This is a genomic window from Kitasatospora acidiphila, from assembly GCF_006636205.1.
Lineage (GTDB): Bacteria > Actinomycetota > Actinomycetes > Streptomycetales > Streptomycetaceae > Kitasatospora > Kitasatospora acidiphila.
Window position 1 is genome coordinate 3,952,097 of sequence record NZ_VIGB01000003.1, and the last position, 220,518, is coordinate 4,172,614.

Genomic DNA, 220,518 nt, shown 5'->3' on the forward strand with positions numbered 1-220,518 from the left:
TTCGAGGTGCCCGAGCGGGCCGACCCGCACGACTCGTACCGGCAGGTGGAGCTGCGCGACGGGCTTGTCCGGGCACTGCACGCGCTGCCGATCGGCATGCGCACCGTGGTGGTGCTGCACTACCTGCACGACCAGGGACCGGATGAGATCGCCGAGACGCTGGGCATCACGGCGAGCTCGGTGCGCTCCCAACTCTCCCGGGGCGTGGCCAAGCTCCGTATGTCCGAGATCAACTTCCCGCAGTTCGAAGGTGCTTGATGACGATCCCGCAGCACGGTTCCGACACCCCTGATCCCGAGTTCGGAAAGGCGCTGACCCACGCTATGGAGAACTTCGCGAACGACCCGCAGCCTCCGGTCTTCAACGCGCCCGCGATGGTCGGCCGGGCCAGGCGGCGCCGACGCCTGATGGTGGGCGGTGCGGCGGCCGCAGTGGTGGTGCTGGGGGCGGGGGTGGCCTTCGGGGCTCAGGCCGCGCGACCGGGGACGGGGCAGGTGAACGCGGCGGTCGGCGCGGTCGCCACGAACACCGCACCCGCCACACCCGCCTCCTCCGGCACCCCTTCCGCCGGGCCGACCTCGACCCCCGCCTCCTCCGGCACCCCCTCCCCCGGGCCGACCACCGCCTCACCCGCGATCGCAGGGTCGGTCGTGGTGCCGGCCGTCATCGGTCAGTCCGAGGCCACGGCTCGGCAGGTGCTGGCCGCCGCCGGGCTGCAGGTGGGCACGGTGCACGACTTCACGGACTGGCACACGGCGGCGGGGCTGGTGATCTCCACGCAGCCCGCGGCCGGTGCGAGCGTCCCGGGGGGCACGGTGGTCAATCTGTTCGTGTCCAAGGGAAAGCCGTAGCCGGAGCCCTGACACGCCGCCACCACCCGGTGTAAACAAGATCGTATGAAGATTCGACCCGGTGGCCCCGACGACGTCCCAGCCATTCTCGCCATGCTCGACACCACCATGGAATGGCTGGTCGCCCAGGGGCGCACCGGTCAGTGGGGCGACCAGCCGTGGTCCACCAATGAGGCCCGGGTGGCTCAGCTGACCAAGTACGCCACCGACTACCTGATGCGCATCGCGGAGGACGACGACGGCCGGCTGATCGGCGTCTGCGTGCTCGCCCAGGAGCTCTCGGAGTACATCCCGCCCGCCGACCTGCCCGAGCTCTACCTGCGCTTCCTCGCCACCGACCGGACCCGCAAGAACACCGGTGTCGGCGCCGCCCTGATCGCCGACGCCCGCGCCGAAACCGCCCGCCGCGGCCTGCCCCTGCTGCGCGTCGACTGCTACGGCGGCGACGACCGCCGACTGGTCGCCGCCTACCGCGCCCTCGGCTTCACCGAGACCGAGCCCTTCGAGGTGCCGCGCCCGGACGGCACCCCGTGGCCGGGCCAGCTCCTGGAGATCCGGCTCGGCTCGCCGCAGGCCGGTGGTGCGTCGTGACCGCGCCCGAGCCGACCATCCTCGCCACCTCCGGCGGCCACCGTCCCGGCGGGCGCACCATGGTGGCGTTCAACTCCCTGGTGCACCACGCGGTCGAGCTGTCGGGTGCGCACGGCCGCCGGCCCCGGGTGATGTACATCGGGACGGCGATCGGCGACGCCGAGCACTTCACGGCGCGGATGCTGGAGGCCGGCCGGGCCGCCGGGTTCGACCTGACGCCGCTGACCCTGTTCCCGATGCCCAACCTCGAGGACATCGAGAGCGCCGTTCTCGAGCAGGACGTCGTCTGGGTCATGGGCGGTTCGGTGGCCAACCTGCTGGCCGTGTGGCGGGTCCACGGGCTCGACGCGATCCTGCGGCGCGCCTGGGAGGCCGGCGTGGTGCTCAGCGGCGTCAGCGCCGGATCGATCTGCTGGTTCCAGGGCGGCGCCACCGACTCCTTCGGCCCTCAACTGCGCCCGATCACCAACGCACTCGGCTTCCTGCCCTACGGTAATGGCGTCCATTACGACGTCGACGCGGGACGCCGCCCACTGATCCACCAGCTCGTCGCGGACGGCACCCTGCCGGAAGCGCACTGCACCGACGACGGCGTGGGCCTGGTCTACCGCGGCACCAAGCTGGTCGAGACCGTGACCGAAACCCCGGGCAAGGGCGCCTACCTGGTCACCCGTGACGGCACCTCAGCCGTCGAGGAGCGCCTGGAACCCCGTCTGCTCCCCGCCCCGCCGCGCTGAATCCGCGCGCCGCCGAGGCTCCCCGGCACTGAGGCACCCCGGCCCCGGGCGGGCGCTCCAGGCCGGGTGCTCCGGGGCGGGCGGCACCGCCCGCCCCGGCCAGGCGTCAGCAGGCCGCCGCCAACTCCCGCTTGCGCTCCACCAGATGCGCCTCCCCCTGGCGCGGGACGAAGGCCACCACGCGGCCGCCGTTGCCGCGGTGGAGGTCGACTTGCAGGCGCAGGTCGGCGCAGCGGGCCAGGACCAGGCCGACGGCCACGGCGGCGAGCAGCGAGACCGCGCCGCAGGCGAGCAGGCCGAGGCGCGGGCCGTAGCTCGCGGTGACCCAGCCGACCAGCGGGGCGCCGACGGGCGTGCCACCGGTGAAGACCAGCACCAGCAGGCCCATCACCCGGCCGCGCATCTCCGGGTCGGTGGCCAGCTGGACGTAGGAGTTGACCGTGGTGTTGAAGGTCAGCCCGAAGACGCCGATCAGGGTGAGCAGCAGCGCGAAGCTCCAGTAGCCGGGCGCCACCGCCGCGACCGTCTCCAGCAGGCCGAAGGCCACGGCCGCACCGGTCAGCAGGCGCAGCCGGGGGTTGCCTCGGCGGGCGGCGATCAGGGCGCCGGTGAGCGAGCCGAGCGCCATCGCGGTGTTCAGCAGGCCGTAGAGGCCGGGGCCGACGTGGAAGGTGCGGTAGGCGAAACCGGAGAGCAGCGTCGGGAAGTTGAAGCCGAAGGTGCCGATGAAGCCGGCCAGCACCAGCGGCCACATCAGGTCCGGACGCTCCTTCACATACCGCAGGCCCTCGCGCAGTTGGCCCTTCTCGCGCGGGATCCGCTCGACCGGGCGCAGCTCGCTGACGCGCATCGCCAGCAGGCCGGCGATCACCGCGGCGAACGAGAGCGCGTTGAGCGCGAACGCCCAGCCGCTGCCGACCGCGGCGATCAGCAGGCCGGCCACCGCCGGGCCGACCAGGCGCGCGGTCTGGAAGTTCGCGGCGTTCAGGCTGACCGCGTTGGCCAGGTCCTTCGGACCGACCATCTCGGAGACGAAGGCCTGCCGGGTCGGGGTGTCGAACACGGTGACCAGGCCGAGCAGCAGCGCGAAGGCGTAGACGTGGTACTCGGTCACTGCGCCGGAGATGGTCAGCGCGGCGAGTCCCGCCGCCAGCGCGCCCATCGCGCCCTGGGTGACGATCAGCAGTCGCCGCTTGGGCATCCGGTCGGCCAGCACCCCGCCGAAGAGGCCGAGCAGCAGGGTGGGCAGGAACTGCATGGCGGTGGTGACGCCCACCGCGAGCGGGCTGCCGGTCAGGCTCAGCACCAGCCAGTCCTGGGCGATCCGCTGCATCCAGCTGCCGGTGTTGCTGACGATCTGACCGGCGAAGAAGTACCGGTAGTTGCGCACCCGCAGCGAGGAGAACATCCCCCGGGTCGGGTGAAGCGGGCCCCGGTGGGGCCTGCCGTGGCCGTTGGGCCTGGTGCGGCGGGGTCAGCCGCCGCGGTGCGTTCCTCGGGGTCGTTGGTATGGCTTCCCTTGCTCATATGGTCGGTTCCTCTCGTTCGCGGTTCGCCGGGCTACCGCCACCCGGCCGTGCCAACCATGTCCGAGAGCTACAGATGCGCCAGCCGGTACAGCGCGGGAGCCGCCTCCCGCACCGCCGCCCACTCCTCGTCGGTCAGCTGGGAGGCGAGTTCGGCCAGCCAGGCATTGCGCCGCCGCCGGGACTCGTCGAGGATCTCGGCCGCCTGCTCGGTCATGCTGACCACCACCTGGCGCCGGTCCTGCGGGTGCGACTCGCGCCGCACCAGACCCTTCTCCTCCAGCATCGCGATGATGCGCGTCATGGACGGCGGCTGCACGTGCTCGCGCCGCGCCAACTCCCCAGGCGTGGCACTGCCGCACCGCGCCAACGTGCCCAGCACGCTCATCTCGGTCGGGCTGAGCGACTGCTCGACGTGCTGGTGCTTCAGACGACGGGACAGACGCATCACAGAGGACCTCAGCTGATTGACAGCGACGAGGTCCTCCTCGGACATCTCGGACATGATACTTAGCTTACGTCATTACTCTAGCTAAATAAAAATCGGCATGCGCGAGCCGACCGCCCGAGCCACCCGGAAGAGGGAAAGGAGAAGAGAAGAGGGGAAGAGACAGGTCAGTGCGGGAAGGCCCGGTGGCTGCGCCAGCTGGTGTGCTCGCGGGACACCGCGTCCTCCACGTCGCCCGCAAGGCTGGCCCACTGGGCCTCGGCCGCCGGGTCGTTGAGGTCGAGCACGGTCAGCTTGCCCCAGACCACGTCGAGCTCCTTGGCCGCCAGCCGGTAGGTGGAGACCAGCGGGCGCAGCTGCTTCAGCTGGTTCCAGGCGATGATCGCGGCGGCCGCCGCCGCGCAGACGCCGAACAGACTGACCGAGAGCACCCCGGCCGCCTGGGCCACCGCCGCCGCGCCACCCAGGATCATCAGCGTCACCGTGCCGAGCCCCCAGGAGACCGCCTGCGACTCATAGGCGCTCGCCTTCGCCAGGTACCAGGTGCGCTGGCCCTCCACCCGGACCCGCAGGTACCCGGTCCGCCGGTCGACCAGCCCCGCGGCCCGCAACTCCCGCATGCCGTCGGTGATCTCCGGTGCCGCGCCGGCCGGAAGTGCCCCGGAGTCCTCGAAGGTCCGCAGCACCTCGGCGACCTGCGCGCGGTACTCCTCGTCCGCCTCGGGGGAATCGGCCGGGCCGCCGAACGGCCGGGCCCGCACCGTGTACTTCCAGGCCAGCGTCTTGACCGATTCGGCCGCTGCGCGGGCCTCGAACCACCGGGCCTGGGGATTGACCGCCCGCAGGCGGGACCAGAACCAGCCGGCCACCACGAAGGCGGCCACGGATATCAGCGGCGCGACCCCGGAGTCACCGCCCGTCGCCGCGCCGACCGCCGCCGCGACCACCAGCATCACGATCATCCCGCGGTTCCAGCGCAGGGTCTGGCGCTGTGCGGCGATCGAGGCCTGGTCGGCCGTCTGGAACGGCTCCGGCAGGAAGTCGGCCTCGTCGATCCCGGACGGGTCCCATCGCACCATCAGAGAGTGCCCCCTCACGACTCAGGAGGCAGTATGCCCACCGTCAACACGGCTACACAGAGCGCTTTCCGGCCACCTGGCGCCAACTGGCCGCCCGGCGCGCAGCGGCTGCCGCGTCGTTGACGGCCCGTCAGCGGCGCCGGGCCGGCACCACCGCGGCCACCAGCGCCATCACCGCGCCCAGCACCCCCAACTCGCCCAGCAGCAGCCAGCGCACCGGCACTGCCGCCGCCGGCCCCACCGGAGCCGCCGCGAGCCCCAGCAGAACGCCGAGGACGGCCAGCACCACCAGGACCGCCAGCACGGCGGCCCCGCGCCCGGACTCCCGGACCATCGGTCGAGCTTGCTGTCTCACCATCGCCATGAGTCCAGCGTCCCGGACAGGACCGCCGCGCGGTACCCGGGAGCGACCCCGAAATGCCCCTGAGTCCGCCTCCCCCCGGGGGACGAGCAGAGGATGCGGAAGGAGGAGCACGGGTGGACCGGAGGATGAGCCGGGCGGACGATCTGGCCCATCGTCACCATGCCGTGGACGGACGGGTGGAACCCCATTGAGACCGGTCGCCGACGACCGATACCCTGCGCTCGGCCCATACGTTGTTCACACCGTATTACAGACCCCTCACACTTCCACCGGTCCCGCCGGCACCCACCGGGGAGGAACCCTGATGAGGGAGCGCAGCCGCGCCCCGCACCGCCCTGGCAGCCGGTTTCGCCAGTAGGGCCCAACTCGCACGTCCGACACGTCTCTTGGGGGAAACAGCATGAGACTCGGCCGCCTGGCCGCCACATCCCTGCTCGCCACCGCACTTGCGGCGAGCGCCGCGAGCCCCGCACTCGCGGCCGGCTCGCCCTCGGCACGCGCGGCGAGCGCCGGCACCGGAGTCCCGGGCGACATCGACGGGGACGGCACTCCGGACGTCGTGCAGGGCGTCGGCAACTCCCTCGGCGCGTTCCCCGCCGGCGCGTCCGCGTTCACCGCCTCGACCCAGGCGGCCGCTCCGGAGTCAGGGACGACCTGGGGCCAGTACGTGATCACCCACCGGGGCAGCCTGAACGGCGGCAAGACCGATGACCTGGTGCTCCTCAGCCCCGGCTCGCACCATGTCTACGTCTATCCCAACGACGCCGAATCCGGCGGTGTGCCAGGGCACTTCACCCACAAGGACAAGGTCCTGACCGTCGCCAAGCCGGCCACCTGCGCCGCGGGCGACTGCACCGGCTACGACCCGACCTGGAACTCCACCACCCAGATCCTGGCCACCGACGGCGGCAGCGGGGCCAACACCCAGCCGGCGCTGATCACGGTGGAGAACGGCAGGCTCTGGTACTACCCGGCGGCCGGGAGCGGCCCGTCCTTCGGCAATCCGGTGCTGCTCGGCACCGGCGACTGGAGCGGCACCTCCCTGATCGCCCCCGGCAAGGTCGGCGGCGTGCCGACCCTGTGGGTGCGCGGCTCGGGCGAGGTCGGCGCGATCGACAGCTTCCCGCTCACCTTCAAGGCCGACGGCACCCCCACCACCGTCCTCGCCGCCCCCGTGCCGCAGCCGCTGCAGAACGGGCTGGTGCAGACCGACGGCACCCACCTGTGCCTGTCGGTCTTCCCCGCAGGGGCCACCACCGGGCACCTCCCGCTGACCCTCGCGGCCTGCTCCGCCCCGATGACGGCGCACTTCCAGTTCGGCAACGACGGCACGGTCCATGCCTGGGGCGACTGCCTCGACGCCGCCACGGCCGGCCTGTCGACCTGCGACGGCCGTGACTCGGAGCAGCACTGGCAACCGGGCGACTACGACTCGCTGGTCGACTCGGCCTCCGGAAAGTGCTTCGGTTTCCCGCCCGTCATCTTCACCGACTCAATGCCCTCGATGGCCTCCTGCGACGTCTCACCAGGCCAGCGCTTCGGCGCCGCCGGCGGCAGCACCCCGGGCCCGCTGCCCGGCCGACTGGACCTGCTGCCGGGCTCCTACTACCAGACCGGCACCTCGGGTGGCCCGGTCAGCTCCGCCGGCGATGCCGACGGCACCGGCAGCCCGGCCCTGCTCTGGGACTTCAGCGGCCGCGTCTACAGCTACCCGGGCCTGCCGCCGGTCAACGGAGTCGCCCAGCTCAGCCCCGCGCGCATCCCGCTCGGGTCCGACACTCCGTACGCCATGACGGCGCCCGGCGACCTCCTGACCCTCCAGGGCATCCCCGGCGACGTCAGCTACGGTCCCTGCGCCAAGCTGACCATGCAGGAGGACGGCAACCTGGTCTACAGCGACTACCAGGGCAAGGTCCTCTGGTCGGCCGGCACCGCCGGCCACCCGGGCGCCGCAGCGGCCTGGGACCCCACCAAGGGACTCGTCGTCCAGGAGGCCCGCCAGACGCTGTGGAGCGCCGGACCGGCCACCCTGAACGGCCGCTACCTGGCCCTCACGTCCGACTGCGACCTGGTGGTCACGGACCTGAACGGCAAGGCGCTCTGGGGCACCGGCAGCTACGAGCCCGCCCACGACCCGAACGGTTACGGCATCGCGCCCGGCACCACCCTGCACGCGGGCAGCTCCCTGCCCGGCACCACCGGTGTCCACCTCCAGGTGACCGCCACCGGCGACCTGGAGCTGGTCGGCACCGACGGCAAGCTGCTCTGGACCGCCGGCACCTACGGCCACCCGGGCGCCTACGCCACCTTGCAGCCCGACGGCGATCTGGTGGTCCAGGACGCCGCCGGCAACCCGCTCTGGTCCAGCCACACCGGCGGCCACCCGGGTGACCACCTCACCGTGCAGAACGACACCAACCTCGTCATCTACGACGCCGCCGACACGCCGATCTGGAGCAGGGGCACGTCCGGTGCCGCGTTCGCCGCCGGGACCAGCCTGGCGAGCGGTCAGTCGCTGCAGGGGCAGCGCGCCCGGCTGAGCATGCAGGCCGACGGCAACCTGGTGCTCTACTCGCAGGCAACCGGCCGCTCCCTCTGGTCCACCAGCACCTGGGGCCACCCCGGCGCCACCGCCACCCTTCAGCCCGACGGCAACCTGGTCGTCTACGGCGCCGACCACAACTCCCTCTGGTCCACCGGCACCTGGGGCCACCCCGGCGGCCGCGCCATCCTGCTGGACACCGCCGACCTCGCCGTCTTCGACAGCCTGGGCAACCAGCTCTGGCACAGCGGCACCGACGTCACCGGCCCGCTCTACCGCGGCGCGGTGGTCAACCCGGGCGACCGGCTGCCCTCGGGCTACGTGATCGACAACTCCCGCTACCAGGGCACCAAGCTGAGCATGCAGGCCGACGGCAACCTGGTGCTCTACGGATCCAGCGGCCGGGCCCTGTGGTCGACCGGCACCTGGGGCCACCCCGGCGCCTACGCCGTCGTGCAGCCCGACGGCAACTTCGTGCTCTCCGGCGCCGACCACAACGCCCTCTGGTCCACCGGCACCTGGGGCCACCCCGGCGCCTACGCCGTCGTGCAGTACGACTCGAACGTCGTGCTCTACGACGCCGACGGCCGCTCCCTCTGGTCCACCGGCACCTGGATGCAGCACTGACCCGATCCCGGTAACCAGTCGAGCCCGGCCCCGCACCAGCGGGACCGGGCTCGACTGCCTTGCAGAAGCCGCTACTTGGACCCCAGGAGGGCGGACGACGGGCGGCACCCGCTCGGCTACCTCAGTCAGCCGTCCCCGCCGGCACGACCCAGCGCACGGGCTGGCCGGTGATCGCCGCGATCATGTCGTAGTCGCCGTCGTAGTGCAGCACGGTGACCGCATGCCGCTCTGCCGTGGCCGCGATGAGCATGTCGGCCATCGACAGCGCACGGTGGCTGCCCCGGAACAGGGCCTGACGCTGGATGAACTTGGCACGGTCCCATACCTCGTCAGTGCACGGCAGATAGTCGAAACCCCGCAGTAGGTGCTGAAGGCGTTCCGCTTCGGCTGCCGTCCGGGCGCTGTGCAGGACCTCCATCTCGACAACCGCACTGACCGCAAGCAGGGCCCGCTGTGAAAGATCGTCAAGGACCGGCCGCACCGAGGGCTTACCCCACCGCGCGAGAGCCGACTTGTCGATCAGGAAGCGCTCACGGCTCACGCAGCAGCCTCGCTGCCGGATTCACCGAGCAGGTCGAACTCACCGCTGGCAATGGCGTCCGCCAGCTCTATCCGGCGGGCCAGCTTGACGGCCTCCAGCAGGGCGGCGTTGACCGTCGCGACCTTGGTGGTCGTGCCGAAGAGGCGCTGCGCCTCTTCGAGGAGGTCGTCGTCGAGGTCGATAACGGTGCGCGTCATGATCGCTCCCCACGGATTGACTCAGGCTTCATGATATCGCCGAGGCCCTGGAAGAGATATCGAACAACCTGCACCCGGTCATCCGAAAGGGCCGCAAACGCGAAGCGCCGCCCCGGAGGCAGTCTCCGGGGCGGCGCTCAGCCGGGCGGCGGGGGCGGTCTACTTGGCCAGCCCCAGCGCCGGCATCATGTAGTAGAAGGCGAAGACCGCCGCCACCGCGTACATCGCGACCGGCACCTCACGCCACCGACCGGTGGCGATGCGCAGCACGCAGAAGACGATGAAGCCCATGCCGATGCCGTTGGTGATGCTGTAGGTGAACGGCATCAGCACCATGGTCAGGAACGCCGGGATGGCGATCGTGTAATCGGACCAGTCGATGTCGCGGATCGAGTTGGCCAGGATCAGGAAGCCGACGGTGACCAGGGCCGGGGTAGCGGCCTGGGCCGGGACCATGGTGGCCAGCGGGGTGAGGAAGAGCGCGAGCATGAAGAGCGCGCCGGTCACCAGGCTGGCGAAGCCGGTGCGCGCCCCCTCGCCGACGCCCGCGGTGGACTCCACGAAGCAGGTGTTGGCGGAGGAGGAGGTGGCGCCGCCGGCGGCGGTGGCGATGCCGTCCACCATCAGGACCCGGTTGATGCCGGGCAGGTCGCCGTTCTTGTCCAGCAGGTGCGCCTCGTCGGCGACGCCCAGGATGGTGCCCATCGCGTCGAAGAAGGCACTCATCAGCACGGTGAAGACGAACAGGATGCCGGTGAGCGCGCCGACGTGCTGGAAGCCGCCGAACAGGCTGACCTTGCCGACCAGGCCGAAGTCGGGGGTGGCGACCGGATTGCCGGGCCACTTGGGCACCGTCAGGCCCCAGGAGTCGGCGGGCAGGTTGGCCGCCTTCTGGATCACCACGGCGACCACGGTCATCGTCGCGATGGAGATCAGGATCGCCCCGGGCACCTTGCGGACCACCAGCACCAGGGTGAGCAGCAGGCCGAGCACGAAGACCAGCACCGGCCAGCCGTGCAGGTGGCCGCCGATGCCCAGCTCCAGCGGGACGGTGGTGTGGGCCGCGTCCGGGATCCGGCTGACGAAGCCGGAGTCGACGCAGCCGACCAGCGCGATGAACAGGCCGATGCCGATCGCGATGGCCTTGCGCAGGCCGAGCGGCACGGCGTTCATCACGCGTTCCCGCAGGCCGGTGGCGACCAGCAGCATGATGCAGAAGCCGGCCAGCATCACCATGCCCATGGCGTCGGGCCAGGTCATCTTGGGCGCCAGCTGGAGCGCCACGATGGTGTTGACGCCCAGACCGGCGGCCAGTCCGATCGGCACGTTGCCGATCACGCCCATCAGCAGCGTGGTCAGCCCGGCGGTCAGCGCGGTCGCGGTGACCAGCTGCGGGAAGCTCAGCGTGTGCTTGTTGATGTCCACGGCGTTGGACAGGATGATCGGGTTCAGCACCAGGATGTAGGCCATGGTGAAGAAGGTCGCGACGCCACCGCGGATCTCCCGGGCAGGCTGGAGCCGCGCGCGGAGATCTTGAAGTAGCGGTCGATGGCGCCGGTGGGGGAAGCGGGCGCCGGGGGCTCGGGCGACTCCACGGTCGGCTGGGCCACGGAAGGCATGCGTCGTCCTCAGATGGGGGTGGAGGAAGTCTTCAGTATGGGTCGGCCGGTCGTGCACGCGCCATCTTCGCGCGTAGATGCGCGTGCCAGCATGGCGGCGCGCGCGGACACGTACGCTACGTCCCATGCCGAAGAGCCCGATCCATCCCGCACCGCCGCCCCTGGAAGCCAATGACGTCGCGATCGTCGGCGGCGGCACGGTGCTCTGGTTCCTGGGCTTCCTGGTGCTGCTGCCGTTCCAGGACACGCTGAGCCGGCAGGGGCACGGCAACTGGCCGTGGATCTGCCTGTCCGGCGGGCTGCTCGGCCTGATCGGGCTCTGGTACTGCCGGGCCCGGCGGGACGCGATCCGGCGCGCCCGGGCGGCCGGCTCCGAGTAGCGGCACCCCACCCCCTTCCGGCTCGACCGGCTCATCCACCCGACTGACCCGCCCCCTCCTTTCGGCCGCTCGACACCGGCCCATAGGAGGACGCACCGGACATTTGCCGCACGTAGAGTCGGTGCCATGACGCACCCCTCGGAGCAGCGCGACCCCGGCGCCCACGCCGGCGGCCCGGCCGCCACCCGCCAGCGCGGGCTGAGCACTGCCGAGGTCGCCGAGCGGGTGGGCCGCGGCCAGGTCAACGATGTGCCGGCGCGGTCCAGCCGGTCCGTGCGGGAGATCGTCCAGGCCAATGTCTTCACCCGGTTCAACGCGATCATCGGGGTGCTGTTCGCCATCATCCTGGTGGTCGGGCCGATCCAGGACGGGCTGTTCGGCCTGGTGATCGTGGCCAACACGGCGATCGGGATCATCCAGGAGATCCGCGCCAAGCGCACCCTGGACAGCCTGGCGCTGATCGGCGAGGCCCGCCCGGCGGTGCGCCGGGACGGGCAGGCGATACAGATCCCGGTCTCCCAGATCGTGCTGGACGAGACCGTGCTGCTCGCCATCGGCGACAAGGTGGTGGTCGACGGCGAGGTCATCGAGGAGGACGGCCTGGAGGTCGACGAGTCGCTGCTCACCGGCGAGCCCGATCCGGTGCTCAAGCAGCCGGGCGACCAGGTGATGTCCGGCAGTTTCGTGGTGGCCGGCGCCGGCGCCTTCACCGCCACCAAGGTCGGCCGCGAGGCCTACGCCGCCCAACTGGCCGAGCAGGCCAGCCGGTTCACCCTGGTCAAGTCAGAGCTGCGCAGCGGCATCGACACCATCCTGCGGTACGTCACCTATCTGCTGATCCCCACCGCGATCGGCCTGGTGATCAGCCAGTGGGCGGTGCGGGGCAACGACTGGCGGGAGGCGGTCCGGCGGACCGTGGCCGGCATCGTGCCGATGGTGCCGGAGGGGCTGGTGCTGCTCACCTCGGTGGCCTTCGCGATCGGCGTGATCCGGCTCGGCCGCAAGCAGTGCCTGGTGCAGGAGCTGCCGGCGATCGAGGGCCTGGCCCGGGTGGACACGGTCTGCCTGGACAAGACCGGCACCCTCACCGAGGGCGGCATGGACGTGCGGGAGCTGCGGCCGCTGGCGCCCGAGCCGGCCGACGAGGCGACGCTGCGTCAGGCGCTGGGCGTGCTGGCGAGCGCGGACGCCCGGCCCAACGCCAGCATGCAGGCGGTGATCGACGCCTTCGGCGAGGGCGGTCCGGAGCGGGAGCGCTGGCTGCTGCTGGAGGCGATGCCGTTCTCCTCGGCCCGCAAGTGGAGCGGGGCGCAGCTGCTGGAGCCGGGCGGCGGCGAGGGCAGCTGGCTGCTCGGCGCGCCGGACGTGCTGCTGCCCGAGGGCCATCCGGCGCTGGAGCAGGTGGACGAGCTGGGTGCGCAGGGCCTGCGGGTGCTGCTGCTGGGCCGCTCCCCCGTGCCACTGGACGCCCCCGACCCGGCCAAGGACCTGCAGCCGCTGGCCCTGGTGGTGCTGGAGCAGCGGGTGCGGGCGGATGCGGCCGACACCCTGCGGTACTTCGAGCAGCAGCGGGTCGAGGCCAAGGTGATCTCCGGGGACAGCGCCGTCTCGGTCGGCGCGGTGGCGGCGAGCCTGGCGCTGCCGGGGGCCGAGCACCCGGTGGACGCCCGCACCCTGCCCGCCGACCCGCCGGCGCTGGCCGACACCGCCGAGCGGACCACCGTCTTCGGCCGGGTGACTCCGCAGCAGAAGCGCCTGCTGGTCGGCGCCCTGCAGTCGCGCGGCCACACCGTGGCGATGACCGGTGACGGCGTCAACGACGTGCTGGCCCTCAAGGACGCGGACATCGGCGTGGCGATGGGCTCGGGCAGCGACGCCACCCGGGCGGTGGCGCAGATCGTGCTGCTCGACGACCGGTTCGCCACGCTGCCGATGGTGGTGGCGGAGGGGCGCCGGGTGATCGGCAACATCGAGCGGGTGGCCGGGCTCTTCCTGGTGAAGACGGTCTATGCGGTGCTGCTGGCACTGCTGGTGGTCTTCACCCAGCTGCCGTATCCGTTCCTGCCCCGGCACTCCACCCTGCTCAGCAGCCTGACCATCGGCATCCCGGCGTTCTTCCTGGCGCTGGCGCCCAACCAGGAGCGGGCCCAGCCGGGGTTCGTCCGCCGGGTGCTGCGGCTGGCGGTGCCCTGCGGGCTGATCGCCGGGACGGCCACCTTCACCTCCTACGCCCTGGCCCGCGCCAACCACGCCACCGACCTCAAGGCCGACACGAGTGTGGCCACCCTGACGCTCTTCCTGGTCGCCCTCTGGGTGCTGGCGATCGTGGCCCGGCCGTACACCTGGTGGCGGTTGCTGCTGATCGCGGCCATGGCCGGAGCCTTCGCCCTGGTGCTGCTGATCCCCTGGCTGTCGGACTTCTTCCAGCTGAACCTGGCCGGCTACCGCGACCCCTGGACGGGGGTGGCGATCGCGCTGGTCGCCGGCCTGCTGCTGGAGGTGTCCTGGCGGTTCGTGCGGCGCGGGTTCCCCGCGACGGCGGAGCAGCCGGCCGAGCCCCGGCCTATGCCGCGCTGAAGAAGCTCTTCGCCCGCGCCATCGCGCCCTCGTCCTCGACGACTCGGCCCGGCTGGTTGGCGTAGCCGAGCAGCGCGCCGCCCCAGTGCATCTTCAGGTACTCGCCGCTCATGCGCAGGGTGGTCACCAGCGCGTCCGAGGCCGCCGGGTCCTCGGTGGAGCTGGCGCTGACCGCCCAGAGCGTCTTGCCGGCCATCCGGGCCCGGAAGTCGTAGCCCGGCACCCGCATCCAGCCCGCCCAGTGGTCCAGGTAGAGCTTGGCGTCGGCGGAGACGCTGTACCAGTACAGCGGGGAGGCGATCACCAGGTCGGTGGCGGCGAGGGTGGCCTCCAGCAGGGTCCGCTCATGGCCCTCGGGCTGCGGGTAGACCCCCTCGCCGTCGTGCCGCCGGTCGGCGAACGGCGCCAGCGGCAGTTCACCGAGGCGCAGCCAGCGCTGCTCGGTGCCGGCGGGCAGCTGTTCGGCCGCCCGCCGGGCAAGGAGTTCGGTGTTGCCGTCGTGCCGGCTGCTCGCCAGCAGGAAGAGGAAGCTGCGCCCGGGGTTGTCGATCATGACCGACACCCTAGGCAAGCCCCCGAAACGCTGTCACTCCCGTTCGGGTCAACCTCCGACACGTTGGTTCACCCCTCGGGGAGCTGCGTCAGCCCTCGAAGTCGCGGGCCGCCGAGAGCTCATAGGCGCGGTCCGGCTCGGTGAGCGCGGCCAGCACCTCGAAGCGGCGGTGCCACTGCCCACCGACCAGGCCAGACCGGCGGCCAGGCCCTCGGGCGTGGCGGCGTGCAGCAGACCCGGCACCGGCGGCACCTCGAACTCAGGATCTTCGACATCCCCCTCGCTTTGCGGGTCCTCCGGGTCGTACGGCAGCTCCGGGCTGGGCGCCGCCGCGTCCCAGCGCCAGTCGACGGCCGCCTCCGAGCCGTCAGGGCCGACCACCAGCAGCTCCTCGTGCTCCTCGTAGGCCGCCGGGCAGCCGGGCAGCAGCTCCCGGACGAACGGCGACACCCGGTGCAGGGTGCCCTCCGAGAGCACCCGGCCGCCGGCGATCTCGCTGGCCAGCGAGACGTGCAGCCGCTCGGCCAGCACCGGCGCCAGCGCGGGCGCCACCGGCACCAGCGGGTACGGGTGGAGCAGCGCCACCAGGTCGGGGGCGTCGGCCACCACCGCCTCGGTGGCGTCCACCACCACGGTGTGCGCCGGGCGGCGCCCGGTCTCCGGATCCAGCGGCGGCAGCGCCCGCACCACCTCCAACGGCTCCGCGTCAAAGGCCTCGACGCGGCCCAACGACGAGTAGATGCCGTGCAGTTGGCGATGCGTCACCTCACTGTCCGGGTCGGTGAGCCGGTCGAGCAGCTCCTCCGCTCCGTGCGGCTCGGCGAGCAGCGCCGCCAGCGTGGTGCGCACCCCGAGGGCGTGCAGGAACTCCGGGTCCAGCGTGGTGCGGGCCTCGTCGTAGAGGCCGCGGAGCAGCCAGTCGGCTCCGGCCGCGCGCAGCCCGGCCGGCTCCCGCCCGTCCAGCACCGGGTGGTCGCGCAGCCACCAGGCGGTGTACGGCGGCAGGTCGGCGTACCGCCCGTCCGGCAGCAGCGCCCGCACCGGCGCCACCACCGCGTCCCGGTAGGGCGGCCGGGCCAGCAGGGCCAGCGCCTCGGGCCAGGCCTGATCGTCCACCAGGTCCAGGTCCCGCACCACCAGCAGCTCCCCGGCCACCGGCGGCACCCCCAGCTCGGCCTGGTCCTCGTGCAGCGCCTCGACCACCTCCTCGCACCAGTCGGCGAGCCCGTCCGGCGCCTCGTCCAGCAGCCCGGTCGGCCGGCCGCCCACGGCGCGGTCGGCGGGCGCGGTCGGGTCGAGCCGCTCCAGGTCGTCGGGGTCGAGCACCGCGTCCTCGGCGCGGACCAGCACGAAGTCGGCGAGCACCCCGACCGCTGCCAGCACCTCGGAGCCCCAGCGGTCCAGCAGGTCCTCGTCCACGAACGGCGCGTCGTCGGGCCGGGCCAGCTGGGCGAACGGGCTGTCCGGCAGCAGGAGTTCACCGGCCCGGGCGAGCTCGCCCTCGTCGTCCGGCAGCGCCAGCCGGGCCAGCCAGGGGTGCTCGCCGGGCTGGGTGCCGGCCGCCTTGACCAGGCCGAGCACCGCGTCCGCCAGGTCCACGGCGCCGTCGAAGTCCTCCTCGCCGACGTCCAGCGAACGGACCACGGCGGCCCGCAGCTCGGGGGTGGCCAGGATCCCGGCGGGGGTGGCGGTGGTGGCGCCCAGCTTGGCCAGCAGCGGGTGCGCCGCCTCCGGGTGGGCCAGCCGCAGGTCGAACAGCTCCAGCGCCTCGGCCAGCGACTGCGGATAGTCGGGGAAGCCGGCCCAGTCGGCGTCGTCCGAGGGCAGCAGCACCCGGCGCGGCCCGGTCAGCATCCGCCCGGTGGCCAGCGGCACCGGCAGCGCGCCCAGCGCCTCCGGGTCTGCGCCGGCCAGCGCCCCGTACAGGCTGCGCCACCAGGCCGGTTCCCGCTCCAGGCCGCCGAGTTGGTCGACGACCTCGGCCAGCGGCACCCGGCGCACCTGGAGCGCGCGCAGCTCCGGGCGGCGCTCCAGGCCGGCCGGCAGCAGGCCGGGGAAGATCGGCGCCAGCGCCTCGACCACCGAGCGGTCGGCGCCCTCCAGCAGGGTGGCGTCAACGGGGCGCAACGCCGGGGCGCCCTCGTCATCGGCGTCCGGGTCGACGGCGGTCGGGTGCGGCAGGAACGGGGTCCGCGGCAGCCGGGCCAGCACGCCGGTGCGCAGCGCGTTGTCCAGCGCGCCCTGGCCGAGCGGGCCCGGCACCAGGGAGAGCGAGCCGAGGTCGGCGCCGCGGGCCCGGAGCAGCTCGGCGTAGGCGTCGGCGGCCCGCTCGGTGAGGAAGTCGGTCAGCGGGCCGGGGGCGACGTGCCGGCGGGTGGAGTCCAGCGGGTAGGAGGCGATCAGCAGCGCGGGGATGCCCAGCGGCTCCTCGCTCGGGGTGGGCGCGTGCAGCACCGGCGTGACCGGGACCGACTCGGGGGCGCCGTCGGCGGCGACCGGGACGGCCCAGGTGACCGTCCAGTACGGCCGGGACCGCTCCTCCACCGGACGGTCCGCCAGCAGCTCCGGGTCGAGGGCGCCGGTGGCGGTGACGGTCTGCCAGCGGGACTCCTCGCCCCCTCCCCGATCCCGCCGGCCTCGCCGGTCCGGTCGGTGATGACGACCTCGGCCAGCCCGCTCTCGGAGCGCTCGACGGCGGCCCGGGTGAGGGTGCGCACGGTGCCGTCCGGGGTCTCCACCACCACCTCGCCGAGGCCCGGCAGGGTGAGCAGCAGCGCGTCGTCGATGCCGTCCAGCAGGGTGCGGGCGAGATCCTCGGCCGCGCCGTCGCGCAGCGGCAGCAGCACCACCGTGTCATAGCCGACCGGCGGCTCACCGGAGGCCGCGAACGGCAGCCGCAGCAACGGGAGATGGCCGTCGCGGCGGCGCAACTCCTCGGCCAGCTCGGACTGTTGGACGGCCTGACCGGCAATCAGCTCGCGGGCCTCGGCGAGCGACCAGCGCACGCCGCCGGCCTGGCCGACGATGGCCGGTTCGTCGCTGACGGCGACCACGGCGGCGAAGCCGACACCGAACCGACCCACCGTCATGGTGGCGTCGGAGCGCTTGGAGGAGGCCCGCAGGGTGGCCAGCGACTCGACGGCGGCGGCGTCCAGCGGGGCACCGGTGTTGGCGGCGGCCAGCACCCCGTCGCGCAGCGCCAGCCGCAACCGGCCGGGGCCGCGGCCGGCCCGGGCGGCGGCGTCGGCGGCGTTCTGCGCCAACTCGATGATCAGGCGGTCCCGGTAGCCGCCGAGGGCCAGCTCCTCCTCGGCGTTGGCGTCCTCCCGGAACCGGGCCGGGGAGGCCGTCCAGGCGTCCAGCACCCGACGCCGCAACTCGGCCGTACCGAACGGGTCGCCGATCTGCTCGTCACTGCCGCCACCGATGATGCGAGGCTCCACTGGACCCGCCGCCTTCCCCGTCTGTCACACCGGACACTGCTACGGGGGGCATTGTCTCGCGTTTCACCGACAGACTGCGCCCGGGCCCATCGGCGTGGACCCGGGCGGATCGGACGCCGATCAGGAGTGGCCGAGCTCCTCGGCCGGAGCGTCGGGCTCGACCGAGCCGCCGGCCCGGTCGGGGTGCAGGTGCAGCGGCTCGACGACGGTCTCGTCCAGGATCAGCTCGGCCGGCACCGGCGGGGCCGGCAGCACCGCTGCCTCGGAGTGGCCGCCGCAGCCGTAGGCGAGCGAGACGATCTGGCCGTCGGCCGGGCCGAACTCGTTGCCGCAGACGCCGAACGCCTGGCCCAGCGAGCCGCCGATCGGGATCAGGAAGCCGCAGCTGGTGCAGGTGGCGGGGGCCGACTGGGCCATCGGGGTCTGCGGGCCGTGGGTCTTCTCCCAGCGGTCCGCGGCCAGGTGCAGGCCGAGCCGGGAGAGCACCCGGGGGCGGCTCATGCCGAGCTCGTCGGCGACCGCGCCGATCTGGGCGCGGGCCGGGGCCGGCTGCACGTGCGGATCGCTCACCACGAGGTCGTCCTCGCGGTCGAAGAGCTCGGCGCCGGCGGCGCCCGGCTCGTCATCGCCGGTCCAGCCGGGCTCCAGGCGCAGGTCGTCGGCGTCGGTCGGCAGCAGGTCGCCGGGGCCCATGTCGCCCGGCCGCAGCCGCTCGCTCCACGGCACCCACTCGGGCGCCAGCACCGCGTCCGGGCCGGGCAGCAGCACGACCTCGTCGAGGGTGACCACCTTGGCGCGCGGCGCGCGGGCCACGGTCACCGCCCAGCGCCAGCCGCGGTAGGCCGGGTCCAGGCATTCGAACGTGTGGGTGACCACCCGCTCGGCCTCGGCGCGCGCCACCAGGTGCTCGCCGACGACCTCGGCGCCGACCGACTCGACCGCTGCCTGCCTGGCGAGCTCGACGGCCTCGGCACAGAGCCGGTCTGGGGTACGGCTTCGCATCGCAGCACTCACGGCGTCGGTTCTCTCCAGTCTTCTTACCTGCAGCCTAGTCGCCCGGTCACTCGCCCGGGCCGTTCCGAACCGTCCGGGGCCACCGGGTCGGGCACGGTCACCGGCCGGTCAGAACCAGCTCACCGCCCTATTCTGCGTGACCCGGAGCCCTGCGGGGACCGGCCGCGCCGCCGTCGGCTCCGGCCGAGGCGGACGCGCGCGCTCCGGCGCAGCGGCACGCGGACAGCAGGCTACCCGTCAAGAAGGTCTCGGCGACAGCCCGGCGAGCCGGGACCGGCGAGCGCCGCGCCGACCGGGCCGCGCCGCGCGGGGCCAATGCCCCGCACCTGTCCGGTTTGTCAGGCAGGATGGCGGTGTGACGGACGAGAACCCGTCGCAGCGCGCCCGGTCCGCGGCCGGGTCGAGCGGTGCGGACCCTGAGGATCCGCGGCCGGCCGGCCGGACGGCGGCTCAGGCGGGCGGTGTGCCGGGGCGGCAGTCGGCGGTCCCCGCCGCGGAGGACGGTCCGCGGTCGGCGGCCGATGCGGGGCTGCGCGAAGCAGCCGCAGGGCCTTCCGAGGAGCCGTCAGGGCCGTCGGACCCGTCAGAGCCTTTCGGGTCGTCGGAGCCCGAAGAACCCGAGGGGCCCGAGGGGCCCGAGGGGCCCGAGACGGCTCCCGTGGACACCACGCCGCGGCGCAACCTGCTGCTCCGCGGCGCAACCGCGGCCGGGATCGGCACCCGCAGGGCGGTGCAGGGCACCGGGCGCCGGATCCGCAAGGCCACCTCGGCCCAGGGCGCCGGGGAGTCCGGCCTGTCGAGCCTGATCGAGCTGCACGCGCTGAACTCCTTCGGCGACATGCTGATCACCATCGCGCTGGCCTCCACCATCTTCTTCTCGGTGCCCACCGACCAGGCCCGCGGCCGGGTGGCGCTCTACCTGCTGGTCACCATGGCGCCGTTCGCGGTGCTGGCCCCCGTGATCGGCCCGCTGCTCGACCGGGTGCCGCACGGCCGGCGGGCCGCGATGGCGACGTCGATGCTGGTCCGGGCGATCCTGGCGTGGTCCATGGCCGGCGCGGTGGTGAGCGGCAGCCTGGCGCTCTATCCGGCGGCGCTGGGCTGCCTGGTCGCGTCCAAGGCCTACGGCGTGGTGCGCAGCGTGGTGGTGCCGCGGCTGAAGCCGGCCGGAATCACGCTGGTCAAGGCCAACTCCCGGGTGACCCTGGCCGGGCTGCTGGCCACCGGGCTGGCCGCCGGGGTGGGCGGGCTGCTGCATCTGATCGGCCCCGGCTGGCCGCTGCGCGGCGCCTTCGTGGTCTTCCTGATCGGCGTCCTGATGGCCTTCCACCTGCCGCACCAGGTGGACTCGGCCAAGGGCGAGCAGCGCGCGGTGCTGCACGCCGAGCCCGACCCGGCGGCCCCCGAGGAGCAGCCGCAGCCGGCGGCCGACCGGCCCACGGGCCGCCTGCGCACGGTCGGCCCCGCGGTGATCCTCGGGCTGCGCGCAGTGGCCGCGCTCCGCTGGCTGACCGGCTTCCTCACCCTCTTCCTGGCGTTCCTGCTGCGGGTCGCCCCCGTCGGCGGGCTGACGCCGACGCAGTCGCTGGGCCTGCTGGCGGTGGCGGCCGGCGGCGGCAACGCGCTCGGCTCGGTGTTCGGCTCCTGGCTGCGCACCCGCGGCTCGGAGGCGATCATCACCACGATGCTGGCGCTGGCCACCGCCGCCGCGGTGGCCAGCACGCTCTGGTACGGCCTGGGGACGGTGATGCTGGTGGCCGCGGTGGCGGGCATCGCGGCCTCGCTGGCCAAGCTGGCGCTGGACGCGCTGATCCAGCGGGACGTGCCGGAGGCGGTCCGCACCTCGACCTTCGCCCGTTCGGAGACCCTGATGCAGCTGTGCTGGGTGGTCGGCGGCACGGTCGGGATCCTGCTGCCGCTGCACGGCACGCTGGGGCTTGCGGTGGCCACCGGGGTGCTCGCGGTGGCACTGGTGTGGACGGTGGTGAGCCTGATCCGGCTGGGGGCACGCCGCGGCGCACCGCACCCCCGCGTCGCGTGAGCGGCGGAGTTGGATAGCCTTCGTCCATGAGCCTCGACACCCGTGTCATCGCCGCCCTCGGCGCCGTGGTCGTGATCGGCGCCGGCACGCTCGGCGGGTCCATCGCGTACGCCTCCGGCCAGACCGAGCCGCTGTCCACCCAGGCGACCGTCACCATCGGCCGCGACTCCACCCGCTTCGAGCCGTCCTGCTACAACGGTGGCAAGCCGTTCGACGACGCCACCAACACGGCCTGCGCGGCGCTCTCCAACGACCCGACCAAGTTCAAGTCGCTGAGCATCACGAGCGTCGACCGGATCGGCGTCGGCATCGACGTGGACAGCGCCAAGAACGGCTGGAGCGCCTACACCAACGGTGGCGGCCAGGGCAACGTCGCGCTCGCGCGCTACCAGAAGGACAACACCTTCTCGGGGCTGGTCCCGGCGACCAACGTGCTGACCCAGGTGCGGGACACCACCCTGACCGTCGTCGAGTACGACCCCAAGACCGCGAGCTCGGGCAAGCCGAACTACATCGCCGTCTGGTTCGTCAACCTGAAGAACAACGCGGCCCCGGTCGGCTCCGCGCAGCCGCAGGACGCCCCGCAGGGCCAGTGACCCTGCCGCACCACGCTGACGAGCAGCCGACCCCGGGCCTTCGAGCCGGGGTCGGCTGCTCGTCGTCGTCGCGGTGGACGCCGAGGCCGAGGCGGTGCTGCGCGGCGCGCCCGCCGGCCGGGTGACGGTGGTGACCGCCGGGGTCGGCCCGGCCGCCGCCGCCGCGACCACCGCCTTCGCGCTGGCCGCCGGGCCGCACCCGCTGGTGGTGTCCGCCGGTATCGCGGGCGGTTTCGCGCCCGCCGCGCCGATCGGCGCCACCGTGGTCGCGGACCGGATCGTCGCGGCCGACCTGGGCGCGCAGACCCCGGACGGCTTCCAGGACGTGGCCGCCCTCGGTTTCGGCACCGTCGCGCACACCCCGCCGCCGACCGCCGTCGCGCGGGTCGCGCAAGCGCTCGGCGCCACCGCCGGGCCGGTGCTCACCGTGTCGACCGTCACCGGCAGCGCCGAGCGGGCCGCCGAGCTGACCCGCCGCCACCCGGGCGCGGTGGCCGAGGCGATGGAGGGCTTCGGGGTGGCCGAGGCCGCCGCCCGGCACGGCGTGCCGGCCCTGGAACTGCGCACCGTCTCCAACGCCGTCGGCCCCCGGGACCGGGCCGCCTGGCGGATCGGCGAGGCGCTGGGCGCCCTGGAACGGGCCTTCGCGCGCCTGCCCTACGACTCCCTGCTCACCTGACGTTCGAGGAGGCCCGACATGGCTGAGCCGCTGCGGATCGCGTACTCGCCCTGCCCCAACGACACCTTCGTGTTCCACGCCTGGACGCACGGCCTGCTGCCCGGCGCCGAGGCACCCGAGGTGCTGTTCGCCGACATCGACGTGACCAACGGCCTGGCCGAACGCGGCGAGCTGGATCTGCTCAAGGTCAGCTACGCGGCGCTGCCCTGGCTGCTCGACGAGTACGCGCTGCTGCCCTGCGGCGGCGCGCTGGGGCGCGGCTGCGGGCCGCTGGTGCTGACCAGGCCGGAGACTGCGGGCGACCTGACCGGCAAGACGGTGGCGGTGCCCAGCGAGCGGTCCACCGCCTACCTGCTGTTCCGGCTGTGGGCCGCCGAGGCGGTGCCGGGCGGGCTGGGCGAGATCGTGGTGCTGCCGTTCCACGAGATCATGCCGGCGGTGCGGGACGGCCGGGTGGACGCCGGGCTGGTGATCCACGAGGCGCGGTTCACCTACCAGAACTACGGGCTGGTCAAGCTGGCCGACATGGGCGAGGCCTGGGAGGCGGCGACGGGGCTGCCGATCCCGCTGGGCGCGATCATCGCCAAGCGCTCGCTGGGCGCGGCCCGGCTGCGCGAGCTGGCCGCCGCGATCTCCGCCTCGGTGCGGGCCGCCTGGGACGATCCGGCGGCCTCCCGGGAGTACGTCATGGCGCACGCCCAGGAGATGGACCCCGAGGTGGCGGACCAGCACATCGGGCTCTATGTGAACGAGTTCACCGCCGAGCTGGGCGAGGACGGCTACGCGGCGGTGCGCGGACTGCTCGACCGGGCGGCGGCGCAGGGCCTGGTGCCGGCGGTGGCGCCGGACGCGCTGGCCTTCCCGTAGGAGGCGGGCGCGCCCGGCGCGGCGCTGCCGGCCGTCAGATGTCGAACTGGTCGGCGACCGCGCGCAGCGCCTGGGCCAGCTTCTGGCCGGTCGCCTTGGCCGGGTAGCGGCCGTGCTGCAGGCCCGGCAGGACGGCGTCCAGCATGGTGATCAGGTCCTGCACGATCGGTGCCATGTCGTCGGCGCTGCGGCGCTGGGCCGCGGCCACCGAAGGCAGTGCGTCGAGCAAGGTGACCCCCATCGCCTGCTCGCCACGGTGCCCCGCGACCACGCCGAACTCCACCCGCTGCCCCGGCTTGAGGCTGCTCACTCCGGCGGGCAGCGCCTTGCTGTGGACGAAGACGTCCTCACCGTCGTCCCGCGACAGGAAGCCGAAACCCTTCGTCTCGTTGAACCATTTGACCTGGCCGGTGGGCATCTCGAATGTCCTCGTGTGTGTGAAGGCGCCTAGGCGTCGTCGTCAGGGGCCTTGGGGGAAAGTGGGGGCGGACCGGGTCGGCCGCGTGGGCGGCGGGGCCGGTGCGCGGCAGGCCGTCAGCGCTTGGGCGGACGGGCAGTCAGGGGTTTCACTCGCACACGACCCAGGGTTTCCGCTGGAGTCTGCCGTGGCGGGCCGGCCAGGGCACGGCACGGCCGGGCGACGGCCGTTCGGCGGTCGTCATGGCACACCCCCTGACTGGAATGCGGGATCGGGTTGACCCCGTGCGACACCTGCATACCCCCGCCACAGGGAGTTCGAAACTCCCTGTCCCCGGCGAACCGCAGCCAGTGACGGCGTGAGCATCCGCGCAGGTGACGGGCGGTCAGTTTAGTCGTTCGTAAACCCGACGGCAGGGAGATTTCCGCAGCGCGCATGGGAGACTGGGGGCGTCGCGCACATCGGCGGAGGTGGTGCGCGCATCGGCCGAGAAGGAGTCAGCGGTGCGGGAGTCCGGCGAGCGCCTGGTCAAGGTCGGAGCGGTGGTCTTCATCGTGGGGGCACTGGCCACGGTGGTGACCTTCATTCCGCTGTTCTTCCACCTCACCCCACTGCCCACCCCCGCCTACTTCGCCAGCATGCTGATGCCGCTGGGCTTCCTGCTGGCACTGGTCGGCCTGTTCGGCTCGGCCCGGGCTCAGCGGCGCCGGGCCGACGCCGCCGAGCAGGCCGCCGCTCAGTCCACCGGCGCGGGCGCGGCCGCGCGGTAGCCGGCCAGCCAGGCGGGGAACTCGGTCAGGTCGGCCAGCACCACGTCGGCGCCGGCCTCGGCCAGCTGCTCGACGCCGTACGGGCCGGTGGCCACCCCGACCGCCAGCGCGCCGCCGGAGCGGGCGCCGACGATGTCGCCCAGGTGATCACCGACATAGACCTGGGCGCCCAGCTCGCGCAGCGCCACGCCCTTGGTCTCCGCCCACAGGTCGCCGACCAGCGCGTCGTGTTCGATGCCGGCGTGCTCCAGGTGCAGCTTGGCGTTCGGCTCGTACTTGCCGGTGATGACCGCGACCCGGCCGCCCGCCCCGCGCACCGCCTCGACCGCCGCCAGCGCGCCGGGCAGCGGCACGGTGGACGCGAAGGCGTGCTCCCGGTAGAGCTCCCGGTAGCGGTCGACCGCCGCCTCGACCTGCTCGGCCGGGAACCAGTGGGCCAGCTCCACGGCGAGCGGCGGGCCGAGCCGGGTGACCACCAGATCGGCGTCGATGAAGACGCCGGTCTCGGCCGAGAGCACCCGGTGGGTGGCGGCGATCCCCGGCCGGGTGTCCAGCAGGGTCATGTCGAGGTCGAAACCGACGGTGAACGCAGACATGCCCCAACCCTAAGCGGGCGTGCCACCGGATTTCGGTGGACGAACCGGACATACTGCCGTGGTGCACCGTCACCTCTCCCGCCGCGGCCTGCTCGGGGCGGCCCTGGCGCCGCTGCTCGGCGGCTGCGACCGGTCGCCCGGCGGCCGGGCCCCGCTACCGGAGATCCCGGCGCCGCAGCCCAGCACCACGGTGACCGCCGCCACCGGCCCGGTCGCGGTTCCCGGCGAGCCGCTGCGGGTGGTGGTGCTGGACACCGCCGAGCTGGACTCCGCGATGACCCTGGGGATCACGCCGACGGGCGCCTGCCGGGTCGCGGCCGACCCCGACCCGGGCGGCTACTGGGACGCGGGCCGGCTGGCGAGGACGGCCGCCGTCGGCGTCGTGGGCGACCCGGACCTGGACCGGATCCGCGAGCTGCGCCCGCAGCTGATCCTGGGCAACCAGACCCGGGACGGCGCCCGCTACGACGCGCTGCGCGCCATCGCCCCCACCGTGCTCAGCGCCACCACCGGCTACCCGTGGCGGGAGAACTTCCTGCTGCACGCCCGGGCGCTGGGCCGCCAGAGCGCGGCGGACGCGGTGGTCGCCGCGAACCGCACCCAGCTCGCCCAGACCGGGCGGGCGATCGGCACCGCCGGCGCGGGCGGGCGGCGGATCAGCGTGGTCCGGTTCGTCGAGGACGGCCGGATCCGGCTCTACGGCCGGCAGAACTTCCTCGGCACCCTGCTCGCCGACCTGCCGCTCGGCCGGCCGGACGCGCAGAACGTCGACCGGTTCGACGTCGAGGTCGCCCCGGACCAGCTCGCCGGGGCCGACGGCGACCTCCTGATCTACGCGACGCACGGCGCCCGCGGTGCCGCCCAGGCCGCCGCGGTGCTCGGCTCCCACGCCTGGCAGGCGCTCGGCGCGGTCAAGGCGCACCGGGTGTTCCGGGTCGACGACCGGCTCTGGTTCGAGGGGATCGGCTACACCGGCGCGAACCTGGTGCTCGGTCAGCTGCAGACGATGCTGGGCGCCTGACGCCCGACCCTTGTGACGAACACCACAGCGGGACCACCATTGGCCATATGACGGACACTCAGTTCCGAGGCGAGTCACCCGCCGATCCGGCAGTCGCGGCGCACCGCCGCAAGCAGGCCCTGGCCCACGGCTTCTCGCTCGCCGCCGAGGAGTACGACGCGGCCAACGGCGGCTTCTTCAACCCGATCGGCGCCCGGCTGGCGCGGCTGGCCGGGCTGCGCACCGGCGACCGGGTGCTGGACGTGGGCTGCGGGCGGGGCGCGGTGCTGTTCGCCGCGCTCGGCGAGGTCGGGCCGGACGGCTACGTGGTCGGCGTCGACCTGGCCGACGGCATGGTGCGGGCGACCGCCGCGCAGGCCGCCGGGCGGGGGCTGCGCAACGTCCGGGTCCGGGTGGACGACGCGGAGGCGCTGGGCTTCCCGGACCGCTCCTTCGAGGCGGCGCTCTCCTCGTTCGCGGTGATCTTCACGCCGGACCCGGTGGCGGCGCTGAGCTCGCTGCGCCGGGTGCTGGTGCCGGGCGGGCGGTTCGGCTTCACCGCGTTCGGCGCGGACGAACCGGGGTGGGAGCGGCCCGGCGCGGCGCTCAACGCGTTCCTGCCGCCGCGCATGGCCCGGCTGCGGCAGAGCAGGGCGTCCCGCTACAACGCGCTGGGCCGCAGCCCCGAGGAGGCCGCCGACCTGCTGCACCGGGCCGGCTTCACGGACGTCCGCAGCCATGAGCACCAGGCGGTGACCCACTACCCGAGCGCCGACGCCTGGTGGCAGGCCCAGCGGGCCGGCGGCTGGCGGGCGGCCCTGGAGGCGATCCCGGCCGCACGCCTGGACGAGGCCCGCCAGGCCGTACTGGCCGAGCTGTCCCGCCTGGCCGCCCCCGACGGCGGCCTACGACGGCGGACGGCGGTGCGCTACACGACGGTGCTGCGCGAATAGGCGCCGCCGCGCGGACGGGCGCCACGGCGGGGCGGGCGCCCGGGGCGTCATGCCTTGCGCCGCCGCATGGTGATCGCCGTGACGAACAGGGCGGTGCCCACAGCCGCGATCCGCAGTACGGCGGGGCCGCCAGCATGGCCGCGTGCGTCATCGGCGAGCCCGAGGCCAGCGGTGTGCCCCAGCTCCCCTGGGTGCGGCCCCAGTACCAGAGCGTCGAGGTGCTCATGGTGATCAGCGGGATGCCGAAGACGGCGAACTTCTTGGTGAAGTCCCGCAGCGCCTTGGACAGGTAGACCAGACCCCAGCCGATCAGCAGCACCAGGAACAGCCCGGTCACCGCCCCGCCGACCAGCACCGCGGCGGCCAGCAGCAGCAACGGCGACGGGCGGCGGCCGGCCAGGAGGGAGCGCTCCGGGGGACGGCGGCCCCGGGTCCTGGTCGGCACCGTCCTCGGCCTCGGCCTGCTCGGCGGCCGCGCCGGTCCGCTGACCCGGGATCAGCTGCTTCGCGCCCTCGGCGGTCCCGTCGGCGTCCTCGGGCTCGTCCTCCAAGGGGAAGTCGATGGTGACGGCGTCCCACCCCGGAAAGTCCGCCGCCGTGAACGCCCGGCCCGCACCGGACGGCGGCGGGGCGCTCGGCCGCGCCGGCGCCTCGGGCCGGGCGACGTAGACGCCGTCGTCGGCCGGCTCCTCCGCCGTGCCGCCGAGCGGCTGCCCCGGGGCGTCCGGCTGCCACCACTCGCCGCCGGAGAGCCCCCCGGTCAACCCCGACGACCCCGCACCCGAGGCCTCGCCAACGGGCCCGCCGCCCGACTGCTCACCCGCCATCGCCCGCCACCCTGTTCCACGCTCCAGGCCCCGCCGTCCGCTGACGCTACCGACTGACCGCCGACCATGCGAGGCCTACCCGCCGTTTCGCCGCCCCTCCTGTCACCCGCTCCTGCCGCCCGCTCACCCCGACCGTCGGATCCGGCCCTGCTTCGTGCTCCCGCCCCGCCACCCCGCACCGGCGACTACTCTGGATCGGATGACCACCGAGCCGAACGGACGACCGGGCCGGTCCCGCGCCCGCACCCTCGCCGACGAGCTGCGCGCCGGCACCGACCAGGAGCTCGCCACCCTGCTGCGGCTGCGCCCCGATCTGCTCAACCCGGTGCCCACCGACCTGACCCAGCTGGTCGCCCGGCTCTCCAGCCGGGCCTCCGCGTTGCGCGCGCTGGAGCGCCTGGACGCCTTCACCCTGCAGGTCGCCGAGGCCCTGGCCGCCGCCCCGGACGGCACCCCCGGCACCGTGCTGCGCGATCTGGTGGCCGGCCCGGCCCGCGGCGTCAAGCCGCACCCGGGCGCCGAGCCGGTGGACCGCTCGGCGGTGCTCGCCGCGCTGCCCGGCGCGCTGGCCGCCCTGCGCGAGCGGGCTCTGGTCTGGGGCCCGGACAACGCCCTGCGCCTGGTGATCGCGGTGCGCGAGGCGCTCGCGCCGACCGCCACCGCGCCCGGCGGCACCGGGCTCGGCCCGACCCTGTCCGAGGCCACCCTGGGGATGTCGCCGGCCCGCCTGCAGGAGTTGCTGCAGGGCGCCGGGCTGCCGGGCACCCCCGACCCGGTGACCGCCGTCGCCGCGCTCACCGAGCTGCTCACCGACCGCAAGCGGTGCGCCGCGCTGCTCGCCGAGGCGCCGCCGGCCGCCCTCGGGGTGCTGGAGAAGCTGGTCTGGGGCCCGCCCACCGGCACGGTGCCGGACGCGGCCCGGCCGGTCACCGCCGAGCAGGCCCGCAGTCCGATCGAATGGCTGCTGGCCCGCGGCCTGCTGCTGCCCTCCGGCCCCGGCACCGTGGTGCTCCCCCGCGAGCTGGCGCTGCACCTGCGCGGCGGGCGCAGCCACCGGCTGGTCGAGCCCGGGCCGCCGCCGCTGCTGTCGGCCGCCGAGCGGGATCCACAGGCTGTGGACAACGCGGCGGCCGGGCAGGCCCACACCGCCGTGCAGACCGTCGAGGAGCTGCTGGAGCTGTGGGGCCTGCAGCCGCCGCCGGTGCTGCGGGCCGGCGGCCTGGGCGTGCGCGACCTCAAGCGCACCGCCACCACCCTGGACCGGACCGAGCCGGAGACCGCCTTCTGGCTGGAACTCGCCTACGGCGCCGGGCTGTTGGCCCCCGACGGCGAGGCCGGCGAGGTGTGGGCCCCCACCCCGGCCTACGACCAGTGGCTGCAGCAGTCGACCGCCGAGCGCTGGGCCGCGCTGGTCGGCGGCTGGCTGGCCGCCACCCGGGTGGCCGGGCTGGTCGGCAGCGTCGACGGCAAGGGCAAGGCCCGCCCGCCGCTCGGCCCCGAGCTGGACCGGGTGCTCGCCCCCACCACCCGCCGCGCCGTGCTCAGCCTGCTCGCCACCCTGCCGCCGGGCGGCACGGCGGGCGCCGAGGCGCTGCTCCCCGTCCAGCGCTGGCACCGCCCGCTGCGCGGCGGCGCCACCGGCCCGGACGGGCGCGATCTGCGCACCCGGCTCACCGAGTTCACGCTGGCCGAGGCCGAACTGCTCGGCGTCACCGGCCGTGGTGCGCTCAGCTCCGCCGGGCGCGCCCTGCTGGCGGGCGACGACCCGGTGCCGGTGCTGACTCCGCTGCTGCCCGAGCCGCTGGACCAGGTGATCCTGCAGCCCGACCTGACCGCGATCGCCCCCGGGCCGCTGCTCACCCCGCTGGCCCAGGCGCTGGCGCTGTGCGCCGACATCGAGTCCAAGGGCGGCGCCACCGTCTACCGGTTCACCCCCGGCTCGGTGCGCCGGGCGCTGGACGCCGGCCGCACCGCCGCCGAACTGCACGGCTTCCTGGAGCGGCACTCCCGCACCGCCGTCCCGCAGCCGCTCGCCTATCTGATCGACGACGTGGCCCGCCGGCACGGCGTGCTCCGGGTCGGCGCCGCCTCGGCCTACCTGCGCTGCGACGATCCGGCGCTGCTGGGCGAGGTGCTGGTCGACCGCCGGGCCGCCGAGCTGCGGCTGCGGCTGCTCGCCCCGACCGTGCTGGCCGCCCAGGCGCCGCCCGACACCGTGCTCTCGGTGCTGCGCGCGATGGGCTACGCACCGGCCGCCGAGTCCGCCGAGGGCGACCTGGTGATCACCCGCCCGGACGCCCACCGCACCCCGCCGCGCACCCCGCCGGTGCCGGTCGCCGACGGCCCCACCGCCCCGGACGAGGTGCTGCTCGGCGCCGCCGTCAAGGCGATCCGGGCCGGCGACCACGCGGCCACCGCCCAGCGCCGGGAGACCGTGCCAGGCCCCGCCGCCCGCCAACTCCCGCGCACCGCGGCCGCCGACACCCTGGCCGCGCTGCAGACCGCGGTGCTGCTCGGCGAGCGGATGTGGATCGGCTACGTCAACGCCGAGGGCCTGGCCACCCAGCGGGTGATCGACCCGGTCAAGGTGGAGGGCGGCTTCGTCACGGCCTTCGACCACCACGCCGAGAAGATCCAGACGTTCGCGCTGCACCGGATCACCGGCGTCGCCGAACTGGCCGACGGCTAGGGTGCTTCGCATGATCGTCCAGGAGCTCGCCCCCGGAATCCGCTACGCCGTCACCGACCGCCACGGCGGGGTCAGCCCGCAGCCGTTCGGCAGCCGCAACCTCGGCGGCGCCACCGCCGACGACTACCAGAATGTCCTGAAGAACCGTCAACTGACCGCTGATCAGCTGGACTTGGCCACCGACCGGGTGGTCTGGATGCGCCAGGTGCACAGCCCCGACGTGCAGCGGGTGGACCGCCCGTGGGGCACCGACGCGCCGCCCGTCGACGGCATCTGGACCACCGAGGCGGGCCTGGCGCTGGCCTCGCTCGGCGCCGACTGCGCCGCCGTGCTGCTCGCCGACCCGGTCGCCCGGGTGGTCGGCGCCGCCCACTCCGGCCGGGCCGGCACCCTGGCCGGTGTCGCCGTCAACCTGCTCACCGCGATGGCCGAGGCCGGCGCCGACCCGGCCCGGATGACCGCCCTGATCGGCCCCGCCGCCTGCGGCCACTGCTACGAGGTCCCGGCCGCGATGCGCGACGAGGCCGCCGCCGCCGTCCCCGAGACCTTCGCCACCACCCGCCAGGGCACCCCCGCCCTGGACCTCCCCGCCGGCATCGCCGCCCAGCTCACCCGCGCCGGCCTCACCGACATCCGCCGCGACCCCCGCTGCACCATCGAGGACCCCGACCTCTTCTCCCACCGCCGCGCCAACCCCACCGGCCGCTTCGCCGCGTACGTCTGGCTGGAATTCTGAGCCGCACCGGCCCCTACGTTCCGGTAGTCCTCGTACCGCCGCTCGCCCCCGGAGGAGTGTCGTAGGTGGAACATCCGCAACCGACGACAGGGAAGTGCCATGTACGTACGCACGACCTATGCCCACCGGTGGGAGAACGACCCCGGCACGATCCTGGGATACGGCACCCAGGTCGCCCAGTCCTGGGAAGTGCGGGCCGGCGGCTGGGAGAGCCAGGGCCGCAACCGCGACTACCCCCAGTTCGAGGTGGTGACCAATGACGATCACGTCCCGGTCGGCCTCACCACCTTGCAGATCGACTCAGCCGTGCGGACCGCCGAGTTCGTGATCCTCATCGCCCCGAGCATCGGGGCAAGGGCCTGGCCACCGAGGCCACCTCCCTCACCCTGCGCTGGGCATTCGAATACGCGGCCCTGCGCATGGTCTGGCTCAAGGCACTGGAACCGAACGCCGCAGGCCTCACCGCCTACCGCAAGGCCGGCTTCGAACCCGCCGGCCGCCTGCGCCAGTCCGGCTACTGGCGCGGCCGCCCCTGCGACGAACTGCTCATGGATGCCACCGCCGACGACTTCCTGGCCGCGATCGACCCCGCCTGAACCCAACCACTGCGGGTCTTCCCCACGTGATCGTCGGACCGCCGCCCCAAGCGTGATGCGCATCGTAGGAATGATCCGAACCCCTACGCCCCGGTAGCCCTTGTGTCCCGCTCGGCCCCGGAGGAGCGTCGTACTCAGGAACACCCGCAAGCGACGACGGGAAGTGCCATGTACGTACGCACGACCTATGCCACCGGTGATCCCGCGAAGATGGAGCAGGCCCTCCAGAGGATCACCACCGAGAGCCCGAAGCTGCTGGCCGACCAGCCGGGCTACCGGGGATTCCGGCTGTCTGCCGACCGGGAGCTCGGGAAGCTCACCATGGGCAGCTGGTGGGAGACCGAGGAGGCCGAGCGGAGCAGCAACGAGCAACTCGGGGAGCGCCGCAGGGAGTTGCTGGAGGGGCTCGCAGCCACCGTCACCACCGACGTGTGGGAGGTGGTGGCGGTCGCGCGGGCCCATGTGCCGGCCGGCAGCGGACTCCGGATCGGCCGGCTGGAGTTCGACCCGGCCAAGGTCGACCACGCGATCCGGACGTTCAACCAGACGCTGCCGAAGTTCCAGGAGATCCCCGGGAACATCGGGTCGGCGGTGTTCGTCGACCGTGCCCGCGGCCGGGCCATGGTGGGCACCCTCTGGGCGGACCGGGTGGCGCTGGTGGGCTCGCGCGGGCCGCAGGCGGCCATCCGCGGCGAGGGCGTCCGGGCCGGCGGGTTCCGCCTGGTGAGCCTGGAGGAGTTCGAGGTGGTCTTCGCCGACAACCGGTAGCCGGGCTCTCCGTTCGACCGAGCACTCCGGGTTTGCGCCGCGATGCGCCACACTGGAGGGTCTGCGCCTGACCGTATGGAGGACTGCTCAACGTGAACGACGGGCCACTGATCGTCCAGAGCGACAAGACCCTGCTCCTTGAAATCGACCACCCCAAGGCCGCCGACTGCCGGCGGGCGATCGCGCCGTTCGCGGAGCTGGAGCGGGCGCCCGAGCACGTGCACACGTACCGGGTGACGCCGCTGGGGCTGTGGAACGCGCGGGCTGCGGGGCATGACGCGGAGCAGGTGGTGGACGCGCTGGTGACGTACTCGCGGTACCCGGTGCCGCATGCGCTGCTGGTGGACGTGGCCGACACCATGGCGCGGTACGGGCGGCTGCAGCTGCTCAAGCACCCCACCCACGGGCTGGTGCTGACCACCACCGACCGGCCGGTCCTCGAAGAGGTGCTCAAGTCCAGGAAGATCGCGCCGCTGGTCGGGGCCCGGGTGGAGCCGGACACCGTGGTGGTGCATCCCTCGGAGCGCGGGCAGATCAAGCAGGTGCTGCTCAAGCTGGGCTGGCCGGCCGAGGACCACGCGGGCTACGTGGACGGCGAAGCGCACCCGATCGAGTTGGAGGAGGACGGCTGGCAGCTGCGGCCGTACCAGAAGCATGCCGTGGAGGGCTTCTGGCACGGCGGCAGCGGTGTGGTGGTGCTGCCCTGCGGCGCCGGCAAGACGCTGGTCGGCGCCGCCGCGATGGCCGAGGCCAAGTCGACCACGCTGATCCTGGTGACCAACACGGTGTCGGCCCGCCAGTGGAAGCACGAGCTGGTGAAGCGCACCTCGCTGACCGAGGAGGAGATCGGCGAGTACAGCGGCACCCGCAAGGAGATCCGCCCGGTCACCATCGCCACCTACCAGGTGATGACGACCAAGCGGAAGGGCGTCTACTCGCACCTGGAGCTGTTCGACGCCCGCAACTGGGGCCTGGTGGTCTACGACGAGGTGCACCTGCTGCCCGCGCCGGTCTTCAAGTTCACCGCCGACCTGCAGGCCCGCCGCCGGCTCGGCCTGACCGCGACGCTGGTCCGCGAGGACGGCCGGGAGGGCGACGTGTTCAGCCTGATCGGTCCCAAGCGGTTCGACGCGCCGTGGAAGGAGATCGAGGCGCAGGGCTACATCGCGCCGGCCGACTGCTGCGAGGTCCGGGTCACCCTGAGCGACTCCGAGCGGCTGGCCTACGCCACCGCCGAGCCGGAGGAGCGCTACCGGTTCTGCTCGACCACCGCGACCAAGCGCCGGGTGGTGGAGGCGCTGGTCAAGAAGCACCAGGGCGACCAGACGCTGATCATCGGCCAGTACATCGACCAGCTGGACGAGCTGGGCGAGGTGCTGGGGGCGCCGGTGATCAAGGGCGAGACCAGCAACGCCCAGCGGGAGAAGCTGTTCGAGGCGTTCCGCAGCAAGGAGATCAGCGTGCTGGTGGTCTCCAAGGTGGCGAACTTCTCGATCGACCTGCCGGAGGCGACGGTGGCGATCCAGGTCTCCGGCACCTTCGGTTCCCGCCAGGAGGAGGCGCAGCGGCTCGGCCGGGTGCTGCGTCCCAAGGCGGACGGCCATGCCGCGCACTTCTACTCGGTGGTGGCCCGGGACACCGTGGACCAGGACTTCGCCGCGCACCGGCAGCGGTTCCTGGCCGAGCAGGGCTACGCGTACCGCATCGTCGACGCCGACGACATCTAGCGCGGAACAGGGAACGGCTAGAGGTTGACGCCGTCGCGCCCGAGGAAGACCACGCGCGCGGCGGTGTCCAGCACGATGCCGACGACGCGCACGGCGCTGTGCAGAGGTCGGCGGCGGTGCGGCCGGTCCAGCTGGGTGGCGCCGGGGGGCCGGTCGGTGGTGGGCAGGGACTCGGTACTGGTGCGCGCCCGGGGGGTGCTGGCCGCTGCCGGGTGCGCCGTCAAGTGAACGGTGCTCATGTCTTCCACGGTAGTTTTCCGACACCGTCGGCACATCAGCCGAAAGGCCGCAACCGATGGGGCCGAAGTCGTCCGCCGGGCGTACAAGGCCCCTACGGCGGGCGTACGGCGACCCTGACGTCCGCCGACGAATCGGCTGGCCCGCGGTGCCGCCACGGGTCTAAGCTGTCCGGTCTGCCCCCTCCCGATCAGCGGCGCCGTGCCCGGCTGCCCTGGGGAGGCCCTGGCCGCTCGGCAACCGGCCAGGCTCACCGTGAGCTACGACGAGACCGCCGTGCCCGATCGGCACGGCTGGGAAGGTTCGCTGTGCATTCCGCCGCCCCCACCACCACCGACCCCGCCGACCCGCTGCAGCGGGAGCGGAACCACCTGGCGTCCTCCAGGGCCGCCCTGCGCGCGATGCGCGAGGACGCCGAGCAGCTGGACATCTCGGACGTGGCCGGCACCTGGGTCACCCAGCAGGTGCTGCACGACCAGATCCAGCGCCGGATCGCCGCCCTGGCCGACCTGGCGGACACCCCGCTGTTCTTCGGCCGCCTGGACTTCCTGCGCGCGATCGGCGAGGACGCGAGCGAGGGCGCCGGAGGGTCCCGGTTCTACATCGGCCGCCGCCACGTGCACGACGCCGAGGGCGATCCGATGGTGATCGACTGGCGGGCCCCGGTCTCCCAGACCTTCTACCAGGCCAGCCGCAAGGACCCGATGGACATCGCCAAGCGGCGCCGATTCGGCTACACCGGCGGTGAACTGACGGCCTATGAGGACGAGAACCTGAGCGACCCGGCCGAGATCGAGCAGGCCTCGGCCCTGCTCGCGGCCGAGATCGAGAAGCCCCGCGTCGGCCCGATGCGCGACATCGTGGCCACCATCCAGCCCGAGCAGGACGAGATCGTCCGCGCCGACGTGAGCGGCACGGTCTGCGTGCAGGGCGCCCCGGGCACCGGGAAGACCGCCGTCGGCCTGCACCGCGTGGCGTACCTGCTCTACGCGCACCGGGAGCGGCTGGCCAAGGCCGGCACCCTGGTGATCGGGCCGAACAGCTCGTTCCTCTCCTACATCGAGCAGGTGCTGCCCGCGCTCGGCGAGTTGGACGTGGCGCAGGCCACCGTGCAGCAGCTGGTGGCGCACGTCGAGGTGCGGGCCCAGGACGCCCCCGAGGCCGCCGTGATCAAGGGCGACGCGCGGTTGGCCGAGGTGCTGCGCCGCGCCGTGCGGGACGGCATCACGATGCCCACCGAGCCCTGCATGGTGGTCCGCGGCTCCCGGCGCTGGCGGGTTCCGGTCTATGAACTGATCGAGATCATCGAGGAGTTGGCCGGCCGGGAGATCCGCTACGGCGCGGCGATGGCGGCGCTGCCGCAGCGGATCGCGCACGCCGTGCTGCTCAAGATGGAGCAGGGCGGCGAGGCCCCCGACGACCGGGTGCAGGACGCGGTGGCCCGCTCCCGCGAGGTCAAGGCGGTGGTGAAGGCCTGCTGGCCGGCGGTGGACCCGGCCAAGCTGGTGCTGCGGCTGCTGGGTGACGCGGAGTTCCTGGCGCGCTGCGCCGAGGGGATCCTCACCCCCGAGGAGCAGGCGGCGATCCTGTGGCCCAAGCCGGGCCGGTCGGTGAAGACCGCGCCCTGGACGGCGGCTGACGCGGTGCTGGTGGACGAGGCCACCGACCTGGTGCAGCGCACCCCCTCGCTCGGCCATGTGGTGCTGGACGAGGCGCAGGACCTCTCCCCGATGCAGTACCGCGCGGTCGGCCGCCGCTGCACCACCGGCTCCGCCACCGTGCTCGGCGACCTGGCGCAGGGCACCACCCCGTGGGCGACCGCGAGTTGGCCGGAGGCGCTGCGGCACCTGGGCAAGGACGGCGCCCATGTCGAGGAGCTGACCACCGGCTTCCGGGTGCCCGAGCAGGTGATCTCCTACGCGTCCCGGCTGCTGCCGTCGATCGCGCCGGGCCTGGCCCCGGCCACCTCGATCCGCACCGGCCAGGACACCCTGGCGATCCGCCGGGTGGCGGAGGACCTGACCGGCGCGGTGCTGGCGGCCTGCCGGGAGGCGCTGGGCCGGGAGGGCTCCACCGGCCTGATCGCGGCGGACGACCGGCTGCAGGCCCTGGAGGCGGCGCTGCACGCGGCCGGGATGCCGTTCCTCACCCCGGGCACCGAGACCACCGCCGAGGCCCGGCTCACCCTGGTGCCGGCCTCGCTGGCGAAGGGTCTGGAGTACGACTACGTGGTGCTGGACGAGCCGGCCGCGGTGGTGGCCGGCGAGCCGGACCGGCGCACCGGGCTGCGCCGGCTCTATGTGGCGCTGACCCGTGCGGTGTCGGGGCTGACCGTGCTGCACGCCGAGCCGCTGCCGGCCGAGCTGGGCTGAGACGGCGGCAGGTCCTGACGGCGGGTCGGTCGACTCGCCGTCAGGACTGCGTTCGGTCGACCAGCCGGCACCGCCGGGAGTGCGTTCAGTCGAGCCGCGCGGAGTGCGTTCAGTCGATCAGCTCGCGCCAGCGCGCGACCTTGGCCGGGTCGACGCCGCCGGCCCAGCCGTCGGTGCGCACCGCCCCGCCGACGTGGAAGGCGTCGAAGCCCTCGGCGAGCAGCCCGGGCAGGTGCTCCTCGCGCAGGCCGCCGCCGATCAGGATCCGCTGGCGGTAACCGGGCTCGCCCGCCTTGGCCAGCTCGCCGGAGAGCACCTGGCGCCCGGCATCCACCCCGGCGGCGGCGCCCGAGGTGAGGAAGGTGTCCAGGCCGGGCAGTTCGGCGACCGCGGCCCGCACGGCGGCCCGGTCGGCGCTGTGGTCGATGGCCCGGTGGAAGGTCCAGCGGCAGCCGGCCACGGCCGCGGCGACGGCCCGGACGGCGGGCAGGTCCACCGCGCCGTCGGGGGTCAGGAAGCCGAGCACGAACTCCTCGGCGCCCTCGGCGCGCAGCGCGGCGGCCCGCTCGCCGAGCTGGTCCAGGTCGCCGGGGCCGAAGCCGTCGCGGATCCGCAGCATCACCCGCAGCGGGAGGTCCACCGCCGCCCGGATCGCGGCGAAGTCGGCCACCGCCGGGCTGAGTCCGTCGGCGGCCATGTCGGTGACCAGTTCGAGGCGGTCGGCGCCACCGGACTGGGCGGCCTGGGCGTCTGACGCGGTCAGCGCGATGACTTCAAGAATTGGTCTAGACATATCGGTAGCCTGCCACACCGGCGGCTCACCCCGCGAGCCCCCTGCAGCAGCCGGGCGACACCGGCCGCCGGCCGGGCCGCTACGCCGCCAGCGATCCGACCGGGGCCACCACCACGCCCCGCTTGCCGCACACCCAGTGCGGATCGGGGCCCAACTCCGGCTCCACGCTCAGCGCGTGCAGATCGCCGTCGGCCGCCTGGCAGTCCAGGCAGATCGGCCACCGCCCGTACTGCTCCAGCAGCGCGTCCTGCACGTCCTGCGCCACCAGCCCGAGCACGTACTCGGTCCCCTGCGGCCACTGCTCCAGCCACCAGCGCCGGTGCGTCACGGCGTCCTCCACCAGCGACACCACGGCGGCGTCCGCCGCATCACGCGCCGACAGGTCGGCCAGGATCGCGGCCCGGGCGGTGTGCAGGGCGGCTTCGAGATCACTCATACCGGCGATTCTTTCAAGTTCGGAGCTGCTCCGGGAAACGCCGCGAGGGCGGCCTCCCGATGGGGAGACCGCCCTCGCGAAGCGATCAGAACGACCGATCCTCGATGGAGGATCAGAAGTCCATGTCACCGCCCGGCATGCCGCCGCCGGCCGGGGCAGCGGCCTTCTCCGGCTTGTCGGCGATGACGGCCTCGGTGGTGAGGAAGAGCGCCGCGATGGAGGCGGCGTTCTGCAGCGCCGAGCGGGTGACCTTGGCCGGGTCGATGATGCCCTCGGCGACCAGGTCGACGTACTCGTTGGTGGCGGCGTTCAGGCCGTGGCCCGCGGGGAGGTTGCGGACCTTCTCCACCACGACACCGCCCTCGAGGCCGGCGTTGGTGGCGATCTGCTTGATCGGGGCCTCCAGCGCGACCTTCACGATGTTGGCACCGGTGGCCTCGTCGCCGTCCAGCTCCAGCTTGTCGAACGCGACACCGGCCTGCAGCAGGGCCACGCCACCGCCGGCGACGATGCCCTCCTCGACGGCCGCCTTGGCGTTGCGCACGGCGTCCTCGATGCGGTGCTTGCGCTCCTTGAGCTCGACCTCGGTGGCCGCGCCGGCCTTGATGACGGCCACGCCGCCGGCCAGCTTGGCGAGGCGCTCCTGGAGCTTCTCGCGGTCGTAGTCCGAGTCGCTGTTCTCGATCTCGGCGCGGATCTGGTTGACCCGGCCGGCGACCTGGTCGCTGTCGCCGCCACCGTCGACGATGGTGGTCTCGTCCTTGGTGATGACCACCTTGCGGGCGGTGCCCAGCAGGTCGAGACCGGCGTTCTCCAGCTTGAGGCCGACCTCCTCGGAGATCACGGTGCCGCCGGTGAGGATGGCGATGTCGCCCAGCATGGCCTTGCGGCGGTCGCCGAAGCCCGGGGCCTTGACGGCGACGGACTTGAAGGTGCCGCGGATCTTGTTGACCACCAGGGTCGACAGGGCCTCGCCCTCGACGTCCTCGGCGATGATCAGCAGCGGCTTGCCGGACTGCATGACCTTCTCCAGCAGCGGGAGCAGGTCCTTGACCGAGCCGATCTTGGAGTTGGCGATCAGGATGTACGGGTCGTCGAACGACGCCTCCATCCGCTCCAGGTCGGTGGCGAAGTAGGCCGAGATGTAGCCCTTGTCGAAGCGCATGCCCTCGGTGAGCTCCAGCTCCAGACCGAAGGTGTTGCTCTCCTCGACGGTGATGACGCCTTCCTTGCCGACCTTGTCCATGGCCTCGGCGATCAGCTCGCCGATCTGGGTGTCGGCGGCGGAGATCGAGGCGGTCGCGGCGATCTGCTCCTTGGTCTCCACGTTGCGGGCCTGGGCCAGCAGCTGGTCGGAGACGGCGGCGACGGCCTTCTCGATGCCGCGCTTCAGGGCCATCGGGTTGGCGCCGGCGGCGACGTTGCGCAGACCCTCGCGCACCAGGGCCTGGGCCAGCACGGTGGCGGTGGTGGTGCCGTCACCCGCGACGTCGTCGGTCTTCTTGGCGACCTCCTTGACGAGCTCCGCGCCGATCTTCTCGTAGGGGTCCTCGAGCTCGATCTCCTTGGCGATGGAGACACCGTCGTTGGTGATCGTGGGGGCGCCCCACTTCTTCTCAAGGACGACGTTGCGGCCCTTGGGGCCCAGCGTCACCTTGACGGCGTCGGCAAGCTGGTTCATGCCGCGCTCAAGGCCGCGGCGAGCTTCCTCGTCAAACGCGATGATCTTGGCCATTGGAAGTGGTCCTCCAGGACACGGTCGACTGCTCGGACCAGAGGTGCCCGCGACGGACGGCCTGGAGCGCGGGGGTCCTGTCCCCTGCCGCACTCCGAGCCTCACCGACCCGGTCCGTTTGTCACTCTCAAGCTGTGAGTGCTAACGCCAATGATTAGCACTCCGGTGTGGCGAGTGCAAGCTCCTTCAAGGTGAACGACGCGCCGGGATGAACCGCGCGGCGACGACAAGCGGCCGAGCCCGCGCCCGACTCCCGGATGGGAAGTCGGGCGCGGGCTCGGCCGCTTTGGTCCACCAGCTCGGTCGGAGCCGAGGCCCCCGAGGATCGGAAAGGTCAGACCGCGGCGCGGACCATGTCCGCCTGCGGGCCCTTCTGCCCCTGGGAGATCTCGAACTCGACCCGCTGGCCCTCCTCGAGGGTGCGGTAGCCGTCCATCTGGATCGCGCTGTAGTGGACGAACACGTCCGCACCACCGTCGACCGCGATGAAGCCGTAGCCCTTCTCCGCGTTGAACCACTTGACGGTGCCCTGAGCCATTCCGAACTCCCCTAGTGCTGTGCTGGCCCTTCACGGGTCCGCCGGTCGCGGACCCGGGTCTGGCGGACCATGCCGAAGGTGTCCCCCGGGGCGTGGCCCTGCATGCCGCAGCAACCCACGCCAGGGCGCCAGTTGGCGCCCCGAGGCAGGCAAATGCGTCGACCGCGGCTGAATGTATCCGGAGCAGCGCCCTGAGCAACAGGGTCACTGGACGCCAATTCGACGGCCCCGCCGGGGGACAGCTGGGGAGGAATGCGACAGAGTCGGCAATTCGCCTGGGACATAGCGGACTTAAACCACGAATTGCCCGAGAATTTCTGACGCGTCCCGAGCACGATTCCAGTGGTACCTCGGCAGTTGCGTCTCGGCGACCAAGACGTCCGAACCGCTGCCGGCACCGACAGCCTATGCCCTGCCGAGGAGCGCCGCGGACCACCCCCGGACACGGCACGGGGCGCCGCGCGGCCCGCCATGACCGCACGACGCCCCACGGGGCCCTGATGGGCCGTCAGCAGCCGCCCGCCACAGCCGGGATGATCGAGATGCCGGCGCCGCCGGGGATCTCGGTCGCCAGGCCCTCGGCGAACCGCACGTCGTCGTCGTTCACGTACACGTTGACGAACCGGCGCAACTTGCCGGTGTCGTCCAGGAGTCGGGCACCGATGCCGGTGTGGTTGCGGTCCAGGTCGGCGATCACCTCGGCCAGGGTGGCGCCCTCGGCGGGCACTTCGGACCGGCCGTCGGTGTAGGTGCGCAGGATGGTGGGAATGCGGACGGTGGCGCTCATCGGAGGTACTCCTTGCTCAAGGCGCTCATGGCGTTCGGGCGGTTCCGGGTGGGGGATGCGGGCGGACTCAGACCAGGCCGGCGGCCCGGAACGACTCCAGGCTCGGCCGGATCACCGCGGTCAGGCCGGCCCCTGCCGCCGCGTCCAGCGTCTTGAGGCCGTCGCCGGTGTTGATCGCCACGGTCTCCTTGTCCGGGTCCAGCTGTCCGCTCTCGACCAACTTCTTGAGCACGCCGATGGTCACGCCGCCGGCGGTCTCGGCGAAGATGCCCTCGGTGCGGGCCAGCAGCCGGATCGCCTCGACCACCTCGGCGTCGGTGACGTCCTCCACCGCGCCGCCGGTGCGCCGGGCGATGTCCAGCACGTACGGGCCGTCCGCCGGGTTGCCGATCGCCAGCGACTTGGCGATGGTGTCCGGCTTGACCGGGCGGATCACGTCGCGCCCCGCCTTGAACGCCTCGGCCACCGGGGAGCAGCCGGTCGCCTGGGCACCGAAGATCCGGTACGGCCGGTCCTCGACCAGTCCGAGCTCGATCAGCTCCCGCAACCCCTTGTCGATCTTGGTGAGTTGGGAGCCGGAGGCGATCGGGATCACGATCTGCTCCGGCAGCCGCCAGCCGAGCTGCTCGCAGATCTCGAAGGCCAGCGTCTTGGAGCCCTCGCCGTAGTACGGCCGCAGGTTGACGTTGACGAAGCCCCAGCCCTCACCGGCCGGATCGCCGATCAGCTCGGAGCAGAACCGGTTCACGTCGTCGTAGTTGCCCTCGATGCCGACCAGGTCGCCGCCGTAGACCGCGGCCATGACGATCTTGGCGTGCTCCAGGTCGTGCGGGATGAAGACGCAGGAGCGCAGGCCGGCCCGGGCCGCCGCGGCGCCCACCGCGCCGGCCAGGTTGCCGGTGGAGGAGCAGGAAAGGGTGGTGAAGTCGAAGGCCCGGGCCGCCTCGATGGCGCAGGCCACCACCCGGTCCTTGAACGAGTGGGTGGGGTTGCCGGAGTCGTCCTTGACGTGCAGCCGGGCGGTGAAGCCGAGCTCCTTGCCGAGCCGGTCGGCCTCGACCAGCGGGGTCCAGCCGGGGTTCAGGTTGGGCTTGGTCGCCACGTCGGCCGGGACCGGCAGCAGCGGGGCGTAGCGCCAGATGGAGGCCGGGCCGGCCTCGATCCGGGCCCGCAACTCGGCGGCGCCGTGGTCGCTGTAGTCGTAGGCGATCTCCAGCGGGCCGAAACACTCCAGGCAGGCGAAGCTGGGACCGAGCGGGAACCGGGTGCCGCACTCCCGACAGGACAGGGCGGCGGCGGGGCCGAGATCAACGGTGGACGTTGCGGCAGGGGTAGCGGTAGCCATGGGCGGCGAGGCCTCTCTCCTCATCTTCCCCGGGACGCGGTCGCGCCCGGGCCGGAATTGGCACCTGTCTCGCCGGGGCCTGCTAAAGGCCGGTCGAGAAGGTTGCCGGGACGTCAACGGGCCGTTCCCTCAGTCCCTCTGGATGAGCTCTGTGAAGTTGTCATCGGCGCAGCGCACGGATGCGAGAGCCGACGTTTTCCCGGCGGTCCACCCCGGTGTGCGAAGGTCTGACCGCAGTACGAAGACTGTATCCGAAGGCACCACAGCGGAAAGGGGCCGTCCGCCACGCGAGACGCCCCGGACCATTCCCACGCGTACAAGGAGCGAGATTTGCCAGCCGAGCAGAGCCCCGCGCTACTCCCGGAGGCGGCCCGCTGGTTGCGCCGCAGGTCCTGGACCGCGGCCGACCGGCCGGTGCCGCGGTTACTGGCCGCGAAGGAGGCGGCCGGGGCGGCCGGCACGGTCAGCGTGGTGCTGCCGGCGCTCGACGAGGAGTCCACGGTCGGCGAGATCGTCGAGGTGATCCGCCGTGAGCTGATGGAGCGGATCCCGCTGGTGGACGAGCTGGTGGTGGTGGACTCCGGCTCGGTGGACCGGACCGCCGAGGTGGCCGCGGCCGCCGGTGCCCGGGTGGTGCGCCGGGACGCGATCCTGCCCCGGCTGCCGGCCGTGCCCGGCAAGGGCGAGGTGCTGTGGCGCTCGCTGCTGGTGACCAGCGGGGCGATCGTCTGCTTCATCGATGCCGACCTGCGCGAGTTCGACCCGGCGTTCGTCTCCGGGATCGTCGGCCCGCTGCTCACCGACCCGGACATCCAGCTGGTCAAGGCGATGTACGACCGCCCGCTGGAGGCCGAGGGCGCGGTGGTGCCGGCCGGCGGCGGCCGGGTGACCGAGCTGGTCGCCAGACCCCTGCTCAACCTGCACTGGCCGCAGCTGGCCGGCTTCGTGCAGCCGCTCGGCGGCGAGTACGCGGCCCGCCGCTCGCTGCTGGACCGGCTGCACTTCCCGACCGGCTACGGGGTGGAGCTGGGCCTGCTGGTCGACGCCCTGGAGCTGGTCGGGCTGGACGCGCTGGCCCAGGTGGACGTCGGAGTGCGCCACCACCGCCACCAGGACAGCCAGGCACTGGGCCGGATGGCCGCCACCATCTACCGCACCGCGCTGGAGCGGCTGGACCGCACCAACCGGCTCAAGGCCGCCGACGACCTGGCCCGCCCGGTGCTCACCCAGTTCTCCCGGGACCCGCTGACCCGGGACTTCACGGCGCACGACCACCCGGTGACGGCCCTGGAGCGGCCGCCGATGATCGAGCTGCCGGAGTACCGGAACCAGCGGATGTGACCAAGGCCCTGGTTTGCCACCCGGCGCCCCCGGCAAGGTTGCCGGTATGGCCGAGCAAACGACCGCACGCGTCCTGGTCGCTTCCAACCGCGGCCCGGTCGCCTTCCGCCACGCCCCGGACGGCAGCCTGACACCGCGCCGCGGTGGCGGCGGCCTGGTGTCCGGGCTGTCCGCGATCGACGACCCGCACGCGGTCTGGGTCTGCGCGGCGCTCGGCGAGGCTGACCGGGCCGCCGCCCGGCAGTCCCCGCAGGGCCGCCTGGACCTGGCCGGGTTCGACGTCGGCGGACAGGCCGTCCGGATGCTGGACATCGATCCGGTGGTCTTCGACCAGGCGTACAACGGGGTGGCCAACTCCACCCTGTGGTTCCTGCACCACCAGCTCTACAACACCCCCACCGCGCCGGCCTTCGACCAGGCCGCGGCCGAGCGCTGGGCCGGGTTCCGGGAGTACAACGAGGCCTTCGCCGCGGCGCTGGCCGCCGAGGCCGCGCCGGGCGCGGCGGTGCTGGTCCAGGACTACCACCTGACCCTGGTGCCGGCCCTGCTCCGGGAGCGCCGCCCCGACCTGCGGATCGGCTACTTCCTGCACACCCCCTGGGCGCCGGTCGACTACTTCCGGCTGCTGCCCGACGAGCCGGCCGCCGCCGTGCTGACCGGGGTGCTGGGCGCGGACCGGGCCGGCTTCCACACCCGGCGCTGGGCCGAGGCGTTCGCCGACTGCTGCGAGCGGGTGCTGGGCGCCACCGTGGACCGGGCGGCGCTGACCGTGACCTTCCAGGGCCGCACCACGGCGCTGGGCGTGCACCCGCTGGGCGCCGACGCGGAGTTCCTGCGCGAGCGGGCGCACCGGGCCGACGTCGACGAGCGGCTGGCCGCGCTGAAGGCCGCGGTGGGCGAGCGGCGAACCATCGTCCGGGTGGACCGCACCGAGCTGAGCAAGAACATCGTGCGCGGCCTGCAGGCCTACCTGCACCTGCTGCGCACCCGCCCCGAGTGGCACGACCGGCTGGTGCACATCGCCTTCGCCTACCCGTCCCGGCAGGACCTGGCCGAGTACCGCGACTACACGGCAGCGGTGCGGCGGATCAGCGAGGAGATCAACGCCGAGTTCGGCACCGCCACCTGGCAGCCGCTGATACTCCAGGTCGAGGACGACTTCGCCCGCTCGCTGGCCGCCTACAGGCTGGCCGACGTGGCGCTGGTCAACCCGATCCGGGACGGCATGAACCTGGTCGCCAAGGAGGTGCCGGTGGTCTCCGAGGCGGGCTGCGCGCTGGTGCTCTCCCGGGAGGCGGGCGCCTGGGCGGAGCTGGCCGAGGACGCGATCGGGATCAACCCCTACGACGTGGTCGGGACCGCCGAGGCGCTGCACCGGGGCCTGACCATGCCCGCCGCCGAGCGCACCGAGCGCACCAAGCGGCTGGCGGCGGCGGCCACCGCGCTCTCGCCGCAGCAGTGGTTCCTCGACCAGCTGGCCGCGCTGACCGCCTCCTGAGCGGCTCGGCGGCGGCTCAGCGCGCCGTCGCGAGCTCCTCGCCCAACTGCTCCAGCAGCTCCACCACCCCGCCGGGCCCCGGCACCACCAGGTCGGCCCGCTCGGCCACCTCGCGCACCGGCGGCTCGCCGGTCACCGGGCCGCTGGCCACCAGCAGCCCGGGCAGTCCGTCGGCCCGCAGCCGGTCGACCGCGTCGAAGGCGGCCAGGTCGCCCAAGTCGTCACCGGCGTAGAGGACGGCGCCGGCCGCGCGTTCGCGCACCAGGCTGGTGAGCGCGGCGCCCTTGTCCACGCCGGGCGGGCGCAGCTCGATCACCATCCGCCCCGGCTCCACCGCCAGGCCGTGCGCGGCGGCCAGGTCGGCGAGCGGCGTGCGCAGCCGGGCCAGCACGCCGTCCGGGTCGGCGGTGCGCCGGGTGTGCACGGCCAGCGAGAGCTCCTTGTCCTCCACCACAGTGCCCTCGGGGACGCCCAACGAGGCCAGCAGTGCGGGCAGTTCGGCCCGGACCGCGGCCACGCCGGGGTGGATCCCGGGCGCGATCGGCTGCCCGGTCGCGGAGTCCCAGCGCTCGGCGCCGTAGTGGCCGAGCACCACCAGGTGGTCCAGGCCCGGGGCATCGGCGAAGCCGCCGAGCCGCACCGCGGCCAGTGCCGGACGGCCGGTGACCACCGCCACGGTGCCGACCAGGCCGGACAGCCGGGCCAGGGCGGCGGCCGCGCCCGGGTGCGCGACGGCCTGCTCGGGGTCGGCGACGATCGGCGCCAGGGTGCCGTCGAAGTCGACGGCGAGCAGGGCGCGGCGGGGCTCGGCCAGCAGCGCGGCCAGGCCCGCACGGCCGGCGGGGGTGGTCGGTTCCAGCAGGGTGCCCATGGCGGCCAACCTACCCGCAAGGCCGCTCACTTAACGCTCCGCACGCCGGGCTTCCCGGATCCGCCGCAGCCGGTTGACCAGCACCGGGGCGTGGGCGAGCGCCTCCGGCCGGTCCAGCAGGCCGTTGAGCAGCTGGTAGTAGCGGGTGGCCGAGATGCCCAGCTCCTCGCGGACGGCCTGCTCCTTGGCGCCCTGGGTGCGCCAGGGGCGGGCCTCCAGGGCCAGCACGGCGCGGTCGCGGTCGGTGAGCTCGGTCATGCGGCCATTATCCCGGGGCACGCGGCCACCGCCCCGGGAACACAGGCCACCATCCCGGGGCCGGCCGGGTCAGACGGTGAGCACCCGGATCCCGGCCTCGGCGAAGCCCGCCACCGTCTCCTCGGGTGCCGCCGAATCGGTGACCAGGGTGTCGATCGCCTCCAGCCCGCAGATCCGGGCGAAGGCGCGCCGGCCCAGCTTGGAGGAGTCGGCGGCCACCACCACCCGGCGGGCCCGCTCGGCGAGCAGCCGGTTGACGCTGGCCTCGCCCTCGTGGTGCGCGGTCGCGCCGGCCCGGACGTCAAGCGCGTCCACGCCCAACACCGTGACGTCCATGGTGAGTTCACCGAGCACGCTGGCGGCCAGCGGGCCGATCAGCTCATAGGACTGCGGGCGGGCGACACCGCCGGTGACCACGATCTTCACGGCCGGCCGGACCGTCAACTCATTGGCGATGTTGAGCGCGTTGGTCACCACGGTGAGCGACTGGCCACCGGCTTCCGGCCGTTCGGCCAGCTCCGGGCGGACCGCGAGGGCCCGGGCCACCTCGGTGGTGGTGGTGCCGCCGTTCAGGCCGACCACCTCGCCCGGGTCGATCAGTGCCGCCACCGCCTGGCCGATCCGCTGCTTGGCACCCGCGTGCCGGGCGGTCTTGTAGCGCAGCGGCAGGTCGTAGGAGACGTTGTGGGCCACCGCGCCGCCGCGGGTGCGGGTGACCATCTGCTGGCGGGCCAGCTGGTCCAGGTCGCGGCGGATGGTGGCGGCCGAGACGCCGAGTGCCGTGGCCGCCTCCTCGACCTCCAACCTGCCGTGCTCGGCGAGGAGTTCGAGGAGACCGTTCCATCGCTCGTATCGGGACACGCCGCGCCTTCCAAAGCTGATCGACCACCGCTGCCCGGACAGCGTCGCACAGTGCCGTCCGCCGCCGTAGTGCCGTTACGCACTTGCCGACCCTATTGCGCACTCCTGATCGAAACAGCTATAAAACAAGCACATTCACGCAGACGGAAGGAACGCCATGAGCTCACTGACCGCCCAGGAGCTGGCCACCCAGCCGGCCACCTGGCGCCGGGCCGCCGCGCTCGCCGAGCCCTCGGACACCGCGCTGCCGCAGCCCGGCGAGCGGGTCGCCGTGGTCGGCTGCGGCACCTCCTGGTTCATGGCGCAGGCCTATGCCGCGCTGCGCGAGGCCGCCGGCCAGGGCGAGACCGACGCCTTCGCGGCCTCCGAGTTCCGTTATGCCCGGCAGTACGACCGGGTTCTCGTGATCTGCCGCTCCGGCACCACCACCGAGGTGCTGGCCCTGCTGGACCGGTTGTCCGGCCGGACCCCGACCGTCGCACTGACCGCCGACCCGACCACCCCGATCAAGCAGGCCGCCGACCGGCTGGTGGTGCTGGACTTCGCCGACGAGCGGTCGGTGGTGCAGACCCGGTTCGCCACCAGCGCACTGGCCCTGCTGCGGGCCCACCTGGAGCTGCACGGCGCACTCCCGGCCGGCGTGCACCCGGTGGCCCGAGCCGCCGACGACGCCGAGCAGGCGCTTGCCCAGCCGCTGCCCGACGGCCTGCTGACGATTGATCAGATCAGTTTCCTGGGCGCCGACTGGACCAACGGGCTGGCCCTGGAGGCCGGCCTGAAGATGCGCGAGGCGGCCCGCTTCTGGACCGAGACCTACCCGGCCATGGAGTACCGGCACGGCCCGATCGCCATCACCGGGCCCGGTCGCGCGGTCTGGATGTTCGGCGAGCTGCCGGCCGGCCTGGACGCCCAGATCGCGGAAACCGGCGGCCTGCTGGTGGCCGACTCGGCACCGGCGGGTATGGATCCGATGGCCGACCTGGTCCGGGTGCACCGCCTGGCGGTGGCGCTGGCCGAGGCCCGCGGGCTGGATCCGGACCGCCCGCAGGCCCTCACCCGGTCGGTGCTGCTCTGACCGGCGGCAGTCACCTCGACCGGGCCGGACCAATCCGACCACTGGACTAGACCTCTTCTCCTTGGACAAGGGAAACTGTCCCCCGTGAAGCACGTCATCGCACTCGATGTAGGCGGCACCGGCATGAAGGCCGCGCTGCTCGCCCAGGACGGCTCCGTGCTGTTCGAAGCACGCCGACCGACCGGGCGGGAGCACGGCACCGACGCCGTGGTCGCCGCCATCCTCGACTTCGCCGCCGACCTCGCCGAGGAGGGCCGCAGCCGATTCGGCCAGGGTCCGCTCGCGGCCGGCGTCGCGGTGCCGGGGACGATCGACGAGAAGAACGGGATCGCGGTCTTCTCCGCCAACCTCGGCTGGCGGGAGCTGCCGATGCGCGAACTGCTCCGCGAGCGGCTCGGCGGCCTGCCGGTCGCCCTCGGCCACGACGTCCGCTCCGGCGGGCTGGCCGAGGGCGGATCGGTGCCGGCCGCGGGGTCGGGCGGTTCCTCTTCATCGCGCTGGGCACCGGCATCGCCGGAGCCATCGGCATCGACGGCCGGATCGAGTCGGGGGCGCACGGCTACGGCGGCGAGATCGGCCACGTGGTGGTCCGTCCCGGCGGTCCGGCCTGCGGCTGCGGCGCCCGCGGCTGCCTGGAGACGCTGGCCTCGGCCGGCGCGGTCTCCCGGGCCTGGGCCGAGGCGTCGGGCGACCCGGGCGCCGACGCCGCCGACTGCGCGCTGGCGGTGGCCGCCGGCGACCCGGCCGCGACGGCCCTGTGGCAGCGCGCGGTGGACGCCCTCGCCGACGGCATCGTGCTGGCGCAGAGCCTGCTCGACCCGTCGACGGTGATCGTCGGCGGCGGGCTGGCCGAGGCCGGTGACACGCTCTTCACACCCCTGCGCGCGGCGGTCGCCGAGCGGCTGACCTTCCAGGTGCCCCGAAGGTGGTCCCGGCCATGCTCAAAGACACCGCCGCTTCCCTGGGCGCCGGCCTGCTCGCCTGGGATCTGCTCTCAACGGAGGTGACCGCGTGACCGCGGAGGAAACAATCCTGGCCGGTGCCCGGCTGGTGCTGCCCAGCGGCGTCGTCGAGGACGGCCGGCTGGCCTTCTCGGGTGGCACCATCACCGGGATCGGCGGCCCCAGGGCAGCCGGCGACCTGGACCTGACCGCCCTGGACCTGACAGGCTTCACCGTGGTCCCGGGGTTCGTCGACCTGCACGTGCACGGCGGCGGCGGTGCCTCCTACGCCTCCGGGAGCGCCGAGGAGGCGCTGGTCGCCGCCCGCACCCACCTGGAGCACGGCACCACCACCACGGTCGCCTCCACCGTCACCGGCGAGATCGACGAGGTCTGCCGGCAGGCGGCGGTGCTGTCCGAGCTGGTCGAGGACGGGGTGCTGGCCGGGGTGCACTTCGAGGGCCCGTTCATCTCCCCCGGGCGCTGCGGTGCGCACCGCCCGGACCTGCTGCGCGAGCCGGACCCGGCGCTGGTCCGCAAGCTGGTGGACGCCGCCCGCGGCACCGCCAGGATGGTCACGCTGGCCCCGGAGCTGCCCGGCGGTCTGGAGTCGGTCCGGATGCTGGCCGACCTCGGGGTGATCGCGGCGGTCGGCCACACCGACTGCGACTACACCAAGACCCTGGAGGCGGTGGACGCCGGCGCCACCGTCGCCACCCACCTGTTCAACGCGATGCCGAGCATCAACCACCGGGCGCCCGGCCCGATCGTCGCCCTGCTGGAGGACGAGCGGGTCACCGTCGAGCTGATCAACGACGGCGTCCACCTGCACCCGTCGGTGCTGGACCTGGCCTACGGCGCAGCCGGTGCCGAGCGGGTCGCGCTGATCACGGACGCGATGGGCGCGGCCGGGATGGGCGACGGCCTCTACCCGCTGGGCCCGCTCCAGGTCCGGGTCGAGGACGGCGTCGCCCGGCTGGTGGAGGGCGGCTCGATCGCCGGCTCCACGCTCACCCTGGACGTCGCCTTCAAGCGCTCCGTCCTCGTCAACAAGCTGAGCCTCACCCAGACCGTGCGGTCCATCTCGACCAACCCGGCCGCCCTGCTCGGCCTGTCCGACTCGATCGGCTCGCTGGCCGTCGGGAAGAACGCCGACCTGGCGGTGTTCGACTCCGAGACCTACGACCTGGTCGCCGTGGTCCGCCGCGGCGAGTGGATCACCGGCGCCGAGCGCTTCTCCAGCGGAAGCTGAGCACCACTCAGCTATCCCTCGGGAGGAGCCCGGTGACCGGCACCTCCCGAGGGGAAGCCCCGGCCCGACGGACCGACCGGCTGTCAGCCGGTCGGTGAAGCCGCGCCCTGGGACGGGTAGTTGCCGTCCACGTTCATCCCGGTCAGCGCCATCTGGTCCAGCATCACCGGACCGCCGCTGGTGGTCACCACGATGGTGTTGGTCCCGGCCTGCAGCTGCGGGCTCACCCAGGTGAACGACCACGCCTTCGTGGGGTCGCCGCCGGTGTCCCAGCTCTTGAAGGTGGTGCCGCCCGGGTGGTCCTGGCCGTTCACGGTGACCGCGACCTTCACCGGGCCGCCGCTGGTGTTGCCGTAGTGGAACCAGATCTTCCCGAGGCCGGCGGTCGGCACGTTCACCGTGAACGTCGCCGTGGAGCCCGCCTGCATCTGCAGGTAGCTGCCGTCGGCGGAGACCGCGCCCTTTATCGAGTTGGTCAGCGTCGCGCCGCCGCCCGGCTGCGCCTTTGAGGCGTCCACGAAGCCGCCCGAGGCAGCGCTCGGCGAGGGCGGCGGGGACGACGCGGCGGTCGAGGCCGACGGTGCCGGGCTGCCGGCGCTGGAGTGGCCGGCGCTGCCGGTCGGCCCGGGGGCGGCGTTGTCCTTCTTGGTGCCGTCGTTGCCGGAGAGCGCGATGCCGGCGCCGATCGCGATCGCCGCGATCACCGCCACCACGCCGATCACCGCGCCCTTGCCGCGCCCGCGCGGCGCGTCCTCGCCGGGCCGCGGCCGGGACCGCTCGGCGTACCGGGGCTGCTGGTGCGGCAACTGGGCGGCGGGGTCGCCGTAGCCGGGCTGCTGCTGTTGCTGCTGAAGGTAGGGCGGCGGCGGGCCCTGCGGCGGACGGGGGGCCTGCTGGCCGTACTGCGCCTGCTGGCCGTACTGGGCCCGGCCGACCTCCATCGGACGGTACGCGGTGCGCGGGGCAGCAGGCGGCTGCTCGACGCCCGGCGCGCCCTCGGCGGGCCGGTACAGGTACCCGAACGGGTCGTCTTCCTGCGGGGCGCCGCCCGCGCCGTCCTCGGGCCCCTGGCCGCCGGCCGTCATCGCGCTGATCAACTCCCCGTCGCTGTGCTGGTGCACCTGTACCCAGGGCACCCTACAGGGGCTACACGGCGCGCCGGTGCGAGCGTTCCCCCCGGGAGCCGCGCAGCGTGCCGCCCCGGGCCCGCTTCTCGTCGTACATCCGCTTGTCCGCTTGGTGCAGCACCTCCTCGATGCTCATGCCGCAGCCGGCCCAGCCGATCCCCAGGCTGACCCCGACCCGCATCACCCGCCCGGCTATCCGCATCGGCGGCTGCACCGCGCCGCGCAGCCGCACCGCCAGGTCGGTGGCCTCCGAACTGCCTATCGAGTCGGCCAGCACCACGAACTCGTCGCCGCCCAGCCGGGCCACCGTGTCACCCTCGCGGACCGCCTGCTGGAGCCGCCGGGCCACCTCCACCAGCACCGCGTCGCCCGCGTTGTGGCCGAACCGGTCGTTCACCGACTTGAAGCCGTCCAGATCGCAGAAGAGCACCGCCAGCCCCTTCTGCGGGGCCGGACCGGCGGCCTGCGGGCCGTGCCAGGGCTCCGGGGCGGCGTCCGGGTCGCCCGGCACCACGGCGTGCACGTGGTCCGGCGGCGGGGCGCCGTACCCCTCGTGCGCGGCCAGGCCCGGCATGCCGCGCTCGGCGTACCCGTGGGTCAGGGTGCCGCAGCCCCCGGCGCCCTGCTCCGCGAGGTCGCCGTGGGCCCCGTGGCCGGGCGCCGACGGGCCGCCGACCCCGGCCGGCACCGGGGATGCCGAACGCGGCCCGTGCGGCCCGTGGAAGCCCGTACTGCCGGGTGCGGCGGGCACCGTCTCCAGGGCGCAGGGACCGCCGACGGGCTCCCCCCGCCCCCGCCCCGGCGGAGCCCCGTCGTGCGCCGCCGCGCTGCCCGGGCCCTGCGGCAGCGCGCAGAGCCGGCGGGCCAGCCGGGCCCGCAGCTCGGCGCCGTTGGGCAGGCCGGTCAACGCGTCATGGCTGGCCCGGTGGGCCAGCTGGAGTTCGTGCCGCTTGCGCTCCTCGATGTCCTCGACGTGGGTGAGCAGGAAGGTCGGGCCCTCGGCGGCGTCCGCGACGATCGAGTTGCGCAGGCAGACCCACTGGTAGCTGCCGTCCCGCCGCAGCAGCCGCAACTCGGCCCGGCCGCTCTCGGTGCTGGTGCGCTCCAGCAGGCCCCGGTCGTCGGGGTGCACCAGGTCGAGGAAGCTGTGCTGGCGCAGGCTCGCCCGGGAGCGGCCGAGCAGCCGGCAGAGCGCGTCGTTGACCCGGGTCAGCTGGCCGCGGGCGGGGCCGTGCAGCTCCGTGATGGCCATCCCGCTGGGGGCGTACTCGAAGGCCTGGCGGAAGCTCTCCTCGCTGGCCCGCAGCGCCTGCTGGTCCTTCTCCATCCGGGCCAGCGCCCGCTGCATCTCGGCCCGCAGCCGGGCGTTGCCGATCGCGATCGAGGCCTGCAGCGAGAACATCTCCAGGGCCTCGCGGGTCCACGCGCCCGGGCGTTTGCCGCTGCGCGGGCGGTCCACGCTGAGCACCCCGAGCAGGTCGCCGCCGGCGCTGTACATCGGGGCCAGCAGGCCGTCCTCGGGGTGCCAGTCGTTGGCGTAGACCGGCAGCGGGCCGTCGCCGGTCCAGCGCGGGATGTCGGGCTCGACCGCCCAGCCGCGGTCGTACGGCAGGAACCGCAGCGCGCCCCAGTGGTCGGCGGCGGCCAGCAGCCGGTCCCAGGAGGCCCGGCTGCCCACCTGGCCGAGCAGCACCGCGGGGCCGCCGTAGTCGCGCTCCTCGAACTCCCAGACCGCCGCCACCACCAGATCGCCGTCCGGGCGGACCAGGCTGACCGCGGCCGCGTCGAAGCCCAGACCGTGCACCGCCCCCTCGACGACGGCCTGCAAGGTGCCCGCCAGGCTGCGGGCAGCATTGAGGTCCGCCACGACCCGGTGCAAGGTGCGAAGGGTCGCGAGGCGGACGTACGGCTCCGACTCGGCTTCCATGCGGGGGCTCCCCCGGTTCTTCGGGTGGGTCTTGATGGTTATCGTCCGATTGCCAGAAGAACTGAATCACAGCGAGCACAACGATCGGCACGCTCGGTCAGCAATAGGTCGTTACTTGTGACTCAAATCACAGAACGCATAGAGAGGCAAACCCGGTTCATCTCGGTCATGCCCGGACAGGATCCGGCGATGGCCAACTTCGAGGTGGGTCGTGCCCGGTCCGTGCCGCCGCGCCCCTTGCGGATGCCCGGGTATGGGCACCCGGGAAGGGGACTAGGACCCGACTTAGGACCACCGCCGGATGCCGTCGACACAGCCCGGGGGCTACCGTGCGGTACGTGTCCACCTCGCCGCAGCACCTCACCACCCCCAACGCCACCCCGGACGAGTTCCGCGCCGCGCTCACCCAGCTGGCCTCCGGAGTCGCCCTGGTGACCGCCTCCGACGCGGGCGACGACGCGGGCATGACCGCGACTTCGTTCCTGTCGGTCTCGCTGGAACCGCCGCTGGTGCTGGTCTCGGTGCGCGAGGACTCCCGGATGGACGAACTGCTCTCCCGGATCGACCTGTGGGCCGTCTCGCTCCTCGGCGAGGAGCACAAGGCGGTGGCCGCCCGGTTCGCCATGAAGGGGCGGCTCAGCGACCGCCTGCTGTTCGCCGACACCCCGCACGAGCGCTCCGAGCTCACCGACTCACCGCTGATCGACGGCGCCCTGGCGACCGTGGAGTGCCGCACCGAGCAGCGGATAGCCGCGGGCGACCACACCCTGGTGCTCGGCCGGGTGCTGCGGGCCCGGGTGCCGGCCCCGGACGGCCGGCCGCTGCTCTACTTCCGCGGCGGCTACCGGCAGCTGGGCTGAGCCGGGCCCGGTGCCTAATCGGTGGCGCGCGGCGCCGACCGGCCGCGCTTGAGCTCCGCGCGGTGCTTCTTGTTCGACAGCCGCCGCTCGACCATCCCGCGGCTGGGCTTGGTGGCCCGGCGGGCCTTGGGCGGCGGGGCGGTCGCCTCACCGAGCAGCGAGGCCAGCCGGGCGGCCGCCACCTCGCGGTTGCGCCACTGCGAGCGGTGCTCGCTGGCCCGCACCACCAGCACCCGGCCGTCCACCAGCCGGTTCGCCAGCCGCTCCAGGGCGCGCTGCTTCCAGACCTCGGGCAGCGCCGCGGAGGCCACCAGGTCGTAGCGGAGCTCGACCTGGGTGTCGGAGGTGTTCACATGCTGGCCACCGGGGCCGCTGGATCGGGAGAAGCGCCAGACGAGCTCGGCGTCCGGCACCACCACCGAGCCCCGAACGCGCACTGGCTCGGGCATGCCCCCATCATCCCGGGCGTACCCCCGCCGCGTCACGCGGTTAAATGAGCAGGTGATCGAGCTCGGCTACTCCCTCTCGCTGCGGATCCCCGACCCCCCGCAGACCGACTACCGCACCGCCTCCGTGAAGGCGCTGCGGCACGACCTGTTCTGCGGGGACGTGTACGTGGCCCAGGACGAGCTGGAGTTGTCCACCGCCTGGGGCTGGGTGCCGGTGCTGGACTTCGCCTGGGCGCTGTGCGACATCGTGGAGCAGCTGGACGAGGACCCGCGCGGCAGCCGGGCCGCCGCGCTGCGCACCGCCGACCTGGACTTCACCCAGAACACCGAACTGCTCAGGTTCGCCCGGCGGTTCGGGCATGTGGAGATCATCGCGAGCTGGCTGGACGAACCGCCGCTGGTGGTGCGCCACGAGGAACTGCGCCGCGAGGCCCGGGACTTCCTGCAGGACGTGCTGGCCGATCTGACCGACCTGCACCCGGAGCTGGGCGACAACCCGAACATCTGGGTGCTGGCCGGTCGTTATCCGCGAATCTGAGTAACGCTCAACTCTTCGAGCGGACTTCAGCTGTGCTTGGCGCGCAGCTCGACGACGTCCAGCAGCTCGGTCTCGTCTTCGGGGTCAGGTCGACCACCTCGCTGCCGACCACCTCGTCGCCCAGCACATCGGCCAGGTCGTCCTGCGCCGGGCCGGCCTGCTCGGGCTCCGCCACCGCCCGCTCGGCGCGCTGCTGGACCAGCTCGCCGACCGAGCGCACCGACGGGGCCGGGGCGGCCACCCGCGGTGCCGCGCCCCGGTCGAAGAAGCTGAACGACGGTGCGGGACGGCTGCCCGGCACCGGCGGGCGCGGGCGCTGCCGGGCCACCGGCACCATGGCGGCGGCCGCGGCGGCCTGCTCGGTGGGCGCGGCGAGCATCGGGCGCACCGGGGAGGCGGCCACCGCGGGGCGCTCGCCGGGGGTCTGCGCGGCGGGCCCGGCCTCGGTAGCCGCGGGTGCGGCCTTCGGCCGGGCGGCCGGCTCGACGACGGCCGGCGTGTGCCGGGCGCGCACCTCGGGCAGCGCGGCGGGCACCGCGTCCGGCAGGGCGGCGGGCAGCGACTCGGGCAGCGCGGGGGCCTCGGTGGGCCGCGCCGACGGCAGTGCGGCGGGCTGCCGGGCGGCCTGGCGGCGCGCCAGGTGCTCGGCCTGCGCCTCGGCCAGCTCGGCACGGCGGGCCATCGCGCGCAGCGCGTTCGCCGCCCGCAGATAGGCGACCGGGGTCACCGGGTGCTTGGGGCGGGCCGCCTCGATGGCCCGCTGCGTCGCCTCGGCCTCCTTGAGCGCCTGCTCGGCGGCCAGCACCGCGCGCTCCTTGAGCAGCCGGGCGATCTCGGTCTCCGCCTTCGCCAGCCGGGACTTCTCCGCGGTCAGCCGGCGGCCGAGCCGGGCCGCCCGCTCCTCGGCCACCTCGGCAGCGTACTCGGCCTCGGCGAGTTGCTCCTCGAACCGCTCCTCGTCACGGATCCGGCGGGCCGCGGCGGCATCGGCGGCGGCCCGGGCGGCGCGGTCGCGCTGCCGCAGCACCATCGCCAGGCCGAGCACGGCCAGCACCGCGGCCGCCCCGACCGAGCGGACCACCATGTGGTCCGCGCCGAGCAGCAGCTCGGCGAGCGCGGCCACCGTGAGGACGGCCGCGGCGGCGGGGCCGATCGCACGGCTGAGGAGCGAGGAGTGTCGGTGGCGTCCGCGAGGCATGGTCAAAAAACTAGCGTGCGCCGAACCTGAGTGTTTCCTTGGGGTGGGGGCCTGCGGCCGATGCCTGGTCAGCGCGTCGACGAGGCCGGGCCCTTGCCCCGGTCGTGGTTGCCGCCGTCCTCCGGGAGCTTGCAGATGTGCTGCAGCCACAGGGCCACCGCGACCACGGCGGCACCCGCCAGCACCGCCAGCCCGGCGGTGATCGCCGGGCCGCGGTGGGAGTCGAAGTCCGGCAGGGTGAGCAGTTCGATGCCCAGGCCCGCGTAGATCCCGCTGACCACCGCGGAGGCCAGCGCACTGGCCTGCCCGAGCACCACGGCCCGGGCGGCCAGCAGCGGGTCGACCCGCTTGGCGCCCGGCGCCCGGTCCCGGATCGCCTTCAGCCGGGACCGCAGCGAGACGGCCACCGCCAGCAGGATCACGGCGACCACCGCCAGCACCACCGGTGCGGCGGCGGGCGTGCCGGGCAGCGTGTCCAGCGAGTTCCACAACTTCGCGCCGGCCCAGGCGAGGGCCGTGGTGACCACGAAGATGGCCAGCAGGAGACGCAGGCGCAGCGGCTTCACTTCCGGGTGTTCCCTTCTGACGGACGGTCGGCCGTCGCCTCGACCCTACTCCGGCGGCCGCGGCCCGACGGCGGCCTGCCTACTGCGGCAGCTGCAGCCCGATGTCGGTGCGGCGGCGCACGTCCTGGCTGTCCCCGATGGCGGCGAGCAGCTCGGCGACCGGCCCGTGCCCGGGCAGCTCGGCGGCCGGGTCGGCGTCCAACCAGGGAGCCAGCACGAAGGCCCGCTCATGCGCCCGCGGGTGCGGCAGCAGCAGCACCGGGTCCTCGCTCAGCACGCCCTGGAAGCTGATGATGTCGACGTCCAGGGTGCGGGCACCCCAGCGCACGGTGCGCTCCCGGCCGAACGCGTCCTCGATCGCGTTGGCCCGCTCCAGCAGCGAGTACGGCGGCAGCGTGGTGCGCAGCAGCACCACGGCGTTGTAGTAGTTGGGCTGCTCGGCGGGGCCGCCCAGCGCCTCGGTCTCGAAGACGCCGGACACGCCGGTGATCTTCAGGCCGGGGGTGTCGCCCAGTGCGTCCACCGCGCCCTGCAGGGTCTCCAGCCGGTTGCCCAGGTTGCTGCCCAGGGCCACCACGGCGGTGCGCGGGTTGGCCAGCGTGGTGTCGGCGCTGTCCAGACGGTGCTGCAGGTTGAAGGTGGTCGGGGTGGCGGTCGGGTCGCTGGTGCTCATCGATCGTCCTCCTGGGCGTGGGGGGCGTTCCCGGCCGAAGGCTCAGGGAAGCGGCTGGGCGGTCGTACGGGGGCCGTCACGGGCGGCCCCGGTGGATGGTGACGGTCACGTCGTCGAAGGGCACGGTGATCGGCGCGTCCGGCTTGTGGACGGTGACCTCGACCTCCTCGACCGGGTCGTGCTTGAGGCACTGGTCGGCGATCCGCTGGGCCAGCGTCTCGATCAGGTCCACCGGCTCGCCGGCGATGATCGCGGTGACCTCCTCCGCGACGATCCCGTAGTGGGCCGTGCGGGTGAGGTCGTCACCGGAGGCAGCCGGGCGGGTGTCGAGGTGGAGCACCACGTCGACCACGAAGGTCTGGCCCTCGATCCGCTCGCGCTCGAAGACGCCGTGGTGGCCGCGGGCGCGCAAGCCCTTCAGGGTGACACGGTCAAGCACCAGAAATCACTGCTCCTGATCTGGGTCCGGCGGGCCCCGTCGCCCACCGACCATCGAATCTACCCTCGGCTGCCGACGGTTCGGTCCCGGGGCCGGACGTCAGCCCCGGTCATCGTCGTCGTCATCGTCATCGCCGCTGGTCAGCACCGGTGAGCCGTGGTGCGACCAGAGCCGCCAGCCGTCCGGGGTGCGGCGGAACAGGTTGGTGGCGACCACCTTGCCGCCGACCAGCGGGCCCAGCTCCCCCTCCTCCTCGGCCTCGCCGCCGGACAGGATGTTCTCGGTGCAGGTGACCAGCGCCACATCGCCCTGCACCTCGACCTCGACATCGGTCAGGAAGAACTGGATGTACTCCGTGTTCATCATGATCAGGAGGTAGGAGCGGGTCACCTGGGCCCGGCCGCGCAGCACCGGCCAGCCGGGGTGCACGCAGACCACGCCGCCCTTGTCGTCGGCGTCGGCGGCGGAGAGCCAGACGTCCTCCAGCGCCTCCAGGTCGTTGTTCTCCAGCGACTCGTACAGCCGCTGGTTCGCGGCCAGCACCGCCTCGCGGTCGGCCTCCAGGGCCGCCGTCTTGCCGTTGTTGCCGTTGCCCAGCGAGTCACCGGTCACGCCACCACCCACCTTCCGTCCGCCCGTCTGCTCAGCTCGGCCCGGCGGCGCGCCAGGCGGCGACCACCCGGACGGCGTCCGCGGTGCCCGCCACGTCGTGCACCCGCACCGCCCAGGCCCCCGCTCGGGCCGACAGCACCGAGATCGCCGCGGTCGCGTCGTCGCGCCGGCGGGGTGGACGCAGCTCGCCGGTTTGCGGGTCGGCGAGCAGCGTACCCAGGAACCGCTTGCGCGATGCGGCCACCAGTACCGGGTGGCCCAAGGCGGTCAGCGCGTCCAAACCTCCCAGCAGCGCCCAGTTGTGCTCGGCAGTCTTCGCGAAACCGAGCCCCGGGTCCAGGATCAGCTGCTCCGCCTTGACCCCGGCCGCGAGCAGCGCCTCCATCCGGGCGGTCAGCTCGGCGACCACATCGGCCACCACGTCGCCGTAGACGGCCCGCTGCTCCATGTCGGCCGACTGGCCGCGCCAGTGCATCACCACGAACGGAGCCCCGCTGTCGGCCACCACCTGGGCCATCGCCGGGTCGGCCAGCCCGCCGGAGACGTCGTTGACCAGCACCGCACCGGCCGCCAGCGACTGCTCGGCCACCGCGGCGCGCATGGTGTCCACCGAGACCAGAACCCCGGCGCCGGCCAGCTCGCGCACCACCGGGATCACCCGGCGCAGCTCCTCCTCCTCGGTGACCCGCTGGGAGCCCGGCCGGGTCGACTCGCCGCCCACGTCCACCAGGTCGGCGCCGCGGGCCACCAGGTCGAGGCCGTGCGCCACCGCCTTGTGCGGATCCAGCCAGCGGCCGCCGTCCGAGAAGGAGTCGGGGGTCACATTGACGACCCCCATCACGGCACAGCGATCAAAAACCGGCAAACCGGGCAACGGGTTGTTCATGGGCCCATTATCGGCCCGCAACCCGCTGCCCGGTCTGTCAGTCTGCCGGTGCGGCTCAGGCGGCCGGGGCGATCGAGCCCGACTGCTCGGCCGACGCCGGCATCAGCCCCTGGCGCTGCTTCTTGCGGCCGAACCGCGGCATGCCCAGGGTGATGAACGCCTCCGCCTGCATCGCCGCGAAGCCGATCCGCGGCAGGTCCCGGGTGTTCGGGTAGACCAGGAACCGCGGCTCCCACTCCGGCTGGAACTTGGCGTTGAACTTGTACAGCGACTCGATCTGGAACCAGCGGGAGAGGAAGACCAGCAGCCCGCGCCAGGCCCGCAGCACCGGCCCGGCCCCGATCCGCTCACCGCGGGCCAGCGCCGACCGGAACATCGCGAAGTTCAGCGAGACCCGGCGGATGCCCATCGCGGGCACCGCCTCCAGGGCCGCGACGATCAGCAGCTCGTTGAGGCCGGGGTCGGCCGCCCGGTCGCGGCGCATCAGCTCCAGCGAGATGCCGTCCTCGCCCCAGGGCACGAAGTGCAGCACGGCCTTGAGGTCGTCCGCGTTCGGGTCCTCGCCCTCGCCGGGCGCCTTGTGGGCGGTGACCACCACGCAGTCGTCGTCGCCGGGGTCGCCGAACCGGCCGAGCGCCATCGAGAAGCCGCGCTCGGTGTCGGTGCCCCGCCAGCGGGCGGCGGCATCGGCGATCCGCAGCTTCTCCTCCAGGCTCAGGTCGCCGACCCGGCGCACCTGGCAGGAGTAGCCGTTGCGCTCGATCCGCTTGACCATCTGGCGGACGTTGCGCATCGCCCGGCCGGCCAGCGAGAAGGTGCTGGTGTCCACGATCGCCTCGTCGCCCAGCTCCAGCGCGTCCAGGTGGGCCTCGCGGGTCCAGACCTCGCCGCCGGTCTCGCTGCAGCCCATCACGGCCGGCACCCAGGCGTGCTCCCGGGCCTGCGCCATGAAGGTCTTGATCGCGCCGGGCCAGGCCTCGACGTCGCCCACCGGGTCGCCGGAGGCCAGCATCACGCCGGAGACCACCCGGTAGGAGATGGCTGCCTTGCCGGTCGGCGAGAACAGCACGCTCTTGTCCCGGCGCAGCGCGAAGTAGCCCAGCGAGTCGCGCTTGCCGTGCCGGTCCAGCAGGGCGCGGACCTTGGCCTCGTCGTCGGCGGTGAGCTCCGGCTCCGGCTTGCCCGGGCGCAGCAGCAGGTAGGCGGTGGAGAAGGCGGTCAGCAGGCCGAGGCCGGCCAGCGAGTAGCCGACCACGTCGCCGATCCGGTCCGGGTGGTAGCGGACCGGGCCGTCCAGGCCGAACAGCCCCCAGACCGTCTCCCGGATCCGGGCCATCAGGCTCGGGTGCCCCATCTCGCGGGCCGAGTGCGAGTTGACGATCAAGAAGCCCAGACCGAGGCTGATCGCACCCATCACCACGAAGTTCAGCAGCGCCCGCCAGCGGGTGCGCGGGTCCGCCTTGGCGTAGAACTCGCGGCGGTGCACCAGCATCACCGCGGCGAGCACCAGCGAGACCACGGCCGGGCCGATCTGGTGCCAGCGCACGATGTGCAGCGCCGCGCCGACCGGCAGCAGCACGCAGACCATCCGCCAGGCCCGGCGCTTGCGGCGGCGCAGGGCGTGCGCCAGCAGCACCAGCAGCAGGCCGATCACCAGGGTGCCGGCGGTGGCGATGGTCGTGGTGGTGCCGGGCAGCTCGCCGGCCCAGGTGTGCACCCGGGTGTGGCGCAGCCGCGGGAAGACGCCGCTGGCGATGTCCACCAGACCGATCAGCAGGGTGGCGTAGCCGACCACACCGGGCAGCCAGGCACGCGGTACGGCGGCGGCTTGGGTACGCAGCGTCTGCAGCCCCCTGCGGCGGGGCTGCTCCTGGGACGACTCAGCGGACACGGGAACGCTCATGGAAGTTCAGAGTAGAGGCTGTGCGCGGGTGGCCGATCACCCCGAGGGGTGAGCCGGGAGGGACCTTCATCCTTTTTTCCCAATCCAGACCAAGAGACCGTCAAGAGCGAGTAATGGGTGGCTCACCTGCACCGAGGCGTCCCGTCTCCGGAACGCGGCCGGCCCCCCTGCGAGTGGCGACGCCGAAGTCTAGAGCTTTGGTTCCTGTGGGTGAAGCCGGGCACCTACCAACGGTTCGACCGTGCCGCAACCGGTGCCGCGCACGTTGCCCCTGTGGCACCGCGGCTCGGGTGGCCCGCCCCGAGCGACCCGGGGATGATTGGGCAGCAGTGCCCACCACCATGCTGACGGACCACCAGGGGGTCTGGGATGCAGCTGACCAGCACCGCGCTGGTGTACCTCGCCACGGCCGTCGCCGTGCTCGCGACCGTCGCCACCGTGTGGCTCTGGCCCCGGCTGGCCGGGGGCCGTCCATGGCAACTCCTGGGCCGCATCGGTCTGTTGATCTTCACTCAGCTGGCGGCACTGGCGGTCGCCGGGCTGACGCTCAACAACTCCTACGGCTTCTACACCTCTTGGGGCGACCTGCTGCAGTCCGACACCAGGCCGCTGACCCTGGCCCAGTCGGGCGGCGGACGGTCGGGGCCGCCGTCCGGCGACACCCTGGTGCGGCCCACCGACGAGGGCGGTCTCGGCACGGTGACCGACCTGCCGCAGGGGCCGCCGGAACAGGTCGGCCGGGTGGAGTCGATCCGGGTGACCGGAAAGACCAGCGGACTCTCCGACCAGATGTTCATCTATCTGCCACCCGAATACTTCAATCCCCGGTACTCCCGACAGCGTTTCCCGGTGCTGCTCGCCCTGGCCGGCTACCCCGGCGGGGCGCTGCACCTGCTGACCGAGCTGCACACCCCGCAGCGCGTCTCGGAGCTGCAGCGCACCGGGCGGATGGCGCCCACGGTGGTGGTGCTGGCCCGGCCCACGGTGGCCGCCCCGCGCAACACCGAGTGCGTGGACGTGCCCGGCGGCCCGGCCACCGAGACCTGGTTCGCCAAGGACCTGCCGGCCGCGCTGCGCTCCGCCTACCGGGTGAGCCGGTCGCCGCAGTCCTGGGGCGTGCTGGGGTACTCCACCGGCGGGAGTTGCGCGCTGCGGCTGGCACTGCGCGACCCCGGCTCCTACGGCAGCGCGGCCGCCCTGCACGCCGACTACCAGGTGGCCGGCGACTGGGCGACCGGGGACCTGTTCGGCGGCAGCCAGCAGCTGGCGCAGGGCTACGACCTGGCGTGGCGGCTGCAGCACCTGCCGGTGCCCGCCTCCTCGCTGCTGATCGTCAGCACCAGGACCGAGGACGACTACCCGGCCACCCAGCAGTTCCTGGCCACCGCCGCGACGGTGACCAAGGCCCATCCGGAGCTCCGGGTGGACTCGCTCTTCCTGCCCGACGGCGGGCACAGCTTCGACACCTGGCGGCGCGAGCTGCCGGCGGCGCTGGAGTGGCTCAGCGACCGGCTGGCACCCCCGCCGGACCGGGAGCCGGCAAGCTGAGCGCCCCTGACCCGCGGTCAGGGGCGCTCAACGGGGCTCACCAGGACCCAGGCGGGCTCAGCGGCTCATGATGAGGCTCATCGCCTCGGCGCGGGTGGCGGGGTCGCGCAGCTGGCCGCGGACGGCCGAGGTGATGGTCTTGGCGCCGGGCTTGCGGATCCCGCGCATCGACATGCACATGTGCTCGCACTCGATCACCACGATCGCCCCGCGCGGCTCCAGGATCCGCATCAGCGAGTCGGCGACCTGGCTGGTCAGGCGCTCCTGCACCTGGGGGCGGCGGGCGTAGACGTCGACCAGCCGGGCCAGCTTGGAAAGGCCGGTGATCTTGCCGCTGACGGACGGGATGTAGCCCACGTGCGCGACGCCCTGGAACGGCACCAGGTGGTGCTCGCAGGTGGAGAACACCTCGATGTCCTTGACCAGCACCATCTCGTCGTGGCCGAGGTCGAAGGTGGTGGTCAGCACGTCCTCCGGCTCCTGCCACAGGCCCGCGAATATCTCCTTGTAGGCGCGCGCCACCCGAGCGGGCGTGTCCAGCAGACCCTCGCGGTCCGGGTCCTCACCGACGGCGATCAGAAGCTCTCGAACGGCGTTCTCGGCCCGCTTCTGGTCGAAGGTACCGATGCCGGACTGTCCGTCGAGCGTCACCGGATCGATCATGCGAGCCTCGCAAACTAGCTGGGTGAAGGGTCTGAACAGCACAGATGCCGCGCCTCAAGGGTACAAACCCTTCAGGCGCGGCATCCATTCCGCTGTTCAACTGCCGCGCGCAAGGCGCCGGCGGCCTCAGTTCTCGGTGGTCTCGCCGGTCACCGGAGGCAGCTTGACGATGTCCACCGGACCGGCACCGGCCGCACCGTTGCTGAGCGCCAGCTCCTTGGGCGACTGCACCGGCGGGCGGGTGGACGGGGTGCGGCGGGCCGACCCGGTCCAGGCCGGACGGGCCGGGCGCTTGACGATCGGGGCGAAGATCTCGGCCAGCTGCTCCTTGTTCAGGGTCTCCTTCTCCAGGAGCTCCAGGACCAGGTTGTCGAGCACGTCCCGGTTCTCGACCAGGATCTCCCAGGCCTCGTTGTGGGCGTTCTCGATCAGCTTCTTGACCTCTTCGTCCACCAGCCCGGCGACCTCCTCGGAGTAGTCGCGCTGGTGGCCCATCTCGCGGCCGAGGAACGGCTCGGAGTTGTCGGTGCCGAACTTGATCGCGCCGAGCCGCTCGGTCATGCCGAACTGGGTGACCATCGCGCGGGCCGTGCTGGTGGCCTTGTCGATGTCGTCGGCGGCACCCGTGGTCGGGTCGTGGAAGACCAGCTCCTCGGCCGCCCGGCCGCCCATCATGTAGGCGAGGCGGTCGAGCATCTCGTTGCGGGTCTGCGAGTACTTGTCCTCCTCCGGCAGCACCATGGTGTAACCCAGGGCGCGGCCGCGGGACAGGATGGTGACCTTGTGCACCGGGTCGGAGTTGGGCGAGGCCGCCGCGACCAGGGCGTGACCGCCCTCGTGGTACGCGGTGATCTTCTTCTCCTTCTCCGACATGATCCGGGTGCGCTTCTGCGGGCCGGCCACCACGCGGTCGATCGCCTCGTCCAGCATGAGGTTGTCGATCAGCTTGCGGTCCGAGCGGGCGGTCAGCAGGGCCGCCTCGTTCAGCACGTTGGACAGGTCGGCACCGGTGAAGCCGGGGGTCCGCTTGGCGACGGCCGACAGGTCGACGTCCGGCGCGATCGGCTTGCCCTTCTGGTGCACCTTGAGGATGTCCAGGCGGCCCTGCAGGTCGGGGCGCTCCACCGCGATCTGGCGGTCGAAGCGGCCCGGGCGCAGCAGCGCCGGGTCCAGGATGTCCGGGCGGTTGGTGGCGGCGATCAGGATCACGCCGCCCTTGACGTCGAAGCCGTCCATCTCGACCAGCAGCTGGTTGAGGGTCTGCTCGCGCTCGTCGTGGCCGCCGCCGAGGCCGGCGCCGCGGTGCCGGCCGACCGCGTCGATCTCGTCGACGAAGATGATCGCCGGCGCGTTCGCCTTGGCCTGCTCGAACAGGTCGCGGACCCGGGAGGCACCGACACCGACGAACATCTCGACGAAGTCCGAGCCGGAGATCGAGTAGAACGGCACGCCCGCCTCGCCCGCGACAGCACGCGCGAGCAGGGTCTTGCCGGTTCCGGGCGGGCCGTAGAGCAGCACACCCTTGGGGATCTTGGCGCCGACCGCCTGGAACTTCGACGGTTCCTGCAGGAACTCCTTGATCTCCTGGAGCTCCTCGACCGCCTCATCGGCACCGGCCACGTCGGAGAAGGTGGTCTTCGGGGTGTCCTTGGTGAGCAGCTTGGCCTTGGACTTGCCGAACTGCATGACCCGAGAGCCGCCACCCTGCATCTGGTTCATCAGGAACAGGAAGATCAGCACGATGACCACGATCGGCAGCATCGAGACCAGCAGGCTGACGAAGGTGGACTGCTTCTCGGGGCTGATGGTGTAGCCCTGCGGGGGCATCAGCGAGGCGTTGTTGGACATCTGCTCGGCGATGTCCTTGCCCTGGTCGCCGATGTACGAGGCCTGGAACTTGGTGCCCGACGGGACCTTGCCGTTGCCACCGGCCGGCAGCGCGGTGCCGTCCTTCAGCTCGATCTTGATCGTCTGGGAGTCACCGGTGGTGATCTGCGCCTGCTTGACGTTGCCAGCGTTAATCGCCTGGACCACCTGGCCGGTGTCCACCGTCTTGTAGCCGTTCGAGTCCGAAACGACGTTCATCAGCACAATGACGGCGACGACTGCCAGGAGGATCCATGCGATCGGCGCGCGGAAGTATCGCTTGACGTCCATCCATGCGGGGCGTTGCCGCCCCGTCCCTCCTGCCACTCAAACGGCACCTGGCGGCACTCGGCCGTCGGCGCTCCTGATGATGTGCGTACGCACCCCGCGCGGCACCGGGTTCGGTCCAGCCGGACCAGTCCAGTACGAAGAGCGGGTAATTTGACCGTACAGCAGTCGCACCCCGCTCCGGGCGGAGCGCAACGTTACGGTCTATGCAGTTGTCCGTTCGCCGACTCCAACGGGTGGAATCGGTGAGGTGTTCCCTTTCGCGCCGATCGGCGCTCAGCCGCCGTACACGTGTGGGGCGAGCGTACCGATGAACGGGAGGTTGCGGAGCTTCTCCGCGTAGTCCAACCCGTACCCGACCACGAATTCGTTGGGGATGTCGAAGCCGACGTACTTGACGTCGATCTCCACCTTGGCCGCGTCCGGCTTGCGCAGCAGGGTGCAGACCTCCAGCGAGGCCGGCCCGCGCGAGCCCAGGTTGCCCAGCAGCCAGGACAGCGTCAGACCGGAGTCGATGATGTCCTCGACGATCAGCACGTCGCGGCCGGCGATGTCGGTGTCCAGGTCCTTCAGGATCCGCACCACGCCGGAGGACTTGGTGCCCATGCCGTACGAGGAGACCGCCATCCAGTCCATGGTGACCTTGGAGTGCAGCGTCCGGGCCAGGTCCGCCATCACCATGACGGCGCCCTTCAGGACACCGACGATCAGCAGGTCCTTCCCCTCGTAATCCCGGTCGATCCGCTCGGCCAGCTCGGCCAGCTTCGCATCGATCTCGTCCTTGCTGATGAGCACCTTTGCCAGATCGGCGCCCATGTCCTTTGCGTCCACCGGGAGTACGTCCTCAAGGGTTCGTGGTCCTGTGCCGGCGGTCAGTCGGTCCGCCGCCGAAACACCAGGTTGCCACACCGGCGGGTGACCTCGATGCCCCCGGGTAGCTGCAGCGGCCCCTGACCGCGCCAGCCGGTGACCAGCGAGTCCACGGTTTCCAGGTGCCGGGCGAACAGGTCGCCGGCCGGGGAGCCGGTGCGCAGCGCCACCCGGCGCAGCACCCGGCGGCGCACCGCGGCCGGCAGCAGACCCAGCTCGGCCACGGAGAGTGAGCTCTGCCCGTCGTGCGGGTCACGGCGGTAGAGGTCCTGCTCGGCACGCTCGGCCCACTGGTCCAGCGCGTCGGCGTCGTCCCGGAACAGCCGGGCGGTGCGGGCCAGCGCCTCCACCACCCCGGCGCCGAGGTGCTTCTCCAGCACCGGGAGGACCTCGTGGCGCACCCGGGAGCGGGTGTAGGCCGGGTCCAGGTTGTGCGGGTCCTCCCAGACCGGGATGGACTGGGCGGCGCAGGCCTGCCGGGTGGCGGCCCGGTCCACGTCCAGCAGCGGGCGGCGGTAGTGGCCCTTGCGGCCCGGCATGCCGGCCAGCGAGCGGGCGCCGGAACCGCGGGCCAGGCCCAGCAGCACGGTCTCGGCCTGGTCGTCCCTGGTGTGGCCGAGGAAGACGGCCAGGGCCCGGTGGCGCTCGGCGGCGGCGTCCAGCGCGGCGTACCGGGCCTCCCGGGCGGCGTTCTCCGGCCCGCCGTGCCGGCCGACCTGCACGGTGACCGCCTCCACCGGGTCGAGGCCGAAGGCGCGCAGCCGCTCGGCGACCTGCCGGGCGCGGTCGGCGCTGCCGTCCTGCAGACCGTGGTCGACGGTGACCGCGCCGACCCGCAGGCCGAGCTTGGGGGCCTCGAAGGCGGTGGCGCTGGCGAGTGCCATGGAGTCGGCTCCGCCGCTGACGGCGACCAGCACCAGCGGTGCGTCGGGGGCGGCGGGGGTGCGCGGCAGCCCGGAGGGGTGGCGGCGGGCGTTGCCGATCAGCACGGTGGCGGGACTGCCGGCGGCGGGGGCGGTGGGCGGCACGGTGGCGGGCAACCGGCTCTGGGCGGTCTGCCTGTTCACGGCGGGGACGGGGGCGGGGGCGCCGGACGCGACGGCCTCGGCCGCCAGGTCCGCCAGGGCGCGGCGGACGGCCAGGCGTATCGCCGCGACCGCGGGGTGTGGGGCCATGGGAAGCAGCTCCTCGGACGGAGGGACCGGTCGGATTGTGACCGAGTGCTCACAGATCGTCGCAGAACGGAAGGCACGCCCGAGCCCCCGCGCCACCGGTACGACCACGGTCCCACGGACGGGTGAATGAAGAAACGTATCGGCGCCGGGCCGCTTCACTCGTCCGGGGGCTTCGGTTGGGACTGGCGTCCGACCCGGGCCACCCAGGCCGCCGGGTCCTGGATCTCCTCCCTGGTCGGCAGGGTGTTCGGGGAGGTCCACACCCGGTTGAAGCCGTCCATCCCGATCCGGTCCAGCACCCCGCGCACGAAGACCGCGCCGTCCTGGTACTGGCGCAGCTTGGCGTCCATCCCGAGCAGCTTGCGCAGCATCAGGTCCAGCCGTCCGGCGCCGCGGTCCCGGCGGCGCTGGAACTTCTCCCGGATCTCCCCGACGCTGGGCACCACGGACGGCCCGACGCCGTCCATCACCACGTCGGCGTGCCCCTCCAGCAGCGACATCACCGCGGTCAGCCGGGCCAGGATCTCCCGCTGCCGGGGCGTCTGCACCACCTCCAGCAGGCCGCCCGCGCCACTGGTCGGCCGCTCCCCCGGGGCCAGCGCCTCACGCAGCCGCTCCAGCAGTGCGACCGGCTCGACATCCGTCTCGGCGAGGAACGACTGCACCTCGGACTGCACGTGGTCACGCAGCCAGGGCACCGCGCTGAACTGGGTGCGGTGGGTCTCCTCGTGCAGGCAGACCCAGAGCCGGAAGTCGTGCGGATCGACGTCCAGCTCCCGCTCCACCTGGACGATGTTCGGCGCCACCAGCAGCAGCCGGCCCGGCGCGGCGCCGATCGGCTCCGGGCTGCCGGTCCGGGGCCGGTCGAACAGGCCGGCCGGGCTGTCCGGGGCGACCACCGGGGGCTCCGCGTCGGCGAAGGTCTCGTACTGGCCCAGCACCTTGCCGGAGAGCAGCGCCAGCACCGCGCCCAGCTCCACGGCGGTGACCTTCTCGCCGACCGCGCCGAGCACCGCGCCGCCCGGGGTCTCGGCCCGGCGGGCCGCCAGCCTGCGGGTCAGCGGGCCGATCACGGCCCGGAAACCGGCCACGTTCGCCCGCACCCAGCCGGGGCGGTCCACCACCAGCACCTGGGCCGCGCCCCGGCTCCCGAGCCGCTCGGGGCTCATCCCGGTGTACTCCCGCACCGCGCCCTCGGCGGTCCGGGCGTGCCCGCGCAGCTCGGCCACCACCGCGGCAGCCTCCGCCCGGGTGACCACCGGGCCCGGGCGGGCCAGCCGGGTCGCGGTCGCGACCGCGAGATTCCAGTCGACCATGTCCGCACCGCCGCTCGCGCTCGTCATGCCCTCACGGTACGTGCTGCACCGCCGTGGCGGCAGCGCCGGGAAGCATTCCTACGGATTCAGTGGCAGCCGCAGGCGGCGAGCTTGACGACGATCCGGTCCATCGCGGTGTGGGCGGCGCCCGCGTCGTCGGCGCCCTTGGACATCAGCGCGAAGGCCAGCACCCGTCCGTCCGCGTCCACCACGGTGCCGGCCAGGGTGCTCACGCCGGACAGCGAACCGGTCTTGGCCCGCACGATGCCGGCGCCGTCGGCGGTGCCCTGGTCGGCGGTGTAGCGCGAGCGAAGGGTGCCGGTGAAGCCGGCGATCGGCATGCCGGTGAGCGCCGGGCGCAGCCGCGGGTGGTCCGGCGAGGCGGCCAGCGCCACCAGCTCGGCCAGCGCCGCCGCCGGGATGGTGTTCCTGGAGTTCATGCCACTGCCGTCGAACAGCTGCACGCCCTGGGTCGGCACGCCCAGCTTGGTCAGCTCGGCGAGGGTCGCGGCGCCGGCCCCCTCGTAGCCGGCCGGCTGGTGCGAGGCCAGCGCCACCTGCCGGCCGATCGCCTCGGCCAGCGTGTTGTCGGAGTTGGTCAGGGCCCGCTCGATCAGCCGAACGACGGTCGGCGACTGCACCTGGCCGAGCACGGTGGCGCCGGTCTGGGCCTGCTCCTCCTTGGGCTTGTCGGCCACCTTGACGCCCTGGGTGGCGAGCAGCGCGGTGAACTCGGCGACCGCCTGCCCGGTCGGGTCCTCCACCCGCCCCGGGGCGTCGACGTCGTCGGTGGCGGTGATCCGGCCCTCGTCGACCATCAGCGCCGTCATCGGGCCGAGGTCGGTGCCGTCGTTGAACGGGTGGAACGGCGAGCCGGTGAAGAGCGAGGTGTCGTAGCCGAGGTGAACGGTGGTCAGGCCGGCCGCCTTGAGCGCGGCGGCGGTCTGCCGGGCCAGCTCGGGCATCGACGCCGGGGCCGAGTCGGCGTCGACCGGGGCGCCGCCGATCCTGATCTGGTCCCGGTTCAGGCCGGTCAGCGTCGGGTCGCCGCCGCCGACCAGCACGATCTCGTCCGGGGCGGTGCCCCTGACCACCTTGGTGGTCAGCCGGGTCTGCTGCGGCAGCAGGCTGAGCGCGGCCACCGAGGTGGCCACCTTGGTGGTGGAGGCCGGGGTGGCCGGGGCGGTCTCGTTCCCGCCCAGCAGCAGCTTGCCGGTGCCGGCGTCGACGATCGCGAAGCTCAGCTCGGCCAGCGCCTTGTCGGTGGTGAGGGTGCCGAGCGCGGCCTGCACCCCCGCGGTGGTGGGCGCGCCGTCCGTGCCCTGCTGCACCGCCGGCTGCAGCACCACGGGCGCGGCAGGCGATGCGGACGGTGCGCCGGCGGCCGGGCCGCCGCGCTCGGTTGGCACGGCCGGATGCGCCGGTCCGCCGCCGGCCAGCACCGCCAAGGCGGCCAGCGCCGCGAGCAGCGCCACCGTCCTGCCCCGGTATGTCCCTGCCACAGCCCAACCCCTTTCCACAGCACCCCCCGCTGTAGGAGACACTGGGATTCTGTCAGTCCCTACCTTGGAGGCACCGTTGGAGTTCGACGTCACCATTGAGATCCCGAAGGGCTCCCGCAACAAGTACGAGGTCGACCATGAGACCGGTCGTCTTCGCCTGGACCGGATGCTCTTCACCTCGACCCGTTACCCGGCCGACTACGGCTTCGTCGAGGGCACTCTCGGCGAGGACGGCGACCCGCTGGACGCCCTGGTCATTCTGGACGAGCCGACCTTCCCCGGCTGCCTGATCAAGTGCCGCGCCATCGGCATGTTCAAGATGACCGACGAGGCGGGCGGCGACGACAAGCTGCTCTGCGTCCCGGCCACCGACCCGCGCTGGGAGCACCTGCGGGACATCCACCACGTCTCCGAGTTCGACCGCCTGGAGATCCAGCACTTCTTCGAGGTCTACAAGGACCTGGAGCCGGGCAAGTCGGTCGAGGGCGCCGAGTGGGTCGGCCGCCTGGAGGCGGAGACCGAGATCACCGCGTCGATCAAGCGCCTGGCCGAGCAGGGCCACTGATCCCTGGGCGGGGCCGGCGGGGTGCTGACCGAGCGCCCGGCCGGCCCCGCCGTCGTTCCGCCGGGCGGGTCTCAGTCGACCAGCAGGTCCTCGACCCGGGCCTCGCCCTCCCGGTACCGGCGGGTGATCTCGGCGCTGCACCAGTCGGCGGTGCGCTGCAGCTCGGAGCGGCGCCCGGAGATCTCCCGCTCGCGGGCGGTCAGCCGGTCCAGCGCGGCCAGCAGCTCGGCGCAGGCGTGCGCGGCCAGGTCGGCCAGCTGCACGTCCCCCATCAGGGCGTCCGCCTGCTCCTGGTACTGCTCACCGCGCGGGGTGCCCAGGGTGACGTGCCGGGCCGACTGGCGCACGTGCGAGGGGGCGTCCGCGAGGATCTGCGGCAGCCGGTGCAGCAGCGTCTCGGCTGCCGGGGCCGGCTGCCGGTCCAGGGTGCGGCGGTCCAGCTCGGCCCGCAGGATGTCCACCCGCCCCTGCAGCAGCCGCCGCAGGTAGGACAGATCGGCCTCCTGCTCCAGCGCGTCGGTGCGCAGCGTGCGCAGTTCGGCGAGGCCGAGAGCGGCCAGCTGAGTCGTGTCCATCGAAGCAACCACCTGCCGTCGCGTCCTTCGGTCCCACCCTTGTGCACCGCCCGCCTGCGGGTTGCACGAACGACGGTTCCCAAGGGTTCCCCGCCCCGCCGATGCCACCCGCCCGGGCTAGCCGCACCGGCACGGGCTTCCGAACGGTCCGAACGGCCGTCCGGGCGGCCAGGGCGCGGCCACCCCTCGATCGTGCCATCCCGCGGGCCGCCGCGCGGCGCAGATGCACCCGTACGGCCGCCTGGCGAACGGGTGTCGTTGATATGACCTGGCAGCGACCGCCGACGACCCGGCCTGGTGGACAATGGCCGGCATGCGAGCAGTGGTGCAGCGGGTGAGCGAGGCCGCCGTGACGGTGGCCGGGGAGACGATCGGGGCGATCAGCGGCCCGGGCCTGTGCGTGCTGGTGGGCGTCACCCATGACGACACCCCGGCCCAGGCCGCGCAGCTGGCCCGCAAGCTCTGGTCGCTGCGCCTCTTCGAGGATGGGGGCCCCTCCCGGCCGAAGGCTGGGGGAGGGAGCGAGCTGTCCTGCTCGGACTTCGACGGGCCGCTGCTGGTGATCAGCCAGTTCACCCTCTACTAGCGGATTATGGCATCTGAGCTGCACTAACGCCCCTTTGGCTGGGCAGTGTCAGCACGAAGTCAGCACCCCCAGCCAGTTCGACCGTGAGCGTTGGCTGTTCACCCTGTCCCGCAGTCAGTGCGGCATCGAGCGCAGCGCGGGTCCGTGCGGGGGCGTCGGGCATCAGATGCGCATAGGTCTCCAACACCACGTCAGCAGACGCGTGCCCAAGCCACCTCGCTAGGTCCGTGACCGGTACGCCAGCAGCCAGACACACCGAAGCAAAATAGTGCCTGAACCAGTGCCCCTTGAGCCTGTGGCCTAGCTGGGCCTCTTCGACCGCCGGCCCAAGGATTGCCCTGGACCATGAGGATCGATCCAAGAAGTTGGTCCGAGTGATGTTCGGAAATAGATATTCCTCCGCCCTGAATAGCTCATGGGACTGAATATGCGCCTGAAGCTCCGCAGCCACAAAACTGGGCAGGGGAACCGATCGGGCGAAGTCCTCTCCCTTGTGCTTCAGGTTTCGAACGTGAAGTTTGCTCTTGCCCACTACACGCCGCTCTTCTGGCTTCTGGTCCCTGTCCCGCGCTACTTGCTTACTGATATCCAGTGTTCCGCCAGCGAGATCGATACTGGCTTTGGTTAGGGCAGCAGCCTCCCCAATGCGTAGGCCACACCCGGCCATGACCCACACCAGGGCCTTATATTCCGGCTTGATGTATTCTGCCACTAGTCGAATCTCTTCGATGGTGGGAACCATGATTTTCGACTGAATTTCACGCCGGGCTTTGGCCCGAGAAACACCCTTCGCCCCCTTGAAGGGATTGAAGACGATGTAGCGATTCACGATCGCATAGTTGAATACCGCAGACAGCACGGTGTAGCGGTTGTAGGCCGTTGACGTCTCATACTTCAGCTCTTCGCGCATCCAATCACACCAAGCGTCGACATCTTTCGGAAGGACGGGGCCAATCGTTCTCCCCTTCCAGAAAGGCTCAATGGCGTTACGGAACACGTAGTCATACGACTCGCGCGTGTTATTTTCGCGGTCGCCGCCCTTCGCCCACTCCTTGAAGATTTCCGTTACGAGCTTTCGACCGTTGTTCGGGTCAACGTACGTTTGTTCTTGCTTGTCGGTCTCTACCTTGGCCGCAAAGCTTTTGGCTGCGCGCGTACGGTTGTGAGCGTAGCTCTTCTCACGCTGTCGCCCAGCTCGGCCGCCCGGTTCCCGGTACCTGACCACCCAATTGTGGGAGCATTTGGCCCACTGCTCTTCGGTGTGCTCACACTTCTTGATCACGCTTGCCATGAGATCCCTTCGTGCTGACGTTGTCGGGTCAGCACGAAGCTACTAGAGATCTAGAGTCCGCGTTGCCCTTCTAGCCAAAGTTCCAGCTCAGAGAGCTTGAAGCGCAGATGCTTGCCAACCCTAAAGTAGGGTATGCCCCAATCCTGATAGTTGGTGTAGAAGGTCGACAGGGAGACGGAGAGGAGCGTTGCAGCCTCTTTGGGCGTTAGAAGGACCGGAGTCGCCACGCCTAAAACTCAATTTCAGTCATCAGCGTCGCCTCGAAGACGTGCCGCGGTCTCACGAAGTACGCCGGCCATCTGCTCGGCCGTCGTCTCCGGCTCGTCATTCATGGATTGAACGGCCCCAAAGCCGTAAGACTTCACGGACCTGTTCAGCTCAAGCCACCCGACATTCCAGAGATCACGCCGGCGCGACGCTTCGGCATTCTCATCCCCGAAATTCATAAGCCCGTCTTCATCAAATCGAGCCCCAAGACCAAGAGCGTACGCCCCGAGAGTGCAGTGACATCCGGGAGAGACGAAGAATCGCCCCTTTCCAAAGTGTCCTGACTCCACGATGTAGTCCGCAGCCTTCTCCATGGCCTCAATCATGCCGATGTCGGTCACTTCTATTCCTCCCACAGTCCCTCAGGCCCAATTCGCTCTGACTGGCCAGCGATCTCCCGATCAACCGGCATGATGGCGCCGACAAGGGTCGGCCCAACCTTCACGAGAATCGGTTCATCAGCGGATGCGATGTATAGATCGGCGATAGTCTCGCCAGGACACTTGACCTTTCCGAACCGCGCCATGAGCGCGGGATCGATCAGGAGAGCCCCAGGAATGACCGGAGAGACACGCTCTAGGCGCGTTAGCATCTCGTCCACTCGATCCCAGAGATCGGCCGGCTGACGCTCCCCTGAGGCGTCGCGGAACGGCATCCATGCGCCGTTGTCGTCCTCAACCGACATGCCATCCCGATTGCGGATCTGAATCCGGATATCATCCTTCTTCTTCGCCCGTGCGATCTTGTCGAGTGTCGCCAGATCATCACGGGAGAGATCGATAGCCGCAAGGGCGCCATACGGGAGTTCGGCGAGTCCTGAATAGTCCCTGCCAGCGGTATGAAGGTCCGTGGCCGTGATCTGCAAAATCGGCATGCCAGCCATGCGGCCAACGACGATCTCACAAACCTTCACCGCGCTTCGCGCCGGCATGAATGCCAACGCATTGTGCGTCAGTCGCGCAAGCTCAGGCGCCGCAATCGAGAACTGAGTCATCCGGCCAATCCTCCTCCCAGCCGATGGAACTGTCGTTGGTCCAGGGGATCTCTTCAAGGCCGAGATCGAACGCCGCGGCGATCCGGTGATGGCCGTTGTGAACTTCTCGGCCGTAGATCAGGATTGGCAAGCCGATCCCGTGATGTCGAATCGAGTCCATCAGGTCTGCATAGTGGGAGTCGTCTCGCTTGATCTCCAGAACATCGCGCACCGTAGAAATCCGCGCGTAAGCCCGGGAGCCACAGCACCAAACAGAGTTGCTTGCTACCCTGATCCTCGCAAGCTTTCCGCATCCCGAGCATCGGTCGTAGGCATCGGCATCGCCGGCGCGAAAATCCAGCACTTCCGAGAGTGTGATCATCCCGATCGTCACAGACTCATCTCCATCTGGCGGCAGATACGGATGTTCCGGTAAGCCGCGGCAATCTGCCGTGCGTGATGCGTGGCCTTTCGCGGGTTCTGCTGGAATTCGGACTCCAGCATGAATATCGCCCAGGAGTAGTGCATTTCGCGCTTGAAGCGGTGGATGACCTTGATGACGTCAGAAAGGGAGATGTTCACGGTGTTGCCCTTCAGACGTTGCGGGAGACGGACTTGATGTAACGCGCCTGGCGCCGCTGAAGCGTCTTGTCTCGGTCAGTCCAGCGCCTCTCGGCGGTGCTCTCGGCGCGCTCCGCGCGCCGGAACTTCTTGATGACCTTCTTGGACTGCTCGCTCATGACCGAACTCCCGTCAAGCGTTGCGTTTGAAGTTCAAGGAATGGCGCCCAATCGGGCGCCTTATGTGCTACTTCTAGGCTCTACTGTGAGGCCATGAGGCCCCTGTGTCAAGCGTTGCGTTTGAGGTCAAAAGGGAGAGGCCCGAGCCGAACAGGCCGTACTGCCCATAGGACTCTCGTTTGACCAGGTCAGACACAATGGCTGACAGGCTCTCGTACTGTCGACTCAGGTCGACACGTCGCCCAAGGGAGTCAAGCGCGCCAGCCGTCAGGAGCGCGTCTATCACGCGCTTGTTCAGAGTCCCGGCGCCAACCCGAGCCAACAGGTCAACCAGGGACGAGAAGGGGCCGCGAGCGTCCCTCTCGGCCACGATCTGACCCGCGGCCATCCCCACACCCTTGATGGCGCCTAGGCCATGAAGGATCGTTCCCTGAGCCGGCGTGTAGTCAGCCATGGAGACGTTGATGTGCGGTGATCGCACTTGGATGCCCATCCTCTGACACTCCGCCAGATAGGCCGGAGTCTGATCCTGATCCGGAGACTTACCGGCTTCCGCGGTCAACACCGCGGCCATGTACTCGGCCGGATAATGCGCCTTCAGGTATGCGGTCCAGTATGAGATCAGGCCGTAGGCTGCTGAATGTGCCTTATTGAACGCGTAGTCAGCAAACGGGACCAGGACATCCCAGAGGGTTCGAATGGCGTCCTCCGAGTAGCCATTCTGTCTCATGCCATCGGAAAACGGCTCGAACTCCGCATCAAGGACTTCCTTCTTCTTCTTGCCCATGGCCTTGCGAAGTAGGTCCGCCTTGCCAACAGAGTAGCCGGCGACGACTTGAGCAGCCTTCGTCACTTGCTCCTGGTAGACGATCACACCGTAGGTATCACGGAGAATCGGATCGAGCGCCGCGGACAACTCAGGATGGATCGGCTCTATCGGTTCGCGATGATTCTTGCGATCAGCGTAGGAATAATGCGCCTTGACCCCCATAGGTCCCGGACGATAGAGAGCCAGGACTGCCGAGATGTCGGCGAACTTATCGGGCCGCATCCGTTGGAGAAGTTTCCGCATGGGGCCTGAATCAAGCTGGAATACCCCGAGTGTCTGCCCACTGGCGAGTAGGGAAAAAGTACGACCATCATCCAGTGGTAGTCGCAACAAGTCTACGTCCGTTCCATGATTTCGCTTCACCTCCCTCAGGCAATCGTCAATGATGCTGAGATTGCTCAGCCCCAAGAAATCCATCTTCAGAAGCCCGAGAGCTTCGCAGGTGGGATAGTCGAATTGCGTGATCGTGCCGCCATCCTTGTTGGTCCACAGCGGCACATGATCGATCAAGGGCTCTGCCGAGATGATGACGCCAGCAGCGTGCACGCCGGCCTGACGGACTAGGCCTTCGATGCCCCGGGCAGCGTCGACCACGGTTCGAGCGTCCGCGTCACGCTGATACATGGCGCGGACTTTGCCGGCATCCCGATATCGTTCGTGCTCAGGATTGAAGATGCAGTCCAGAGATGCATCCTTACCCATGATGGGTGCAGGATACGCCTTGCTGATAGCGTCACCAGTCTCATACCCGTATCCGAGAACGCGAGCACTGTCCTTGATCGAGGCCTTCGCCTTGATAACACCAAAGGTCGCAATCTGCGCGACGCGCTCTGATCCCCATCTTCTCGCCACGTACTCAATTACCTCTCCTCTCCGTCGGTCGTCGAAGTCAATATCGATATCCGGCATGCTAACGCGCTCCGGATTGAGAAAGCGCTCAAACATCAGGTCATGCTCGATCGGATCGAGATCCGTGATGCTCAGAGCATAGGAAACAAGAGATCCAGCAGCGCTTCCGCGCCCCGGCCCGACGCGTATGCTATGGCGCTTAGCCCATCCAATAAAGTCCGCCACCACCAGGAAATATGAGACGAAGCCCATCGAAGAGATGACTGACAGCTCATACTCTGCCCTCTCGATCCGATCCCGCGGGATACCGCGTGGATAGCGTCGCTGAAGGCCCCTGAAGACCTCCGTGCGGAGCCACAGCTCTTCAGACCATCCTTCGGCCACTGGCCACCGCGGTAGGAGATCCTGAGACTCGAAGGACACATTGCATCGTTCTGCGATCCTCAGAGTGTTGTCACATGCTTCCGGCAACTCAGCCCAGAGTCGACGCATCTCCTGTGGACTCCGCAACCAATAACCGGACCCACTGAACTTGAATCGGTCCGGCTGGTCGATCGTGGCCTGAGTCCCGATGCACAGCAGCAGATCGTGGGCTGGCGCCTGGTCAGCCATGACGTAGTGGCTGTCATTGGTCGCCAGCAGAGGGAGACTCAGTTCCCGCGACAGCCTGAGGAGATCGTCCCTGACGCGCCCCTCGATCTCTATCCCGTGGTCCATCAGCTCTACGAACAGGTTCCCGGGCCCAAGGATGTCTTGCAGCCGGCCAGCGGCTGCCCGCGCTTCGTCGTACTGGCCGAGACGAAGTCGAGTCTGAACCTCGCCACCAGGACAGCCGGTCGTGCCGATGATGCCCTGAGAGTGCTCCGCCAGGATCTCCAGATCAATCCGTGGCTTGTAGTAGAGGCCTTCGGCGTAACTTCGGGACGAGAGCCGAAAGAGATTGTGCATGCCCTCAGTTGACTCTGCCAGCAGCGTCATATGGGTATATGCACCGCGGCCTGAAACATCGTCATCCCGCTGGCTCGGGTCCCCCCAACGGACTGGAGATCGCTCAAGGCGACTTCCAGGAGCCACATAGGCTTCAAGGCCAATGATCGGCTTGACGCCGTGCTTTTGCCCTTCCTGCCAGAAGGCGTAGGCGCCATGCAAGTTTCCATGGTCCGTCATGGCCAGGGCAGGCATACCCATCTCGGCTGCGGAACGAAAGAGCGGCCCCAACCGGGCCGCCCCATCGAGCATCGAGAACATTGTGTGGTTGTGGAGATGAATGAAGGTCATTCGTCGTCCGAGTCAGAGGAATCCTGATATTCCTCCGGCGTCATCAGACCTGCATAGTCCTGCATGGTCTGAAGAGCGGCCCAGCGCGGGTCATCAACGCCCCATCCTGCCGCAACCTTCTGAATCGCTTCCACGAACTGTCGAGTAGTCGGACGCTCCTTCACTGCTCATCCTTCCACTGTGCGCCAATGGCGTTCAGGAATGCCGTCATAGCCTGCTCGGCATGCTCCTTGGCTGCATCAATGGTTTCGAATCCCAGAATGCCACCAGGGACCATATTGGACTTGGGCAACAAGCGCCACGGCCGCGAATCATCGTACTTGTCGCTCAGGTTGATCTCGAAGAACTCAAATCGTCCGAGACTTCCGCAGTAGCCGCCGTATTTCTGTGCATCCCACTTAATGCGCTGCACGCTTACTCCTGGAGATGTGTTCCGGATCGGGTATTGAATCGCGCAACCCATCGTCGCGCTAGCTTCTCGTCCCTGACGGACGAGACCATCTCGATCCCGTCGCTCGTGACGATGGTGATGCTGATCTGGCCAGCCCTCTGCCAGCCTCGCTGGACCAGGGCTCGGCCCAAGGTGCCCCGCGGGGCACTGACCGAGACGGATGCCTGAGCGCCTGTCAGCCGGCCGCTCACGCGGCCTACAGAGACCCTGTCAGCCCGAAGACCGACACGGATCCCAAGCTTCTTAGCATCCGCCTGCAAGACCTGATCACTGACGAAGTCTCTGAAGCCCATGGCTCCCCCTTTGGTAAGCGGTAGGGGAGCCTAGACCTCATGACCGACGGCTGTCAGCCCTTCCAGAACTGACGAGCCGAACAAAGTCGGCACGTCCGAGCGATGCGGTTTCCGATGGTGCGCCAATCGGACCAACTATGATTTCGACAGATCACTTCTTCTCCTTGATGACCCATTCGCCTTCAGGGACTAGCGGGAGCTAGTCCCCTTAGCAACCCACTTGACATCGTGGGTTGTGATCCGGTGCTGACAGCAGCAGGAATCAGGCGACTCACACCGATTATGGCGCTTCGGCTTCTTCCTGTCTGCTGCTTCGCGACATTGACGGCAGATCACGCGAGAGGCCTAGCCGCGGTCGAGATCGCGAACGCTTCGTCTTCATGCGCGAAGACCTGACATCCGTCAACGCGTCCAACCGGAATCATCGGTCCGTCACGACCATCACAGACGATGCAGCTGAATCCGTCTTTCTGGGCGTCGTTCAGATCTGCGGGGATGACATACTCGGGCATATCAGTTGCTCCAAGCCTTCTCGTAGCCGAAGATCTTCGCGATTCGGTCAGCTTCGCGCTGCATGATCTCGCGCAGCTCTTCTCGCTCAGCGTCCGTCAGCTCAATGACTTCGTCTTTCGGCTCCCAGTAGCCCAGAACGTTCGCGATGCCGTGCATTAGGGCGTCCTGAGCCATCGTCTTCAGCTCAGTACGCGTCTTCTTCGGCATCTCAGCTCTCCTCAGTGAAGTCGATGAACCAGACGCGGTCCTCGCCCATCGGGTCAACGGTCGTGACCTTGAGCCGGAAGCCTGACGTAGTTGTTGCCGGATCCACTCGTTCGACGGACTTGATTTCGTCGTTGTTGCTGTTGGTCAGAGCCTTGAAGATCTCGGACCGCAGGGACAGGAGATTCACGTCAGTTCTCCTCAGAGATGCCGCACTTCTTGCGCCACCAGGCGCGTGCGGTCGGGGTGCTGGCATGCTTAGCCATGTAAAGCCAGTTTTCAGGGATCTCGATCGTCTCACCCTGAGGGCAGTACTGGGTGACTTTCCCGGGAATCGCCGCGGCCAACAGTGCCGCTGGCAGTCGCTCGTGCTCTCCGACACCACTGATCTTCAGGTTGCAGTCACAGCCATAGTGGACGACTCCACGGGCAACGGCGCCGCGGATGATCTGGGCACGGTAGCGCTTGGACATGATGTCTCCCTCAACATCGATTGGCGGAGGATCAGGCGCGCTTGATGGTCTTCTTGTGGTGCGTGGTGGTGTGGTGCTTCGACGTCTTGTGATGAGTCGTCTTGTGGCTGCCAGTCTTGTGTTGCCAAGAGGCCTGAGAGGCACTGGGATCGCTCGAACCGCTGTCAGTCGAGCACGATGCAGCCGGAGCCGGCTGCGAGTGCTGTTGAGCGCCGTACGGCGCCTTGATGGCCGCGATGACAAAGAGAATCACGATGCCAGCGACCAGGATCGTGGCGATTCGGATCAGACCCTTGACGACGATCGAGCGGTTCCCGGACATTCGACTCTCCCCTTTGTCTGGTCTGCCTCATCAGGCCCGGTAGACCAATCCCGGACGACGCCCCGAAGGGCGTTTCGGCTCTAGCGCTTCTCTTCGGCCATCAGGCGAGTGATCTCGTTCGAGAGGATCACGACAACTCGCGCAAGGGTCTCGTTCTCCGGATCCTTCTCAACCGCGGCCATGAACTCCGCAAGCTTGTTCTTCGCGATCTCAAGGTCATTGTTCATGGCGTCTCCCGAGTGAGTTCCGGTCGTTCTCAGGACCGATGCGATCGGTCCCTCGCGCCTACCGACTCTGCCGGTTGGCTTCCTTCTGGGGAAGAGCCTAGGGCCGAAGCCCTAGGCCTGTCAAGCGTTGCGTTTCAGGCCGCAAGACCACACTTCTTGCGCCACCAGGCGCGAGCCGTCTCGGTGGCTGCATTCTCGGCCATGTAGAGCCAGTTGGACGGGATCTCAGTCGTACGCGGGGTCTCCGGCTTGGCAATCTCCGCAGAGGGCTTAACGGGCTCTTCCGTGGCCTTCTCGGCGCCCTTAGGCTCGGTCTCGATAACCTCCGGAGCCTCGATGGTCTCCTCGGCCTCAATCATCGCCAGAGCGGCCTTCTCGCAGCGCGTGCAGAGCTTCCGGCCGCCCGGGATGCGAGCGTAGTCCAGAGCCTCACGAGCGGTCTTGAAGGACGGACCCTCAGCAAGGTTGCCGCGGGTAAGGCTGCCACAGGCATTCTGGGCGTAGTAAGAGACACGGTCACCCTTGTCAATGCCACCGCCAGCGGTGCGGATGTTCAGACCGGCAATGTGGTTGGTGGTCCGGTTGTAGTTGATGCTGAACATCTCGCTGGCTCCTTCTCGGTGGGCTGTTGATGTAAACACTAGACCCACCGAGCGAGCTTGTCAAGCGTTGCGTTTCAGTCGATCACGCGAGGCGCCCAGCGCCATTCTTCGTCAATCTCAAGCTTGACCTTGCCGGTCAGACCAAAGCGCTTCACGGCAGCCTTGACCGCGGCCAAACGCGTTCGGAAGCCTGTGATGCAGAATGGCACGTCGCTGTCGCTGTAGTCGCTATCTACGAAGTACCCATCCTCATCTCGTCCGACGCGGGCCTGGTGCTCTCCCTCGACTAGGAGAATCCCACTGTTGGGCGTCTGCATGTCGAGCCTGGCACGAATGACGGTCATTTCGACTCCCGCATAAGTTCTGGCCGCTTCAGCTGAGGAAGAGTCTAGGGCCGAAGCCCTAGACTGTCAAGCGTTGCGTTTCAGCTCGCGTCGAATGTCTTCCAATTGCTAAAGGGGTCTATTCTGCAGCGTTCCATCAGCACCCAAGGACCGGCGCTAGGATCGAGCGCGTAGGCAGACAAGTAGTCCGGGACCTGATCCTCTCGAAGCCGAATTCCGTTTTCGGTCGAGTAATGGTCAATCCGCGACTGATAGTAGATCCCGTGAGCGTTGTAGCCGGTGTGATTCCGGGACCGAATCTTGACGGAGAATCCAGTTGCGTGGGCCAGCGAATCCGCAATAAGTCCGCGCTCTGCGGCCATATCCACGATGCTCCTAATGCTGGACACTTCGGGCTCCTTTGCTTGGCGTCTGGCTCATGGCTGAGGATTGCCGTGTGGTCGTTCAAGCGTTGCGCTTGACCTCAAGCATGAACTAGGGCTCGAAGCTTGTCAAGCGTTGCGCTTGAAGGCGCAACGATGCAGGTCAGATGGCGTAGGCCAAACCGTTACCTAGTCGGATGTCCTCTCTGGGACCGATGGACAGCCATACATGGGTTGAGAGCACCACTCAGGCGCGTCTCTCGCGCGCCTGTTAACTAATTATCTAATATATAAAGAGAAAGACGAGACCTTTGAAGGTCTCGTCGGAGAAAGATATTAGATATCAAGCAACTGCCTTCAAGGGCAGTTGCTAATGAATGAATTGAATAATCCGCGCGAGAGCGCGCACGAGGTTTCCGGTCACCGGTTTTGAGTCTCCCGAGTGAAGTGCTCCCACTCGGTATCTGGAAGATTCCTGGTGACCGGAATTTCTATCCACCCCCGGTTTTTGAGACCGGGGGTTTCTGATGGTGCTGGTAGCGGAGAAATTGTTCCGTGCCAGACATTGAATACTGGCCAATGTGCTACGGCACATTGGCCTTCAATCACCCGCCCTTGCGGGGCGATATAGCGGCTTCCTGGAGGCAACGGGAATTAAAGGTGGCTGACGCCAAAGCCATCACCGCACAATGGCCCATAGCTCAATTGGTAGAGCATCGGCCTCATAAGCCGAAAGATGTGAGTTCGAATCTCACTGGTCCCACAATATAAGGGGTTCATATATATGGGCTCTCATTGGCAGGGCAGTAATCGCAGAAGTGAACTACCGAGTGACTGGTCATCTCGTAGGCAAGCCGTGCTTGCAAGGGATGGATATCAGTGCACCTGGATTGAGTCGACTTCACAGCGATGCACTGAGAAAGCAACTGATGTCGATCACATCATTCCGGGCGGCTCTCATGAGCCCGCCAATCTACGAGCCCTCTGCTCATGGCATCACTCCAGGAAGTCATCCGCGGAAGGTAACGCCGCGCGGCTTCGACTGAGCATGAAGCGGCCAAAGCCGCGGCATCCCGGACTGATCTGAAGTCCTCGCCCTGGTGCTCATCCATCCTTCAAGCCCGGACGGCTCTCTTAGCCGGACGGTTCACCCACTGTGATAACTGGGATGGTCCTGGCACTCAGAACTATGGGGGGGTAGCCCCCTGACCAGCTTCTTTTTCCTCGGGACGAACCTGCGGCCCGGAGGGTGTACGGGTCTGGGGACTTTGAGCTACGAGGGGGTTACACGATGTCTGACCAGGCGATTGATGATCTAGACGCGCTCTGCGAAGCGCTCGATCGAGTCGAATCCAGGGCCGATCTGAGCAAGGTCATCGAGTCCTGGTCTCCGCCGTCCCAGTCGACCAGGCGCATCGGATGGGAGTTCATCTACGACGCCCGACGGGCGCTAGCAGACCACGAGGAGAAGCCGTGACCTACGAAGAGCTGAACCGCCGCTTCGACCATCATCCGCCGAAGGATGCTCTGACCATCGATCAGCACCAGGACGTACGAGCCGGCTGCAAGCTCCTTGCAGCCCTGGTCGATGAGGTCTGTCCGGAGGGACGTGAGAAGGCTCTTGCCCTGACGAAGATCGAAGAAGCGATGTTCTGGGCCAATGCCTCGATTGCCCGTGATGGCTCCAAGTGATCTCTTGGTTCATCACTGAGTGGCCTCAGGTCTATCCGAACCTCATCGCATCAGCGATCAGCTCGTCACTGCTCTTCGCATGGCATCATCGCCGGCTCCGCCGGCTTCTGGCGGAGCATCACGATCGACTGATGGCCGCTGGCGCGGCCGGATCGGACGAAGCCAGCGAGTAAGAGGCGCCAAGGGTTGCTACGGCTGGGGCCGAACGAGATCGAGAAGTAGAAAAGCCGCCCCTTATGGGACGGCTCTCTAACCCCCGCAGTAGCGGGGAGCAATCGTGCACACGCATCATCCAAGGGACAACCCCGCGTTTGCGGGGAGGAACCCGACGAGGCTCCAACAGCTATCGACGGGCCAACCCCGCAGATGCGGGGGGCAAAATCAAGCGTCCCAGGATGTATGAGTCACCTCCGCCGAAGTGGAGCTGACGTCTCTGACTATGGCACAGCCGCGGGGCGGCTGTCATCCGAACACGCCTACGAGACAAGGGAGGTAGATGCCATGGCTGGTCGTGGTCCAGCTCCGAAGCCGGCAGACAAGCGCCACAGGCGCAACGCGTCGACCGACGCTGCCTCCCTCTCCTCTGACGGAACGCTTCGCGGGAGTCCGCTCCCGCGGTCGGGTTGGGTGATGCGATCCGATGGCGAGTCGCTGGATCTGCCTTGGCCTGAGGCCACGAAGACATGGTGGCTCAACTGGCGTCGCTCACCTCAGGCGAAGGCCTTCACTGCCTCAGACTGGGATGTGCTCCTGGAGACTGCCGTTCTCCACGCCCGATTTTGGACGGGTGATCACAGCGTCGCCTCTGAACTCAGGCTCCGCGTAGCCAAGTTCGGGGCGACGATCGAGGATCGCGCGCGTCTGAAGATGGAGATCGAGCACCAGGACCAAGACGACGCTCCCGCGTCGACCGAGACTCCTTCTGGCGTCCCTGACCTGACTGACTACCGCCGCCGCTATGCGGCCGGCTCGGAGTGACTGAGAAGCTCAAGCCGCTTCCTCCCACACAGACTCTCGGGTATCGGATTCTCGACTGGTGCCGTGCGAATCTGATTCAGCCCGATGGCGAGCATCAAGGCGAGCCATTCACCTTCACCGATGAGCAAGCGGCTTTTGTCACGCATTTTTATGGCGTCGATGACGCCGGACGATTCACCTTCCGACGGGCCGTCCTCTCTCGCCCAAAGGGATGGGGAAAGTCTCCTCTCTTGGCCGCGCTCTGTTGCGCGGAACTACTCGGGCCAGTCGTTTACGCCGGGCGAGATGCTTCAGGCGAGCCGATAGGCCGGCCTCAGCCGTCTCCCTTGGTTCAGCTCGCAGCAGTCTCCGAAGACCAGACGGCTAACACCTACGATCTCGTCAAGGAGATGCTGACCGGTCCTGCTGAACGGAATCATCCGGGCTTGGACGTCGGCCTCACGCGCGTCTACAGCGCGACTGGCAAGCTCGTTCAGGTCACCAGCAACTCGAAGAGTCGCGAAGGCCAGCGAACGACTTTTGCCGTTCTAGACGAAACCCATTTGTGGAACCCTTCCAACGGTGGGGACAGGCTTGCAGCTGTCATCCGACGCAATCTCGCGAAGATGGACGGTCGGTCTGTCGAGACGACAAATGCCTTCGTCCCTGGCGAAGAATCCGTTGCCGAGAGATCCGCTGAAGCGGCCCAGAAAGCGCGAGAGGGACGGCTACGGCGTGATGGCCTGCTCTACGACCATGTAGAACCCCCATTCGAGGTAGACAAAACGAATGAGCGGAGCATCCGCGACGCGCTCTCTTTCGTCTACGGCGACGCGCGAGCGTGGATCAATTTCGATCGCATCATTGATGAGATCTGGGATCCCGCCACGGATCCTCAGGACAGCGATCGCTTCTACTTCAACATGATTACGCATGCTACCGATAGCTGGATATCTCAGCCGGAATGGTTGGTTTGCCAGGATCACGAGAAGATGATTGAGCCCGGAGAGGTTATAACCCTCGGGTTTGATGGCTCGCGCAAGCGTGTTCGCGGCGTAACCGACGCTACCGCCCTCATTGGCTGTCGAGTCTCTGATGGTCACCTCTTTCAGTTGGCCGTTTGGGAACAGCCCGAAGGCCCCGCCGGGGAAGGCTGGGAAGTTCCGATCATCGAGGTTCTTGCGGCCGTTGACGATGCCTTCGATCAGTATTCTGTGGTCGGCTTTTTCGCCGACCCCGCGAAATGGGAAGGCCACGTCAACACTTGGGAGGCCCGATACGGGCCCCGGCTGACAGTGAAAGCATCCGCCAATCACCCCATCGAATGGTGGATGACTGGTGGCCGAGCCAGCCTCACCGTGAGAGCCCTTGAGATCTTGCATAACGCGATCGTCGATCAGGAGATGACCCACGATGGCTCATTCGCTTTGACGCGACACGTCCTCAACGCCCGTAGGCGTGTTGGTCGATCCGGAATCACGATCGCCAAGGACCATCCGTCTTCCCCGAGGAAGATTGACGGCGCCATTGCCGCAACGCTGGCGTTTAAGGCCAGGATGGACGCTCTTGCGTCCGGCGTGACCGAAGTCAAGAAGAAATCCCGCAAGCTCTACCGATTCTAAGGGGGTCGAGTGCTCAACGACGCTAACACTCCGAATTCCCCTGGCTGGTGGCTCTTGCGTCTCGGAACCACGCTTGCTGCGGATACCGATCGGTTGGAAACACTTCAGCAGTACGACTCCGGGAAGCATCCGTTGCCGACAGGCAACCGGAAAATGCGGGAGACCTATCATCGCCTTCAAAAGATGTCCCGGAGCAACTACACAGGGCTCATTGCTGAGGCGGTCCGAGAGCGTCTTTCCGTCCTGGGATTCAGGACTGGTTCCGCTGGCAGCCAGAGCACTGACGAGGAAGCCTGGCGCATCTGGCAGGCAAACTCCCTCGATGCCGATTGCGGCATCGTCCATCATCAGGCCGGCGCACTTGGTCGGGCCTACGTGATCGTCGGTCCGAATCCCCAGGATCCGACCACGCCGATCATCACACCGGAGTCGCCGCTAAGCGTGATCCATGAGTCTGATCCGATTCGAAGCAGAGTTCTCCTAGCTGCCATGAAGACATGGCTTGACTCGATCTCTGGCCGACAGCTTGCCATCGTGTATCTGCCCGATCGCATCTGTTACTTCCGGGCAGTCAAGGAAGGGCAGTCGGGCACGGCTTGGCAGGCTACCGCATGGGAGCCGGATCCAGACAAGTCTGAGGCTCCAAATCCTCTTGGCGAAGTGCCAGTCATTCCTTTCGTTAACCGGCGGCAGCGCAATCTGATGGGCATGGGCGAATTCGAGGATGTCACGGACATCCAAGATCGAATCAATGTCACCGTGCTCGATCGTCTCGTCACTCAGGCAATGCAGGCCTATCGGCAACGGTGGATTAAGGGCGTCGAAGTTGAGGACGAGAACGGAAATCCTCAGCGCCCATTTGATCCGGGCGCTGATCTCCTGTGGATCGTGCCGGACGCCGATGCATCATTCGGCGACTTCCAGGCGACCGACCTAAAGCCGATTCTATCGGCCTGCTCGGCTGACATCCGAGACATTGCGGCTATCAGTCGCACCCCTCCCCACTATCTGTTGGCGGACATTGCAAATGTGTCTGGAGACGCCCTGGCAGCCGCTGAAAGCGGCCTAACGTCAAAGGTCAAAGACAGGGCAATCGAATTCGGCGAGTGCTGGGAACGGGTCATTCGTTTGGCCGGCCAGTACATCGGCTCTGAGATCGGGACTGACTCAGTCATCGTCTGGGCCGATCCTGAGCGGCACACACTTGCTGAGCTTGCAGACGCTGCCGTGAAATGGGAGGCCGCTGGCGTTCCCTTCAGGGAACGGATGGCGCTTCTGGGCTTCACTCCGAGCGAGATCGACCGCATGGAAGCTGAGCGCATGAAGGATGCGCTAATGGCATCTCTCAGCTCTCCCATGGGAGTTGATCCGGGCGCCGCCCCGGCCGCCACGACTTTGCCCCTGACGGATCCTGGCGCTTCGGCGCCCCAGACTCCGCCGGCTCCGCCGGCCGTGAAGTGAGTGCCGCAGTCCTTGCCGCACGAGCAGCTGTCGCCGCACGAGCGGTGAGAACCAGGACCACGCAGACCGCACAGACGCTGTGGTCCTCTCTCCCTGACTACTCGGATGACGGCCTGGCCGTGTGGCTCGGTCAGATCGTCCCCCTGATGACTGCTGCCCAGCAGACGACAGCCGCTCTGACTGACGTCTACCTCTCGCAAGCGCTATCCGAGATGAGCGGTTCTCCGGTTACACCGGTTGGGATCCCTGCCGAAATGGTGACGGGATCCGCTCTCCGAAATGGAGTGACACCGGATGTCGAGTACACCAGACCAATCAAAGAAGTCTGGTATCAGCTCTCGGAAGGTAGGGCGCCGGTCGACGCACAGGCTATCGGCCAACAGCGCGCACTGACGATGATCTCGACTGATCTCCAACTTGCTCGGACTCATGCTTCGCGCATCGTCCTGCAACGGTCTGGTCCGAGTCTCGGAGTTGTCGGCTATCGCCGCGTTGTCGGATCTGGCCGTTCCTGCGAGCTATGCCAGATTGCGGCGACTCAGCGCTATCACATCGCTGACCTGATGCCCATTCACGCGAATTGCTCGTGTGCCGTCGCGCCTATCACCGGATCGAAGGATCCGGGACAGGTCATCGATGCGGCCTATCTGGCTGAAGACGCGAAGGCGTCGGACGTCTCAGGGAAGTTCTCGCCGTACTACGGCGCGCATCTTCTCGAAGTGCGGGAGCACGGCGAGCTAGGGCCCGTTCTTACGGTCCGCGGGCAGGGCTTTCGTGGTCCTGCCGATATTCCACCGGCAGCCGAAACGGCGGCCTGAAACCCGAAACGGGAGAGATAACACATGACTGACCCGAACGTGCCGCAGAACGGCCCTCAGGCCCCTTCTGGGGCCCCTGCCGAGCCGGCCGCGCCGGTGGACTGGCAGAAGGAAGCCGAGAAGTGGAAGGCCCTTTCTCGGCAGAATGAGGATCGCGCTAAGGCTAACGCTGGCGCGGCTGACGAGCTTGCCCAGATCAAGGAAGCTCAGCTGTCCGCCGAGCAGAAGGCCCAGAAGGCCGCGGAGAAGGCTGTAGCAGAGGCGAACAGCGCCAGGGCAGAGCTGGCCCGATATCGCGTGGCAGCCGCTAAAAGCGTGCCTGTAGAGCTTCTCACTGGCACCGACGAAGCGACCCTGAATGCTCAGGCTGACGCCCTTCTCGCGTTCGCCGGTCAGCAGTCTCCCGCCAATTTTCCTGTTCCGGATCTCGGGCAGGGAAACCGCGGCGGCACTCCGCCCCCAGACCCCAATGCGTGGCTTCGCCGAATGGCTGGCCGCTAAGGCTTTGCCCGACTCCCATAGCCCGGAGATCGGGCTTTTTTCATGGGAGGAAACCCCTTGGCTACTAACCCGTTCTCCGGTGGCCAGTATGGCTCCGGTGTCTACCGTAATGCTGGTTCGCCGGCCGGTGGCGAGGCTCTCGTTCCGACTCCGGTCTCTGCGGAGATTATCCAGGAGCTTCCGACGGCTTCGGCCATTCTCCAGCGGGCACGCCCGGTTCGAATGAGCGCGCTGACTCAGCGCCAGCCTGTGCTTAGCGTTCTGCCTCAGGCGTACTTCCTGAATTCTGGCGGTACTCCCGGTGGCGCTGACTTCGCTCTGAAGAGCACGACTCAGCAGCAGTGGAAGAACGTTAACCTTGTTGCCGAAGAGCTGGCCGTCATCGTTCCTATTCCGATGGCCTACCTCGATGATGCTCAGGTCGACATCTGGGCCGAGGTCCGGCCGCGGATTGTCGAGGCTTTCGGTATTGCCATTGACGCCGCGTGTCTTTTCGGCGTGAACAGGCCGACTACTTGGAGCACGGACATCTACACCGCCGCTACCGCGGCCGGTAACACCGTGACTCCCCAGACCATGACGGGCGCCAATGAGGCAGATCTCGGCGTGGCCGTTACCCAGATGGGCGCCTCGCTCGTGAAGCAGGGCTTTTCTATCAATGGCTTCGTCACGGCCCCCGGCTTTGGTTGGACTCTCGCCGGCTACCGCTCTCCTCAGGGTCTGCCGATTTATCAGCCGAACCCGGACAACACTCCTGGCGGCCGCCTTTACGGATTTGACACTGCCGAGGCCCTGAACGGCGCATTCGATCCGACTAAGGCATCTCTGATTGCTGGGAACTGGGGCAACGCGATTGTTGGTCTACGCCAGGACATCACCTTCACCATGCACACCGATGGTGTCATTCAGGATGCTTCTGGGGCCATCGTTCTGAACCTCATGCAGGAGGATTCGGTAGCGCTTCGGTGCGTCATGCGGCTCGGTTTCGCGACTGCTAACCCGGTTACTGCTCTTGGGCAGAAGAAGGGCACCTACTACCCCTTCAGCGTGATGACTTCGGTCCCCCAGCTGACCTGATTCTAGGAGGTTCGCTAGTGCGCGTACTCGCGGCAGTTCATTGGTATGTACCCCTGCACAATGGCGGGGCTGAGGTGATGCTGCACACGATGTTGCGCGCACTGGTGGACCGCGGACACGAGGTTCATGTCCTGGAGTCTCGTCCGCCGCTCAATGAGCGGTACCGGCATGACGGATACGTCGTTGACGGCACTCAGGTCCATCCTCACCGGGATAAGGAAGATCTCCCGGAACTCATGGCGGAATCGGATATTGTCGTGACGCATCTGGAGAACACGGCACGGGCCGTGATCCTGTCCCGATGGATGCAGAAGCCATGCTTCGTCGTGCTTCACAACGATCACGAGAACACCCGGTCGTGGTCGAGTGCACAGGATGTCTGGCAGGTCTATAACTCCGAGTGGCTCCGGGACGAGCTAGGCCCGACTGCTCAGAGTCTGATCGTGCGTCCGCCGATCCTCTCGGAGGAGTACAGGACGACTCCGGGCGAAGCGGTGACCCTGGTCAACCTCAGCCCGGAGAAGGGTTCAGGCGTCTTCTACGAGTTGGCCGCTCGCATGCCAGAGACACGGTTCCTTGGCGTGGTCGGTGCCCACGGGGACCAGGTCCGTCGGGACCTTCCTAACGTGACGCTCGTTGAGCACCAGGACCCGCACGCCATGCGTGAGGTATACGCCAGGACGCGTGTCCTGCTGATGCCGTCCGACTATGAGTCTTGGGGTCGTGTCGGTGTCGAGGCTATGGCGTCCGGGATCCCAGTCATTGCATCCCCAACTGCCGGACTGACAGAGTCACTTGGGCATGCTGGAGTCTTCGTCCCGCGCGATGATCTCGACGGTTGGGAGTCGGCGGTGCGCCGGCTTCAGGATGGCCGATCCTGGCGGGCCGCGTCCCGTCGGGCGAAGGCCCGGTCGAACGAGCTTGATGCCCACCGCATCGAGGATCTTGCGGCGTGGTGCGACGCGGTGGAGTCGGCATGAGTCTCCCGATCCTTGCCCAGGTAGCCGATGTGCAGGCCCGCATGCCGCGGGCTCTGACGACGGAGGAGACGACACGAGCCGGCGTGCTCCTGGTCGACGCGTCCGCACGGGTCCGAGCGCACGTCCGCCAGACGATCAGCCGGACACAGACGACCGCCATCATCCCGCCGAATGACAACCAAATCGTTTTGCCTGAGCGCCCGGTCATCTCTGTGGACGCGGTTGCCCGCGTCAACGCTGACGGCAAGAGCTTTATGCCGTATTCGGTGTGGACTTTCGATGGCCGCGATACGCTCATGCTCGGTCCGCCGAGTGCAATTATCAATGCGCCTCAGGTCTGGACTGACATGGACTGGTTTTGGCGAAACGTCACCTATCAGATCCAGTACACGCACGGCTACGCGACGATCCCGGATGACATTGTGGGAATCGTCGCCTCGATGGTCATGCGAGTCATCATGGCTCCGGGCTCTCCTGGAGTTCAGTCCGAGACCATCGGCGGATACTCCTACCGCATGATGGACGGATACCCGACCGCCATTGTCACGCTGTCGACCGACGAGGCCAAATACCTGACGCGCGTTTATGGCGGCCGGCGCAATCGGACGATTGAGCTGCGATGAGCCTAGATCAGATCCTCTCAATCCCCATCACCATCCAGCGGGCCGGCTCCACGCCGGACCGCTACGGCAATGTCGGGCTGGACTGGTCGACTCCAACCAGCGTCACCGTGCTCGGTTGGCTCGACACCAATCAGCGCAAGATGAAGGAAGACATTCGGGATCGCGACGAGCTAGAGAGCGACGGGAATGCCTTTCTTCCGGCCGGGACCGACGTCCGCGGCACAGATCGTCTCGTCATCAATGGCATCACGTATCAGGTGTACGGGATCCCTGCCCCGGTCTACCGGCCGGGCTGGGGCCTGCATCACGTCGAATGCCGAATCAAGCGGTACGCGGGATGAGCCGATTTCAGCTTGACCGGTCTTGGGTGACTGAGGAGCTTTACCAACAGGCCGAGCTAGTCGATCTCGTCAATGATGCCGGTGAAGCCGTCAAGGGCGAAGCCGTTCGGCTCGCCGACCGAATTTCTGTCACTGGCGAGTTCCGCGATTCAATCCAGGGCGAGCTACTGCGAGCCAAGAATGGTGCCCCCTTCTACCGCGTTTGGTCTGCCGATCCTGGCGCCCTTGCGATCGAGTTTGGCACCGCGAAGGGCAACAAACCTCACCGGATTCTCGGCCAGGCAATCGGGAAGTGGACCGACGTAAACATGACTAGGCATCCGGCGGTTGACCGAAAGCGACGTCAGCGCAAGGTCGAGAAAAGCATTGATGCCTGGGTTGCTGCCGCTCTGAAGAGTAGGGGGAAGTGAGATGACGGAACCCGCGCTCTTGCCCGACGTTGAAGAGGTATTCACGCAATGGCTGACAGCACAGAGCGCCCTGTCTGGCGTGATCGTGTGCACCAGCCTGCCCATTACGTATGACGGAAGTCAGAGAGTTGTGCGGCTCGACCGTATCGGCGGAGCCGCTGATTACCTCATGCGCATCGACCGGCCGCGGCTCGATGTCGACTGCTGGGGCCCCAGCAAGGCCGCGGCGTCTGACCTTACGGCGCTGGTGCGCCGGCTTCTCCTGGTCGACCTGATTCAGGGAGCAAATCTCTCCCAATGGTCGTGCTCAATCTCCGACGTTCGAGAGGACGTCGGCCCCCAGTATCTCGATGAACCCGATTACCCACCAGCCGGCCGCTATCTGATGCAAATCACGGCCGTGGTCCATTCGGCCTAGGAGGCTATATGGCTGTCACCGGCCAGACTACATCTCAGATTCGAGTGGCCGGCACGGGCCACCTTTATATTGCCCCTGTCGGCACTGCTGCCCCGACTGACGTCACCACCGCATGGGGCGCCGGATGGCAGGATCTTGGTTTTACCGACGAAAGCGGCGTGGTTGTCGGCAAGAAGGATTCTTGGGATTCCATCAATCTGTGGCAAACCACTGTACCGGCTCGAATGGTCCCGAAGTCTCGCGCCTTCACGGCGAAGTTCACGCTTGAGCAGATCAACGCCGTCACGCTGCCCCTGTGGGCCGGCGGTGGCACTGTCTCTACCAATGGTGCTAGCGGCTATCTCTACACCATTTCCGAGACCCTGACTAGCTACGAGAGGGCTCTTGGGATCGAGTGGACTGATAACAACGGCGCTATCACTACGCGCATCATCATCCCGCGAGGTCAGGTCAGTGACACCACGGATATCACTCTGACCCGCGATAAGTCCGCGAGCCTGGGCATTACCTATGACGCCCTTGGGATTGATGGCGTGACTCCGCTGGCCTACTGGTACAGCAATGACCCGAACCTGACCCCCTGATCTATGCCTGCAAACGCAACGCTTGACATCTGACGAGAGGACTCAACATGGTTTTTGACATCAATGCTGCCCGTGCTCAGCGACTTGAGGCGCACGGTGCTTCCTTCGAATTTACGATTGATGGCGAGACTTTCGCCCTTCCGACTGAGCTTGACGTGAGCGCGCTTAGCTCGATGAAGACTCTCGACCAGTCGGATCTGAAGGGGGTTCTGGGCGTCGTCATGGGCGATGCTGCCGCGGTCGAGCGGCTTTTCACTCACAAGCTGAGCGTGCAGGACATTCGGGCTCTGCTTGATGCGTGGCGCGCTGAGACTGGTGCCTCAGTGGGGGAAGGCTCGCCCTCTGCGAGCTGATAGACCAGCACGCAGAGGCTCTTGAGGTCGATCTACTCCGTCACTACGGAGTAGATATCTACGCCTACCACCGCGGCGAGATTTCTACTCGCCGCATGCTCAATCTGATCCGCCGCCTTCCTGCGGATTCTGAGCTTGCCAAAGAGGCCCACGGCATCACGCCGGAAGAAGCCTCCTGGTCTCGCACCGATCACCTTCTGGCGATCGTTGCCGACCATCTTGCCGTCTCCAATTGGCTCTTTGCTTCGGCGCATTCCGAAGACGCGCCTGAGCGGCCTATTCCGATCTCTCGTCCCGGGCCTGAACCCGAACCAGTTGCCGCTTCGTCGACCGCCGATCAGGCGGCCTTTTTTGCATCGTGAGGTGATTCCATGGCTGGCGGTACGACTGCCAGATCAGCTGGCGTTGCCTACATCGATCTGGCGGTTGGCGATGCTCAGGCACTGATTGACGGCATCACTCGGATTGTCCGTCAGGCCGCTTCCACGGCTCAGGAAGAGCTGAGCCGTGGCTTTGATGTCTCCGGCAACGTCGGCTCCTTTCAGGCCCTGGTCGACGCTGCCGCTACGGCGTCTGCTGACGCCGCACAGAGCATCACTGGTGCGCTTACGGGGGCCGCTCAGGAGTCGTCGACCAGTATTGGCGACAGCATCACCAATGCCGTCTCTGAGGCTGCTACAGCAGCCAGTGAATCTCTCGTTAGCACTCTGGGAGATGCCGGCCGACAGGCCGGGGAACAGATGGCGTTGAATTTTGAGGAAGCCACCCAAAATTTTCAACTCACCTTCTTCGATGAAGAGGACATTGCACGGGCGACAGAACAGGCGCGGCTAGCCGCCGAACGCGCGGCGGATGAGTTCGCCCGCGTGCTGAGCATGCAGATGTCTCATGACTTCGATGCCTCGAACGCCTCTCTCGGAAGTGTTTTCTCCAGTTTCCAGCTTCAAGGTCTTACCAATGACGTTCGTGGCTTCACTGACGCCTTGACCGGTGGCCTTCGCTTCGCGGCCACTGGGATATCTCAGCTCCGCGAAGATCTCGGGTCCTCAATTACTGGCGGCCTAGAGTCCGCTCGATCGACCATGCTCGCGCCTCTTAGGACGCTGACCAGCACGATTGATGGCGCACTAAAGTTCGCTGGTCTGAGCGGTGGCGAAGCCGGCGGCAAGGCCATGTCCGAGGCCTTCAGCGAGTTCGGAAAGGGAATCACCTATTCCGTCGGCTCCTGGGGAATCGGCTTCGCGATCGGCAACTCGATCTCTACGGGGATCTCCTCCGCACTGAGCGCGGCCAAGTCCGCAATCTTCGATTTCAACTCTCAGCTTCAGTCGGCCCAGATTTCTTTCGGCACTCTGCTGGGATCTGATTCCGCTGGTTCGGCCATGCTGAACCAGATCAAGCAATTCGCCCTGTCGACGCCATATCAGTTTGGCGATCTGATCGACGCCTCTCAGAAGCTTCTCGCCCTTGGCATCTCCGCCAACAACATCATTCCTGATCTGCGTGGTCTGGGTGACGCAACTTCTGCTCTCGGCGGCGACTCCGCAAAGCTCAACGGAGTCGTGCAGATTTTCGGCGAGATGCAATCCAAGGGCCAGATCATGGAAGCCAATATCCGAGAACTTCAGATTCGCGGTATCCCGGCTCTCCAGATCCTCGCCAATGAGTACGGCGTCTCGACCACCGAATTTCAGAAGATGGTCAAGTCCGGCAAGGTCATGGCGGATGACGCGCTTCCCCGGCTGATTGACGGCCTTGAGAAGGGCACGAAGTCGACTCAGGCCATGGGCGGCGAGATGGCGAAGCAGTCACTCACCTTCAAGGGCTCGATGAGCAACCTGAAAGACGGCTTGACTCAATTCGCAGCCGGCGCCGGGAAGCCCGTCTTCGACCTTGTCAACAGCTTGACTGCGAAGCTTGCGAATTTTGCCTCTGGCCCAAAGATGCAGAGCTTGGTTGCTCCAATATCGAAGGATATCGCTGCCGGCCTCAAAGACTTTGTGGGCTGGCTAGACAAGCTTGGCGGGTACCTGATGCGAGCGGCACCGCTCGTTAAGGACCTGGTACACAACTTGGTCGAATTCTCGATCCTAAAGCAGGTCTTTCAGGCCGTTGGCCCTGTTCTCCTTGCGGTCGCTCAAGCCATCGGCGCCATCGGCGCCAACAAGACGGCAGCGGAAGTTATTGCCGACTTGATCGAGGGCTTCATCTTTCTGAAGGGTGCTCAGGAAGCTTGGAACGCGGTCATGGCAATCACGGATGCCCTGATGGAGATGAACCCTCTCGGGCTCCTTGTTCTGGGAGTCTCCGCGCTTGTCATCGGCCTCACCGCGCTCTATCAGCATTCGAAAACCTTCCGGGACATCCTCGCCGATATCGGCGGCGTTGCAGGGGTTGTCTGGTCGGCCCTGGTTACCGGGTTCGACTTCGTCAAGGGCGTCGTTGCGGATGCCTTCGGATTCGTAGAGCGCATTTTTAAGAGCATCTTCGATAGTGGTCCAGCCCGCGGTTTCTTCTCTTGGCTCTCGGCTCAGTTCAGCTTCCTCCGAATGGTTGTGGTTGCCGAGATTGGCCTTGTAGGCGCCATCTTCGCGTGGCTCTACGGGAACGTCTTTGCCCCGATAGGTTCGGCGATCGTTGCAGCGATTCAAGGAGTCGGAGCTGTTTTTGTCTGGCTCTGGAAGAACATCCTCTCGCCGGTCGTTGATGGAATCTGGTTTACCCTACGGCTCTTGTTCGTGATCGTCACGACGCTGATCGTGACACCATTCCTCATTGCTTACCACCTGCTAGAACCCCTCTTGAAGGCGCTGTGGCACTCTTTTTCGTTTGCCTTTGGCGAAATCGGAAAGCTTGCCGTCTGGCTCTGGAAAAACGCGCTTAAGCCGGCATTCGACTGGATTGGCGGGCTATTCAGCGGTCAGCTCTCAGCGGCCATTGTGAGGTTCTGGCGCTCGGATGTCGAGCCCGCGTTCCGCGGTATAGGCGAGGCCGGAACTTGGCTGTGGAAAAACGTTTTTGTCCCTGTGGGTCACGGCATCTCCGATGTCTTGTCGTGGATCGGAGATGGAGCCGTCTGGCTCTGGAAGAACGTGCTTTTCCCGGCCTATGTCGGTATAGCGGTCATGATCGGCGCTCTAGGCGCCGTCTTCGCGTGGCTCTGGCAAAATGCGATCGGACCGGCCCTCAGCGACATTGCTGACGGGGCTACATGGCTCTGGAAGAACGCACTAGAGCCCGCTTTTCACGGGATAGCTGATAGCGCTCAGTGGCTCTACATCAACGTCCTGAAGCCTGTTTTCGACGGGATCGGAACGGCGGCAAAGTGGGTCTACGACAATGCCCTCCACCCCGTCTTCGACGACTTCGTCCGCGGGTTGCAAACTGTCGGAGACTGGGCCAAGAAACTCTATGACGACGACATCAAGCCTGTCTTCGACAAGATCGGCTCCGTAATATCGGGAACGCTGAAAGACGTCAAGACCGGATTCGATACTGCGGTCTCCGGAATTAACGCAGCCTGGTCCGGACTGGTTGACGACCTAAAGGGCCCTGTCTCATTCCTGGTCAATACTGTTTATACCAACGGCATTGAAGAGGTGTGGAATTACGTAGCCGACAAGGTCGGCATCCCCAAACTGCCGGACGCTCCTCACTTTGCGACTGGCGGCGTGGTCGACGGACCGCAGTCCGCCGGCGACTGGATTCCGATCTATGCCACGGCCGGCGAAGGCATCCTGACCACTGGCGAGATGGACGCCCTCGGCGGTCCATCCGGATTCCGTGCACTCCGAGCGATGCTCGGTGGTCGCAAGGAGTCCTCCGGAGATGGTCACTTCAATGACGGTGGCATCGTCGGAACCCTCTGGGGCGGCATCAAGTCGGTTGTCAGCGCTGCGGGTTCAGGGCTCGGCTCACTTGAGAGCTTTGCAGATCGGATCGTCACAGGCGCTCTGCAGAGCGTTGCGAAGGACATGCTGAAGCCGGTTCTGGGCGAGCTGGGCGACATGATGCCCGGTCCCTCGACCATGCTGAAGAGCTTGGTCACCGGGATTCCAAGTGCCTTGATAGACAAGCTCATCGGATGGTTTGGGCAGAAGGATAAGACTGATCAGGCGCAAGCCTCTGCCGGCATCCCGACTCAGGTTGCGAGTTGGATCGATGAGGCAGAACGGTATGCCAATGTCGGATCCGACTGGACTCCTGGCCTTGGCACGATAATCCACTATGAGTCTGGCGGAGATCCCAATATCGTTCAGCAGATTCAGGACGTTAACTCCGCATCGCACGACCCGGCGCGCGGGCTCATGCAGACGATCATGGCAACTTTTGAGGCCTATCGGCTGCCGTCCTTGCCGGACAACGTATTCGATCCGGTGGCCAACATCGTGGCTGGCATCAGGTACATCCTGGCCCGCTACGGTTCCATCCGGAACGTGCCGGGCCTCAAGTCGCTTGCCGCTGGCGGACCCTACGTTGGATATGCCACCGGGACGAACTCGGCTCCGCCCGGTTGGGCATGGGTCGGGGAGCAAGGGCCGGAGCTACTGCGGTTCTCTGGTGGAGAGGCTGTCATCCCTGCCTCACGGAGCCTCGATCTGGCTAAGCGGTGGTCTGCTCCGCAGTACTCGGCGCCGGCTTCCGGCGCTGTCGCTTCGGCTCCGCCGATCGTCAACGTGTTCATTGATGGCGAGAAATTCGACGGCCGAATTCGGGTCCAGATCGAGGACAACAACAACCGTTTGGCTCAGATCCTGAATGGGGGTGTCATCGCGTGACGCTAGTCATTACTGGCATTCCTGTTCAGGCTCTGGCCTACATCTCTCTGAACGTTACTGGGCTTACAGGATATGACACTGTAGCCGTTCAGCGCACCAACGCTGATGGCTCTCAGGTCATCGTCCGATCCTGCAACTACATCAGTACTGGTGGCGCGGATTCTTGGGCTGGATTCGACCTCGAAGCCAGCCTAGGGGTCGTCGTGAGCTATACCGTCATCGCACAGACTCACAATGGCGATGGATCGATCACAACGGCCACCGCCTCAAGCGGTGGCCTGATTATTCCGACGCAAAACGGTGTTGGCTGGCTGAAGAACTTGTCTCAGGCTGCCCTGAACACTCAGATCAGCCTGCAAGCACTTTCCGACGTCAAGACGGATCCGCGGATTCAGGTCTATCCGGTCATCGGTCGGAAAAATCCCGTAGTCGTCTCTGATGTTCGTGGAGGCCGGACGGGAACTGTCAGCCTGATGACGACGGGATCGACGGACTATCAAGCTGTCTCAACGCTGCTGGCGTCCGGATCGACGCTATTCCTTCAGGCAACACCAGCAGACGGATTCAGCGACATGTATTTCGTGGCCGGCTCCGTGACGGAGCATAGGCCGGCAGCGCAATCGACGGACTACACGAGGATCTTCAATATCGACTTTACTGAGGTCGACTCGCCTTCTGGCTCGCTTACCTCGATCCCTGGCAACTCTTACGCCGCGGTCGTTTCGTTCGGCACCTACCAAGCGCTTTTGAACGACCGGACAACGTATCTGGGCGTCCTTAATACGCCGTGGGGCCTCGGACCCGGAGGCAACTGATGCAGCCGGTCTCAAGTCGATTCCTCACGGCCCTTCGAGGTCCGTATGTCAGGATCGTGACGGCAGATCTCTACTACAGTCAGGCGCTAGTTCTCTCGGGCCTTCCCATCGTGGATGGATCCATCACGGTGGATAGGACAAGCAAGACTCGGAGATCTGGCACGGTGACAATTGGAGATCCGAAGTTCTTTCCAACCTTCGCCAATTCGCCTCTCGCGCCGTATGGCGCGGAGTTGAATATCAAATGGGGCATCGCCTATCCGGACGGAACGACCGAGAGTGTCAGCCTTGGCTGGTTCCGCATCGAGGATGTAGACCAGGAGACTGCCCCCGGGCAGTCCAATGGCGGGCTGCCCATCGTTCAGTTTTTTGACCGGTCTCAGGCCGTCGACGTCGCTTCCTTTCTGGATCCAATCGACCGTGGCGGATGGGCCGTCAAGAGTCTCATCACGAATCTGATTCAGAACGTCGTTCCGTATGCCGGAGTCAGCATTTCTTCAGGTCTGGCCGATGGAACTGTCCCCGGTGGAGTCACCTTTGATGGGTCCCGTTGGGATGCCGTCACGGCATGCGCCGGATACCTCTTGGCGGACGCCTATTTTGACGTCTCGGGCAATTTGGCCGTGGTGCCTGTTCCGAGTCTCTCTCAGTCAACTCCGGCCAGTGCTGCGGTATGGACGATGGATGCAAGTACGCCAGCAGCAATAGCTGCTGGCGCGAGTCCCACCGGCGTCCTGGTCAGCGCCAAGCGGACTGTTTCCCGCGCCGGCGTATACAACGCCGTTTCCGCCTACGGCGCGACGACAGGAAGCGCTGCACCGCCTACCGGTTATGCCGCGGACACGGATCCTCGAAGCCCCACTTACTTCGGACCTTCGCCGAACTATGGCAATCCGTCGACCAGTTCCGCATTCGGCGCTCAGCTCTACCGATATCAGAACAACCTACTGACTACATCGGCCCAGTGTCAGGCCGCAGCTCAAACCCAACTACAGAACTTCCTTGGCCTGGCTCGGTCCTTGTCCTTCACGGTGTGCCCCAATCCGGCTCTTGAGGCCGGAGACATCATCAAGGTGATCTATCCGGATGGGAGGACGGAGCTTCACTTGCTGGACTCGTTCACAATTCCTCTCGGGCCATCGGCCCAGTTCAGTGGCTCGACTCGAACTCTCACCTATCAACTGAGCGGAGGGACGTAATGGCACCCTCCAGGAGCGTTCAGAGGCTTGCCAAAGCAATTGCCCGCAGTCCTCGAAATAGTCCTGTAGCAGCCGGCGTAGACGGCTCCATGAGGTTCTATAGTGCCACCTTTCAGGGCACGGAGACTGTTGACAGTAACTTGTCTCGGATCACCATCGGAGGCAACAGCTTCCGCTATGTTCCGCGCCTATCGGGCGCATGGTCTTCTCCGCCGAATCCTGGCACGACTCTTCTCGTCGGCTCCCTGAGGGGGAGCCTCATCATCCTTGGCGCCCAGGCGGGCGATACGAGTAAGGCGACATATCCGTGACCACTCCTGTTCCGCCCACTAGTTGGACTCCCCTTACCAGCTACGACAACTTCAATCCTCCGATCCCGACTAATCTCGATCCGAACTGGACCTACCCGGACTACGTCCTCAATGGCATTGAGCCGGCGGTTACCGGAGTTCCGGCAGACAATCCCAACTACCCGACCTTCAGGATCGGGCGAATCATCGGGCAGGGATCCGATACCGGTACGTGGATGATTCGGACGTGGGACGGCTGGCTTCTGGACAACGTCCTTCCTCATGCCTCTTATGAGGCTGGTGATTTCGTCCTTCTCTTGGCCTGTGGCACTTGGGTCGTTGATCTCGGCCAGCGAACCTATCTGCCGGCGGTCCCATTGATTCCTGCTTATGTCCCGACCAGCTAAGGAGCATGAGTGTCTGCGAATACCCCGAAGTCTGGTCTGACCTACCCTTCGCTCTCTGATCCGCCAAATGTTCCTCAGAACATGAACACGCTGGCGACTCAGCTTGATGGCATCGTCATCCCGAAGTATGCGAGTGCATCCGCAATGACTGCGGCGAATGGAACTCCGGCCGCCGGGGACATGTGCTATCGGACGGACCTCAAGGCGTATATGACCTACGACGGATCCGTCTGGACCCAGGTTTCAAATACTGGCTGGCAGACATGGACTCCGACTTGGTCGACGTCGACCGGTCTTCATCTTCCCTCGTATGGGAATGCAACGGTTAGCGCTAGCTATCTTCACGCCTGGCGATCATGCTTCTTCAACATCTACATCGTGTTCGGGTCGACCACCAATTTCGGATCCGGTGCAACCACGTCAGATAACTGGCATTTCAGTCTGCCACCAGGAATCGCGCCTGGCCCCAATTTCAGCAGCGGCGCCGTTTTCCCCGGGTCCTGTTGGGGCGGCAGCGATGGCGCGCGCGTGCCTTGCCATGGCTGGATAGATAACACTAACAATTTCATCCTCAATGTGGATGGGATGCGAGTTGATGGAGCCGCCACGGGCAACGGAGCTATGGACTCTCTTACTCCGTTCACCTGGGCCTCGGGCTACATTCTTCAGTTCTCCGGCGTCTTCGAAACTACAACCTAAGGAGACCCAGCATGGCCCTGATGGGTCTTGATATCGCGTGGGCTCGACCGAGCAACGCGGACATTCTGAGTACCGGCGCATGTTTTGTGGCGCGTTACCTCAGTCCTGACGACACGAAGAACCTCACCGCGGCGGAAGTCCAGGGCTACCCGCCCGACGGAATTTCGATCGTGGTCGTCTGGGAGTCGACTGAACAGCGAATGCTCGATGGATACGCGGCTGGCGCCGCAGACGCTCAAGCCGCCGAGAATCAGCTGAAGGCCGTTGGCCTTCCTGACTCGATGCCGATCTATTTCGCATGTGATTTCGATGTCCAGGGCGGACAGCTCTCAACGATCAACGACTATATGCGTGGCGTCAATTCAGTCATTGGCCTCGGTCGTTCTGGATTCTATGGCAGCTATTACGCCGTTGAGAATGTTGCCGCGGCTCCGGCCACGGCAACCTATTTCTGGCAGGCTGACGCGTGGTCCGATAGTAAGTGGAGTGGCCACGCGAATATTCGCCAGGATGGCGGTACGGCCCTGGGGGGGTCTGCCGATATCGACCACGCGATGACTGACGACTATGGGCAATATCCGCGGTTCGTGGCCGCTCCTGTGCCGGCCCCACTGCCGGCACCCACTACCTCGCTTGGAGATGATGAGATGGCGGTTTTCTCGGAAGGTCCACTTCCGGAGGGTTTCGCATCCGATATCAAGGGCAACGAGATCGACCACTCGAAGGCTCGCGTTATCAGCTTGCCGCCGAAGAATAGCGGCTCCGCTGGTTGGGGCGGCGTGTGGCTTTCGTTCGCCTGTGACTTCGCCACCGTGCGTCTTCGCGTTGCAATCTGCAACGCGGCTGGCCAGTTTCGGATCAACTTCTTTGATTTCACTCCGGGGAAGCGTGTGAGCGTCCCCATTTTTGATGGCGACCAGTACGTGAGTGTTGGTCGAGTTCAGGGCTTCGGCGATGGCGCGGAGCCGGTTGGCTATCTGATTGAGGCGGTAAAGAAGTGAACCTTGTTGACCTTCTGACTGTGGCCCTGGCCAGCGTCCTGGCGCACAACGGACTTCAGGTCCTGGTCTCCAAGCTGACCGCGGTTGCTACCGCGGTCGACCAGGGCGACGTCAAGACTCTGGCTCACGACGCTCACGGCGTCGTCGACTGGGTGGAGACTCACGATCCAGCTCTGGCCAAGTCTGTTGAGGCTGAGGCAGCACAGCTGCGTGCTGCCGCTGTGGACGAGATCGAGCGTGCTCGGCACGCTGCTGCCGAGGAGATTCGCAAGCTGGCGGCCGCGGTGGAGTCGGCGGCAACTGCCCTTCCTGCGACTCCCGTTGACCCGCCGGCAGCCCCTCCGGCGGCTAGCTGATGGGAGAGCCTGAAACCTCGATCGTCACACTCAGGGACATGTATGACGTCATGATCTCTACCCGTGACACTGTCCGGGATCTGAGTGCCGCCATGGGCGGCACGACTGCCCGGGTGGATGATCACGAGACTCGTATCCGAGGACTCGAAGCTGATCGGTCCAGCTACCTCACTGAGGACGACATGAAAGACCGATCCAGTCACAGCCTCATGCGCACCGCGACTGTGGCAGGCATCGTGTCCACGGCCCTGGGCGTGGTCGAGTTCCTGATTCTGCATCACTGAGCCAAAGACAAAGCCCCCGCCTTCCGGCGGGGGCTCTTTTGCGTTCGAGGCTCACGCGAAGTGATCGAACTCTCCGGCCTTGACGCCAGCGATGAAGGCGGCCCACTTGGCGCGATCGGTCGTGACGATGACGTTCGGGTCATCGCTCTCGCGCATCACGATCGCGCCGTTCTCGCCCGTGGCGACCTCAACGCAGTTTCCGTTGTTGCTGGCACTGAATGACGACTTCTGCCACTTGTACATGAACTACCCTTTCAGAATTGCAACAGAATGGCCTGAATCAAGCCCCATGAGTTTCGATGGGGAGACTCGGGCCGCGCCGGCGGCGAGGAGACCTGCGCCAGCTGGGCAAAGGTCGACCGGTAGCTTTCAAGCTCTTGAGGCGCCGTCAGATACTCTACCTTGCTGGGATGGTCAACCCCTACGGTAGCAAGCTTCAGGTTGCCAGGACTACAGATGAAGAAGCTTGACGGATAAGGGCTGGACTCATCAACCGCGAAGGGCATCACTTGAATGCTGATTGCCGGATTCTCAGACATGTCAAGGAGATGAATGAGCTGTTCCCTCATGGTCCTGCGCCCAGCAAAAGACATCCTCAGCGCGGCTTCGTGAATGACGAAATCACATTGCGGCGCGGCCGATTCAAGGAGGATTCGTTGGCGTTCCTTGCGGAACTCCAACGCCCGATCCTCGCCACCCTGATCAAAGCGGTATTCGTAGATCGCCTCTGTATAGCCGGGCGTTTGAAGCAAGCCCGGAATGTGCAAGATCTCGTAGCTCGCTATGTGTCGACTGGTGCTCTCCATCTCGGCAAGATCGAGCGCATGCCCCGGCATGGCACCGCTGTACTCGCTCCACCAGCCGCTGCCGTCCTGTGAACCCAGATCGATCAGGGCTCGAATGAACGGTTCATCGTTGCACTCGTAACTTGCAAGGAGCGCCTTCACCCGATCGGGTGAAACGCCGGTTCGGCCAGCCTCAACGTGGGAGAGCTGAGGTGCCCCCATGCCGATCACCGCACCAGCATCCTTCAGGCTGAACCCTGCTGACTCGCGCATCTGTCGCAGCTCAGCGCCGTAACGCCGCTGTCGCTCCGTGATGGTGGTTCTGAGCCCCAACGCTGCCTCCCCTCACTGTTGCAGTCTCCCTGTTGAGCCGCCCTGTACGCCAGTTGGTGTCAAGGGCGAACACTAGATCAACGATGCTGGTTCCTCGGAGTGGGTTGCAAGGTTGCACCTGACTGCCCTACCGTCTGTGGCAGGGCGCTTACGCCATGGGTGCCCATCCGATGCGGCGGAGGACACTCATGCCTGCTTCTCTCGTTACCGAGCCCAGAGAAGATCACTGGCTCGACTCAGATCGGTTAGCGCCAGCTACCGCACGGCGTCGAACCTCCGACTTTCTGAGCGCCTACGGCCTTGACGCCCTTCAGGGCGACGCCATTACCGTGGTCTCAGAGCTCGTGACCAACGCGGTGCAATACGGGTCGCCGCGCCTTGGACGCGTCCTACTGACTCTGCGGGCCCCCAATCGGGAGCAACTGCACGTCGAGATAAGGGACTTCGGTCCTACTCCCATCCCGGAACCGCGTGATGCGGCTCTCGACGATGAGGCCGGCCGCGGCCTACAGATTGTCTCAACTCTCGCTAGAAACTGGGGAGTTGACTACCGCGGCGACCACGGCAAAGTGGTTTGGGCCATTTTGGCTGATCAGCCCACCGAATGAAGCTCCGGCGCCTTCCGGCGCCGGTTGGATCCCACTCGTGACCCGGACCGGTCTTTACGGGTGAGATCCCTTTCTCCGCATCGTTCATCTCTCACCATGCGGAGAGCGCCCCGCCCGGGAACCCCTTCCCTGTGCATCCCGGGCGGGGCGCTAATCCATCACCTGGCTCAGTCAACTAGGCGCCGCTGCACGGGATTTGCCGGGCGACGCCCAGAAGGGATGTTCCATGAACGCTACGCTGACGCACCGCTTCCCGGGATACACGCTGACGCGCCCGTTTGACCAGTCTGCCGCCCTGCTCGATCTGCGTGCGCTCGGCCAGAAGCTCGACCGCCAGGCCGCAATCGGGGCCTCGAAGGAAAAGCTGGACGAGACGCTGTCCGTGATGAGCGAGGTGCACGGCCGAATCGTGGTGACGCTGACAGACGCCCTGATGCCCACGACGGAGCGTCGTTGGCACGCTAGTCGAGTCATCGACAGCGAGCTTCGCGCGGTTGCTTGATGGCAGACTTCGAAGGTCTACATGGGGAGTGCATCCACGTGCGCAACGCGCCCACCGGCGAAGTGGTGCTGTCGACCGAGAAGACTGCGGTTGCCATCGCTCCTGATGAGGCTTGGCGATTGGGGCAGGAGATCGTCAACCTGTCCTACGACCCTCGCGAAGGCCAGATACACTGACTGTGTTCCGTCTATCAGCCCTTAGCGGTCCAATGCCTGTGACCCTATAGGCAGATGGAACACAGAAGCCCCCGGCCATCAGGCCGGGGGCTTTATTTGTTGCAGTAGATCATCTATCAAAACAGAGGAGCGTCAGCATGGCGCAAGCCCCAATGCCGTGCACTTCATGCGTCGGCGGTCGGCAGCAGCAAACACGCGTGGTCCTACGGGTTCAGCCCGACGGGACGCAGATTCCTGACACCGAACAGGTCGAAGTACCGTGTTCCGTCTGTGGGGGCAGCGGCCAAGTGGCCGGCCCTTACACGTTCATGTGACACCCGAGATCGGCTATCCGTGCTGAATGATCCTCTCGTAGCAGATCATGTAGCCGATCGCATCAATGATCGAGTCTCGATGTCCCGGCGTCCCGATGAGCCGGGACAGCTTCAACTGCACCATGCCGATGGCGACTTCGAGTGGCTGAACCTCTCGGCCGAAGACGGCCGACCACTCCTTTGCAGTGCGCCTGAAATCATCGCTCGGATGGCCGTAGACAGCCTGTCGCTCCCCATTCCGGACGATCCTTGCCGCGGTCATCTCCGCCGGCTCTGTGGGGTCCGCATCGGCGTGATGGACGATCTCTAGCCCGAGAGCCTTCGCAACCAGGTACTCAAGGCGTGCGCCTTCAGAGTCCTGCCATCCGGGCAAGAGGAAGATCATGGATGCCTTCAGCAGCATCTGAACATCCGCCCGAATGTACTCCGAGATCTCCCGGCTTTGATCTCCGTCGAAGTTCTCGGCGGGATTGAGGACGACCATCCCGGACTGACGAAGGCTGTCCGCCACCGAGTTGAACAAGTCGTAGTTGAAGTTCGGCAGGCCCCTCATGGGGCCGGAGATGTAGACGGCATCAGGCAAAGTTTTCCCACCGATCGAAGTAGTCCGAAGTCGCGTCAAAAAGGTTGGGAATTCCGTCGATCGCATCGTTGATGGACTTGACCTTCTCCAGGCTCTCCGCGGTTGGCTTCGCCGCGTTGCCCTCATCGGGGTACGTGAGATGACATCGGCCGTCGGCCATATCCCCGAAGGCATCCGATATGAGCCGGAGTTCAGATTGCGTGAACTCCATGGTGTAGGTCGGCTCGGCAGGCTGGTCAGCAATGAACTTAGCCATGGTCAATCACCGTGATGTTCTTGATATTCGGCCACGCGGGATGCCCATCACGCTCGCCGGACATCGAGCCCTTGATGCCCTGGACCTTGACTCTGGTTACCGTGTGGCTCACACGCTCTCGCGTCTGGTAGCTCCAACGCTCCTCCTCGCACTCCTCGATGGCGAGGACTTCGCCGAGAACCATTTCAGAGCCGCTGCCATAGCCAGTCGGGTAGAAAACCTTGTCCCCGACCCCATACTCGTTCCCTCGCCAGTCAGTGAGTCGCATAGTCAATTACCTCCCGAACCTTCTTCTCGATCATCTCGACCATGCCGGCCTGTCGATATGCCTTATCGCCCCACCAGGATTCGAAGGCTTCCCAGACTCCGGGGCTGATCTCGTAATCGTCACCATTGATCAGCATCGCTTCGCGTTCTCCCATCTCCTTGCGGTTCGCATGAGCTGCCGGACAACGCCCGGGGCAACGCCCCGGGCGGTCCATTGTTCGATCAGCCGGCGGTAGCCGTCAGGCATCGCTCTTGGAGTGCTTGCCGATGAGCCAAAGACCGTAGTTCGCCAGGAAGACGATTCCGAACCACTTCCAGAAGCTCAGGACGTGCGGAAAGATCAGGTGGAGCATCTCAGCAACAAATGCCTCGACTCCGAAGACGATGCCAGCAGCGATGATGAAGCCGATAAGCCATGCAACGACCTTCAAGATTCCCCTCCTTAGACTGCGGCCGGCATGCGGCCGGCCTTCCGGCTTCCGGGCCCGTCGTGGTCGACGGGCGTGCGATTGATTCGCTCGTTGATTCGCTGAGTCAGGGTGTCGATGGCTCGATCAACCGCCTTACGGGCGGCATCAGTCGGGTATTCCTCGCCATCTCGGAATCGGCGCGTCAGTCGCATCTGATCCATGCCAGAAAGAGACTCAATAGCGGCATCGAGATCCCAGAGGGCAATGCAGACGTGCTCATGGACCAGGAGAGCCGTCCGATCGTCCGGTCCAGTAGGGACCGAAGTCTCTCGCAGGGACTCATCCCAATAGGCGTTCTCCAGAAGTCCTCGGACCTCAGCCGGCGTGTAGAGATATCGAGCCGATCGGACCGTGTAGTCATAGCGCTCTCGGGACGCATACCGCGTCGCCACGCGGGTCATGAAGGCGCCCATGAGGCCGGGATTCTCGGAGAGCTTCTGATGCATCTCGGGATGCTCAACGAGAGCCGTCAGGGCCTCCTGAGACAGATCCTCGGCTTCGATACCGGGCCACTTCCGGGCCACGTTCTTCCCGACTCGCTGAGCGAGGGAGTGAATTGCAGTCCAGTCGATCTCGGTCACTCGCTCACCTTCTCGAAGTTGTCGCCGAAGATGAGATCGAAGTTGCCGTGAGGGTCCCGGCCGATATATCCGAAGTCCCCATCCTTGTCTGCGGACCGGGATACGGCATCGATGGTGAAGGTCTCATAGCCATCGCTGACCTTGTCGCCTACGGCGTGCTTCGGCTCGCGGATGCGCTTGTAGTGGCTCTCATCTTCGAGCGATGAGGCAAGCGTGAGTGACGGGTGTCCGCCCGGACGGCAACATGCAACATACGTCAATCCGTCGCTTGCCTTGAACGGCTCGGATTCGACCAGAACAACGGTTTCAGTGGTGCTCCATTGGTACTTGCGACCGGCCCATGCCTCAGTCATGTTTGTGCTCCTTCGCGGGATGTGTTGAAGAGTCAGATCGATCGAAGTGACGTCACGGCTGTAATTCACTGCCGTTTGGCGAGCAATCCATGTTTCGCCCGGCAAAGCGGATTCTGTGATTTGCATCGGAAGAGAGAATCATCGATACTCCCTTCCTGCGACCGTGAAACGGCCGTTCTCGATGTAGATAACCTCGGGACGAACGCTTCGTCCGGTGACATGCAGCAAGCCAAATCCCTGCTGCCAGTTGGCAGCCCCAAGACCGAGATAGCCAGCCTTCTTCATGTCCATAAGATTGCCGACTTCCATAGCCCACAGGCGCTTTGTGCGCCCGTTGTAGCCTTGATCCCATGGCTCTAGTCCAGCTCGATGGGTGTGGCCGCAAACGACGGACTTGCCCGTTTTCTTGACCAGGCTCATGGCCGTACCAGCCGGCCGCGGGTTCACATTCACGCCCTTGTGACCGTGGGTCGAAATCCAGCCCGGAGCAACGTCGTAGAAAGTCGGTAGCGTCTCGATCTCGAACTCCTCGTGTCTCAGCATGGACTCGTAAGAGATGCCCTCATAGCCGTGGAGCCATGGCGTGTATCGCTTGACGGAATCCGAGACTCGGAGATCGTGGTTTCCTAGATGGCGCTTCCATTCGCCATCCCAGACGTTTCGGACCTTCGCCTGGATCTCGTGAGCCTTCTTCAGGTCTCGACCGAGAGTCTGATCAAACTCTGCCGCGGTGCCCTTGCTCCATCGGCTTGGGGGAGCAAAATCCATCCAGTCGCCGATGTCGACGATCGTGTCAGGCTGATGGTCCTTGATGAATGCAATGAGCGCGTTTACCGCTCGATCGTCTTGCTCGGGGATCTGAGTATCGGGCCAGATAAGGATCGTCTCGGTTCGAGTCACTCGGCCACCAACACAAGGCCAGTCATGTACTCCAGCGCCCGGATGGAAAGCATCCTTGCGGCATCCTTCGATAGGCCGGCTTCGATCGCGTCTACCTCGATCCCAGCAGCCATCTCACTGGCATATCGAACGCGTGTCCTGGTGTTGTTGGCCTGAAGGAAGAACTTGTCGTTGTACATATCCTCTTCCAAGCTGTCGATAAGTCGTGTGTCATCAGGCTTCAAGATGTGCTCCTTTGTCAAGCGTTGCGTTTCAGGGCGTTAAAGACCGAGCCTGCTTCGCAGGGCTTCTTGCCCGTGCTCTAGAACGTAAGAATTGACATCGTGCCCTTCGGGCATGAGGACTGTTCGAGCCGATGAGATGGCAGAGCCGACCCTGTGCGCCATGGCTTGGCCTTCTCCGGAATCGTCATGGTCTGCCAGGACGAAGACAGTGTCGTAGCCGCGGAAACACCGCGCCCAGAAGTCTTGCCATGCCTTCACTCCAGGGATTCCTACGGCCGGGATACCGGCCTGTGCCGCGGTCATCGTGTCTATCTCGCCCTCACAGATGGCGATGTATGGCGAGTCGATGTCGAGCGCTGGAGTGTTGAACATGCGCCGGCCGAAGCCCGATGGCCACAGGTACTTGTCATTGTGGATCGGCTTGCAGTCCTCATGGGTGATACAGCGGAATGCGGCTCCACAGATGCCGCCGAGAGTTTGGTACGGGATGACCAGGCGGCCTAGATACTGCTCATGTCCCGGAAAGGGGCCGGCGACGACCCCGAGTTTGAAGGATTGAGCGCTGCCCTCTGACAGGCCGCGCTTCGTCAGATAGGAAACCGCGGCGTCGTTGGACGGAAGAGCCGCCGCGTATCTCTCCACCGCTGAACCGTAAAGTTCCTTCAGCGAATTCGACGGCACTACGGAAATCGCAACCCTCCTCCTTCATGATGATTGCCCATGAGTCGCCGGAGGCGTCACAGACGAAACATTGAAAGTAGTTGGCTTCGAGATTGACGGAGGCCGATGGATTCCGTTCCCCATGGAACGGACATCTCATCTTCTGCCATCCCCATTCACGGACCGGCACTATCGCATCGGGGTGATAGTGCCGGATCACGTCTAGAATCGGAGGCTTAGTCGGTGACTCGCTCAAAATCGGCTGCCTTCATCCACCAGCGACCCGAGACGCCTTCGGCCTGAACGCAATTCTCGGACTCGATGACGACGATCTCAACAATCTCGCCCTTTTCGAATCGCGATCGGCTTGGATGATCCCCAAGAACTCGAACCATATCCCCGACCTTCAACGGACGTTCGGGGGTGGTCGGTTCCTCTTCCTCGCCCGGGATCTCGACCGAGATCACTCCATCAACGATCTCGATCGGATAGTCATTGCCGGAATGGCCGGAGGCCCCGTGAACAGCCTCCCGAAACCATCCGAGATCAGCAGTCGTCAGGTTGTCACCGAACAGGGCAATGGTGATCACTTGGAAGGATCCTCCTTCTCGCGCTCATCGAAGTAGACGCTGATTACCGCGTCGATCTTTGCCGTATCGATCTTCTCGGCCTTGATGTTCGTTGCCCCCTTGCTCACGCCGTTCATGTGGGCAACCATCATGCGCGCCAGACGCGCGCCGCCGGCAATAACGTGGGCATCAATGAGTTCACCGGGCTGGATTTCGTCGGTCCTGACTACCTTGTAGAGCGCCATTACTTGGCATCCTCCTTCTCGACCGCATCCGCGGTCTCTCGCAGAAGCTGGGCAACATCCTGAGCCGTGGGCTTTGCGTTGGCATAGCCATCGTCGTTCCAGTTGGCGATTACCCAGAAGGAACGATCAACATCGGTGGAATAGTAAAGCTCCGGATAGCGCCCAGACCGGACAATCTGATCAGCGATCGGCGTGGCCAGCCGAAGGAATTCTGGCGAATCAACGAAGCCGGAGACGACATAGTTGCCGAACTTGTCTAGCTCACCTGCGGTGTCCAAGACCGCGCCCATAGTGCAATACCCGAAGCACTCCACCTCGCCAGACTCATCGATAGCCGTGTGCTTCATCTCTCCCTCGTTCTTTCCAATTTTCAGGACGAGTTCAGCAGCCTTACGGTAGATCTCGGGCAACGTCTTCCCGGTCATGCTTGCTCCTTCTGGTAGTAGCGATCCCCGATGTGCTTTCGCGCCGGAGGCGCATCGAGATAGTCAGCAGCAGATCGGAGTACTTCAGGCTTGTCTCGCGCGGCCGTCAGAAGCCGCGAATTACACATGTTGCAGAGGAGCCCGCGGACAAGGCCTGTCCTATGGTTATGGTCAACAGCGAGTCGATAGCGGCGGACGCCGCGGCAGATAGCGCACCCGCCGCCCTGAGCGGCGAGTAGAGCGTCATACTCTCCGGCCTTCAGGCCGTAGGTCTCCATTACCCTCTGGGCGTGCCTGCCGCGGCTTCTAGCCGCCTTTCGGCACGTGGAGCAAGTATGGCCTCGGGAACTCGTAAAAAAGCGCTCAGCGCGATTCTTGCCGCACTTTCGACATGGCCGCGTAGCGGCACGGGTCACTTAGTGAAGCCCGTTCCGCGCCGACGGAGGCTCTTGAGCTTCGCGCGCTTGCCGGCGCGATTCTCGGTGAATGTCGGCTTCGCCGGCTTCATCAGCTTAGACATTACGTCGGTCATCCAAACCTGGTAATCCATGATGCTCCTTACTTGCCGAGTGCGAAGTGCCAGATGCAGTAGATGAGACCAACCCAGAAACCGATGGTCACTGCGGCAGCAGCGAGCCAGAGTGCCGCGTAAGCGGCGATGACCTTACCCAATGAGCTGCATCCTTTCCGGAATGTACGTAAGTCGAATGACGCTCTTTGCCGCGGGATCAGCCTTGCCCCCGCGGTTCTTCACCGCATTAACCCCAATGACCTGTCGTCCCGAATCGATATCGAGCTGATCGCTCGCATTGTGCAGAGTCAGGACGACTTCGGGGACTCGTCCAATCTGGCCTCGAAGTCCAGAGAGAGGGACGGGCACATTTCCATCGTTGTAGGGCCCCTGCACATGGTGCAGGGCGATGACTGCCGCACCGGATTCACGAGCGATGTCGTGGAGGAAGTTGCATCCCTCTTCAAGGGCGGCAGTATCAGTCGCGCTGCCGCCGAAATCAAGATTCGAGATGTTGTCCATCACGATGAGCTTTGGCCACATCCCGTAGGTCATGGCGTAGGCACGAAGCTCGTCCTCGACATCATCCGGGGTCGGCGACGACTTGAAGTCGTAGCGGATGTAGCTTGCCTCGGAAAGCTTCGCGTCGATCGTGTCGGTCTTGCCATGCAAGATTGCATTTCCGATGTCTTCGGTCCGCCATCCGGTCAGCATCGCTGCTGCCCGGACATACATCTCGAAGCGATCGCTATCGGCACTGAAGTAGTAGGTTGGCAGACTGGCTCTGGTAGCAATCGTCTGAGCCAGGACAGATTTCCCGATTCCCGGTGCGGCAGAGATCAAAGTGAATTGACCCTGGCGGATTTGGATGCCGGCTTCTTCGAAGCTCTGGAAGATGGTCGGGATCGGCTCACCAGCGTTGCCGCGCTGGTTTTTGGCTTGGACGAGGGTTTCTATGGCGTCTCCCTCAGGAAGAGCCTGCCCCTTTCGGGGCAGACTGTCAAGCGTTGCGTTTCAGATTAAAAAAAGAGAACTACTTGACCCACTCCGGCTTGCACTGGCCAGCACCCTGAGGGGCGGGGCATGCCCACATCTTGTACGGCTGCCCAGTCTTCGGGCTGACACCCGTCTTGTAGACGCGCTGACCATGAGGACAGGTGGGCGCCGGACCGGTTCCGCCAGTCTGAGGCGGAGCCGCGTACTGCTGCGGTGGGGCATTGTACTGCTGGGCAGGCATGCTGTACTGCTGCTGATCCGGAGCCGGAGTGCCGTAGCCAGCCGTAGGCTGAGCCGGCTGATAGGTCTGCTGAGCCGATGGAGCCGGAGCCGCGGGGGCGGCCTGAGAAGTATCAAGACCAGCGCCAGCAAGAAAGCCGGATCGGAAGTCGATCAGAGATCGGCCGACGTCGACGCCCACGCGAGCAACATCACCGGTGAGCCCGGCAAGCTCCTGACCGTTGTTGGCCCGTACGGTCAGCATGGGGGCACCAGGAACCTCAGGGATCTTGAAGTTAACGGAGATCGGTGCCTCGCTGTGCGAGGGAACCGGAGCGCCATAGGGAGTCGTCAAGTCAGTTCCTCCTAAAGAGAGTTGGGGTAGTAATCGACACCGCCGACTGCGGTGCACCACTGGGATACGCCGCACATGTTGCGACACCTGTCGGTCGGAGATGGAACGTAGATGCCAGCCGAGACCCCGGCATCCATCTGCGCGTACCACGCGCCTACTCGCTCCGCGGTGTAGGGATGAAGATCGACGGGGTTGTCTGGCTTGCTCTTCTTGGCGAGCCAGAAGTCTCCCCATCCGGCCCTCAGGCCGTACTCGGCTTCGAGAGCCAGATCATAGGTCGCAAGCTGCAACGGTGAGTTGTAGCTTGATCCGGTCTTCAAGTCTCTGACGACCAGTCGGCCGTTTGAAGTGATAATGACCTGATCAATGTAGACGATAACAGGTATGTCCGACAGGACGAATTGAATTTCCAGCTCGATGGCTAGGCGCCCATCAGGCGCGGTCCAGATAGTCTCACCAGACTCTGACACGTAGTCAAGATAGGCAAGCACTTGCGACTTGCCTTCAGCATAGCGAGTCTCAATGTCGGTTTCCGGCTTGCGCCGGCCACCTGTCATCCATACTGACAGATCGGGCTGACGCTCGTAATCCCTCATGATGGACTCCGCCCATGCCGCCTCGAAAGCGGCTATGCACTCATCCGGCGAGAGGCGCCGTTGGGATCGCTCATACGCCTCAACCGCGGCATGAAATGCGGTGCCGTGCGAAAACCATGCGGCTGGCCGACTTGGGGCCTTGACGACCCGTTCGAGCTCATATGCCTTCCCACAGCTAGCCCAAGATTTCAGCTGAGAGTACGACCTTCGTTTTCTCTGTTCGGGCAACCGGAACCCCCTTCTGATAGGTCCACAGATAGTGGATCACGCATTTTCGCGCCTGATGACCGAAGCCGTTCGGGGCGCCCTCAGAGCGCTCGAACGAGACTTCATCTGGGACGAGTGCCAGCATCTCAGTGAGGTCTTCGGCTTCGGTGTGTTCGCTTGTCATGAGCCAGTAACAGGTAGCGTGCATGTACCTGACGACGATCAGGCGCCCCCATGGCGAGTTGTCGTAGACGATGGTTGCGCCAGCCTCAGGGCCGGCATGTTCACGAGCTATCTCCCCCATGGTCACGCGCTGATCCTCGGTCATACTGCCCACATGCCCCCTCTGTGAAGGTGTGACACCGATGCCACGCAAGCGGAAGGCACCTTGCATGATCGGCGTGATGAAGATCATACGATCTTCCATACGGATGTCAAGCGTTGCGTTAAATGTCAACAAATGAGGCCGGCTGCTGCGCGTCAGCCGGCCCGCAGGCGTACTACGTCAGGTTGCCTCTACCACTCTTCCGGAAGTGCGAGCACCATGACCTGACCAGACTTTATTGGCTGTGCATCGTCAGGCCAACGAACCACCAGTCGGCCATCCGTCAGGCGCCTCGGAACATATTCCAGCTTGAGCCCCGGCGGCGACTCCGCTTGTGCCGCGGCCAGGATCAATCCGTCATTGAGTTTGGTCCAGAAGCCTCGCAGACGCTTCATCGTACCCTCGGGGATCTCAATTCCGGCCTGATGCCGGATGTGCGCATAGAGCATTAGCGCGGGAGCGGAGTCCAGATAATCCCTGCTGATCTGCCATGGAAGATACTCAGAATAGTTTAGCGCCGCATTCCCGCCGTGCGGCCGGCGCATATTCTGAAAGCGTCGACTGACATTCGACTTATTGACGCCGTACCTTCTGCCAATCTCACTCAGAGACAGGTTCTCGATATAATGCTCGCGCAAGAGAACGCTGTCTTCTGGCAATTTGCTAGGCATGGGCATTGGAATTGTGACCCTTCAAAGTCGTCCCCGGGCTATTGGCAGGGCTACCTGAAGACAGTAAAGCCTGCCTGACAATCCCGTGTCAAGCGTTGCGCTATGCGAGTAGTCCATCACTCCTTAAGTAGGCCTCAAGAGATCCTTAAACTCGAACGAGGGTTCGATGGCGGCTGTTGGCTGCGGACCCGACAAGGGTCCGCAGCTCGATGCTCATCCGGGCAGCTCGGGTCAGCACGGAGTCAGCACGGCAACGACAAACGGCGGCGATGAAGGACAAACAACGAGAAGATCATCGGCTGCCTTCATCGCTCTGACCAGTCAGTTTGACCCTGCTGAGCTGTAGTGCTATGAGGCGCTGACTGGATATATCACCCAAACACCCTCTACGGCGACGCCCGCAAGGGCCGCCGCCCCACCTGGAACGCCGCCGCGCCCGGCCCGGTCGCCGAGCCGCTGGTGGCCGAGGTGGTCGAGCAGCTGCGCACCCTCGGCGCCAAGGTGGAGACCGGCCGGTTCGGCGCGGACATGAAGGTCTCACTGGTGAACGACGGGCCGTTCACCGTGCTGCTGGAGGTCTGATCCCCGGCAGCCGTCAGGGCGCCACCACGACCTCCTGGGTGCCCGGCACGGTGCCGGCCAGCAGCACCGCGTCCACCGGGGTGTTCCGCTTGACCAGGGCGAGCGCGATCGGGCCCAGCTCGTAGTGGCGGGCCGAGGAGGTCACGAAGCCCACCGGGCGGCCCTGAGGGTCGCCGGCCGGGCGCAGCTCGGTGCCGTGCGGGGGCAGGGTCTCCTCGGTGCCGTCCAGGTGCAGGAAGACCAGGCGGCGCGGCGGCCTGCCCAGGTTGTGCACCCGGGCCACGGTCTCCTGGCCGCGGTAGCAGCCCTTGTTGAGGTGGACGGCGGTGCGCAGCCAGTCCACCTCGTGCGGGATGGTGCGGTGGTCGGTCTCGAAGCCCAGCCGCGGGCGGTGCGCCTCGATCCGCAGCGCCTCGTACGCCCAGACGCCCGCCGGGCTGCCGAACTCCTCGGTGAGCGCGGCGAGTTCGGCGCGCGGCAGGAACAGGTCGCGGCCCCACGGGAGTTCCCGCACGGCGGCCGCCGCCGTGGCCGCGGCCGGATTGCCGGCCGGCAGGTGGACCACCGCGAACTGCTCGGTGGCGTCGGCGATCTCGACCCGGTACATGAACTTCATCCGCTCCAGGTACTCGATCAGCGCGCCCTGGGTGCCGGGCTCGACGTGCGCCCAGGTGGTGGTGCCGTCGTCGACCAGGTAGAGGGCGTGCTCGACGTGCCCGTGCGGGGAGAGGATCAGCGCCTCCACGGCCTGCTGCGGCGGGAGTTCGCTGACGTGCTGGGTGACCAGCAGGTGCAGCCAGCTGAGCCGGTCCGGGCCGGTCACGGTGACCACGCCGCGGTGCGACAGGTCGGCGAAGGCGCGGCCGGCGGCCAGTTCGCGCTGTTCGCGGAAGAGGTCGCCGTAGTGCGCCGCGACCCCCTCGTCGGGCCCCTCGGCGGGGACGGCTCCGGGCAGGGACAGCAGCGGGCTCTTCATGCCCGCCAGCTTACGACTGCCCCTGCCGGAGCTTGGCCGTGCAGTCGGCGCAGCGGCCGAAGATCGCGAAGTGCTTGAGGTCGGTGTCGAAGCCGTGCTGGTCGCGCAGGGCGTCGATGAGCGGGGTGGCGATCGCGGTGTCGGTCTCGATGACCGAGCCGCAGTCCCGGCAGACCAGGTGCAGATGGTGGTGGCGGCCGGCCAGGTGGTAGGTCGGCGCGCCGTGGCCCAGGTGGGCGTGCGAGACCAGGCCCAGCTCCTCCAGCAGCTCCAGGTTGCGGTAGACCGTGGAGATGTTCACCCCGCTGGCGGTCCGCCGGACCTGGGAGAGGATCTCCTCCGGGGTGGCGTGGTCGAGCACGTCCACCGCCTCCAGCACCAGCTGGCGCTGCGGGGTGAGGCGGTAGCCGCGCTCGCGCAGGTCGGCCTTCCAGTCGGTCGTACCGTCGTTCACTGCGTTGATGCCGTCCCTCGCTCGGTGGGGATCGGTGGCGACCGGTGAGGCCCGGCCGGTCAGCGGAAGAAGGCGATCCCGTCGTCCGGCAGGTCGTTGACGTCCTTGACCAGCTGGGCCGGGTTGAGCACCTTCTTGAGCTGGGCGGACATGTACGGGCGCAGCGGCACCTCGGGTGCCTGCTTCTCGCCGACCCAGAGCAGCTGCTCCTCGACGAAGCCGTAGAGCCGCTTGCCGCCGCTGTACGGGGCCGAGCCCTCGACCCGGGCCACGGCGTCGGTGGCCAGCTCGATCTGGGGCTTGCCGTCGGCCAGCTTGCCGTACCAGATCTCGACGGTGCCGTCGTCGCGGACCAGCGAGAGCTCCACCTCGCGCTCGCCGCTGGTGCCGCGCTGGTTGGTGGTGACGCGCCAGAAGCCGTGCTCGTTCTCCAGCGGGCGGACCTTGTCGCCCTCGGCGTTCAGCACCCAGGTGCGGGAGCGGAACTCCAGGAACGGCCGGCCGTCGTGCCGGAACACGATCTCCTGGCCGAAGTTGCACTTCTCCGAGCCGGGGAAGTCGTGGACGCCCGCGCCCTCCCAGGTGCCGAGGAGGAAAGCCAGCGAAACGACGTCCGGGTGGAGGTCAGAAGGGATCTCGATCATGGTCCTGAGGGCGGTCGGGGATTGAGCGGACAACCCCTACGGTACCGGGAGGGATCAGCGCTGGCCCTGGTACAGCTTCATCACCGAGAAGGCGGCGAACCAGACGATCACGATGGACATGACGGCCAGCAGAACATCGAAGAAGATCTCAAGGCCACTCATGGGGCGCTCCCGGTTCGGCTCAACTACGGACGGACGGTGACGGCGCGAGTCTATCGGTCGGGCACCGGGGTGACGCGGTGAGGGCCGCCACAACCGGTCTAGGCTGAGCGCGTGTCGAAGAAGCTGGTCATCAAGGTCACCGCCGGAGCCGATGCGCCCGAGCGCTGCTCCCAGGCGTTCACCGTCGCGGCCGTCGCGGTCGCCAGCGGGGTCGAGGTCTCGCTCTGGCTCACCGGGGAGTCGTCCTGGTTCGCGCTGCCCGGCCGGGCCGCCGAGTTCGAGCTTCCGCATGCCGCGCCGCTGCCGGAGCTGCTGGAGGGGATCCTGGCGGCCGGCACGGTCACGCTGTGCACCCAGTGCGCGGCCCGCCGGGGCATCGAGCAGGCCGACGTGGTGGCCGGTGTCCGGATCGCGGGCGCCCAGGTCTTCGTCAGCGAGATCATGGGCGACGGGGTGCAGGCGCTGGTCTACTGACGGTTCTACTGACTGTCCCGGGGCTCCCGGGGCTCCCGGGGCTCGTGGTCGGGACGGTCGCGGTCGTGGCCCGGCTTGTCCCAGTCCGGGTCGTCCCAGCGCGGGTCCTCCCACCAGTCGTCCTCGGGGTCGCGCCGGTTGGCGAAGACGGCCGCCAGCGGCGGGATCACCATGGCCACCACGCACATGCCGATCGCCGCGCCGACCGAGAAGAACCGCACGACTCCCCAGGCCAGGACGAAGAGCCCGAGGCAGACGCCCATCATCACGAAGTAGTAGCGGTGCCGGTTGCGCTGCTGCACACCTTCACGGTAGAGCGTTCGCGGTGAAGCGACGAGCCCCCGCCTGGGCAGGGGCTCGTCGCTCGGTTCGGGCGGATCGCCGCTCAGACCGCGATCGGGACCTCGGTCAGCGCGCCCTTGGACGCGACCACCTTGCGGTCCACGGTCGCGCCCGGCACCAGCGCACGCACGGTCCACTGGCCCTCGGCCGCGAAGAAGCGGAACTGGCCGGTCGCCGAGGTCGGCACCTCGGCGGTGAACTCGCCGCTCGCGTCGAGCAGCCGGACATAGCCGTTGACCGGCTCGCCGTCGCGGGTCACCGAACCCTGGATGATCGTCTCGTTCGCCACGTCAACTCCTGCCAGGTCGGGCCCGCCGGCCTTCGCACCACACATGTCTGTTCTCCTTGCTCGTGAAGCCGCGCGCGGTGCTCAGTTGGCGCCGAGCTCGATCGGCACGCCGACCAGGCTGCCGTACTCGGTCCAGGAGCCGTCGTAGTTCTTGACGTTCTCCTGGCCCAGCAGCTGGTGCAGCACGAACCAGGTGAGCGCGGAGCGCTCGCCGATCCGGCAGTAGGCGATGGTGTCCTTGGACAGGTCGACGCCCTCGGCCGCGTAGAGGGCGCGCAGCTCGTCGTCCGACTTGAAGGTGCCGTCGTCGTTGGCGTTCTTCGACCACGGGATGTTGCGGGCGCTCGGCACGTGGCCCGGGCGCTGCGACTGCTCCTGCGGCAGGTGGGCCGGGGCCAGCAGGCGGCCGGAGAACTCGTCGGGCGAGCGGACGTCGACCAGGTTCTTGGTGCCGATGGCGTTCACCACGTCGTCGCGGAAGGCGCGCAGGGCGGTGTTCTGGGCCTGGGCCCGGTAGTCGGTGGCCGGGCGGTTGGGGACCTCGGCGCCGTCGACCAGGTCGCGGGAGTCCAGCTCCCACTTCTTGCGGCCGCCGTCGAGCAGGCGCACGTCCTGGTGGCCGTAGAGCTTGAAGTACCAGAAGGCGTAGGAGGCGAACCAGTTGTTGTTGCCGCCGTAGAGCACCACGGTGTCGTCGTTGGCGATGCCCTTGGCGCTCAGCAGCGCCTCGAAGCCGGCCTGGTCGATGAAGTCGCGGCGGACCGGGTCCTGGAGGTCCTTCTTCCAGTCGATCCGGACGGCGTTCTTGATGTGGTTCTTGTCGTACGCGGCGGTGTCCTCGTCCACCTCGACGATGACGACCTTCGGGTCGTCCAGGTGGGCCTGGACCCAGTCGGCGTCGACCAGGACGTCACTGCGGCTCATGTCTTCTGTCTCCATCCGGGGGCGGTTGGCGGAAGGTGATGGCCCGGACGGCGGTCGATTGGCCCTGTAAGTCCACTTGTCCGATTTTCTGTCCGGATAGTGGGATGATGAACGGGGTACGAGGTGCCGTCGGGCAGTACGCGGGAGGTGCGGCCGCGGGCTTTGAACATGCCCGATCCGGCCGCGGCAGCAGGTGGGTAGCGCTTGGAGCCTGCCTGGGCAGGCCGCCGATCAGCGCATTCGACACAGGCAGGCAGCCACGCGGCAGAGGTCTACCGCCCGCCGCTTGGTGAGATTCGCCTGTCGCTTCATGGGCACGATGCTAGGGAGCCGATCCCGTCCCTGTCACCAACATGTCGAATAGTGAGATGAAATATGTCGGATGCTGGGATTTGACCCCGTCCCGACCGTGCTCGGCCGGTCGGACTCAGCTGGTCAGCGTGACGCCGGTGCCCGCGAAGGAGAGTTCGATGCCGCCCGGCTGCGGCGTCACGCTGTCCAGGTGCAGCCCCACCGGCAGCCCCTGCAGGGTGAAGCTCTTGGCGCCGAGGTCCCGCTGGATCATCCCGCCCACGCCGGGCATGGCGGCGAGGCCGGGCGGCAGGTTGCCGACGCTGCCGACCAGGATCGTGTTGCCGTTGTTCTGCAGCGTCACCGTGGCGGACAGCTTCTGGCCGAGCATCTCGTAGCCCACCTTGACCAGCCCGGGGCCGCCGTAGCCGAGCGAGATCCGCGAGTCCAGGCCCATCAGGTCGTGCACCTCCTGGTAGCCGATCAGGCCGTGGCCGCTCCCCGAGTCCACCGTCGCCGAGGTGTAGCCGGAGTTCACCTTCACCCCGCTCAGATCGGCCCGGAAGTCGTGCAGCTGGACGCTCTGCCCGCCGTTGCCGGTCAGCGTCATGCTGGCGGCCGACAGCGAGACCTTGCCGAGCTTCTGGTCGATCAGGTCGGTCAGGAACGGCATGTCGTCGATGGAGACCGTGGGACGCCCCGAGATGCCCTGGTGGCCGGCCAGCTTGTCGGCCGCCTGGCTCTCCGCCACGTTCACGGCCACCCGGTCCGCGCCCACCAGCAGGCCGGCGAGCGCCACGACCGGGACGGTCACCTTGATCCAGGTCCGCATCGACTTCCCTCTCCCCGTTGACGGCCACCGGTGCTCCCCCGGCGGCCCTGCCATCGCCGGTACGACGATCCACCGGTGACCATGGTTCCGGTCGGCCCGACCGCCGGGCCCGGCGGGGTCACCCGCCGGCGAACGGCGGCAGCACCTCCACGGTGCCGCCCTCGGCCAGCCGCACCTCGGCGCGGTCCCGGCCGCCCACCGGCTCGCTGTCCACCAGGTAGGAGCAGATGTCCAGCAGCCGGACGAAGCCCGGCCGGTCGGCGTGCCGCTGCCGCACCTGCGCCAGCGCCTCGGCCAGCGTGGCCGCCCGGTAGGGCTCCTCGGCGATGCCCGCCTCGGCCTTGGCGGCCGCCCAGTAGCGGATCGTCCCGGTCACCTCCGCCATCGGCGCATCCGGGAGGCCGGCGGAGGGTTCGGTGGTCGCGGACATCGTGCGGCCCCTTCTGCAAGATGGACGAATACGGATCCGGCGTGCCGTGCTCCATGATGGCCCGGCTCCGCCCGCACCGGGAACGCCCCAGGCCAGCCCGGTCGCACCGGGGGCGCACGCGGCACGACGCGATCTTCGTCACGCTGCTCCGCCCCTGCGTCGGCGGCCCCTGTTGGGCTATTCTCTCTGGTACGCAAGGGATCCGGGCAATGTCGCCCTCGGGTCCTTTTGTGCTTTCAGGACACCCATCCGGACGTCCTTGCGAGTGGTAACCCACCCGTGTCGGCTGTCGCACGACGATGTGTGCCCCACCAGCCGCACCACGAGCAGCCTGCGCAGTCCCGGCAGGCCACGGAGAAGCAAAGGGGACACCCCGGGTATGAGTTCTCTCCTCCTCCTCACCAACGCGCTGCAGCCCTCCGCCGAGGTACTGCCGGCCCTCGGCCTGCTGCTGCACCAGGTCCGGGTCGCCCCGGCCGAGGGCTCCGCCCTGGTCGACACCCCCAGCGCCGACGTCATACTGGTCGACGGCCGCCGCGACCTCCCGCAGATCCGCTCGCTCTGCCAGCTGCTCCGCTCCACCGGGGTGAGCGCCCCGCTGCTGCTGGTGGTCACCGAGGGCGGCCTGGCCGCCGTCACCGCCGAGTGGGGCGTCGACGACGTGCTGCTGGACACCGCGGGCCCGGCGGAGGTGGAGGCCCGGCTGCGGCTGGCGATCGGCCGCAAGGCGCAGGCCGCGGTGGACGACAGCCCGATGGAGATCCGCAACGGCGACCTCTCGGTGGACGAGGCCACCTACTCGGCCAAGCTCAAGGGCCGGGTGCTCGACCTCACGTTCAAGGAGTTCGAGCTGCTGAAGTACCTCGCCCAGCACCCCGGCCGGGTCTTCACCCGCGCCCAGCTGCTGCAGGAGGTCTGGGGCTACGACTACTTCGGCGGCACCCGGACCGTCGACGTGCACGTGCGGCGGTTGCGGGCCAAGCTCGGCGTCGAGCACGAGCAGCTGATCGGCACCGTGCGCAACGTCGGCTACCGCTTCGTGGTGCCCAACCAGGGCGACAAGAACGACCGGTCGGCCGCCGACAGCGAGGCCCTGCCGACCGCCGACGGCGAAGCCCTCACCGAGGCCGAACAGCCGGTCCGCAGCACCGTCGAGGGCTGATCCCCCGCTCCGGGCCCGGGATGGTACCGGGCCCGGGCACTGGCGGGCTGGACATACACGCGTAGACTCCCTGCGTGGCCAAGGTGACGCGCGACGACGTAGCCCGACTGGCTGGGACCTCGACCGCGGTCGTCAGCTACGTGATCAACGATGGACCCCGCCCGGTGGCGCCCGCCACCAAGGAGCGGGTGCTCGCCGCGATCGAGCAACTCGGCTACCGGCCGAACAGCGTCGCGCAGGCGATGGCCTCCCGGCGCACCAATCTGATCGGCATGATCGTGCCGGACGCCCGGCAGCCGTTCTTCGCCGAGATGGCGCACGCCGTGGAACGCGCCGCCTCGGACCGCGGCAAGCTGGTGCTGATCGGCAACTCCGACTACGTCGAAGACCGCGAGATGCACTACATCCAGGCCTTCCTGGGCATGCGGGTCTCCGGTCTGATCCTGGTCAGCCAGGGTGCGCCGCAGCGGGCCGCCAAGGAGTTCGCCGCGATGGAGGGCGCCAAGGTGGTGCTGCTGCACCGCCGCCCCGAGGCCGCCGACGACGTCTCGGTGGTCACCGACGACATCGGCGGCGCCGAGATGGTGGTCCGCCACCTGCTGGAGGTGCACGGACACCCGTACGTGGCCTGCTTCGGCGGCCCGGTGGACACCCCCGTGCCCGGCGACCCGGTCATCGACCACATCGCGGGCTGGCAGCGGGCCATGGCCACGACCGGCCAGGACAGCAACGGCCACCTGGTGGAGGCCCCCTTCCACCGCTACGGCGCCTACCAGGTCGCGCTGAAGCTGCTGAGCTCCCCCCAGCGGCCGCCGGCGATCTTCTGCTCCACCGACGACCAGGCGATCGGCGTGCTGCGGGCGGCCCGCGAGCTGAACCTGCGGGTTCCGGAGGACCTCGCGGTGGCCGGCTTCGACGACATCCCCGAGGCCGCGCTGGCCGACCCGCCGCTGACCACGGTGGCCAGCGAGGGCGAGGCGATGGCCCGGGCCGCCGTCGACCTGGTGCTGGACGACTCGCTGATGGTGCCCGGCTCGGCCACCGAGCGGGTGCGGCGGTTCCCGTCCCGTCTCGTGGTGCGGCGCTCCTGCGGCTGCCCCGGCGAGCCGGCCCTCGACGGGGCACCGAGCGGAGCGGGCGCAGAGTAACGCGCCTTTATGAGAAGCCAACGGGCTTCTCTGGCCGTTCTGACCCCACTCTCATCGAACTCTCATCCGCCAGGCGGAGCGTGTGCTGCATGAGCGAGCACCGCAGCACCGCAGATGAGTCGGGGTACCCGTTCCCGCCGAAGCCGGCCGGAGCACCCACCGCTCACTTCGACTACTTCGACCATTCGGCGACCTACGCGGCCTTCGAGGCCGCGCCGGCGCCGGACCCCGAGGGCCCCGAGGGCCCTGCGCGCCACGCCCGCAACGGCTTCGCCCCCAGCCTGGCGGCTGGGAGGTACCCCCAACGCGGCCGGGTCGCCCTCGCCACCGCCGTTGCCGCCGTCGCGGCCGTGCTCGGCGGCGTGATCGGCGGCACAGTCGCCGAGAGCGGGCACACCGCCGCCACCACCAGCGCCTCCGCCCCGACCGTGGTCAGCCCGGTCGCCGACAAGAGCGGCAGCACCGCCAACGTGGCCGGGATCGCCGCCGCGGTCTCGCCGAGCGTCGTCCAGATCACCGTGCAGACCAGCGGCGGCAGTGACATCGGCACCGGGATCGTCCTCACCGCCAACGGCCAGATCCTCACCAACTACCACGTGATCTCCAGCGCCGTCAGCAACGGCGGCAGGATCACCGTGGCCTTCGACAACGGCTCCAAGGCCACCGGATCGGTGACCGGCACCGACAAGTCGAGCGACCTCGCGGTGATCACCGCCAGCGGCGTCAGCGGCCTCAAGCCGGCCACCCTCGGCAACTCCAGCGCACTGGCGATCGGCGACCCGGTGGTCGCCATCGGCAACCCCGACGGCCTGACCGGCACCGTCACCTCGGGCATCATCAGCGCCAAGAACCGGCCGGTCACCGTGCAGGTCGACGAGACCACCACGCGCGGCAACGGCGGCTTCGGCTACCCGTTCCTGCCCGGCTACAACAGCCAGCCCTCCAACAGCGGCAGCACCGCCAGCTACTCGGCACTGCAGACCGACGCCGCGCTCAACCCCGGCAACTCCGGCGGCCCGCTGATCAACGCCGCCGGCCAGGTGATCGGCGTCAACTCCGCGATGTACTCCGGCAGCGGCAACTCCGGCTCCGGCTCCGGCCAGGCCGGCAGCGTCGGCCTCGGCTTCACCATCCCGATCGACACCGTCAAGCAGGTGCTGCCCCAGATGCAGGCCGGCCAGACGCTGTGAACCCCCGGTGACCCCCGCTGACCCCCGGTAGTCCCGTTCCGGGCGGTCCGCACCGCACAATGGCAACACCCCTTCCATCCCCAGAGAGGGCAACCCCGCCGATGACTCCCCCGCCGACGACCGCAACCCCGCCGAGCCCTCCGCGCCGCCCGCGCGGCTGCTCGTGGTCGACGACGAGCCGGCGCTGCGTGACGCGCTGGAGAGCAGCCTCGCCTTCGAGGGCTACGAGGTCAGCACCGCCACCGACGGCTACGAGGCGCTGGAGGCCGTCGAACGCGACAAGCCCGACCTGGTGCTGCTGGACATCATGATGCCCCGGATGGACGGCCTCACCGCCGTCCGCCGGATGCGCTCCCGCGGCGACACCGCCCCGGTCCTGATGCTCACCGCGCGCGACGCGGTGGGCGACCGGGTCACCGGCCTGGACGTCGGCGCCGACGACTACCTCGCCAAACCGTTCGAACTGGACGAGCTGCTGGCCCGGGTCCGCGCCCTGCTGCGCCGCAACGCGCTGGCCACCGAGGCCGCCGCCCGGGCCGGCGCCGTGGAGGACGACTCCGAGGTGCTCGCCTTCGCCGACCTGAAGATGAACACCGCCACCCGCGAGGTCACCCGCGCCGGCAAGCCCATCGAGCTGACCCGCACCGAGTTCATGCTGCTGGAGATGTTCCTCTCCCACCCGCGCCAGGTGCTCACCCGCGAGCAGATCCTCAAGGCGGTGTGGGGCTTCGACTTCGAGCCGTCCTCCAACTCACTGGACGTCTACGTGATGTACCTGCGCCGCAAGACCGAGCAGGGCGGCATGCCCCGGCTCATCCAGACCGTACGCGGGGTCGGCTACGCCCTGCGCGCGCCTAGCGGAGCGACGGCCTGAGGGTGATGGGCACCAAAGCGGTTTCACGGGGGCGGCTGTCGCGGTGGTACCACGACATGTCGCTGCGCAGCCGGCTGGCGGTGCTGGCGTCGGTGGCAGTGGCGGTGGCGATCGCGCTGTGTTCGGTCGCGTGCTGGTTCATCGTGAGGGACCAGACGTACGCGCTGCAGCAGCAGGAGCTCGCCAAGGCTCCCTACGCTCTGCAGGTCATCCCGCGCCTCAGCCCACCCACCGTCTGCGCGAGCACTCCACAGGATGCCGTCACCGAGTTGGAGACCGCCAACGCCGGCCTGTTTACCGGCGCACCGCCCCCGGGAAATCGCAGCAACCACTGGCCGGCTGAGGCGATCAGCTCCGACGGCTCCGAAGTCTGCCTGCCGATCGGAGCGGACCTGGTCGCCGTCAAGGTCGAGCCGTCCTACCTGAACGCGATCAACCTGCCGATCGGGCAAGCGACCTACGTCAGGGGGCGGTTCGTCAACGGTGATCCGGCGATGGTGCGGCTGTCGCACTACCAGGACGCGCGTCAGTCCTATGTGCTCGCCACGGCTTCATCGTTGAAGAGCGTCGACAACTCCCTCCAGAACCTCGGCTTCATCCTCCTCGTCGTCTCCGCCGTCGGCATCGGCATCGCCGGTGTCACCGGCCGCCTGGTGGCTCGTGCTGCCCTGCGTCCCGTTCACGACCTCACCGATGCCGTGGAGCACATCGCCCGCACCGAGGAGGTGGGCACCACGATCCCCGTGCACGGCAATGACGAGATCGCCCGGCTCTCCTCGTCCTTCAACTCGATGTCCACCGCGCTCGCCAACTCGCGGGAGCGGCAGACCCGGTTGATCGCGGATGCCGGGCACGAGCTGCGCACTCCGCTCACCTCGCTGCGCACCAATGTGGACCTGCTGATCCGCAGCGACGACACCGGCCGGCCGCTGCCGCCCGCCACCAAGACCAAGCTGCTCGGCTCGATGAAGGCGCAGATGCAGGAACTCACCGTGCTGATCGGTGACTTGCTGCAGCTGTCCCGACCGGACTCACCGCGCCCGGGGCAGAACGTGGCGGTGGTCGCGGTGCACGAGATCGCCCAGCGTGCCGTGGACCGGGCCAAGTTGCGCGGTCCGGGGCTGAACTACCAGGTGGTCCTGGAGCCCTGGTACACCCGGGCGGACGCGGCCGCGTTGGAGCGGGCCGTGATGAACCTGCTGGACAACGCGGTGAAGTACAGCCCGCCGGCGGGTGCCATCGAAGTGACCCTGCACCACGGGCGGTTGACGGTCCGCGACCATGGACCGGGCATCCCGGAGGACGAACTGCAGTACGTCTTCGACCGGTTCTGGCGTTCCCCGTCGTCCCGGCAGCTGCCGGGTTCGGGACTGGGCCTGTCGATCGTGGCGCAGACCGTGGAGGACAGCGGCGGCCGGGTCACGCTGGGTCCGGCGCCGGACGGCGGCCCGGGTGCGTTCGCGGTGGTCACCCTCCCCGGCGCCCCGGAACCGCCCCCGGCGGCGCCTCCGCTGCCCCCGCAGCCGCCGTACCCGCCGGGCTCCGCAGCCAGCTGACGGTCCGCCCGGGCGGACCGTCAGCTCACACCCCCGGCTCCGCCGCGAGCTGACGCTCCGCCCGGATCCTCCCCCAGCCTTCGGCCGGGGGGACCCCCATCTCGCGCCCCGGGCCGAACGTCACACTCCCGGCTCCGCCGCGAGCTGACGCTCCGCCCGGATCCTCCCCCAGCCTTCGGCCGGGGGACCCCCATCTCGCGCCCCGGGCCGAACGTCAGACCCCCGGCTCCGCCGCGAGCTGACGCTCCGCCCGGATCCGCTCGGCCACCGCGTCCTCGGTCATCGCGCGGTCGGTGTAGACCAGCGGGCGCTCGCTCTCGGTGATGATGTGCTTGACCACTTGGACGTTGCCGTTGACGTCCCAGACGGCGATGCCCGGGGAGAGGGTGGGGATGATCTCCACCGCCCACCGGGGCAGGCCCAGCACCCGTCCGGTGGCCCGGGCCTCGTCGGCCTTCTGCATGTAGATGGTGCGGGTGGAGGCCATCTTGAGGATCGCCGAGGCCTCCTTGGCGGCGGCGCCGTCCACCACGTCCGACAGGTGGTGCACCACGGCGACGAACGACAGGCCGAGCCGGCGCCCGAACTTCAGCAGCCGCTGGAAGAGTTGGGCCACGAACGGGCTGTTGATGATGTGCCAGGCCTCCTCGACCAGGAAGATGCGCTTCCTGCGGTCGGGGCGGATCCAGGTGTGCTCCAGCCAAACGCCGACGATCGCCATCAGGATCGGCATCGCGATCGAGTTGCGGTCGATGTGCGACAGGTCGAAGACGATCAGCGGCGCGTCCAGGTCGATGCCGTCGGTGGTCGACCCGTCGAACATGCCGCGCAGGTCGCCGTCGACCAGCCGGTCCAGCACCAGGGCCACGTCCAGGCCCCAGGACTGCACCTCCTCCGGGTCCACCCCGAGCGACTCCACCGAGGACAGGTCGGGGCGGCGCAGCGTCTCGATGATGTCGCCGAGGATCGGCTGGCGGTCCGTCACGGTGGCCCGGACATGGGCGTGCGCGGCCTTCAGGGCGAAGCCGGCCCGCTCCTCCAGGCTGCGGCCCATCGCCACCTCGATGATGGTGCGCAGCAGCGACAGCTGCCCGGTGGTGGTGATCGCCGGGTCCAGCGGGTTGAGCTTGACCCCGCCGTCCCGGGCCGCCATCGGGTCCAGCCGGACCGACTTTATGCCCAGCGCGTTGGCGATCAGGTTCCACTCGCCGACGCCGTCCTCGCCCTGCGCGTCCAGCACCACCACCTGCCGGTCGCGGAACCTCAACTGCCGCAGCACATAAGTCTTCTCCAGCGCCGACTTGCCGTTGCCCGACTCGCCGAGCACCAGCCAGTGCGGGGCCGGCAGCTGCTGGCCGTAGAGCTGGAACGGGTCGTAGACGTAGCCCTTCCCGCTGTACACCTCACGGCCGATGATGACCCCGGAGTCGCCCAGCCCCGGTGCGGCGGTGGGCAGGTAGACCGCCTGGGCTTGACCGGTGGAGGTGCGCACCGGCAGCCGGGTGGTCTCCACCTTGCCGAACATCAGGCTGGTGAACGAGTCGGTCAGGTTGCCCATGGCCACGGGGGCTCCAGTTGGTCGGCGGCGGATGCCGGTGGCGGACGGTCAGCGGCGGATGCCGGTGGCGAACGGCAGGGTGTTGACGAACGCCCGGTGGTGCTCGCGGTCGCACCACTCCAGCTTGAGGTAGCTCTTGCCGGCCGAGGCCCGGATGGTCCGCTTGTCGCGGGCCAGCGCCTCGGGGTTGCGGGAGGAGACCGTGATGTAGCCGACCAGGTTCACCCCGGCCGCGCCGGAGGCCAGGTCGTCACCGCGCTGGTCGACCCGGCCGGTGTGGGCCAGGTCGCGCGGGTCCACCGTGCGGTTCATCTTGGCCGCGCGGCTGGCCTCGGCCTCGTCGTTGGTCTTCTCGGTGAGCATCCGCTCGATCGCCACGTCGGTCGGCTCCAGGTCCATGGTGACGGCGACCGTGCGGATCACGTCCGGGGTGTGCACCAGCAGCGGGGCGAGGAAGTTGACGCCCACCGGGGTGAGCGGCCACTCCTTGATCCAGGCGGTGGCGTGGCACCAGGGCGCCCGGGTGGCCGACTCGCGGGTCTTGGCCTGCAGGTACTGCGGGTCGGTGGCGTCCAGCTCGGCCGGCCAGGCGTTGCGCCGGGTCATCGCCTGGATGTGGTCGATCGGATGGTCCGGGTCGTACATCGAGTGCAGCAGCGAGGCCAGCCGGGCCTCGCCCAGCGGCTGCCGCACCCGGATGTCGGCCTCCGCCAACCGGGCGCAGATGTCGGTCAGTTCACGGGCCATCACGGCGGCCAGGCCGTCGTCCTCGCGGCCCGCGCCGCGCTTGTCGTAGGCGCTGCGGCCCATCGCCTGCGACTCGGCGGCCAGGTCCCGGGTGTAGTGCATGCAGGCCACCAGGTAGGCCCGGTGCTGCTCGGAGGAGGTGGACACCATCGACTGCAGCTGGTCGTAGGAGTCCCGCAGCCAGCGCGGCGCGTCCTGGTCGCCGCGCCGCTCGACGTCCTTGGCGTGCGCGTCCGGGTCGGCGGGCAGGGTGCGGGCCAGGATCTGCAGCCGGGTCACGAAGCCGTCCCCGTTGGCGACGTGCTTGAGCAGGGTGCCGAACCGGTCGACCAGCGCCTCCTGGTCCTCGGAGTCGCGCAGCCCCACGCCCGGGCCCTCGATCTCGATCGCGGCGGTCACGGTGCGCCGCTCCAGGTGCATCAGCACGGCGACCTCGTCCGGTCCGAACGGCGCGCTCAGCCAGCGCTGCCGCCCCACCCCCGGCGGCGGGCCGACCTCGACCTCCCGGCCGTCCAGCCGGGTACCGGCGTCCATCGCGGTGGACTGCCAGACCGCCCGGCCACTGCGCACGGTGCGCCGGAAGGTGCGGTTGATCTCCACCCACTTGTAGAAGGTCCGGCGCCGGTACGGCAGGTACACCGCCGCGATGGCCAGCAGCGGGAAGCCCACCAGACCGACTATCCGCAGCGCCAGGATCGGCACCAGCAGACCCCAGAGCATCCCCAGGAAGGCGCCGAAGATGATCAGGATGATCTCCCCGGACTCCCGGTTGCGCCCGATCGGCGCGTTCGGGCGGGACTTGCCGATCAGGTAGGTGCGGCGCTGGTGGACGTACGACTGGGCGTACTGCCCCCGAACTGGCCGAACGGCTCACTGCTCAAGGCGCGTCACCCTCCCTTCGCTGGGTTCTGGGCCGGCGGCTGGGCCGGCGCCGCCGGGGTCTTCGGCGCGGCGGGCTGCCGGGTGGCGTGCGCGGCGATGCCGGGGGCGACCGAGCCGCCGCCCGCGCCGCCGCTGGCCGAGGCGGTCGCCGTCTCCGCGCCGCCGCGCGAACCGTGCGTCGAGATGCCCTGCTTGACCAGGTTGGCCGGCCCGTTGATCATCGCCTGGCCGGCGCTGACCGCGCTGGCCCGGGCCTGCCGCAGATGCATCATCTCGTCGCCGAAGCCGGGCACGAAGCGGTAGATCGCGGAGCTGGCGAAGACCGACAGGAACAGGATCGCCAGGCCGGCGAGCACCCTGGAGAAGTCGTCGGAGGCCCCCGCGCCGCCGGCCACCGCGGCAGCCAGCCCCAGGATTATCACGATCACCGGCTTGACCAGGTCTATCGCCGCCATCAGGCCCGCCCAGCGGCGCACGTGCTTCCACAGCTGCTTGTCGACCAGCCCGCGTACACCGCGGTGCCGAGCAGCGCTCCCACGTACAGCATCGCGGTGCGCACCCACAGCTCGATCCACAGCACCACCGCCGCCAGCACCGCCACCAGCGAGACCAGCACCAGGATCAGCGGCCCGCCGCCGATCGACCCGTGCTCCAGGGTGTCGGCGAACCCGCCGAGGTAGTTGCCGGTGCCCGACTTGGTCCCGGCCGCTATCACCGCGGTCACCCCGTCGGTCGCCCCCACCAAGGTGTAGAGGATCAGCGGGGTGAACGCCGAGGCGATCACGGTCAGCCACAGGAACCCGATGGCCTCCGAGATCGCCTGGGTCAGCGGCACCCCGCGGACCGCCCGCTTGGTCACCGCCAGCAGCCAGAGCACCAGCGTCAGCACCGTCGACGCCGCGAACACCACCGCGTACTGCGACAGGAAGTCCGTGTTGGTGAAGTCCACCTGCGTCGTGCTGTCGATCGCCCCCGACAGGTTCCGCACCACCCAAGCCGCCGCCTGCGCGCACGCCTTCGCCAACGACCCGAGCGGATCGGTCACGGATCCCACGGTGCCGGAGCCGGGGACAGAACCGGGCTTGTCGGCGCAGAGGATCCCGTCCGAGGCCATCGGCAGGTTCGGACAGTTGCCGTTGGTGCTGGACGGCGAGGGGGACGGTGACGGGCTTGGCGCCGCGAAGGCCCGCTGCGCCGCCAGGATCGCGCCCAGCTGAACCGTCGCCATCACCCCGCCGAGCGTCAGTGCGCGACGGGCGCCGGTCGGCTGCCGTGTCTCAGCGGGCATAGCGGAAGCCTCCGAACTGCTGAACAGCACCGGTCATCTCTTCGGCGGTGGCGGCCTGTTGATCGGCCGGAAGGGGCGCAGGCCCGTCCTGACGGCTGTAGGAGGCAAGCTTCCAGTCACCGCCGACCCAGCGCAGGGTGAGCGTCAGGGTGTACCAGTTCGCCTGCACAGGGAGTGTGGAGTTGGGCCCGGCCAGCCCCACCAGGCTCACGCACCAGACCACCGCCTTGACGCTGTCGGCCGTGTAACCGTCCGTCTTGGTACCGATCGGACTGCTACGACTGACGAAGGTCAGGTCGACCGGCGCCTTGCCCTGGGCGTCCAGCCCCAGCCGCGCCAGCACCTGAGGGGTCATCGCCTGGTCCAGCACCCCCCGCAGTGCCCCCAGCGCGGCCGGGTCGGCGATGGTGTCGAGGATCCGCCCCGGCCGGCGGCCTGGAACATGTCCGCGCCGCCCAGTGCCACCGCGTAGTTGGCGGCGGCCGACTGGGCGCCCTGGTCGGTGTGCGGGTAGCCGGTGCCGATGCCGTTGCTGCTGGCGGTCACCGGCTGGTCGCCGCTGGGCGCGGTGGCGGCGCCGGTGGGCGGTACCGCGCCGGCGGAGTGCCCGGCGCCGGCGCTTCCCGAAGTCGGGGTGCCGGGGCGGGCGTTGTTGGCGATGGAGATGGCCACCACGAGCAGGGTGACCACCACCAGGACGGTCAGCAGGGTGCGCAGCGGCCTGGGTTGACGGGAGGTCGGCTGGCCGGAGGCCTGTTCGCCGACCGGCAGCCGCGTACGGGTGTGCGGCTGGTCGTCGGGCAACGGCACGGCGGCCCTCCTGGGACAGGGAGCCGGGGGTGGGCTCCATCGTGGTCTTCCGGGCTTGCGGCGCGGATGCAATGGGGTCCCCCGGCCGGAGGCTGGGGGAGCGTCGGTGGGCCGACCCGGCCGCTGGCCCGGTCGGCGGTCAGGTCATCAGACGAACGCAGCCATCAGAAGACCACACTCATCAGATGAACGTTCATCAGATGGCCATGCCGTACACAATGGTGAACAGGGTGCCGAGTGATCCAATGATGAACACGCCGGTCAGGCCGGCGACGATCAGCCCCTTGCCCTGCTCGGCACTGAAGGTGTCACGCAGCGCCGTGGCGCCGATCCGCTGCTTGGCCGCCCCCCAGACCGCGATCGCCAGACAGGCCAGGATCGCGACGGCCATCACCACCTCGACCATGATCCGGGCTTCCGAGCCCAGCGTGGCGAAGGGGCCCCAATCAGGGGCGATGCCACCGATGATGGTGTCGATGCCGGGCTTCTTCGGAGGGTCCGCGGCCAGCAGGCCGCTTGCGTATCCATTCACTGTGTTGCCCACGCTGCTCACTGTGTCACTCACGTGCATTTCCTGTCTCACCGCCTGATCAGGCAATTCAACGGCCACGACCACCGACGCGCGAAGGGCCAGGGCCTATTCTTGGCCGGATCTGATGTCGACTTGGCTACTTTTTGAGGATTGGTCGCGGGGCACGGAACACGTTTGCCAGGATGTCCACTGGACGAAGGATAGCGCTCACTCTTTGTATCTCCGATGATTGCGCTGGGCAACGCATTGCAGCAGACTGGCAGAGGTGTCGGCCGTTCGACTTGGCGCGTGCGGGGGGCATATGCGTTCCGGTACCGCGCCGGAGGCTCCTGTCCAGGGCCGAACCGATAGCTCAGCACCCTGGGACACAAGCACTCTGACACTGCATCGGGATGGTGCTGATGGTACTCCGGAATGGCGGCCGAGCGGCGATCGCTGCGGGAGCTCTTGGCGGCGGCTTCGTCCTGCTGCTCGGGCTCGGCACCTATGCGGCGAGCGGCCTGCCCCAGGGCAACGCCGGCTACGGCTCCAACGTCTCGCTGGCCACCGGCACGGTCCCGGCCGCCTACCAGGCACTGATCCAGCAGGCCGGCAGCAGCACCTGCCCGCAGGTGACCGCTCCGCTGCTGGCCGCCCAGCTCTACCAGGAGAGCGGCTTCAACCCCACCGCGGTCAGCAACGTCGGTGCGCAGGGCATCAGTCAGATCATGCCGGACACCTGGAGGCAGTACGCGGACCCGAGTTGGACCAACCCCTGGGATCCGAGCCAGGCCATCCCGATGGCCGCCCGGATCGACTGCGCCTACGCCAAGGACGTCGCCTCCGTCCCCGGCGACCCGCAGGCCAACATGCTGGCCGCCTACAACGCCGGCACCGACGCGGTGCTGCGCAACCGCGGCATCCCGCCCTACTCGGAGACCCAGGACTACGTCCACTCGATCCTCTCGCTGGCGCGCAGCTTCAGCGCGCCCAGCGCCCCCGTGGGGATCTCGGCACAGGCCAACGGCGCCATCTACTTCGCGCAGACCAAACTGGGCACCCCGTACCTGTGGGGCGGTGAGGGGCTGCCCTCGCAGGACGGCCGGTTCGACTGCTCCGGGCTCACCCAGGCCGCCTTCGCCTCGGTCGGCATCACCCTGCCCCGAGTGGCCAACGACCAGTGGTACTCGGGCCAGCACCCCAGCCGCGACCAACTCCGCCCCGGCGACCTGGTGTTCTTCGCCACCGACCTGAGCGACCCGCGCAGCATCCACCACGTCGGCATCTACGTCGGCGGCGGCTACATGATCGACGCCCCGCACACCGGCGCCGAGATCCGCTACGACTCGATCGACCGCTCCGAGTACATCGGTGCGACCCGGGTCACCCCGGACGGCGCCGCCGCGCTGCCCAGCAGGGCCGCCGACGGCACCATCACCGGCGGCTCGGCGCTGGACGGCAAGGGCGGCTCCTCGCTCGCCTCGGCCTCCGCCAGCCCCTCCCCCTGACGGACTGCCAGTTCAGGCACGCCAGGTCAAGTAGGCTGCAAGCCGACAGCGCCGGTCGAGCGAGCACAGGAGGTACGGGGTGTCCACGCTGCTGGCCGACCCGGGCGACGGCAACCCCGATCTCGAACTGCTCTACACCGTCAACGGCTTGGCGAAGAGCGCGCCGCACTGGCTGGACTCGCTGGTCTCCTGGGTCGGCGAGTACGGCATCCTGCTCGGCCTGCTGACGCTGATCGCGATCGGCTGGCTGACCGCCCGCCGCCGCCCGGACGCACCGGTGGCGGTGGCCGGAATGCTCTGGGTACCGCTGTCGGTGGCGCTGGCGGAGCTGGCCAACCTGCCGATCTCCGCGATCGTGGACCGGCCCAGACCGTTCGTCAGCCATCCGGACCTGGACGTGCTGATCGCCGGCAAGGCCGGCACCCACTCCTTCGTGAGCGACCACTCGACCATGGCGATGGGCGTGGCCGTGGCGCTCTTCCTGGTCAACCGGCGGCTCGGGGCGATCGCCGGGGTGCTGGCACTGCTGCAGGGCTTCTGCCGGCTCTACATGGGTGTGCACTATCCGACCGACGTGCTGGGCGGCTACGCACTGGCCGTCGCCGTCGTGCTGCTGCTGGCGCCGCTCGCCAATGTGGTGCTGGTGCCGCTCTGCCACGCGGTCGCCCGGAGCGCGGCCGCGCCGCTGGTGACCGCGGGCCCGGCCGGGGCCGGGGCCGGGCCGGGGCCGGGGCCGGGGCCGGTGACGGCCGACGGCGGCGCCGCGGCGGCTCGCCAAGCTCCGAACTGCCACCCGCCTCCGAGTCCGACCTGGCTGCCTGAGCCCGCGTCAGTGCCGCTGGGGCCGTCAGCCCGGCTGCAGGCTCTCCAGGTGCTCCGCGACGTCCCGCCGGGCCTTGTCCCGGGAGCGGCGGGCCGGGGCGAACCAGCCGCAGTTGCAGACCGCGAAGGCGAATGAGCCGCGCTCGGTCACCTCCGCCAGGTGCCCGCCGGGCGCCTGGGGATCCACTTCGGGTGTTGCCGCCGACACGTTGTCCACCGTACTGCACCGTTCTTGACGGACGGCTTCGCACGGCGGCCGGGAGGGGCGCGAACCGCCCGCCGCGCGCCCGGCGGCGCGTAACCCACGGCGCACCGGCCTCGTTCTCGGCAGTACCGGCCCCGCCCAGCCAGGGGCGGCGGCTCGCCGGTTCTCCGGCCCGAGGGGGTCGCTCACCATGGGGGTTGAGTTCACCATGACGACGTCGCGCCAAACCCGGGCCATCGGCTCGGCCGCCGCAGCCGCCCTGCTCGCCGCCGTACTCACCGGCTGCAGCGGTGGCTCGGCCGGCTCCAGCGACGCGGGCGCGTCCGGCAGCCCGGTGGCCGACAAGCTCGCCGACGACCCGCTGACCGCGGTGCGCAACGCCCCGGACATCACCGGCCACACCGGCTCCGTGCAGGCCGCCACCCAGCTGACCACCGTCTCGGGGTCCAAGAAGGCCTCGTTCACCGGCGGCGGCCCGTACGACTACGTCAAGCGGATCGGCCGGCTGGAGGTGCAGGTGCCGCCCGGCGCGGCCACCCACGGCCCGGTGGTGGAGATCTACGAGCCGGGCCTGATCTTCCTGCAGAACAGCGGCGCCAAGGGGGTGGCCCCCGGCAAGTGGGTCCGGCTGGACGTGCGGCAGCTCGCCGACGGCAACCTGATCAGCAACGGCGCCACCGACCCGGCCACCGCCGCGGCCGCGCTGCGCGGCGCCCAGCAGGCCGCCCTGGCCGGCGACGAGACCGTGGACGGGATCCCGCTGAAGCACTACAAGGGCACCCTGGACCTGGCCAAGGCCGCCGACGCAGCCGGCGGGCAGGCCGGCTACGGGCTGCGGATGGCGGGTGCCACCTTCACCGTCAAGGAGGTGCCGTTCGAGGCCTGGCTGGACGCGCAGGGCCGGCTGCACCGGATGATCGAGAGCTTCACCTTCGCCGGGGTGGCCGGTTCCAAGGACCCCAAGGACCAGGTGCAGGTCACCTCCACGGTCGCGCTGAGCGACTACGGCACCGCGGTCTCCGTCTCCGAGCCGGCCGGCGGTGACGTGGTCGAGCTGAAGGACGGCGGCTCCGCCTCGCCGAAGTGACGCACCGTCGGCCGCCGAGCTGACGCACCACCGGGAACCGGTGTGACGCACCACCGGGGCGCGGCCTCGGGGTCACCCAGTTGCGCACCAGAGATGGCCCGTCCGTGCCATGGGGCGGCGGCCGGGCACTCTCTAGGCTGGTTGGGGGCGCGCCCCAGTCTGGCGGCCGGGAGGGACCCCCACCCGGCCGAAGGCCGGGGGAGGGTGGCTGCCGCCCCGTTGAGCGGGCGCTGAAGGGGTGGTGCTGGGTGTCGTCCTCGGCGGATCGAGCGTTCGGCCAGGAGAGCGCGGCCCTCGACGAGATCGAGCTGGCCGGTGAACTGATGATCGCGGCCACCGACAGCAGCGCCGAGCGGCTGCCCACCGCCCGGATCGACGAGGTGCTGCTGCACCGTCCGGCGGCGGGCGGGGCCCCGGAGACTCCGCCGTCTCCCGAGCCCCCGGACGGCCTGGGTCCGATCAGCTCCGCAGCAGCCGGCTGATCGCCGCCATCGCCTCGGTCACCTTGTCGTTCACCGCCGTACCGCCCTCCTCGACGGCCGCCGCGACGCAGTGCGCGAGGTGCTCCTCCAGCAGCGCCAGGGCGAAGGACTGCAGTGCCTTGGTGGTCGCGGAGACCTGGGTCAGGATGTCGATGCAGTAGACGTCCTCCTCCACCATCCGCTGCAGGCCGCGGGCCTGGCCCTCGATCCGGCGCAGTCGCTTGAGGTGGTCCGCCTTGTTCTTGCTGTAGCCGTACGGGCCGTGTCCGCCGTGGGCCTCGGTGGTCGTCATGGCACTAGTCTCCCGCACCGCGCGGCCCGGTCGCGGTTCCCCCGTCCGGGGGGCGGATGGCGATCGGCGGGTGCCGGACGGCGGTCATCGGGCCGGGATTCCGCCAGACTGATGCGCGTAGACCGAGGCCGCCTGGAAGAGGAGGATCCGCTTCCCAGCCGTGCACCCCGTTTGCACATGTGCGGCGCCGAACACCTAGCATCGTTGAGTCCCTCCCCCGCACATCGGAGATTTCCGTGCGTTTTAGCCTGACCCCGAAGGAGACGAGCTTCTACGACATGTTCGCCGCCGCCGCGGAGAACCTTGTCGTCGGTTCGAAGCTCCTGCTGGAACTGCTGGGCTCAGACGTGTCTGCCCGCGCGGAGATCGTCGAGCGCATGCGCGCCGCCGAACACGCGGGCGACGACACCACCCACGCGATCTTCCACCAGCTGAACTCCTCCTTCATCACCCCGTTCGACCGCGAGGACATCTACAGCCTGGCCTCCTCGCTGGACGACATCATGGACTTCATGGAGGAGGCCGTCGACCTCGTCGTGCTCTACGACATCCAGACCCTCCCCAAGGGTGTGGAGCAGCAGATCGAGGTGCTGGCCCGGGCTGCCGAGCTGACCGCCGGGGCCATGCCCAACCTGCGCAGCATGTCCAACCTGACCGAGTACTGGATCGAGGTCAACCGGCTGGAGAACCAGGCCGACCAGATCCACCGCAAGCTGCTGGCCCACCTGTTCAGCGGCCAGTACGAGGCGATCGAGGTGCTGAAGCTCAAGCAGGTGGTCGACGTCCTTGAGGAGGCGGCGGACGCTTTCGAGCACGTGGCCAACACGGTGGAGACCATCGCCGTCAAGGAGTCCTGACCAGCGTGGACATGGCAGCACTCATCGTCGTCATCGGCGTTGCCTTCTTCTTCACCTACACCAACGGCTTCCACGACTCGGCGAACGCCATCGCCACCTCGGTCTCCACCCGGGCCCTCACCCCGCGCGCCGCGCTGGCGATGGCCGCGGTGATGAACCTGGCCGGCGCCTTCCTCGGCAGCGGGGTGGCGCAGACCGTCTCCAAGGGCCTGATCGAGACCCCGCAGGGCTCCGAGGGGATGACCGTCCTGTTCGGCGCCCTGGTCGGCGCGATCGCCTGGAACCTGGTCACCTGGTACTTCGGCCTGCCGTCCTCCTCCTCCCACGCACTCTTCGGCGGCCTGGTCGGTGCCGCGATGGCCGCCGGCACCGGGGTGATCTGGAGCGGCGTGGTCGACAAGATCATCATTCCGATGGTGGTCTCCCCGATCGTCGGCCTGATCGTCGGCTACCTGGTGATGCTGGCCATCCTGTGGCTGTTCCGCCGGGCCAATCCGCACCGCGCCAAGCGCAGCTTCCGGGTCGCGCAGACCGCTTCGGCCGCGGCGATGGCGCTGGCCCACGGCCTGCAGGACGCCCAGAAGACCATGGGTGTGGTGGTGATGGCCCTGACCATCTCCGGCCACCAGCATGGCAACGGGATCCCGATCTGGGTCAAGGTCTCGTGCGCCGCGACTCTGTCGCTGGGCACCTACGCGGGCGGCTGGCGGATCATGCGGACCCTGGGCCGCAAGATCATCGAGCTGGACCCGCCGCAGGGCTTCGCCGCCGAGGCCACCTCGGCCGCGATCATGTACGTCACCTCGTACGTCTACAAGGCGCCGATCTCCACCACCCATGTGATCACCTCGGCGATCATGGGCGTGGGGGCCACCAAGCGGGTCCGCGCGGTCCGCTGGGGGTGGCCAAGAACATCGTGCTCGGCTGGTTCATCACCATGCCGGCCGCCGCGCTGGTCGCTGCCGGGGTCTTCTGGCTGACCGATCTGATCGTCGGTTAAACGCGCCGCACCACACACGGATAAGGGCCCGCCCTCGCGTCCCGAGGGCGGGCCCTTTCATGCCCCGCGGCGGCACCGCCATGCAGCACCGAAGGGCAGCTCTATCCGAAGCGGCCCGAGATGTAGTCCTCGGTCGCCTGTACGGACGGGTTGGAGAAGATCCGCTGGGTGTCGTCCAGCTCGATCAGCTTGCCCGGCTGGCCGACCCCGGCAAGGTTGAAGAAGGCGGTGCGGTCGCTGACCCGGGCCGCCTGCTGCATGTTGTGGGTCACGATCACGATGGTGAAGCGCGACTTGAGCTCGCCGATCAGGTCCTCGATCGCCAGCGTGGAGATCGGGTCCAGCGCCGAGCAGGGCTCGTCCATCAGCAGCACCTGCGGCTCCACCGCGATCGCCCGGGCGATGCACAGACGCTGCTGCTGACCGCCGGAGAGGCCGGCACCCGGCTTGTTCAGCCGGTTGTGGACCTCCTTCCAGAGGTTGGCGCCCTTCAGCGACTGCTCCACGATGCCGTCCAGCACCGACTTCTTCCTGACCCCGGCGAGCTTCAGGCCGGCCGCCACGTTGTCGTAGATCGACATGGTCGGGAACGGGTTCGGCCGCTGGAAGACCATCCCGACGGTGCGGCGCACCGCCACCGGGTCGACCCCCGGGCCGTACAGGTTCTCGTCGTCCAGCAGGACCTTGCCCTCGACCCGGGCGCCCGGGATCACCTCGTGCATCCGGTTCAGGGTGCGCAGGAAGGTGGACTTGCCGCAGCCGGAGGGGCCGATGAAGGCGGTCACCGAGCGGGGCTCGATGGTCATCGAGATGTCCTCGATGGCCTTGGTGCCACCGTAGAAGGCCGACAGTCCGCTGACGTCGATGCGCTTCGCCATGATTCTTTCTTCTCTCGTCTTTTCGTACGTCAGTCGGGCGGTCAGTGGCCGGTCTTGGGCGAGCGCCAGCGGGCGATGCCGCGGGCAACCAGGTTGAGCGCCATCACGAAGGCGATCAGGACCAGTGCCGCACCCCAGGCCCGGGCGTACCCGAAGCTGTTGTTGACCTGGGTGTACTGCTGCCAGATGTAGACCGGGAGGTTCATCTGCGGACCGTTGAACGGATCCGGGTTGATCGAGTCCGAGACGAAGACCAGCATCATCACCGGCGCCGTCTCACCCGTGATCCGGGCCACGGCCAGCATCACACCGGTGGTGATGCCGCCGATCGCGGTCGGGATGACGACCCGCATGATGGTCTTCCACTTCGGCACGCCCAGCGCGTAGGAGGCCTCGCGCAGCTCGTTGGGCACGAGCCGCAGCATCTCCTCGGTGGAGCGGACCACCACCGGCATCATCAGGATGGACAGCGCCAGGCTGCCCGAGAAGCCGGAGTAGTCGAACCCGAGACCCAGGTTCCAGACGGAGAGGATGAACAGACCGGCGACGATCGACGGGACACCCGTCATGACGTCGACGAAGAAGGTGACCGCCTTGGCCAGTCGGCCGCGGCCGTACTCGACCAGGTAGACGGCGGTGAGCAGACCGATCGGCGCGGCGATCGCGGTGGCCAGGCCGACCTGCTGCAGGGTGCCGAGCAGCGCGTGGTAGATGCCGCCGCCCGGGCCGGACTGGAGCACGCCGCGCATCGAGTGGCTGAGGAAGTTGCCGTCCACCACGCCGGCGCCCTGCTGCACGGTGTAGACCAGCAGCGAGATCAGCGGCACCACGGCCAGGATGAAGGCGACCCAGATCAGCGAGGTGGCCAGCCGGTCCTTGGCCTGCCGGACGCCCTCGACCTTGGCCGAGAGGGAGAAGCTCAGCGCCACGAAGAGCAGCGCGGCGATCAGGCCCCACTGGATGTGGCTGGCCAGACCGGCTCCGGCGCCGATCCCGCAGCCGAGTGCGATGGACAGCACGGCCACGCCGGCCGGGGCCCAGCGGGGCAGCCGGGCGGCGGTGAGCCGGCCGTTGAGCTGCGGGACCGGGGTACGGTCCGAAACGGTGGTCGCGGTGCTCATGCGTTCGCCCCCGAGTACTCCTTGCGGCGGGCGATGATCAGCCGGGCCGCGCCGTTCACCAGCAGGGTGATCACGAACAGCACCAGACCGGAGGCCATCAGCGCGTCCTTGCCGACCGTGCCGGCCTCACCGAACTTCAGCGCGATGTTCTGCGCGAAGGTGCCGCCGCCCGCGTCCAGCAGGTGGAACGAGAGCTTGTCGCTGGCGGAGAGCACGGTGGCCACCGCGATGGTCTCGCCGAGCGCGCGGCCCAGGCCCAGCATGGAGGCCGAGATGATGCCCGGGCGGCCGAACGGCAGCACCGCGGTGCGGACCATCTCCCAGCGGGTGGCGCCGAGCGCCAGTGCCGCCTCCTCGTGCATCCGCGGGACCTGGCGGAACACCTCGCGGCTGACCGCGGTGATGATCGGCAGGACCATGATGGCCAGCAGGATGCCGACGGTGAACAGGTTGCGGGCCGGCGCCCCGTGCTGGCTGACCTTGAAGATGTAGGTCCAGCCGAGGTAGTCGTTCAGCCAGCTGTTCAGGCCGGCCATGTGCGGCACCAGGTAGAGCGCGCCCCACAGGCCGTAGATGATGCTGGGCACGGCGGCCAGCAGGTCCACCAGGTAGGCGAACGGCTGGGCGATCCGGCGCGGCGCGTAGTGCGAGATGAACAGCGCGATGCCGATCGCCACCGGAACCGCGATCACCATCGCGATCGCCGCGCTGACGATCGTGCCGAAGGCCAGCACGGCGATGCCGAAGCTGGGCTTCAGGATGTTGTCCGGGTCCCACTCGAAGGTGGTGAGGAAGTTCGTCTTGTCCTTGCTGAGCGCCATCCCGCTGCGGTACAGCAGGAAGCCCGCGATGGCGGCCATGATGACCAGCAGCAGGACGCCGGAGCCGGACGAGGCCAGGCGGAACAGGCGGTCGCCCAGGCGGCCGGTGCCCCGCAGGGAGATCGTCGGCTGCCCGGGTGGTGTGTCGGACGCTGGGGTGCGGTCCCCGGGGTGATCGGGGGGTGCGGAAGTCATGAGGTTCTTACTCCGGTCTGGCGGCGCTGCTCCGGCTGGGGAGCGGCACCATGGCGGCGGTGCCCCGGACGAGTGGTGCGGTGGACGGGCCGGGCGGCGCGGGCGGCTCTTCCTCCCCTGAAGGAGCCGCCCGCGGCTGCTCGGATCGTCAGCTGAGGCTGGTGATCGCGGCCTTCACCTTGGTGCCGACGGCCGCCGGCATCGGGACGTAGCCCTTGCTGGAGATCGCCTGCTGGCCGGTGTCGCTGGCCGCGTAGGTGAGGAAGGACTTCAGGCTGTCGAGGGTGTCGGCCTTGTTGCCCTTGTCGCAGGCGACCTCGTAGGTCACCAGGACGATCGGGTAGGCGTTCTCGGCCTTGGTGCCGTAGTCCAACTGCAGCGCCAGGTCGTTGCCGGTGCCGACCACGGTGGAGCTGCCCAGCGTGATGGCGGCGTTGGCGGCGGTCGGGTCGACCGGCTTGCTGGCGCCGGTGTTGATCGAGGCGCTGTTCAGGCCGTTGATCTGGGCGTAGGAGAGCTCGACGTAGCCGATCGAACCCTTGGTGGCCTTGACCTGCGAGGAGACACCCGCGCTACCCGCGGCCGACTGGCCGCCGTGGCCCTGCCAGGTCTTGCTCGGCGCGGCGGTCCAGGCGCCGTTCGAGGCCTTGCCGAAGTACGAAGTCAGGTTGTAGGTGGTGCCGGAGTCGTCCGAGCGGTGGAACGTGGTGATGTCGGTCGCCGGCAGGGTGACGCCCGGGTTCAGCGCGGCGATCGCCGGGTCGTTCCACTTGGTGATCTCCGAGTTGAAGATCTTCGCGGTGGTCGAGCCGTCCAGCGTGAGGTGGCTGACACCGTCCACGTTGAAGACGATCGAGACCAGACCGGCGACCATCGGCAGGTCGATCGCCTGACCGCCCTGGCAGACCGCCTTGGAGGCGTCGATGTCGGTCGGCTTGAGCGCGAAGTCGGTGCCGGCGAAGGCGACCTTGCCCTGGTTGAACTGCGCGACACCCGCGCCGGAGCCGACACCGTTGTAGTTCAGCGTGGTGCCGGAGCAGGCGTTGCCGTAGGCGTTCTTCCACACGTCGATGGCGTTGCCCTGCGCGGTCGACCCGGCGGCCAGCAGGTTGGCCTGCTTGCTCGCACACGCGATCGCGGCCGCCGAGCTGGCGCCACCGCTGGCGGTCGCGCCGCCGGTGGAGTTGTTGTTGTCCGAGCCGCAGGCCGCGAGCGACAGCGAGCTGACGAGCGCCACGGCACCGATCGCGAGGGCCTTGGAGCGGCCGTTCCGCTGGAGCTTCACAGGGTGTCCCTTTCTTTGGCACGGTCCGCGGGCCCGACCCTGGTCGGGCGCCCGGCGCGGACCTTGCTGTGGTCCGGGGCCTCTTCGGCCCTCCGGTAGGACCGAAGCTAGGCCGGGCAGGTGACGCATCAGCCGGTCGTAAGTGAATGGAGGGTGAACCTCGAACGGATGCCAGGAAACATGGTCCAGTAGTCACGGTTGCATCACGGCAAGGAATCAACCAAGACACGAGATCAGATGACGTGCACCCGTCCGACGGACCAACAGAAACAGATCCGCCGACATTCAGTCAGATCGGCGCGCCAACTGCTCCAGCAGGGCGTCGATCAGCAGTCGGTCCCGGTCATGGGTGAGCTTGGCCCTGGCCTTGTCCGGCTTCAGCCACTTCATCCGGTCCACCTCCCGGTTCGGCCGGAACTCCCCGGAGACCGGCACCGCCGCCCAGTAGCGGACCTCCTTGGGGCGGCCGTTCGCCAGGTAGTGCTGCGCGGGCAGCGGCGCCAGCAGCCGGCAGACCAGCCCGGTCTCCTCCGCCACCTCGCGGACGGCCGCCTCCCAGGGTGACTCACCGCGCCGCAACTTGCCCTTCGGCAGGCTCCAGTCGTCGTACTTGGGGCGGTGGATCAACGCGATCCGGGGCCGGCGCAACGTGCCGTCGGCGCGCGGCTCGCCCGGCGTCCACAGCACCGCGCCCGCCGCCAGGATCGTCCGGGGCGTTCCCGCCGGGCGCCCGGTGCCGGTCGGCCGAGCGGCGTGCGACCGTTCACCGTGCCACGGCACCTGCCGCCTCGCCTCCCGCAGCTGCCGACGGGCCAACTGCTCGGACCGCTGCTCGCCCATTCATCCCATCCGCTGTCCTGGGGGCCCCTCCCAGCCGTCCAGGCTGAGCGGGAGCTCCGGCCACCGGCTGCCGAAGGCGAACCGCGCCGCCTCGACCTCCAGCCGCTGATCAGCATGCACCACCCCCAGCACATAGGCCGTGGCAGGGGTGATCCGCGGAGTGCGCGCGGCCGTCGCCGCCGTCACCGCCGCGTCCGCCGCCTCCTGGTGGCAGTCCAGCACCCGGTCCAGCTCGACCAGCTGGTCCCCCGGCCGGCCGCACACCTCCAAGGCGTACCTGGTCCGCTTCAGCAGGATCCGCACCCGGTGCCAGGGCGCGTCGTCCGCCGCCAGCGCACTGTCCGCGTCGCCCGTCCGCCCCTGCGGCGGCACCACCGCCGGCCCGGACGGCTCCGCGCCGCCCAGCCGGTGCAGCGCGTCCCCCTGGTAGGCGGTCGCCGCCCGGCGCAGCGGCAGCGCCTGCACGGCGGCGCCCAGCGCGGCGAACGCCGCCGCCGCCTGCGACGGCAGCACCTCGCCGGCCTTGCCCCAGGCCGGCTCCACCAGGGGCGCCTCACCGACCAGCAGCGTCATCCGGTCCGCCAGGGCGTGCAGCCGCGCCGAGCGGAGCTCCTGCAGCACGGTGCTGTGAGCCCGGGTGCGGGCCAGGGTCAGCTGGCGGTCCAGGAGCGCCCGGGCCTTCGGCGCCCCCTGGTGCCCGGCCAGCATGCCCGGACCGCCCTCACCGGCCGGCGCGACCCCGCTCAGCGAGTCCACCGCCGCCAGCAGCCTCGCCGAGCGCCGCTGGTAGGCCGGCTCCTGCGCCAACAGGTTGAGCAGCCAGCGCAGTTCGGCCCGCGACTCGTGCGCCCAGCCCGGCTCGAAGACGGCACCGAATGTGTGCAGCGCACCGCCGACCCGCCGCACCGCGCGCAGCAGCTCCAGCGTCCCCCCGCTGCCCGCCGGGGAGTTGAGCGACGGCAGCGCACCGGGTCTGGCCCCCGCCTCGCCCACCGCCTGCGGCAGCGCGCGCAGGAAGTTGCCCGCCTGCTCGGTGAGATACCGGGAGATGACCTCCCCGGCGGTCGCGGTGGCCGCCGGGGCCGTCATGGGCGCGTCAGTCATGTGGTGGGTACTCCCCGTTCCCCCAGGGCAGGCCGAACCCCCGGGGCAGTGACGGATGGTCAGAGACCGCCGGCGGAACTCCGGCGGCGCTGGCGCGAGTCGATGAGCAGCTCTTGGATGTCGCGGAGCCGGCGGCCGTCGGCATCATGGCTCCGCCTGAGCCAGGCGCCGTCCGGGCCCAGATGCCAGGAGGCGGTGTCCTCGGCCATACCGAGATCGAGCAGTCCGGACAGCTCCGCACGGTGCGCCGGATCGGCCACCCGGACCAGCGCCTCGATCCGCCGGTCAAGGTTACGGTGCATCATATCCGCGCTGCCGAACCAGACTTCGGGATCTCCGGCATTGCCGAAGACGAACAGCCGGGAGTGCTCCAGGAACCGTCCGAGCACGCTGCGGACCCGGATGTGCTCGCTCAGGCCGGCCACCCCGGGGCGCAGCGCGCAGATCCCGCGCACCCAGATGTCCACCGGCACACCGGCCTGCGAGGCCCGGTAGAGCTCGTCGATCACGGCCTCGTCGACGATCGAGTTGACCTTGATCTTGACGTACGCCGGCAGGCCCGCCTCCTTGTTGGCGACCTCGTTGCGGATCCGGGCGAGCAGCCCGTCCCGCAGCCCGCGCGGTGCGGTGAGCAGCCGGCGGTAGGACTCCCGGCGCGAGTAGCCGGAGAGCCGGTTGAACAGGTCCGAGAGGTCGGCGCCGACCTGCGGGTCGCTGGTCAGCAGCCCCAGGTCCTCGTACAGCCGGGCGGTCTTCGGGTGGTAGTTGCCGGTACCGACGTGCGCGTAGCGGCGCAGCGTCTCACCCTCCTGGCGGACCACCAGCGACAGCTTGCAGTGCGTCTTGAGCCCCACCAGCCCGTAGACCACATGGCAACCGGCCTCCTCCAACTTCCGGGCCCACTTGATGTTGGCCTGCTCGTCGAAGCGCGCCTTGATCTCGACCAGCACCAGCACCTGCTTGCCCGACTCGGCGGCGTCGATCAGCGCGTCCACGATCGGCGAGTCGCCGGAGGTGCGGTACAGCGTCTGCTTGATCGCCAGCACGTTCGGGTCGGAGGCGGCCTGCTCCAGGAAGGCCTGCACCGAGGTCGAGAAGCTGTCGTACGGGTGGTGCAGCAGCACGTCCCGTTCGCGCATGGCGGCGAAGATGTCCGGCTGCGAGGCCGACTCGACATCGGCCAGCGCCCTGGCCGTGCCGGCCACGAACTTGCGGTACTTCAGCTCCGGGCGGTCCAGGTCGGCGATCCCGAACAGGCCGGTCAGGTCCAGCGGGCCGGGCAGCGGGAACACCTCGGCCTCGGTGATGTTCAGCTCGCGCACCAGCAGGTCGAGGATGTAGGGGTCGATCGACTCCTCCACCTCCAGCCGCACCGGCGGGCCGAACCGGCGCCGCATCAGCTCCTTCTCCAGCGCCTTGAGGATGTTCTCGGCGTCGTCCTCCTCCACCTCCAGGTCCTCGTTGCGAGTGACCCGGAACGCGTGGTGGGCGAGCACCTCCATCCCCGGGAAGAGCTCCTCCAGGTGCGCCCCCATCACATCCTCCAGCGGCACGTACCGCTGCGCGGAGGCCTCCAGGAACCGGGAGAGGGACTGCGGCACCTTCACCCGGGCGAAGTGCTTGTGGCCGGAGACCGGGTTGCGGACCACCACGGCCAGGTTGAGGCTCAGCCCCGATATGTAGGGGAACGGGTGCGCCGGGTCGACCGCCAGCGGGGTCAGCACCGGGAAGATCTGCTGCCGGAACAGGGTGTGCAGCCGGGACTGCTCGTGGTCGGTGAGCTCGCCCCAGCGCACCAGCTCGATGCCCTCGGCGGCCAGGTCGGGCAGCACATCGTGCTGGAAGGTGGCCGCGTGGCGGGCCATCAGCTCCCGCGACCTGGTCCAGATCTGGTCCAGCACCTCGCGCGGCTGCAGCCCGGAGGCGCTGCGCTGGGCCACCCCGGTGGCGATCCGGCGCTTCAGGCCGGCCACCCGGACCATGAAGAACTCGTCCAGGTTGCTCGCGAAGATGGCCAGGAACTTGGCCCGCTCCAGCAGCGGGATCTCGGAGTCCTCGGCCAGCTCCAGCACCCGCTCGTTGAACGCCAGCCAGCTGCGTTCACGGTCCAGGAAGCGGCCCTGCGGCAGAGCTGTCGGCTCGCCGTCGGTCGTGCTGTCCACCGGGCGACCGAGCGCGTTGGTGATGCTCATGGGTTCCAGCTCCTCCGGGGCCGTGATGTCCGAGGTGCCGTTCTGCTCCGCACCCGACGGACCCGACGGGTAGGGCCAGCCGCCCGGCGCGGTCGCTAGCCGACCGAGCCGAGCCGCGTGACCCAAGCTGCGGGAGCGAGACACTACGGACGTCATCCTGTGATCTTCGCGGCGTCAATTGAATCCACGGTAAACACCGCATGGCCAGGAGGAAAGCTGAGGCGGTCGGGCCCCGGTCGCGCTCAGCTACCGCGCTTCACCTGGTACATCAGGTCTACTTCGTGGACGACGAAGCCCACTCGTTCATATACCCGCACCGCGGCCGTGTTGTCCGCGTCGACGTAGAGCAGCACGGTGTCCAGGCCGCGGTCCAGGGCCAGGTGGCGCAAGCCGACCGTGGTCAGCGCCCGGCCCAGGCCGTTGCCCTGCTCGGCCGGGTCGACACCCACCACATAGACCTCGCCAAGCTCGGGCTCGGTCGCGGTGGCCGGGTGCACCTTGGTCCAGTGGAAGCCGACCAGCCGGTCGTTCCGGAAGGCCAGGAAGAAGCCGTTCGGGTCGAACCAGGGCTCGGCCAGGCGGTCGGCCAGGTCCTGCGTGGTCCAGGAACCCTGCTCCGGGTGGTGGGCGAAGGCCAGGGCGTTCAGCCGAAGCCAGGCCTCGTCGTCCTGCCCCGGGCGGAACGCGCGGACCGTCACGCCCTCGGGCAGCGGGGCCTGCTCCGGCGCCGGCGCGGTCCGGCGCATCTGCCGCAGCTCGCGGATCAGCTCGGCGCCGTATTCGGCGGCCAGCCGGACCGCGCCCGGGTGCCCGCCGTGCGCCCAGAAGTCCACGGTCCGCTGCGGGCCGGCCTCCTCGAGCACCGCGTCGAGCAGGTGCCGGCCGAGCCCCCGGCGCCGCAGCTCGGGATGGACGGCCAGCTCGACGGTGGCGGCCGACTCCGCGGCGGAGGCCTCGAGCTGGGCATAACCGGCGGGACGCGAGTCGAGGGTCTGCACCAGGTGGAGGACCCCGGGGCGGGGGGCGTCGGCGCGCAGGCGGAGTCGGCCCGCTTCGGACACGGCTTCCCGCCCGTCGGCAGCGGCAGCAGCAGCGAGCACGGTACGGGCGACGTCCAGGTCTTCGGCGGTGAGCGAATCGGTGGTGTAGATGACCATGTGTGCGACCCTACGCCGCGCCGGCTCGGGCCACTTGGAATAGCAGGAGCCACAACGCGAAGAAGCCCCGACGGTTGCCCGTCGGGGCTTCTTCTGAAGAATTGTTCGGCGGCGTCCTACTCTCCCACAGGGTCCCCCTGCAGTACCATCGGCGCTGTAAGGCTTAGCTTCCGGGTTCGGAATGTAACCGGGCGTTTCCCTCACGCTATGACCACCGAAACACTATGAAACTATCGGCCGCACCACCGCCTCAAATGCGGTGGGGTCGTTGTTTCAGAACAACACAGTGGACGCGAGCAACTGAGGACAAGCCCTCGGCCTATTAGTACCGGTCAGCTCCACCCCTCACAGGGCTTCCACATCCGGCCTATCAACCCAGTCGTCTACTGGGAGCCTTACCCTCTCAAGGAGGTGGGAGTGCTCATCTCGAAGCAGGCTTCCCGCTTAGATGCTTTCAGCGGTTATCCCTCCCGAACGTAGCCAACCAGCCATGCCCTTGGCAGAACAACTGGCACACCAGAGGTTCGTCCGTCCCGGTCCTCTCGTACTAGGGACAGCCCTTCTCAACACTCCTACGCGCACAGCGGATAGGGACCGAACTGTCTCACGACGTTCTAAACCCAGCTCGCGTACCGCTTTAATGGGCGAACAGCCCAACCCTTGGGACCTACTCCAGCCCCAGGATGCGACGAGCCGACATCGAGGTGCCAAACCATCCCGTCGATATGGACTCTTGGGGAAGATCAGCCTGTTATCCCCGGGGTACCTTTTATCCGTTGAGCGACGGCGCTTCCACAAGCCACCGCCGGATCACTAGTCCCTGCTTTCGCACCTGCTCGACCCGTCGGTCTCACAGTCAAGCTCCCTTGTGCACTTACACTCAACACCTGATTGCCAACCAGGCTGAGGGAACCTTTGGGCGCCTCCGTTACCCTTTAGGAGGCAACCGCCCCAGTTAAACTACCCACCAGACACTGTCCCTGATCCGGATCACGGACCCAGGTTAGACATCCAGCACGACCAGAGTGGTATTTCAACGGCGACTCCACAACAACTGGCGTTGCTGCTTCACAGTCTCCCACCTATCCTACACAAGCCGAACCGAACACCAATATCAAGCTATAGTAAAGGTCCCGGGGTCTTTCCGTCCTGCTGCGCGAAACGAGCATCTTTACTCGTAATGCAATTTCACCGGGCCTATGGTTGAGACAGTCGAGAAGTCGTTACGCCATTCGTGCAGGTCGGAACTTACCCGACAAGGAATTTCGCTACCTTAGGATGGTTATAGTTACCACCGCCGTTTACTGGCGCTTAAGTTCTCAGCTTCGCCCCGACGAATCAGAGCTAACCGGTCCCCTTAACGTTCCAGCACCGGGCAGGCGTCAGTCCGTATACATCGCCTTACGGCTTCGCACGGACCTGTGTTTTTAGTAAACAGTCGCTTCTCGCTGGTCTCTGCGGCCACCCCCAGCTCAGGCAGCAAGTGCCATCACCAGGAGGGGCCCCCCTTCTCCCGAAGTTACGGGGGCATTTTGCCGAGTTCCTTAACCATAGTTCACCCGAACGCCTCGGTATTCTCTACCTGACCACCTGAGTCGGTTTGGGGTACGGGCCGCCATGAAACTCGCTAGAGGCTTTTCTCGACAGCATAGGATCATCCACTTCACCACAATCGGCTCGGCATCAGGTCTCAGACTATATGTGAGGCGGATTTGCCTACCCCACGTCCTACACCCTTACCCCGGGACAACCACCGCCCGGGCTGGACTACCTTCCTGCGTCACCCCATCGCTCAGCTACTACCCTGTTGGACCGGCGGCTCCACCACTCCCCTTTGTCCGAAGACTCCGGGGCGGCTTCACGGCCTTAGCATTCAGAGGTTCGCCGTTGGCGCTTCAAAGCGGGTACGGGAATATCAACCCGTTGTCCATCGACTACGCCTGTCGGCCTCGCCTTAGGTCCCGACTTACCCTGGGCAGATCAGCTTGACCCAGGAACCCTTGGTCAATCGGCGCAAGAGTTTCCCACTCTTGTATCGCTACTCATGCCTGCATTCTCACTCGTATACCGTCCACGACTCGATTCCTCGGCCGCTTCACCCGGCACACGACGCTCCCCTACCCATCCACAGCGCCGTTGGGCGTATTCTGTGAATGACACGACTTCGGTGGTGTACTTGAGCCCCGCTACATTGTCGGCGCGGAATCACTTGACCAGTGAGCTATTACGCACTCTTTCAAGGGTGGCTGCTTCTAAGCCAACCTCCTGGTTGTCTCTGCGACTCCACATCCTTTCCCACTTAGCACACGCTTAGGGACCTTAGTCGGTGTTCTGGGCTGTTTCCCTCTCGACCATGGAGCTTATCCCCCACAGTCTCACTGCCGCGCTCTCACTTACCGGCATTCGGAGTTTGGCTAAGGTCAGTAACCCGGTGAGGCCCATCGCCTATCCAGTGCTCTACCTCCGGCAAGAAACACGCGACGCTGCACCTAAATGCATTTCGGGGAGAACCAGCTATCACGGAGTTTGATTGGCCTTTCACCCCTAACCACAGGTCATCCCCCAGGTTTTCAACCCTGGTGGGTTCGGTCCTCCACACGGTCTTACCCGCGCTTCAACCTGCCCATGGCTAGATCACTCCGCTTCGGGTCTTGGGCATGCAACTCAAACGCCCTATTCGGACTCGCTTTCGCTACGGCTACCCCACACGGGTTAACCTCGCTACACACCGCAAACTCGCAGGCTCATTCTTCAAAAGGCACGCAGTCACGGCTGGCCGGCAAGCCGACCAACGACGCTCCCACGGCTTGTAGGCACACGGTTTCAGGTACTATTTCACTCCGCTCCCGCGGTACTTTTCACCATTCCCTCACGGTACTATCCGCTATCGGTCACCAGGGAATATTTAGGCTTAGCGGGTGGTCCCGCCAGATTCACACGGGATTTCTCGGGCCCCGTGCTACTTGGGTGTTCTTCAAGCGAGCCGTACAGATTTCGTCTACGGGGTCTTACCCTCTACGCCGGACCTTTCGCATGTCCTTCGACTACCCATACGGTTTCTGACTCGCCGACCGGCCGGCAGACCGATCAAGAAAAATCCCACGACCCCTCAAGCGCAACCCCTGCCGGGTCTCACACGCTCAAGGTTTAGCCTCATCCGGTTTCGCTCGCCACTACTCCCGGAATCACGGTTGTTTTCTCTTCCTGCGGGTACTGAGATGTTTCACTTCCCCGCGTTCCCTCCACATACCCTATGTGTTCAGGTATGGGTGACAGCCCATGACGACTGCCGGGTTTCCCCATTCGGACACCCCCGGATCAAAGCTCGGTTGACAGCTCCCCGGGGCCTATCGCGGCCTCCCACGTCCTTCATCGGTTCCTGGTGCCAAGGCATCCACCGTGCGCCCTTAAAAACTTGGCCACAGATGCTCGCGTCCACTGTGCAGTTCTCAAACAACGACCAGACACCCACACTCAACACCCGCAACGGGGCATCTCGCATGAGACCGGCTCACCGAGGTTCCAGCCTTACGGCCGTTCCCTCAGGACCCAACAACGTGCCCGACACACCCGATCACTTGAACCCGTTCCACGCCGAAGCAGTACTAGGAGACAACCAACCCTGTGTGCCGAATAGTCAACGTTCCACCCATGAGCAACCGTGCGAGACATTCGCTCGCATCCGGCTATGTGCTCCTTAGAAAGGAGGTGATCCAGCCGCACCTTCCGGTACGGCTACCTTGTTACGACTTCGTCCCAATCGCTGGTCCCACCTTCGACGGCTCCCTCCCAAGGGTTAGGCCACCGGCTTCGGGTGTTACCGACTTTCGTGACGTGACGGGCGGTGTGTACAAGGCCCGGGAACGTATTCACCGCAGCATGCTGATCTGCGATTACTAGCAACTCCAACTTCATGGGGTCGAGTTGCAGACCCCAATCCGAACTGAGACCGGCTTTTTGGGATTCGCTCCACCTCACGGTATCGCAGCCCTTTGTACCGGCCATTGTAGCACGTGTGCAGCCCAAGACATAAGGGCATGATGATTTGACGTCATCCCCACCTTCCTCCGAGTTGACCCCGGCAGTCTCCTGTGAGTCCCCATCACCCCGAAAGGCATGCTGGCAACACAGAACAAGGGTTGCGCTCGTTGCGGGACTTAACCCAACATCTCACGACACGAGCTGACGACAACCATGCACCACCTGTATACCGACCACAAGGGGGCGACTATCTCTAGCCGTTTCCGGTATATGTCAAGCCTTGGTAAGGTTCTTCGCGTTGCGTCGAATTAAGCCACATGCTCCGCTGCTTGTGCGGGCCCCCGTCAATTCCTTTGAGTTTTAGCCTTGCGGCCGTACTCCCCAGGCGGGGAACTTAATGCGTTAGCTGCGGCACCGACGACGTGGAATGTCGCCAACACCTAGTTCCCAACGTTTACGGCGTGGACTACCAGGGTATCTAATCCTGTTCGCTCCCCACGCTTTCGCTCCTCAGCGTCAGTAATGGCCCAGAGATCCGCCTTCGCCACCGGTGTTCCTCCTGATATCTGCGCATTTCACCGCTACACCAGGAATTCCGATCTCCCCTACCACACTCTAGCCTGCCCGTATCGAATGCAGACCCGGGGTTAAGCCCCGGGCTTTCACATCCGACGCGACAGGCCGCCTACGAGCTCTTTACGCCCAATAATTCCGGACAACGCTCGCACCCTACGTATTACCGCGGCTGCTGGCACGTAGTTAGCCGGTGCTTCTTCTGCAGGTACCGTCACTTGCGCTTCTTCCCTGCTGAAAGAGGTTTACAACCCGAAGGCCGTCATCCCTCACGCGGCGTCGCTGCATCAGGCTTTCGCCCATTGTGCAATATTCCCCACTGCTGCCTCCCGTAGGAGTCTGGGCCGTGTCTCAGTCCCAGTGTGGCCGGTCGCCCTCTCAGGCCGGCTACCCGTCGTCGCCTTGGTAGGCCATTACCCCACCAACAAGCTGATAGGCCGCGGGCTCATCCTGCACCGCCGGAGCTTTCCACCCGGAGCCATGCGGCTCCAGGTCATATCCGGTATTAGACCCCGTTTCCAGGGCTTGTCCCAGAGTGCAGGGCAGATTGCCCACGTGTTACTCACCCGTTCGCCACTGATCCACCCCGAAGGGCTTCACCGTTCGACTTGCATGTGTTAAGCACGCCGCCAGCGTTCGTCCTGAGCCAGGATCAAACTCTCCGTGAATGTCTGCTCGTAATCGAGCGAGCACTCGCGCAGAGCGGCACAGCAACCACCGGAATAGGGCGGCCCCGTGCACTGCGTCCTCGCTAGTGTTTATTTCAAAAGGAATCTCCAACCCCGATCCGGAAGGATCAAGGCCGGGGATGTCAACATATCTGGCGTTGACTTTTGGCACGCTGTTGAGTTCTCAAGGAACGGACGCTTCCTTCGAATTCGCTTCCGCGTTTTCTCCGGGCGCTTCGTTCTTTCGTGTTTCGAGCCTATCAGATCCGCCTTCCGGCTTTTTCCGACTCGCTCTCGGTGTTTCCAACCTTACCAGGTCTTCCGCACCGCTTCGGCCTCAGGAGGCCTTCGCCGTACCGGACCTGACGGCCCGTCCGACGTGTTGAACTTTAGCTCAGTTCCGCCCCGAAAAGCGAATCCGGCCGCACACTCAAGAATTACCGGCACAGCAAAACAAGCCCGCCCCGGAAACGCACGAAAAGACATGCGCGCCGAAGCCGACGATCTCACTGAGGATGGTGTTTCAAAGGAGTGGCTGCTCTCGGGACCGTCCGCTCAGAGCTTGCGTCCGGTGCTCCCTGACAGGCAGCTCGAAGAACACTAGACCTCTTCGAGCTCCGAGTCAACCGCCGATGTCAGGCACGGCTGCCCGGCCTCGTCGCTGCCGTCGGTCGGCAGCTGGAAGGCGAGCACGGCCACGTCGTCATCGTGGTCGGCCGTCACCCCCATGGCTCGCAGCAGCCGGGCGCAGACCACCTCGGGTGACCCGACAGCGCCGGCCAGCGTTCGGGAGAGCAGGCCCAGGCCCTGGTCGATGTCCTGGTCCCGGCGCTCGACCAGGCCGTCGGTGTAGAGGACTCCGGTGGTGCCGGGGAGCAGGCGCAGCGTGTGCGAGCTGTGGCTGCCGTCGCCGGTGCCGAGCGGCGGGCCGTTCTGCTGCTCGCCCTGGAGCACGGCACCGTCGGGAGCGCGCAGCATCAGCGGCAGGTGGCCGGCGGAGGCGTAGGTGAGGGTGTGGGCCGGGGGTCGTAGACGGCGTAGACGCAGGTGGCGATCTGGTTGGCGTCGATCTCCATGGCGATGCCGTCGAGCAGGGTCATCACCTGGTGCGGCGGCAGGTCGAGGCGGGCGTAGGCGCGCACGGCGGTGCGCAGCTGTCCCATCACGGCGGCGGCGCGCAGCCCGCGGCCCATCACGTCGCCGATCACCAGGGCGGTGCGCCCGGCGGGCAGGCCGATCACGTCGTACCAGTCGCCGCCGACCGCGGCCTCGGCGCCGCCGGGCCGGTAGGTGGCGGCGACCCGCAGGTCGGCGGGCTGCTCCAGCTCCTGCGGCAGCAGGCTGTGCTGCAGGGTGACGGCCGCCTCGCGCTGCTTGCGCTCGGCCTCCCGCAGCCGGGTGGCGATGGCGACCTGGTCGGTGACCTCGGCGGCGTAGATCAGCACACCGACGGCGGGCCGGGCGTGGCCCTCCTTGGTGCAGACCCGTTCGGTGGAGTGCAGCGGCACGCAGGACACGTTGAAGCAGTGGCGGCGGTCGGCGGTGCTGCGCGCCTTGACGCTGCGGCCGCGCCCGCTGCGCAGCACCTGGTCGAGCAGCGGGAGCAGGCCGAGCTCGGCGAGCTCGGGCAGGGCCTCTTCGGCGGGCGCGCCGTTGGTGCGGGTGCCGAAGAGTTCGCGGTAGGCGTCGTTGGCGTAGCCGAGGCGGTGCCGGCTGCCGTAGGTGATCACCACGGGGCGGGCAGCCGGCCGAGCACGTCGCGCAGGTCGTAGAGCTCGTGCAGGTCGAGCAGCTGATCGGGTCCGGGCAGGCCGGAGGGGCCGAGCGGGTCACGGGGCCCGGGGAGGGCGACCTGGTCGTCCTTGGGCGGTGCGACACGCCTCGGCGCTCCGGTGAGCCGCGCACTCCAGCGCATGAGGTTCAACCGATCGTCGCTTTCCTCGGGGCTCCCGCCGGTCCGGATTCCGCCGGGGGCCACTCGGTCCGTCACGGTTCGTACTGATGTCCATACTGGCCGTGACGGGGCTTCACGCAGATCCTGTCAGGTGAAGACCGGGTTCCGGAAGTCGTACGTGTGTTGGTCGTGTTGTACGGCACGTCGACTGGCCGTCGTTCAAGGTACGTGCGGGCCGGATGCGAACAGCCCGCCCAGCAGCCAGTCGGCGAGGATCCGCACCCGCCGCTCGGTGCTCGGCACCCGGCGCAGCATGCGGGCGCGGTGCACCAGCCACGCGCTGCGGCCGGTGAGGCGGCGCCCCCCGGCGTGCGCGACGGCGTTGCGCAGCCCGAGTGAGGCGGAGGCCTCGCCGGGCTCGGGGCGGTAGGGCTGCGGTGCCGCGCCGGCCCGGGCGGCCAGCAGGTTGCCGGCCAGCAGCTCGGCCTGTGCCAGGGCGTGTTGGGCGCCGCGCCGGCAGTAGGCGTCCGGCGGGGCGGGCACGGCCGCGCAGTCCCCGGCCGCCCAGGCGCCGGGCAGTGGCCCGCCGTCGGGCCCGACCACCTGCAGGGTGTCCAGGCAGCGCACCCGGCCGTCGTCGGCCAGTGGCAGGTCGGTGGCGGCGAGCAGCGGGGCGGGGCGGACTCCCGCCGTCCAGACCAGGGTGCGGGCGGCGAACTTGCTGCCGTCGGAGAGCACCAGCAGGCCGTCGTCGGCGGATTCCAGCGTGGTGCCGAGTCGGACGTCGACGTTCCGGTCGCGCAGTTGCTGGAGGGCGTACTCGGCGAGTTCGGGGTCGGCCTCCGCGAGGATCCGGTCATCGGCCTCGACCAGCACCCAACGCAAGTCCTCCGGCTGGATGTTGGGATAGTCGCGGAGCACCCGCCCGACCAGGTCGGCCAGTTCGGCGAGGGCGCTGACGCCGCCGTAGCCGGCTCCGACGAAGACGAAGGTCAGGGCGGCGTGCCGGAGTTCGACGTCCCGGGTGGTGGAGGCCAGGTCCAGCTGGTCGAGCACCCGGGTGCGCAGGGCGAGCGCCTCGCCGACCGTCTCGAAGCCGAGGCCGTGGTCGGCGAGCCCGGGGATCGGCTGGGCGCGGCAGCTCGCACCGACCGTCAGAACCAGCTCGTCGTACGGGAGTTCGACCTCGATGCCGTCCTGTGGTGCCAGCCAGGCGAGTCGGCGGCCGTGGTCGATCCGGGCGATCCGGGCGGCCAGCACCCGGCAGTCGGGCAGCGCCGGACGCAGCGGCACCACCACGTGCCGGGGATCGATGGCGCCGGCGGCCACCTCGGCGAGCAGCGGACGGTACGTCAGGTAGGGTGCGGCCTCGACCAGGGTGATCTCCGCCCGGCCGGACCGCAGGTCCTGCTGGAGTTCCCGCTGGAGCCGCTGGGCACTGGTGAGCCCGGCGCAGCCGCCGCCCACGATCAGGATCCGGATGGTGCCACCCCCTGTCGATGTGACCTGGTTCACGCAACCATGACGCCCCGACCAAGGGGCTCTTGTCCACACTCCGGACCGGATTGCCCCAGTCGGCGCACTGTCAACCGTCACCCCGGGTGGTGAATCCATTACGGCCTGATTTACCGTTGGCCGACCAGCCCGACTGTCCCACGCTGAAACGGGGAAGGGTAGTCCGCGGATGATCCCTACTCGGATGTGGTGCGGGCCGTGCGGGTCCGGCGCGGGGGGCCGGGTGCTGGGGCCGGACCCGTGGGCAGGTCACGGGCGGCTGCGACGACTACGCGCTAGGAGCCCGAAGCAGGCTCCTCCGGGGGAGGGTTGGGGATGATGGATCAGGATCAGTTGCTGGGCGAGTCGGCGATGCCGCAGGCCGGATCGCACACCGTGCCGGAGCAGCGCGCACCGGAGCCGGGACCGGCGTCCGTCCCGGCGTCGACCGAGGTACCGCCCCGCGCCGAGGATCGGCGGGCCACCCGGCTGCGGGTGGACGCACGGCGGAACCTGGAGAGCGTGCTGCGGGCGGCCCGCGAGGTCTTCGGCGAACTCGGGTACGACGCACCGATGGAGGAGGTCGCCCGGCGGGCCGGTGTCGGGGTCGGCACGGTCTACCGGCGGTTCCCGAGCAAGGAGGTGCTGGTTCAGCGGATCGCCGCCGAGGAGGTGGCCTGGCTCACCGCCCGGGCCCGGGAGGCCCTTTACGGGCCGGCCGGTCCGTGGGAGGCGCTGGCCGGGTACCTGGCCACCGCGGTCGGCACCGGCGCGGGCCGGCTGCTGCCGCCGGAGGCGTTCAGCTACGCCGAGGAGTTGGCCCGGGTGCCCGAGCAGCGGCTCTCGCCGGACGCCTACGGGTACGGCCACCCGAGCACCGAGGAACAGCCCGGTTCGAGCACCGGCGCGCCGCACGCGGACCCGCGGCTGCTGCTGCAGCTGCTGGCCGCGCTGGTGGCCAGGGCCGCGGCGGCGGGTGAACTCCGGCCCGGGGTCACGGTGTCGGAGATCGTGCTGGTGCTGACGGCCGCGGTGCCGCCGGCGATCGGACGGACCGTGGAGCCGCCGGGTGCGGGTGCGGATCCGGGCGAGCGGCTGCTGCGGATCCTGCTGGACGGCTTGCGGGCGGCCTGATCGGCGCGCCTGCTCGTCGGGCTCCGCCGTCGGTGCCATGCTGTGCGGCGCGCGTGTTGACGTGCGCGCGGCGCGGCGTGCTCGGCGCCGCCCCGGTGCGGAACGGCTCGCGCCGGGGCGGGCGGACCGCTGCCCGGGCGCTCCCTCCAAAGGGGGTCGGGTCGTTGACGGCTACCGGCGTCAGCGCCCCTATGCCATCCTTTGCCCGTGGTTGGAGCCATTGTCCCGGTGCGCGCCGTTGTCGGCAGTGCGGCGGCGCACGTCTGGTGGCACGTCCGGCGGCCGAGTGCGCCCCCGGCGTGCGCCTGGCGGGGCGGCACGCCACGGGACGGAGACGGCGCGGGCGGATCGGGCGAGGCGAGCTGATGAGTGCCGAGGAGCAGAACGAGCGCAGCGCCGAACCCGGCGCCCAGGCCCCGGCCGGCCAGGTGCCGGGCCAGGGCGGCGCCCCGGTCCGGGAGTCGTTCGCCCAATCCCCCGACGGCCAGGCGCCCGAGGGACCGGCACCCGCCGGCCCGACGCCGGCCGACTCACCGACTGGCTCATTGACAGGCTCATCGACGGGCTCACCGATGGGCGGGGCTCAGGCCCAACCCCGGGTGCCCGGCCAGGCGGTGGCCGGGCAGGGCGGGGTGATGCCGGAGGCGTTCGTGGCGCACCGGCCCGGCAGCCCGGCCGACTTGACCGCCGCGCAGCCCGAACTCATGGGCCCGCTCGCCAAGGTGCCCCCGCCGGCCGACCCGGTGGACGGCGACCGGCCGCCCTCCGACGCCGAGTTGACCGCCCTGGTGCGGGCCGGTGACGACTCCGCCTACGAGGAGCTCTACCGCCGGCATGTCGAGGCGGTGCGCCGCTATGCGCGCAGCTGCTGCCGCGACAGCTTCACCGCCGAGGACTTGGCCGGCGAGGTCTTCGCCCGCACCCTGCAGGCGCTGAAGGCCGGCAAGGGTCCGGAGTTCGCCGTCCGCGCCTATCTGCTCACGGCGGTGCGCAATGTGGCCGCCGCCTGGGGCCGTACCGGGCAGCGTGAGCAACTGATCGACGACTTCGGTGCGTTCGAGCAGTCCGCCAGCAGTGCCGCCATCGACTTCGACCTGGCCGACCCGGGCGCCGACGCCTGGGCGATGGCGATGGCCGACCGCCGCATGGTGATGCAGGCCTTCGTCGAACTGCCCGAGGACGACCGGCTGCTGCTCTGGCACACCGAGGTCGAGCAGGAGTCGCCGAAGACGGTCGCCGTGCTGCTCGGCAAGACGGCCAACGCCACGGCGGTGCAGGCGCACCGGGCCCGCTCCCGGCTGGCCGCCGCCTTCCTGCAGGCGCACGTCTCCGGCAGCCAGGAGCAGGGCTGCGAGGAGTACGCCAACCGGCTCGGCCAGTACGCCCGGGGGGCGTTGCGCAAGCGCGCCTCGACCGAGGTCGGCAACCACCTGCGCGACTGCGAGAAGTGCACCGCCGCGCTGCTGGAGCTGGTGGACATCAACCACGCGCTGCGGCTGGTGCTGCCCGGCGGTGTGCTGGTGTGGATCGGGGCGGGCGCGTTCTCGGCGGTCGCCGCGGCGCTCGGGGCCGGCGCGGTGGCGGGCGGCGCGGCCGCCGGTGGGGCCGCTGCGGCGGCGGGCGCGACGGGCGGTACGACGGCGGGGGCCGGGGCGGTCGGTGGTGCTGCGGGGGCGGCTGGGGCAGGTGCGGTTGGTGGTGTCGGGGCGGCGGGCGCGGCCGGTAGTGCAGGCGCGGCCGGTGGTGCGTCAGGTGCTGGCGGGACGGCTGCGGGCGCAGCCGGTGAGGGGCTCGGCACCGCGGGCAAGGCCGGCATCGTGGCCGCCGTCGTGGCCGCCGCCGCTGCCGTCGCCTTCGCGCTGTCCGGCTCCCCGGCGCCCAAGCCGGCCGCCGCCGCGCCCGCGCCGCCCGCCACGGCCCCGTCGAGCCCGCCGCCGAGCGCTCCCGCGCCGCCGGCCCCCAAGCCGACGGCACCCGCGCCCTCACCGGCGCCCGCGTCAGCGCAGCCGTCACCCACGCACGCCCAGCCCCCGGCGCCCGCGCCGACCACCGCCACGCCCACGCCGACCAGGGCCCTGCCGCCGCCGGCCCCCAGCATCCCGGCGGTCACCGTCCCGACGCCGCCCGTGCCCAGCGTGCCTACGCCGCCGACGCCGCCGGTGCCGCCCACCCCGGTGCCGACGCTGCCGCCGGTCCCGACGCCCACCCCGAGCCCGGTGATGCCGCCGCCCCCACCCCCGCCGGCCAGCTTCTGGGTGGACACCCTGCCGTTCTCCACGCAGGACCAGCGGCAGCCGCCGCCCGGCCCGAGCATCGTCCGCGACGAGAGCGGTTGGCTGTGGCAGCGCCGCCTCCTGATGATCGGCGACACGCCCTACAACCGCGGCCTCTCGGTGAACGCCCCGGACACCGTGACCATCGACCTCAACCGGGCCTGCTCGGCCTATGACGCGGTCGTCGGCCTCGACGACCTGACGTTGTCACCGCAGAAGTTCCGGTTCAGCGTCCGGGACGGCGACGGCAGGCCGCTGTGGACCTCGCCCGCGCTGCGGGCCGGGCAGGAGGCCGTGCCGGTGCACGTACCGCTGGCGGGCTTGCACCGGATCCAGTTGGTGGTGAGCCCGCATGACAACGGGATCTGGTCTGCGGCCAACCTGGCGGACTGGGCGGACGCGCGGTTCACCTGCTGACGTCCGCCCGATGCTGACGTCCCCGATGGAGCCTGCTCAGATCGCGCAGGCCCCGTCGGCGCAGGCCTCGCCCTCGCCCGTCTCGGCGGTGCCCGTCTCGCTGGCGACCTGCTGGAGCACCTTGAGGAAGGTCTCCGTCTCCTGGCCGCCCTGCACCGCCCACTGGCCCTCGAAGACGAAGGTCGGCACGGCGCTGATCCCCAGCTGTCGCCCCTCGGCCAGCTGGGCCCGCACCTCGGCCGCGCCCTCCTCGCCGGCCAGGTACTCGGCCACCCGCGCCCGGTCCAGGCCCGCGGCCACCGCCACCTCGGTGAGCGCGGCCCGGTCGCCGACGTCCACGCCGTCCGAGAAGTGCGCCTTGAGCAGCGCCTCCTTCAGCTCGCCCTGCACCTTTGCGCCGTACTCGGTCTCGGCCAGGTGCAGCAGCCGGTGACCGAGGAAGGTGTTGGCGTGCAGCGCGGCGTCGAAGTCGTAGTCGATGCCCTCGGTCTTGCCCAGCGCCGTCACCCGGTCGTCCATCGCGCGGGACTGCGGGCCGTAGCGCTCGGCCAGCCAGGCGCGGTGCGGGCTGGCGGTCGCCGGGGCGTCCGGCACCAGCTGGTACGGGCGGTACACCACCTCGACGTCTCCGCCGAACTGGGCCAGCGCCCGGTCGAAGCGGCGCTTGCCGATGTAGCACCAGGGGCAGGCGATGTCCGAGTAGATCTCGACCTTCATGGCGGGGGTGGCTCCTGTCAGTGGGCGCTTTATGTGATGAACGTGAAAGTTCAACCACTATGTCCGACCCGCTATTCCGCGGCCCCTCGGTGCGCCTCGTCCCACTGGTGCCGGAAATCCGCCATCTCCGCCCGGTGCTCCCGGGACCAGTCCGCCAGGGAACGGACCAGCCGGGCCAGGCTCCAGCCCAGGCCGGTCAGCTCGTACTCGACCTGGGGCGGCACGGTCGGGTACACGGTGCGCGCCACCAGCCCGTCGCGCTCCAGCCGGCGCACGGTGAGGGTGAGCATCCGCTGACTGATTCCGCCCGGAAGCGCGCGCTGGAGCTCACGGAACCGGCGCACGCCACGGCTGAGCTCCACCATCACCTGGACGGACCACTTGTCGCCGATCCGGTCCAGCACCTCGCGGATTCCGCACTCCTCGGACGGATCGAAGAACAGCTCCGGATCGGGGGTGGTTACCTCGGTGTGCCCCGCTGACATAAATGTGCCTCCTTACCTCCGGCCGACCGGCTGATCAGGATGGTTCCGATCCCCCCACCGGAATATCGACGATCAAACGATCAGAACGACAACGGAGCATCAGATGATCCTCGTCAGTGGTGTCAACGGAAACCTCGGCGGCCTCGTCCACCGTCAGCTGGTCGCGCGCGGCGCGGATGTGCTGGCCGGCACCCGCACCCCGGCCGCCGGTCAGCGCCGGGTGGACTTCGACGATCCGACCTCACTACCGGAGGCCTTCGCCGGGGTGGACGTGCTGGTGCTGATCTCGGCGGGCTATGCGGAGGACGACGTGGTGCTGGCCCGCCACGGCGCCGCCATCGACGCGGCGGCCGCCGCCGGGGTGCGCCAGGTGATCTACACCAGCCTGGCCGGCTCGGGCGACCACCTCACCATCGCGATCCCGCACCGCTGGACCGAGCAGGCGCTCGCCCGGTCACCACTGGCCTGGACCGTGCTGCGCAACGGCCTCTACCCCGAGGTGCCCGCCGGCCTCGGCCTGGCCGCCTCCGGCCAGCCGACCGACGACGTGCTCCGCACCCCGCTGGGCCACGGCACCGTGCCCGTCGTCTCCCGCGCCGACCTCGCCGACGCCGCCGTCCGGGTCGCGCTGGACGCCGACTCCGACCCCGCCAACCAGCACCGGGGCCGGGTCTACGAGTTGGAGGGCACGGCCGTCGTCGGCGGCGCCGAGCTGGCCGCCGCCGTCTCCGAGGTGCTCGGCCGCCCGGTGCGCCACCGGGCATCCCCACTCGGCGAGTTGTGGAGCGGCCTGGAGAAGGCCGGCCTGGCGCCCTTCCAGGTCGCACACGCCTACTCGCTGATGTCGACGGCCGCCGCCGGCCTGCTGCGGGCCGCCGCCAACTCCGACCTGCCCGCTCTGCTGGACGCCGCACCGCGCGACGCCCGAGCCGGGCTCGTCGAGGCGGTGCGCACGCTGCTGCCCCGGTGAACCGTCAGGCCAGGCCGGTGAACCGTCAGGCCAGGCCCGTGAACCGTCAGGCCAGGCCGGTGAACCGTCAGGCCAAGCCGTGCCGCACCCAGACGTTCGGCTCCACATAGCTCGCGCAGTCCCGCTCCGGCAGGCACTCCACCGGCACCAGCGCCTTCGGCACCAGGACCGGCCCGGCGGTGTCGAACGGCAGCCCGGTCCAGTCACGCCACTGCGCCAGCGTCCCGGACACCGTCATCGAGCACGGCGCCACCGCCTCGATCACGCCGCCGGCCCGCACGTGGGTGCGCAGCCAGGCGTCCACCGGCAGACCGTCCTCCCGGGTGCGGCGCACGTACTCCGCCATCGGGGTCTCGGGCTCCAGGTGCTTGCCGGTCGGCCGGACCGGGGCCACCAGCTCCGCGAACCCCCGGTCCCGCGCGTTGCGGCGCATCGCGTCCAGCATCAGCGCCGACAGCCCGTGCCCCAACCGGTCCTCCCGGACGGTGACGTCGATCGCGCTCACGGTGTCCGGGACCGCGCCGGTCCGCCGGTCCTTGAACGCCCACAGCAGCACCTCGTCCCACCCGCCGGGCGGCAGTTCCCCGCGTCCCTCGACCCGCAGCGCGAACGGCACGCTGTGCCCGCGGGCCACCACGGAACCGTCCGCCTCCGTCGCCACCACGGTGAACTCCGGGAACGCCGAGTCCAGTTCGGCGAAGAACGCCCGGCCCACGGGGTCGGCCAAGGAGAACGCGGGCCAGGTGTCCGGGAAGTCCGCGTGCGCGAGTTCGGGGCGCTCGGCGAGGGTGGTGATCGCGAAGTCCATGATCCGAACGGTAGCGAGGGGGCCGGTGGCGGCCAATCGCATTTCGGCTGCTCAGGCGCCCGTCAGCTGGAAGCCGCCCTGCGCCAGATAGAGGTCCGGCCCGGTGTGCGGCGCCTGGCACCGGGTCGCGACCGGGCTCGCCGTCGGCGACTCGGGCTTGCCCGACCAGCCGACCCGCAGGTGGCCGTCGCCGTCCCGGTAGAAGCTGAACGCGGCCTCGGGGTGCCAGTCGCGCGGCGGCTGCTGCAGCGGCGGCACGCCCGGCGGGGTGGTGTAGCTGATCCTGGCGGCCGTGCCGGTGACCACGGTGGTCGCGCCCGCGTCGGTCCCCGCATCGGACTCCGTAAGGCAGTCGACGCTGACCTCGACCCGTACCGTCCCGATCCAGGCGCCGTGGTCGTAGAACACGTGCTGGATGGTGGCGTGACCGTGAGCGTCGCTGCCACGGCCGTTGGCGTCCATCCGCAGCGTGATCTGGTAGTCCGGGCTGAGCGCCGGGCTGCCGAGGCCGAGTTGGGCGAAGCCGTGCAGGTGCTGCACTGCCGCCTCGTGTGCGGGTGCGGATGCGGCCGAGGCGGATCCCGGGACACCGACGGCCAGGGCGGCTGCCACTGCTGCGCCGAGCAGGTAGGTGCGCATGTTCAAACCTCGCTTGTTGGCGGCTTGTTGGACCTCCACCATGGCAATCCCCGGTGGCCCGCCACCTCCCCCGTCAGGACGGACCGCCTCCCCTTCGCGGGGGATCCGACGCCAGCCACTCGGAGTACCACTCGCGAAAGTCGGGCCCCGGCATGAAACCTCCCCAGTCGGGATCGTCCAGCCACACCTGCCCCGCACAGGGGCCCGTCACCACCAATCGCGAGAACATCCCGCACCCGACCTCACCGATCACCAACGTCCCACGCAGTGAATACGGCCGCGCGGTCTTCTCGGAATACGAGAACGGCGCAGCCAGAAAGCCGGGTTGCAGGCATTCCTGGCGCAGGCCGTACAGCGCTTCCTCGTCGTCGATCTCCTCCGTGAGCCCCACCACCCCGTAATCCGGGCCCGCTCCCCCATCGGCGACATGGCGGACGAAGCTCCGGAATGCCTCGGGGAGCGCAATACCGAGCCGTTGCTCGAACGCTCGTATCGCCTCCTCCTCCAGGGGGGAGCGAAGGCGGTAATCGTGGTAGTCGGCGCCGAAGCGTCGACGTTCCGGGTCCTGTTGGGACATGACGGCAATACGTGCTCGCACGGCTGCGCTGTCCCAGGGATCGGCATTGTTGGTGGTCACATCGGCACAGTAGTGGCGTTCCCGGAACTATTGGGCCACCGCTGTCCGGTAGCGGCCCGGCGTGGTGCCGAACTCGCGGTTGAAGGCGTGGGAGAGGGCGTACGAGGTGCCGTGGCCGACTCGGCGGGCGATGGTGGCGAGGGGATCCTGGGTGTCGCGGAGGAGGGTGGCGGCGAAGGTGAGGCGCCACCAGGTGAGGTTGCCCATGGGAGGGCGGCCGACCAGGGCGGTGAACCGCCGGGCGAGGGTGGGACGGGAGACGCCGCCCTCGGCGGCCAGGCGGTCGTTGGTCGTGCGGCTCGAATCCGGGGGCGACCGGGCAGTGTTCGTCGGCGATCTGCTGCACAGCCCGGTGCAGATCCTCGCCCCCTCCTGCAGCAGCTGCCTGTGCCTGGACCCGGCGGGCGCCGCGACCAACCGCCATCGAGTCCTTGAACGGGCCGCCGATCTGGGGGAGTCGGTCATCCCCGCGCACTTCGGCGGCGCCGGGACCGTGGAGGCCCGGCGCGCGGGTGGCGAGTTCACGCTCGGGCAGTGGGCGGCCTACGCGGCCGAGTAGGGGCGGCGGAGAGAGCGCTGAACCGTCCTCGGCCCGCCTCAGAGCGAGTCGTAGTAGCCGACGGGGCCGACCAGCACCGCCTGGAAGTAGCGCGGCTCGCCGTCCGTGTCCAGTGGTACGTCGTGACCGGCGACCCGGGTGAAGCCCAGCGGCAGGCCGGGCGCCAGGGGGTAGAGGCCGCTGCCCCGGACGATGGGCTCGCCCATCCGCTCCAGCTGGGGCAGGAGTTGGAGTGCCGGGGTGCGGAAGACGTCGGTGCCCCGGAAGCTGACGGTGATGTCCTCGGGGCCGGGCCGGGGGATCCACACCTCGGCCGCGGTGAGGGACTTGCCGTCCTCCAGGTGGAAGACGATCTCGAACTGCGGGTGCAGCGCGAGGACTTTCATGTAGCTGAACTGGCTGCTCCTGCCCTCGTCGGTGACCTTGATCCGGCCGAGGGCGGCGGCCGCGTCCTGGAGCGCGTCGGCCGGCATGCCGAGGGGAAAGCCGGTGATGCCGTGGGGCGGGTTCAGCTCGATCTGCATGGCGGCCACTGTAGGCGGCCACTGCGCAGGGGCCTGCCCGCCCCTTCCGGTCGAGAGTCGAGAAGGGGCGGGCAGGGCCGGCTGCGCAGGTCAGCGGCAGGCCACGCCGAATTCGCCGTTGCTGTAGCCGTTGATCGAGCCGGTGTAGTCGACACACTGGCCGGGCGCGTAGACGTACTTGGGACCCGCGTACGTCGTGAAGTTGCCCGAGTCCTCCAGCCAGCTGCCGCCCGAAATCCGGATCGAGGCGGTCATGGGCTCGGCCGCGCCGGGCGAATTGCGCACCGTGACCACGCAGTTCTCGCCGGTGGCGCTGCTGTAGGCCAGCCAGACGGTGCCACCCGTCATGTCCATGTGCCGGATGCCGACGTAGCCCGAACCGCAAGCGCCGTCGTACGAGGCCGCGTTGGCTGCCGTGGGAACCGCAACAGCCGCACCGGCGGTCAGCGCTGCGATGACGCCGACGCGCGCGGTGATCTGCTTGATCCGCTTGTTCATGGTGCCACTCCTCTTCGTTGAACGAGTGAACCGTGCGACGGTGGGCGGCTGTTGAGACGCCGACCGACCGATTGGTCGACCATGCTGAAGGTCGTCCGTATCGGCCGGGTAGCGCGGCGGTATCGGTGGCGTCCGACGCGTGCCCGGAAGTCGGACAGGTCGACTTCCGGGGGTCCGCGATCACTCGGGAGCAGTGAGCAACGCCCGTGCGGGCTGCAGCAGTTCGATCGGGTGCAGCGCTCGGAGTCGGACGAGGATGGTGCCGGTGTACATGACGCGGTAGCGCTGGAAGATCTGGTCGCTGCCACCGTCCTCATCGTGCGCTGCGGCCGCACCCGCGGCTCCGCACAGGGCGATCAATCCTCGTGCTCACCCGTCCGCCGACACCAAACCCGCCTCATACGCCGCGATGACCAGTTGCACCCGGTCGCGGGCGTTCAGCTTGGTCAGCAGGCGGGCCACGTGGGTCTTGGCGGTGGCGGGGCCGATGTAGAGCTGCTCGGCGATCTCGCTGTTGGAGAGGCCGCGGCCGACCAAGGTGAGAACTTCACGTTCGCGGTCGGTGATGCCGTCGAGGCCCCGACGGGGCTTGCTGGGCGCGGCGGGACGGGTGGCGAAGTCGGCGATGAGGCGGCGGGTGACGGACGGGGCGATCAGGGCGTCGCCGGCGGCGACGACGCGGATGGCGGCGATGATGTCCAGCAGCGCCATGTCCTTGACCAGGAACCCGCTGGCGCCGGCGCGCAGCGAGGCATAGACGTTGTCGTCCTCGTCGAAGGTGGTGAGCATCATGACGCGCGGCGTCGAGCCGGTCGCGGTGATCGCACGGGTGGCTTCGATGCCGTCCATTCCTGGCATCCGGATGTCCATCACCACCACGTCGGGCTGGAGTTGAAGAGCCAGCTGGACGGCTTCGGCCCCACTGCCGGCCTCGCCCACGACATCGAGGTCGGGGAGATCGGCGATCACCATGCTGAGCCCGGTGCGCACCAGCTCCTGGTCGTCGGCCAGCAGTACCCGGGTGGCGGTCATACCGGCAGCTCCGCCGTGACCCGGAAGCCGCCCTCGGGCCTGCTGCCCGCGCTGAACCGGCCGCCCAGCAGGGCGACTCGCTCGCGCATGCCGGCGATTCCGAAGCCCGAGCCGGCGGAAGAGCGCCCCGCGCCCTGCCCGTCGTCGGTGATCTCGATGGCCAACTCCTCGTCCCCGTAGGTCACACAGACCTGGCAGTGCCGCGCTCCCGAGTGGCGCACGGTGTTGGTGACCGACTCCTGGATGATCCGGAAGGCGGCCACATCGATCTCGGGGGGCAGCGGGCGCGCCCGCCCCTCGCGGTGCACCTGGACCCGCACCCCGGCGTCCGAGGTCGTTTCGGCCAGCCGGTCGAGCGCCTCCAGGCCCACGGCGACGGCGGCTTCGGAGAGGTCCTCGTCGGCCCGGCGCAGCGAGACCAGCATGCGGCGCAGTCCGGCCAGGGTCTCGCGGCTGGTGGTCTCGATGGCGCCGAGCGCCTTGCGCGCATTGGCCGGCTGGGTGTCCAGGACCAGGCCGGCCGCGCCCGCCTGGAATGCGATGACGCCCATGCTGTGCGCCACCATGTCGTGCAACTCCCGGGCGATCCGCAGCCGTTCGGCGGTCAGCGCGTGGGAGCGCAGGGCCTCGCCGTAATCCCGTTGCTGGCGGATCGAGTTGCCGATCAGCCAGGCGATGGCGATCACCGCGGCCAGTGCCGACAGCATGCTGAGCAGGTCGCTGACCGTCTCCTGGCCCTGGTCCAATGCCGCCCATTGGCCGACCCAGACCGCCAGTTCGGCACCCGCGGCCGCGAGGGCCGTGCGGCGCGGGCGGGTGGCCGCCAGGTAGCCGACCAGGACGGCCAGGACCAGGAAGAACGGCCAGGTCCGCATCCCCAGGGCCGCGAACGCGCACGACTCGGCCAGCAGCACCCCGAAGACCGGCAGCGGCCACCGGCGGGCCCAGCCGATCGCCAGCGCCAGCACGACGGCCAGCCCGGCTCGCGCCAGCACGACGGCCAGCCCCGCCCGGCCCGGGATGCCCAGGGTGACCGACGGGTGCGGCCGCAGGCCGGTCGTGGTGACGAACAGCAGCAGCGCGAACAGCCCGGCGGCGCACCAGGTGAGCGCCGACCAGACGCCTGACGGCAGTCGCCTCAGCCACGGGGGCCGCGGCATCGCTTGATCCACCCGGCGATGGTAGCCAGCCGCCCCACCCTCCCGGCGTCCCCCTGGGGGCGTACGCCCGGCGGGCTACCGGCGTCCACCGCAGGCCAGACGCGGCACCGGGCCGCTCCACGACACCGTTGGGGCCTCAACCCGCCACGGAAGGAGAGAACGTGACCGCCGTCTTGCGAGCCCAGGGGCTGGGCAAGAGGTACAAGCAGCGCTGGGCCCTGTCGGACTGCACCCTGGAGGTCCCGGCCGGCCGCGTGGTCGGGCTGGTCGGCCCCAACGGTGCCGGGAAGTCGACGCTGCTGAACCTCGCCGCCGGCATGCTGACCCCGAGCGAGGGCACGATCGAGGTGTGCGGTGGCCGCCCGGCGAGCGGCGCGGCGCAGCTGGGCAAGGTCGGCTTCGTCGCCCAGGACACCCCGGTCTACGCCGGGCTCAGCATCGAGGACCACTTCCGGCTCGGCGCCCGTCTCAACCCGGGCTGGGACGACCGCCTGGCCCGCGACCGGATCCGGCGGCTCGGCCTGGATCCGGCCCAGCGGGCCGGCCGCCTGTCGGGCGGTCAACGCGCCCAGCTGGCCCTCACGTTGGGCATCGCCAAGTGCCCCGAGCTGCTGATCCTGGACGAGCCGGTGGCCGCCCTGGACCCGCTGGCCCGCAGCAGGTTCCTGGACGACCTGACGGAGGCCGTCGCCGAGCTGGAGTTGAGCGTGGTCCTCTCCTCGCACCTGGTCTCCGATCTGGAGCGGTGCTGCGACCACCTGATCGTGCTGGTCGACTCCCGGGTCCAACTTGCCGGAGACATCGAGGAGTTGCTGACCTCCCGTGATCACGTCGGCAACCTGGAGGAGCTCGTGCTGACCACCATGGAGGGATCTCGATGATCTGGCTGACCTGGCGCCAGTTCCGTACCCAGGCCACCTCGGTCTTCGGCGGCCTCGCCGTCTTCCTGGTCGTGCTCGCCGCCACCGGCCCGCACATGGTCGAGCTGCACCGGACGGCGGGGATCAGTTCTTCCAGTTGCTGAGCAGCAGTTACGACGACCTCTACCTGCTGGGCGCCCTGCTGGTGCGTACCGTGCCGGCCGTCATCGGCGTGTTCTGGGGGGCGCCGCTGGTGGCCCGCGAACTGGAGGCCGGCACGCATCGGCTGGCCTGGAACCAGTCCGTCACCCGGTCCCGCTGGCTGGCCGCCAAGCTCGGACTGGTCGGCCTGGCCGCCGTTGCCGCCGCCGGGCTGCTCACGCTCGCGATGTCCTGGTGGAACGCCCCGATCGACCAGGCCATCGCCAGCGGCGGTGGCGCGAGTGGGTTCCCCGACCGGCTCTCCCCGACGATGTTCGACTCGCGCGGTGTCGTTCCGATCGGCTGGGCGGCCTTCGCCTTCACACTCGGGGTCGCGCTCGGGATCGTGCTGCGCCGCACGGTGCTCGCGATGGCGACCACACTCACGGTGTTCGCCGCGGCCGAGGGCGTGATCTCGGCGTTCGTCCGCCCGCTACTGGTCGCGCCGGACCGGATCACCGTGCCGATCACCGCCGACAACCTCGAAGGGCTGCGCAACGGCGGCCTGTCCGTGGACATCGGCCAGCACGGCACCTGGGTCACCGCCGAGCAGACCTTGGACGCCGCCGGCCACCCGGTCTCGCTGCCGCCCGCGTTCACCAACTGCATGCAGTCCGGCGGCGATCCGCACGTCTGCGGTGGGGTACTGGGCAAGCTCGGCTACCAGCAGGAGACCACGTTCCATCCCGCCGGCCACTTCTGGCCGCTCCAGTGGGCCGAGGCCGGGGTCCTGCTGGCGCTGGCGCTGGTCATCACCGGGCTGTGCTTCTGGCTGGTGCGCCGCCAGACCGCCTGAGCGGGTCCGCCGCCAGGCCGCCCGAGCGGCCGTCACCCTGCGGTCGCGGGCACCGCCTTCAGTCGGCTCACCGGGGAGGCCGCCACCGCCAGCACCATCAGCGCGGAGCCGACGGCGATCCCGGTGAGGGCGGTGCGGGTGCCGAGGCCGCCGGCCAGGTAGCCGCCGATCAGGCCGCCCAGCGAGCCGCCGCCGAACAGCAGGGTGCGGAAGGCGGCGTTCATCCGGCCCATCAGCGCCTGCGGGGTGCTCGCCTGGCGCAGGCTGACCATCACCACGTTGGCGACGCCCAGGCCCAGGTAGCTGAGGAAGAAGGCGGCCACGAAGAAGGCCAGCAGCACCGGACGCGAGCCGGCGGCGAACGGGATCAGCAGCGGGCCGGCGAAGACCAGGGTCATCGAGACCGCGTACACGACGCCGGTGCGGAATCGCTTGAGCAGCGCGCCGGAGAGGGCGGCGCCGACCAGGCCGCCGATCGAGGAGGCCGAGAAGACCAGGCCGACCAGACCGGCCGGGAGGCCCTTGTCGCGGACGGCGTAGAGCAGGAAGAGCGTCCAGACCGAGACCATCGAGAAGTTGCAGAACGGGCCGACCAGCGCCAGCGGCCGCAGCACCCGGTGTCCGAAGACGAACCGCAGGCCCTCCGCGATCTCCCGGCCCAGGTGCCGCTTCTCGGCGGCGGGTGCCGGCGGGGTCTCGGGGGTGCGGATCAGCAGCAGGGTGACCAGCGAGACCAGGTAGGAGGCGGAGTCGACCACCAGGCTGATCGGCGCGGTCAGGGCGCCGATCAGGGCGCCGGCGATGCCGGGGCCGGCCACGTCGGTGGTGGAGGAGGTGACGCCGAGCTTCTGGTTGGCCTCCACGTAGTGCGCCTTGTCCTTCACCAGCGTGGGCACGAAGGACATCCAGCTGACGTCGAACAGCACCGAGAAGATGCCGATCGCGCAGGCCAGCCCGAGCAGCAGGCCGATGGTCAGCAGGTGGGTGGCGGCGAGCAGCGGGATCAGGCCGATCAGCACCATCCGGGCCGCGTTGGCCGCGATCATCACCCGGCGGCGGCGCATCCGGTCCACCAGGGCGCCGAAGACCAGGGCGAGTCCGAGGTACGGCACCAGCTGCAGGAAGCGCAGCAGGCCGACCTGTCCGGGGCTGGCGTGGAAGGCGATGACGGCGGTGAGCGGCAGGGCGAGGGTGGTGACCTGGGTGCCCAGCAGGGAGAGGGTCTCGCCGAACCAGAAGGTGAGGAACTCGCGGTTGCGCCAGAGTCCGCCGGCGGCACCGGGCGTGGCGACGGCCGCGGTGGTGGGCGTCGTGGTGGTGGGCGTCGTGGTGGTCATAGGGTCGATCCCCCGGGCTTTCTAACGCTTGGCTGGCTGTTGATGCGTTAGATCCTGGCAGGCTGTTCTTATGGATGCAATAGCCTTCAAACGTTAGAATCGGAGGAACACGATTCGAGGAGCGGCAATGACGGCATCGGCGATCGAGTTCGCCAACACGGTGGTGGCCAAGCGCGGCACCCTGCGGGACGGGCTGGACGGCTGGCTCGCCGAGGCCGGGCATCCCGCGGCCGCCGACCGCTTCCGCGAGCTGCGGGACGCGGTGCGCGGGCTGCTGAGCGCGGCCACCGGCGGTGGCGAGTTCGCGGCGGCCGACCTGGCGGTGGTGAACGCGGCGTCGTCCGCCGCGCCGCGCTGGCCGGTGCTGGCGCACGAGGCGGACGGGACGCTGACGGTCCGTGAGGAGTCGGTCCGGGCGGACCGGACCGCCGAGGCGCTGGCGGAGCTCGCCCAGGACGCGGTGCACCTGCTCGGCGGCCCGCAGCGGCAGGAGCTGCGGGCCTGCCAGGGCCCGGGGTGCGTGCAGTTCTTCGTCAAGGACCACCCGCGGCGCGAGTGGTGCGGCCCGGGCTGCGGCAACCGGGCCCGGGCGGCCCGGCACTACCAGAAACACCGGGAGCAGCAGGCCAGTTGACGGCCCTACCAGAACCACCGGGAGCAGCAGGCCAGTTGACGGCCCTGCCAGAACCACCGGGAGCAGCAGGCCAGTTGACGGCCCTACCGACCGGGCGGCGCCGGGACGGTCGGCCTCACTCGCCCGCCCGGTCAGCCTCGCCGGCTACCGACCGGGCGGTGCCGGGACGATCAGCACCGGGCAGGCCGCGTGATGGGCGGCCGCCGAGCTGACCGAGCCCAGCAGCAGCCGGCTGAACCCGCCGTTGCCCCGGGCGCCCAGCACCAGGGTGTGGTGGCCGGCGGCGGCGCCGAGCAGCACCTCGATCGCCTGGCCGCAGGCGACGTGCGCCGAGCACGGACCGGTGAACGGGCGCTGCCGGGCCTGCTGCACGGCGTGGACGGCGCGGCGCAGCCCGTCGGCCATGCTCGCGCTGAGGTGCTCCACGCTGTCCTGCAGCACCTCGGCCAGGCCCACCGGATGGCCGCCGCCCTGCGCCGGGTCGACCACGCCGAGGACGTAGAGCGGCAGGCCGTGCAGCTCCGCCTCGGTCATCGCGCGGTCCAGGGCCCAGAGCGAGCCGTCGGAGCCGTCGCAGGCCGCCAGCACCCCGGGCGGGTGCGGCGGGACGGGCAGCGCGGTGCTGACGATGAGCGGGGTCGCGGTGGGGGCCGGGTCAACGGTGGTCACGGGGGCGCCCTCCTCGGCTGACAGCGCATCACCCGTCATGATCGGCGAGCCGCCCGGCCCCGGGAAGCCGCCGCGCCGCCCGCGCCCGCCGGGGCGTCGCTGCACGCCGCACCCGCAAGCCGCCGCGCCCCCGCCGGAGCGCCGTGGCACCCCGTCGCCGCCGCGCCGCCAACGCTTCGGCGCCCAAGGCGTCACCCCACCCGCACCCCCGCCAGCGCCCGCCGTTGCGGCACCGGGAGCCCGGTCCAGCAGGCGCCGCCCCGGCGGGCCTCGAAGCGCCGCAGCCACAGCTCCACCGCCACCAGGTCGGCCAGCCCGTCCAACGCACCCGGCGGCACCTCGCCGTACGGGTCGGTGGCGGAGCCCAGCGCCCGCCGCACCGCGGGCAGGTCGATCAGCCCGGCCTCGGCGAGCAGCGGCGCCCGGAACAGGTCGGCCAGCCCGTCGCCGGCCCGGCGCAGGCCGAGCCGGGCGGCGGCGGCCCGGTCGGGGCGCGGTGCCCGGCCCCAGTCGGGCGGCAGGTCGGCACGGCCCGCCCCGGCGAGCACGGTGCGCAGCAGGGCGTGCCGGGCGCCGGGTTGCAGCCGCAGGTCGGCGGGGAGCAGCCGGGCGGCGCGGAGCACCCGGTTGTCGAAGAACGGCGCGTGCACCCGCTGTCCGTGCCGCTCGGCGACCTGCACCAGGGTGCGGTAGTTGCCCGCGTGGTGGTGCAGCGCCAGCTTGGCCCGGTGCGCCCCGGGGGCCAGCAGCGGCTCGGGGCCCCGGGCGGCGAGCCGCAGCCGCAGGGCGACGGCGGCGAGCGCGTCGTCGGAGAGCCAGCGGGCGGCGGGCCCCGGCACCACCCAGGCGAGGTCGGCGGCCGAGTGGGCGCCCATGGTGGGGCGCACGCCGGGGCGCATCGGGCCGCGCCGGGTGGTCAGTTCGACGGCGGCGTCGTCCAGGGCTTCGGCCCAGCGGGCCCGGGCCAGCTTGCGGGCGGCTCGCAGCACCGTGACGGGGGTGCGCAGGGCGCCGCTCAGGGTGCCGGTGAGGGCTCGGTCCGCGCCGGCCAACGCGGCGACCGGGGCAGCAGTTCGCGGGGGCGGCCGTCCCTGAGCAGGTCGGCCAGCCGGGCCGGGTGGCCGTCCAGCACCTGGCGGGCGCCGTGCCCGGTGAGGTGGTCGGTGCCGCCCGCAGTGAGCCGGGCGACGGCGGCGCCACCGGTGACCAGGGCCCGCCCGGGGGCGTCGGTGAGCGGACCGGCCAGCGGGTCGTCGGTCAGTTCGGCGTACGGGAGTTGGCTCGGGTCGGTGGGGAGCACGGTGTGCCGCAGCCGGGGGCGGCCGGCGTCGTGCGGCGGCTCGGGGGCCGGGCGGGCCGACTCGTGCGAGGTGACGGCGGCGAGCAGTTCGGGGGCCGGCGGCTCCTCCCCCAGGGCCTCGTCGCGGATCCAGGAGCCCTTGGTGGCGCCGGTCCGGCGCAGCTGGGCCGGCACGCTGACGGCCGGCGGGGCGGCGGCGGGCGGGGCGGCGGGCGCGGCGCTGATCGGCACGGCGGCGGCCAGCAGCGTGACGGCGGTGGCGGCGGTGCCGTAGGAGAGGTCGGCGCCGATCCGGGGGCGGTCGGCGGCGGGGCTGCCGGGGGCCTGGCGGACCCGGGAGCGGACCGCCTCCAGCAGGCTGCGGGTCAACTCCCGTACCGCTGCCGCCTCGCCGTCGGGTGACGGGCCGGTGCCGGCGGTGCCCTCGTCGTCGTAGCCGTTCACCTGCGGGCGGCCGCCGCGGATCGCCAGGGTGTGGCCGGGTGGGACCCGGTGCACGCCGGTGTAGGGGGTGCTGGTGCCGAGCGCCTCGGTGGATTCGGGGCAGGCGAGCGCGGCGGCCAGGTGGCCGGTGTCCACGCCGGCGCCGACCAGGTCGGCCAGCGGCAGCCCGGCGGTGGCGTAGGCGGTGCCGCCGCACCAGGGGGTGTGGAAGACGGGTTGCAGGCCGGCCAGGTCGGTGACCAGCAGGGTGGAGCGGGTGCCCAGGCGCAGCACGGCGATGTAGCTGCCGGCCCAGCCGGTGAGGTGGCGCACCGCGCCGCCGCGGGCGGCGGCCAGCCCGGCGGCCAACTCCTGGTCGCCGGCGCCGCAGTGGCCGAGCACCAGCAGCCGGGCGGTGGCGTTGGAGTCGGCGCCGAGGTCGACCGGACCGGTGACCTGCTGCGGGGTTCGGTCGCCGGGCCGGTGCACGAACTGGCGGACCTCCTCGGGGCGCCAGTCGCCGACCGCCCACAGCGGGTCGGGGCCGGTCCACAGCGCGGTGGCGGCTAGCGGGCGCACGGCGGCGAGGGCGGCCAGCGCCTCGTGCACGGTCTGGTCGAGCGGACGCCGGGCGGCGGGCAGCCGGGCCTGCGACACGCCGCCGCTCCATCCCGCAAGCCACCGCATCGTGCCTCCACCCGGGCCCCGTGGTCGTACCGGCCCGGTGCGGGCCATGGCACATCGTCCCACTGCGGGGTGGTCGGGCGCCGGGTCGGCCAGGTCGGGTGATTCCGGTGCCGGACGGGCGAATTCGGACGCCTGGTTGGGGTGCCGCGCGGCCCGGGGCTCCCCCTCCCTGCCCCGGACCGCGCGGCGCGGGCGGCGCTGCCGGGCTCCACCCGGTGTCTGGCCGTCCGAGCTCGGTGGTTGGGGGCGGGCGCCGCGCGTCCGATTCGCGGCGCCCCGGCCGCGTACCACTCCAATCGCGTCATGGCCATGACGAGATGGCTGAAAGTAGCGCAAAGCCCGGGAGGGCATCCGCATGCCCTCCCGAGCCTCGGCCACCACCCGCGGGGAACTGAGGCAGCGGCATCCCCCGGCCCGCCGGGTCCTCGACGGCGGGCCGACCCACTGCCCCTAAGCGAACTGCCGGGGCGGCGGTGGAGCCAGGGGGCACAGGTGGGCGCACGTCAACACATGACCGGAGCACGGCGACGCCCCTGACGTACCGTCAGTACGCAGCGACGCACCGTCAGCGAACCACCGCTCCCGCCGCCGCAGCCGCGTCAGTCCCGCGCCACCCCCGCGCGCCAGGAGGTGCGCTCCCGGCGCGGCGCCCCGGGGCGCACGATCCCGCCATCCGGAATATCTCCTCTTAACCCTGGGAACGCGGCCGACTACGCTAGGTGCCACCGCATCGGGCCGCCGCGCGCACACCCACACGCCGCCGCGCACACCCAACAAGGGGGGTCGCATGAGCACCACCTCACGTGGACCGAACGAGCGGCTCGGCGCCCTGCTGACCCAGGCCCAGATAAGCAACGCCGGCCTGGCCCGCCGGGTCAACGACCTCGGCGCGCAACGCGGCCTGACCCTGCGCTACGACAAGACCTCGGTGGCCCGCTGGGTGAGCAAGGGCATGGTGCCGCAGGGCCCGGTGCCGCATCTGATCGCCACCGCGATCGGCGGCAAGCTGGGCCGCCCGGTGCCGCTGGAGGAGATCGGCCTGGGCGGCACCGACCCGGCCCCGGAGCTCGGCCTGGCCTTTCCGCGCGAGGTGGCCGATGCGGTCCGCTCGGCCACCGACCTGTGGCGGGTGGACCTGGAGCTGCGCCGCGGCGCGGGCGGCGGGCGCTGGAGCGACACACTGGCCGGCACCTTCTCCGCCGCCGCGTACACCACCCCGGTCTCGCGCTGGCTGATCAGCCCGGCGGACGGCTCGGTGGCCCGCGGCGAGCTCGCCGGCCCGCGCCCCGGGGGTTTCCGGGTCGGCCAGGCGGATGCCGCCAAGCTGCGCGAGGCCGCCCAGGAGGCCCGCCGCTGGGACTCCAAGTACGGTGGCGGCGACTGGCGTTCGTCCATGGTCCCGGAGTGCCTGCGGCAGGAGGCCGCGCCGCTGCTGCTGGCCTCCTACAGCGACGCGGTGGGGCGGGCGCTGTTCGGTGCCACCGCCGAACTCACCAGGCTGGCAGGCTGGATGGCCTTCGATACCGGCCAGCACGAGGCCGCCCAGCGCTACTACATCCAGGCCCTGCGGCTGGCCCGCGCCGCGGCCGATGTGCCGCTCGGCGGCTATGTGCTGGCCTCGATGAGCCTGCAGGCCGGCTACCGGGGCTTCGCCGAGGAGGCGGTGGACCTGGCCCAGGCGGCCCTGGAGCGCAACCGCGGCGTGGCCACCAACCGCACCATGAGCTTCTTCCACCTGGTGGAGGCCCGCGCCCAGGCGAAGGCCGCCAACGCGGCGGCGTGCGGCACGGCGCTCGCCGCCGCCGAGAGCGCGCTGGAGCGCTCGCGCCCCGGCGACCCCGACCCGGCGTGGCTCGACTTCTACGCCTACGACCGGCTGGCCGCCGACGCCGCCGAGTGCTTCCGCGACCTCGGGATGCCCGCCAAGGTCCGCCAGTTCACCCTGGAGGCGCTGGCCCAGCCGACCGAGGGGTTCGTCCGCTCGCACGGCCTGCGGCTGGTGGTCTCCGCGATGGCCGAGGCCGAGGCCGGCAACCTGGACGCGGCGGTGGCCGCCGGCGAGCGGGCGGTCGAGGTGGCCGGCCGGATCTCCTCGCAGCGCAGCCGGGAGTACCTGTGGGAGCTGCTGCGCCTGCTGGAGCAGTTCCAGGGCGAGCAGCAGGTGCGCGAGCTCACCGAACGCGCCCGGCTGATGCTGGCCACGCCCGTCTGAACACCCGTGCGAAACACGGGCATTGGCTGACATGACGCCATCCGCCGTGACACCATCGCACGATGGCGGACGACTTCTACGACGTCCTGGTGGTGGGCGGCGGCATCGTGGGCCTCTCGACGGCCCGGGCCCTGCTGGCGCAGCGGCCCGAACTGCGGGTCGCGGTGCTGGAGAAGGAGCCGGACCTCGCCGCGCACCAGACCGGGCGCAACAGCGGCGTGATCCACAGCGGCATCTACTACCGGCCCGGCTCGCTCAAGGCCCGGTTCGCGGTGGCCGGCGCCGCGGCGATGGTGCGGTTCTGCCAGGAGTACGGGCTGCCGCACGAGGTGACCGGCAAGGCGATCGTGGCCACCGTGCCCGCCGAACTGCCCCGGCTCGCCGCGCTGGCCGAACGCGGCCGGGCCAACGGCCTGGAGGTGCTGGAGCTGCCGCCGGCCCGGCTGCGCGAGCGCGAACCGGCGGTCGCCGGACTGCGGGCGCTCTGGGTGCCGTCCACCGGCATCTGCGACTTCGCCGAGGTGGCCCGCTGCTACGCCCGGCTGGCCGGCGAGCGCGGCGCCGAACTGCTCACCGGCCGCGAGGTGCTGGGCATCGAGCGGCGTGCCGACGCGGTGACGGTCCGCACCACCGGCGGCGCCGAGCTGCGCTGCGCCGTGCTGGTCAACTGCGCGGGCCTGCAGAGCGACCGGATCGCCCGGCTGGCCGGGGACGAACCGGGCGTGCGGATCATCCCGTTCCGCGGTGAGTACTACGAACTGGTGCCGTACCGCCGCGGCCTGGTCCGCAACCTGGTCTACCCGGTGCCCGACCCGGCCTTCCCGTTCCTGGGCGTGCACCTGACCCGGGGCATCCACGGCGAGGTGCACATCGGCCCCAACGCGGTGCCCGCGCTGGCCCGCGAGGGCTACGACTGGGGCACGGTGCGGCTCGGCGACCTCGGCGAGACGCTGCGCTACCCGGGCAGTTGGCAGCTGGCCCGCCGGCACTGGCGCCAGGAGCTCGGCGAGCTGCACCGCTCGCTCAGCAAGGCCGCCTTCCTGCGGGCGGTGCGCCGGCTGCTGCCCTCGGTGGACTCCCCGGACCTGCTGCCGGCCGCGGCGGGTGTGCGGGCCCAGGCGGTCACGCCCGACGGCCGGCTGCTGGACGACTTCGCGTTCGCCGGCTTCGACCCCGCCGATCCGCGCTCCCCGCGCCGCACCGTGCACGTGCTCAACGCCCCGTCGCCCGCCGCCACCGCCTCGCTGCCGATCGGCGCCGAGGTGGCCCGGCGAGCCCTGGCCGCGCTCACCGCCGGTGGCTGATCCGGGCCCTGGCGATTCCAACGGGCCCCCGTAAACTCGACGGCATTGTGACTTCGACTGCCCCTTCCCCCAGGTCCCTGCCGAGCTCCCCGGCCAGCGCCCCTCCGAGCGGCTCTCCGCGGCCCCGGCCGGCTACCCCGCGCCGATGTACCCGCACAAGGCCACCGAGGCCCAGCACCGCGAGCACCGGATCCGCACCTTCCAGCCGCGCCGCGGCCGGATGACCCAGGTGCAGGCCGGCGCGCTGGACAAGCACTGGGAGCGCTGGGGCGTCGCGATCGACGGCACCCCGCTGGACCTCACCGAGCTGTTCGGTGGACTGCCGGTCACCCTGGAGATCGGCTTCGGCATGGGCGAGACCACCGCCGCGATGGCCGCCGCCGACCCGGCCATGGGCATCCTGGCCGCCGACGTGCACACCCCCGGTCACGGCGCCCTGCTCAACCTGCTGGAGCAGAACGGCTCGCAGAACGTCCGGCTGGCCGCCGGCGACGCGATCATCCTGATCCGCGACATGCTGCCGGAGGCCTCGCTGGCCGGGCTGCGGGTCTACTTCGCCGACCCATGGCCCAAGCCCAAGCACCACAAGCGCCGGCTGGTCCAGCACGGCTTCCTCGACCTGGTGCTGCCCCGGCTTGCCCCCGGCGCGCTGGTGCACTGCGCCACCGACTGGGAGCACTACGCCGAGCAGATGGCGGACGTGCTCTCGGCCCGCCCCGAGCTGGTCAACCTGCACCCGGAGGGCGACGGCTCGTCCTGGCTGGAGGACCGCGGCGACGGCACCGTGCCCGGCTACGCGCCGCGGCCCGAGTGGCGCCCGCTGACCAAGTTCGAGCGGGCCGGGCTGGCCAAGGGGCACGTGGTGCACGACCTGCTGTTCCGCAAGCGCTGACCTCGATCACCGCCACCGAACGTGCACAACCGCTGACGCGGCGCCGGATCGTCCCCTACCCTTTCGGGGGTGAGCCGTTCGCACCGCGTCCGCCGCATCGCGAGTGCCGTGCCGCTCGTCGCGCTGGCCGGCTGCGCGGTGCTGCTCGTCCGCCTGGTGCAGCGTCAGACCGGTACCACCGGGCTGCTGGTCGGGCTCGGGCTGGCGATCCTGCCGGTGCCGTTCGTGCTGTTCGTCCTCACCTGGCTCAACCAGAGCGCCCGGCTGCCGGGGCGGCGGCTGGCGCTCTGCCTGGCCTGGGGCTCCTGCGCGGCCACCACCATGGCGCTGTTCGCCAACGGCTGGGCCAGCGACTGGCTCACCACCACCGAGGGCAGTGTGCGCGGGCAGCTGCTCGGCGCGCAGTTCGCCTCCCCGGTGATCGAGGAGACCGCCAAGGGCCTGATGCTGCTGGCCGCCATGCTGCCGCTGCGCCGCCGCCTACCGCGGCGCGGGGCCGGGCCCTCACCGCGGGCCCGGGTGCGGCTGCGGCACCGGGCGGTGGCCACCGGCCTGGTGCTCAGCGGGATCACCGCCTGCGGTTTCGCCTTCACCGAGAACGTGCTCTACCTGGGCCGGGCGTTCACCGACGACCAGCAGCAGCGGCTGGAGTCGATCGGCCTGGGCCTGAGCCCCTCGCTGCGCGACTACGACGGCACCGTGCAGACCTTCGTGCTGCGGGCGCTGCTGACCCCGTTCGCCCATCCGCTGTTCACCGCGCTGACCGGGCTCGGGCTGGCCGTCTCGCTGACCGCCGGCCGGCGCTGGCTGGCCCGGCTGGCCGCCCCCGCGGGCTGGCTGGCGGCGGTCGCCCTGCACAGCGGCTGGAACGCGGCGGCCGGCCTGGGCACCCAGGGCTTCCTCGCCGTCTACACGCTGCTGATGATGCCCGCCTTCGCCGCGGTCGCCGCGCTGGCCGTGTGGGCGCGCAGCCGACCGCGCGGCCTGCCCCGCCATGATCGGCCGGCGCCGCCCGTGACACCCGCGCATCCCGTGCAGCCGACCTGAGCTGCTCGGATGCCCGGGTGAGGGGGCGCTGCACAAGCGATTTCCCTTCTACGACGTCGTCGCGTACTGTTGTGTTCACCGACGCGGGGTGGAGCAGCTCGGTAGCTCGCTGGGCTCATAACCCAGAGGTCGCAGGTTCAAATCCTGTCCCCGCTACTCAGTAGCACGAAGGCCCGGTGGAGATTCTCCACCGGGCCTTCGGCATTCCCATGGCGAGTGGGCCGCAGGGCTGGAATTCAGGGCCCGGACGGTGGAACCAAAACACTCTGATCTTGGTGATAGCTTCTCGTGAGCTTTCGCCCGGCACCGACCGGCCGGGTACGTCCCGCGAGAAGGACAGAACGTGCGAATCTCCCGTACCTTCGGGGTCACCCTTTCCTGCGCCGCGATAGCGCTGGCTGCCACCGCCTGCGGTTCGAGCGCCAAGAGTTCGAGCGCGGCGCCCGCGGCCAGTGCCGCCGCGCCCTCCGCCGCGAGCTCCGACGCCGCCTCCAGCGCCCCCTCCGCCGCCACGTCGGGCGGCCCGGACCTGGCGACGATGAGCGCCGACCAGATCCTCAAGGCGTCCGAGACCGCGCTGACCGGCGCCCAGGCCGTCAAGATCGACATGACGATCGCCGGCACCGGCGGCGACCAGAAGGCCAAGCTGGCCACCGACAGCCGCAGCGGCTGCACCGGCACCATCTCGATGCCCGGCAAGGGCTCGGCCGACGTCATCCAGGACAAGACGAAGACCACCTACCTGAAGCCCGACGACACCTACTGGGCTTCGCTCGGCGGCGCCAAGGCCGTCGCGGCCCTCCACGGCAAGTGGGTCAGCGGGCCGGTCACCGACCCGGGCGTCGCCGGCATGGTGGGCTTCTGCGACCTCAAGGCGCTCAGCTCCCAGATGGACGACGGCACCGAGAAGCCCACCAAGGGCCAGACCACCACGCTGAACGGCCAGCCCGCCCAGACGCTGCAGGTCGTCGCCGCGGACGGCACCAAGAACACCCTCTGGGTGTCCACCAAGGGCAAGCCGTACCCGCTGCAGGCCACCGGCGGCAACGGCACCGGCGGCACCGACAAGATCACGCTGACCGACTACGACGTGCCGGTCACCGTCACCGCCCCGCCGGCCGACCAGGTCATCGACGCCGCCAAGCTGAAGGCGCTCACCGGCCACTGAGGCGGGCGCTGAACGGGCGCTGAACCCGGCCTTGAACGGGCCGCTGAACCGGCCCGGCAATCGCCTCCGATAATCCGTTGCCTCTGGCGATTGCGTCTGCCTATCGTTGTCGTCGAACACGGAAAGGAGGTGATCCTGAGTTGAGTACCACGATGACTGCGCTTCGCGCGTCTGACTCGCTCGGGCGCGCCTCCGTGGAGCTGTCGGCCTGATCAGCCGGCGCCCCGCGGATGGAACCGCGCAGAAGTTGTCGAGCCCCTGGACCCCCTCAAAGCGAGGCCCGGGGGCTTCGGCATTCTCCGGGGCTCCTTTCCCGTCGCCTTCCCATCGCATTCCGCCTGTCGACGTTGCGTGCGTTCGCCTCTGATCGTCGGCATGTCGGCGGCCCCCGGAGCGCTACAGTTCGCGTTCGGAGCGGACCGGATGCGACGGGGAGCGGGCGATGGCGGGGCTACAGGGGTTGCAGGCACTGCAGGGGTCGGCGGGTCGGCAGCAGGGACCGACCGGAGTGATACGGCGCCGGCAGGCCATCGCCATCGGCACCCTGTTCGGGCTCGGCTTCCTCGGGCTGCTGCTCTACACCACCGGCGCACCGCATCCGCTGAGCGCGCTCGGCGCCGGCGTGATGATCGCCTGCGCCACCACCGTGGCCGGCGCCCTGGTCGGCTTCCTGTTCGGCATCCCGCATGTGCTCGGCAGCGGTACCGGCGCGTCGACTGCGACGGGTACGCCGGGTTCGGCCAACTCCGCACCGCTGAGCGGGCAGTACATCGCCAACACCAACCTGGAGCAGGTCTCCGACTGGCTGACCAAGCTGCTGCTCGGCGTCGGCCTGACCCAGCTCGGCAGCATCTGGCAAGGCGCCCGCCGGCTCGGCCGGGCGCTCTCCCCCGCGCTCGGCGGCCGCACCGACGCCACCCCGTTCGCGGCCGCCCTGGTGCTCTACTTCGTGATCCTCGGCTTCCTCGGCGGCTGGCTGGCCACCCGGCTGCTGCTGGCCGGCGCACTGACCCGGGCCGACGGCGCCGCGCTGCACCTGTTCACCAGCGCCCAGGAGCAGTTGAAGGAGGGCAACGAGGTCGGTGCCGAGGACCTGCGGGTGCAGGCGATGGGCCGGCTCGGCAAGTTCGCCCACCAGGCCGGCCAGCCCGGCCCCGAGCAGCCGGCCGCGTCGGTGAGCCAGGTGGCCGAGGTGCGGGCCGGGGCCAAGCGCTCCCCGGCCACCCCGGACGAGGTGCGCGGCCTGTTCGCCTCCGACGACGAGGGCCTGCGGCTGCAGGCCCTGGCGCTGACCCAGGGCAACGCCGCGCTGGGCGACTTCGAGAGCGTGCTGGAGTACATCGAGCATCCGCGCAGCGCGTTCGAGCACTACAACGCGCTGCTCGCCGCCCGGGGCATGCTGAGCCGGCTCGGCCGGGACCAGCGGATGCGGCTGCGGACGGCCGTCATCAACCAACTGCTGGCCCCGGACGGCATTCCGGACGCCTCCGACCGCCGCTGGATCGCCGAGCGGATCCTGGCCAAGCTGGACGCCATCGGCCATCTCCCGGCGGCGCGTCCGTCCGGGGTGTGATCCTGATCGCCGATCAAGACCTGATCGGCGATCAGATCAAGCGCTGCAGATAGCCGTTGGTGATCAGCCAGCCGACGTTGATCTTCGCCGGGGCGCCGGGCACCAGGGTCGCGTCGAGCTGGTACTGCCAGCCGTAGCCGGGCTGGTTGAACCAGGGCGCGATCGGGCCGGCGTGCACGGCGAACGGCTTGAGCACCTTGTAGTCGTGGTAGTTGCAGCCGGCCGCCGGGTTGCCGTCGAGGCTCTGCGGCGGGATCGAACGCATCGCGTAGGGGAGGCCCTCCGGCGCCAGGAAGGAGCCGTACTCGGACCCGAACCGGTCGATGTCCTGGCCGACCGGAAGGGTCTGGTCGAACTCCACCGGCTGGTTGTTGACCACGACGTAGCCGTCCGCGGGCGGGTACTTCCAGCTGCCGGCCGCCGAGTCGTAGTACTGCTGCAGGAAGGACTGGTCGCTGGCGCCGCCGGTGCGGTTGTAGCCGAACATCTCCCGGCCGACCGGGCCGGTGCTGGGCAGCTGCGCCGGGCCGAGCCGGGCGTCCCCGTCGTAGAAGTCGGCCGAGCACTGGTCGGACGGCAGACTGTCGGCGTGCGCGGCCGGGGCGGCCACGGTGAGCAGGGCGGCACCCGCGACGACGGCGGTGAGCAGGCTGCTGGTCTTGGTCAGAGTGATGGTCACTCAACGCACGGTAGCGGGAGAGGATGCTTCTGTTCCGGATTTCCCCGCAGTTGGCCGGATTCTGCCGCGATTCTTCTGACCATCACTCTGTTTCTGATAATGCGTCAGCCTCATTGACCAGCGCCGCCGTCCGTCCCCCGGCTCGCGGGCGGTGCGCAACTCGCTGTGCACGCCGCGCTCCCCCAGCGCCCGGCGCAGCTGCGCCAGGTGCGGGCAGCGGCGGCCGGCGCCGTCGTGCAGCGGGTGCACCAGCACCTCGCCGTCCGCCGCGGTGACCCGGACCAGCTCCAGCAGGGCTGCCAACTGCTCGTCGGGGCCGAACCGTTCGGGGTAGGCGAAGAGCAGGTAGGAGCTGAGGGTCAGCGCGAAGCTGCCATCGGCGAACGGCAGTTCGGGCAGGCGGGCGGCCAGGTAGCTCCCGGGGTGGGCGGCCCGGTCGGCGGCGAACAGCGCCCGGGCCCGGTCCCAGCTGCGCAGGTACTTGTCGTACGGGCGGTGGCGGGGCGCCGGATGGTGGGCCGGGTCGGCCGGCATCGCGGCCGCCATGGCCTGCCGGGACCGCTCCGCCGCCGCCAGCAGCTCCGCCGTCGGCCGTGCGTACGCCGGATCGGCGGCCACCACCCGGCACCCGAGCGCCCGCGCCTCCGCCACCAGGCCCGAGGCCCCGCCCGGGCAGTCGAGCACCGGCCCGGGCAGCGCGCTCAGCCGGGCCCGGCTGAGCCCGAAGAACACGCAGTACTCGTCCAGCGGACGGGAGGTGATCAGCACACCGCCCAGCCGACCACGGGCTCCGGGGCAGCGCATCCTGGGGCCCTCCTAGGCCGCCGGCGCCGCCCGCAGCGCCGCCGCCAGCCAGGCCATCACCGGTGCCAGGCTCTCCGGGACCGGCCAGCCGTTGACGATCGAGAGCAGCTGCCAGTAGCGCTCGGTGCGGGGGTCGCCTGCCACGTCCAGCCGCCGCAGCAGCCAGTGCCGCAGCTCGGCGTCGTCCGGCCGGTCGAAGACCTGGGCGTACTGGGCGGTCAGCGAGTCCAGCACCGCGGCCCCGGCCGGGGAGTCCGGCGCCAGGCCGTCGGCCAGCGCGCGGCCGACCTGCTCGCGCACCGCCTGGGTGAGCTCGTGGTGCAGCCCGGTGGTGTCACCGGCCGCGCGCTCCGCCGCCTGGTATTCGGCCATCCGCCGTACCGCCGCGCGGAAGTCGGGGTCCTGGGCGAGCTCCCCGAGCTCGACCCAGGCCGCCACCTGCGCCACGGTCGGCTCCTCGGGCAGTTCGGGCATCGCCGCCCGCATCATCGCCACCAGCTCCGGGTTGGCGTCCAGGCCGGCGAACACCTCCTCCACGAAGTCGCTGATGATGCTTCGCCGTTCGGCATCGGACAACTGGGCAAGCCGGTGCATCAGATCCGTCTCCTCAACTGAGGCCCCCCGCTCGGCCACCGCGCGCAGCACCGCGAGCCGCTGCCGCAGCATGCCGAGCTGCGCCTCGATCGCACGCGCATGCAGCTCGGCCACCTCGGGCAGCGTGGTCTCCCGGTCCAGGATCCGGCGGACCGTCGGCAGGTCGATCCCCAAGTCCCGCAGGGTGCGGACGAGATCCAACCGGGCTGCCGCATCCTCGTCATAGCGCCGGTAGCCGCTGGGGCTCCTATCGGTCGGCGGCACGATCCCCTCGTCGGCGTAGAACCGGATGGTTCGTACGGCCAGCCCGGTACGCCGGGCCAGCTCACCGATGGAGTAGCGGGTGGTGTCGCCGTTGGACATGGCAGCAGCTTGCCGGTTCCACCTGGTGGAGACTCAAGGGCGCCCCCGCGTCAGGGCATCTCCCACGGCACCTGCGGCAGCACCGCGCCGGTCTCCAGCAGCGACTTGAGGTTGGCGAGCACCGCCGGCCAGCCGCGCGAGACGTCGTGCAGCGCCTGCTCGTTGGGCAGGTTCTCATGGGTCACGGTGAGGCGGACGATCTCCTCGTGCGGCTCGATCAGGAAGGTGACCGTGGCCGGCCGGTGCGCCGGGTCGGGATCCACCGGGCCGTCGAAGGTGACCACCAGGCGGGTCGGCGGCTCGGCCGCCAGGACCTCGCCGACCACGTCGGCGATGCCCGAACCGTCGGTCCTGCGGTGCTCCCAGGCCGAGCCCGACTGCCAGTCGGAGACGTTGGCGTGCCCCCAGTAGCGTACGGTCAGGTCGGCGTCGGTCAGCGCCCGCCAGACCTGCTCGGCAGTGGCCTTGATGTAGGTGACGTAGACGTAGGTGGGCACGGATCCGGTCGTGCCCGCGGGGGTGTCGCTCATGGCTCGCTCCTGCTCTGCCTGGTTCTTGATGGCGCTGATCACCTGCAACCGGGGCCGGTCGAAGCCCGCGATCCAGCGCTCCTCGATCTCGTGGATCGGCACCGGGTTGAGGTAGTGCAGCCGTTCCCGGCCGCGCCGCACGACGGTCACCAGGCCGGCCCGCACCAGGACGTCGAGGTGCTGGGTCGCCGACTGCCGTGCCATCTCCAGCTGCTCGCACAGCTCGCGCAGGGTCTGGCCGTCCTGCTCGCGCAGCCGGTCCAGCAGCAGGCGGCGGGTCGGGTCGGCCAGCGCCTTGAAGACCGCGTCGATGGCTGATCCTTCGAGGCTCATGATTCGATTATGCAGGCATTTGCCTGCCTATCGCAACTTTTGGCGCAATGCGACAAGTACCCCGCGCCCCTCGCCGTCGTTGCCAGGACACCACCAGTCCAGTGAAGGGCCTGCGCCATGAAGGACTTCGCCAGGTTCGCCGGTGCCACCGCCCGGCCGCCGCGCGACTTGATGCGCCGGCACGGCCGAGCGCTGCTGTGCGCGGTGGGCCTGCTGGCCGGCGCGACCGCCGCGTGCGCGACGCCCGCCTTCCCGCCCACGCCGCCGGCGCACCCCACCCTCAGCGGTGCGCCGGCGGCCGACGTGCCGCCCCTGGAGCCGCCGCCCGCGCCCCCCGTGATCGCCGGCCTCGGCCCGGGCACCCTGGCGCTGCTGCCCCCCGACGCCCGTCAGGTGCTGGTGGCGACCGGCAGCGGGGCGGACTCCCCCGACACCGCGGTCCAGCTGTGGACCGCCGACGACGGCGGGCACTGGACGGCCGGCCCGGTGTGGCGCGCCCACAACGCCCGCCAGGGCTGGACCGCCGAGCACCGCTCGGGCGACCTGCACAGCCCGATCGGGGTCTTCTCGCTGAGCGACGCGGGCGGCCAGCTGCCCGATCCCGGCACCAGGCTGCCCTACTACCGGTCGGACGCCTTCGCGGTCGGCGGCACCGGCTTCGAGGGCGAATCCCTGAGCGGCGCCTTCGACTACGTGGTCGCCATCGACTACAACCGCGTCCCCGGCCGCTCCCCGCTCGACGAGAGTCAGCCGCTCGGCTACTACCGCGGCGGCGGCATCTGGCTCCACGTCGACCACGGCGGCCCCACCCACGGCTGCGTCACCCTGACCAAGGACGACATGCGCACCCTGCTCACCATGCTGGACCCGGCGGCGCACCCCGTGATCGTCATGGGCCCGGCCGACCGGCTCCGGCAGTAGCCGAAGGGCCGGACGGACCCCCGTACCGCCCGGCCCTCACGTTCACGACTCTAATCGAGGTACCCGGGTAGGCTAGCGGCCATGCTGACCCTGTGCATCCTGGGATTCCTGGCCGAGGAGCCGCTGCACGCCTATGAGCTCCGCACCCGGATATCCGGTCTGACCGGGCACGTCCGGCCGGTCAGCGACGGCGCGCTCTACCCGGCGCTGAACCGGCTGCGCGCGGCCGGCCGGCTCACCCGCCACGAGGAACCCGGCAGCGCGGGCGCGCCCCGCCAGGTGCTGACCCTCACCGACGACGGGCGGGCCGAGCTGCTGGGCCGGCTCGCCGACCCCGGCACCGTGGAGATCACCGACAACAACGCCTTCGCCACGCTGCTCGCCTTCCTCCACCTGCTGCCCGAGCCCGAGGACCAACTGCGGGTGCTGCGGCGCCGCTTGGAGTACATCGAGGAGCCGGCCAGCTTCTTCTACGACAACGGCCGAGCGGTGCGCGCCGATGAGGTCGACCGGTTCCGCCGCGGCATCTTCGTCCGCGCGGCCGCGGCGCGACGGGCGGAGCGGCAGTGGCTGCGGGAGGTCACCGCGGACCTGACCCTGGAGATCGCGGCGGCTCGTCAGCACTGATCCGACCGCCGCTCGGCGAACCGGTCCTGCGCGGCCAGCACCTCGTCGCCGTAGCGGGCGGCCCACTCCCCCATCGCCGCCATCGGGACCAGCAACGCCCGGCCCGCCCCGGTCAGTTCGTAGTCGACGCGGGGCGGCGCCTCCGCGTAGACCTGGCGCGTGATCAGGCCGTTGGACTCCAGGCGGCGCAGCGCGTCATTGAGCACCTTGGCGCTGATCCCGCCGATCCGGGCCCGCAGCGCGCGCGGCCGCAGCGGGCCGTTCTCGGCGAGGGTGAAGACCACCACGCTGTCCCAGCGGTTCGCCAGCACCTCGAAGGCGAGGCGGGCGCGGCAGTCCGAGGTGTAGTCGAGTCGGGGCAGTTCCACGCCCGCATCCTCCCCGATCCATTGGACACCATGCGGTGTGCAACGGCCGACCTACCGTCGGTGCAACGACGACAACGACGTTGGGAGCACCCCGTGAACATCGGCATTCTGGGCACCGGTTCGATGGCCGCCACCCTCGGCGGGGCCTGGGTCCGGGCCGGCCACACCGTCCGGATCGGCGGGCGCAGCGAGGCGGCGGCGCAGGCCACGGCCACCCGGATCGGCGCGGCCGGGCACGGTTCCCTGGCCGAGGCGGCACGGTTCGGCGAGCTGGTGCTGCTGGCCGTGCCGGCCGCCGCGGCACCGGAGTTGGCCGGCCGGTTGGCGGCGGAGCTGGCCGGGCGCACCGTGCTGGACTGCACCAACGCGCTGGCCCCCGGGGCGGACGGCCTGATGCTGGCCACCCCCGCCGGCCGGTCCGTCGCCCAGCAGATCGCGGCTGCCGCCCCCGAGGCGCACGTGGTGAAGGCGTTCAACCTGTGCCACGAGAGCATCTGGACCCTGGACCGCCTGGAGTTCGCGGGCGCGCCCCTCACCGTCCCGTTCTGCGCCGACGCCCAGCCCGCCCAGCAGGCGGTCAGCGCCCTGATCACCACGATGGGCTGCACCCCGCTCCCCTGCGGCCCCCTCTCCCGCGCCACCTACCTGGAGGCGACGGCCGCCTTCGCCATCGGCGCCTGGTGGTCGGGCGCCGAGCCGCGCCACGCGTTCCCGACCCCGGGCGCGGCGGCGTGAGGGGTCAGCGGCGGTCGATCAGGGCGGCGAGGCCGCCGAGGATGCGGGAGAGGCCGAACTCGTAGGCGTGGTCCGGGTTGTGGGCGGCCTGGTGGGCGGTGCCGGCGGCGGTGCCGATGCGGGTGGCGAGGGGGAAGCGGTCGGGGTCGAAGACCCGGGCGAGCAAGGGGGCGTTGGCCTCCCACCAGGCCGCGTCGGACATCGCGCTGTCGGCGGCGGCGGCCTGCTGGTCGAGGGCGGTGCGGGCGGTCGAGCGGACGAAGTCCAGCAGGTGGGTGAGGGCGGCGTCCATCTCGATGTCGTCCAGCCCGAGCCCGTCGAAGGCGGCCAGCTCGTGCTCGTACTTGGTCATCAGGCCCGGGCCGAGCGGCGGCCGGGTGGCGGCCAGACCGATCACCCAGGGGTGGGCGAGCAGCAGCTCGCGGTTCTCGGCGGCCACGGCGGTCACCCGGGTGCGCCAGGCGGTGGCGGCGGGGTGGGTGGTGCGGGGCATCCGCAGGTAGACGGTGTCCAGCATCAGGTCGAGCAGCTCGGCCTTGCCCGGCACGTAGGTGTAGAGCGTCATCGGTGTGACGCCCAGCCGCTGGGCGATGGCCCGCATGGTGAGCGCGTCCAGCCCTTCGCGGTCGGCCAGTTCAACGGCGGTGTCGACCACCGTGTCCACGCTGAGCTGCTGCTTGGGCCCGCGCGCCGCCACGCCGTGCCCGGGTTCGCGCCACAGCAGTTCCAGGGTGCGCACCGGGTCGCCTGCGCCACTGCGGTCCTTCGCCTTCGCCATGGGGACATCTTCCCGCAAGCCCTGGCGCATTTCTCTGTACGCTGTATAGAGTACTGCGTACAGAGTTCACGCGAGCGCTTGGGAGAGCTTCAGATGCAGGTCACCAACACCGCCATCTGCTTCACCGTCGACGATGTCGCCGGCTCCGCCGCCTTCCTGGCCAGGCACTTCGGCTACCAGGAGGCGATGTCCGCCGACGGCTTCGCCTCCCTGACCCGGGACGACGCGGCGGGCGTGATCTTCCTGCGCCGGGGACTGGAAGTCCTCCCGGCCGACTTCCGGGACCAGCGCGCGGCCGGCACGATCCTGGCCCTCACCGTCGCCGACCTCGACGCCGAATACGCCCGACTCCGGTCCGAGGGCGCCCCGATCACCCTCCCGCTGCTCGCGGAGGAGTGGGGCGAGCGCCTCTTCCAGGTCACCGACCCCAACGGCGTGGTCATCGAACTGCTGGACTGGGCCGGGGCCGCGCAGTGAGCGGATGTGAGTCGGACCACCTGATCCGATGCGCCGCGAGCGATGATTTCCGGGTGAGGACGGGGTCTTCATTGCCGTAGGGCCGCAGACGAGGAGGCAGTGGGATGCGCGTGGTGGTAGTTGAGTTCATCAGCATGGACGGGGTCGTGCAGGCACCGGGAGGGCCGCAGGAGGATGTGGACGGGGGATTCGCGCACGGGGGCTGGTCCCATGCGTTCTTCGATCCCGAGGTGGTGGGCGGGGCGTTCGCGGCGGGGCTGGGGAACGCCGAGGCCCTGCTGTTCGGGCGGCGGACCTGGCAGACCATGGCGGCGGCGTGGCCCGAGCGGGCCGGGGATCCGTTCGCGGACCGGATGAACTCGCTGCGCAAGTACGTGGTGACCGGCACGCTCGGCGATGCCGAGCTGACCTGGCACAACACCGTGCGGATCGACGGGGCGCGGGCCGTCGAGGAGGTCCGCGCGCTGCGGGCGGCCGACGGCGGGGAGTTGGCGATGATGGGGAGCCCGACGCTGGTGCGGGCGCTGCTGGGCGAGGGCCTGGTGGACCAGTTGACGCTGATCCAGATGCCGGTGATCCTCGGCGGCGGCAAGACGATCTTCCCGGCGGACGGCGGCAAGCGGAGCTTCGAGCTGGTCTCGTCGGTCGCCGCCAAGACGGGGGCGGTCGTCAACACCTACCACCCGGCGAAGGAGGGCTAGGACGACCAGTCCGCCAGCAGCGCGCGGGCCGCGCCGCGCGAGACGTCGGTCAGCAGGTGGGTGGCCCAGGCGGCCAGGAAGAGCAGCCCGATCCCGACCAGCGAGGCGCGGGTCAGCTGCCAGAACGACGCGATGTAGTAGACGTGGTGGACGTGGTGGGCGTCGGTGTAGTCGAAGAGCCGGTAGCCGGGCCAGCCCACGTAGGTCGGGAACACCCAGTTCCAGGCCGGCAGCGTGGCCAGCGCCAGCCCGGTGCTCCACAGGGTGACGGCGACGCAGAAGCTGAACACCCGCCAGGGGAACATCAGCACCTGGTACCCGGCCGCCCGCCACCCCGCGCCGTCCCGCAGCCGCGCGCCGACCCGCCCCAGAAGCCGGCCCCTCGGGCACGGCCACCGGGGCGGGCGCGGCCAGCGGCAGGCCCAGCTGCCGGTGCACCCGGTGGAGCTCCAGTCGGCCCAGGCCCCGGGCGCCGGCCAGCAGCAGGGCGAGCACCGGCAGGCCGAGCACCGTGACCAGGGTGCCGGCGCCGATCGAGAACAGGGCGATCACCCAGGTGAAGCCGGTGATCGCGGTGACCAGCGAGGTGCAGATGTAGCCGAGTTCGCGCAGCGTCCGGTGGCCGTACCGGGCGCCCCGGGCCGACGGGGTGGTGGTCGCGGTCGCGAAGGTCGTCGTCGTCATGCCTCCAGCCTGCCGGGGCGGGCGCCGCGCGGTAATGCGGCTGCCCGGCGAACCCGGGGTGGGGTTAACCCCCCGCTGCCCCGCCCACCGTGGTGCCGCCCGGGCTCCACTCGTGCTCCAGCAGCGAGTACTGCAGCGCGTCGTGCCACTCGCCGCGCAGGTGGAGGTCGTCGCGGATCCGGCCCTCCAGCTGGAAGCCGGCCTTGCGCAGCACCCGGGCCGAGGCGAGGTTGGCCGGGTCCAGGCGGGCGGCCAGTCGGTGCAGCCCGAGCTCGCCGAAGGCGAAGTCGCACAACATCCGGGCGATCTCGGTGGCGTACCCGAGCCCCCAGGCGTCCCGCCGCAGCGCGTACCCGATGAACGCCGCGCGCTGCGCCTCGGTTCCCTCGATGCCGAGCACCGCGTTGCCGAGCGGCACGGCGTCCTCGCCGTCCTCGGTCAGGGTGGCGGCCATCCGGAAGACGGTGCGCGGCTGCTTCTCCGCCTCGTCCAGGTAGAGCGCGACCTGGTCGGCGCAGTCCTCCCGGTCGCGCGGCTCGAACGGGAGGTAGCGGGCGGTCTGCGGATCGCCGAAGATCGCGTGCAACGCGTCGACGTCGCGCGGCACATGGTGGAACTCACGGATGGTGAGCCGTGGCCCGGTGAGCAGGACGGGGTGCATGGCACGTACGGTAGTGCCCGCCGAAGCGGTTACCGTACCGGTCATGGACGACGAGAACCTGCGGCTGGCACCCCGGCCGCACACCGCTGAGCTGCTGCGTTGGGCTGCCGAGCAGGGTCTCGACCCAGTGCCGGAGGGTCCGCTGAACGCGGTCCTGGCGCTGCTCGAACTGGGTGACGCCCGGATGTACGACGGCTTCCCCGAGCTCACCTCCGCGCTGGTGCAGGAGCTGCTCTACGAGCGGATCCACCTCTATGTGCAGCCCGCCCCGGACGAGGACCCGCTGGCCTACGGCGCCGCCGTCCGACTGCTGATCGACCACCAGCGGGCGGCCCGGCGGTTGAACGCCAAGCGGCAGCAGCGGCTGCACGAGGAGGCCGAGTGGCAGGGCGAGCTGCTGGCCGGGCTGCTGCGCCAGCCGCACCTGCTGACCTGGCCCCGGCTGTACACCCTGCTGCTGCGCGCCGCCGGGGTGGACACCGCCGACGAGAACGCGGTGCGGGCCTGGCTGGACTGGTTCCGGGCGCTCGATCCGCATGACCGGATCGCGGTGCTGGCCGAACTCACGGAGCTGGAGCAGCCGGAGGGCGTGGACGGCTGGACCGAGGGCGTGCTGCTGTCGATCGGCATGGCCACCGACGGCGCCCGGCTGCTGGTGGAGGACCACCTGAAGCAGCGCAGCTACCGCAACCTGGCCGATCTGACCGCCCTCGGCCTCCCGATGCCCGCCGAACTGGCCGGCGACCTCCCCGAGTTCGAGGCGGCAGTGCAGGCCGAGGCGGTGCGGCTGCTCGGGCAGTGGACGGTTCCCGGGCTGCCGGAGCTGCTGCTGACGGAGTATCAGGACCTGGCGCCCGAGCCGGGCGCCGCCGAGGTGGACCAGTACATCGTCAAGCGCGGCCTGGTGGAACTGCCGGACATCGGGCAGTGGGACGGCACCGCCGACGGCGAGTGAGCCAGGGCCGCTCCAGGGGCCCTAGGCGGTGACCCCGTGCGCCTGGAGCCAGGCCAGCGCGTCGACCGGGGCGCCGCCGCCCGGGCGGACCTCCAGGTGCAGGCGCGGGCCGGTGGCGCGGCTGCCGGTGGCGCCGACCTGGCCGAGCACGGCGCCCTGGGCCAGCTCCCCGCCGGTGGCGGAGATCGAGGCGAGCTGGCAGTACCAGAGCTCGGTGCCGTCCGGCAGGGTCTGGATCACCCGGTAGCCGTAGCGGCCGGACCAGCCGGCCGAGCTGACGGCGCCGGCGGTGATCGCGCGCACCGGGGTGTGGGCGGGCGCGGAGATCTCGACGCCGGTGCGCAGCTGCTCCCAGGGGGTGGCGGCCGGGGCGTCGACGGTGTGGCCGGGCAGCGGGGAGACGGCGGCCGGCTGCTCGGCGGGTGCGACCGCGACGGCTTCGGCGGCCTCGGCGGGAGCCGCCGGCTGCTCGGTGCGGGCGGCCTGCTCGGTGGCGGCCGCCTGCTGGGCGGCCCGCTTGGCGGCTGCCTCCTGCGCGGCGGCCAACCGGGCGGCCTCCTGCCGGGCGCTCTCCTGGTGGGCGGCGCCCTGGCCGGCCGTCAGCTGGTCGGCGTCCTCGCCGTCCTCGGCGCCCGGGGCGCCGTCGGCCTGCTGCTGGATCCGGGCAGCCAGCGCCAGCCCGGGGTCCGCCTGGTCGGGCGCGCTGACTGCGGGCGCGGCACTCGCCGGAGCGGCGGCCGCGGCGGCGGTGGCGGTGAAGCCGGTGGCGCCGAGGGCGGCGGCCATCGCGGTGACTCCGAGCACCGGGGCGCTGGTGCGGGTCTGCTTGGGCAGCCGGTGGCGGGCGGAGTCGTCGGGCGCGTCGGGGTGGTCGAGCAGGCCGCTGTTGCTGTGCGGGGTGTGCGTCAACGCCACGGGGGGCGCGCTCCTTTCCTTCCCTCGCGCCTACCGGGTTAGCTGACGGGTTCGGAGCGGAAGGTCTCCTACCGAGCGGCCCCGGCCGTGGCCGCGATCGCTCCGATTCACCCCAAGGAACGGTGGTTCCCCGGCTCCCGACCTGCGGTTGAGGCAGGCCTGCGGATTAGGCGACGCGCACGGTGCCGTCAGGGTACGGCGTTTCCGACCGCGCTGCGTTATCAAACGTTAATCCTAGGAGCTCCTGATTCCAAGCCGCCCTCGTGGGATTGACCGCCCCTCACGCTGAGTGCCGAACTGAGTACCCGTACTCAGGTGCCCCGCACCGGAGTTGGCGATCCTTCACACATGACTTCCTCGGTACAGCCGCGGACCACGTCCGCCTACTACGTCCAGGCGATCCTCTCCTTCGCCCTTGCCGGCAGCGGACTCGCGATCGGCATCGCCTATCTGCCGGTCAGCGCATGGGTGCGCGCCTTCCTCGCGCTCGGCGCGCTCTACACCGTGACCTCGGCGTTCACCCTGGCCAAGGTGATCCGGGACCGCCAGCAGGAGGGCGAGGTGGTCAACCGGGTCGACCAGGCGCGCCTGGAGAAGCTGCTCGCCGAGCACGATCCGTTCCGCGTCGAGTCCTGATGCCACTGGCCGTCCAGAGGTTGACGGCTATGGCTATTAGCCATAGCTTTGTGGGTGTCGGCAGCAGCCGGCGCCCACCGATCCCGGTCAGGAGGCCAGCGCCATGAACGCCACGAACGCCACCAGCACCGCCCCGCAGACCCAGTACCTCCGACTCCCCGGCGGCACCCTCGCCTTCGACGACACTCCGGGCACCGGCGGCGGCGCCCCGGTGCTGCTGCTCCCCGGGATGCTCGAGACCCGGCGCAGCTTCCGCCACCTGCGTCCGCTGCTCAACGCGGCCGGCTACCGGGTGATCACCATGGACCTGCGCGGCTTCGGCGAGTCCTCGATCGACTGGGACGACTACAGCCCGGCCTCGGCGGCCGCGGACGCCATCGCCCTCCTGGACCACCTGAAGATCGACAAGGCCGTGCTGGTCGGCCACTCCTACACCGGCGCCAGCGTGGTCCGGGTCGCCTCCGACGCGCCCGAGCGGGTGGCCGGGATCGTGCTGCTGAACGCCTTCATCGAGAAGGTCCCGGCGACCGCCTTCGAGAAGGCGATGGTCAAGACCCTGGGCTCGGCGGTGCTGGCCTTCCCCAGGATCTGGGGCTGGTACCTGAACAAGCTGGCCTACCCGGGCGAGGTGACCGAGGAGATCGCCGCCTACAACGCCGGCCTGGTGGCCGCCCTGCGCACCCCGGGCCGCCGCAAGGCCACCCGGGGCCACGTCTACGGCGACTCGGCGCCGATCGGCTGGAGCACCGGGGTGGACGTCCCGACCCTGGCGGTGATGGGCAGCAAGGACCCCGACTTCCCCAGCCCGGAGCTGGTGGCGGACCGTCAGGCGTCCGCACTGAACGGCCGTAAGGTGATGATCGACGGCGCCGGTCACTACCCGCAGGCCCAGTTCCCGCAGGCCACCGCCGACGCCCTGCTCCCGTTCCTGAAGGAGGTGGCCTGATGCCCCGTGCCGGACTCAACCCGGACGCCGTGGTCGACCACGCCCTGGCCCTGATCGACGAGGACGGGCCGGACGCCCTGACCCTGGCCGCCGTCGCCGCCAGGGCCGGGGTCGCCGCCCCTCGCTCTACAAGCACGTGCCGGGCGGACTGGCCGGACTGCGCCGCCTGATCGCCATCCGGGTCACCACCGACCTGGCCGGGGAACTGCGCCGGGCGATCGCCGGGCAGCACGGCGAGCCGGCGGTGACGGCGCTGATGCAGGCCTACCACTCCTACGCGATGACCCATCCGCTGCGGTACGCGGCGCTGCCGCAGGCGCCGCTGCCCGGCGACGAGCAGCTGATGGACGCGGCCACCCTGCTGGTCGGCACCATCTTCGAGATCCTCGCCGACTACGGCATCAGCGACTCCGAGGCGGTGCACGCGGCCCGCTCGGTGCGCGCCATCGCCCACGGCTTCGCCTCGCTGAGCATCGCCGGGGCGTTCCGGCTGACCGAGGACCTGGCCGAGACCCAGGACCGGCTGCTCACCCTGCTGACCGACGGCCTGCGCAACTGGCCGGGCGCGAAGAGCGACTGAGCGCCGGAGCAAGCGCCGGAGCAAAGGTGATTCTCACCCTGGTGTGATGGTCTGCGGATCGGATGGGACTAAAGTCCCTCTCACCCGTGGAGACCAGGAGGGGCCATGACCCAGCAGCCCGGCACGGCCGACGGCACCACAGCGGTCCCCGCCCAGCGGACCGCCCCGGCGCCGCGGCCCGCCGCCCCCGCCACTGCCACCACCGCACCGGCCGACCCGGCGCAGCCCACCGGCTGGGCCGCCGTGCGCCGCGGGCTGGCCGTCATCCGCGGACTGCGCTCGCTCGCCACCGTGCCGGCCCGGCCGCAGCCGGGCTACGGCGAGGTGGACGGGCAGTAGGGCGCATGACGAAGGGGGCCGGGAACCCGCGCCCCCGACCCCCTCGCCGACCTACTCGGCTACTGCTCGTTCTGGTCGAGGTCGTCCGCCTTGAACGACCAGATGCCGCGGCCGTGGGTGGCCGCGTAGAGCCGGCCGTCGGCACCGAGCGTCAGCTGGTCGACGGCGACCGCCGGCAGCTCGCCCACGCGCTGCCAGCCGCGCTGGCCCGCACCCCGGTAGAGCACGCCGAGGTCGGTGGCCAGCGCCAGCCCGCCCGTCTTGGTGATCACCAGCGAGTCGGCCGGCACATCCGGCAGGTTGGCCGAGATGTCCGCCCAGTGCGCACCGGCGTCGGTGGACTCGAAGACATGGCCGACGCCCGCGCCCGGGCCCGCAGTCCAGGCCCGCGAGAAGCCGTTGACCGCGACGAAGACATGGCTCGGGTTCTTCGGGTCGATCGCCAGACCGGCCAGGTAGCGGTTGGGCACGGTGCCGTCGGTCGGCAGGGTCAGCTGCTGCCAGCCGGTGCCGTCCGCGTTGCCGACCGCGATGCCGCGGGTGAAGCCCTGGTTGTTGCACGGGCCGCACCAGGCGGCGTAGACCTTGCCGCCCGAGGACGCGACGGCGGTGGCGACATGGCCGGCACCGAGGTCGTAGGCGCTCGTCCAGGCGCTGCTGTCCCGGATCGCGTAGCCCTGGCTCTGCACCCAGACGTGCCGGCCGCCGGCCACCCAGAGGTTGCCGTTCTGCTGGTCCGCGGCCATCGGGGCGATGAACCGGGCACCGGCGCCGCCGAGCGCGTTGTCGGGCGGGGCCACCGAGAAGGTGGTGGCCTTGCTCGGGTCGGTCAGGTAACTGCCGTCGTTGACCGCGCAGTTCTGGGTCACGTTCATCGCCAGGTAGACGTACTCCTGAGCGATGTTGCAGCCGTTGGCCGGGTCGGTGAGGGTACCGCCGCCGTCACCGCCGAAGTTGGAGCCCATCACCTTGTCGCCGCGGCCGCGGAGCATCGACTGGCCGTTGTCCTGCATGCCGCCGGTGACCGAAGTGCCGCCGTAGGTCAGGTCCTTGCCGACCCCGACCGAGTAGTACTCCAGGGTGTCGATGGTGCCGTCGTTGAGCGAGGTCCAGTCGGTGCCGTGGCCCAGCGCGTCCACCTGGCCGCTGACCGGGCGGGAGTAGAGGCCGCCGTCATTGCCCGCCAGCACATAGGACTTGCCGTTCAGCGAGCCCACCGCCAGCGCGTGCTGGTCCGGGTGGGTGGTCTGCGGGCAGCTGCCGCTCTGCTTGGTCGGGTCGATGCTCCAGCAGGTGAAGGTGAAGTTCCAGTACGGGCCGACGGTGTTCCAGGTGGCGCCGCCGTCCTTGGACTCGAAGACCTCCTCCAAGCCGGCCCACAGGTGCTTGGGGTCGTTCGGGTCGACCTGCAGCGACTGGTCGTACCAGGACTGCTGACCCGGCAGCTGGCTGGGCGAGTTGAGCGCCGAGCCGGAGCCGGCCAGCTTGCTCGCGTCCGCGACCTTGGTCCACGGACCCAGCGGGGAGCCGGAGTCGGAGACGAAGATGCCGGCCAGCGCGCTGGGGGCACCGGAGTTCTGCATCGTCGGGGACTGGTCGATGGCGTAGTACTTGGAGCCGTCGGCCGAGCGGGCGAAGGTCACCTCGCCGATGTTCGCGGCGTCGGACGGCAGGTCGCCCAGCGCGCTCACCCGCTGCCAACTGCCGTCCGCGGCCTTGGCGTAGAAGCCGTTGTAGGTGTCGCCGCTGCGCCAGCCGACGGCCAGCACCACCTTGGACGGGTCCTTGGGGTCGATGGCGATGTCGTTGGTGAGGTTCTTGTAGGGCGCGTTGGGGTCGGCGGCCAGCTTGCCGCCGGGCAGGTAGTCGGGGTTGGGCGCGAACTCCAGGGTCCACGGGCCGCTCAGGTCGGTGGTGGAGTGGCTCCACACGCCCTTGCTGGTCGCCGCCCACACCAAGCCGGCGCCGAACCGCAGCTCGTGGATGGTGGTGCCGTCCAACTCCGAGCCGCCGACCCGGGACCTGGCGCTGAACTCGCCGTGCTCCGGGTGGTCCAGCACGAAGACGCCGGCGCCCAGGTAGGCGTCGGAGTTGGTGGAGGCCTCGCCGGTGCCCAGCCAGAGCCGGCCCTGGCCGTCCAGCGCCAGCGCGCCGGTGGCCTGGGCGGGCAGCTTGTCGCTGATCGGCTGCCAGTTGCCGCCGCCGGTGGTGGAGCGCCAGACGCCGCCGCCCGCGCTGCCCTCGTAGACGTCGCCCTTGTCGTCGGCGGCGACGGCGGACGCCCGTCCGGTCACCTTGCCCATGCCCGCACTGGAGTTGGAGGCGGTGTCGCGGTAGCGCGGGTCGTCCGAGTCATAGGGCAGGCCGGTGGTGTGCTGCCACTGGCCGCCGGTGTCGGGGAGCGCCTTCAGCGCGTTCCAGGCCGCGCCGAACGCGCCCGGCGCCACCACGCCCGGCGAGGTGCGGGCCTCGGCGCGCTGGTCGGCGCCCTCCTGGATGGAGTCGGACTCGTCCCCGCCATCACCCTTGTCCATCGGCTGCACCGTGGTGCCCGACGCCGCGTGCGGCAGCGGGTTGGCCCCGGCCGGTGAGCCGACGGTCAATCCCATGGTGGCGGTGATGGCGCAGATCGTGAGCCATCGCCCGGTAGTCAGTCGTGCCGACAACAGAACCCTCCCGTTTCCAGTGAGCGTGTTCGCCGGGCGCACTCGATCACAGGAACGGTGAGGTGTGACACGGTTTCAGCAGAGACGTGATCCAACTGTTGTCAGCATTGGGGCTGGTGGAGCGTCAGCGCTGGCCGCCGATCCAGAAGAGCAGGAACAGGAAGGCGCCGAAGAGGTGCGCGGCCGCCATGTAGATGCCGACCCGGATCGCCACCCGGTGGTCGGTGCGCTTGCCGCCGTCGGTGGTGGGGCATACGTGTTGGGGTGCTGAACGGCCATCTCGGGCTCCTTCAGGGGGTCTTGCTCAATGGCTCAATGGGTTGCTCAATGGGGGCTTGCGCAGGCTCAGTGGACGCCGCGGTGCCCGGTCGGCAGGCAGAGGTCGCCGGCCGGGCTCTGCAGCAGGGTGTGGACGAAGAGCAGTTGCACGCCCTCCGGTGACTCGGCGGCCAGCCGGTGCGGGGTGAGCGAGTCGAACTGGGCGCTGTCGCCGGGCTCCAGCAGATGGCTCTGCTCCCCCAGGGTCAGCCGCAGCCGACCACTGGTGACGTGCAGCCACTCCTCGCCCGGGTGCACCCGGACCACCGCGGCCTCCGGGCCGGGCGGAATGTGCACCCGCAGCGCCTGCATCGCCATGCCGGGCGCGCCGGCCCGCCGGTAGCCCCAGCCACCGGTGCGGCTCGGCTCGATCGGGCCGCCGCGGATCACCGGGTCGGGGCTGCCGGGTTGTTCACCGAGCAGCTCGGCCACCGTGGCGCCGTACTGCCGGGCCAGCGAGAGCAGCACCGGCAGCGAGGGCTGGCGGCGGCCGGTCTCCAACCGGGAGAGGTACGCTGGCGACAGCCCGGCCCGGGCGGCCGCCGCCTCCAGGGTCAGCCGGCTCGACTGCCGGTGCTCACGCAGCCGGGCGCCGAGCCCCGGCAGCTCCTCGTCGGTGGTCATGCACTCAGTGCACACCGTCGCTGCCGCCGAGGCAAGAAATGTGCCTGTGAGGCAAAAAGACCCCCGGGGTACTCCCCCAGGGGCCCTCCCGCGCAGCGGCTACTCCGCTGCCAGGTGGTCCGCCGCGCTTATCGGCGAGATGCCGATCGGCGTGGCCTGCGGCTTGCGCCGGGCCGGCTCGCGGCCGGGCGGCTGGATCGGCCGCTCACCCGCCTCCGGCGTGATGGTGGGCCGGGAGACCGGGCGGCCGACCTCCACCCAGAGCTTCTCGGTCTCGTGCTCGACCAGGATCTTGTCGCCCTCGCGCAGCGTGTAGGTGGTCTCGTCATGGCTGATCTCCACCCGCAGCAGGTGCTGCCGGATCCGCATCGAGAAGGCCAGCCGGACCAGCCCGGAGGGCAGCCGCGGCCGGAACCCGATCGCCTCGCCGTGGTCGCGCATCCCGCCGAAGCCGGCCACCAGCGCGATGCAGGCGCCCGCCAGCGAGGCCATGTGCAGACCGTCCCGGGTGTTGCCGCCCAGGTCGTGCAGGTCCATCAGGGCGGCCTCGGCGGTGTAGTCGTAGGCCAGGTCCAGCTGGCCCACCTCGGCCGCCATCACCGCCTGGGTGCAGGCGGAGAGCGAGGAGTCGCGCACCGTCAGGCGCTCGTAGTAGGCGAAGTTGCGGGCCTTCTGCTCCGGGGTGAATGCGTCGCCGCGGATCTGCATCGCCAGCACCAGGTCGGCCTGCTTGACCACCTGCTTGCGGTACAGGTCGAAGTACGGGAAGTGCAGCAGCAGCGGGTACTTCTCCTTGGGGGTGCCGTCGAAGTCCCACTGCTGGTGCAGGGTGAAGCCGTCGGCCTGCGGGTGCACGCCCAGCTTCTCGTCGTACGGGATGTACATCGCCTTGGCGGCGTCCCGCCAGGCGGCGGTCTCCTCGGTGTCCACCCGAGCGCGGCCGCCTCCAGCTGGTGGCGGGCCACCGCGTCGGCGGCGGCGCGCAGGTTGGTCTGCGCCATCAGGTTGGTGAAGACGTTGTTGTCGGCGATCGCGCTGTACTCGTCCGGGCCGGTGACGCCCTCGATCCGGAACCGGCCGGCCGAGTCGTGGTGGCCCAGCGAGCGCCACATCCGGGCCGTCTCGACCAGCAGCTCGAGGCCGTAGCTGCGCTCGAACTCGACGTCCCCGGTGGCCCGGACGTAGCGGGACACCGCGACCGCGATGTCCGCGCCGATGTGGAACGCGGCGGTGCCGGCCGGCCAGTAGCCGGAGCACTCCTCGCCGCGGATCGTCCGCCACGGGAACACCGCGCCGGCCAGGCCGAGTTGGGCGGCGCGCTCGCGGGCCAGCGGCAGCGTGGAGTGGCGCCAGCGCAGCGCCTGGGCGACCGCGCCGGGCAGGCAGTAGGTGAGCACCGGGAGCACGAAGGTCTCGGTGTCCCAGAAGCTGTGCCCGTCATAGCCCGGGCCGGTCAACCCCTTGGCGGGGATGGCCCGTTCCTCGCTTCGCGCGGCGGCCTGCACCACGTGGAAGAGCGCGAACCGGACGGCCTGCTGGAGCTCGACGTCGCCGTCGATCTCGATGTCGCTGGCGTCCCAGAACTCCTCCAGGTACTCCTTCTGCTCGGCCAGCAGGCCGTCCCAGCCGGAGTAGCGGGCCGCCGTGATCGCCGCCTCCACCTGGTCCGGACGGCCGGCAGCGACCGGGTGGCCGACCAGCCGTAGCCGAGGAACTTGGTCATCCGCAGCCGCTCGCCGGGCTTCAGCACGGTGGTGACGCTGATCCGGGCCTGGTCCTGCCGGGCCTCGCTGGTGATGCTGACCCCGTCCGGGCCCTCGATCACGTGGTCCATGCCGGCGGCCAGGCGCAGGTTGCTGTACCGGGTGTGGTGCACCAGCGTCGCCTTGGTGCCGTGCGCGTGGTGCGCCTCGGCGACCAGCGGCGCCTCCAGCACCGCCGCGGCCCGCGGGTCGCCGTCGGTGCTGTCCGGCAGCTGCTCGTTGGCGACCAGCTCGGACTGGATGACGATCCGGACCGGGCCGTCCACCGCCTCGACCTCGTAGTCCACGGCGGCGATCGCCCGCTGGGTGAGCGACACCAGGCGGGCCGAGCGGAGCTTGATGGTGCGCCCGGCCGGGGAGGTCCACTCCGCCTCGCGGCGCAGCACGCCCTCGCGGAAGTCCAGCGACCGCCGGTGGCCGCGCAGCTCGCCGTAGCGCAGGTCGAACGGCTCGTCGTCGACCAGCAGCCGGATCAGCTTGCCGTTGGTGACGTTGATGACGCTCTGCCCGGACTCCGGATATCCGTAGCCGCCCTCCGGGTAGGGCAGCGGGCGCAGTTCGAAGACGCCGTTCAGGTAGGTGCCGGGCAGGCCGTGCGGCTCGCCCTCGTCCAGGTTGGCGCGCAGGCCGATGTGCCGTTGGACAGCGCGAAGACGGACTCGCTGCGGGCCATGCCCGGCAGGTCAAGACGGTGTTCGGTGATGCTCCACGGATCGACCGCGAAGCCCTCCTGTGCGGTCATTGCGCCGCCCCCTCGATCAGTTCCGACAGGTCGTCCACCACCAGGTCGGCGCCGTTGGCGCGCAGCGCCTCGGCCTGGCCGGTCCGGTTCACCCCGACCACGCAGCCGAAGCCGCCCGCGCGGCCGGAGGCCACCCCGGCGAGCGCGTCCTCGAAGACCGCCGCGGCCGACGGCTCGACACCGAGGGCCTTGGCGGCCGCCAGGTAGGTGTCGGGGGCCGGCTTGCCGGGCAGGCCCTCGCGCTTGGCCACGATGCCGTCGATCACCGTGTCGAAGTAGCCGTCGATGCCGGCCGCCTTGAGCACGTCCCGGCAGTTGGCGCTGGAGGACACCACGGCCCTTGGTACGCCGGCCGCGCGCAGCCGGTTCAGGTAGGCGACCGAGCCCTGGTAGGGCTGCACGCCCTGCTCCCGGATCAGCGTGAGCACCAGCTCGTTCTTGGCGGTGCTCAGGCCGTTGACGGTGCGGTCGCCGGGCTTGTCGTCCGGGCCGCCCTCGGGCAGCGTGATGCCCCGGGAGGCCAGGAAGGTGCGCGTGCCGTCCAGGCGCGGGCGCCCGTCGACGTACTGGTCGTAGTCGGCGACCGGGTCGAACGGGACGAACGCGTCGCCGGTGCGGTCGGCATCCGCCCGCAGGAAGTCGTCGAACATCGCCTTCCAGGCGGCGGCGTGCACTTTGGCGGTCTGCGTCAGCACACCGTCAAGGTCGAAGAGACAGGCGCGGATGTGGTCGGGTAGCCCCAGCATGGTTGCAGTCTGGCTCACAAACCTGATCCCCGGGTCGATTCCGAACGGCGCGTCGTACAGCGTTCAGTCCAGGTTCAGGCTCGGCTGGCCGAGTGAAGAACGTGCGATGGATCGTCCGCCCACCGTTGAGTACGGACCAATCTGATGGTGAGTCAACTCGCTTGTGGAACACGGGATTGGGAATGGAATCGGTGGGCGGGCCGGCGGGTCGGCCTCAGCCGATCTGGCGGGAGCGGCGCTGCAACTGCTCGCCCAGCTGCTGCCAGCCGGCCGCGCACTCCAGGGCCAGATCGGCCACCACCGGGATCAAGTGGGCCGGGATCTGCTGGAGTTCGCGCTCGGTGATGCTGACCGGGACCAGTCGCCGCTGCAGCCACATGAGCAACGCCCGACCGTGGTCGGTCATCCGCAGCGACGGGTCGCGGCGGAGCAGGCCCAGGCCGGCGAAGGCCTCGCCGGCCCGCCGACCGAGCGGGCGGCGGCGGGCGGCGCCGAACGGGTGCACGGCGGCCGATGGCTGGGCGGGCTGCTCCTGGGCGGGCGGGGTCGGCACCGCGCGCACCGGGGCCGGACGAACGGGGGCGGGCTCGATCGGGGTCGGGGTGGCGGGGGTCGGGGTAACGGGGGTCAGGGTGGCCCCGGTCGGGGCCTCGCTCTCGGGGCCGTCCTGGGGGCCGGCACGGCACGGGGCACGGGGGTCGGCATGGCGGGCGGCACGGGGGTCGACTGGTGGGCGGTGCTCGGCTGGTGGGCGGTGCTGGGCTGGTGCATGGCGGTCGGCTGCCGGGTCTGCTCGGGCTGCTGGGCCTGCGACTGGGCGGCCGTCTTGCTCGCGCCACGGCGCGGCCGGGGCACCCGGGCCGGCACCGCGGCCTCACCCCGCCCGATCCGGGCCCGCACCCCGTGCGCGGTGCCCAGCGACACCCCGGCCGCCTGGGCGATCTCCCGCAACGAGGCGTCCGGGCGCTCGCGCATCACCTGCAGCACCCGGCGCCGCCCCTCGTCCGGGTTGACCGGGCGCAGCCGCCCGTCCATCCCCACCCGGGACTTGGTGCACAGCTCGGCCACCCCGCTGCGACGGCGCAGCTCGCCGACCGTCTTGGCCGACAGGCCCGCCACCCGGGCGATCGAGCGGTCGGAGCACTGCGGGCGCAGGGTGATGATCCGCTCGGCGGCCGCCTTGCGCTCGCCGAGGGTCAGCGGCAGCACCAGCGGCTCCCCGGAGTCGGCCGGCTTGGCGTCCACCGCGTTGGCCTCGACGGCGCGCAGGTAGACCTCCACCGGGTCGCCGTCCAGGTACTCCACGGTGATGGTCGAGTCACCGCGCAGCGCGGCCGCCCGGAGCCGATGGGCACCGTCGACCACGCGCATGGTGGGGCGGTGCACCAGGATCGGCGGCAGGGCGGACGGCAGGGCGGCCAGGCGGGCGGCGTGCTCCTCGTCCACACTCGCGGCCCGGGGCGACTGCTCCGGGTCGAGAAGGCTGAGGGCTGCCAGCGGCACCCGGTCGAGGACGGTCATGCGGGCCTCCGGGTTCACTCCGAACTGAGCGGGTATCAGCCCGGTCAACGAGGCCGGTGCCAACGCCGATTCCCGCATCACCGCAGCTCGGGATGTGTCTTTCGGGGTATCGGGGGCCCGTGGGAGGCATTGCGCGGCGGGCCGCGTACGGTGGCGGTCGCACCGTCCGCCCGCCCGACAAGGAGCACTCCCGATGGCCGCAGCGCAGGAAGACCGGTTGGTCCTGGCCCACCGCGACGGGCGGGTCGGCCGGCTGGTCCTCAACCGGCCCCGGGCCATCAACGCGCTCACCCACCAGATGGTCCTGGACCTGCATGCCGCGTTGGACGAGTTCGCCGCGGACCCGGCGGTGGCCGCCGTGGTGCTCACCGGCGCCGGCGAGCGCGGCCTGTGCGCGGGCGGCGACATCCGGTTCTTCCACGACGACGCCAAGCTGGGCGGGGCGGCGGTGCGGGCCTTCTTCCGGGACGAGTACCGGCTGAACCACCGGATCGCCCGCTTCCCCAAGCCGTATGTCGCGGTGATGGACGGGCTGGTGCTCGGCGGCGGCGTCGGCGTCTCCGCGCACGGCTCGGTCCGGGTGGTCACCGAGCGGGCCGCGGTCGGGATGCCGGAGACCACCATCGGCCTCGTGCCGGACGTGGGCGGGACGTGGCTGCTGGCGCACGCACCGGGCGAGGTCGGCACCCACCTGGCGCTGACCGCCGAGCGGATGACCGCGGCCGACGCGGTGTACTGCGGCTTCGCCGACCACCTGGTGCCCCTCGACCGGCTGGCGGACTTCACCGCCGCCCTGGCCGAGCGTGAACCGGCTGACGCTGTCCGGGAGTTCGCGGTGCCCGTGGGCGTCGCGCCGCTGGCCGGGGAGCAGGCCTGGATCGACCACTGCTATGCGGCGGACCAGGTGGAGGAGATCCTGGAGCGGTTGGACCAGACCGGCCTGCCGGAGGCCAAGGAGGCCGCGGAGCTGATCCGGGCCAAGTCGCCGACCGCGCTCAAGACCACCCTCGCGGCGCTCCGCCGGGCCCGTCGGCTGCCATCCCTGGCGGCCGCGCTGGAGCAGGAGTTCCGGGTCTCGTGCGCCGGGTTGGCGGACCACGACTTCGTCGAGGGCATCCGCGCCCAGGTGGTCGACAAGGACCGCAACCCGCGCTGGTCCCCCGCCACCCTGGCCGGGGTCACGGCGGAGGAGGTGGCCCGGCACTTCGCCCCGGCGCCGGAGGAGCTCGGACTGGCCTGACCTGAGTACCCGTACTCAGGCCGTTCGAGTAGCCGGGCGGTGACGGGGCGGGGCGGCCAGGCCGGATGGTTGAGGCATGACCACCGCATCCCGCCCCGCCTTCCACCCGGTCCGCGACATTGCTCGCCGGGGGTGGTGGATCGCTCCCCTCATCGTCACCCTGATCACCCTGCCGCTGCTGGCTTACGACGGCCTGCTCGCCCTGCTGTCGCCGATGGCCTACGACCCCTGCGACTCCGGCGGCTGCCCGCAGACCGGCCAGCACATCGTGCTGGCGGTGGCCTGCCTGCCGGTGGCCCTGCTGCTCTGGATCGGCAGCTGGCCGGCCGCGCGGTCGGCCGGCCCGGCCCTCAGGTCCACCCTGTACCTGCTGGCACCTGCTGCTGCGCTGCTGTCACTGGTGTCGTTCTGCACGATCCCGATCGGGCGGTGACCGAGCGCCCCGCGGCCAACTGCCCTGGTGCACGGCCCCGGAGTGGCCATTCGGACTTGACGGCCAGTCAGCCGGGTGCGGGTACTCAGAGCGCTTTCGAGTATCCGGCCCCTGGCCGGAACGGGTCGGCACACGAGACGATCGGCGACATGAACCCAGACCGCCCGCGCTGGTGGCTCAGCGCCACCATCTGCACCGCGATCACCATGCCGCTGATCGCCTTCGCCGGCTTCTTCGCGATCCTCTCACCCTTCGCCTATGACGACTGCGACCCCGGCGGCTGCCCGCAGAGCGACCAGCACATCACGGCGGGACTCATCTGCCTGGCGGTGTCCCTCGTGCTGCTGGTCGCCGCCTGGCCGGCCGCGCGGTTCCACAGGGAGGGCGTCAGGTCCACGCTGTATCTGCTCGCCCCCACCGCGGCGCTGGCGTCGCTGGCCATGCTCGCGAGCACGCCGGCCGGCCACTGACCGGGCGTCCACCCACCACTACCGGGTCACCCCTCACCGCGCCACCGCCGCCCTGCTGTGCGCCACCGCCGCAGCGGCGAAGCCCCGGATCAGCGGGTGCACATCGCCCGTGAGCGGGGCCAGCTCCGGCTGGAAGAGCGTGGCCAGGAAGAACGGGTGCTCCGGCAGTTCGACGATCCGCAGCTCGCCCGCTTCGTCCCGACCGCTGAACCGCATGCCGTGCCGCTCCAGCACCGGCAGGTAGTCCGGCGCCGCACCGTAGTTGCAGTGGTACCGCTCCTGGGTGCGCCGGTCGGCGAGCAGCCGCTCGGCCAGGGTGTCCGGGGCCACCAGCACGGCGCCCTCGTGGCCGACCAGCGAGCAGCTCAGCGGCGTGATCACGGCCTGCTCGGTGCCCGGGTCGTTCTCCGCGTGCCCGGCCGCGTCCAGCCCGCAGACGTCACGGGCGAACTCCAGGATCGCGTGCTGGAACCCGGCGCAGGTGCCCAGGAACGGGATGCCCTGCTCGCGCGCCGTCCGGGCGGCGTTCAGCGCGCCCTGCTCGCTGCGGTAGGGGCTGCCGGGCAGCAGCCAGACGCCGTCGAAGCCGGCCACGCCGTCGGCCGCGACCTCCTCCGTAGCCAGCTCCTCGGTGGCAGCCAGTAGGCGTCCAGCGCCAGCCGGTGGCGCTCGGCCAGGGCGGCCAGCAGGTCGGGGATGTTGGCGTGGGAGCGGACGTTCGGGGAGCGGTCGCCGACCAGCGCCAGCCGCGCCGCAACAAGGGTCTCGGTCATGCCCGCCATGCTGCCCCGGCCGACAAGGTCAGCGCCAACGATGATTCCTGCACTCGACATCAGCAATGCTTATCCCCATGGATCCGCACCTGCTCCGCACCTTCGTCGCCGTGGCGCGCGAGGGCTCCTTCTCGGCCGCCGCCCAGGAGCTCGGCTACACCCAGTCCGCCGTCTCCCAGCAGATCGCGGCGCTGGAGGCCGACCTCGGCGTGCCGCTGCTCACCCGCCGCCCGGTCGCGCCGACCGAGGCCGGCACCCGGCTGCTGGAGCACGCCGGACCGCTGCTGCTCCGACTGGCCGCGGTACGCACCGAGTTGACCCGACTGGCCGCCGCACCCAGCGCCCGGTTGGCGATCGGCCTCACCCCGCTGGCCGCCACCGACCGGCTCGCCGCAGCACTCGCCCGGCTGCGCGCCGACCTGCCGCAGCTGCTGGTCACCCTGGAGACCCTGCCGACCGCGCGGGCGCTCGCGGGGCTCGCCACCGGTGAGCTCGACCTGGTCCTGCTGGACGGCATCGCGGCCCCCACCGACCCGCTCCACCTGCCGGAGGCCGACCAGACCCCGGGCAGCGTGCTGATGGTCGCCGAGGAGCCGCTGCTGCTCGCCCTCCCGGACGGCCACCCGCTGGCCGGGCGACGGGAGTCGGGGCTGCCCGAGCTGGTCGATGCCCGCTGGATCGACGCCCCCGAGGCCGCCGTCCCGCTCGCCGCCCTGCGGGCTGCCGCCCACACCGACGGCTTCCGCCCGCACCTGCGATACCAGGGCACCGACCCGCACGCCCTGACCGCCCTGATCGCGGCCGGCCACGGCCTCGCCATCCTCCCCCGCCGCGCCGTCGACCCCAGGCTGACCGGCGTGCCGATCGGCCGCCCCCGCCTGCTCCACCGCACCGAACTGCGTCTGCCCCACCCGGGCACCCCGGCCGGGCGGCGGCTGGTCGAGCTGCTGAGCGACTGACGTACTTCTCAGCTACTGACGTACCGTCGAGACGTCAGCGAACGCTCCTGGGGGACCACGCATGGCCAAGCGCCTCAAACCAGTTCAGCCACTTCTACCGCTCCTGCGGGCGACCGACCTGCGGGTCAGCGCGGGCGGCCGGCAGTTGCTCGCCGTACCGTCCGTCAGCGTGCCGGCGGGCGGCTGCCTCGGACTGGTCGGCGTCAACGGGTCCGGCAAGTCCACGCTGCTCAAGGCGCTCGCCGGGCTGCTCCGCCCGGACCAGGGCACCGTGCTGCTGGACGACCGCCCGGTCCGGGAGCACGAGCTCAGCTTCCGGCAGCAGGTGGGCGTCTTCCTGGACGACGCCGCGTGCTTCCCCGACCTCACCGTGGCCGAGCACGTGCGGATGGTCGCCACCGCCCACGGGCTCGGCCCGACCGCCGCCGAACGCTGCGAGCAGGTGCTGGACCTGCTGAGCCTGCGGCACCGGGCGGACGCCTTCCCCGACACCCTCTCCGCCGGGCAGCGCCAACTGCTGCTGCTCTCCGCCGTGTTGGTCCGCCCGGCCCGGCTGCTCCTGCTGGACGAACCGGAGCAGCGGCTGGACACCGGCGCCCGGGAACGCCTGGCGGACGTGCTGCGCAAGACCATGGCCGACGGCACGGCGATCGTCATGGCCGTCCACGACCGGCAGTTGCTCGGCCGGCTCGCCGACCAGGTGCTGGTACTGGACGACGGCCGCGTGGTCTACCACGGTCCGACCGCAGAAGTGATCAACCGGGGTGCCACGCCATGGCACTGACGGAGCGTCAACTCATTGCGGACACCGCCCGGGAGACGGTCGAGGAGCTGCGGCGCACCCGGGCCCGGCGGATGGTGCGTCCGGTCGGCGATCGCACCCAGCGGATCTGGATCGCCCTGATCACCGCCGCGCTGCTGGTGTGCATGGTGGCCGGGCCGGTCGGCACCCTGTCCAAGGCGGCCGGTGCGGTGCTCGCGCACGCCCAACACGGCCGACTCCCCGGGCTGTTGGTCGGCCTCACCACGCTGGCCACGGCCGGGCTGCTCCGGCTGTCGCTCTGGCTCGGCCCGATCGTGCTGCCCGCGCCGGAACTCAGCTGGCTGCTGCCGCTTCCGGTGGACCGCCGCTGGCTGCTGCGACCGCGCCTGTCGGCGGCGCTGCTCGCCGCCGGGACGGCCGGCGCCGTGCTGGGCGCGGCGTGCGGGGCGATGGCCGCATCGGGGGGCCGTCCGAGCCCGGTCGGAATCGGGCTCGCCATGGCGGTCGGCCTGCTGCTGGCCTGGCTGACCGCGGCCATCGGCGTGCTGGCCGAGGGTTCGGCGCGCTGGGCCCGGCTGGTGCGGGCCGGCTCCACGCTGCTCGGCCTGGCGGGCCTCGCCGACCTGCTGGCCGGCCACCGGCCGGTGCTGTCCGACGTCCTGGCCGCCTCCGGCCCGTGGGGCTGGGCGGGCCGGGCGATCGGCGGCACGGCGGGCGGCTCCGCTCCGGTCCCGCTGCTCGCCGCCCTGGCCCTGGCCGGCGTCACCGCCCTGGCCGTCACCGCCGCCGACCGCTCACTGGCCACCCTGCCGACCGGCGATCTGGCGCTCCGCTCCCGGGCGGCCGGCCGGGCCCACATCGGCCTGCTGCTGCTCGACTTCCGGCAGATCGCGCTGGTCGCCCAGGCCGCCGCCCGCGCCCGGCGGACCGGCCCCGGGCTGCGGCTCCCGATGCCCCGCTCCCGGCTGCTGATCCTGCCCTGGCGCGACGCCACCGCCCTGCTGCGGCGCCCCGGCCGCCTGGTCGCCGCCGCGGCCTGGTCGGCCGGCACCGTCGCACTGCTGCACGCGACCCGCCTGTGGGCAGCACAGACCCACCCCGACCCGCTGACCGCCGCCTGGCTGGGCAGCCTGCTGAGCCTCGGGCCGTACCTGGCGGCCGCCGCGCTGGTGGAACCCGCCCGCGAGGAGACCGACCGGCCGGCCCGCACCGCCCTGCTCCCGTTCACCCCGGCCCGGATCGCCCTGTCCCACCTGGTGGTGCCGACCGCCCTGATGGCGCTGCTCGGCGCGGCGGCCGCCACCGCGACCGCGCTGCTGATCGGCGCCCCGCCCGTCGTGCTGCTCGCCGTGCTGCTGCTCCTCACCGCGGGCGCCCCCGCCGGCATCGGCGCCGCCCTGCTGGGCGCCTATCGCGGACCGCTGCGCTACGAGCTGATGGCCGTCTCCGCGGACCCGTACGGTGCGGTCCCGTTCGTCCTCTGGTACTGCGCCCCGGCCCTGGTCACGGTCGCCGTGGCCGCCCCGCTGCTCTGGCACGCCGCCACCGCCACGACCCTGACCGCCGGCACCGCCCTCGCGCAGTTCGCCGTCTCCGCCGCCCTGGCCATCGCGCTCACCGTCTGGCGCGTCATCAGCTCGGTGAGCCGCCAGACCGCACCCTGAGCGTTCGGGCCTTCCTGCTGTCCCTCAGCTCAGCGGGCGGCGTGGGCGCCGCCCGGGCGGCGGTCAGCACCGGGGACAGCGCGCCCGTGCGCAGCCGGGCCACCAGCGGAAGGGCGATGCGGCCCAGGATCCGGCTGGCCAGATAGGCGACGGGGAGGGCGAGGATGGCGGCGCCGACCACGTCGTGGGGTAGTGGTCGCCGAGGTAGACGCGGGTGAAGCCCTCGAACACCGCGAAGGCGGCGGCGATCACCGACAGGCGCCGGTCGAGCGCCCACAGGGCGGCCACGGTGGCGAAGGCGGTGGTGGAGTGGCCGCTCGGGAAGGCGTAGTCGCTCGGGGCGGGGCAGGCGTCGACGAAGTAGTCGTGCGGCAGCCCGTAGCAGGGTCGCGCCTCGGCGACCAGCTTCTTCGCCACCTCGGCGACGGCAAAGGCGAAGCCCACGGCCACCGGCGCGGCCATCGCGAGGGTCATGGTGGAGTTGTCGCGGCGACGGGCGTTCCACCAGCCGATCACCATGAGCACCGCGAACACCCCGAGCCCCGCGTTGGTCCACAGGTCGATCGGGGTGTTGAGCCACCTCGTGCCGCGCGCGAAGTCGGTGACGGCGGTGAACAGCGAGCCGTCGATACCGGAGCCGTCGAAGGCGAGGTGGACCGCGGAGTTGGTCATCGGCGGGATCCTTCAAAGTCGAGCCTGCGGGCGGGACCGAGATACCGGCCGGCATCCGCTACGGCGACGAGCATCCTTCTACATCCACGTAGAAGGTCTGCGTCACTGTAGATGATGAACATAAGGGAACCAAGCCGTGAACTCCCGGGGTTACCCCCCGAGGCTATCGCCGCAGAAACCGCCCACCGACGCCGGGCACTCGGCCGCGTCGATCACCTGGGACGACCCGATCCGCCCGCCCGGCCCGGCCGCCGCCCAGCCCTCGTCGACCTGGCTCCCCACCGCCCTCGCCCGGCCCCTGGGCGCAGCCGAGCGCCGCCGCAGGGCTGTTGCCCGCCCGCAGCCACGGAAAGGCTGATGCCGCGGTTCTCCAGCGGCTACCCCGGCCCCTCAGCGGGAGCCGAAGGGCGGAGTCACTTCGGTCCTGTCCCAAGCCACGCAGGCGATCATGAACAGGGGGAAGCTGTGAACCCGTTCTCCGTCTTCCTCAACCCGGACATGCAGCCACTGGTCCTCCATCGCGACCTCGAGGTCCTGCATCTCGCCTTGGTAGACGGTGCTTTCGATCTCGACTCGCTGGTGGAAGAAGACCGTCGCGGACATGTATGCGCTCATGGAACCAGGGTGCGCGCGGCCACGCGGGCCCGCATTCCGAGGCCTGCGGCCCTCTTGCCGAGCGCTGCTCGGTGCACCTCCCGCCCTGGGGTGCCGTGCGGGCTTCCCGTCGCAGTTGTCCACAGCCTGTGGGGCGGCACGCTGAATATTCGGCGAGGAATCCGTGCGCATTGCCTCCGTGCCGCGGGCTCGGCCCGGGTGTAGCGTCGTAGCTAGAGCAGTCGTGGTTCCGAAGTCGTTCGCCCGCGGTGGTTGCCGCGGGCGTTTTGCTGTCCAGCACATGCCTCTCCGGACCTTGGCGATCACCTCCGCGTGGGCCCGCAATCGTGCGGGTCCGGCAACCGCCTCGAAGAGGAGACAAGCAATGGCTACCGGAACCGTGAAGTGGTTCAACGCTGAGAAGGGCTTCGGCTTCATCGAGCAGGACGGCGGCGGCCCCGACGTGTTCGCCCACTACTCGAACATCGACGCGCAGGGCTTCCGTGAGCTGCAGGAAGGCCAGAAGGTCGAGTTCGACGTCGTGCAGGGCCAGAAGGGCCCGCAGGCGGAGCGCATCCGCCTTGTCTGACGCCTGACGCAGAATGGCCCGCACCCCGGCATCGGGGGCGGGCCATTCGTCGGTGTGGTCAGACTCAGCTCGCCCCGACCTTCTGCAAGCCGGCCTGGACCTCGTCGAAGTTCATCACCGGCATGAAGGTCACCTTGGCACCAAGGTCCTGGAAGAACGGCTCAGCGACGGTCGGGATGTCGGACGGCTCATCGAGCTCGAAGACGACGTAGGCGGTACGCATCCCGTCCTTCGTTCCGAAGTACGCAGCCTCCGGCTTGATCCGCTCGAAGACCGACTTCATGGTGTGGGCCAGCGTCTTGCCCGTGATCGCCTTGTTCGCCTTCTCGGTGTCCATCTGGACCGTCAGCAGCACCCTCATGGTCGTTCCACCTCTGGTTGGCGTTCGGCACACACGTGCCTCATTCAGATCGTGGCCGTGATCCGCGGCCCCGGCGGCCGGAGTAAGGCATCAGAGGGACCATCAGGTCGTGAGCGCTGACCCCGGCTGCGGCATTCGCCAGACCGGCGGAGGCTCGGAAGCGAGGCCCCGACCACTAAGTAGCCGATCGCAACCCAGACGGCAGAACCGGGCGCCCCCGGGCACAGGTGCCCCGGAAAGCGCCCGGTTCCTCGGGCCGGCGACTCAGTCGGTGTCGTCGAACGCACCGTTGAACTGGTGCACCGCGAACGCCAAGCGGTCGTGGCCGCCGCCGTCGTTGGAGTCGTTGTCGTCCAGGTTGCCCACCGAGTGGTCGTGGGCCGACCCGCTCTCGTCAGCCGCGTGGACCACGGTGATGTCCTCCGGGTTCAGTGATTTCGCCATCTCTTCCTCCTCTCTGGTCATGTCGCACCTGCCGCCGGACACCCGCCGGCAGGCCCTCGCACACTGCGAAAGCTCGAAGAACGCGGCCGCGCCGGAGCGGGCCCTTCCGGGCTCAGTCCGTGTCGTCGCCGCCGCGGACCCGGTAGCGGCGCATCCACTCGACCGCGTCGCCGCCGCCCGAGTCGTTACTGTCGTTGTCGTCCAGGTTCCCGTTGCTCAGGTCGTGGGACGCGACCGATTCACCGGCCGACTGGACCACGGTGATGTCCTCCGGGTTGAGCGATTTCGCCATGTCAGGCCCTTCCTTCGTCGTCGGTTCTGACCGGACCCAGTCCGGCGGAGTGCAGGCTCGCCAGCAACGGCCGGGCCTCTCCCTCCACCACCACGGTCAGGTCCGAACTGCTCAGCTGGTTTCCTGCGGCCTCGTTCACCGAAGTCCGGTCGAGTGAGGCCAGTTCTCGGTACTTCCGGGAGTGGAAGTCGTCAGTGCCGCCCAGCGACGCCAGGCAGCCGAGGGCGATGCCCACCGCCTGCGGCGTGAGGTAGGCGATCGGGAACTGACCGGTCAGCAGGGCGCGAGCGGCTTCGAACTCGTCCGCCGTGACGCCGCCTCGGCGCAGGGTCTCGATCTCCTGGAGCACGGTCGCGACCACCTCGCCGGCGGTCTCGGTGCCGGTCTGCGTCCGCACCGAGAAGACGCCCGATCGGCTGGTCAGCTGCAGTCCGGCGGACACCTCGTAGACCTGTCCCCGGCGGTCGCGCAGCTCCCGGGCCAGCCTGGAGTGGGTGGTGCCGCCCAGCACGTGGCACGCCACCGTCAGCGGAGCGTGCACGGAGGCGGCGTCGACCGGGACATGATGGGCCAGCGCGATCCGCGCGCCCACCGCACCGGGCCGGTCGACGACCACGAAGTCCCGCCCCACGGCCGGCCGGGGGACGGACCGCGGGGCGCCGGCCGCCACCGCCTCGCCGAGCGCCATCGGCCCGCCGAGCGCCGCGCCCGCCTCGACGACCATGTCGAGGTCGATGCCTGCGAGGTCACCGGCCAGCACCAGTCGGCCCGTTCCGGCGATGTGGTGCCGGTGGTACTCGCTCAGGAAGCCGGGCGTGATCGAGCCCACCGAGGCCACCGTCCCGCGCAGCGGCACGGCCTGCCGTCCGCTTTGGTAGAGCACCCGGGCCAGCGCGGCCTCCTGGCGCCGACCGGGTTTCGACCAGTTCGCGGCGAGGGCGGACAGTTGGCCGTCCCGGATCCGGGCGACCGCATCCGCTGCGAGCCGGGGACGGCGCACGGTCTCCGCGATGACACGCACGGCCGGTACCAGGGCAGCCGTCGGCGCGACGGTGGCGACCAGGACGAAGTCGTCCCCCACCGTCGTGGACCAGGTGGCCCCCATCCCCTCCAGCTCGAAGGCCAGCTCGTCCCGCCCGAGCCGCTCCCCACCCTCGCGCACCGCCGCGAAGAGCAGCTGGAGCACGCCCTCCTTGCCGGCCGGCTCGTGCAGCACCCCGTGGTCGAAGAGCAGCGCGGCGTACCCGATGGGGCACCCGGGCAGGTCGGCCGCGATCAGCGGACCGCGGCGGATCACCTCGGGGAAGACGTAGGGCCGCGCGACTCGCGTCGCGGGTGGCCCGGGTTTCAGGTCGACGTGCACGGGATCACGCTCCTGGGTCCGGACGGAGGATCAGGACAACTCGGTTCTCCGGCCGCAGGTGCCGGACGGCGACGCGCTGCAGATCCGCTGCCGAGACCGCGGCGATCCGGGCCTGCCGTTCCCGGATCGCAGCCGCCTCGCCGAGCTGGACCGCATACCGCGCCAGCAGGTCGGCCCGGGCACCGAAGGGAGTCAGCGACCGAAGCCAGCCGGCCGCCAGGACCGCCTTCGCCCGCTCGAGCTCCTCGTCACGCACCGCGGTGGCGGCCAGCTCGTCCAGCAGCACCTCCTGAGCCGCCAACAACTCTGCGACTGGAACTCCCCGATGCACCGTCATCCCGGTGGCGAAGAGCGACGATCCGCGCGCCAGCTCCCACGCGAACGCGGTCTTCTCCTCGGCGCGTGCGAGTTCCTGGTTCGCCATCAGTTCCCGGTGGAACCGGGAACCGCGCCCGCGGCCGAGCACTGCGGCCAGCACGGTCAGCGCGTCGTGGTCGGCAGTGTGGGCCGGCGGGATCCGGTGCATGACGAAGACGCGCTCAGCCGACGCCTTCCGGTCGACCACCATCCGCACCGACCGGCCCGGCAGCGGCCGGCTCTCGACCGGAACATGCCCTGGCAGTTCCCGCTCGACCTCCCGCTCAGCCGCCGGGATGCCGGAGAAGTACCTGTCCGCCGCGTCGAACACCGCCTCCGGCTCGACATCGCCGACCACGGTCAGCACGGCGTTTCCGGGCGAGTAGTGGGTCCGCCGGAAGGCGTCGAGCGCGGCCAGGCCGGCCCGGTCCAGCTGGTCCGGCGATCCCATCGACGGCCGCCGGTACGGGTGGTCGCCCGGGAACACCAGTGGCAGCCCGAACTCCAACCACAGCCCGTACGGTTGACTCTCGTACTGCTGAGCCCGCTCGTTCCTGACCACGGCACGCTGGTTGTCGAACACCTCCGGGGAGAGCGCCAGGCCGCCCATCCGGTCCGCCTCCAGCCAGAGGGCGAGGTCCAACGCGCTCGTCGGCACGGTCTGGAAGTAGTTGGTCCGGTCCATGCTGGTCGTCGCGTTGACCTCCGCGCCGCCGACGGCCGCAAGCATGGCGCTGTGCTGACCACGGCCGACCTGCGCCGACCCCTCGAACATCAGGTGCTCCAGGAGGTGGGCGAAGCCGTGCCCGTCGGCCGGGTCGTCGCGCGATCCGACGTCGTACCAGAGGTTGACGGCGGCCACCGGCCCTCGGGCGTCCCGACTGACGGTGACCCGCAATCCGTTGTCGAGCCGGTGCTCGGCGATCTGCCATCCGAAGGCCTGTGCCATGACGCCTCCTCAGCTGCCGGCCACGGTCGCCACCCGGGAGGTCCCGGCCAGCAGTGCGCTGTACTCGCCGCCGAGGGCGGCCAGTTCCTGGTGCGTGCCCCGCTCCAGCACCCGTCCCCGGCCCAGGACGACGATCTGGTCGGCGTTCTCGATCGTGGTGAGCCGATGGGCGATCGTGATGGTGGTGCGGTTCTTCGCCAGCTCGGCCAGGGCCTCCTGGACCGCTCGCTCGGTGCGGGTGTCCAGTGCGCTGGTGGCCTCGTCGAGGAGCAGCACGGGCGGGTTCCTGAGCATCGTCCGGGCGATTGCCAGCCGCTGCTTCTCCCCACCCGAGAAGCGGTGGCCACGCTCGCCGACGACCGTGTCGTAGCCGTCGGGCAGCCCTGCGATCAGCTCGTGGATCTGGGCCAGT

General features: G+C 69.8%; 234 protein-coding genes, 2 tRNA genes, 3 rRNA genes, 1 other RNA gene, 14 pseudogenes and 2 riboswitches (2 of these 256 only partly in view). Of the genes and pseudogenes, 103 read left to right on the forward strand and 151 right to left on the reverse strand.

All coding sequences use genetic code 11. The features are described 5' to 3' along the window. The 4 genes in view from E6W39_RS18455 to E6W39_RS18475 are tightly spaced (at most 45 nt apart) and all read left to right on the forward strand, a layout consistent with a single transcriptional unit that may run on beyond the window. A protein-coding gene (locus E6W39_RS18455; RefSeq protein WP_141634455.1) for a SigE family RNA polymerase sigma factor crosses the window boundary here: on the forward strand, positions 1-258 show its end. The gene continues 258 nt to the left of window position 1, outside the view; 258 of the gene's 516 nt are visible here — the last part of the coding sequence; the start codon falls outside the window, past its left edge; the stop codon is at positions 256-258. Beyond that, positions 258-851 (forward strand): PASTA domain-containing protein, encoded by a 594-nt coding sequence (locus E6W39_RS43005; protein ID WP_267286700.1) that lies wholly within the window; start codon positions 258-260, stop codon positions 849-851. Before E6W39_RS18455 ends, E6W39_RS43005 begins: the two co-directional genes overlap by 1 nt. Positions 852-896: 45 nt before the next feature. Further along, entirely contained in the window at positions 897-1,442 is a 546-nt protein-coding gene (locus tag E6W39_RS18470; protein ID WP_228718210.1) for a GNAT family N-acetyltransferase, read from the forward strand. Further along, positions 1,439-2,179 carry a Type 1 glutamine amidotransferase-like domain-containing protein gene (locus E6W39_RS18475; protein WP_141634456.1) on the forward strand — a complete coding sequence of 247 codons (741 nt, stop codon included), beginning with the start codon at positions 1,439-1,441 and terminating at the stop codon, positions 2,177-2,179. Before E6W39_RS18470 ends, E6W39_RS18475 begins: the two co-directional genes overlap by 4 nt. A 106-nt stretch (positions 2,180-2,285) precedes the next feature. Here E6W39_RS18475 and E6W39_RS18480 read toward each other — a convergent pair whose 3' ends face one another. From E6W39_RS18480 to E6W39_RS18495, 4 genes are all read right to left on the reverse strand, one after another. Continuing rightward, positions 2,286-3,587 (reverse strand): MFS transporter, encoded by a 1,302-nt coding sequence (locus E6W39_RS18480; RefSeq protein ID WP_141634457.1) that lies wholly within the window; start codon positions 3,585-3,587, stop codon positions 2,286-2,288. 188 nt (positions 3,588-3,775) lie between these two features. Then, complete coding sequence (locus E6W39_RS18485) at positions 3,776-4,210, reverse strand: MarR family winged helix-turn-helix transcriptional regulator (RefSeq protein ID WP_101381777.1); 435 nt, start codon at positions 4,208-4,210, stop codon at positions 3,776-3,778. A gap of 110 nt (positions 4,211-4,320) precedes the next feature. Next, positions 4,321-5,232 carry a DUF4231 domain-containing protein gene (locus tag E6W39_RS18490; RefSeq protein ID WP_141634458.1) on the reverse strand — a complete coding sequence of 304 codons (912 nt, stop codon included), beginning with the start codon at positions 5,230-5,232 and terminating at the stop codon, positions 4,321-4,323. 130 nt (positions 5,233-5,362) lie between these two features. After that, positions 5,363-5,596: a hypothetical protein gene (locus E6W39_RS18495; RefSeq protein ID WP_220140230.1), complete on the reverse strand. Its 234-nt coding sequence runs from the start codon at positions 5,594-5,596 to the stop codon at positions 5,363-5,365. 400 nt (positions 5,597-5,996) lie between these two features. Here E6W39_RS18495 and E6W39_RS18500 point away from each other — a divergent pair, with 400 nt between their 5' ends. After that, the gene (locus tag E6W39_RS18500; protein ID WP_141634460.1) at positions 5,997-8,765 is read left to right on the forward strand and encodes a hypothetical protein; all 2,769 of its coding nucleotides are present in this window, start codon (positions 5,997-5,999) and stop codon (positions 8,763-8,765) included. Between the two features lie 121 nt (positions 8,766-8,886). On the opposite strand, the gene E6W39_RS18505 is transcribed toward E6W39_RS18500, so the two are convergent. The 3 genes and pseudogenes from E6W39_RS18505 to E6W39_RS18515 form a co-directional block, all read right to left on the reverse strand. Continuing rightward, a complete protein-coding gene (locus E6W39_RS18505; protein WP_141634461.1) occupies positions 8,887-9,306 on the reverse strand; it encodes a PIN domain nuclease in 420 nt (139 codons plus the stop codon). Beyond that, entirely contained in the window at positions 9,303-9,503 is a 201-nt protein-coding gene (locus tag E6W39_RS18510) for a type II toxin-antitoxin system VapB family antitoxin (protein WP_141634462.1), read from the reverse strand. The genes E6W39_RS18505 and E6W39_RS18510 overlap by 4 nt, the downstream gene beginning before the upstream one ends. 159 nt (positions 9,504-9,662) lie before the next feature. Next, a pseudogene (locus tag E6W39_RS18515) lies at positions 9,663-11,122 on the reverse strand (NCS2 family permease). Positions 11,123-11,247: 125 nt separating this feature from the next. Here E6W39_RS18515 and E6W39_RS18520 point away from each other — a divergent pair. Beyond that, complete coding sequence (locus E6W39_RS18520) at positions 11,248-11,502, forward strand: DUF2530 domain-containing protein (RefSeq protein ID WP_141634463.1); 255 nt, start codon at positions 11,248-11,250, stop codon at positions 11,500-11,502. Positions 11,503-11,628: 126 nt separating this feature from the next. Further along, positions 11,629-14,079 (forward strand): cation-translocating P-type ATPase, encoded by a 2,451-nt coding sequence (locus E6W39_RS18525; protein WP_141634464.1) that lies wholly within the window; start codon positions 11,629-11,631, stop codon positions 14,077-14,079. On the opposite strand, the gene E6W39_RS18530 is transcribed toward E6W39_RS18525, so the two are convergent. The 3 genes and pseudogenes from E6W39_RS18530 to E6W39_RS18540 form a co-directional block, all read right to left on the reverse strand. Continuing rightward, a complete protein-coding gene (locus E6W39_RS18530; protein ID WP_141634465.1) occupies positions 14,066-14,632 on the reverse strand; it encodes a flavodoxin family protein in 567 nt (188 codons plus the stop codon). The genes E6W39_RS18525 and E6W39_RS18530 overlap by 14 nt on opposite strands. An 88-nt stretch (positions 14,633-14,720) precedes the next feature. Further along, a pseudogene (locus E6W39_RS18535) lies at positions 14,721-18,075 on the reverse strand (sacsin N-terminal ATP-binding-like domain-containing protein). 120 nt (positions 18,076-18,195) lie between these two features. After that, entirely contained in the window at positions 18,196-19,077 is an 882-nt protein-coding gene (locus E6W39_RS18540) for a DUF3027 domain-containing protein (RefSeq protein ID WP_141634466.1), read from the reverse strand. Between the two features lie 670 nt (positions 19,078-19,747). On the opposite strand from E6W39_RS18540, the gene E6W39_RS18545 reads away from it, so the two are divergent. Genes E6W39_RS18545 through E6W39_RS18560 form a run of 4 tightly spaced genes read left to right on the forward strand, consistent with a single transcriptional unit; the run spans position 19,748 to position 23,272 of the window. Beyond that, on the forward strand, positions 19,748-21,130 hold the full coding sequence (locus E6W39_RS18545) for an MFS transporter (protein ID WP_407658398.1): 1,383 nt from the start codon (positions 19,748-19,750) through the stop codon (positions 21,128-21,130). Positions 21,131-21,156: 26 nt separating this feature from the next. Beyond that, on the forward strand, positions 21,157-21,726 hold the full coding sequence (locus E6W39_RS18550) for a hypothetical protein (RefSeq protein WP_141634467.1): 570 nt from the start codon (positions 21,157-21,159) through the stop codon (positions 21,724-21,726). A gap of 55 nt (positions 21,727-21,781) precedes the next feature. Next, on the forward strand, positions 21,782-22,405 hold the full coding sequence (locus E6W39_RS18555; protein ID WP_141634468.1) for a futalosine hydrolase: 624 nt from the start codon (positions 21,782-21,784) through the stop codon (positions 22,403-22,405). An 18-nt stretch (positions 22,406-22,423) separates the two neighbouring features. Next, positions 22,424-23,272 carry a 1,4-dihydroxy-6-naphthoate synthase gene (locus E6W39_RS18560; RefSeq protein ID WP_141634469.1) on the forward strand — a complete coding sequence of 283 codons (849 nt, stop codon included), beginning with the start codon at positions 22,424-22,426 and terminating at the stop codon, positions 23,270-23,272. A 34-nt stretch (positions 23,273-23,306) separates the two neighbouring features. On the opposite strand, the gene E6W39_RS43545 is transcribed toward E6W39_RS18560, so the two are convergent. Next, a complete protein-coding gene (locus E6W39_RS43545; RefSeq protein WP_101381764.1) occupies positions 23,307-23,690 on the reverse strand; it encodes a cold-shock protein in 384 nt (127 codons plus the stop codon). A gap of 470 nt (positions 23,691-24,160) precedes the next feature. On the opposite strand from E6W39_RS43545, the gene E6W39_RS18570 reads away from it, so the two are divergent. After that, positions 24,161-24,460 carry a hypothetical protein gene (locus E6W39_RS18570; RefSeq protein ID WP_407658399.1) on the forward strand — a complete coding sequence of 100 codons (300 nt, stop codon included), beginning with the start codon at positions 24,161-24,163 and terminating at the stop codon, positions 24,458-24,460. On the opposite strand, the gene E6W39_RS18575 is transcribed toward E6W39_RS18570, so the two are convergent. Beyond that, positions 24,427-25,056 carry an HAD family hydrolase gene (locus E6W39_RS18575; protein ID WP_141634470.1) on the reverse strand — a complete coding sequence of 210 codons (630 nt, stop codon included), beginning with the start codon at positions 25,054-25,056 and terminating at the stop codon, positions 24,427-24,429. The genes E6W39_RS18570 and E6W39_RS18575 overlap by 34 nt on opposite strands. A gap of 61 nt (positions 25,057-25,117) precedes the next feature. On the opposite strand from E6W39_RS18575, the gene E6W39_RS18580 reads away from it, so the two are divergent. Then, the gene (locus E6W39_RS18580; RefSeq protein ID WP_141634471.1) at positions 25,118-26,077 is read left to right on the forward strand and encodes an ABC transporter substrate-binding protein; all 960 of its coding nucleotides are present in this window, start codon (positions 25,118-25,120) and stop codon (positions 26,075-26,077) included. 47 nt (positions 26,078-26,124) lie between these two features. Then, positions 26,125-27,009, forward strand: a complete 885-nt coding sequence (locus E6W39_RS18585; RefSeq protein ID WP_141634472.1) for a class I SAM-dependent methyltransferase — start codon at positions 26,125-26,127, stop codon at positions 27,007-27,009. A 47-nt stretch (positions 27,010-27,056) separates the two neighbouring features. On the opposite strand, the gene E6W39_RS18590 is transcribed toward E6W39_RS18585, so the two are convergent. Further along, positions 27,057-27,836, reverse strand: coding sequence for a hypothetical protein (locus E6W39_RS18590; protein ID WP_141634473.1), 780 nt, complete (start codon positions 27,834-27,836; stop codon positions 27,057-27,059). Between the two features lie 199 nt (positions 27,837-28,035). On the opposite strand from E6W39_RS18590, the gene E6W39_RS18595 reads away from it, so the two are divergent. From E6W39_RS18595 to E6W39_RS18615, 5 genes are all read left to right on the forward strand, one after another. Next, on the forward strand, positions 28,036-30,525 hold the full coding sequence (locus E6W39_RS18595) for a helicase-associated domain-containing protein (RefSeq protein ID WP_141634474.1): 2,490 nt from the start codon (positions 28,036-28,038) through the stop codon (positions 30,523-30,525). 10 nt (positions 30,526-30,535) lie between these two features. Beyond that, positions 30,536-31,261 carry a peptidoglycan editing factor PgeF gene (pgeF, locus tag E6W39_RS18600; protein WP_141634475.1) on the forward strand — a complete coding sequence of 242 codons (726 nt, stop codon included), beginning with the start codon at positions 30,536-30,538 and terminating at the stop codon, positions 31,259-31,261. A 386-nt stretch (positions 31,262-31,647) separates the two neighbouring features. Then, complete coding sequence (locus E6W39_RS41655) at positions 31,648-31,857, forward strand: GNAT family N-acetyltransferase (protein WP_267286760.1); 210 nt, start codon at positions 31,648-31,650, stop codon at positions 31,855-31,857. A gap of 168 nt (positions 31,858-32,025) precedes the next feature. Then, a complete protein-coding gene (locus E6W39_RS18610; protein ID WP_141634476.1) occupies positions 32,026-32,625 on the forward strand; it encodes an antibiotic biosynthesis monooxygenase in 600 nt (199 codons plus the stop codon). A 92-nt stretch (positions 32,626-32,717) separates the two neighbouring features. Next, the gene (locus tag E6W39_RS18615) at positions 32,718-34,352 is read left to right on the forward strand and encodes a DNA repair helicase XPB (protein WP_141634477.1); all 1,635 of its coding nucleotides are present in this window, start codon (positions 32,718-32,720) and stop codon (positions 34,350-34,352) included. 17 nt (positions 34,353-34,369) lie between these two features. Here the strand turns inward: E6W39_RS18615 and E6W39_RS18620 are convergent, their stop codons facing one another. Beyond that, the gene (locus tag E6W39_RS18620; RefSeq protein WP_141634478.1) at positions 34,370-34,591 is read right to left on the reverse strand and encodes a hypothetical protein; all 222 of its coding nucleotides are present in this window, start codon (positions 34,589-34,591) and stop codon (positions 34,370-34,372) included. Between the two features lie 306 nt (positions 34,592-34,897). Here E6W39_RS18620 and E6W39_RS18625 point away from each other — a divergent pair, with 306 nt between their 5' ends. After that, positions 34,898-36,961 carry a HelD family protein gene (locus E6W39_RS18625; RefSeq protein WP_228718211.1) on the forward strand — a complete coding sequence of 688 codons (2,064 nt, stop codon included), beginning with the start codon at positions 34,898-34,900 and terminating at the stop codon, positions 36,959-36,961. A 109-nt stretch (positions 36,962-37,070) separates the two neighbouring features. Here E6W39_RS18625 and E6W39_RS18630 read toward each other — a convergent pair whose 3' ends face one another. The 6 genes from E6W39_RS18630 to thrC form a co-directional block, all read right to left on the reverse strand. Further along, the gene (locus E6W39_RS18630) at positions 37,071-37,754 is read right to left on the reverse strand and encodes a copper homeostasis protein CutC (protein WP_141634479.1); all 684 of its coding nucleotides are present in this window, start codon (positions 37,752-37,754) and stop codon (positions 37,071-37,073) included. Between the two features lie 79 nt (positions 37,755-37,833). Further along, a complete protein-coding gene (locus E6W39_RS18635; RefSeq protein WP_181799323.1) occupies positions 37,834-38,190 on the reverse strand; it encodes a hypothetical protein in 357 nt (118 codons plus the stop codon). A gap of 112 nt (positions 38,191-38,302) precedes the next feature. Continuing rightward, positions 38,303-39,925: a chaperonin GroEL gene (gene groL / locus E6W39_RS18640; RefSeq protein ID WP_141634480.1), complete on the reverse strand. Its 1,623-nt coding sequence runs from the start codon at positions 39,923-39,925 to the stop codon at positions 38,303-38,305. 334 nt (positions 39,926-40,259) lie between these two features. Continuing rightward, entirely contained in the window at positions 40,260-40,463 is a 204-nt protein-coding gene (locus tag E6W39_RS18645; RefSeq protein ID WP_030289665.1) for a cold-shock protein, read from the reverse strand. A gap of 508 nt (positions 40,464-40,971) precedes the next feature. Beyond that, positions 40,972-41,250, reverse strand: coding sequence for a MoaD/ThiS family protein (locus tag E6W39_RS18650; RefSeq protein ID WP_141634481.1), 279 nt, complete (start codon positions 41,248-41,250; stop codon positions 40,972-40,974). A 67-nt stretch (positions 41,251-41,317) separates the two neighbouring features. After that, a complete protein-coding gene (thrC, locus tag E6W39_RS18655; RefSeq protein ID WP_141634482.1) occupies positions 41,318-42,595 on the reverse strand; it encodes a threonine synthase in 1,278 nt (425 codons plus the stop codon). Between the two features lie 17 nt (positions 42,596-42,612). Then, positions 42,613-42,744, reverse strand: a riboswitch (SAM riboswitch). Between the two features lie 181 nt (positions 42,745-42,925). Between thrC and E6W39_RS18660 the strand changes: the two genes are divergently transcribed. Then, positions 42,926-43,936, forward strand: a complete 1,011-nt coding sequence (locus tag E6W39_RS18660) for a glucosyl-3-phosphoglycerate synthase (protein ID WP_141634483.1) — start codon at positions 42,926-42,928, stop codon at positions 43,934-43,936. 46 nt (positions 43,937-43,982) lie between these two features. Beyond that, complete coding sequence (locus E6W39_RS18665) at positions 43,983-45,434, forward strand: alpha,alpha-trehalose-phosphate synthase (UDP-forming) (protein ID WP_141634484.1); 1,452 nt, start codon at positions 43,983-43,985, stop codon at positions 45,432-45,434. 16 nt (positions 45,435-45,450) lie between these two features. On the opposite strand, the gene otsB is transcribed toward E6W39_RS18665, so the two are convergent. The 3 genes from otsB to E6W39_RS18680 all read right to left on the reverse strand — a co-directional run bounded on the left by otsB (position 45,451) and on the right by E6W39_RS18680 (position 47,424). Next, complete coding sequence (gene otsB / locus E6W39_RS18670) at positions 45,451-46,305, reverse strand: trehalose-phosphatase (RefSeq protein WP_141634485.1); 855 nt, start codon at positions 46,303-46,305, stop codon at positions 45,451-45,453. A gap of 30 nt (positions 46,306-46,335) precedes the next feature. Then, entirely contained in the window at positions 46,336-46,563 is a 228-nt protein-coding gene (locus E6W39_RS18675; protein WP_101381747.1) for a DUF3263 domain-containing protein, read from the reverse strand. A gap of 69 nt (positions 46,564-46,632) precedes the next feature. Then, entirely contained in the window at positions 46,633-47,424 is a 792-nt protein-coding gene (locus tag E6W39_RS18680) for a DeoR/GlpR family DNA-binding transcription regulator (protein WP_141634486.1), read from the reverse strand. 157 nt (positions 47,425-47,581) lie between these two features. Here E6W39_RS18680 and E6W39_RS18685 point away from each other — a divergent pair, with 157 nt between their 5' ends. The 3 genes and pseudogenes from E6W39_RS18685 to nagA all read left to right on the forward strand — a co-directional run bounded on the left by E6W39_RS18685 (position 47,582) and on the right by nagA (position 50,692). Beyond that, complete coding sequence (locus E6W39_RS18685) at positions 47,582-48,499, forward strand: SIS domain-containing protein (protein ID WP_141634487.1); 918 nt, start codon at positions 47,582-47,584, stop codon at positions 48,497-48,499. 123 nt (positions 48,500-48,622) lie between these two features. Beyond that, positions 48,623-49,514, forward strand: a pseudogene (locus tag E6W39_RS18690) (ROK family protein). Beyond that, a complete protein-coding gene (nagA, locus tag E6W39_RS18695; RefSeq protein ID WP_141634488.1) occupies positions 49,511-50,692 on the forward strand; it encodes an N-acetylglucosamine-6-phosphate deacetylase in 1,182 nt (393 codons plus the stop codon). The pseudogene E6W39_RS18690 and the gene nagA overlap by 4 nt, the downstream one beginning before the upstream one ends. Positions 50,693-50,775: 83 nt before the next feature. On the opposite strand, the gene E6W39_RS18700 is transcribed toward nagA, so the two are convergent. Beyond that, positions 50,776-51,828, reverse strand: a complete 1,053-nt coding sequence (locus E6W39_RS18700) for a carbohydrate-binding protein (protein WP_141634489.1) — start codon at positions 51,826-51,828, stop codon at positions 50,776-50,778. 10 nt (positions 51,829-51,838) lie between these two features. Further along, the gene (locus E6W39_RS18705) at positions 51,839-53,746 is read right to left on the reverse strand and encodes a GGDEF domain-containing protein (RefSeq protein ID WP_141634490.1); all 1,908 of its coding nucleotides are present in this window, start codon (positions 53,744-53,746) and stop codon (positions 51,839-51,841) included. Positions 53,747-54,084: 338 nt separating this feature from the next. Here E6W39_RS18705 and E6W39_RS18710 point away from each other — a divergent pair, with 338 nt between their 5' ends. Next, on the forward strand, positions 54,085-54,606 hold the full coding sequence (locus E6W39_RS18710; protein WP_228718212.1) for a flavin reductase family protein: 522 nt from the start codon (positions 54,085-54,087) through the stop codon (positions 54,604-54,606). Positions 54,607-54,620: 14 nt separating this feature from the next. Here the strand turns inward: E6W39_RS18710 and arfB are convergent, their stop codons facing one another. After that, the gene (gene arfB / locus E6W39_RS18715; RefSeq protein WP_141634492.1) at positions 54,621-55,055 is read right to left on the reverse strand and encodes an alternative ribosome rescue aminoacyl-tRNA hydrolase ArfB; all 435 of its coding nucleotides are present in this window, start codon (positions 55,053-55,055) and stop codon (positions 54,621-54,623) included. Positions 55,056-55,107: 52 nt separating this feature from the next. Between arfB and E6W39_RS18720 the strand changes: the two genes are divergently transcribed. Further along, entirely contained in the window at positions 55,108-55,593 is a 486-nt protein-coding gene (locus E6W39_RS18720; protein WP_141634493.1) for a TroA family protein, read from the forward strand. A 7-nt stretch (positions 55,594-55,600) separates the two neighbouring features. On the opposite strand, the gene E6W39_RS18725 is transcribed toward E6W39_RS18720, so the two are convergent. The 7 genes from E6W39_RS18725 to E6W39_RS18755 all read right to left on the reverse strand — a co-directional run bounded on the left by E6W39_RS18725 (position 55,601) and on the right by E6W39_RS18755 (position 61,870). Continuing rightward, positions 55,601-56,791, reverse strand: coding sequence for a hypothetical protein (locus E6W39_RS18725; RefSeq protein WP_141634494.1), 1,191 nt, complete (start codon positions 56,789-56,791; stop codon positions 55,601-55,603). A 68-nt stretch (positions 56,792-56,859) separates the two neighbouring features. Then, entirely contained in the window at positions 56,860-57,357 is a 498-nt protein-coding gene (locus E6W39_RS18730; RefSeq protein WP_141634495.1) for a DUF3180 domain-containing protein, read from the reverse strand. A gap of 79 nt (positions 57,358-57,436) precedes the next feature. After that, complete coding sequence (gene folK, locus E6W39_RS18735) at positions 57,437-58,030, reverse strand: 2-amino-4-hydroxy-6-hydroxymethyldihydropteridine diphosphokinase (protein ID WP_141634496.1); 594 nt, start codon at positions 58,028-58,030, stop codon at positions 57,437-57,439. Between the two features lie 76 nt (positions 58,031-58,106). Next, entirely contained in the window at positions 58,107-58,469 is a 363-nt protein-coding gene (folB, locus tag E6W39_RS18740) for a dihydroneopterin aldolase (RefSeq protein ID WP_141634497.1), read from the reverse strand. Between the two features lie 99 nt (positions 58,470-58,568). Beyond that, positions 58,569-59,081 carry a nuclear transport factor 2 family protein gene (locus tag E6W39_RS18745; RefSeq protein WP_228718213.1) on the reverse strand — a complete coding sequence of 171 codons (513 nt, stop codon included), beginning with the start codon at positions 59,079-59,081 and terminating at the stop codon, positions 58,569-58,571. A 31-nt stretch (positions 59,082-59,112) separates the two neighbouring features. Further along, positions 59,113-59,919 carry a dihydropteroate synthase gene (folP, locus tag E6W39_RS18750; protein WP_323809158.1) on the reverse strand — a complete coding sequence of 269 codons (807 nt, stop codon included), beginning with the start codon at positions 59,917-59,919 and terminating at the stop codon, positions 59,113-59,115. 103 nt (positions 59,920-60,022) lie between these two features. Continuing rightward, positions 60,023-61,870 carry a phosphatidylglycerol lysyltransferase domain-containing protein gene (locus E6W39_RS18755; protein WP_141634499.1) on the reverse strand — a complete coding sequence of 616 codons (1,848 nt, stop codon included), beginning with the start codon at positions 61,868-61,870 and terminating at the stop codon, positions 60,023-60,025. A 369-nt stretch (positions 61,871-62,239) separates the two neighbouring features. Here E6W39_RS18755 and E6W39_RS18760 point away from each other — a divergent pair, with 369 nt between their 5' ends. After that, positions 62,240-63,418: an alpha/beta hydrolase gene (locus E6W39_RS18760; protein ID WP_141634500.1), complete on the forward strand. Its 1,179-nt coding sequence runs from the start codon at positions 62,240-62,242 to the stop codon at positions 63,416-63,418. Between the two features lie 57 nt (positions 63,419-63,475). Here E6W39_RS18760 and folE read toward each other — a convergent pair whose 3' ends face one another. From folE to dacB, 6 genes are all read right to left on the reverse strand, one after another. Continuing rightward, entirely contained in the window at positions 63,476-64,081 is a 606-nt protein-coding gene (gene folE / locus E6W39_RS18765; RefSeq protein ID WP_141634501.1) for a GTP cyclohydrolase I FolE, read from the reverse strand. Positions 64,082-64,207: 126 nt separating this feature from the next. Then, positions 64,208-66,238, reverse strand: a complete 2,031-nt coding sequence (gene ftsH, locus E6W39_RS18770; RefSeq protein WP_141634502.1) for an ATP-dependent zinc metalloprotease FtsH — start codon at positions 66,236-66,238, stop codon at positions 64,208-64,210. A gap of 273 nt (positions 66,239-66,511) precedes the next feature. Further along, positions 66,512-67,066 carry a hypoxanthine phosphoribosyltransferase gene (gene hpt, locus E6W39_RS18775; RefSeq protein ID WP_101381728.1) on the reverse strand — a complete coding sequence of 185 codons (555 nt, stop codon included), beginning with the start codon at positions 67,064-67,066 and terminating at the stop codon, positions 66,512-66,514. A 41-nt stretch (positions 67,067-67,107) separates the two neighbouring features. After that, positions 67,108-68,280 carry a tRNA lysidine(34) synthetase TilS gene (gene tilS / locus E6W39_RS18780; RefSeq protein WP_141634503.1) on the reverse strand — a complete coding sequence of 391 codons (1,173 nt, stop codon included), beginning with the start codon at positions 68,278-68,280 and terminating at the stop codon, positions 67,108-67,110. Positions 68,281-68,435: 155 nt separating this feature from the next. Further along, a complete protein-coding gene (locus tag E6W39_RS18785; RefSeq protein ID WP_141634504.1) occupies positions 68,436-69,623 on the reverse strand; it encodes a zinc-dependent metalloprotease in 1,188 nt (395 codons plus the stop codon). A 59-nt stretch (positions 69,624-69,682) separates the two neighbouring features. Then, on the reverse strand, positions 69,683-71,098 hold the full coding sequence (gene dacB, locus E6W39_RS18790) for a D-alanyl-D-alanine carboxypeptidase/D-alanyl-D-alanine endopeptidase (protein ID WP_181799324.1): 1,416 nt from the start codon (positions 71,096-71,098) through the stop codon (positions 69,683-69,685). Between the two features lie 76 nt (positions 71,099-71,174). Here dacB and E6W39_RS18795 point away from each other — a divergent pair, with 76 nt between their 5' ends. After that, positions 71,175-71,663: an inorganic diphosphatase gene (locus tag E6W39_RS18795; RefSeq protein WP_101385192.1), complete on the forward strand. Its 489-nt coding sequence runs from the start codon at positions 71,175-71,177 to the stop codon at positions 71,661-71,663. Between the two features lie 71 nt (positions 71,664-71,734). Here E6W39_RS18795 and E6W39_RS18800 read toward each other — a convergent pair whose 3' ends face one another. Beyond that, a complete protein-coding gene (locus E6W39_RS18800) occupies positions 71,735-72,238 on the reverse strand; it encodes an RsiG family protein (RefSeq protein WP_141634506.1) in 504 nt (167 codons plus the stop codon). A gap of 313 nt (positions 72,239-72,551) precedes the next feature. On the opposite strand from E6W39_RS18800, the pseudogene E6W39_RS18805 reads away from it, so the two are divergent. Continuing rightward, positions 72,552-72,821: pseudogene (locus tag E6W39_RS18805) on the forward strand (D-aminoacyl-tRNA deacylase); the annotation flags it as partial. 7 nt (positions 72,822-72,828) lie between these two features. Here E6W39_RS18805 and E6W39_RS18810 read toward each other — a convergent pair. The 18 genes from E6W39_RS18810 to E6W39_RS18880 all read right to left on the reverse strand — a co-directional run bounded on the left by E6W39_RS18810 (position 72,829) and on the right by E6W39_RS18880 (position 82,480). Further along, positions 72,829-74,115 (reverse strand): tyrosine-type recombinase/integrase, encoded by a 1,287-nt coding sequence (locus E6W39_RS18810; RefSeq protein ID WP_141634507.1) that lies wholly within the window; start codon positions 74,113-74,115, stop codon positions 72,829-72,831. 50 nt (positions 74,116-74,165) lie between these two features. After that, positions 74,166-74,342: a helix-turn-helix domain-containing protein gene (locus E6W39_RS18815; protein WP_141634508.1), complete on the reverse strand. Its 177-nt coding sequence runs from the start codon at positions 74,340-74,342 to the stop codon at positions 74,166-74,168. A 15-nt stretch (positions 74,343-74,357) separates the two neighbouring features. After that, positions 74,358-74,723, reverse strand: a complete 366-nt coding sequence (locus E6W39_RS18820) for a DUF6197 family protein (RefSeq protein ID WP_141634509.1) — start codon at positions 74,721-74,723, stop codon at positions 74,358-74,360. Positions 74,724-74,725: 2 nt separating this feature from the next. Further along, positions 74,726-75,376, reverse strand: coding sequence for a hypothetical protein (locus E6W39_RS18825; protein ID WP_141634510.1), 651 nt, complete (start codon positions 75,374-75,376; stop codon positions 74,726-74,728). Next, positions 75,348-75,749: a ParB N-terminal domain-containing protein gene (locus tag E6W39_RS18830; protein WP_141634511.1), complete on the reverse strand. Its 402-nt coding sequence runs from the start codon at positions 75,747-75,749 to the stop codon at positions 75,348-75,350. The genes E6W39_RS18825 and E6W39_RS18830 overlap by 29 nt, the downstream gene beginning before the upstream one ends. Further along, positions 75,746-75,937, reverse strand: coding sequence for a hypothetical protein (locus E6W39_RS18835; RefSeq protein ID WP_141634512.1), 192 nt, complete (start codon positions 75,935-75,937; stop codon positions 75,746-75,748). Before E6W39_RS18835 ends, E6W39_RS18830 begins: the two co-directional genes overlap by 4 nt. Before the next feature lie 11 nt (positions 75,938-75,948). After that, positions 75,949-76,095: a hypothetical protein gene (locus E6W39_RS39455; protein WP_181799325.1), complete on the reverse strand. Its 147-nt coding sequence runs from the start codon at positions 76,093-76,095 to the stop codon at positions 75,949-75,951. Between the two features lie 73 nt (positions 76,096-76,168). After that, entirely contained in the window at positions 76,169-79,051 is a 2,883-nt protein-coding gene (gene dnaE, locus E6W39_RS18840; RefSeq protein ID WP_141634513.1) for a DNA polymerase III subunit alpha, read from the reverse strand. After that, a complete protein-coding gene (locus E6W39_RS39460) occupies positions 79,048-79,215 on the reverse strand; it encodes a hypothetical protein (RefSeq protein WP_181799326.1) in 168 nt (55 codons plus the stop codon). Before E6W39_RS39460 ends, dnaE begins: the two co-directional genes overlap by 4 nt. Continuing rightward, positions 79,212-79,463 (reverse strand): PWWP domain-containing protein, encoded by a 252-nt coding sequence (locus tag E6W39_RS18845; RefSeq protein WP_141634514.1) that lies wholly within the window; start codon positions 79,461-79,463, stop codon positions 79,212-79,214. Before E6W39_RS18845 ends, E6W39_RS39460 begins: the two co-directional genes overlap by 4 nt. A gap of 845 nt (positions 79,464-80,308) precedes the next feature. Continuing rightward, a complete protein-coding gene (locus tag E6W39_RS18850; RefSeq protein ID WP_141634515.1) occupies positions 80,309-80,515 on the reverse strand; it encodes a hypothetical protein in 207 nt (68 codons plus the stop codon). A 1-nt stretch (position 80,516) separates the two neighbouring features. Beyond that, entirely contained in the window at positions 80,517-80,702 is a 186-nt protein-coding gene (locus tag E6W39_RS18855; protein ID WP_141634516.1) for a hypothetical protein, read from the reverse strand. Position 80,703: 1 nt separating this feature from the next. Continuing rightward, positions 80,704-80,985 carry a hypothetical protein gene (locus E6W39_RS18860; RefSeq protein WP_141634517.1) on the reverse strand — a complete coding sequence of 94 codons (282 nt, stop codon included), beginning with the start codon at positions 80,983-80,985 and terminating at the stop codon, positions 80,704-80,706. 31 nt (positions 80,986-81,016) lie between these two features. Continuing rightward, positions 81,017-81,307 carry a hypothetical protein gene (locus E6W39_RS18865; protein ID WP_141634518.1) on the reverse strand — a complete coding sequence of 97 codons (291 nt, stop codon included), beginning with the start codon at positions 81,305-81,307 and terminating at the stop codon, positions 81,017-81,019. Positions 81,308-81,323: 16 nt separating this feature from the next. Then, an RNA gene (locus E6W39_RS18870) (hammerhead ribozyme type II) lies at positions 81,324-81,387 on the reverse strand. Next, entirely contained in the window at positions 81,388-81,534 is a 147-nt protein-coding gene (locus tag E6W39_RS39465; protein WP_181799327.1) for a hypothetical protein, read from the reverse strand. Positions 81,535-81,668: 134 nt separating this feature from the next. After that, the gene (locus tag E6W39_RS18875; RefSeq protein ID WP_141634519.1) at positions 81,669-82,136 is read right to left on the reverse strand and encodes a hypothetical protein; all 468 of its coding nucleotides are present in this window, start codon (positions 82,134-82,136) and stop codon (positions 81,669-81,671) included. 74 nt (positions 82,137-82,210) lie between these two features. Then, on the reverse strand, positions 82,211-82,480 hold the full coding sequence (locus tag E6W39_RS18880; protein WP_141634520.1) for a hypothetical protein: 270 nt from the start codon (positions 82,478-82,480) through the stop codon (positions 82,211-82,213). A gap of 1,053 nt (positions 82,481-83,533) precedes the next feature. On the opposite strand from E6W39_RS18880, the gene E6W39_RS18885 reads away from it, so the two are divergent. The 24 genes from E6W39_RS18885 to E6W39_RS19000 all read left to right on the forward strand — a co-directional run bounded on the left by E6W39_RS18885 (position 83,534) and on the right by E6W39_RS19000 (position 104,508). Further along, positions 83,534-83,605: transfer RNA gene (locus tag E6W39_RS18885), tRNA-Ile, on the forward strand. Between the two features lie 710 nt (positions 83,606-84,315). Further along, the gene (locus E6W39_RS18895) at positions 84,316-84,534 is read left to right on the forward strand and encodes an Acb2/Tad1 domain-containing protein (protein ID WP_220140232.1); all 219 of its coding nucleotides are present in this window, start codon (positions 84,316-84,318) and stop codon (positions 84,532-84,534) included. Between the two features lie 501 nt (positions 84,535-85,035). After that, positions 85,036-85,512, forward strand: coding sequence for a phage terminase small subunit (locus tag E6W39_RS44535; protein ID WP_456152133.1), 477 nt, complete (start codon positions 85,036-85,038; stop codon positions 85,510-85,512). Beyond that, entirely contained in the window at positions 85,509-87,113 is a 1,605-nt protein-coding gene (locus E6W39_RS18900; protein ID WP_141634522.1) for a terminase, read from the forward strand. Before E6W39_RS44535 ends, E6W39_RS18900 begins: the two co-directional genes overlap by 4 nt. A 9-nt stretch (positions 87,114-87,122) precedes the next feature. Then, positions 87,123-88,574, forward strand: coding sequence for a phage portal protein (locus tag E6W39_RS18905; protein ID WP_141634523.1), 1,452 nt, complete (start codon positions 87,123-87,125; stop codon positions 88,572-88,574). 146 nt (positions 88,575-88,720) lie between these two features. Continuing rightward, a complete protein-coding gene (locus E6W39_RS18910) occupies positions 88,721-89,392 on the forward strand; it encodes a hypothetical protein (RefSeq protein ID WP_141634524.1) in 672 nt (223 codons plus the stop codon). A gap of 24 nt (positions 89,393-89,416) precedes the next feature. Beyond that, positions 89,417-89,893 carry a hypothetical protein gene (locus tag E6W39_RS18915; RefSeq protein ID WP_141634525.1) on the forward strand — a complete coding sequence of 159 codons (477 nt, stop codon included), beginning with the start codon at positions 89,417-89,419 and terminating at the stop codon, positions 89,891-89,893. Positions 89,894-89,950: 57 nt separating this feature from the next. Beyond that, the gene (locus E6W39_RS18920) at positions 89,951-90,970 is read left to right on the forward strand and encodes a phage major capsid protein (protein WP_181799328.1); all 1,020 of its coding nucleotides are present in this window, start codon (positions 89,951-89,953) and stop codon (positions 90,968-90,970) included. Positions 90,971-90,987: 17 nt separating this feature from the next. Beyond that, on the forward strand, positions 90,988-91,950 hold the full coding sequence (locus E6W39_RS18925; RefSeq protein ID WP_267286701.1) for a glycosyltransferase family 4 protein: 963 nt from the start codon (positions 90,988-90,990) through the stop codon (positions 91,948-91,950). Further along, entirely contained in the window at positions 91,947-92,573 is a 627-nt protein-coding gene (locus tag E6W39_RS18930) for a hypothetical protein (RefSeq protein ID WP_141634528.1), read from the forward strand. Before E6W39_RS18925 ends, E6W39_RS18930 begins: the two co-directional genes overlap by 4 nt. Then, positions 92,570-92,914 carry a head-tail adaptor protein gene (locus E6W39_RS18935; protein WP_141634529.1) on the forward strand — a complete coding sequence of 115 codons (345 nt, stop codon included), beginning with the start codon at positions 92,570-92,572 and terminating at the stop codon, positions 92,912-92,914. The genes E6W39_RS18930 and E6W39_RS18935 overlap by 4 nt, the downstream gene beginning before the upstream one ends. A gap of 26 nt (positions 92,915-92,940) precedes the next feature. Continuing rightward, the gene (locus E6W39_RS18940) at positions 92,941-93,324 is read left to right on the forward strand and encodes a protein kinase family protein (RefSeq protein ID WP_141634530.1); all 384 of its coding nucleotides are present in this window, start codon (positions 92,941-92,943) and stop codon (positions 93,322-93,324) included. A gap of 1 nt (position 93,325) precedes the next feature. Continuing rightward, complete coding sequence (locus E6W39_RS18945) at positions 93,326-93,742, forward strand: phage tail termination protein (RefSeq protein WP_141634531.1); 417 nt, start codon at positions 93,326-93,328, stop codon at positions 93,740-93,742. Positions 93,743-93,750: 8 nt separating this feature from the next. Beyond that, the gene (locus E6W39_RS18950) at positions 93,751-94,326 is read left to right on the forward strand and encodes a phage tail tube protein (protein WP_141634532.1); all 576 of its coding nucleotides are present in this window, start codon (positions 93,751-93,753) and stop codon (positions 94,324-94,326) included. A 47-nt stretch (positions 94,327-94,373) separates the two neighbouring features. Beyond that, positions 94,374-94,679: a hypothetical protein gene (locus E6W39_RS18955; RefSeq protein WP_141634533.1), complete on the forward strand. Its 306-nt coding sequence runs from the start codon at positions 94,374-94,376 to the stop codon at positions 94,677-94,679. 95 nt (positions 94,680-94,774) lie between these two features. Next, positions 94,775-95,041: a hypothetical protein gene (locus E6W39_RS18960; protein WP_228718214.1), complete on the forward strand. Its 267-nt coding sequence runs from the start codon at positions 94,775-94,777 to the stop codon at positions 95,039-95,041. A 9-nt stretch (positions 95,042-95,050) separates the two neighbouring features. Then, positions 95,051-99,457, forward strand: coding sequence for a tape measure protein (locus tag E6W39_RS18965; protein WP_141634535.1), 4,407 nt, complete (start codon positions 95,051-95,053; stop codon positions 99,455-99,457). Further along, positions 99,454-100,272 (forward strand): hypothetical protein, encoded by an 819-nt coding sequence (locus E6W39_RS18970; protein WP_141634536.1) that lies wholly within the window; start codon positions 99,454-99,456, stop codon positions 100,270-100,272. Before E6W39_RS18965 ends, E6W39_RS18970 begins: the two co-directional genes overlap by 4 nt. A gap of 56 nt (positions 100,273-100,328) precedes the next feature. After that, a complete protein-coding gene (locus E6W39_RS18975) occupies positions 100,329-101,471 on the forward strand; it encodes a DUF5047 domain-containing protein (protein WP_181799329.1) in 1,143 nt (380 codons plus the stop codon). Between the two features lie 307 nt (positions 101,472-101,778). Next, positions 101,779-102,168, forward strand: a complete 390-nt coding sequence (locus E6W39_RS18980) for a hypothetical protein (protein ID WP_141634538.1) — start codon at positions 101,779-101,781, stop codon at positions 102,166-102,168. A 9-nt stretch (positions 102,169-102,177) separates the two neighbouring features. Next, positions 102,178-102,867, forward strand: a complete 690-nt coding sequence (locus E6W39_RS18985) for a hypothetical protein (RefSeq protein ID WP_141634539.1) — start codon at positions 102,178-102,180, stop codon at positions 102,865-102,867. 11 nt (positions 102,868-102,878) lie between these two features. Continuing rightward, positions 102,879-103,868, forward strand: coding sequence for a glycoside hydrolase domain-containing protein (locus E6W39_RS18990; RefSeq protein WP_141634540.1), 990 nt, complete (start codon positions 102,879-102,881; stop codon positions 103,866-103,868). Then, complete coding sequence (locus E6W39_RS18995; protein ID WP_141634541.1) at positions 103,865-104,224, forward strand: hypothetical protein; 360 nt, start codon at positions 103,865-103,867, stop codon at positions 104,222-104,224. The genes E6W39_RS18990 and E6W39_RS18995 overlap by 4 nt, the downstream gene beginning before the upstream one ends. Before the next feature lie 38 nt (positions 104,225-104,262). Beyond that, positions 104,263-104,508, forward strand: coding sequence for a hypothetical protein (locus E6W39_RS19000; RefSeq protein WP_141634542.1), 246 nt, complete (start codon positions 104,263-104,265; stop codon positions 104,506-104,508). A 51-nt stretch (positions 104,509-104,559) separates the two neighbouring features. On the opposite strand, the gene E6W39_RS19005 is transcribed toward E6W39_RS19000, so the two are convergent. Together E6W39_RS19005 and E6W39_RS19010 are read right to left on the reverse strand one after the other, a co-directional pair. Then, on the reverse strand, positions 104,560-104,751 hold the full coding sequence (locus E6W39_RS19005) for a DUF397 domain-containing protein (protein ID WP_141634543.1): 192 nt from the start codon (positions 104,749-104,751) through the stop codon (positions 104,560-104,562). A gap of 11 nt (positions 104,752-104,762) precedes the next feature. Further along, positions 104,763-105,626: a helix-turn-helix domain-containing protein gene (locus tag E6W39_RS19010; protein WP_228718215.1), complete on the reverse strand. Its 864-nt coding sequence runs from the start codon at positions 105,624-105,626 to the stop codon at positions 104,763-104,765. Positions 105,627-105,814: 188 nt separating this feature from the next. Here E6W39_RS19010 and E6W39_RS44190 point away from each other — a divergent pair, with 188 nt between their 5' ends. The 3 genes from E6W39_RS44190 (at position 105,815) to E6W39_RS39470 (ending at position 106,912) form a co-directional block, all read left to right on the forward strand. After that, positions 105,815-106,234 (forward strand): ATP-binding protein, encoded by a 420-nt coding sequence (locus E6W39_RS44190; RefSeq protein ID WP_181799330.1) that lies wholly within the window; start codon positions 105,815-105,817, stop codon positions 106,232-106,234. A 226-nt stretch (positions 106,235-106,460) separates the two neighbouring features. Continuing rightward, a complete protein-coding gene (locus tag E6W39_RS19020; protein WP_141634546.1) occupies positions 106,461-106,736 on the forward strand; it encodes a hypothetical protein in 276 nt (91 codons plus the stop codon). Positions 106,737-106,774: 38 nt separating this feature from the next. Beyond that, a complete protein-coding gene (locus E6W39_RS39470; RefSeq protein ID WP_181799331.1) occupies positions 106,775-106,912 on the forward strand; it encodes a hypothetical protein in 138 nt (45 codons plus the stop codon). A 327-nt stretch (positions 106,913-107,239) separates the two neighbouring features. Here E6W39_RS39470 and E6W39_RS19025 read toward each other — a convergent pair whose 3' ends face one another. The 21 genes and pseudogenes from E6W39_RS19025 to E6W39_RS19110 all read right to left on the reverse strand — a co-directional run bounded on the left by E6W39_RS19025 (position 107,240) and on the right by E6W39_RS19110 (position 116,639). Further along, the gene (locus tag E6W39_RS19025; protein ID WP_181799332.1) at positions 107,240-107,809 is read right to left on the reverse strand and encodes a DUF4406 domain-containing protein; all 570 of its coding nucleotides are present in this window, start codon (positions 107,807-107,809) and stop codon (positions 107,240-107,242) included. Further along, positions 107,802-108,065, reverse strand: a complete 264-nt coding sequence (locus E6W39_RS39475) for a nucleotidyl transferase family protein (RefSeq protein WP_181799333.1) — start codon at positions 108,063-108,065, stop codon at positions 107,802-107,804. Before E6W39_RS39475 ends, E6W39_RS19025 begins: the two co-directional genes overlap by 8 nt. After that, a complete protein-coding gene (locus E6W39_RS19030; RefSeq protein ID WP_141634548.1) occupies positions 108,058-108,333 on the reverse strand; it encodes a hypothetical protein in 276 nt (91 codons plus the stop codon). The genes E6W39_RS39475 and E6W39_RS19030 overlap by 8 nt, the downstream gene beginning before the upstream one ends. Next, positions 108,320-108,487 (reverse strand): hypothetical protein, encoded by a 168-nt coding sequence (locus E6W39_RS39480; protein ID WP_181799334.1) that lies wholly within the window; start codon positions 108,485-108,487, stop codon positions 108,320-108,322. The genes E6W39_RS19030 and E6W39_RS39480 overlap by 14 nt, the downstream gene beginning before the upstream one ends. 84 nt (positions 108,488-108,571) lie before the next feature. After that, a complete protein-coding gene (locus E6W39_RS19035) occupies positions 108,572-108,763 on the reverse strand; it encodes a hypothetical protein (RefSeq protein ID WP_141634549.1) in 192 nt (63 codons plus the stop codon). An 11-nt stretch (positions 108,764-108,774) separates the two neighbouring features. Further along, a complete protein-coding gene (locus E6W39_RS19040; protein WP_141634550.1) occupies positions 108,775-109,383 on the reverse strand; it encodes a hypothetical protein in 609 nt (202 codons plus the stop codon). After that, complete coding sequence (locus tag E6W39_RS19045) at positions 109,380-109,736, reverse strand: hypothetical protein (RefSeq protein ID WP_141634551.1); 357 nt, start codon at positions 109,734-109,736, stop codon at positions 109,380-109,382. The genes E6W39_RS19040 and E6W39_RS19045 overlap by 4 nt, the downstream gene beginning before the upstream one ends. A gap of 138 nt (positions 109,737-109,874) precedes the next feature. Then, positions 109,875-110,636: a hypothetical protein gene (locus tag E6W39_RS19050; protein ID WP_141634552.1), complete on the reverse strand. Its 762-nt coding sequence runs from the start codon at positions 110,634-110,636 to the stop codon at positions 109,875-109,877. Next, complete coding sequence (locus E6W39_RS19055) at positions 110,633-110,860, reverse strand: hypothetical protein (protein ID WP_141634553.1); 228 nt, start codon at positions 110,858-110,860, stop codon at positions 110,633-110,635. Before E6W39_RS19055 ends, E6W39_RS19050 begins: the two co-directional genes overlap by 4 nt. A gap of 36 nt (positions 110,861-110,896) precedes the next feature. Continuing rightward, on the reverse strand, positions 110,897-111,502 hold the full coding sequence (locus E6W39_RS39485) for a toprim domain-containing protein (protein WP_181799335.1): 606 nt from the start codon (positions 111,500-111,502) through the stop codon (positions 110,897-110,899). 37 nt (positions 111,503-111,539) lie between these two features. Next, a pseudogene (locus E6W39_RS44195) lies at positions 111,540-111,680 on the reverse strand (CHC2 zinc finger domain-containing protein); the annotation flags it as partial. A 76-nt stretch (positions 111,681-111,756) separates the two neighbouring features. After that, positions 111,757-112,110 (reverse strand): hypothetical protein, encoded by a 354-nt coding sequence (locus E6W39_RS19070; RefSeq protein ID WP_141634556.1) that lies wholly within the window; start codon positions 112,108-112,110, stop codon positions 111,757-111,759. Then, positions 112,107-112,334, reverse strand: a complete 228-nt coding sequence (locus E6W39_RS19075; protein ID WP_141634557.1) for a hypothetical protein — start codon at positions 112,332-112,334, stop codon at positions 112,107-112,109. Before E6W39_RS19075 ends, E6W39_RS19070 begins: the two co-directional genes overlap by 4 nt. Then, positions 112,334-112,759, reverse strand: coding sequence for a DUF6197 family protein (locus E6W39_RS19080; protein ID WP_141634558.1), 426 nt, complete (start codon positions 112,757-112,759; stop codon positions 112,334-112,336). Before E6W39_RS19080 ends, E6W39_RS19075 begins: the two co-directional genes overlap by 1 nt. Beyond that, positions 112,756-113,037: an endonuclease VII domain-containing protein gene (locus E6W39_RS19085; protein WP_141634559.1), complete on the reverse strand. Its 282-nt coding sequence runs from the start codon at positions 113,035-113,037 to the stop codon at positions 112,756-112,758. Before E6W39_RS19085 ends, E6W39_RS19080 begins: the two co-directional genes overlap by 4 nt. A gap of 134 nt (positions 113,038-113,171) precedes the next feature. Next, positions 113,172-113,309, reverse strand: coding sequence for a hypothetical protein (locus E6W39_RS39490; protein ID WP_181799336.1), 138 nt, complete (start codon positions 113,307-113,309; stop codon positions 113,172-113,174). Between the two features lie 114 nt (positions 113,310-113,423). Further along, complete coding sequence (locus E6W39_RS19090) at positions 113,424-114,266, reverse strand: DnaB-like helicase C-terminal domain-containing protein (protein WP_141634560.1); 843 nt, start codon at positions 114,264-114,266, stop codon at positions 113,424-113,426. A gap of 37 nt (positions 114,267-114,303) precedes the next feature. Then, the gene (locus E6W39_RS44540; protein ID WP_456152140.1) at positions 114,304-114,750 is read right to left on the reverse strand and encodes a hypothetical protein; all 447 of its coding nucleotides are present in this window, start codon (positions 114,748-114,750) and stop codon (positions 114,304-114,306) included. 101 nt (positions 114,751-114,851) lie between these two features. After that, positions 114,852-115,664: a RecB family exonuclease gene (locus E6W39_RS19100; protein WP_181799337.1), complete on the reverse strand. Its 813-nt coding sequence runs from the start codon at positions 115,662-115,664 to the stop codon at positions 114,852-114,854. After that, positions 115,612-116,058: a hypothetical protein gene (locus E6W39_RS19105; RefSeq protein ID WP_141634562.1), complete on the reverse strand. Its 447-nt coding sequence runs from the start codon at positions 116,056-116,058 to the stop codon at positions 115,612-115,614. The genes E6W39_RS19100 and E6W39_RS19105 overlap by 53 nt, the downstream gene beginning before the upstream one ends. Positions 116,059-116,159: 101 nt before the next feature. Further along, complete coding sequence (locus tag E6W39_RS19110; protein WP_141634563.1) at positions 116,160-116,639, reverse strand: hypothetical protein; 480 nt, start codon at positions 116,637-116,639, stop codon at positions 116,160-116,162. 381 nt (positions 116,640-117,020) lie between these two features. Between E6W39_RS19110 and E6W39_RS19115 the strand changes: the two are divergent. Further along, positions 117,021-117,221 (forward strand): annotated as a pseudogene (locus tag E6W39_RS19115) (D-aminoacyl-tRNA deacylase); the annotation flags it as partial. 13 nt (positions 117,222-117,234) lie between these two features. On the opposite strand, the gene ygfZ reads toward E6W39_RS19115, so the two are convergent. Genes ygfZ through E6W39_RS19130 form a run of 3 tightly spaced genes read right to left on the reverse strand, consistent with a single transcriptional unit; the run spans position 117,235 to position 119,295 of the window. Continuing rightward, complete coding sequence (gene ygfZ / locus E6W39_RS19120; protein WP_141634564.1) at positions 117,235-118,197, reverse strand: CAF17-like 4Fe-4S cluster assembly/insertion protein YgfZ; 963 nt, start codon at positions 118,195-118,197, stop codon at positions 117,235-117,237. A gap of 10 nt (positions 118,198-118,207) precedes the next feature. Next, complete coding sequence (locus E6W39_RS19125; RefSeq protein WP_101381722.1) at positions 118,208-118,651, reverse strand: Fur family transcriptional regulator; 444 nt, start codon at positions 118,649-118,651, stop codon at positions 118,208-118,210. Between the two features lie 59 nt (positions 118,652-118,710). Next, positions 118,711-119,295: an FABP family protein gene (locus E6W39_RS19130; protein ID WP_101381721.1), complete on the reverse strand. Its 585-nt coding sequence runs from the start codon at positions 119,293-119,295 to the stop codon at positions 118,711-118,713. Between the two features lie 273 nt (positions 119,296-119,568). Here E6W39_RS19130 and E6W39_RS19135 point away from each other — a divergent pair, with 273 nt between their 5' ends. Then, positions 119,569-119,931, forward strand: coding sequence for a DsrE family protein (locus tag E6W39_RS19135; RefSeq protein ID WP_101381720.1), 363 nt, complete (start codon positions 119,569-119,571; stop codon positions 119,929-119,931). A 5-nt stretch (positions 119,932-119,936) separates the two neighbouring features. Here the strand turns inward: E6W39_RS19135 and E6W39_RS19140 are convergent, their stop codons facing one another. The 6 genes from E6W39_RS19140 to E6W39_RS19160 all read right to left on the reverse strand — a co-directional run bounded on the left by E6W39_RS19140 (position 119,937) and on the right by E6W39_RS19160 (position 123,039). After that, the gene (locus tag E6W39_RS19140; RefSeq protein ID WP_407658623.1) at positions 119,937-120,197 is read right to left on the reverse strand and encodes a hypothetical protein; all 261 of its coding nucleotides are present in this window, start codon (positions 120,195-120,197) and stop codon (positions 119,937-119,939) included. 119 nt (positions 120,198-120,316) lie between these two features. Next, positions 120,317-120,607, reverse strand: a complete 291-nt coding sequence (locus E6W39_RS19145) for a DUF1416 domain-containing protein (protein WP_101381718.1) — start codon at positions 120,605-120,607, stop codon at positions 120,317-120,319. Between the two features lie 36 nt (positions 120,608-120,643). Further along, positions 120,644-121,486 carry a sulfurtransferase gene (locus E6W39_RS19150; RefSeq protein ID WP_141634566.1) on the reverse strand — a complete coding sequence of 281 codons (843 nt, stop codon included), beginning with the start codon at positions 121,484-121,486 and terminating at the stop codon, positions 120,644-120,646. A 231-nt stretch (positions 121,487-121,717) separates the two neighbouring features. Further along, the gene (locus E6W39_RS44200; protein ID WP_372495682.1) at positions 121,718-121,798 is read right to left on the reverse strand and encodes an Ms5788A family Cys-rich leader peptide; all 81 of its coding nucleotides are present in this window, start codon (positions 121,796-121,798) and stop codon (positions 121,718-121,720) included. Between the two features lie 115 nt (positions 121,799-121,913). Continuing rightward, on the reverse strand, positions 121,914-122,609 hold the full coding sequence (locus E6W39_RS19155; protein ID WP_181799338.1) for an LmeA family phospholipid-binding protein: 696 nt from the start codon (positions 122,607-122,609) through the stop codon (positions 121,914-121,916). 118 nt (positions 122,610-122,727) lie between these two features. Next, the gene (locus E6W39_RS19160) at positions 122,728-123,039 is read right to left on the reverse strand and encodes a MoaD/ThiS family protein (RefSeq protein WP_228718216.1); all 312 of its coding nucleotides are present in this window, start codon (positions 123,037-123,039) and stop codon (positions 122,728-122,730) included. Positions 123,040-123,418: 379 nt separating this feature from the next. On the opposite strand from E6W39_RS19160, the gene E6W39_RS19165 reads away from it, so the two are divergent. The 5 genes from E6W39_RS19165 to E6W39_RS19185 all read left to right on the forward strand — a co-directional run bounded on the left by E6W39_RS19165 (position 123,419) and on the right by E6W39_RS19185 (position 128,969). Beyond that, positions 123,419-124,201, forward strand: a complete 783-nt coding sequence (locus E6W39_RS19165; protein ID WP_141634568.1) for a response regulator transcription factor — start codon at positions 123,419-123,421, stop codon at positions 124,199-124,201. A gap of 74 nt (positions 124,202-124,275) precedes the next feature. Then, a complete protein-coding gene (locus tag E6W39_RS19170; protein WP_141634569.1) occupies positions 124,276-125,349 on the forward strand; it encodes a LacI family DNA-binding transcriptional regulator in 1,074 nt (357 codons plus the stop codon). 89 nt (positions 125,350-125,438) lie between these two features. Continuing rightward, a complete protein-coding gene (locus tag E6W39_RS19175; protein ID WP_141634570.1) occupies positions 125,439-126,539 on the forward strand; it encodes a S1C family serine protease in 1,101 nt (366 codons plus the stop codon). 157 nt (positions 126,540-126,696) lie between these two features. Further along, on the forward strand, positions 126,697-127,413 hold the full coding sequence (locus E6W39_RS19180) for a response regulator transcription factor (RefSeq protein WP_228718691.1): 717 nt from the start codon (positions 126,697-126,699) through the stop codon (positions 127,411-127,413). Between the two features lie 56 nt (positions 127,414-127,469). Further along, positions 127,470-128,969, forward strand: a complete 1,500-nt coding sequence (locus tag E6W39_RS19185; protein ID WP_228718217.1) for a sensor histidine kinase — start codon at positions 127,470-127,472, stop codon at positions 128,967-128,969. A gap of 214 nt (positions 128,970-129,183) precedes the next feature. On the opposite strand, the gene E6W39_RS19190 is transcribed toward E6W39_RS19185, so the two are convergent. The 6 genes and pseudogenes from E6W39_RS19190 to E6W39_RS19215 all read right to left on the reverse strand — a co-directional run bounded on the left by E6W39_RS19190 (position 129,184) and on the right by E6W39_RS19215 (position 134,762). After that, a complete protein-coding gene (locus tag E6W39_RS19190; protein ID WP_141637827.1) occupies positions 129,184-130,527 on the reverse strand; it encodes an ATP-binding protein in 1,344 nt (447 codons plus the stop codon). A 48-nt stretch (positions 130,528-130,575) separates the two neighbouring features. Further along, positions 130,576-132,084, reverse strand: a complete 1,509-nt coding sequence (locus E6W39_RS19195) for an SCO6880 family protein (protein WP_141634573.1) — start codon at positions 132,082-132,084, stop codon at positions 130,576-130,578. 77 nt (positions 132,085-132,161) lie between these two features. Next, a pseudogene (locus tag E6W39_RS43555) lies at positions 132,162-133,444 on the reverse strand (hypothetical protein). Beyond that, positions 133,434-133,799 (reverse strand): hypothetical protein, encoded by a 366-nt coding sequence (locus tag E6W39_RS41660; RefSeq protein ID WP_141634574.1) that lies wholly within the window; start codon positions 133,797-133,799, stop codon positions 133,434-133,436. The pseudogene E6W39_RS43555 and the gene E6W39_RS41660 overlap by 11 nt, the downstream one beginning before the upstream one ends. Continuing rightward, positions 133,796-134,254: a hypothetical protein gene (locus E6W39_RS41665; protein WP_181799339.1), complete on the reverse strand. Its 459-nt coding sequence runs from the start codon at positions 134,252-134,254 to the stop codon at positions 133,796-133,798. Before E6W39_RS41665 ends, E6W39_RS41660 begins: the two co-directional genes overlap by 4 nt. Before the next feature lie 196 nt (positions 134,255-134,450). Further along, positions 134,451-134,762: a hypothetical protein gene (locus E6W39_RS19215; RefSeq protein ID WP_407658624.1), complete on the reverse strand. Its 312-nt coding sequence runs from the start codon at positions 134,760-134,762 to the stop codon at positions 134,451-134,453. A gap of 425 nt (positions 134,763-135,187) precedes the next feature. Between E6W39_RS19215 and E6W39_RS19220 the strand changes: the two genes are divergently transcribed. From E6W39_RS19220 to E6W39_RS19240, 4 genes are all read left to right on the forward strand, one after another. Further along, positions 135,188-136,273, forward strand: a complete 1,086-nt coding sequence (locus tag E6W39_RS19220; RefSeq protein WP_141634575.1) for a C40 family peptidase — start codon at positions 135,188-135,190, stop codon at positions 136,271-136,273. Positions 136,274-136,352: 79 nt separating this feature from the next. Next, positions 136,353-137,231: a phosphatase PAP2 family protein gene (locus tag E6W39_RS43560; RefSeq protein ID WP_323809058.1), complete on the forward strand. Its 879-nt coding sequence runs from the start codon at positions 136,353-136,355 to the stop codon at positions 137,229-137,231. Positions 137,232-137,508: 277 nt separating this feature from the next. Continuing rightward, complete coding sequence (locus E6W39_RS19235; protein ID WP_141634577.1) at positions 137,509-138,387, forward strand: hypothetical protein; 879 nt, start codon at positions 137,509-137,511, stop codon at positions 138,385-138,387. A gap of 248 nt (positions 138,388-138,635) precedes the next feature. Continuing rightward, positions 138,636-138,869 (forward strand): hypothetical protein, encoded by a 234-nt coding sequence (locus E6W39_RS19240; RefSeq protein WP_101381705.1) that lies wholly within the window; start codon positions 138,636-138,638, stop codon positions 138,867-138,869. Here E6W39_RS19240 and E6W39_RS19245 read toward each other — a convergent pair. Continuing rightward, positions 138,847-139,161 (reverse strand): metal-sensitive transcriptional regulator, encoded by a 315-nt coding sequence (locus E6W39_RS19245; RefSeq protein ID WP_101381704.1) that lies wholly within the window; start codon positions 139,159-139,161, stop codon positions 138,847-138,849. The genes E6W39_RS19240 and E6W39_RS19245 overlap by 23 nt on opposite strands. Positions 139,162-139,397: 236 nt before the next feature. On the opposite strand from E6W39_RS19245, the gene E6W39_RS19250 reads away from it, so the two are divergent. Next, positions 139,398-140,018 carry a DUF47 domain-containing protein gene (locus E6W39_RS19250; protein WP_141634578.1) on the forward strand — a complete coding sequence of 207 codons (621 nt, stop codon included), beginning with the start codon at positions 139,398-139,400 and terminating at the stop codon, positions 140,016-140,018. Between the two features lie 5 nt (positions 140,019-140,023). Beyond that, positions 140,024-141,018 (forward strand): annotated as a pseudogene (locus tag E6W39_RS19255) (anion permease). A 101-nt stretch (positions 141,019-141,119) separates the two neighbouring features. On the opposite strand, the gene pstB reads toward E6W39_RS19255, so the two are convergent. From pstB to E6W39_RS19325, 13 genes and pseudogenes are all read right to left on the reverse strand, one after another. Beyond that, positions 141,120-141,896: a phosphate ABC transporter ATP-binding protein PstB gene (pstB, locus tag E6W39_RS19260; protein ID WP_141634579.1), complete on the reverse strand. Its 777-nt coding sequence runs from the start codon at positions 141,894-141,896 to the stop codon at positions 141,120-141,122. A 41-nt stretch (positions 141,897-141,937) separates the two neighbouring features. Beyond that, the gene (pstA, locus tag E6W39_RS19265) at positions 141,938-143,017 is read right to left on the reverse strand and encodes a phosphate ABC transporter permease PstA (protein ID WP_141634580.1); all 1,080 of its coding nucleotides are present in this window, start codon (positions 143,015-143,017) and stop codon (positions 141,938-141,940) included. Continuing rightward, positions 143,014-144,033 carry a phosphate ABC transporter permease subunit PstC gene (gene pstC / locus E6W39_RS19270; RefSeq protein WP_141634581.1) on the reverse strand — a complete coding sequence of 340 codons (1,020 nt, stop codon included), beginning with the start codon at positions 144,031-144,033 and terminating at the stop codon, positions 143,014-143,016. The genes pstA and pstC overlap by 4 nt, the downstream gene beginning before the upstream one ends. Before the next feature lie 148 nt (positions 144,034-144,181). Then, positions 144,182-145,318 carry a phosphate ABC transporter substrate-binding protein PstS gene (gene pstS, locus E6W39_RS19275; protein ID WP_181799340.1) on the reverse strand — a complete coding sequence of 379 codons (1,137 nt, stop codon included), beginning with the start codon at positions 145,316-145,318 and terminating at the stop codon, positions 144,182-144,184. A gap of 285 nt (positions 145,319-145,603) precedes the next feature. Further along, positions 145,604-146,023 (reverse strand): NUDIX hydrolase, encoded by a 420-nt coding sequence (locus tag E6W39_RS19280; RefSeq protein ID WP_407658625.1) that lies wholly within the window; start codon positions 146,021-146,023, stop codon positions 145,604-145,606. 135 nt (positions 146,024-146,158) lie between these two features. Next, positions 146,159-147,262: a CHAD domain-containing protein gene (locus tag E6W39_RS19285; RefSeq protein ID WP_228718218.1), complete on the reverse strand. Its 1,104-nt coding sequence runs from the start codon at positions 147,260-147,262 to the stop codon at positions 146,159-146,161. A gap of 59 nt (positions 147,263-147,321) precedes the next feature. Continuing rightward, positions 147,322-149,610 carry an RNA degradosome polyphosphate kinase gene (locus tag E6W39_RS19290; RefSeq protein ID WP_407658401.1) on the reverse strand — a complete coding sequence of 763 codons (2,289 nt, stop codon included), beginning with the start codon at positions 149,608-149,610 and terminating at the stop codon, positions 147,322-147,324. A gap of 86 nt (positions 149,611-149,696) precedes the next feature. Then, a complete protein-coding gene (mshD, locus tag E6W39_RS19295) occupies positions 149,697-150,611 on the reverse strand; it encodes a mycothiol synthase (RefSeq protein ID WP_141634584.1) in 915 nt (304 codons plus the stop codon). 103 nt (positions 150,612-150,714) lie between these two features. Further along, positions 150,715-150,830, reverse strand: a 5S ribosomal RNA gene (gene rrf / locus E6W39_RS19300). An 83-nt stretch (positions 150,831-150,913) separates the two neighbouring features. Further along, positions 150,914-154,032 (reverse strand): 23S ribosomal RNA (locus tag E6W39_RS19305). A gap of 280 nt (positions 154,033-154,312) precedes the next feature. Then, positions 154,313-155,833 (reverse strand): 16S ribosomal RNA (locus tag E6W39_RS19310). The 16S, 23S and 5S rRNA genes sit together here, the layout of an rRNA operon. 657 nt (positions 155,834-156,490) lie before the next feature. After that, positions 156,491-157,757, reverse strand: a pseudogene (locus tag E6W39_RS19320) (PP2C family protein-serine/threonine phosphatase); the annotation flags it as partial. Positions 157,758-157,946: 189 nt separating this feature from the next. Beyond that, positions 157,947-159,242, reverse strand: coding sequence for an NAD(P)/FAD-dependent oxidoreductase (locus E6W39_RS19325; protein ID WP_228718220.1), 1,296 nt, complete (start codon positions 159,240-159,242; stop codon positions 157,947-157,949). A gap of 315 nt (positions 159,243-159,557) precedes the next feature. Here E6W39_RS19325 and E6W39_RS19330 point away from each other — a divergent pair, with 315 nt between their 5' ends. Both E6W39_RS19330 and E6W39_RS19335 read left to right on the forward strand, forming a co-directional pair. Further along, positions 159,558-160,355, forward strand: a complete 798-nt coding sequence (locus E6W39_RS19330) for a TetR/AcrR family transcriptional regulator (RefSeq protein ID WP_228718221.1) — start codon at positions 159,558-159,560, stop codon at positions 160,353-160,355. A 365-nt stretch (positions 160,356-160,720) separates the two neighbouring features. Next, positions 160,721-163,045: a sigma-70 family RNA polymerase sigma factor gene (locus E6W39_RS19335; RefSeq protein WP_220140233.1), complete on the forward strand. Its 2,325-nt coding sequence runs from the start codon at positions 160,721-160,723 to the stop codon at positions 163,043-163,045. A gap of 36 nt (positions 163,046-163,081) precedes the next feature. Here E6W39_RS19335 and E6W39_RS19340 read toward each other — a convergent pair whose 3' ends face one another. Further along, the gene (locus E6W39_RS19340; protein WP_228718222.1) at positions 163,082-163,816 is read right to left on the reverse strand and encodes a DsbA family oxidoreductase; all 735 of its coding nucleotides are present in this window, start codon (positions 163,814-163,816) and stop codon (positions 163,082-163,084) included. 17 nt (positions 163,817-163,833) lie between these two features. Further along, positions 163,834-164,247 (reverse strand): winged helix-turn-helix transcriptional regulator, encoded by a 414-nt coding sequence (locus tag E6W39_RS19345; RefSeq protein ID WP_141634588.1) that lies wholly within the window; start codon positions 164,245-164,247, stop codon positions 163,834-163,836. 103 nt (positions 164,248-164,350) lie between these two features. Here E6W39_RS19345 and E6W39_RS19350 point away from each other — a divergent pair, with 103 nt between their 5' ends. Then, on the forward strand, positions 164,351-165,217 hold the full coding sequence (locus tag E6W39_RS19350) for an NAD(P)H-binding protein (protein WP_141634589.1): 867 nt from the start codon (positions 164,351-164,353) through the stop codon (positions 165,215-165,217). 67 nt (positions 165,218-165,284) lie between these two features. On the opposite strand, the gene E6W39_RS19355 is transcribed toward E6W39_RS19350, so the two are convergent. The 4 genes and pseudogenes from E6W39_RS19355 to E6W39_RS19370 form a co-directional block, all read right to left on the reverse strand. Then, the gene (locus E6W39_RS19355) at positions 165,285-166,025 is read right to left on the reverse strand and encodes an N-acetyltransferase (protein WP_141634590.1); all 741 of its coding nucleotides are present in this window, start codon (positions 166,023-166,025) and stop codon (positions 165,285-165,287) included. A gap of 51 nt (positions 166,026-166,076) precedes the next feature. Continuing rightward, positions 166,077-166,664 (reverse strand): hypothetical protein, encoded by a 588-nt coding sequence (locus tag E6W39_RS19360; protein ID WP_141634591.1) that lies wholly within the window; start codon positions 166,662-166,664, stop codon positions 166,077-166,079. Between the two features lie 73 nt (positions 166,665-166,737). Further along, on the reverse strand, positions 166,738-167,301 hold the full coding sequence (locus tag E6W39_RS19365) for an SMI1/KNR4 family protein (RefSeq protein WP_228718223.1): 564 nt from the start codon (positions 167,299-167,301) through the stop codon (positions 166,738-166,740). Between the two features lie 27 nt (positions 167,302-167,328). Continuing rightward, positions 167,329-167,592, reverse strand: a pseudogene (locus tag E6W39_RS19370) (helix-turn-helix transcriptional regulator); the annotation flags it as partial. A 1-nt stretch (position 167,593) separates the two neighbouring features. On the opposite strand from E6W39_RS19370, the gene E6W39_RS19375 reads away from it, so the two are divergent. Beyond that, entirely contained in the window at positions 167,594-167,860 is a 267-nt protein-coding gene (locus E6W39_RS19375; RefSeq protein ID WP_220140407.1) for an MBL fold metallo-hydrolase, read from the forward strand. A 38-nt stretch (positions 167,861-167,898) separates the two neighbouring features. On the opposite strand, the gene E6W39_RS19380 is transcribed toward E6W39_RS19375, so the two are convergent. The 5 genes from E6W39_RS19380 to E6W39_RS19400 all read right to left on the reverse strand — a co-directional run bounded on the left by E6W39_RS19380 (position 167,899) and on the right by E6W39_RS19400 (position 171,074). After that, the gene (locus tag E6W39_RS19380) at positions 167,899-168,384 is read right to left on the reverse strand and encodes a hypothetical protein (protein WP_141634592.1); all 486 of its coding nucleotides are present in this window, start codon (positions 168,382-168,384) and stop codon (positions 167,899-167,901) included. A gap of 90 nt (positions 168,385-168,474) precedes the next feature. Further along, positions 168,475-168,882, reverse strand: coding sequence for a spore-associated protein A (locus tag E6W39_RS19385; protein WP_141634593.1), 408 nt, complete (start codon positions 168,880-168,882; stop codon positions 168,475-168,477). Positions 168,883-169,062: 180 nt separating this feature from the next. Continuing rightward, positions 169,063-169,242, reverse strand: a complete 180-nt coding sequence (locus E6W39_RS19390; protein WP_141634594.1) for a hypothetical protein — start codon at positions 169,240-169,242, stop codon at positions 169,063-169,065. Between the two features lie 9 nt (positions 169,243-169,251). After that, positions 169,252-169,914 carry a response regulator gene (locus E6W39_RS19395; protein ID WP_141634595.1) on the reverse strand — a complete coding sequence of 221 codons (663 nt, stop codon included), beginning with the start codon at positions 169,912-169,914 and terminating at the stop codon, positions 169,252-169,254. Next, positions 169,911-171,074: a sensor histidine kinase gene (locus E6W39_RS19400; RefSeq protein WP_141634596.1), complete on the reverse strand. Its 1,164-nt coding sequence runs from the start codon at positions 171,072-171,074 to the stop codon at positions 169,911-169,913. Before E6W39_RS19400 ends, E6W39_RS19395 begins: the two co-directional genes overlap by 4 nt. A gap of 161 nt (positions 171,075-171,235) precedes the next feature. Between E6W39_RS19400 and E6W39_RS19405 the strand changes: the two genes are divergently transcribed. Genes E6W39_RS19405 through E6W39_RS19410 form a run of 3 tightly spaced genes read left to right on the forward strand, consistent with a single transcriptional unit; the run spans position 171,236 to position 172,931 of the window. Further along, on the forward strand, positions 171,236-171,955 hold the full coding sequence (locus tag E6W39_RS19405; protein WP_141634597.1) for an ABC transporter ATP-binding protein: 720 nt from the start codon (positions 171,236-171,238) through the stop codon (positions 171,953-171,955). Then, on the forward strand, positions 171,952-172,098 hold the full coding sequence (locus E6W39_RS41675; protein ID WP_228718224.1) for a hypothetical protein: 147 nt from the start codon (positions 171,952-171,954) through the stop codon (positions 172,096-172,098). Before E6W39_RS19405 ends, E6W39_RS41675 begins: the two co-directional genes overlap by 4 nt. Then, positions 172,092-172,931 carry a transporter gene (locus E6W39_RS19410; protein ID WP_228718225.1) on the forward strand — a complete coding sequence of 280 codons (840 nt, stop codon included), beginning with the start codon at positions 172,092-172,094 and terminating at the stop codon, positions 172,929-172,931. The genes E6W39_RS41675 and E6W39_RS19410 overlap by 7 nt, the downstream gene beginning before the upstream one ends. A gap of 32 nt (positions 172,932-172,963) precedes the next feature. On the opposite strand, the gene E6W39_RS19415 is transcribed toward E6W39_RS19410, so the two are convergent. After that, entirely contained in the window at positions 172,964-174,268 is a 1,305-nt protein-coding gene (locus tag E6W39_RS19415; RefSeq protein ID WP_141634598.1) for an MFS transporter, read from the reverse strand. A 127-nt stretch (positions 174,269-174,395) separates the two neighbouring features. Between E6W39_RS19415 and E6W39_RS19420 the strand changes: the two genes are divergently transcribed. Next, positions 174,396-174,902: a CGNR zinc finger domain-containing protein gene (locus E6W39_RS19420; RefSeq protein ID WP_141634599.1), complete on the forward strand. Its 507-nt coding sequence runs from the start codon at positions 174,396-174,398 to the stop codon at positions 174,900-174,902. Between the two features lie 144 nt (positions 174,903-175,046). Here the strand turns inward: E6W39_RS19420 and E6W39_RS19425 are convergent, their stop codons facing one another. The 3 genes from E6W39_RS19425 to E6W39_RS41685 all read right to left on the reverse strand — a co-directional run bounded on the left by E6W39_RS19425 (position 175,047) and on the right by E6W39_RS41685 (position 177,951). Then, entirely contained in the window at positions 175,047-175,571 is a 525-nt protein-coding gene (locus tag E6W39_RS19425) for a universal stress protein (RefSeq protein WP_181799341.1), read from the reverse strand. Between the two features lie 191 nt (positions 175,572-175,762). After that, positions 175,763-176,623, reverse strand: coding sequence for an asparagine synthase-related protein (locus tag E6W39_RS41680; protein WP_228718226.1), 861 nt, complete (start codon positions 176,621-176,623; stop codon positions 175,763-175,765). Next, complete coding sequence (locus E6W39_RS41685; protein ID WP_228718227.1) at positions 176,587-177,951, reverse strand: hypothetical protein; 1,365 nt, start codon at positions 177,949-177,951, stop codon at positions 176,587-176,589. Before E6W39_RS41685 ends, E6W39_RS41680 begins: the two co-directional genes overlap by 37 nt. 817 nt (positions 177,952-178,768) lie before the next feature. On the opposite strand from E6W39_RS41685, the gene E6W39_RS19435 reads away from it, so the two are divergent. From E6W39_RS19435 to E6W39_RS19465, 7 genes are all read left to right on the forward strand, one after another. Further along, a complete protein-coding gene (locus E6W39_RS19435; RefSeq protein WP_141634601.1) occupies positions 178,769-180,193 on the forward strand; it encodes an MFS transporter in 1,425 nt (474 codons plus the stop codon). 62 nt (positions 180,194-180,255) lie between these two features. Then, positions 180,256-181,497: an L-2-hydroxyglutarate oxidase gene (gene lhgO, locus E6W39_RS19440; RefSeq protein WP_141634602.1), complete on the forward strand. Its 1,242-nt coding sequence runs from the start codon at positions 180,256-180,258 to the stop codon at positions 181,495-181,497. 145 nt (positions 181,498-181,642) lie between these two features. Further along, positions 181,643-182,389 (forward strand): tRNA (guanosine(46)-N7)-methyltransferase TrmB, encoded by a 747-nt coding sequence (trmB, locus tag E6W39_RS19445; protein ID WP_141634603.1) that lies wholly within the window; start codon positions 181,643-181,645, stop codon positions 182,387-182,389. Positions 182,390-182,458: 69 nt separating this feature from the next. Beyond that, positions 182,459-183,436: a PrsW family intramembrane metalloprotease gene (locus E6W39_RS19450; RefSeq protein ID WP_141634604.1), complete on the forward strand. Its 978-nt coding sequence runs from the start codon at positions 182,459-182,461 to the stop codon at positions 183,434-183,436. Between the two features lie 82 nt (positions 183,437-183,518). Next, a tRNA-Met gene (locus E6W39_RS19455) sits at positions 183,519-183,592 on the forward strand. A 187-nt stretch (positions 183,593-183,779) separates the two neighbouring features. After that, the gene (locus tag E6W39_RS19460) at positions 183,780-184,604 is read left to right on the forward strand and encodes a hypothetical protein (protein WP_141634605.1); all 825 of its coding nucleotides are present in this window, start codon (positions 183,780-183,782) and stop codon (positions 184,602-184,604) included. A 442-nt stretch (positions 184,605-185,046) separates the two neighbouring features. Continuing rightward, entirely contained in the window at positions 185,047-186,177 is a 1,131-nt protein-coding gene (locus E6W39_RS19465) for a hypothetical protein (RefSeq protein WP_141634606.1), read from the forward strand. Positions 186,178-186,208: 31 nt separating this feature from the next. On the opposite strand, the gene E6W39_RS19470 is transcribed toward E6W39_RS19465, so the two are convergent. Genes E6W39_RS19470 through E6W39_RS19485 form a run of 4 tightly spaced genes read right to left on the reverse strand, consistent with a single transcriptional unit; the run spans position 186,209 to position 189,459 of the window. Then, positions 186,209-186,856: a TNT domain-containing protein gene (locus E6W39_RS19470; protein ID WP_228718228.1), complete on the reverse strand. Its 648-nt coding sequence runs from the start codon at positions 186,854-186,856 to the stop codon at positions 186,209-186,211. Next, positions 186,857-187,660, reverse strand: coding sequence for a hypothetical protein (locus E6W39_RS19475; RefSeq protein WP_141634607.1), 804 nt, complete (start codon positions 187,658-187,660; stop codon positions 186,857-186,859). It abuts the gene before it with no gap. Positions 187,661-187,672: 12 nt separating this feature from the next. Next, positions 187,673-188,617, reverse strand: a complete 945-nt coding sequence (locus E6W39_RS19480; protein WP_141634608.1) for a MerR family transcriptional regulator — start codon at positions 188,615-188,617, stop codon at positions 187,673-187,675. 50 nt (positions 188,618-188,667) lie between these two features. Further along, positions 188,668-189,459 carry an ArsR/SmtB family transcription factor gene (locus tag E6W39_RS19485; protein WP_220140371.1) on the reverse strand — a complete coding sequence of 264 codons (792 nt, stop codon included), beginning with the start codon at positions 189,457-189,459 and terminating at the stop codon, positions 188,668-188,670. A gap of 138 nt (positions 189,460-189,597) precedes the next feature. Between E6W39_RS19485 and E6W39_RS19490 the strand changes: the two genes are divergently transcribed. Continuing rightward, complete coding sequence (locus tag E6W39_RS19490; protein ID WP_228718229.1) at positions 189,598-190,401, forward strand: L,D-transpeptidase family protein; 804 nt, start codon at positions 189,598-189,600, stop codon at positions 190,399-190,401. Positions 190,402-190,482: 81 nt separating this feature from the next. Beyond that, positions 190,483-191,028: a PadR family transcriptional regulator gene (locus E6W39_RS19495; RefSeq protein ID WP_141634610.1), complete on the forward strand. Its 546-nt coding sequence runs from the start codon at positions 190,483-190,485 to the stop codon at positions 191,026-191,028. On the opposite strand, the gene E6W39_RS19500 is transcribed toward E6W39_RS19495, so the two are convergent. Continuing rightward, on the reverse strand, positions 191,019-191,396 hold the full coding sequence (locus E6W39_RS19500; RefSeq protein ID WP_407658403.1) for a winged helix-turn-helix transcriptional regulator: 378 nt from the start codon (positions 191,394-191,396) through the stop codon (positions 191,019-191,021). The genes E6W39_RS19495 and E6W39_RS19500 overlap by 10 nt on opposite strands. A gap of 93 nt (positions 191,397-191,489) precedes the next feature. On the opposite strand from E6W39_RS19500, the gene E6W39_RS19505 reads away from it, so the two are divergent. Beyond that, the gene (locus tag E6W39_RS19505) at positions 191,490-192,131 is read left to right on the forward strand and encodes an NADPH-dependent F420 reductase (protein WP_141634611.1); all 642 of its coding nucleotides are present in this window, start codon (positions 191,490-191,492) and stop codon (positions 192,129-192,131) included. Positions 192,132-192,135: 4 nt separating this feature from the next. On the opposite strand, the gene E6W39_RS19510 is transcribed toward E6W39_RS19505, so the two are convergent. Continuing rightward, complete coding sequence (locus tag E6W39_RS19510; RefSeq protein ID WP_141634612.1) at positions 192,136-192,909, reverse strand: TetR/AcrR family transcriptional regulator; 774 nt, start codon at positions 192,907-192,909, stop codon at positions 192,136-192,138. 93 nt (positions 192,910-193,002) lie between these two features. Between E6W39_RS19510 and E6W39_RS19515 the strand changes: the two genes are divergently transcribed. Both E6W39_RS19515 and E6W39_RS19520 read left to right on the forward strand, forming a co-directional pair. After that, on the forward strand, positions 193,003-193,386 hold the full coding sequence (locus tag E6W39_RS19515; RefSeq protein WP_141634613.1) for a VOC family protein: 384 nt from the start codon (positions 193,003-193,005) through the stop codon (positions 193,384-193,386). A 104-nt stretch (positions 193,387-193,490) separates the two neighbouring features. Next, the gene (locus tag E6W39_RS19520) at positions 193,491-194,087 is read left to right on the forward strand and encodes a dihydrofolate reductase family protein (RefSeq protein ID WP_141634614.1); all 597 of its coding nucleotides are present in this window, start codon (positions 193,491-193,493) and stop codon (positions 194,085-194,087) included. On the opposite strand, the gene E6W39_RS43010 is transcribed toward E6W39_RS19520, so the two are convergent. The 3 genes and pseudogenes from E6W39_RS43010 to E6W39_RS19535 all read right to left on the reverse strand — a co-directional run bounded on the left by E6W39_RS43010 (position 194,084) and on the right by E6W39_RS19535 (position 195,432). Then, positions 194,084-194,458 (reverse strand): sensor domain-containing protein, encoded by a 375-nt coding sequence (locus tag E6W39_RS43010; protein ID WP_141634615.1) that lies wholly within the window; start codon positions 194,456-194,458, stop codon positions 194,084-194,086. The two genes, E6W39_RS19520 and E6W39_RS43010, sit on opposite strands and share 4 nt — an antisense overlap. Beyond that, positions 194,454-194,771, reverse strand: a pseudogene (locus tag E6W39_RS44205) (sensor domain-containing protein); the annotation flags it as partial. The gene E6W39_RS43010 and the pseudogene E6W39_RS44205, both read right to left, overlap by 5 nt. A 64-nt stretch (positions 194,772-194,835) precedes the next feature. After that, positions 194,836-195,432: a GNAT family N-acetyltransferase gene (locus E6W39_RS19535; RefSeq protein WP_181799342.1), complete on the reverse strand. Its 597-nt coding sequence runs from the start codon at positions 195,430-195,432 to the stop codon at positions 194,836-194,838. Between the two features lie 43 nt (positions 195,433-195,475). Here E6W39_RS19535 and E6W39_RS19540 point away from each other — a divergent pair, with 43 nt between their 5' ends. Then, the gene (locus E6W39_RS19540) at positions 195,476-196,387 is read left to right on the forward strand and encodes a hypothetical protein (RefSeq protein WP_141634617.1); all 912 of its coding nucleotides are present in this window, start codon (positions 195,476-195,478) and stop codon (positions 196,385-196,387) included. Between the two features lie 21 nt (positions 196,388-196,408). Here E6W39_RS19540 and E6W39_RS19545 read toward each other — a convergent pair whose 3' ends face one another. Next, positions 196,409-197,302: a M23 family metallopeptidase gene (locus E6W39_RS19545; protein WP_141634618.1), complete on the reverse strand. Its 894-nt coding sequence runs from the start codon at positions 197,300-197,302 to the stop codon at positions 196,409-196,411. A gap of 13 nt (positions 197,303-197,315) precedes the next feature. Then, positions 197,316-197,468: riboswitch (cyclic di-AMP (ydaO/yuaA leader) on the reverse strand. A 182-nt stretch (positions 197,469-197,650) separates the two neighbouring features. Here E6W39_RS19545 and E6W39_RS19550 point away from each other — a divergent pair. From E6W39_RS19550 to E6W39_RS19565, 5 genes are all read left to right on the forward strand, one after another. After that, complete coding sequence (locus E6W39_RS19550; RefSeq protein WP_101380412.1) at positions 197,651-197,938, forward strand: YiaA/YiaB family inner membrane protein; 288 nt, start codon at positions 197,651-197,653, stop codon at positions 197,936-197,938. Between the two features lie 103 nt (positions 197,939-198,041). Then, the gene (locus E6W39_RS19555) at positions 198,042-198,884 is read left to right on the forward strand and encodes an alpha/beta fold hydrolase (RefSeq protein ID WP_141634619.1); all 843 of its coding nucleotides are present in this window, start codon (positions 198,042-198,044) and stop codon (positions 198,882-198,884) included. Further along, on the forward strand, positions 198,884-199,054 hold the full coding sequence (locus E6W39_RS41695) for a TetR family transcriptional regulator (RefSeq protein ID WP_228718230.1): 171 nt from the start codon (positions 198,884-198,886) through the stop codon (positions 199,052-199,054). Before E6W39_RS19555 ends, E6W39_RS41695 begins: the two co-directional genes overlap by 1 nt. Further along, positions 199,021-199,464, forward strand: a complete 444-nt coding sequence (locus E6W39_RS19560; RefSeq protein ID WP_228718231.1) for a TetR-like C-terminal domain-containing protein — start codon at positions 199,021-199,023, stop codon at positions 199,462-199,464. The genes E6W39_RS41695 and E6W39_RS19560 overlap by 34 nt, the downstream gene beginning before the upstream one ends. Positions 199,465-199,569: 105 nt before the next feature. Next, on the forward strand, positions 199,570-199,803 hold the full coding sequence (locus E6W39_RS19565) for a hypothetical protein (protein ID WP_141634620.1): 234 nt from the start codon (positions 199,570-199,572) through the stop codon (positions 199,801-199,803). A gap of 59 nt (positions 199,804-199,862) precedes the next feature. On the opposite strand, the gene E6W39_RS19570 is transcribed toward E6W39_RS19565, so the two are convergent. The 7 genes and pseudogenes from E6W39_RS19570 to E6W39_RS19595 all read right to left on the reverse strand — a co-directional run bounded on the left by E6W39_RS19570 (position 199,863) and on the right by E6W39_RS19595 (position 208,183). Next, positions 199,863-202,412, reverse strand: coding sequence for a glycosyl hydrolase (locus tag E6W39_RS19570; RefSeq protein ID WP_141634621.1), 2,550 nt, complete (start codon positions 202,410-202,412; stop codon positions 199,863-199,865). Between the two features lie 181 nt (positions 202,413-202,593). Continuing rightward, a pseudogene (locus E6W39_RS40485) lies at positions 202,594-202,701 on the reverse strand (DUF6126 family protein); the annotation flags it as partial. Between the two features lie 113 nt (positions 202,702-202,814). Further along, positions 202,815-203,411: a helix-turn-helix domain-containing protein gene (locus E6W39_RS19575; RefSeq protein ID WP_101380416.1), complete on the reverse strand. Its 597-nt coding sequence runs from the start codon at positions 203,409-203,411 to the stop codon at positions 202,815-202,817. A 99-nt stretch (positions 203,412-203,510) separates the two neighbouring features. Beyond that, positions 203,511-205,916 (reverse strand): annotated as a pseudogene (locus E6W39_RS19580) (glycoside hydrolase family 65 protein). Further along, on the reverse strand, positions 205,913-206,662 hold the full coding sequence (locus E6W39_RS19585) for an HAD family hydrolase (RefSeq protein ID WP_181799343.1): 750 nt from the start codon (positions 206,660-206,662) through the stop codon (positions 205,913-205,915). Before E6W39_RS19585 ends, E6W39_RS19580 begins: the two are co-directional and overlap by 4 nt. A gap of 214 nt (positions 206,663-206,876) precedes the next feature. After that, entirely contained in the window at positions 206,877-207,215 is a 339-nt protein-coding gene (locus E6W39_RS19590; protein ID WP_141634622.1) for a hypothetical protein, read from the reverse strand. Between the two features lie 74 nt (positions 207,216-207,289). Then, a complete protein-coding gene (locus E6W39_RS19595) occupies positions 207,290-208,183 on the reverse strand; it encodes a ParB/RepB/Spo0J family partition protein (RefSeq protein ID WP_181799344.1) in 894 nt (297 codons plus the stop codon). A 193-nt stretch (positions 208,184-208,376) separates the two neighbouring features. Between E6W39_RS19595 and E6W39_RS19600 the strand changes: the two genes are divergently transcribed. The 3 genes from E6W39_RS19600 to E6W39_RS19610 all read left to right on the forward strand — a co-directional run bounded on the left by E6W39_RS19600 (position 208,377) and on the right by E6W39_RS19610 (position 210,326). After that, on the forward strand, positions 208,377-209,423 hold the full coding sequence (locus E6W39_RS19600; RefSeq protein ID WP_141634624.1) for an enoyl-CoA hydratase/isomerase family protein: 1,047 nt from the start codon (positions 208,377-208,379) through the stop codon (positions 209,421-209,423). A 76-nt stretch (positions 209,424-209,499) separates the two neighbouring features. Then, the gene (locus tag E6W39_RS19605; RefSeq protein WP_141634625.1) at positions 209,500-209,856 is read left to right on the forward strand and encodes a hypothetical protein; all 357 of its coding nucleotides are present in this window, start codon (positions 209,500-209,502) and stop codon (positions 209,854-209,856) included. 149 nt (positions 209,857-210,005) lie between these two features. Then, positions 210,006-210,326, forward strand: a complete 321-nt coding sequence (locus E6W39_RS19610) for a hypothetical protein (protein WP_141634626.1) — start codon at positions 210,006-210,008, stop codon at positions 210,324-210,326. 33 nt (positions 210,327-210,359) lie between these two features. Here the strand turns inward: E6W39_RS19610 and E6W39_RS19615 are convergent. Then, positions 210,360-211,099 (reverse strand): annotated as a pseudogene (locus E6W39_RS19615) (CTP synthase C-terminal region-related (seleno)protein). Between the two features lie 77 nt (positions 211,100-211,176). Between E6W39_RS19615 and E6W39_RS19620 the strand changes: the two are divergent. The 3 genes from E6W39_RS19620 to E6W39_RS19630 all read left to right on the forward strand — a co-directional run bounded on the left by E6W39_RS19620 (position 211,177) and on the right by E6W39_RS19630 (position 214,485). Continuing rightward, on the forward strand, positions 211,177-212,058 hold the full coding sequence (locus tag E6W39_RS19620; protein WP_141634627.1) for a LysR family transcriptional regulator: 882 nt from the start codon (positions 211,177-211,179) through the stop codon (positions 212,056-212,058). Positions 212,059-212,119: 61 nt separating this feature from the next. Continuing rightward, positions 212,120-212,842: an ABC transporter ATP-binding protein gene (locus E6W39_RS19625; protein ID WP_141634628.1), complete on the forward strand. Its 723-nt coding sequence runs from the start codon at positions 212,120-212,122 to the stop codon at positions 212,840-212,842. Beyond that, positions 212,833-214,485 (forward strand): DUF6297 family protein, encoded by a 1,653-nt coding sequence (locus E6W39_RS19630; protein ID WP_141634629.1) that lies wholly within the window; start codon positions 212,833-212,835, stop codon positions 214,483-214,485. Before E6W39_RS19625 ends, E6W39_RS19630 begins: the two co-directional genes overlap by 10 nt. 63 nt (positions 214,486-214,548) lie before the next feature. Here the strand turns inward: E6W39_RS19630 and E6W39_RS19635 are convergent, their stop codons facing one another. Continuing rightward, the gene (locus tag E6W39_RS19635; protein WP_141634630.1) at positions 214,549-215,157 is read right to left on the reverse strand and encodes a phosphatase PAP2 family protein; all 609 of its coding nucleotides are present in this window, start codon (positions 215,155-215,157) and stop codon (positions 214,549-214,551) included. A 390-nt stretch (positions 215,158-215,547) separates the two neighbouring features. Continuing rightward, the gene (locus E6W39_RS19640; RefSeq protein ID WP_141634631.1) at positions 215,548-215,772 is read right to left on the reverse strand and encodes a hypothetical protein; all 225 of its coding nucleotides are present in this window, start codon (positions 215,770-215,772) and stop codon (positions 215,548-215,550) included. 364 nt (positions 215,773-216,136) lie between these two features. Between E6W39_RS19640 and E6W39_RS19645 the strand changes: the two genes are divergently transcribed. After that, positions 216,137-216,340 carry a cold-shock protein gene (locus E6W39_RS19645; protein ID WP_141634632.1) on the forward strand — a complete coding sequence of 68 codons (204 nt, stop codon included), beginning with the start codon at positions 216,137-216,139 and terminating at the stop codon, positions 216,338-216,340. A gap of 64 nt (positions 216,341-216,404) precedes the next feature. Here the strand turns inward: E6W39_RS19645 and E6W39_RS19650 are convergent, their stop codons facing one another. From E6W39_RS19650 to E6W39_RS19675, 6 genes are all read right to left on the reverse strand, one after another. Beyond that, positions 216,405-216,701: a DUF3303 family protein gene (locus tag E6W39_RS19650; protein ID WP_141634633.1), complete on the reverse strand. Its 297-nt coding sequence runs from the start codon at positions 216,699-216,701 to the stop codon at positions 216,405-216,407. 264 nt (positions 216,702-216,965) lie between these two features. Further along, on the reverse strand, positions 216,966-217,145 hold the full coding sequence (locus tag E6W39_RS19655; RefSeq protein ID WP_141634634.1) for a hypothetical protein: 180 nt from the start codon (positions 217,143-217,145) through the stop codon (positions 216,966-216,968). A 112-nt stretch (positions 217,146-217,257) separates the two neighbouring features. Next, complete coding sequence (locus tag E6W39_RS19660; RefSeq protein ID WP_141634635.1) at positions 217,258-217,437, reverse strand: hypothetical protein; 180 nt, start codon at positions 217,435-217,437, stop codon at positions 217,258-217,260. A gap of 1 nt (position 217,438) precedes the next feature. Next, complete coding sequence (locus E6W39_RS19665; protein ID WP_141634636.1) at positions 217,439-218,800, reverse strand: M16 family metallopeptidase; 1,362 nt, start codon at positions 218,798-218,800, stop codon at positions 217,439-217,441. Positions 218,801-218,804: 4 nt separating this feature from the next. Beyond that, positions 218,805-220,106: a M16 family metallopeptidase gene (locus E6W39_RS19670; protein WP_141634637.1), complete on the reverse strand. Its 1,302-nt coding sequence runs from the start codon at positions 220,104-220,106 to the stop codon at positions 218,805-218,807. 9 nt (positions 220,107-220,115) lie between these two features. Next, positions 220,116-220,518 carry the end of an ABC transporter ATP-binding protein gene (locus E6W39_RS19675; RefSeq protein WP_181799345.1) on the reverse strand. Its footprint extends 1,379 nt past the window's final position, so 403 of the gene's 1,782 nt are visible here — the last part of the coding sequence; its start codon lies beyond the right edge, outside the window; the stop codon is at positions 220,116-220,118.

Coding starts and splice junctions, on each gene's coding strand:
- E6W39_RS43005 (WP_267286700.1), top strand. CDS start 258: ATGACGATCCCGCAGCACGGTTCCGACACCCCTGATCCCGAGTTCGGA.
- E6W39_RS18470 (WP_228718210.1), top strand. CDS start 897: ATGAAGATTCGACCCGGTGGCCCCGACGACGTCCCAGCCATTCTCGCC.
- E6W39_RS18480 (WP_141634457.1), bottom strand. CDS start 3,587: ATGTTCTCCTCGCTGCGGGTGCGCAACTACCGGTACTTCTTCGCCGGT.
- E6W39_RS18485 (WP_101381777.1), bottom strand. CDS start 4,210: ATGTCCGAGATGTCCGAGGAGGACCTCGTCGCTGTCAATCAGCTGAGG.
- E6W39_RS18490 (WP_141634458.1), bottom strand. CDS start 5,232: ATGGTGCGATGGGACCCGTCCGGGATCGACGAGGCCGACTTCCTGCCG.
- E6W39_RS18495 (WP_220140230.1), bottom strand. CDS start 5,596: ATGGCGATGGTGAGACAGCAAGCTCGACCGATGGTCCGGGAGTCCGGG.
- E6W39_RS18500 (WP_141634460.1), top strand. CDS start 5,997: ATGAGACTCGGCCGCCTGGCCGCCACATCCCTGCTCGCCACCGCACTT.
- E6W39_RS18510 (WP_141634462.1), bottom strand. CDS start 9,503: ATGACGCGCACCGTTATCGACCTCGACGACGACCTCCTCGAAGAGGCG.
- E6W39_RS18520 (WP_141634463.1), top strand. CDS start 11,248: ATGCCGAAGAGCCCGATCCATCCCGCACCGCCGCCCCTGGAAGCCAAT.
- E6W39_RS18525 (WP_141634464.1), top strand. CDS start 11,629: ATGACGCACCCCTCGGAGCAGCGCGACCCCGGCGCCCACGCCGGCGGC.
- E6W39_RS18530 (WP_141634465.1), bottom strand. CDS start 14,632: ATGATCGACAACCCCGGGCGCAGCTTCCTCTTCCTGCTGGCGAGCAGC.
- E6W39_RS18540 (WP_141634466.1), bottom strand. CDS start 19,077: ATGCGAAGCCGTACCCCAGACCGGCTCTGTGCCGAGGCCGTCGAGCTC.
- E6W39_RS18550 (WP_141634467.1), top strand. CDS start 21,157: ATGAGCCTCGACACCCGTGTCATCGCCGCCCTCGGCGCCGTGGTCGTG.
- E6W39_RS18560 (WP_141634469.1), top strand. CDS start 22,424: ATGGCTGAGCCGCTGCGGATCGCGTACTCGCCCTGCCCCAACGACACC.
- E6W39_RS43545 (WP_101381764.1), bottom strand. CDS start 23,690: ATGCCCACCGGCCAGGTCAAATGGTTCAACGAGACGAAGGGTTTCGGC.
- E6W39_RS18575 (WP_141634470.1), bottom strand. CDS start 25,056: ATGTCTGCGTTCACCGTCGGTTTCGACCTCGACATGACCCTGCTGGAC.
- E6W39_RS18585 (WP_141634472.1), top strand. CDS start 26,125: ATGACGGACACTCAGTTCCGAGGCGAGTCACCCGCCGATCCGGCAGTC.
- E6W39_RS18590 (WP_141634473.1), bottom strand. CDS start 27,836: ATGGCGGGTGAGCAGTCGGGCGGCGGGCCCGTTGGCGAGGCCTCGGGT.
- E6W39_RS18595 (WP_141634474.1), top strand. CDS start 28,036: ATGACCACCGAGCCGAACGGACGACCGGGCCGGTCCCGCGCCCGCACC.
- pgeF (WP_141634475.1), top strand. CDS start 30,536: ATGATCGTCCAGGAGCTCGCCCCCGGAATCCGCTACGCCGTCACCGAC.
- E6W39_RS18610 (WP_141634476.1), top strand. CDS start 32,026: ATGTACGTACGCACGACCTATGCCACCGGTGATCCCGCGAAGATGGAG.
- E6W39_RS18620 (WP_141634478.1), bottom strand. CDS start 34,591: ATGAGCACCGTTCACTTGACGGCGCACCCGGCAGCGGCCAGCACCCCC.
- E6W39_RS18630 (WP_141634479.1), bottom strand. CDS start 37,754: ATGTCTAGACCAATTCTTGAAGTCATCGCGCTGACCGCGTCAGACGCC.
- E6W39_RS18635 (WP_181799323.1), bottom strand. CDS start 38,190: ATGAGTGATCTCGAAGCCGCCCTGCACACCGCCCGGGCCGCGATCCTG.
- groL (WP_141634480.1), bottom strand. CDS start 39,925: ATGGCCAAGATCATCGCGTTTGACGAGGAAGCTCGCCGCGGCCTTGAG.
- E6W39_RS18645 (WP_030289665.1), bottom strand. CDS start 40,463: ATGGCTCAGGGCACCGTCAAGTGGTTCAACGCGGAGAAGGGCTACGGC.
- E6W39_RS18650 (WP_141634481.1), bottom strand. CDS start 41,250: ATGAGCGCCACCGTCCGCATTCCCACCATCCTGCGCACCTACACCGAC.
- thrC (WP_141634482.1), bottom strand. CDS start 42,595: ATGGCTACCGCTACCCCTGCCGCAACGTCCACCGTTGATCTCGGCCCC.
- E6W39_RS18665 (WP_141634484.1), top strand. CDS start 43,983: ATGGCCGAGCAAACGACCGCACGCGTCCTGGTCGCTTCCAACCGCGGC.
- otsB (WP_141634485.1), bottom strand. CDS start 46,305: ATGGGCACCCTGCTGGAACCGACCACCCCCGCCGGCCGTGCGGGCCTG.
- E6W39_RS18675 (WP_101381747.1), bottom strand. CDS start 46,563: ATGACCGAGCTCACCGACCGCGACCGCGCCGTGCTGGCCCTGGAGGCC.
- E6W39_RS18685 (WP_141634487.1), top strand. CDS start 47,582: ATGAGCTCACTGACCGCCCAGGAGCTGGCCACCCAGCCGGCCACCTGG.
- E6W39_RS18705 (WP_141634490.1), bottom strand. CDS start 53,746: ATGGAAGCCGAGTCGGAGCCGTACGTCCGCCTCGCGACCCTTCGCACC.
- arfB (WP_141634492.1), bottom strand. CDS start 55,055: ATGCCCGAGCCAGTGCGCGTTCGGGGCTCGGTGGTGGTGCCGGACGCC.
- E6W39_RS18725 (WP_141634494.1), bottom strand. CDS start 56,791: ATGCCTCGCGGACGCCACCGACACTCCTCGCTCCTCAGCCGTGCGATC.
- folK (WP_141634496.1), bottom strand. CDS start 58,030: ATGAGCACCAGCGACCCGACCGCCACCCCGACCACCTTCAACCTGCAG.
- folP (WP_323809158.1), bottom strand. CDS start 59,919: ATGGGGGTCGTCAATGTGACCCCCGACTCCTTCTCGGACGGCGGCCGC.
- E6W39_RS18755 (WP_141634499.1), bottom strand. CDS start 61,870: ATGAGCGTTCCCGTGTCCGCTGAGTCGTCCCAGGAGCAGCCCCGCCGC.
- E6W39_RS18760 (WP_141634500.1), top strand. CDS start 62,240: ATGCAGCTGACCAGCACCGCGCTGGTGTACCTCGCCACGGCCGTCGCC.
- folE (WP_141634501.1), bottom strand. CDS start 64,081: ATGATCGATCCGGTGACGCTCGACGGACAGTCCGGCATCGGTACCTTC.
- ftsH (WP_141634502.1), bottom strand. CDS start 66,238: ATGGACGTCAAGCGATACTTCCGCGCGCCGATCGCATGGATCCTCCTG.
- tilS (WP_141634503.1), bottom strand. CDS start 68,280: ATGGCCCCACACCCCGCGGTCGCGGCGATACGCCTGGCCGTCCGCCGC.
- E6W39_RS18785 (WP_141634504.1), bottom strand. CDS start 69,623: ATGACGAGCGCGAGCGGCGGTGCGGACATGGTCGACTGGAATCTCGCG.
- E6W39_RS18800 (WP_141634506.1), bottom strand. CDS start 72,238: ATGGACACGACTCAGCTGGCCGCTCTCGGCCTCGCCGAACTGCGCACG.
- E6W39_RS18810 (WP_141634507.1), bottom strand. CDS start 74,115: ATGGCAAGCGTGATCAAGAAGTGTGAGCACACCGAAGAGCAGTGGGCC.
- E6W39_RS18825 (WP_141634510.1), bottom strand. CDS start 75,376: ATGACTCAGTTCTCGATTGCGGCGCCTGAGCTTGCGCGACTGACGCAC.
- E6W39_RS39455 (WP_181799325.1), bottom strand. CDS start 76,095: ATGAGCGAGCAGTCCAAGAAGGTCATCAAGAAGTTCCGGCGCGCGGAG.
- dnaE (WP_141634513.1), bottom strand. CDS start 79,051: ATGACCTTCATTCATCTCCACAACCACACAATGTTCTCGATGCTCGAT.
- E6W39_RS18850 (WP_141634515.1), bottom strand. CDS start 80,515: ATGCCGAAGAAGACGCGTACTGAGCTGAAGACGATGGCTCAGGACGCC.
- E6W39_RS18860 (WP_141634517.1), bottom strand. CDS start 80,985: ATGTCCAAGCGCTACCGTGCCCAGATCATCCGCGGCGCCGTTGCCCGT.
- E6W39_RS18865 (WP_141634518.1), bottom strand. CDS start 81,307: ATGTCCGGGAACCGCTCGATCGTCGTCAAGGGTCTGATCCGAATCGCC.
- E6W39_RS39465 (WP_181799327.1), bottom strand. CDS start 81,534: ATGAACAATGACCTTGAGATCGCGAAGAACAAGCTTGCGGAGTTCATG.
- E6W39_RS18875 (WP_141634519.1), bottom strand. CDS start 82,136: ATGTTCAGCATCAACTACAACCGGACCACCAACCACATTGCCGGTCTG.
- E6W39_RS18880 (WP_141634520.1), bottom strand. CDS start 82,480: ATGACCGTCATTCGTGCCAGGCTCGACATGCAGACGCCCAACAGTGGG.
- E6W39_RS44535 (WP_456152133.1), top strand. CDS start 85,036: ATGGCTGGTCGTGGTCCAGCTCCGAAGCCGGCAGACAAGCGCCACAGG.
- E6W39_RS18910 (WP_141634524.1), top strand. CDS start 88,721: ATGACTGCTGCCCAGCAGACGACAGCCGCTCTGACTGACGTCTACCTC.
- E6W39_RS18915 (WP_141634525.1), top strand. CDS start 89,417: ATGACTGACCCGAACGTGCCGCAGAACGGCCCTCAGGCCCCTTCTGGG.
- E6W39_RS18930 (WP_141634528.1), top strand. CDS start 91,947: ATGAGTCTCCCGATCCTTGCCCAGGTAGCCGATGTGCAGGCCCGCATG.
- E6W39_RS18935 (WP_141634529.1), top strand. CDS start 92,570: ATGAGCCTAGATCAGATCCTCTCAATCCCCATCACCATCCAGCGGGCC.
- E6W39_RS18945 (WP_141634531.1), top strand. CDS start 93,326: ATGACGGAACCCGCGCTCTTGCCCGACGTTGAAGAGGTATTCACGCAA.
- E6W39_RS18950 (WP_141634532.1), top strand. CDS start 93,751: ATGGCTGTCACCGGCCAGACTACATCTCAGATTCGAGTGGCCGGCACG.
- E6W39_RS18955 (WP_141634533.1), top strand. CDS start 94,374: ATGGTTTTTGACATCAATGCTGCCCGTGCTCAGCGACTTGAGGCGCAC.
- E6W39_RS18960 (WP_228718214.1), top strand. CDS start 94,775: ATGCTCAATCTGATCCGCCGCCTTCCTGCGGATTCTGAGCTTGCCAAA.
- E6W39_RS18965 (WP_141634535.1), top strand. CDS start 95,051: ATGGCTGGCGGTACGACTGCCAGATCAGCTGGCGTTGCCTACATCGAT.
- E6W39_RS18990 (WP_141634540.1), top strand. CDS start 102,879: ATGGCCCTGATGGGTCTTGATATCGCGTGGGCTCGACCGAGCAACGCG.
- E6W39_RS19000 (WP_141634542.1), top strand. CDS start 104,263: ATGTATGACGTCATGATCTCTACCCGTGACACTGTCCGGGATCTGAGT.
- E6W39_RS19005 (WP_141634543.1), bottom strand. CDS start 104,751: ATGTACAAGTGGCAGAAGTCGTCATTCAGTGCCAGCAACAACGGAAAC.
- E6W39_RS44190 (WP_181799330.1), top strand. CDS start 105,815: ATGCCTGCTTCTCTCGTTACCGAGCCCAGAGAAGATCACTGGCTCGAC.
- E6W39_RS19020 (WP_141634546.1), top strand. CDS start 106,461: ATGAACGCTACGCTGACGCACCGCTTCCCGGGATACACGCTGACGCGC.
- E6W39_RS39475 (WP_181799333.1), bottom strand. CDS start 108,065: ATGGCTAAGTTCATTGCTGACCAGCCTGCCGAGCCGACCTACACCATG.
- E6W39_RS19030 (WP_141634548.1), bottom strand. CDS start 108,333: ATGCGACTCACTGACTGGCGAGGGAACGAGTATGGGGTCGGGGACAAG.
- E6W39_RS39480 (WP_181799334.1), bottom strand. CDS start 108,487: ATGGGAGAACGCGAAGCGATGCTGATCAATGGTGACGATTACGAGATC.
- E6W39_RS19045 (WP_141634551.1), bottom strand. CDS start 109,736: ATGACTGAGGCATGGGCCGGTCGCAAGTACCAATGGAGCACCACTGAA.
- E6W39_RS19075 (WP_141634557.1), bottom strand. CDS start 112,334: ATGGCGCTCTACAAGGTAGTCAGGACCGACGAAATCCAGCCCGGTGAA.
- E6W39_RS19080 (WP_141634558.1), bottom strand. CDS start 112,759: ATGACCGGGAAGACGTTGCCCGAGATCTACCGTAAGGCTGCTGAACTC.
- E6W39_RS19085 (WP_141634559.1), bottom strand. CDS start 113,037: ATGGAGACCTACGGCCTGAAGGCCGGAGAGTATGACGCTCTACTCGCC.
- E6W39_RS39490 (WP_181799336.1), bottom strand. CDS start 113,309: ATGGATTACCAGGTTTGGATGACCGACGTAATGTCTAAGCTGATGAAG.
- E6W39_RS44540 (WP_456152140.1), bottom strand. CDS start 114,750: ATGCTGACCGTACGGGCCAACAACGGTCAGGAGCTTGCCGGGCTCACC.
- E6W39_RS19105 (WP_141634562.1), bottom strand. CDS start 116,058: ATGATCTTCATCACGCCGATCATGCAAGGTGCCTTCCGCTTGCGTGGC.
- E6W39_RS19110 (WP_141634563.1), bottom strand. CDS start 116,639: ATGCCTAGCAAATTGCCAGAAGACAGCGTTCTCTTGCGCGAGCATTAT.
- ygfZ (WP_141634564.1), bottom strand. CDS start 118,197: ATGAAGAGCCCGCTGCTGTCCCTGCCCGGAGCCGTCCCCGCCGAGGGG.
- E6W39_RS19130 (WP_101381721.1), bottom strand. CDS start 119,295: ATGATCGAGATCCCTTCTGACCTCCACCCGGACGTCGTTTCGCTGGCT.
- E6W39_RS19140 (WP_407658623.1), bottom strand. CDS start 120,197: ATGATGGGCGTCTGCCTCGGGCTCTTCGTCCTGGCCTGGGGAGTCGTG.
- E6W39_RS19145 (WP_101381718.1), bottom strand. CDS start 120,607: ATGTGTGGTGCGAAGGCCGGCGGGCCCGACCTGGCAGGAGTTGACGTG.
- E6W39_RS19150 (WP_141634566.1), bottom strand. CDS start 121,486: ATGAGCCGCAGTGACGTCCTGGTCGACGCCGACTGGGTCCAGGCCCAC.
- E6W39_RS44200 (WP_372495682.1), bottom strand. CDS start 121,798: ATGAAGCGACAGGCGAATCTCACCAAGCGGCGGGCGGTAGACCTCTGC.
- E6W39_RS19155 (WP_181799338.1), bottom strand. CDS start 122,609: ATGCGGACCTGGATCAAGGTGACCGTCCCGGTCGTGGCGCTCGCCGGC.
- E6W39_RS19160 (WP_228718216.1), bottom strand. CDS start 123,039: ATGTCCGCGACCACCGAACCCTCCGCCGGCCTCCCGGATGCGCCGATG.
- E6W39_RS19165 (WP_141634568.1), top strand. CDS start 123,419: ATGAGTTCTCTCCTCCTCCTCACCAACGCGCTGCAGCCCTCCGCCGAG.
- E6W39_RS19175 (WP_141634570.1), top strand. CDS start 125,439: ATGAGCGAGCACCGCAGCACCGCAGATGAGTCGGGGTACCCGTTCCCG.
- E6W39_RS19185 (WP_228718217.1), top strand. CDS start 127,470: ATGTCGCTGCGCAGCCGGCTGGCGGTGCTGGCGTCGGTGGCAGTGGCG.
- E6W39_RS19190 (WP_141637827.1), bottom strand. CDS start 130,527: ATGGGCAACCTGACCGACTCGTTCACCAGCCTGATGTTCGGCAAGGTG.
- E6W39_RS41660 (WP_141634574.1), bottom strand. CDS start 133,799: ATGACCCCTCAGGTGCTGGCGCGGCTGGGGCTGGACGCCCAGGGCAAG.
- E6W39_RS19220 (WP_141634575.1), top strand. CDS start 135,188: ATGGTACTCCGGAATGGCGGCCGAGCGGCGATCGCTGCGGGAGCTCTT.
- E6W39_RS19235 (WP_141634577.1), top strand. CDS start 137,509: ATGACGACGTCGCGCCAAACCCGGGCCATCGGCTCGGCCGCCGCAGCC.
- E6W39_RS19245 (WP_101381704.1), bottom strand. CDS start 139,161: ATGACGACCACCGAGGCCCACGGCGGACACGGCCCGTACGGCTACAGC.
- pstB (WP_141634579.1), bottom strand. CDS start 141,896: ATGGCGAAGCGCATCGACGTCAGCGGACTGTCGGCCTTCTACGGTGGC.
- pstA (WP_141634580.1), bottom strand. CDS start 143,017: ATGAGCACCGCGACCACCGTTTCGGACCGTACCCCGGTCCCGCAGCTC.
- pstC (WP_141634581.1), bottom strand. CDS start 144,033: ATGACTTCCGCACCCCCCGATCACCCCGGGGACCGCACCCCAGCGTCC.
- E6W39_RS19285 (WP_228718218.1), bottom strand. CDS start 147,262: ATGACTGACGCGCCCATGACGGCCCCGGCGGCCACCGCGACCGCCGGG.
- E6W39_RS19290 (WP_407658401.1), bottom strand. CDS start 149,610: ATGACGTCCGTAGTGTCTCGCTCCCGCAGCTTGGGTCACGCGGCTCGG.
- mshD (WP_141634584.1), bottom strand. CDS start 150,611: ATGGTCATCTACACCACCGATTCGCTCACCGCCGAAGACCTGGACGTC.
- E6W39_RS19330 (WP_228718221.1), top strand. CDS start 159,558: ATGATGGATCAGGATCAGTTGCTGGGCGAGTCGGCGATGCCGCAGGCC.
- E6W39_RS19335 (WP_220140233.1), top strand. CDS start 160,721: ATGAGTGCCGAGGAGCAGAACGAGCGCAGCGCCGAACCCGGCGCCCAG.
- E6W39_RS19345 (WP_141634588.1), bottom strand. CDS start 164,247: ATGTCAGCGGGGCACACCGAGGTAACCACCCCCGATCCGGAGCTGTTC.
- E6W39_RS19350 (WP_141634589.1), top strand. CDS start 164,351: ATGATCCTCGTCAGTGGTGTCAACGGAAACCTCGGCGGCCTCGTCCAC.
- E6W39_RS19355 (WP_141634590.1), bottom strand. CDS start 166,025: ATGGACTTCGCGATCACCACCCTCGCCGAGCGCCCCGAACTCGCGCAC.
- E6W39_RS19360 (WP_141634591.1), bottom strand. CDS start 166,664: ATGCGCACCTACCTGCTCGGCGCAGCAGTGGCAGCCGCCCTGGCCGTC.
- E6W39_RS19380 (WP_141634592.1), bottom strand. CDS start 168,384: ATGCAGATCGAGCTGAACCCGCCCCACGGCATCACCGGCTTTCCCCTC.
- E6W39_RS19385 (WP_141634593.1), bottom strand. CDS start 168,882: ATGAACAAGCGGATCAAGCAGATCACCGCGCGCGTCGGCGTCATCGCA.
- E6W39_RS19395 (WP_141634595.1), bottom strand. CDS start 169,914: ATGACCGCCACCCGGGTACTGCTGGCCGACGACCAGGAGCTGGTGCGC.
- E6W39_RS19400 (WP_141634596.1), bottom strand. CDS start 171,074: ATGCCGCGGCCCCCGTGGCTGAGGCGACTGCCGTCAGGCGTCTGGTCG.
- E6W39_RS41675 (WP_228718224.1), top strand. CDS start 171,952: ATGATCTGGCTGACCTGGCGCCAGTTCCGTACCCAGGCCACCTCGGTC.
- E6W39_RS19415 (WP_141634598.1), bottom strand. CDS start 174,268: ATGACCACCACGACGCCCACCACCACGACGCCCACCACCGCGGCCGTC.
- E6W39_RS19420 (WP_141634599.1), top strand. CDS start 174,396: ATGACGGCATCGGCGATCGAGTTCGCCAACACGGTGGTGGCCAAGCGC.
- E6W39_RS19435 (WP_141634601.1), top strand. CDS start 178,769: ATGAGCACCACCTCACGTGGACCGAACGAGCGGCTCGGCGCCCTGCTG.
- lhgO (WP_141634602.1), top strand. CDS start 180,256: ATGGCGGACGACTTCTACGACGTCCTGGTGGTGGGCGGCGGCATCGTG.
- trmB (WP_141634603.1), top strand. CDS start 181,643: ATGTACCCGCACAAGGCCACCGAGGCCCAGCACCGCGAGCACCGGATC.
- E6W39_RS19465 (WP_141634606.1), top strand. CDS start 185,047: ATGGCGGGGCTACAGGGGTTGCAGGCACTGCAGGGGTCGGCGGGTCGG.
- E6W39_RS19475 (WP_141634607.1), bottom strand. CDS start 187,660: ATGCGCTGCCCCGGAGCCCGTGGTCGGCTGGGCGGTGTGCTGATCACC.
- E6W39_RS19480 (WP_141634608.1), bottom strand. CDS start 188,617: ATGTCCAACGGCGACACCACCCGCTACTCCATCGGTGAGCTGGCCCGG.
- E6W39_RS19490 (WP_228718229.1), top strand. CDS start 189,598: ATGAAGGACTTCGCCAGGTTCGCCGGTGCCACCGCCCGGCCGCCGCGC.
- E6W39_RS19495 (WP_141634610.1), top strand. CDS start 190,483: ATGCTGACCCTGTGCATCCTGGGATTCCTGGCCGAGGAGCCGCTGCAC.
- E6W39_RS19510 (WP_141634612.1), bottom strand. CDS start 192,909: ATGGCGAAGGCGAAGGACCGCAGTGGCGCAGGCGACCCGGTGCGCACC.
- E6W39_RS19515 (WP_141634613.1), top strand. CDS start 193,003: ATGCAGGTCACCAACACCGCCATCTGCTTCACCGTCGACGATGTCGCC.
- E6W39_RS19520 (WP_141634614.1), top strand. CDS start 193,491: ATGCGCGTGGTGGTAGTTGAGTTCATCAGCATGGACGGGGTCGTGCAG.
- E6W39_RS19535 (WP_181799342.1), bottom strand. CDS start 195,432: ATGCACCCCGTCCTGCTCACCGGGCCACGGCTCACCATCCGTGAGTTC.
- E6W39_RS19540 (WP_141634617.1), top strand. CDS start 195,476: ATGGACGACGAGAACCTGCGGCTGGCACCCCGGCCGCACACCGCTGAG.
- E6W39_RS19550 (WP_101380412.1), top strand. CDS start 197,651: ATGACTTCCTCGGTACAGCCGCGGACCACGTCCGCCTACTACGTCCAG.
- E6W39_RS19555 (WP_141634619.1), top strand. CDS start 198,042: ATGAACGCCACGAACGCCACCAGCACCGCCCCGCAGACCCAGTACCTC.
- E6W39_RS41695 (WP_228718230.1), top strand. CDS start 198,884: ATGCCCCGTGCCGGACTCAACCCGGACGCCGTGGTCGACCACGCCCTG.
- E6W39_RS19565 (WP_141634620.1), top strand. CDS start 199,570: ATGACCCAGCAGCCCGGCACGGCCGACGGCACCACAGCGGTCCCCGCC.
- E6W39_RS19570 (WP_141634621.1), bottom strand. CDS start 202,412: ATGGGATTGACCGTCGGCTCACCGGCCGGGGCCAACCCGCTGCCGCAC.
- E6W39_RS19575 (WP_101380416.1), bottom strand. CDS start 203,411: ATGACCACCGACGAGGAGCTGCCGGGGCTCGGCGCCCGGCTGCGTGAG.
- E6W39_RS19585 (WP_181799343.1), bottom strand. CDS start 206,662: ATGCTGGGGCTACCCGACCACATCCGCGCCTGTCTCTTCGACCTTGAC.
- E6W39_RS19595 (WP_181799344.1), bottom strand. CDS start 208,183: ATGACCGTCCTCGACCGGGTGCCGCTGGCAGCCCTCAGCCTTCTCGAC.
- E6W39_RS19600 (WP_141634624.1), top strand. CDS start 208,377: ATGGCCGCAGCGCAGGAAGACCGGTTGGTCCTGGCCCACCGCGACGGG.
- E6W39_RS19605 (WP_141634625.1), top strand. CDS start 209,500: ATGACCACCGCATCCCGCCCCGCCTTCCACCCGGTCCGCGACATTGCT.
- E6W39_RS19610 (WP_141634626.1), top strand. CDS start 210,006: ATGAACCCAGACCGCCCGCGCTGGTGGCTCAGCGCCACCATCTGCACC.
- E6W39_RS19620 (WP_141634627.1), top strand. CDS start 211,177: ATGGATCCGCACCTGCTCCGCACCTTCGTCGCCGTGGCGCGCGAGGGC.
- E6W39_RS19625 (WP_141634628.1), top strand. CDS start 212,120: ATGGCCAAGCGCCTCAAACCAGTTCAGCCACTTCTACCGCTCCTGCGG.
- E6W39_RS19630 (WP_141634629.1), top strand. CDS start 212,833: ATGGCACTGACGGAGCGTCAACTCATTGCGGACACCGCCCGGGAGACG.
- E6W39_RS19635 (WP_141634630.1), bottom strand. CDS start 215,157: ATGACCAACTCCGCGGTCCACCTCGCCTTCGACGGCTCCGGTATCGAC.
- E6W39_RS19640 (WP_141634631.1), bottom strand. CDS start 215,772: ATGAGCGCATACATGTCCGCGACGGTCTTCTTCCACCAGCGAGTCGAG.
- E6W39_RS19645 (WP_141634632.1), top strand. CDS start 216,137: ATGGCTACCGGAACCGTGAAGTGGTTCAACGCTGAGAAGGGCTTCGGC.
- E6W39_RS19650 (WP_141634633.1), bottom strand. CDS start 216,701: ATGAGGGTGCTGCTGACGGTCCAGATGGACACCGAGAAGGCGAACAAG.
- E6W39_RS19655 (WP_141634634.1), bottom strand. CDS start 217,145: ATGGCGAAATCACTGAACCCGGAGGACATCACCGTGGTCCACGCGGCT.
- E6W39_RS19660 (WP_141634635.1), bottom strand. CDS start 217,437: ATGGCGAAATCGCTCAACCCGGAGGACATCACCGTGGTCCAGTCGGCC.
- E6W39_RS19670 (WP_141634637.1), bottom strand. CDS start 220,106: ATGGCACAGGCCTTCGGATGGCAGATCGCCGAGCACCGGCTCGACAAC.